General features: G+C 62.0%; 192 protein-coding genes, 2 tRNA genes, 1 other RNA gene, 3 pseudogenes and 1 riboswitch (2 of these 199 cut by a window edge). Of the genes and pseudogenes, 109 read left to right on the top strand and 89 right to left on the bottom strand.

Annotated features, from left to right (window positions below):
- The 3 genes in view from ribA to HU736_RS18105 are tightly spaced (each overlapping or abutting the next) and all read left to right on the top strand, a layout consistent with a single transcriptional unit that may run on beyond the window.
- Positions 1-305 carry the 3' portion of a GTP cyclohydrolase II gene (ribA, locus tag HU736_RS18095; protein ID WP_103435135.1) on the top strand. 313 nt of this gene lie to the left of the window's left edge, so 305 of the gene's 618 nt are visible here — the last part of the coding sequence; its start codon lies beyond the left edge, outside the window; the stop codon is at positions 303-305.
- Positions 302-721, top strand: coding sequence for an MFS transporter (locus tag HU736_RS18100; protein WP_103435134.1), 420 nt, complete (start codon positions 302-304; stop codon positions 719-721). The genes ribA and HU736_RS18100 overlap by 4 nt, the downstream gene beginning before the upstream one ends.
- Positions 721-1536, top strand: coding sequence for a cobalamin-binding protein (locus HU736_RS18105; protein WP_186701534.1), 816 nt, complete (start codon positions 721-723; stop codon positions 1534-1536). The genes HU736_RS18100 and HU736_RS18105 overlap by 1 nt, the downstream gene beginning before the upstream one ends.
- Here the strand turns inward: HU736_RS18105 and HU736_RS18110 are convergent.
- From HU736_RS18110 to HU736_RS18125, 4 genes are all read right to left on the bottom strand, one after another.
- On the bottom strand, positions 1508-3385 hold the full coding sequence (locus tag HU736_RS18110) for a TonB-dependent receptor domain-containing protein (protein ID WP_186701535.1): 1878 nt from the start codon (positions 3383-3385) through the stop codon (positions 1508-1510). The two genes, HU736_RS18105 and HU736_RS18110, sit on opposite strands and share 29 nt — an antisense overlap.
- A 44-nt stretch (positions 3386-3429) precedes the next feature.
- Positions 3430-5325: a 1-deoxy-D-xylulose-5-phosphate synthase gene (gene dxs, locus HU736_RS18115; protein WP_186701536.1), complete on the bottom strand. Its 1896-nt coding sequence runs from the start codon at positions 5323-5325 to the stop codon at positions 3430-3432.
- Positions 5326-5446: 121 nt separating this feature from the next.
- On the bottom strand, positions 5447-6334 hold the full coding sequence (gene ispA / locus HU736_RS18120; RefSeq protein WP_103435130.1) for a (2E,6E)-farnesyl diphosphate synthase: 888 nt from the start codon (positions 6332-6334) through the stop codon (positions 5447-5449).
- A complete protein-coding gene (locus HU736_RS18125) occupies positions 6331-6573 on the bottom strand; it encodes an exodeoxyribonuclease VII small subunit (protein WP_101322296.1) in 243 nt (80 codons plus the stop codon). The genes ispA and HU736_RS18125 overlap by 4 nt, the downstream gene beginning before the upstream one ends.
- A gap of 255 nt (positions 6574-6828) precedes the next feature.
- On the opposite strand from HU736_RS18125, the gene HU736_RS18130 reads away from it, so the two are divergent.
- Genes HU736_RS18130 through HU736_RS18140 form a run of 3 tightly spaced genes read left to right on the top strand, consistent with a single transcriptional unit; the run spans position 6829 to position 10514 of the window.
- The gene (locus HU736_RS18130) at positions 6829-8232 is read left to right on the top strand and encodes an MBOAT family O-acyltransferase (RefSeq protein ID WP_186701537.1); all 1404 of its coding nucleotides are present in this window, start codon (positions 6829-6831) and stop codon (positions 8230-8232) included.
- The gene (locus HU736_RS18135) at positions 8219-9319 is read left to right on the top strand and encodes an SGNH/GDSL hydrolase family protein (protein ID WP_103435128.1); all 1101 of its coding nucleotides are present in this window, start codon (positions 8219-8221) and stop codon (positions 9317-9319) included. The genes HU736_RS18130 and HU736_RS18135 overlap by 14 nt, the downstream gene beginning before the upstream one ends.
- 1 nt (position 9320) lies before the next feature.
- Positions 9321-10514, top strand: coding sequence for an SGNH/GDSL hydrolase family protein (locus HU736_RS18140; protein ID WP_186701538.1), 1194 nt, complete (start codon positions 9321-9323; stop codon positions 10512-10514).
- 59 nt (positions 10515-10573) lie between these two features.
- Here the strand turns inward: HU736_RS18140 and ribB are convergent, their stop codons facing one another.
- Complete coding sequence (ribB, locus tag HU736_RS18145; RefSeq protein WP_186701539.1) at positions 10574-11224, bottom strand: 3,4-dihydroxy-2-butanone-4-phosphate synthase; 651 nt, start codon at positions 11222-11224, stop codon at positions 10574-10576.
- Positions 11225-11303: 79 nt separating this feature from the next.
- Positions 11304-11445: riboswitch (FMN riboswitch) on the bottom strand.
- A gap of 156 nt (positions 11446-11601) precedes the next feature.
- On the opposite strand from ribB, the gene HU736_RS18150 reads away from it, so the two are divergent.
- Positions 11602-12591 (top strand): zeta toxin family protein, encoded by a 990-nt coding sequence (locus HU736_RS18150; RefSeq protein WP_186701540.1) that lies wholly within the window; start codon positions 11602-11604, stop codon positions 12589-12591.
- Positions 12592-12611: 20 nt separating this feature from the next.
- Here HU736_RS18150 and HU736_RS18155 read toward each other — a convergent pair whose 3' ends face one another.
- The 10 genes from HU736_RS18155 to exaC form a co-directional block, all read right to left on the bottom strand.
- Positions 12612-13508: an alpha/beta hydrolase gene (locus HU736_RS18155; RefSeq protein WP_186701562.1), complete on the bottom strand. Its 897-nt coding sequence runs from the start codon at positions 13506-13508 to the stop codon at positions 12612-12614.
- 268 nt (positions 13509-13776) lie between these two features.
- On the bottom strand, positions 13777-14478 hold the full coding sequence (locus HU736_RS18160) for a LexA family transcriptional regulator (RefSeq protein WP_103435123.1): 702 nt from the start codon (positions 14476-14478) through the stop codon (positions 13777-13779).
- Positions 14479-14682: 204 nt separating this feature from the next.
- Positions 14683-15210 carry an inorganic diphosphatase gene (gene ppa, locus HU736_RS18165; RefSeq protein WP_101322289.1) on the bottom strand — a complete coding sequence of 176 codons (528 nt, stop codon included), beginning with the start codon at positions 15208-15210 and terminating at the stop codon, positions 14683-14685.
- Positions 15211-15303: 93 nt separating this feature from the next.
- Positions 15304-16119 (bottom strand): M90 family metallopeptidase, encoded by an 816-nt coding sequence (locus HU736_RS18170; protein WP_186701541.1) that lies wholly within the window; start codon positions 16117-16119, stop codon positions 15304-15306.
- Between the two features lie 7 nt (positions 16120-16126).
- Entirely contained in the window at positions 16127-16774 is a 648-nt protein-coding gene (locus tag HU736_RS18175) for a DedA family protein (RefSeq protein WP_103438659.1), read from the bottom strand.
- Between the two features lie 221 nt (positions 16775-16995).
- Entirely contained in the window at positions 16996-17460 is a 465-nt protein-coding gene (locus HU736_RS18180; RefSeq protein ID WP_101322286.1) for a GNAT family N-acetyltransferase, read from the bottom strand.
- 108 nt (positions 17461-17568) lie between these two features.
- Positions 17569-18387 carry an ethanolamine ammonia-lyase subunit EutC gene (gene eutC, locus HU736_RS18185; protein WP_186701542.1) on the bottom strand — a complete coding sequence of 273 codons (819 nt, stop codon included), beginning with the start codon at positions 18385-18387 and terminating at the stop codon, positions 17569-17571.
- A gap of 8 nt (positions 18388-18395) precedes the next feature.
- Positions 18396-19790, bottom strand: a complete 1395-nt coding sequence (locus HU736_RS18190; protein WP_186701543.1) for an ethanolamine ammonia-lyase subunit EutB — start codon at positions 19788-19790, stop codon at positions 18396-18398.
- 49 nt (positions 19791-19839) lie between these two features.
- Positions 19840-21288, bottom strand: coding sequence for an ethanolamine permease (gene eat / locus HU736_RS18195; RefSeq protein WP_101322284.1), 1449 nt, complete (start codon positions 21286-21288; stop codon positions 19840-19842).
- Between the two features lie 154 nt (positions 21289-21442).
- Positions 21443-22963 (bottom strand): acetaldehyde dehydrogenase ExaC, encoded by a 1521-nt coding sequence (gene exaC / locus HU736_RS18200; RefSeq protein ID WP_101322283.1) that lies wholly within the window; start codon positions 22961-22963, stop codon positions 21443-21445.
- A gap of 268 nt (positions 22964-23231) precedes the next feature.
- Between exaC and HU736_RS18205 the strand changes: the two genes are divergently transcribed.
- The 4 genes from HU736_RS18205 (at position 23232) to HU736_RS18220 (ending at position 27464) form a co-directional block, all read left to right on the top strand.
- A complete protein-coding gene (locus tag HU736_RS18205) occupies positions 23232-25136 on the top strand; it encodes a sigma-54-dependent Fis family transcriptional regulator (protein WP_186701544.1) in 1905 nt (634 codons plus the stop codon).
- 68 nt (positions 25137-25204) lie between these two features.
- Complete coding sequence (mpl, locus tag HU736_RS18210) at positions 25205-26554, top strand: UDP-N-acetylmuramate:L-alanyl-gamma-D-glutamyl-meso-diaminopimelate ligase (protein WP_101322281.1); 1350 nt, start codon at positions 25205-25207, stop codon at positions 26552-26554.
- Positions 26551-27180, top strand: a complete 630-nt coding sequence (ubiX, locus tag HU736_RS18215) for a flavin prenyltransferase UbiX (protein ID WP_101322280.1) — start codon at positions 26551-26553, stop codon at positions 27178-27180. Before mpl ends, ubiX begins: the two co-directional genes overlap by 4 nt.
- Positions 27177-27464, top strand: coding sequence for a YceK/YidQ family lipoprotein (locus HU736_RS18220; RefSeq protein ID WP_103435119.1), 288 nt, complete (start codon positions 27177-27179; stop codon positions 27462-27464). Before ubiX ends, HU736_RS18220 begins: the two co-directional genes overlap by 4 nt.
- 81 nt (positions 27465-27545) lie before the next feature.
- Here HU736_RS18220 and HU736_RS18225 read toward each other — a convergent pair whose 3' ends face one another.
- From HU736_RS18225 to HU736_RS18235, 3 genes are all read right to left on the bottom strand, one after another.
- A complete protein-coding gene (locus HU736_RS18225) occupies positions 27546-28190 on the bottom strand; it encodes an oxidoreductase (RefSeq protein ID WP_101322278.1) in 645 nt (214 codons plus the stop codon).
- 26 nt (positions 28191-28216) lie between these two features.
- Complete coding sequence (locus HU736_RS18230; RefSeq protein ID WP_186701545.1) at positions 28217-29950, bottom strand: C13 family peptidase; 1734 nt, start codon at positions 29948-29950, stop codon at positions 28217-28219.
- Positions 29951-30053: 103 nt separating this feature from the next.
- Complete coding sequence (locus tag HU736_RS18235) at positions 30054-30509, bottom strand: MaoC family dehydratase (RefSeq protein ID WP_186701546.1); 456 nt, start codon at positions 30507-30509, stop codon at positions 30054-30056.
- A 146-nt stretch (positions 30510-30655) separates the two neighbouring features.
- Between HU736_RS18235 and HU736_RS18240 the strand changes: the two genes are divergently transcribed.
- From HU736_RS18240 to HU736_RS18250, 3 genes are read left to right on the top strand one after another with little or no spacing between them, the layout of a single operon-like run.
- Positions 30656-31018 (top strand): CidA/LrgA family protein, encoded by a 363-nt coding sequence (locus HU736_RS18240; protein WP_101322275.1) that lies wholly within the window; start codon positions 30656-30658, stop codon positions 31016-31018.
- Positions 31015-31731: an LrgB family protein gene (locus HU736_RS18245; protein WP_101322274.1), complete on the top strand. Its 717-nt coding sequence runs from the start codon at positions 31015-31017 to the stop codon at positions 31729-31731. Before HU736_RS18240 ends, HU736_RS18245 begins: the two co-directional genes overlap by 4 nt.
- A gap of 9 nt (positions 31732-31740) precedes the next feature.
- Entirely contained in the window at positions 31741-32328 is a 588-nt protein-coding gene (locus HU736_RS18250) for an LON peptidase substrate-binding domain-containing protein (protein WP_103435117.1), read from the top strand.
- 32 nt (positions 32329-32360) lie between these two features.
- On the opposite strand, the gene HU736_RS18255 is transcribed toward HU736_RS18250, so the two are convergent.
- Both HU736_RS18255 and HU736_RS18260 read right to left on the bottom strand, forming a co-directional pair.
- The gene (locus HU736_RS18255) at positions 32361-33677 is read right to left on the bottom strand and encodes a bifunctional DedA family/phosphatase PAP2 family protein (RefSeq protein ID WP_103435116.1); all 1317 of its coding nucleotides are present in this window, start codon (positions 33675-33677) and stop codon (positions 32361-32363) included.
- 3 nt (positions 33678-33680) lie between these two features.
- Positions 33681-34373 carry a DNA-3-methyladenine glycosylase gene (locus tag HU736_RS18260; protein ID WP_186701547.1) on the bottom strand — a complete coding sequence of 231 codons (693 nt, stop codon included), beginning with the start codon at positions 34371-34373 and terminating at the stop codon, positions 33681-33683.
- A gap of 274 nt (positions 34374-34647) precedes the next feature.
- On the opposite strand from HU736_RS18260, the gene HU736_RS18265 reads away from it, so the two are divergent.
- The 13 genes from HU736_RS18265 to HU736_RS18325 all read left to right on the top strand — a co-directional run bounded on the left by HU736_RS18265 (position 34648) and on the right by HU736_RS18325 (position 47086).
- A complete protein-coding gene (locus tag HU736_RS18265; protein WP_186701548.1) occupies positions 34648-35919 on the top strand; it encodes a glutamate-5-semialdehyde dehydrogenase in 1272 nt (423 codons plus the stop codon).
- Positions 35888-36580: a nicotinate-nucleotide adenylyltransferase gene (gene nadD / locus HU736_RS18270; RefSeq protein WP_103435114.1), complete on the top strand. Its 693-nt coding sequence runs from the start codon at positions 35888-35890 to the stop codon at positions 36578-36580. The genes HU736_RS18265 and nadD overlap by 32 nt, the downstream gene beginning before the upstream one ends.
- A gap of 46 nt (positions 36581-36626) precedes the next feature.
- The gene (gene rsfS, locus HU736_RS18275) at positions 36627-37049 is read left to right on the top strand and encodes a ribosome silencing factor (RefSeq protein WP_101322268.1); all 423 of its coding nucleotides are present in this window, start codon (positions 36627-36629) and stop codon (positions 37047-37049) included.
- Between the two features lie 9 nt (positions 37050-37058).
- The gene (rlmH, locus tag HU736_RS18280) at positions 37059-37526 is read left to right on the top strand and encodes a 23S rRNA (pseudouridine(1915)-N(3))-methyltransferase RlmH (protein ID WP_101322267.1); all 468 of its coding nucleotides are present in this window, start codon (positions 37059-37061) and stop codon (positions 37524-37526) included.
- Between the two features lie 17 nt (positions 37527-37543).
- Entirely contained in the window at positions 37544-39433 is a 1890-nt protein-coding gene (gene mrdA, locus HU736_RS18285; protein ID WP_103435112.1) for a penicillin-binding protein 2, read from the top strand.
- Positions 39434-39471: 38 nt separating this feature from the next.
- Positions 39472-40575 carry a rod shape-determining protein RodA gene (gene rodA / locus HU736_RS18290; protein WP_186701563.1) on the top strand — a complete coding sequence of 368 codons (1104 nt, stop codon included), beginning with the start codon at positions 39472-39474 and terminating at the stop codon, positions 40573-40575.
- Between the two features lie 17 nt (positions 40576-40592).
- Entirely contained in the window at positions 40593-41603 is a 1011-nt protein-coding gene (mltB, locus tag HU736_RS18295; RefSeq protein ID WP_103438657.1) for a lytic murein transglycosylase B, read from the top strand.
- Complete coding sequence (locus tag HU736_RS18300) at positions 41603-42610, top strand: septal ring lytic transglycosylase RlpA family protein (protein ID WP_186701549.1); 1008 nt, start codon at positions 41603-41605, stop codon at positions 42608-42610. The genes mltB and HU736_RS18300 overlap by 1 nt, the downstream gene beginning before the upstream one ends.
- 217 nt (positions 42611-42827) lie before the next feature.
- Complete coding sequence (locus HU736_RS18305; RefSeq protein ID WP_101322263.1) at positions 42828-43988, top strand: D-alanyl-D-alanine carboxypeptidase family protein; 1161 nt, start codon at positions 42828-42830, stop codon at positions 43986-43988.
- 74 nt (positions 43989-44062) lie between these two features.
- Positions 44063-44338 carry a DUF493 domain-containing protein gene (locus tag HU736_RS18310; RefSeq protein WP_101322262.1) on the top strand — a complete coding sequence of 92 codons (276 nt, stop codon included), beginning with the start codon at positions 44063-44065 and terminating at the stop codon, positions 44336-44338.
- Positions 44338-44985 carry a lipoyl(octanoyl) transferase LipB gene (lipB, locus tag HU736_RS18315; protein ID WP_103435110.1) on the top strand — a complete coding sequence of 216 codons (648 nt, stop codon included), beginning with the start codon at positions 44338-44340 and terminating at the stop codon, positions 44983-44985. The genes HU736_RS18310 and lipB overlap by 1 nt, the downstream gene beginning before the upstream one ends.
- A gap of 2 nt (positions 44986-44987) precedes the next feature.
- On the top strand, positions 44988-46004 hold the full coding sequence (gene lipA, locus HU736_RS18320) for a lipoyl synthase (protein ID WP_101322260.1): 1017 nt from the start codon (positions 44988-44990) through the stop codon (positions 46002-46004).
- A 143-nt stretch (positions 46005-46147) separates the two neighbouring features.
- Positions 46148-47086, top strand: coding sequence for a S66 peptidase family protein (locus tag HU736_RS18325; protein ID WP_186701550.1), 939 nt, complete (start codon positions 46148-46150; stop codon positions 47084-47086).
- Between the two features lie 36 nt (positions 47087-47122).
- Here HU736_RS18325 and HU736_RS18330 read toward each other — a convergent pair whose 3' ends face one another.
- The 5 genes from HU736_RS18330 to leuS form a co-directional block, all read right to left on the bottom strand.
- Positions 47123-48436: a lytic murein transglycosylase gene (locus HU736_RS18330; protein WP_186701551.1), complete on the bottom strand. Its 1314-nt coding sequence runs from the start codon at positions 48434-48436 to the stop codon at positions 47123-47125.
- A gap of 61 nt (positions 48437-48497) precedes the next feature.
- A complete protein-coding gene (arfA, locus tag HU736_RS18335) occupies positions 48498-48662 on the bottom strand; it encodes an alternative ribosome rescue factor ArfA (RefSeq protein WP_103435107.1) in 165 nt (54 codons plus the stop codon).
- Between the two features lie 115 nt (positions 48663-48777).
- Positions 48778-49815 carry a DNA polymerase III subunit delta gene (holA, locus tag HU736_RS18340; RefSeq protein WP_103435106.1) on the bottom strand — a complete coding sequence of 346 codons (1038 nt, stop codon included), beginning with the start codon at positions 49813-49815 and terminating at the stop codon, positions 48778-48780.
- 39 nt (positions 49816-49854) lie between these two features.
- Positions 49855-50460 (bottom strand): LPS-assembly lipoprotein LptE, encoded by a 606-nt coding sequence (locus tag HU736_RS18345; RefSeq protein ID WP_103435105.1) that lies wholly within the window; start codon positions 50458-50460, stop codon positions 49855-49857.
- A gap of 61 nt (positions 50461-50521) precedes the next feature.
- Entirely contained in the window at positions 50522-53128 is a 2607-nt protein-coding gene (leuS, locus tag HU736_RS18350) for a leucine--tRNA ligase (RefSeq protein ID WP_186701552.1), read from the bottom strand.
- A 239-nt stretch (positions 53129-53367) separates the two neighbouring features.
- Here leuS and HU736_RS18355 point away from each other — a divergent pair, with 239 nt between their 5' ends.
- Positions 53368-53682, top strand: a complete 315-nt coding sequence (locus HU736_RS18355; RefSeq protein WP_103435103.1) for a hypothetical protein — start codon at positions 53368-53370, stop codon at positions 53680-53682.
- Positions 53683-53815: 133 nt separating this feature from the next.
- A complete protein-coding gene (locus tag HU736_RS18360) occupies positions 53816-54577 on the top strand; it encodes a YdcF family protein (RefSeq protein ID WP_186701553.1) in 762 nt (253 codons plus the stop codon).
- Between the two features lie 69 nt (positions 54578-54646).
- Here the strand turns inward: HU736_RS18360 and lnt are convergent, their stop codons facing one another.
- The 4 genes from lnt to HU736_RS18380 are packed head-to-tail and all read right to left on the bottom strand — an operon-like array spanning position 54647 to position 58491.
- On the bottom strand, positions 54647-56164 hold the full coding sequence (gene lnt / locus HU736_RS18365; RefSeq protein ID WP_186701554.1) for an apolipoprotein N-acyltransferase: 1518 nt from the start codon (positions 56162-56164) through the stop codon (positions 54647-54649).
- 8 nt (positions 56165-56172) lie between these two features.
- Positions 56173-57012, bottom strand: a complete 840-nt coding sequence (locus tag HU736_RS18370; protein ID WP_101322250.1) for a CorC family transporter — start codon at positions 57010-57012, stop codon at positions 56173-56175.
- A 5-nt stretch (positions 57013-57017) separates the two neighbouring features.
- Positions 57018-57506, bottom strand: a complete 489-nt coding sequence (gene ybeY / locus HU736_RS18375) for an rRNA maturation RNase YbeY (RefSeq protein ID WP_103435100.1) — start codon at positions 57504-57506, stop codon at positions 57018-57020.
- Entirely contained in the window at positions 57499-58491 is a 993-nt protein-coding gene (locus HU736_RS18380; RefSeq protein ID WP_101322248.1) for a PhoH family protein, read from the bottom strand. Before HU736_RS18380 ends, ybeY begins: the two co-directional genes overlap by 8 nt.
- Positions 58492-58699: 208 nt before the next feature.
- Between HU736_RS18380 and HU736_RS18385 the strand changes: the two genes are divergently transcribed.
- Positions 58700-59026: a DUF1820 family protein gene (locus HU736_RS18385; protein ID WP_186701555.1), complete on the top strand. Its 327-nt coding sequence runs from the start codon at positions 58700-58702 to the stop codon at positions 59024-59026.
- A gap of 3 nt (positions 59027-59029) precedes the next feature.
- Here the strand turns inward: HU736_RS18385 and HU736_RS18390 are convergent, their stop codons facing one another.
- From HU736_RS18390 to HU736_RS18405, 4 genes are all read right to left on the bottom strand, one after another.
- Positions 59030-59587 carry a tetratricopeptide repeat protein gene (locus tag HU736_RS18390; RefSeq protein WP_186701556.1) on the bottom strand — a complete coding sequence of 186 codons (558 nt, stop codon included), beginning with the start codon at positions 59585-59587 and terminating at the stop codon, positions 59030-59032.
- Positions 59588-59749: 162 nt separating this feature from the next.
- Positions 59750-61033, bottom strand: coding sequence for a glutamate-1-semialdehyde 2,1-aminomutase (hemL, locus tag HU736_RS18395; protein ID WP_186701557.1), 1284 nt, complete (start codon positions 61031-61033; stop codon positions 59750-59752).
- Between the two features lie 15 nt (positions 61034-61048).
- Complete coding sequence (thiE, locus tag HU736_RS18400; RefSeq protein ID WP_186701558.1) at positions 61049-61672, bottom strand: thiamine phosphate synthase; 624 nt, start codon at positions 61670-61672, stop codon at positions 61049-61051.
- A 21-nt stretch (positions 61673-61693) separates the two neighbouring features.
- Positions 61694-62491: a hydroxymethylpyrimidine/phosphomethylpyrimidine kinase gene (locus HU736_RS18405; protein WP_150570966.1), complete on the bottom strand. Its 798-nt coding sequence runs from the start codon at positions 62489-62491 to the stop codon at positions 61694-61696.
- Positions 62492-62756: 265 nt separating this feature from the next.
- Between HU736_RS18405 and HU736_RS18410 the strand changes: the two genes are divergently transcribed.
- The 4 genes from HU736_RS18410 (at position 62757) to HU736_RS18425 (ending at position 68688) form a co-directional block, all read left to right on the top strand.
- Positions 62757-64736 carry a sensor histidine kinase gene (locus tag HU736_RS18410; RefSeq protein WP_103435096.1) on the top strand — a complete coding sequence of 660 codons (1980 nt, stop codon included), beginning with the start codon at positions 62757-62759 and terminating at the stop codon, positions 64734-64736.
- A gap of 114 nt (positions 64737-64850) precedes the next feature.
- Positions 64851-66503, top strand: a complete 1653-nt coding sequence (locus HU736_RS18415) for an acyl-CoA dehydrogenase family protein (RefSeq protein WP_186701559.1) — start codon at positions 64851-64853, stop codon at positions 66501-66503.
- Positions 66504-66561: 58 nt separating this feature from the next.
- Entirely contained in the window at positions 66562-68049 is a 1488-nt protein-coding gene (gene amn / locus HU736_RS18420; RefSeq protein WP_181003751.1) for an AMP nucleosidase, read from the top strand.
- Positions 68050-68055: 6 nt separating this feature from the next.
- Complete coding sequence (locus HU736_RS18425; RefSeq protein WP_103435093.1) at positions 68056-68688, top strand: pseudouridine synthase; 633 nt, start codon at positions 68056-68058, stop codon at positions 68686-68688.
- Between the two features lie 18 nt (positions 68689-68706).
- On the opposite strand, the gene HU736_RS18430 is transcribed toward HU736_RS18425, so the two are convergent.
- On the bottom strand, positions 68707-68910 hold the full coding sequence (locus HU736_RS18430) for a DUF2788 domain-containing protein (protein ID WP_101322238.1): 204 nt from the start codon (positions 68908-68910) through the stop codon (positions 68707-68709).
- 55 nt (positions 68911-68965) lie between these two features.
- Positions 68966-69442, bottom strand: a complete 477-nt coding sequence (locus HU736_RS18435) for an Lrp/AsnC family transcriptional regulator (RefSeq protein ID WP_186701560.1) — start codon at positions 69440-69442, stop codon at positions 68966-68968.
- Between the two features lie 390 nt (positions 69443-69832).
- Here HU736_RS18435 and HU736_RS18440 point away from each other — a divergent pair, with 390 nt between their 5' ends.
- The gene (locus tag HU736_RS18440; protein ID WP_186701561.1) at positions 69833-70645 is read left to right on the top strand and encodes a DUF6515 family protein; all 813 of its coding nucleotides are present in this window, start codon (positions 69833-69835) and stop codon (positions 70643-70645) included.
- Between the two features lie 129 nt (positions 70646-70774).
- Here HU736_RS18440 and HU736_RS18445 read toward each other — a convergent pair whose 3' ends face one another.
- The 3 genes from HU736_RS18445 to pmcY all read right to left on the bottom strand — a co-directional run bounded on the left by HU736_RS18445 (position 70775) and on the right by pmcY (position 73352).
- A complete protein-coding gene (locus tag HU736_RS18445; protein ID WP_217862394.1) occupies positions 70775-71746 on the bottom strand; it encodes an IS110 family RNA-guided transposase in 972 nt (323 codons plus the stop codon).
- Between the two features lie 294 nt (positions 71747-72040).
- Positions 72041-72910, bottom strand: coding sequence for a cation diffusion facilitator family transporter (locus tag HU736_RS18450; protein ID WP_186701670.1), 870 nt, complete (start codon positions 72908-72910; stop codon positions 72041-72043).
- A gap of 22 nt (positions 72911-72932) precedes the next feature.
- Positions 72933-73352: a periplasmic Zn2+ metallochaperone PmcY gene (gene pmcY, locus HU736_RS18455; RefSeq protein ID WP_101322234.1), complete on the bottom strand. Its 420-nt coding sequence runs from the start codon at positions 73350-73352 to the stop codon at positions 72933-72935.
- A 116-nt stretch (positions 73353-73468) separates the two neighbouring features.
- Here pmcY and hrpB point away from each other — a divergent pair, with 116 nt between their 5' ends.
- Positions 73469-75997: an ATP-dependent helicase HrpB gene (gene hrpB, locus HU736_RS18460; protein WP_186701669.1), complete on the top strand. Its 2529-nt coding sequence runs from the start codon at positions 73469-73471 to the stop codon at positions 75995-75997.
- A 10-nt stretch (positions 75998-76007) separates the two neighbouring features.
- Here hrpB and HU736_RS18465 read toward each other — a convergent pair whose 3' ends face one another.
- The 3 genes from HU736_RS18465 to HU736_RS18475 all read right to left on the bottom strand — a co-directional run bounded on the left by HU736_RS18465 (position 76008) and on the right by HU736_RS18475 (position 78448).
- The gene (locus HU736_RS18465; RefSeq protein WP_186701668.1) at positions 76008-76520 is read right to left on the bottom strand and encodes a hypothetical protein; all 513 of its coding nucleotides are present in this window, start codon (positions 76518-76520) and stop codon (positions 76008-76010) included.
- 108 nt (positions 76521-76628) lie between these two features.
- Complete coding sequence (locus HU736_RS18470; RefSeq protein ID WP_186701667.1) at positions 76629-77726, bottom strand: endonuclease/exonuclease/phosphatase family protein; 1098 nt, start codon at positions 77724-77726, stop codon at positions 76629-76631.
- Positions 77727-77791: 65 nt separating this feature from the next.
- The gene (locus HU736_RS18475; RefSeq protein WP_101322230.1) at positions 77792-78448 is read right to left on the bottom strand and encodes a YciC family protein; all 657 of its coding nucleotides are present in this window, start codon (positions 78446-78448) and stop codon (positions 77792-77794) included.
- A 153-nt stretch (positions 78449-78601) separates the two neighbouring features.
- On the opposite strand from HU736_RS18475, the gene HU736_RS18480 reads away from it, so the two are divergent.
- The 3 genes from HU736_RS18480 (at position 78602) to rhlE1 (ending at position 81415) form a co-directional block, all read left to right on the top strand.
- A complete protein-coding gene (locus tag HU736_RS18480) occupies positions 78602-79351 on the top strand; it encodes a DUF2076 domain-containing protein (RefSeq protein WP_186701666.1) in 750 nt (249 codons plus the stop codon).
- 54 nt (positions 79352-79405) lie between these two features.
- Positions 79406-79885 (top strand): LabA-like NYN domain-containing protein, encoded by a 480-nt coding sequence (locus tag HU736_RS18485; protein WP_103435086.1) that lies wholly within the window; start codon positions 79406-79408, stop codon positions 79883-79885.
- A gap of 198 nt (positions 79886-80083) precedes the next feature.
- Positions 80084-81415, top strand: a complete 1332-nt coding sequence (rhlE1, locus tag HU736_RS18490; RefSeq protein WP_186701665.1) for an RNA helicase RhlE1 — start codon at positions 80084-80086, stop codon at positions 81413-81415.
- 46 nt (positions 81416-81461) lie between these two features.
- Here rhlE1 and HU736_RS18495 read toward each other — a convergent pair whose 3' ends face one another.
- Together HU736_RS18495 and HU736_RS18500 are read right to left on the bottom strand one after the other, a co-directional pair.
- Entirely contained in the window at positions 81462-82700 is a 1239-nt protein-coding gene (locus HU736_RS18495; RefSeq protein WP_186701664.1) for a TIGR03862 family flavoprotein, read from the bottom strand.
- A gap of 152 nt (positions 82701-82852) precedes the next feature.
- Positions 82853-83767 (bottom strand): histone deacetylase family protein, encoded by a 915-nt coding sequence (locus HU736_RS18500; RefSeq protein ID WP_186701663.1) that lies wholly within the window; start codon positions 83765-83767, stop codon positions 82853-82855.
- Positions 83768-83893: 126 nt separating this feature from the next.
- Between HU736_RS18500 and HU736_RS18505 the strand changes: the two genes are divergently transcribed.
- The 4 genes from HU736_RS18505 (at position 83894) to HU736_RS18520 (ending at position 87067) form a co-directional block, all read left to right on the top strand.
- Positions 83894-84463, top strand: a complete 570-nt coding sequence (locus tag HU736_RS18505; protein ID WP_103435083.1) for a GNAT family N-acetyltransferase — start codon at positions 83894-83896, stop codon at positions 84461-84463.
- 96 nt (positions 84464-84559) lie between these two features.
- Positions 84560-85429: an acyl-CoA thioesterase II gene (gene tesB, locus HU736_RS18510; RefSeq protein WP_101322224.1), complete on the top strand. Its 870-nt coding sequence runs from the start codon at positions 84560-84562 to the stop codon at positions 85427-85429.
- Positions 85426-86016 carry an HAD family hydrolase gene (locus HU736_RS18515; protein WP_186701662.1) on the top strand — a complete coding sequence of 197 codons (591 nt, stop codon included), beginning with the start codon at positions 85426-85428 and terminating at the stop codon, positions 86014-86016. The genes tesB and HU736_RS18515 overlap by 4 nt, the downstream gene beginning before the upstream one ends.
- Before the next feature lie 40 nt (positions 86017-86056).
- Positions 86057-87067 carry a zinc-dependent alcohol dehydrogenase family protein gene (locus tag HU736_RS18520; protein ID WP_103435080.1) on the top strand — a complete coding sequence of 337 codons (1011 nt, stop codon included), beginning with the start codon at positions 86057-86059 and terminating at the stop codon, positions 87065-87067.
- A gap of 6 nt (positions 87068-87073) precedes the next feature.
- Here the strand turns inward: HU736_RS18520 and HU736_RS18525 are convergent, their stop codons facing one another.
- Complete coding sequence (locus HU736_RS18525) at positions 87074-87787, bottom strand: FadR/GntR family transcriptional regulator (protein WP_186701661.1); 714 nt, start codon at positions 87785-87787, stop codon at positions 87074-87076.
- A 326-nt stretch (positions 87788-88113) separates the two neighbouring features.
- Here HU736_RS18525 and HU736_RS18530 point away from each other — a divergent pair, with 326 nt between their 5' ends.
- Together HU736_RS18530 and gudD are read left to right on the top strand one after the other, a co-directional pair.
- Positions 88114-89463 (top strand): MFS transporter, encoded by a 1350-nt coding sequence (locus HU736_RS18530; protein ID WP_101322220.1) that lies wholly within the window; start codon positions 88114-88116, stop codon positions 89461-89463.
- Positions 89464-89487: 24 nt separating this feature from the next.
- Positions 89488-90855, top strand: a complete 1368-nt coding sequence (gudD, locus tag HU736_RS18535) for a glucarate dehydratase (RefSeq protein ID WP_186701671.1) — start codon at positions 89488-89490, stop codon at positions 90853-90855.
- A 52-nt stretch (positions 90856-90907) separates the two neighbouring features.
- On the opposite strand, the gene HU736_RS18540 is transcribed toward gudD, so the two are convergent.
- Positions 90908-91879, bottom strand: coding sequence for an IS110 family RNA-guided transposase (locus tag HU736_RS18540; protein ID WP_217862381.1), 972 nt, complete (start codon positions 91877-91879; stop codon positions 90908-90910).
- A 693-nt stretch (positions 91880-92572) separates the two neighbouring features.
- Between HU736_RS18540 and gabP the strand changes: the two genes are divergently transcribed.
- From gabP to HU736_RS18590, 10 genes are all read left to right on the top strand, one after another.
- Positions 92573-93967 carry a GABA permease gene (gabP, locus tag HU736_RS18545; protein ID WP_186701316.1) on the top strand — a complete coding sequence of 465 codons (1395 nt, stop codon included), beginning with the start codon at positions 92573-92575 and terminating at the stop codon, positions 93965-93967.
- Positions 93968-94094: 127 nt separating this feature from the next.
- Positions 94095-94877 carry an efflux RND transporter periplasmic adaptor subunit gene (locus HU736_RS18550; RefSeq protein ID WP_186701315.1) on the top strand — a complete coding sequence of 261 codons (783 nt, stop codon included), beginning with the start codon at positions 94095-94097 and terminating at the stop codon, positions 94875-94877.
- On the top strand, positions 94874-96187 hold the full coding sequence (locus HU736_RS18555) for an efflux RND transporter periplasmic adaptor subunit (RefSeq protein WP_186701314.1): 1314 nt from the start codon (positions 94874-94876) through the stop codon (positions 96185-96187). Before HU736_RS18550 ends, HU736_RS18555 begins: the two co-directional genes overlap by 4 nt.
- Positions 96187-98280 (top strand): site-2 protease family protein, encoded by a 2094-nt coding sequence (locus HU736_RS18560; protein WP_186701313.1) that lies wholly within the window; start codon positions 96187-96189, stop codon positions 98278-98280. Before HU736_RS18555 ends, HU736_RS18560 begins: the two co-directional genes overlap by 1 nt.
- Before the next feature lie 27 nt (positions 98281-98307).
- Complete coding sequence (locus HU736_RS18565) at positions 98308-99108, top strand: aspartyl/asparaginyl beta-hydroxylase domain-containing protein (protein WP_186701312.1); 801 nt, start codon at positions 98308-98310, stop codon at positions 99106-99108.
- Positions 99096-100079: a sulfotransferase family protein gene (locus HU736_RS18570; protein ID WP_186701311.1), complete on the top strand. Its 984-nt coding sequence runs from the start codon at positions 99096-99098 to the stop codon at positions 100077-100079. Before HU736_RS18565 ends, HU736_RS18570 begins: the two co-directional genes overlap by 13 nt.
- A 173-nt stretch (positions 100080-100252) precedes the next feature.
- Complete coding sequence (locus tag HU736_RS18575) at positions 100253-100741, top strand: GNAT family N-acetyltransferase (RefSeq protein WP_186701310.1); 489 nt, start codon at positions 100253-100255, stop codon at positions 100739-100741.
- A gap of 61 nt (positions 100742-100802) precedes the next feature.
- Positions 100803-101390 (top strand): phage tail protein, encoded by a 588-nt coding sequence (locus HU736_RS18580; RefSeq protein WP_186701309.1) that lies wholly within the window; start codon positions 100803-100805, stop codon positions 101388-101390.
- 126 nt (positions 101391-101516) lie between these two features.
- Entirely contained in the window at positions 101517-109397 is a 7881-nt protein-coding gene (locus tag HU736_RS18585) for an Ig-like domain-containing protein (RefSeq protein ID WP_186701308.1), read from the top strand.
- A 52-nt stretch (positions 109398-109449) separates the two neighbouring features.
- On the top strand, positions 109450-110946 hold the full coding sequence (locus HU736_RS18590) for a TolC family protein (RefSeq protein ID WP_186701307.1): 1497 nt from the start codon (positions 109450-109452) through the stop codon (positions 110944-110946).
- A gap of 42 nt (positions 110947-110988) precedes the next feature.
- On the opposite strand, the gene cysC is transcribed toward HU736_RS18590, so the two are convergent.
- The gene (cysC, locus tag HU736_RS18595) at positions 110989-111552 is read right to left on the bottom strand and encodes an adenylyl-sulfate kinase (RefSeq protein WP_367615299.1); all 564 of its coding nucleotides are present in this window, start codon (positions 111550-111552) and stop codon (positions 110989-110991) included.
- Between the two features lie 120 nt (positions 111553-111672).
- Complete coding sequence (locus tag HU736_RS18600) at positions 111673-112560, bottom strand: LysR family transcriptional regulator (RefSeq protein WP_186701305.1); 888 nt, start codon at positions 112558-112560, stop codon at positions 111673-111675.
- Positions 112561-112660: 100 nt separating this feature from the next.
- Between HU736_RS18600 and HU736_RS18605 the strand changes: the two genes are divergently transcribed.
- Positions 112661-113830 carry a mandelate racemase/muconate lactonizing enzyme family protein gene (locus HU736_RS18605; protein ID WP_101322207.1) on the top strand — a complete coding sequence of 390 codons (1170 nt, stop codon included), beginning with the start codon at positions 112661-112663 and terminating at the stop codon, positions 113828-113830.
- A gap of 101 nt (positions 113831-113931) precedes the next feature.
- On the top strand, positions 113932-115239 hold the full coding sequence (gene dctA / locus HU736_RS18610) for a C4-dicarboxylate transporter DctA (protein ID WP_186701304.1): 1308 nt from the start codon (positions 113932-113934) through the stop codon (positions 115237-115239).
- A 153-nt stretch (positions 115240-115392) separates the two neighbouring features.
- Here the strand turns inward: dctA and HU736_RS18615 are convergent, their stop codons facing one another.
- From HU736_RS18615 to oxdA, 9 genes and pseudogenes are all read right to left on the bottom strand, one after another.
- The gene (locus HU736_RS18615) at positions 115393-117033 is read right to left on the bottom strand and encodes an AMP-binding protein (RefSeq protein ID WP_186701303.1); all 1641 of its coding nucleotides are present in this window, start codon (positions 117031-117033) and stop codon (positions 115393-115395) included.
- A gap of 61 nt (positions 117034-117094) precedes the next feature.
- A pseudogene (locus HU736_RS22290) lies at positions 117095-117385 on the bottom strand (methyl-accepting chemotaxis protein); the annotation flags it as partial.
- A pseudogene (locus tag HU736_RS21975) lies at positions 117380-118459 on the bottom strand (PAS domain-containing protein); the annotation flags it as partial. The pseudogenes HU736_RS22290 and HU736_RS21975, both read right to left, overlap by 6 nt.
- Positions 118380-119648: a GTP-binding protein gene (locus HU736_RS18625; protein ID WP_186701301.1), complete on the bottom strand. Its 1269-nt coding sequence runs from the start codon at positions 119646-119648 to the stop codon at positions 118380-118382. The gene HU736_RS18625 and the pseudogene HU736_RS21975, both read right to left, overlap by 80 nt.
- Positions 119645-120307, bottom strand: coding sequence for a nitrile hydratase subunit beta (nthB, locus tag HU736_RS18630; RefSeq protein WP_186701300.1), 663 nt, complete (start codon positions 120305-120307; stop codon positions 119645-119647). Before nthB ends, HU736_RS18625 begins: the two co-directional genes overlap by 4 nt.
- Positions 120308-120346: 39 nt before the next feature.
- Positions 120347-120928: a nitrile hydratase subunit alpha gene (nthA, locus tag HU736_RS18635; protein WP_186701299.1), complete on the bottom strand. Its 582-nt coding sequence runs from the start codon at positions 120926-120928 to the stop codon at positions 120347-120349.
- Positions 120929-121006: 78 nt separating this feature from the next.
- On the bottom strand, positions 121007-122521 hold the full coding sequence (locus tag HU736_RS18640) for an amidase (RefSeq protein WP_186701298.1): 1515 nt from the start codon (positions 122519-122521) through the stop codon (positions 121007-121009).
- Between the two features lie 159 nt (positions 122522-122680).
- Positions 122681-123547 (bottom strand): transporter, encoded by an 867-nt coding sequence (locus tag HU736_RS18645; RefSeq protein WP_186701297.1) that lies wholly within the window; start codon positions 123545-123547, stop codon positions 122681-122683.
- A gap of 92 nt (positions 123548-123639) precedes the next feature.
- Complete coding sequence (gene oxdA, locus HU736_RS18650; protein ID WP_186701296.1) at positions 123640-124698, bottom strand: aliphatic aldoxime dehydratase; 1059 nt, start codon at positions 124696-124698, stop codon at positions 123640-123642.
- A gap of 699 nt (positions 124699-125397) precedes the next feature.
- Here oxdA and HU736_RS18655 point away from each other — a divergent pair.
- On the top strand, positions 125398-126339 hold the full coding sequence (locus tag HU736_RS18655) for an AraC-like ligand-binding domain-containing protein (protein WP_186701295.1): 942 nt from the start codon (positions 125398-125400) through the stop codon (positions 126337-126339).
- A 116-nt stretch (positions 126340-126455) separates the two neighbouring features.
- Here HU736_RS18655 and HU736_RS18660 read toward each other — a convergent pair whose 3' ends face one another.
- On the bottom strand, positions 126456-127262 hold the full coding sequence (locus HU736_RS18660; protein WP_186701294.1) for an HNH endonuclease: 807 nt from the start codon (positions 127260-127262) through the stop codon (positions 126456-126458).
- An 885-nt stretch (positions 127263-128147) separates the two neighbouring features.
- Here HU736_RS18660 and HU736_RS18665 point away from each other — a divergent pair.
- From HU736_RS18665 to HU736_RS18720, 12 genes are all read left to right on the top strand, one after another.
- Positions 128148-130736, top strand: a complete 2589-nt coding sequence (locus HU736_RS18665) for a DUF8426 domain-containing protein (protein ID WP_186701318.1) — start codon at positions 128148-128150, stop codon at positions 130734-130736.
- Positions 130733-132043, top strand: coding sequence for an McrC family protein (locus tag HU736_RS18670; RefSeq protein WP_186701293.1), 1311 nt, complete (start codon positions 130733-130735; stop codon positions 132041-132043). The genes HU736_RS18665 and HU736_RS18670 overlap by 4 nt, the downstream gene beginning before the upstream one ends.
- 597 nt (positions 132044-132640) lie before the next feature.
- Entirely contained in the window at positions 132641-134833 is a 2193-nt protein-coding gene (gene zorA1 / locus HU736_RS18675) for a type I Zorya anti-phage system protein ZorA1 (RefSeq protein ID WP_186701292.1), read from the top strand.
- Between the two features lie 13 nt (positions 134834-134846).
- Positions 134847-135590, top strand: a complete 744-nt coding sequence (gene zorB1, locus HU736_RS18680; protein WP_012053768.1) for a type I Zorya anti-phage system protein ZorB1 — start codon at positions 134847-134849, stop codon at positions 135588-135590.
- Positions 135587-137212, top strand: coding sequence for a type I Zorya anti-phage system protein ZorC (gene zorC / locus HU736_RS18685; RefSeq protein WP_186701291.1), 1626 nt, complete (start codon positions 135587-135589; stop codon positions 137210-137212). The genes zorB1 and zorC overlap by 4 nt, the downstream gene beginning before the upstream one ends.
- The gene (gene zorD, locus HU736_RS18690; RefSeq protein ID WP_186701290.1) at positions 137212-140460 is read left to right on the top strand and encodes a type I Zorya anti-phage system protein ZorD; all 3249 of its coding nucleotides are present in this window, start codon (positions 137212-137214) and stop codon (positions 140458-140460) included. The genes zorC and zorD overlap by 1 nt, the downstream gene beginning before the upstream one ends.
- Before the next feature lie 410 nt (positions 140461-140870).
- A complete protein-coding gene (locus HU736_RS18695) occupies positions 140871-143348 on the top strand; it encodes a type I restriction-modification system subunit M (protein WP_186701289.1) in 2478 nt (825 codons plus the stop codon).
- A complete protein-coding gene (locus HU736_RS18700) occupies positions 143339-144532 on the top strand; it encodes a restriction endonuclease subunit S (protein WP_186701288.1) in 1194 nt (397 codons plus the stop codon). The genes HU736_RS18695 and HU736_RS18700 overlap by 10 nt, the downstream gene beginning before the upstream one ends.
- Entirely contained in the window at positions 144529-145938 is a 1410-nt protein-coding gene (locus tag HU736_RS18705; protein ID WP_186701287.1) for a DUF262 domain-containing protein, read from the top strand. Before HU736_RS18700 ends, HU736_RS18705 begins: the two co-directional genes overlap by 4 nt.
- Positions 145931-147904 carry a GmrSD restriction endonuclease domain-containing protein gene (locus HU736_RS18710; protein ID WP_186701286.1) on the top strand — a complete coding sequence of 658 codons (1974 nt, stop codon included), beginning with the start codon at positions 145931-145933 and terminating at the stop codon, positions 147902-147904. Before HU736_RS18705 ends, HU736_RS18710 begins: the two co-directional genes overlap by 8 nt.
- Before the next feature lie 19 nt (positions 147905-147923).
- Positions 147924-151076 (top strand): type I restriction endonuclease subunit R, encoded by a 3153-nt coding sequence (locus tag HU736_RS18715; RefSeq protein ID WP_186701285.1) that lies wholly within the window; start codon positions 147924-147926, stop codon positions 151074-151076.
- On the top strand, positions 151076-151792 hold the full coding sequence (locus HU736_RS18720) for a M48 family metallopeptidase (protein ID WP_186701284.1): 717 nt from the start codon (positions 151076-151078) through the stop codon (positions 151790-151792). Before HU736_RS18715 ends, HU736_RS18720 begins: the two co-directional genes overlap by 1 nt.
- Before the next feature lie 58 nt (positions 151793-151850).
- On the opposite strand, the gene HU736_RS18725 is transcribed toward HU736_RS18720, so the two are convergent.
- From HU736_RS18725 to HU736_RS18780, 12 genes and pseudogenes are all read right to left on the bottom strand, one after another.
- Positions 151851-152126, bottom strand: a complete 276-nt coding sequence (locus tag HU736_RS18725) for a hypothetical protein (protein WP_186701283.1) — start codon at positions 152124-152126, stop codon at positions 151851-151853.
- Entirely contained in the window at positions 152123-153103 is a 981-nt protein-coding gene (locus HU736_RS18730) for an integrase domain-containing protein (protein WP_186701282.1), read from the bottom strand. Before HU736_RS18730 ends, HU736_RS18725 begins: the two co-directional genes overlap by 4 nt.
- Entirely contained in the window at positions 153081-153440 is a 360-nt protein-coding gene (locus HU736_RS18735) for a hypothetical protein (RefSeq protein ID WP_186701281.1), read from the bottom strand. Before HU736_RS18735 ends, HU736_RS18730 begins: the two co-directional genes overlap by 23 nt.
- Positions 153424-154820: pseudogene (locus HU736_RS18740) on the bottom strand (YfjI family protein). Before HU736_RS18740 ends, HU736_RS18735 begins: the two are co-directional and overlap by 17 nt.
- Positions 154821-155784: 964 nt before the next feature.
- The gene (locus HU736_RS18745; RefSeq protein ID WP_186701280.1) at positions 155785-157041 is read right to left on the bottom strand and encodes an integrase domain-containing protein; all 1257 of its coding nucleotides are present in this window, start codon (positions 157039-157041) and stop codon (positions 155785-155787) included.
- Between the two features lie 187 nt (positions 157042-157228).
- Positions 157229-157620: a transfer-messenger RNA gene (gene ssrA, locus HU736_RS18750) on the bottom strand.
- A gap of 106 nt (positions 157621-157726) precedes the next feature.
- Complete coding sequence (locus tag HU736_RS18755; protein WP_186701279.1) at positions 157727-158020, bottom strand: PA2433 domain-containing protein; 294 nt, start codon at positions 158018-158020, stop codon at positions 157727-157729.
- A 105-nt stretch (positions 158021-158125) separates the two neighbouring features.
- Entirely contained in the window at positions 158126-158386 is a 261-nt protein-coding gene (locus tag HU736_RS18760) for a DUF3077 domain-containing protein (protein ID WP_186701278.1), read from the bottom strand.
- Positions 158383-158655, bottom strand: coding sequence for a hypothetical protein (locus HU736_RS18765; RefSeq protein WP_186701277.1), 273 nt, complete (start codon positions 158653-158655; stop codon positions 158383-158385). The genes HU736_RS18760 and HU736_RS18765 overlap by 4 nt, the downstream gene beginning before the upstream one ends.
- A 351-nt stretch (positions 158656-159006) precedes the next feature.
- A complete protein-coding gene (locus HU736_RS18770) occupies positions 159007-161817 on the bottom strand; it encodes an FAD-binding and (Fe-S)-binding domain-containing protein (RefSeq protein WP_186701276.1) in 2811 nt (936 codons plus the stop codon).
- Between the two features lie 75 nt (positions 161818-161892).
- A complete protein-coding gene (lldD, locus tag HU736_RS18775; RefSeq protein ID WP_101322177.1) occupies positions 161893-163038 on the bottom strand; it encodes an FMN-dependent L-lactate dehydrogenase LldD in 1146 nt (381 codons plus the stop codon).
- A 69-nt stretch (positions 163039-163107) separates the two neighbouring features.
- On the bottom strand, positions 163108-164778 hold the full coding sequence (locus tag HU736_RS18780) for a lactate permease LctP family transporter (protein ID WP_186701275.1): 1671 nt from the start codon (positions 164776-164778) through the stop codon (positions 163108-163110).
- Between the two features lie 471 nt (positions 164779-165249).
- Here HU736_RS18780 and HU736_RS18785 point away from each other — a divergent pair, with 471 nt between their 5' ends.
- The gene (locus tag HU736_RS18785; protein WP_103438614.1) at positions 165250-166017 is read left to right on the top strand and encodes an FCD domain-containing protein; all 768 of its coding nucleotides are present in this window, start codon (positions 165250-165252) and stop codon (positions 166015-166017) included.
- A gap of 65 nt (positions 166018-166082) precedes the next feature.
- Here the strand turns inward: HU736_RS18785 and smpB are convergent, their stop codons facing one another.
- Positions 166083-166565 (bottom strand): SsrA-binding protein SmpB, encoded by a 483-nt coding sequence (gene smpB / locus HU736_RS18790; protein ID WP_101322174.1) that lies wholly within the window; start codon positions 166563-166565, stop codon positions 166083-166085.
- Positions 166566-166728: 163 nt separating this feature from the next.
- Here smpB and HU736_RS18795 point away from each other — a divergent pair, with 163 nt between their 5' ends.
- Positions 166729-167163, top strand: a complete 435-nt coding sequence (locus tag HU736_RS18795) for a type II toxin-antitoxin system RatA family toxin (RefSeq protein WP_101323113.1) — start codon at positions 166729-166731, stop codon at positions 167161-167163.
- A gap of 69 nt (positions 167164-167232) precedes the next feature.
- On the opposite strand, the gene HU736_RS18800 is transcribed toward HU736_RS18795, so the two are convergent.
- Positions 167233-167763, bottom strand: coding sequence for an outer membrane protein assembly factor BamE (locus HU736_RS18800; RefSeq protein WP_186701274.1), 531 nt, complete (start codon positions 167761-167763; stop codon positions 167233-167235).
- A 97-nt stretch (positions 167764-167860) separates the two neighbouring features.
- Here HU736_RS18800 and fur point away from each other — a divergent pair, with 97 nt between their 5' ends.
- Complete coding sequence (gene fur / locus HU736_RS18805; RefSeq protein WP_103438612.1) at positions 167861-168265, top strand: ferric iron uptake transcriptional regulator; 405 nt, start codon at positions 167861-167863, stop codon at positions 168263-168265.
- Between the two features lie 89 nt (positions 168266-168354).
- Here the strand turns inward: fur and recN are convergent, their stop codons facing one another.
- A complete protein-coding gene (gene recN / locus HU736_RS18810) occupies positions 168355-170025 on the bottom strand; it encodes a DNA repair protein RecN (RefSeq protein ID WP_186701273.1) in 1671 nt (556 codons plus the stop codon).
- Positions 170026-170218: 193 nt separating this feature from the next.
- Between recN and grpE the strand changes: the two genes are divergently transcribed.
- The 8 genes from grpE (at position 170219) to HU736_RS18850 (ending at position 180654) form a co-directional block, all read left to right on the top strand.
- Entirely contained in the window at positions 170219-170773 is a 555-nt protein-coding gene (gene grpE, locus HU736_RS18815) for a nucleotide exchange factor GrpE (protein WP_103438610.1), read from the top strand.
- Between the two features lie 100 nt (positions 170774-170873).
- Positions 170874-172802 (top strand): molecular chaperone DnaK, encoded by a 1929-nt coding sequence (dnaK, locus tag HU736_RS18820; RefSeq protein WP_101322169.1) that lies wholly within the window; start codon positions 170874-170876, stop codon positions 172800-172802.
- Positions 172803-173015: 213 nt separating this feature from the next.
- Positions 173016-174140 carry a molecular chaperone DnaJ gene (gene dnaJ / locus HU736_RS18825; RefSeq protein WP_103438609.1) on the top strand — a complete coding sequence of 375 codons (1125 nt, stop codon included), beginning with the start codon at positions 173016-173018 and terminating at the stop codon, positions 174138-174140.
- A 13-nt stretch (positions 174141-174153) separates the two neighbouring features.
- Complete coding sequence (gene dapB / locus HU736_RS18830) at positions 174154-174960, top strand: 4-hydroxy-tetrahydrodipicolinate reductase (RefSeq protein WP_186701272.1); 807 nt, start codon at positions 174154-174156, stop codon at positions 174958-174960.
- A 320-nt stretch (positions 174961-175280) separates the two neighbouring features.
- Positions 175281-176417: a glutamine-hydrolyzing carbamoyl-phosphate synthase small subunit gene (gene carA / locus HU736_RS18835; protein ID WP_101322166.1), complete on the top strand. Its 1137-nt coding sequence runs from the start codon at positions 175281-175283 to the stop codon at positions 176415-176417.
- Positions 176418-176526: 109 nt separating this feature from the next.
- A complete protein-coding gene (carB, locus tag HU736_RS18840) occupies positions 176527-179748 on the top strand; it encodes a carbamoyl-phosphate synthase large subunit (RefSeq protein ID WP_103438607.1) in 3222 nt (1073 codons plus the stop codon).
- Positions 179749-179750: 2 nt separating this feature from the next.
- Positions 179751-180227: a transcription elongation factor GreA gene (gene greA / locus HU736_RS18845; protein WP_103438859.1), complete on the top strand. Its 477-nt coding sequence runs from the start codon at positions 179751-179753 to the stop codon at positions 180225-180227.
- On the top strand, positions 180205-180654 hold the full coding sequence (locus HU736_RS18850) for an MFS transporter (RefSeq protein WP_186701271.1): 450 nt from the start codon (positions 180205-180207) through the stop codon (positions 180652-180654). The genes greA and HU736_RS18850 overlap by 23 nt, the downstream gene beginning before the upstream one ends.
- Positions 180655-180666: 12 nt before the next feature.
- Here HU736_RS18850 and yhbY read toward each other — a convergent pair whose 3' ends face one another.
- On the bottom strand, positions 180667-180975 hold the full coding sequence (yhbY, locus tag HU736_RS18855) for a ribosome assembly RNA-binding protein YhbY (RefSeq protein ID WP_101322163.1): 309 nt from the start codon (positions 180973-180975) through the stop codon (positions 180667-180669).
- Positions 180976-181077: 102 nt separating this feature from the next.
- Between yhbY and rlmE the strand changes: the two genes are divergently transcribed.
- From rlmE to HU736_RS18935, 16 genes are all read left to right on the top strand, one after another.
- On the top strand, positions 181078-181704 hold the full coding sequence (rlmE, locus tag HU736_RS18860; protein ID WP_101322162.1) for a 23S rRNA (uridine(2552)-2'-O)-methyltransferase RlmE: 627 nt from the start codon (positions 181078-181080) through the stop codon (positions 181702-181704).
- A 204-nt stretch (positions 181705-181908) separates the two neighbouring features.
- The gene (gene ftsH / locus HU736_RS18865; RefSeq protein ID WP_103438606.1) at positions 181909-183819 is read left to right on the top strand and encodes an ATP-dependent zinc metalloprotease FtsH; all 1911 of its coding nucleotides are present in this window, start codon (positions 181909-181911) and stop codon (positions 183817-183819) included.
- A gap of 8 nt (positions 183820-183827) precedes the next feature.
- The gene (gene folP, locus HU736_RS18870) at positions 183828-184679 is read left to right on the top strand and encodes a dihydropteroate synthase (protein WP_103438605.1); all 852 of its coding nucleotides are present in this window, start codon (positions 183828-183830) and stop codon (positions 184677-184679) included.
- 16 nt (positions 184680-184695) lie between these two features.
- Positions 184696-186036 (top strand): phosphoglucosamine mutase, encoded by a 1341-nt coding sequence (gene glmM, locus HU736_RS18875; protein ID WP_101322159.1) that lies wholly within the window; start codon positions 184696-184698, stop codon positions 186034-186036.
- Between the two features lie 66 nt (positions 186037-186102).
- On the top strand, positions 186103-186858 hold the full coding sequence (gene tpiA, locus HU736_RS18880; protein WP_186701270.1) for a triose-phosphate isomerase: 756 nt from the start codon (positions 186103-186105) through the stop codon (positions 186856-186858).
- Between the two features lie 4 nt (positions 186859-186862).
- On the top strand, positions 186863-187255 hold the full coding sequence (gene secG, locus HU736_RS18885; RefSeq protein WP_101322157.1) for a preprotein translocase subunit SecG: 393 nt from the start codon (positions 186863-186865) through the stop codon (positions 187253-187255).
- Between the two features lie 21 nt (positions 187256-187276).
- A tRNA-Leu gene (locus HU736_RS18890) sits at positions 187277-187362 on the top strand.
- A gap of 98 nt (positions 187363-187460) precedes the next feature.
- Positions 187461-187537, top strand: a tRNA-Met gene (locus tag HU736_RS18895).
- 130 nt (positions 187538-187667) lie between these two features.
- On the top strand, positions 187668-188126 hold the full coding sequence (gene rimP / locus HU736_RS18900) for a ribosome maturation factor RimP (protein ID WP_150571338.1): 459 nt from the start codon (positions 187668-187670) through the stop codon (positions 188124-188126).
- A gap of 59 nt (positions 188127-188185) precedes the next feature.
- A complete protein-coding gene (gene nusA, locus HU736_RS18905; RefSeq protein WP_103438603.1) occupies positions 188186-189667 on the top strand; it encodes a transcription termination factor NusA in 1482 nt (493 codons plus the stop codon).
- A gap of 27 nt (positions 189668-189694) precedes the next feature.
- The gene (gene infB / locus HU736_RS18910) at positions 189695-192220 is read left to right on the top strand and encodes a translation initiation factor IF-2 (protein WP_186701269.1); all 2526 of its coding nucleotides are present in this window, start codon (positions 189695-189697) and stop codon (positions 192218-192220) included.
- 117 nt (positions 192221-192337) lie between these two features.
- Entirely contained in the window at positions 192338-192739 is a 402-nt protein-coding gene (rbfA, locus tag HU736_RS18915; protein ID WP_101322154.1) for a 30S ribosome-binding factor RbfA, read from the top strand.
- 3 nt (positions 192740-192742) lie between these two features.
- Positions 192743-193660 (top strand): tRNA pseudouridine(55) synthase TruB, encoded by a 918-nt coding sequence (truB, locus tag HU736_RS18920; RefSeq protein WP_101322153.1) that lies wholly within the window; start codon positions 192743-192745, stop codon positions 193658-193660.
- 147 nt (positions 193661-193807) lie between these two features.
- Positions 193808-194077 carry a 30S ribosomal protein S15 gene (rpsO, locus tag HU736_RS18925; protein WP_101322152.1) on the top strand — a complete coding sequence of 90 codons (270 nt, stop codon included), beginning with the start codon at positions 193808-193810 and terminating at the stop codon, positions 194075-194077.
- 247 nt (positions 194078-194324) lie between these two features.
- The gene (gene pnp, locus HU736_RS18930) at positions 194325-196430 is read left to right on the top strand and encodes a polyribonucleotide nucleotidyltransferase (RefSeq protein ID WP_101322151.1); all 2106 of its coding nucleotides are present in this window, start codon (positions 194325-194327) and stop codon (positions 196428-196430) included.
- Between the two features lie 511 nt (positions 196431-196941).
- Complete coding sequence (locus HU736_RS18935) at positions 196942-197292, top strand: BON domain-containing protein (RefSeq protein ID WP_103438600.1); 351 nt, start codon at positions 196942-196944, stop codon at positions 197290-197292.
- Between the two features lie 95 nt (positions 197293-197387).
- On the opposite strand, the gene HU736_RS18940 is transcribed toward HU736_RS18935, so the two are convergent.
- From HU736_RS18940 to dksA, 13 genes are all read right to left on the bottom strand, one after another.
- On the bottom strand, positions 197388-200324 hold the full coding sequence (locus HU736_RS18940; protein ID WP_186701268.1) for a DUF748 domain-containing protein: 2937 nt from the start codon (positions 200322-200324) through the stop codon (positions 197388-197390).
- A 78-nt stretch (positions 200325-200402) separates the two neighbouring features.
- On the bottom strand, positions 200403-201272 hold the full coding sequence (locus HU736_RS18945) for an oxygenase MpaB family protein (RefSeq protein ID WP_103438857.1): 870 nt from the start codon (positions 201270-201272) through the stop codon (positions 200403-200405).
- 43 nt (positions 201273-201315) lie between these two features.
- Entirely contained in the window at positions 201316-203250 is a 1935-nt protein-coding gene (gene acs, locus HU736_RS18950; RefSeq protein WP_103438599.1) for an acetate--CoA ligase, read from the bottom strand.
- A 230-nt stretch (positions 203251-203480) separates the two neighbouring features.
- Positions 203481-205145 (bottom strand): glucose-6-phosphate isomerase, encoded by a 1665-nt coding sequence (gene pgi / locus HU736_RS18955; RefSeq protein ID WP_186701267.1) that lies wholly within the window; start codon positions 205143-205145, stop codon positions 203481-203483.
- 151 nt (positions 205146-205296) lie between these two features.
- The gene (panC, locus tag HU736_RS18960; protein ID WP_186701266.1) at positions 205297-206160 is read right to left on the bottom strand and encodes a pantoate--beta-alanine ligase; all 864 of its coding nucleotides are present in this window, start codon (positions 206158-206160) and stop codon (positions 205297-205299) included.
- Positions 206157-206957, bottom strand: coding sequence for a 3-methyl-2-oxobutanoate hydroxymethyltransferase (panB, locus tag HU736_RS18965; protein ID WP_186701265.1), 801 nt, complete (start codon positions 206955-206957; stop codon positions 206157-206159). The genes panC and panB overlap by 4 nt, the downstream gene beginning before the upstream one ends.
- Positions 206958-207201: 244 nt before the next feature.
- A complete protein-coding gene (gene folK, locus HU736_RS18970; RefSeq protein WP_103438596.1) occupies positions 207202-207681 on the bottom strand; it encodes a 2-amino-4-hydroxy-6-hydroxymethyldihydropteridine diphosphokinase in 480 nt (159 codons plus the stop codon).
- Between the two features lie 2 nt (positions 207682-207683).
- Positions 207684-209072, bottom strand: a complete 1389-nt coding sequence (locus tag HU736_RS18975) for a polynucleotide adenylyltransferase PcnB (RefSeq protein ID WP_103438595.1) — start codon at positions 209070-209072, stop codon at positions 207684-207686.
- A 752-nt stretch (positions 209073-209824) separates the two neighbouring features.
- Positions 209825-211276 (bottom strand): sigma-54-dependent transcriptional regulator, encoded by a 1452-nt coding sequence (locus HU736_RS18980; RefSeq protein ID WP_103438594.1) that lies wholly within the window; start codon positions 211274-211276, stop codon positions 209825-209827.
- A gap of 4 nt (positions 211277-211280) precedes the next feature.
- Entirely contained in the window at positions 211281-214256 is a 2976-nt protein-coding gene (locus HU736_RS18985) for a sensor histidine kinase (protein ID WP_181108647.1), read from the bottom strand.
- Positions 214240-214416: a hypothetical protein gene (locus tag HU736_RS18990; protein ID WP_003250005.1), complete on the bottom strand. Its 177-nt coding sequence runs from the start codon at positions 214414-214416 to the stop codon at positions 214240-214242. The genes HU736_RS18985 and HU736_RS18990 overlap by 17 nt, the downstream gene beginning before the upstream one ends.
- 171 nt (positions 214417-214587) lie before the next feature.
- Entirely contained in the window at positions 214588-215475 is an 888-nt protein-coding gene (gene gluQRS, locus HU736_RS18995) for a tRNA glutamyl-Q(34) synthetase GluQRS (RefSeq protein ID WP_103438592.1), read from the bottom strand.
- A 64-nt stretch (positions 215476-215539) separates the two neighbouring features.
- Positions 215540-215986, bottom strand: a complete 447-nt coding sequence (gene dksA, locus HU736_RS19000) for an RNA polymerase-binding protein DksA (protein WP_101322139.1) — start codon at positions 215984-215986, stop codon at positions 215540-215542.
- Positions 215987-216200: 214 nt separating this feature from the next.
- Between dksA and HU736_RS19005 the strand changes: the two genes are divergently transcribed.
- On the top strand, positions 216201-217373 hold the full coding sequence (locus tag HU736_RS19005) for a pyridoxal phosphate-dependent aminotransferase (RefSeq protein WP_186701264.1): 1173 nt from the start codon (positions 216201-216203) through the stop codon (positions 217371-217373).
- Positions 217373-218086, top strand: coding sequence for a DNA/RNA nuclease SfsA (gene sfsA, locus HU736_RS19010; protein WP_186701263.1), 714 nt, complete (start codon positions 217373-217375; stop codon positions 218084-218086). Before HU736_RS19005 ends, sfsA begins: the two co-directional genes overlap by 1 nt.
- On the opposite strand, the gene HU736_RS19015 is transcribed toward sfsA, so the two are convergent.
- On the bottom strand, positions 218076-218393 hold the full coding sequence (locus HU736_RS19015; RefSeq protein WP_186701262.1) for a Rieske (2Fe-2S) protein: 318 nt from the start codon (positions 218391-218393) through the stop codon (positions 218076-218078). The two genes, sfsA and HU736_RS19015, sit on opposite strands and share 11 nt — an antisense overlap.
- Positions 218394-218551: 158 nt before the next feature.
- Between HU736_RS19015 and HU736_RS19020 the strand changes: the two genes are divergently transcribed.
- From HU736_RS19020 to HU736_RS19035, 4 genes are read left to right on the top strand one after another with little or no spacing between them, the layout of a single operon-like run.
- On the top strand, positions 218552-219436 hold the full coding sequence (locus HU736_RS19020; RefSeq protein ID WP_186701317.1) for a heme/hemin ABC transporter substrate-binding protein: 885 nt from the start codon (positions 218552-218554) through the stop codon (positions 219434-219436).
- Positions 219437-219486: 50 nt separating this feature from the next.
- Positions 219487-220470 (top strand): FecCD family ABC transporter permease, encoded by a 984-nt coding sequence (locus HU736_RS19025; RefSeq protein WP_181003857.1) that lies wholly within the window; start codon positions 219487-219489, stop codon positions 220468-220470.
- On the top strand, positions 220470-221237 hold the full coding sequence (locus HU736_RS19030; protein WP_186701261.1) for a heme ABC transporter ATP-binding protein: 768 nt from the start codon (positions 220470-220472) through the stop codon (positions 221235-221237). Before HU736_RS19025 ends, HU736_RS19030 begins: the two co-directional genes overlap by 1 nt.
- An 11-nt stretch (positions 221238-221248) precedes the next feature.
- Positions 221249-222142 (top strand): ChaN family lipoprotein, encoded by an 894-nt coding sequence (locus HU736_RS19035; RefSeq protein WP_103438587.1) that lies wholly within the window; start codon positions 221249-221251, stop codon positions 222140-222142.
- A 205-nt stretch (positions 222143-222347) separates the two neighbouring features.
- On the opposite strand, the gene HU736_RS19040 is transcribed toward HU736_RS19035, so the two are convergent.
- Together HU736_RS19040 and HU736_RS19045 are read right to left on the bottom strand one after the other, a co-directional pair.
- The gene (locus HU736_RS19040; protein ID WP_101322131.1) at positions 222348-222626 is read right to left on the bottom strand and encodes a TfoX/Sxy family protein; all 279 of its coding nucleotides are present in this window, start codon (positions 222624-222626) and stop codon (positions 222348-222350) included.
- 154 nt (positions 222627-222780) lie between these two features.
- Positions 222781-224343, bottom strand: coding sequence for an AAA family ATPase (locus tag HU736_RS19045; RefSeq protein ID WP_186701260.1), 1563 nt, complete (start codon positions 224341-224343; stop codon positions 222781-222783).
- Between the two features lie 108 nt (positions 224344-224451).
- Here HU736_RS19045 and mrcB point away from each other — a divergent pair, with 108 nt between their 5' ends.
- The 6 genes from mrcB to ilvC form a co-directional block, all read left to right on the top strand.
- Positions 224452-226773, top strand: a complete 2322-nt coding sequence (gene mrcB / locus HU736_RS19050; RefSeq protein WP_186701259.1) for a penicillin-binding protein 1B — start codon at positions 224452-224454, stop codon at positions 226771-226773.
- A 60-nt stretch (positions 226774-226833) separates the two neighbouring features.
- On the top strand, positions 226834-227589 hold the full coding sequence (locus HU736_RS19055; protein WP_186701258.1) for a tetratricopeptide repeat protein: 756 nt from the start codon (positions 226834-226836) through the stop codon (positions 227587-227589).
- On the top strand, positions 227589-227921 hold the full coding sequence (locus HU736_RS19060) for a YqcC family protein (protein ID WP_103438583.1): 333 nt from the start codon (positions 227589-227591) through the stop codon (positions 227919-227921). The genes HU736_RS19055 and HU736_RS19060 overlap by 1 nt, the downstream gene beginning before the upstream one ends.
- Positions 227922-228328: 407 nt before the next feature.
- On the top strand, positions 228329-230053 hold the full coding sequence (locus tag HU736_RS19065; RefSeq protein ID WP_103438855.1) for an acetolactate synthase 3 large subunit: 1725 nt from the start codon (positions 228329-228331) through the stop codon (positions 230051-230053).
- Position 230054: 1 nt separating this feature from the next.
- Entirely contained in the window at positions 230055-230546 is a 492-nt protein-coding gene (gene ilvN / locus HU736_RS19070) for an acetolactate synthase small subunit (protein WP_101322126.1), read from the top strand.
- Positions 230547-230599: 53 nt separating this feature from the next.
- A protein-coding gene (gene ilvC / locus HU736_RS19075; RefSeq protein ID WP_103438582.1) for a ketol-acid reductoisomerase crosses the window boundary here: on the top strand, positions 230600-230686 show its 5' end (the start). Its footprint extends 930 nt past the window's final position; the window shows 87 of its 1017 coding nt (coding positions 1-87); its start codon is at positions 230600-230602; its stop codon lies off the right edge, out of view.

The raw sequence follows: 230686 nt of genomic DNA on the forward strand, positions 1-230686 counted from the left end.
ACGAACTGCAGGATGGCGGCGCCGACACGGTCGAGGCCAACGAGCGCCTGGGCTTTGCCGCCGACCAGCGCGACTATGCCATGTGCCTGCCGATGCTCGAGCACCTGGGCGTGAAGTCGCTGCGCCTGATGACCAACAACCCGCGCAAGGTCAAGGCGCTGACCGCCATGGCCATCAACGTTGCCGAGCGCGTGCCGCTGCACACCGGTCACAACCCGCACAACAGCCACTACCTGGCGACCAAGGCTGGCAAGCTCGGCCACATGATGGGCACCGAGCACCAGGGCGAGGTGCCACAGGCGTGACCCGCAGCGAGGTCAAGCGACGGTTGGCCCTGACCTGGTGGCAGTACCTGGCGCTGGGCTTGCTGCCGCTGCCGATCATGGCCTGGGCGTTTGGCGGCGGTGACGGCCTGATCCCGGTGCTGGCGATGCCGTTGTTCATTGCTGGTGCCGCGACCATGTTTCTCAGCCTTGCGCGGTTTGCCGCGTACAAGCGCGCGTTGATCCACACCAGCAAGGTGCTCGGCGGCGTCGAAGAGCCCGCGGCCTGGATCGAGCTGGCGCGGGTACGCCGCCTGGCCATGCTGTACGCCTGCATCCCCGCCTGGGTCGCCGCACTGTCGGTGCTGGTCGGGCTGGAGGCAGTGCCCCAGGTGCTGCTGGCTTTGTCCACCGTGGTGATCCTGTACCTCTATCGCATCCCGCGTCAGCTGGGTTGATGCGACTGCTCTGCTGCCTGCTGCTGATGCTCGGCAGCACCGTTGCCGCCGAGCCACTGCGGGTGGTCAGCCTGGCACCGTCGATGAGCGAAATCATGCTCGAACTGCACGCCGATGACCTGCTGGTGGGCGTGCTCGACGGCGGCGAGCGGCCAGCGGCGCTGCGTCATCTGTCGTCGGTGGGTCGCCAGGGCCAGCTGGACATGGAGCGCCTGCTCAGCCTGCGGCCGGACTTGCTGCTGTTGTGGCCCGGCGCCGTTGCCCCCGCTCAGCGCGAGCAACTGCGCCGGCTGGGAATTGCCAGCTACGATGGCGAAGTGACCACGCTCGAGCAGTTGCTCATCCACATCGAAGCCATCGCCATCCGTGTCGGTCGGGCCGAACAGGGCCAGCGCTACGCGGATGGCTTGCGCCAGCGCCTGCAAGAGCTGCGGCAACGCTACCATCGCGAGCAGCCGCTGACGGTGTTCTATCAGGTCTGGGACAAGCCGCTGTATACCTTGGGCGGCAAGCAGATCGTCAGCGATGCGCTGAGTGTATGTGGCGCGCGCAACGCGTTCGCCGACCTGCCGCAGCCGGCGCCGATGGTGAGTGTGGAGGCGGTGCTGGCGCGCAACCCGGATGTGATTGTCGCGGGCGACCAGGCCCAGCTGGCGAGCTGGCGGGCCTGGCCGCAGCTCAAGGCCACGGCTGGCGGTCACCTGCTGGTGCTGCCGGACAACGGTTTGGAGCGCCCAAGCGGGCAGATGATTGAAGCTACCGCCAAGCTGTGCGCCTTGCTCGACGCTACAGTGCCGGCGTCCAGGTCACGCTGAACAGCCAGCGGCGGCCTTCTTCGCGGTAGGCGTAGGCGCTGTTGTCGTAGCTGTATAGCGCGCGGCTGTAGCCTTTGTCGAACAGGTTATCCAGCTTAAGCTCCAGCTTCAGTTCATCACTCGCGGCCCAGCTACTGCGCAGGCCGAGCAAGCCATAGCCGGCCAATCTGTTGCGGTTGGCTTCGTCATCAAAGCTGCTGCTGACGGCTTGCCAGCTGGCGCCCACGCCGAAGCGCTCGAACTGGCGGTCCAGATCCAGGCTCAGCGTGCGGCGCGCGCGGCGGGCTAGGGTGTGCCCGCTGTCGCGGTCACGCGGGTCGATCATGGCCAAGCCAAGTAGGCTGTGCCATTCAGCCCACGTCTGGCGGAGGGCGAGCTCGCCACCGTAGATCCGCGCGCTGGCAACGTTGCGCGGGATCGAGCCCTGGCCAAAGATGATCGCATCGCTCAATTCGGTGCGGTACAGCGACGCCTCCAGCTGGCTGTCGCTGCCGAGCTGGCTGCGCCACTGCAGCTCGACGGTGTTGGAATGCTCAGGCTTGAGGTCGGGATTGCTGAACGACGGGTAATACAGGTCATTGAAGGTCGGCGCACGGAAGCCTTCGCTGTATGACAGCAGCACATCGTTGGCCTGATTGACCGGTAACGTCAGGCTGGCGCTCCAGGTGGTCTGGCCGCCGAACTGCTGGTTCTGATCACGGCGCACGCCAAGCTCGCTGGAGAAGTGCTCACCCTGATAGCGATGCTGCACAAATGCGGCACGGTTCCAGCGGCTGTCCTGATCCAACTCGGTGTTGGCGTGCACGCGGTCCTGATACCAGTCACCACCCAGCAGCAGCGCGTGCTGCTCGCTCAGGGTCAGGTCGTTCTGCCAGGTCAGTTGGTCGCGGTAGGTATTGAAGACAAAGCGCTCGTTACTGAACTTGTCGCGTTTGTCGTCTCGGTTCTCGCTGTGTGCCAGCTCAAGGCGCGAATGCCAAACATCGCTCAGCTGTGCATCGAAATAGCTGCCCAGGCTGCTGACGTTGAAGTCGGTGTAGGGCTGCTGGCCGAAGGTCTGGCCGCTGGCGAAGTCATAACGGCCGAACGGGCTGTCGTATTCACTGCGGCCTTGGCTGTCGAGCAGGTTCAGGCCCGCCTCGAAGCGCTCGTTGAACGTGTGGCTGAGGCTCAGGTTGAGCGAACGGTTGCGGTAGGCATCATGGTCGCCATCGCTGGCCAGCGACGGCCCGGTCGAGTCGATGCCGGCGGTTTCGTCGAGGCTGGCACCGAGGTTGAAGCGGGTCGCGTCGCTGCCGCCAGACAAGCCCAGGCTGCGCTGCCAGGTCTGGTTGCTGCCGGCCGCAACGCGCAGGCGTGGCTGCAGGCCGGGGCCGCCGCTGCGCCGGGTGAAGATCTGAATCACTCCGCCGATGGCATCGCTGCCGTACACCGCGGAACGCGAGCCGCGCAGCACTTCGATGCGCTCGATCTGATCGATGTCGAGAAACTGTAGGCCGCTGTCGCCGGAGGTGGCATTGGCAATGCGCACGCCGTCGACCAGTACCAGGCTCTGGGCGGCCTTGGTGCCGCGGATGAATATCCCGGGCAGGCTGCCGCGTCCGCCGGTGGGGGCAGCCTGCACCCCGGGCACGCGGGTCAGCAGATCAGTCACGCTGGAGGGTTGCAGGCGGTCGATGTCGCTGCGGGTGAACACGGTATTGGCGGCGGCGGTGCTGGTGCGCGATTCGACCTGGCGGCTGGCGCTGATCAGTACGTCTGGCAGCTTCAGGGCGTCATCGCGGCTGGGTTCGGCGGCGAGCAGGGTGCTGGGGAGGGAGAGGAGGGTGGCCAGGGTTGCGAGTTTCATGACGGTTCCGTACGGCGCTTGGGGCCGCAAAGCGGCCCCAACAATCACAAGCCGAGCTTGGTCATCCGGGCCCTCACCGAAGCTTCGATGCCAGCCGCGTCCAGCCCACATTCAGCCAGCATCTGCGCAGGTTTGGCGTGCTCGACGTAGGTATCTGGCAGCCCCAGGTGCAGCAATTGCTTGAGCACCGCTTCGCGGCTGAGGAATTCGCCAACCGCAGCGCCAGCGCCGCCCATGATGGCGTTTTCTTCGATGGTCACCAGCAGCTCGTGGTTGGCCGCCAGTTCCAGCACCAGGGCCTCGTCCAGTGGTTTGACGAAACGCATGTCGACCACGCTCGCATCGAGCTTTTCAGCCACTTGCAGGGCTTCGCTCAGTTGCACGCCGAACACCAGCATGGCCACGGTTTTGCCCTGGCGGCGAACCACGCCTTTACCGATCTCGATGGGCTCGAGGTCGGCACTGATCGGCGTGTTCGGGCCGGTCCCGCGTGGGTAACGCACGGCAGCCGGGCCGTTATAACGGTAGCCGGTGCTGAGCATCTTGCGCAGCTCGTTCTCGTCGCTCGGGGTCATCACCAGCATGCCGGGGATGCAGCGCAGGTACGACAGGTCGTAAGCGCCAGCGTGGGTCGGGCCGTCTTCGCCAACCAAGCCGGCGCGGTCGATGGCGAACAACACATCGAGGTTTTGCACGGCCACGTCGTGAATCAGCTGATCGTAGCCACGCTGGAGGAACGTCGAGTAGATCGCCACCACCGGCTTGGCGCTTTCACAGGCCATACCGGCAGCCAGCGTCACCGCGTGCTGTTCGGCGATAGCTACGTCGAAATAGCGCTCGGGGTAACGCTCGCTGAACGCAACCAGGTCGGAGCCTTCTTTCATCGCCGGGGTGATACCCACCAGTCGCTGGTCGGCAGCTGCCATGTCGCACAGCCACTGGCCGAACACTGCCGAGTACTTCGGCCCGCTGGCTTGCTGCGGCACCACTGGCTTGTCGGCGGGTTCGAGCTTGGTGATGGCGTGATAGACGATCGGGTCGACCTCGGCCGGGGCGAAACCCTTGCCCTTCTTGGTCACCACGTGCAGGAACTGCGGGCCCTTGAGGTCACGCATGTTGCGCAAGGTGGCGATCAGGGTCGGCAGGTCGTGGCCATCGATCGGGCCGATGTAGTTCCAGCCTAGCTCTTCGAACAGGGTGCCAGGAACCAGCATGCCCTTGGCGTACTCTTCGGTACGGCGGGCGATTTCCCAGGCGCCGGGCAGGCGCGAGAGGACCTTCTTGCTGCCTTCGCGCATGCTCGCATAGGTGCGGCTGGAGAGGATCTTGGCCAGGTAGTTGGACAAGCCACCGACGTTACGCGAGATCGACATGTCGTTGTCGTTGAGGATCACCAGCATGTCGGCGTTGACTTCCTGGGCGTGGTTCAACGCCTCGAAGGCCATGCCGGCGGTCAGTGCGCCGTCACCGATCACCGCAATCGACTTGCGCGCGCTGTTTTGCAGGCGGGCGGCGATGGCCATGCCCAGCGCAGCGCTGATCGAGGTACTGGAATGGCCGACGCCAAAGGTGTCGTACTCGCTCTCGGCGCGACGCGGGAAGGCGGCGATGCCGTCCTTCTGGCGCAGGCTGAGCATGCGCTGGCGACGGCCGGTGAGGATCTTGTGCGGATAGGCCTGATGGCCGACGTCCCAGACCAGACGATCATCGGGGGTATCGAACACGTAGTGCAGGGCTACGGTCAGCTCGATCACACCGAGGCCGGCACCAAAGTGCCCGCCGGTCTGGCCTACGGTATAGAGCAACTCCTGGCGCAACTCGTCGGCCAGGTTCTCCAGGTCGGCTTCGGCCAGCCGGCGCAGGCCGGCGGGCGTGTCGGCGCGGTCCAGCAGCGGAGTGGCCGGGCGTTCGCGGGGGATCTCTTGAAACGTCGTGGGCATCAGGCGAGTCGTTATAGGTTTGAAGACCCGGCAGTTTACCCCATTGTTCGGCAAACTGCCCATTCACACAGGTTCAGCCGCCGCGCTGCCAATGCAACGCGAGCGGGTACTGCCAGTACTGTCAGTGGCGGCGCTCGACGATATAGCGGGCCAGCGCACGCAGGGGTTCGGCGTGCTCGCCAAAGCCGCTCAGCGCCCGCAAGGCCTGGTCACGCAGTTCGCCGGCATAAGCTTTGGCCGCGTCCAGCCCCAGCAGGGCTGGGTAAGTGGGTTTGTCACGGGCTATGTCAGCACCCTGGCGTTTGCCCAGGGTCGCGGTATCGCTCTCGACATCGAGAATGTCGTCCTGCACCTGGAAGGCCAGGCCAACCGCGCGTGCATACACCTGCAATGCATCCAGCTGCGCTTGATCGGCGCGGGCGCTGGCCAGGGCGCCAAGGCGCACGCTGGCTTCGATCAAGGCACCGGTTTTGTGCCGGTGCATGTATTCCAGCGCCTGCTGATCCAGCTTGACCCCGACCGAGCCGAGGTCGATGGCCTGGCCGCCGACCATGCCGGCAGGGCCGGCAGCGTTGGCCAGGGTTTGCACCATGGCCAGGCGGATCGAGTCGGCTTGCGGGCTCAGGCCCGGGTCGAGCAGGGCGGTGAAGGCCAGGCTCTGCAAACCGTCGCCGGCAAGAATCGCACAGGCTTCGTCAAACGCCTTATGGGTGGTCGGCTGACCGCGGCGCAGGTCGTCATCGTCCATCGCCGGCAGGTCATCATGAACCAGCGAATAAGCGTGGATCAGCTCGACCGCACAGGCTGCGCCGTTGGCTTGCTCGGCCGGAGTGCCGAAGGCTTCGCAGGCGGCATAGGCGAGCAATGGCCGCACGCGCTTGCCACCGTTCATCACGCTGTAGCGCATGGCCGCATACAGGCGTTGCAATTGTTCGGCAGGCGCTTGCAGCAGCGGTTCGAGGGCGGCGTCGACGCGGGCCTGGCAGCTGGCCTGATAGGCTTTGATCATGCTTCGGGCTCGGCATCGAACGGCTGCGCGGCAAGTTCGCCGTCGCGCTCGAGCAGAATCTGCACTTTTTGTTCGGCCTGGGCGAGCGCGCCCTGGCAGTCGCGGGTCAGGGCGATGCCTTGCTCGAAGGCGGCCAGCGACTCTTCCAGCGACAGTTCACCGTTCTCCAGGCGCTCGACCAGGGTTTGCAGGTCGGCGAGGGATTGCTCGAAATCGATGGAGGTTTTTTTGCGGGCCATGGCGACGGTCTCGGTGGCGATCTTAACGGCGCGACACTAGCAGAGGCAGGCATGTGGAGCAAATTGGACGGGCGTGAGCGGACCTACTGGCATGCAATAAATGCTGTCGCATTTTGTAGCATTTACCTTGGCGTCCTCATCTTGCGTTTTACAGACTTGTCCGATTGTCCCCCTCTGGTCCCTCTGACATAATCCCGCGCGCTCTATTCCGGTGCTTTACCGCCCCTCTCTCCACGTCACGTAATGGACTACGTTGTGAGCTTCCTTTCGATCGAATTTGGCCTCTGCTTTGCGTTGTTCTTTCTGCTCTACTGGAGCCTGTGCTGGAGCCTGCGTCTGCAGAACGCACTGCTGTTGGCGGCGAGCTATGGCCTGGTGGCCAGCTTCAGCCTGCAGTCGCTGTATATCCTGCTCGGTTACAGCGTGCTGGTGTACGCCCTCGGGCTGCTCGCGGCGCGCTATCCCGGGCGCTGGTTCATCAGCGGTTTGCTGCTGACGTTGGTGTTGGGGTGCTTTTATCTATTCAAGTATCAGGAGTTCTTCGTCAGCGGCGCACAAAACGCCCTGGCTGCGCTGGGCCTTGATGTGTCGTTGCCCATCGTCGAGCTGCTGGTGCCGATCGGGCTGTCGTTTTATGCCTTTCACTCGGTCAGTTACCTGGTCTCGATCAACCGTCGCGAGCTGAGCACGGCGGCGCCGTTGGACCTTGCCCTGTATCTGGCGTTTTTCCCAAGCCTGGTAGCCGGCCCGGTCAATCGAGCCCTGCACATGCTGCCGCAGATTCGCCCCGAGGCGATGCGTCAAGTGCTGGAGCCGCAACGGGCGCTGGGGCTAATCGCCATGGCGGTGGTCAAGCTGTTCTTCCTCAGCGCCTGGCTTGGCAGCGAGTGGGTCGATCCGGTGTTCGACACTCCAGGCAGTGCCAGCCCCGAGCAGGTGTTGCTGAGCGTGTATGGCTACAGCCTGCTGATCTACTTCAACTTCAGCGGCTATACCAATCTGGTTACCGGCATTGCCCTGCTGCTGGGCTTCCGCCTGCCGGACAACTTCGCAGCACCCTACGCTGCGCACAATCTCAAGGAATTTTGGGGGCGTTGGCATATCAGCCTGTCGCGGTTCATTCGTGACTATGTCTATATCCCACTCGGCGGCAACCGCCAGGGCGCCTGGCGCGGCAACCTGAACATGTTGCTGGCCATGCTGGTGTCCGGCTTGTGGCACGGCGCCAGCGCCAACTTCCTCATCTGGGGCGCGCTGCACGGCATTGGCCTGGCGATCTACAAGCTGTTCGCACAATCGGCGCCTGGCTTTGCCCGCGTGCCAGGAGCGGGCCTGCTGGCGCGCTTGCTGACCTTCCACTACGTGGCGTTTGCCTGGATCTTCTTCCGCAGCCCGACCCTCGACGGCGCCCTGGAGATGCTGGCGGATATCGCCCATGTCAGCCTGGCCGGGCTGAACTCGCCCAGCGGCGTGCTGATCCTTGCCTGCGTGCTGTATCTGGCCATTTATCCACAGTTGCTCAAGCTGCTCGAGCGCAGCCTGGCGGCCAGCCAACGCCTGCCGTGGCAGTTGTACCCCGTGCCGTTGGCGCTGTTCGTGTCGTTGATCATCTTCGCCTCGCAGTCGGGCGTACCGGGGTTCATTTATGCCAGCTTCTAATTCAGGGCAATTGCTGCGCGTGCAGCTGGACGCGGCCAAGGCGCTTTACGCGATCGTGGTGGTGATGGGCATCTTGTTCTGGCTCAACCAGGACTCGATCAAGCTCTACTGCCAACAAAAATATCACCAGAGCTGCGAGCTGCCGCTGGTTGGGCAAGCGCCGGCCTGGCGCTTCGGGGCCAGCCTGACCGCAGCGTTGGGCGCGGCGCGCGACAGTTTCATCGCCAGCCTGGAGCGCGACAAGCAGGTGGTCGCGGCGCCAGCCACAACCGTGCTGGCGCCGAGCATGCCGGTGGTGACAGTCGATCTCGAACAACCGCTGCCTGCGGCCAGGCCCGAGCCCGTGCACAGGGTGGCCGAGCCTGGCGCAAGTGCACCGCTGCCGGTTATCCAGCAGGCGCCAGTGCCATTGGCGCAAACCGGTAGCAGCGTGGTCCTGGCCGCCGGGGACCAGGTGTTTCTGGTCGGTGACTCGTTGATGCAAGGGGTCGCCCCTCACCTGGCCAACAGCCTGCGCAAGCGTTACCAAATCAACACCGTCAACCTCAGCCGGCAGAGTACCGGCCTGGCTTATCCGGGCTTTTTCAACTGGCCGCAAACCGTCGCCGACACGCTGGCGCGGGAGCCGAACATCCGCCTGATGGTGGTGTTCCTCGGCCCCAACGATCCATGGGACATGCCGCAGGGCAAGGGCAAGCCGTTCCTGCGCTTCAAGTCAGCGGAATGGGAGCTGGCCTACCGTGCCCGGATCGACGCTATCCTCGAGCAGGCCCGCGCGCGAAATGTGCAGGTAATCTGGGTCGGGCCACCGAACATGAACCAGCCGCGGCTGTCTGCTGCAATGGCTTACCTGAGTGGCTTGTACCAACAACAGACGGCGCTGTTCGGCCAGCACTTCGTGTCCGCCAACCCGTTTCTGGGTTACCCCGACGAGCAGTTCTCCTTCACCGTGCAAACGCCGGAAGGCAAGCGGGTCAAGGTGCGCTACGACGACGGTGTGCACTTCACCATTACCGGCCAGAAAATGATCGCTGCACAGGTGCTGTCGCTGATCAGCTTTACTGGCCTGACCGTTACAGGACACTGATATGCGCCCATGGCCTCACTTGCTGGGCCTGGCCCTGTTGATCAGCAGCATGCAAGGCTGCAGCGCTGGCGTAACCGCGCCGCCACAGCCGCAGCCGGTCAAACAGGCAAAAAACCCCAGCCCGACCCGGGACGGCAACGTCAGCCTGCTCGCGGGCAAGCTGCGCAACGCCGGCCGAGCGCCGGTGGCGATTGTCCAGCTGGGCGACTCGCATACCGCTGCAGACTTGTTCAGTGGCGAGCTGCGCCGGTTGCTGCAGGCGCGTTACGGTGACGGTGGCATTGGCCTGGTGCCGGCCACCGCCGTGCTCGGCATCCGCCATGACCGGGTGATCATCAACAGCGAGCCGCGGCAGTGGACGCTGGTGTCGGCGCGCAACCAGCAGAGCAGCCAGTTTCCGTTGGGTGGCTACCTGTCCATCCCGCAAGCGGCGCAGCCGGTGGTCACCCTCAAGGCGCGTGATGATGACCACCAGCGCTATCGCATCTCTGCGTTGTACCAGGCAGCCAGCAACAGCACGCTGGTGGCCAATGGCACGCAGCGGCGCATGCTCCCGGCCACCGCCGGCAAGTGGCAACTGAGCCCGGCCTTCCCCAACCTCGGCTTGCCCGTGCAGATGAGCCTGCAGGCCAGCCAGGACGTACTGCTCGGTGGCTGGTACATCCAAGGGCAGAAGAACAGCGGGGTGACCTTGTCGGCGTTGGGTATCAACGGCGCCCGCCTGGAGGTGGTCGACAAGTGGCAGCCAGGTTGGCAAGACAGCCTCAAGGCGCTGCGCCCCGACCTGGTGATCCTCGCCTACGGCACCAACGAGGCGTTTGACGACACCCTCGATCTGGCGCTGTACCAGACGCAACTGGATGCCACCCTGACGCGCTTGCGACAGGACATGCCGCGCAGCGCGATCCTGCTGGTCGGCCCGCCGGACTCGATCAAGCAGCGCAAGGCGCACAGCTGTGCAGCACGGCAGCCGCAGCCATTGGCCGCAGTTGTGCGCATCCAGCGCCAGCTGGCGCAGAAGCACAAGGCGCTGTTCTGGGATTGGCAGGGTTACATGGGTGGGCCGTGCTCGATTGCAACGTGGCAGGCACAGGGGCTGGCGCGGGGTGATCTGGTGCACCTGACCGCAGATGGCTATCGCAAGAGTGCGGCGGGCTTGTATCAGTTTCTGAAAGTGCCACTAGGCTTGCGCTAGCGCCATCAAGGCTGGCGCAGGGCAAACCGGATGTACGGCTCGCCTCGCGCCAGTTGCGATCAGACGGCGACGGCTTCCATCTGGGTCAGCGCCACGCGGTACTGGGCCAACTCCTCGATGGTCAGCATCGGCATGCTGTTCTCACGGGCATACAGGGCCACCTGCTCGCCGCGGGCCATGCTGCCATCCGGGTTCATCAGTTCGCACAGCACGCCGGCCGGCCGCAGCCCGGCAAGGCGCGCCAGGTCGACTGTGCCTTCGGTGTGACCACGGCGGGTCAGCACGCCGCCATTGCGCGCCCGCAGCGGGAACACATGGCCCGGGCTGACGATATGGCGCTGCTCGGCACTCGAGCTCAGCGCCGCCTGAATGGTGGTGATCCGATCATGCGCAGAAACACCGGTGGTAATGCCCTCGGCCGCTTCGATGGTGACGGTGAAGCCGGTGCCATGGCGGGCCTGGTTGTTCTTCACCATCGGCGCCAGCTCGAGCGCGTCGACCGTGGCTTCGTCCAGGCACAGGCAAACGATACCGCTGCAATCGCGGATCATCATGGCCATGGTTTGCAGCGAGATGTTTTCGGCGGCGGCAATGATGTCCGCTTCGTCCTCGCGGTCATTGTCGTCGAGCAACAGGACCGGACGGCCTGCCTGGAATGCAGCCAGTGCGGCGGCAACATTGGGGAATTGCTGTTGGTGCTTGGGTGACATGAAACGCTCCTCGTGAAAAATCGATGAACGTCTCGGGGCGAACAAAACGCGCGCGCAGGGGCACCTGATGGCCCCTGCCAAACGCCTTCTTTCATCCGGACTATGACCGTCGGCCCTGGAATCTCACCAGATCTGCTGTCCCCCGACCGGGTCGGGGCGCTCGCGGGCTCATCTTTCGATTTACCGCCGGTGGGGACTTGCACCCCGCCCTGAAGACCGGCTCAGCATACAGCACCGAGGTACCGGGCTGGCAAGCGCCGGCTCTGCGACTTTCGCCGTAGTCGGCGGTGGCAATTATTTACCGCCTCGGCATGGCGAGCGTGCCGCAGCCTGTCGACCCGCCCGGCGTAGGGCTGATTCTCCAGGAGCACACGCGCATGACCAGTCAATATCCATTCAGCGATGACGACGTGCAGCACGCATTCGATCAACTCAGTGCGACGCTGTTCGACGTAACACGTGACTTCGACCCTGACGACCATCAGTTGCCAAGCCCGAAAATACTGATTGTCGCCGGTGCACAGGGCTCGGGCAAAACCTACCTGCTGGAAAAGAACCTGCTACCCAGTGAGCGTTACCAGAACTACGTACGCCTGTACCTGCCAGCGTTTCGCGAGTTGCACCCCAGCTACGCCCAGATGCAGGCGCAGGGTGTGCTCCACGTGTATGAGCACACAGAAACGTTCATATGGGCGTTGGGCGGCAAGGTGTTCGCCCACGCCTTTGCCAACAAGTACAACATCATCATGGAGTCGGCGCTGGATAACATCGAATTCGCCAAGTTCCCGCCGGCGGCAACCGCAGCGGGCTACCGTTTCGAGGTCCATATGATCGCCTGCCAGAAGGAACTCAGCCATTGGGCAACGCTTGATCGAGTGGTCAAAAGCATCGAAAGCGGCGAGCTTGAACGAGTGGTGTCATTGACACAGATCGAGGAGGCGCAGTTCAACGCCAAGGCGATTCTGGATGCCTTCGAGAATGCCTGCACTCAAGTGCCCGGCTCGGAAATCACGCTCTACCAGCGCGACCTGCCGACCAACATGGAGCGCCAAGTGCTCTGCCACAGTACCTGCGACAACTATGCAGAGCTCACGCCGCAGGCGGACTTCAAGGGCCAGCCGTTCGCTCAGGTGCCACATCTGGGTGTTAAGTTTGGCATCCTGCGCAATGCTCAGGCCAACTCCCCATGCGCTTATCTGCAGTATGCGCAAGTCGTTCACGCTGGGCTGATAAGCGAAGAGGTGCGCCAGAAAATGGTTCAGAAGTGTTGCGCTACATTGGCCAAAGCCCACCCGCTGATGCCCGCGATTCCGGCTGAGGTGTTCCGCGCCTTGTCCATGTATGTGCTCAAGTACGTCCATCCATAACGCAGCACACCGCCTGCTGGTTACTTTGAAAGCGTTTCCAGCAGATGCGCGAGCGATGCAGGCAGCATTGCTCCGTGGCTCAGGTCATCGAAGCGTTGGTAAGAGACGTGCAGGCCGTTTACCTGGCCAAGCTCGGTCGCCAGCTCACGCATCGGCCGCTCGGCATCCGCCTGCTGCTGTCCGCGCGGGCTGGCTGGTTCGGCTGTGCCACGCATCAACAGCAGGGACGGTCGAGCCTGACCAAGACGCTGCTGCAGGCCATGCGCTTCACGCCCAATCGCACCGTCATGCCACCACAGCGAGGGGCTGGCGGCTGCGTATTGGCTGAACTCGCCTGGGCGGGTAAACAGCGCATGCAGGACCGCAAGGCCGCCGTAGGAGTGGCCCCACAGCGTCTGCCGGTTGGTGTCGATTGGCGCGACGCTGGCGACCAGCGGGCGCATGCGCTGGCTGAGCAGGTCCAGAAACGCGTCGACACCACCGCTGGGCAGACCTGTCAGCGGGTCGAGCTGTTCGGCCTGGCCTGCAATATTAGGCGTGTAATCGAAGCTGCGCGCGTTTCGGTCAATGCGTTGCTCACCCTGATAACCCACGGCTACCAGCAGTGGGGCTTGCCCGTTGGCGAGTTTCTCCAACAGCCCCGGTTGCAGCACAGCCATCGCTGCATTGCCGTCGAGCATCCACAGCACCGGGTAGCCGGCAGCCGGGGCCGGGCTGTTGGGTTGGCCGACCCACAATTGGTAGTGGCGCTTGCCATCGTCGGAGTCCAGCCTCAAGGTGCTGAAGCGATAGGCCTGACTGTCGTTTTGCAGCCGGTTCGAATCGACCGCCTGCTCGCGGGCAGGTGGCGCTGCAAGCGTCTGGCCAATGACGACGGGGCCGAACAGGAGGGTAATCAGCAGCGGGACGATTTTCATCATGGGCTACCTGCGGGAGGGCGGGTGAATTGCGGGCATTAAAAAGCCGGCTTGTGGCCGGCTTCTCGGGGACGATCTTGGCTCATTTTTGGTAAGCCGCAACCGCCTTAAACGGTATGACCTCAAGGGCCATGAAAAGAAGGCAGACGGCTGTGTCAGGCGTCGCCGAGCCCTCTGCAACGCGGCCTGGGCCGGTGTGGGGCGTAATGTGGGCCGAAGCATACTAGGGCCGGCAGCCGATGCCCAGCAAAAAATGGCACGAGTTATTTCAGAAACTGCCCCGCTGGTTGAAATATGACCAGTGGAATACCCAGCCGATGATTTCCAGCCCTTGCTCCTGACGTTGCGCGAAGGTGTAGCGCTCGACCGCGTAGTTGCGCTGGTCGTGGCTGTGCAGGCATAGGGTGTCGTCGTGGTCGAGGCTGAGACTGTGCACCTTGAGCTGGCCGCTGTGCAGCAGGGCGTAGGTCTGGCCGTCGACTACATGCGTGCTGCCGCGGTCGATGGCAATGATCGCGTCCTGCGGGATCATCGGCGCCATGTTACCGGCGGGCATGAGCATGCAGATCGCTTGCTGAGGGAGCACGCCAAGGGTTTCCAGGGATTGTGCCGGCAGGGTCAGGTGTCCCTGCATGTCAGGTGACAGCTGGTTGCCGTGCAGCCGGTACAGGGAGATCCGCAGCAGCCGGCCGTCCAGGTCGAGCAGCGAGGTGGGTTGGTGCACTGCCTCGGCGCAGACGCCGCTCTGGCGCAGGATGGCGCTGTGGTATTTGGGCCCTACGCCGTTCATCAGCCAGCGCCGGTGCACGCAGAACAGATCGGCCATTTCGTCCATGCGTGCCAGAGGCACACCGCGTTTGAACCAATTGTTGACGTGCTGGGGGGTAACGCAACGCTGGGCGGCGAAATCGGAAGGGGTCAGGTCGCATTCTTGCAGGAGTGCCTTGAGGCGGTCGCCGGATGTCGTCATGGGCGAAGTTTAACGGGGGCAGGACGGCAGGAAAATGAACTGAGGGTTTGATTTTGTTGTGGGAAAACAGAGGGTTTGTAGGAAGGATCCTAGGACGGATTTTGGGCGAGGGAATCTGCAGCAGGGAAGAGTAGGCATGAAAAGGGGCGCAGAGCGCCCCTAGACATATGGTCTGAACGGCATCACCGCTCAGACTTGTTCGGCTCAGCCCTTGTAGGCAGCAACCGATTTGGTGATCGCTTCACGGGCGGCGTCGGCGCCGGCCCAGCCTTCGATCTTGACCCATTTGCCCTTCTCGAGATCTTTGTAGTTCGCGAAGAAGTGCTCGATCTGCTGGATCAGCAGCGCTGGCAGGTCGGTGTACTCTTTGACGTCGACGTACAGCTGCGACAGCTTGTCGTGCGGGACAGCGATGACCTTGGCGTCGCCGCCGCCATCGTCGGTCATGTTCAGCACGCCGACCGGGCGGGCGCGGATGACCGAGCCTGGCGCTACCGGGTACGGCGTCACGACCAGCACGTCGAGCGGATCACCGTCGTCGGCCAGGGTGTTGGGGATGAAGCCATAGTTGGCCGGGTAGAACATCGGGGTGGCCATGAAACGGTCGACGAACAGGGTGTCGCTGTCCTTGTCGATCTCGTATTTGATCGGGGCGTGGTTAGCCGGGATTTCGATGGCGACGTAGATGTCGTTCGGCAGGTCTTTGCCAGCCGGAATCTTGCTGTAGCTCATTGGGCAGGGCCCCCGTGTCTGTTCAGAAAATTGGCGGCGATTATAGGCATATTCCGCCAGTGCACGCCACGCCCTGCCTGATGTGTGGCCAGCTCAGGGCTGACCGGCGCAATACAGTGGATCTTCAGCCTGAAGCCGGGTCAGGCGGGCCAGCGGGTCCTGCCGGTAGAACTGGACCAATTGCTGATAGACCTGCGGATACGCCTGTTGTAGCAGGTCAGGCCCACTAAAGAAGTATTCGCTGGTGACGGCGAAAAACTCAGCAGGATTCTCCGCGGCATACGGGTCAATTGCGGTCTCGGCATCCGGCTTGGCATCAAGCTGACGGTTGAGGTCGTCGTAGGCGCTCTGCATTGCAGCCGACCAGTCGCCGACGTGCATGCCGTGGTGCAGCGGCGGCAGGCCGTTGGCGTCGCCATTGAGCATGTCGAGTTTGTGCGCCAGCTCGTGGATCACCAGGTTGTAGGCCTCCCAGCCGCCACCGGCGAGTACCCCGTCCATTGCCAGAATGACCGGCCCCTGTTGCCAGGCTTCGCCGCTGTGCTCGCCGTCATAGACGTGCTCGACGCCGCTGGCATCGCGGTGGCGCTGGGGGCTTTTGAAGTCGTCGGGGTAGAGGATGATCTCGTGAAAACCCTGATACCAGTCAAGATCGCCCAGGTGCAGCAACGGCAGTTGCGCCTGGGCAGCGAGCAGCAGGCGCTGCTCGTCATCCAGTTCGACCCCGGGCAGGCAGGTCAGGTGTTTGGCATGCAGAAACAGCACGCAGGCCTCACGCAGCCAGCAGTCTTCCTCGGCGGTTATGCCATCGAGCACCGGCAGGCGCTGGCGCACGGCCTGCCACAACTGTGCATCGATTGGGTAGCGCGCCAGGGTGCGCCGGCGCCGCCAGGCGCGTAACGACCACATGTGCCGATCAGTGCGCCTTGGCCGCGCGACCGAAGCGGCCACGCAGCAGGCCGAGCAGCATCGGCACCAGCGACAGGACGATGATCATTACCACCATCAGCGACAGGTGCTGCTTGATGAACGGCACGTTGCCGAAGAAGTAGCCCAGGGTGACCAGGCCGCCGACCCAGAGCAGCGAACCGGCCACGCTGAAAGTCAGGAAACGCGGGTAGTGCATGTGGGCAATGCCGGCGACAAACGGCGCAAAGGTGCGCAGGATTGGCAGGAAGCGCGCCAGGGTCACGGTCTTGCCACCATGTTTGTCGTAGAAATCATGGGTCCGCTGCAGGTAGTCGCGGCGGAAGATCTTCGAGTTGGGCTTGTTGAACAAGCGTTCACCGGCCGTGCGGCCTATCACGTAGTTGGTGCTGTCGCCGAGGATCGCTGCGGCCATCAACAGGCCGGCCAGCAGCACCGGATCCATGCCACCACCGGCCGCCACTGCACCGGCAATGAACAGCAGCGAGTCGCCCGGCAGGAATGGCATAACCACCAGCCCGGTTTCGCAGAAGATCACCGCGAAGAGAATGGCGTAGATCCACGGGCCGTAGTTGTTCACCAGCAAATCAAGGTAGGCATCGAGATGCAGGATAAGGTCAAGCGGGTTGAAATCCATGTACAGCACCTGTGTTCTTGACCCGCGACAACGGGCGCGCAAAGACGGAAATCGGCTACGCATGTGTGAGCGTAGGTAAACTTTCACACATGTAAAAAAGGGATTATACGGACAAGCTGGGATCGTGCCCGGGGAGATTGTAGCGGCGGATTACCGGCCGGCGGCAAAGGCCGTGGCGCTGGAGCCTGTGGCAGCGGCTGTACGCCGCTGCCACAGCGCGATCAATCCGAGTTGATCGGCAGGGTGTAGTTCTTGAACTCGGTGTCCTCGCGAAAGCCCATAGACTCATAGGTTTTCATGGCGACCTGATTGTCGGTGCTGGTCGATACGCGCATGCGCACGGCGTTGGTTTCTTTGGCCATCTTCTTTGCTTCACGCATCAGGTGGTCGGCCACCAGCATGCGCCGGGCGTCTTCGGCGACATAAATGTCATTGAGGATCCACACCCGTTTCAGCGACAGCGACGAGAAGCTTGGATACAGCTGGCAGAAGCCCAGCAGCTTGCTGTCGTCGACATCGTCATCGGCGAAGGCCAGATAGATCACCGACTCCTCCAGCCGCAGGCGCTTTTCGAGAAAGCTGCGTGAGCTGTCCGGGTAGGGCAGTTGCCCGTAGTACTCGCGGTATTTGACGAACAATGGGTTGAGCAGGTCGAGATGTGCCAGGGTTGCCTTGATGATGCGCATGTACGGCCCTCAGAGTCCATTTAGGCAAACGACAGATTGCCGACAACGTTCGCGCCCATGCTGCCCCAAAGCAGGCGCGAAGCGCAATCCAGCCGCCAGCAGTGATAACTACTGTTCGCCGAGCAAAAAGTTACCGCGTTTTGCGCTGGGGTCTGACGAGTCGAGGCTCAGTACCTCGGCTTCGTCTTTGAGGTTCACGCCCGACAGCTGGCGCCGACACGCTTCGCGCATCAGATACAGCAGGCGATGCGCGGCCATGCCGTAGCTCAACCCCTCTAAACGCACGTTGGAGATGCAGTTGCGATAAGCATCGGTCAGGCCGACCTTGGGCGCGAAGGTGAAGTACAGGCCCAGGCTGTCGGGCGAGCTCAGCCCCGGTCGTTCGCCGATCAGCATGACCGTCATGCGTGCACCGAGTAGCTGGCCGACCTCGTCGGCGATCGCGACGCGGCCTTGTTCGACCAGCACCACCGGTGCGCTGGTCCAGCCATCGGCTGCGGCCTGCTCTTCAAAGCGGCTGAGAAACGGCAGGGTATGCCGATGCACCGCCAGCGCAGAAAGGCCATCGGCCACGACGATAGCCAGATCGACCCCGCCGGGGTTTGCCTTTACGTGCTCGCGCAGTTGTTCGACCGAGGCTTCATTCAACCGTCGACCCAGGTCAGGGCGCTGCAGGTACTGGTCGCGATCACTGGCGGCGCTGTGCAGCAGCAGGCTTTCGCGGCCGCGGTCGCTGAGCTGACTGCGCAGCCCGGCGTGGTCGAACGGCAGGTGCACGGCATCGCGGGCCTGGGCGTGGGCGAACTGGAAATCCAGCTGGGCGCTGGTCGGCAGGCTGATGCCGCTGCGGCCCAGGGCGATGCGCGCCGGAGTCAGGCTGCGCAGGGCCAGCCAGGGGTTGTCGGTGGTTGGTGTGTGCTGATCCATGGTCATCCCTATGCGAGCTGCGCCAAGGCCTGGCGGAAAGCGGGCGGCAGGTTGTCGCCAAAGCGAATGCGGCCATCGCCCTGGGTGAAGATGCCGGTGCGCTCCAGCCAGGCTTCGAATTCCGGCCCGGGCTTGAGGCCAAGGGTCTGGCGCGCGTAGAGGGCGTCGTGGAACGAGGTGGTCTGGTAGTTGAGCATGATGTCGTCGGAACCGGGGATGCCCATGATGAAGTTGATCCCGGCTACCCCCAGCAGGGTCAACAGGGTGTCCATGTCGTCCTGATCGGCTTCGGCGTGGTTGGTGTAGCAGATGTCGCAACCCATCGGCACACCGAGCAGCTTGCCGCAGAAGTGGTCTTCGAGGCCGGCGCGGATGATCTGCTTGCCGTTGTACAAGTACTCCGGGCCGATGAAACCGACCACGGTATTGACCAGAAACGGCTTGAAGTGGCGCCCCACGGCGTAGGCGCGGGTTTCGCAGGTCTGCTGGTCGACGCCATGGTGGGCGTTGGCCGACAGCGCGCTGCCCTGGCCGGTCTCGAAGTACATCAGGTTCTGCCCGACGGTGCCACGCTTGAGCGACAGGCCGGCTTCATAGCCTTCCTGCAAGACATTGAGGTTGATGCCAAAGCTGGCGTTGGCCGCTTCGCTGCCAGCGATCGACTGGAACACCAGGTCCAGCGGTACGCCGCGGTTGATCGCCTCGATCGAGGTGGTGACGTGGGTCAGCACGCAGGCCTGGGTCGGGATCTGGTAGCGCTGGATGATCGCATCGAGCATTTCCAGCATGGCGCAGATCGACGAGATGCTGTCGGTGGCCGGGTTGATGCCGATCATCGCATCGCCGTTGCCGTACAGCAGGCCGTCGAGAATGCTCGCGGCGATCCCGGCTGGCTCATCGGTCGGATGATTGGGCTGCAGGCGGGTCGACAGGCGTCCGCGCAAACCCATGGTGCCGCGAAACTGCGTGACTACGCGGATCTTCTGCGCGACCAGGATCAAGTCCTGCACACGCATGATCTTCGAGACCGCCGCGGCCATTTCCGGGGTCAGGCCAGGGGCGAGGGCGCGCAGGCTGTCTTCATTGGCCTGCTCGCCGAGCAGCCAGTCGCGCAGGCCGCCGACGGTCAGGTGGCTGACCGGGGCGAAGGCCTCAGCGTCGTGGCTGTCGATGATCAGTCGGGTAACTTCGTCCTCTTCGTAGGGGATCAGCGCTTCGCTTAAAAAGTGCGTGAGGGGGATATTGGCCAGGGCCATCTGCGCGGCGACGCGTTCGCCGTCATTTTCGGCGGCGACCCCGGCGAGGAAGTCACCGGAGCGGGCCGGGCTGGCCTTGGCCATGACTTCCTTGAGACTGTCGAAGCGGTAGACCAGATGGCCTACCGTGTGTACGAAACTTGCCATACAGACTCTCCAGAGCGCCGCAGGCAGGGCCTGCGGCGCGTAGCGGCAATCAGTGCAAGGCCTCTTCGGCCTTCTGGATCGCAGCGAACTCTTCTTCCGGTGTGCCCGCTACCAGGTGGTGACGGCTGTAGAACGCAAAGTAGGCGATCAATACTGCATAGATCACCGCAGCGCCAATTACCACTCGCGGATCGACCAGGAACCCGGCAATCACCGCCACGCAGGCCAACACCAGTGCCACGCCCGAGGTGAAGATGCCGCCTGGGGTGCGGTACGGGCGGTCCATTTTCGGCCGGCGGATACGCAGGGTGATGTGCGCCGCCATCATCAATACATACGATAGGGTCGCGCCGAAAACCGCGACCAGAATCAGCAAATCACCTTGGCCGGTCAGCGACAGCGCGAAGCCGATGATGCCCGGGATGATCAGGGCCAGTACCGGCGCCTTGCTCTTGTTGGTCTGCGACAGCTTGCGCGGCAGGTAGCCGGCGCGCGACAGGGCGAAGATCTGCCGGGAGTAGGCATAGATGATCGAGAAGAAGCTGGCGATCAAACCGGCCAGGCCGACCAGGTTGACGAAGCCGCCCATCCAGGTCGAGCCACCGTAGGCTTTCGACAGGGCTTCAACCAGCGGGTTGCCCGAGGCTTTCAGCGCTTCCGAGCCTGCACCGCCCGGGCCGATCACCAGAATCAGCAGGGCAAACGCCAGCAGCACCAGCATCGCGCCGATCAGGCCACGCGGCAGGTCACGTTTCGGGTTCTTGGTTTCTTCGGCAGCCAGCGGCACGCCTTCGACCGCGAGGAAGAACCAGATCGCATAGGGAATTGCCGCCCACACACCGAGATAACCAAACGGCAGGAAGCTGCTGGCGCCGGCGGCATTGGTCGGGGCAATGTCGAACAGGTTGGCTGCATCAAAATGGGGCACCATGCCGAGCAGGAACACCACCAGGGCAATCGCCGCCACCGCGGTGATGATGAACATCAGCTTCAATGCCTCGCCGACCCCAAAGATGTGGATGCCGATAAAGATGATGTAGAAGGCCAGGTAGATCATCCAGCCGCCAATGCCGAACAGCGACTCGCAGTAGGCGCCGATAAACACCGCAATCGCCGCGGGCGCAATGGCGTACTCGATCAGGATCGCGGTGCCGGTGAGAAAACCGCCCCACGGGCCGAACGCACTGCGGGCAAAGCCGTAGCCACCGCCGGCGGTAGGGATCATCGACGACAGTTCGGCCAGCGAGAAGCACATGCACAGGTACATCGTCGCCATCAGCAAGGTGGCGAGGAACATGCCGCCCCAGCCGCCTTGGGCCAGGCCGAAGTTCCAGCCGGCGTAGTCACCGGAGATCACGTAGGCGACCCCGAGACCGACCAGCAGGACCCAGCCGGCGGCGCCTTTTTTCAGTTCGCGTTGCTGGAAATAGTCGGAGCCGACCTTTTCGAAATCGACGGAAGAAGTAGCCGGCGTACCGGCGGGATGATCGCTTGGCATTGGATTCACCAGTTATTTTTTTTGGGGGCCGAAGGGAGTGCGGCCACTTGGTGATTTGTCTTGCATGAAGCGCGCCAGAGCGGTTGCTGCGCTGGCGCTGAGGTGTGGCGGAAGCGGCGTGGAGGCTGCAGGGCAGCCTCCGGCGCGGTCAAGCCTAGAAGAAGCCCAGCGGATTGATGTCGTAGCTCACCAGCAGGTTCTTGGTCTGCTGATAATGATCGAGCATCATCTTGTGTGTTTCGCGGCCAACCCCGGACTTTTTGTAGCCACCAAACGCGGCGTGCGCCGGGTACAGGTGATAGCAGTTGGTCCACACCCGGCCGGCTTTGATGCCACGGCCCATGCGGTAGGCGCGGTTGATGTCGCGGGTCCAGACCCCGGCGCCGAGGCCGAACTCGGTGTCGTTGGCAATCGCCAGCGCTTCAGCTTCGTCCTTGAAGGTGGTGACGCTGACCACCGGGCCGAAGATTTCTTCCTGGAACACGCGCATCTTGTTGTTGCCCTTGAGCAGGGTCGGCTGGATGTAATAGCCGGTGGCCAGGGCGCCTTCGAGTTTTTCCACCTTGCCGCCGCTGAGCAGCTCGGCGCCTTCGGCCTGGGCGATGTCCAGGTAGGAGAGAATCTTCTCGAACTGCTGTTGCGAGGCCTGGGCGCCGATCATGGTCTCGGTGTCCAGCGGGTCGCCACGCTTGATCTGCTTGACCTTGTTCAGCACCGCTTCCATGAACTGCGGATAGATCGACTCCTGGACCAGCGCCCGCGATGGGCAGGTGCACACTTCGCCCTGGTTGAAGAACGCCAGCACCATGCCCTCGGCGGCCTTGTCGATAAAGCTCGGCTCGGCCTGCATGACGTCTTCGAAGTAGATGTTCGGCGACTTGCCGCCCAATTCGACGGTGGACGGGATGATGTTCTCGGCAGCGCACTTCATGATGTGCGAACCCACCGGGGTCGAGCCGGTGAAGGCGATCTTGGCAATGCGTTTGCTGGTCGCCAGCGCTTCGCCGGCCTCACGGCCATAGCCCTGCACCACGTTGAGCACGCCAGGTGGCAGCAGGTCGCCGATCAGTTCGACCAGCACGGTGATGCCCAGCGGGGTTTGCTCGGCGGGCTTGAGCACCACGCAGTTGCCGGCAGCCAGGGCCGGGGCGAGCTTCCACGCGGCCATCAGGATCGGGAAGTTCCACGGGATGATCTGGCCGACCACGCCCAGCGGTTCGTGGATGTGATAGGCCACGGTGTTTTCATTGATTTCGGCAGCGCCGCCTTCCTGAGCACGAATGCAGCCCGCGAAGTAGCGGAAGTGGTCGACCGCCAGCGGGATGTCAGCGTTGAGGGTTTCGCGGATCGGCTTGCCGTTGTCCCAGGTTTCGGTGATGGCCAGCAGCTCGAGGTTCTGCTCGATACGGTCGGCAATCTTCAGCAGCACGTTGGAGCGATCCTGTACCGAAGTGCGGCCCCAGGCATCGGCAGCAGCGTGTGCGGCGTCCAGCGCTTTGTCGATGTCTTCGGCAGTCGAGCGCGGGAATTCAGCGATCAGCTTGCCGTTGACCGGCGAAGTGTTTTCGAAATATTGACCTTTGACCGGAGCTACGAACTCGCCACCGATGAAGTTGCCGTACTGACGCTTGAAGTTGACCTTGGCGCCGTCGGTACCGGGATGTGCGTAACGCATGGTGTCTCTCCTGGTTAGTTATGTTTGTTAGGGAGTTATCAAGCGTAGAGCAAAGGTCGGGCCAGCGCCTGCCAGGCCATGTAGATCAAGGGTTTGGCCCAGTGCTGCGAGCGTGAAGGCCAGTCGTTGTGCCAGGGCTGGCACGCGCTGGGTGACACTTTGTACCGTTGTCGGTACAGCCTGTGCCGACAACGCCAGCGCACCATTGCAAAGGCTTCCCGGGTGGAGGATGCTGACCACAGACTGTATCTGCGGAGTCCAACAACAAATGCAGAACACCACGTTCAGCCAGCATGCCCAGCAGGTCCTGACCGCCGCCCGCGGCAAAGGCAACGGCCCGGGCAGCGACCCTTCCATTGCCCGCTCGTGGCTGCGTTGCCTGGAGGACTACCACCTTGATCCTGCGCGCAGCCAGGCGCCAGTGGTGCTTGAGCATGGGCGCCTGCTGGAGACCCGCGAGCGCCTGCGCCAAGTGCTGCACATTGCCGACGGCGAGATGAACAGCCTGCACCAGCAGCTCTCTGGCGCCGGCCATGCGGTGCTGCTCACCGATGCCCACGGGGTGATCCTCAACTGCGTCACGGCGCCCACCGAGCGGCGCATCTTCGAGCGCGCCGGGCTGTGGCTGGGGGCGGACTGGAGCGAAGCCAGCGAGGGCACCAACGGCATCGGCACCTGCCTGGTCGAGCGCCAGGCGCTGACCATTCATCAGAACGAACACTTTCGTGGCCGCCACACCGGCCTGACCTGCTCGGCGAGCCCGGTGTTCGACCCGCACGGCGGACTGCTGGCGGTGCTCGACGTGTCCTCGGCGCGGGCCGACGTGTCGCGTCAGAGCCAGTTCCACACCATGGCGCTGGTCAACCTGTCGGCGAAGATGATCGAGAGTTGCTACTTCCTGCGCCACTACCAGCATCAGTGGCTGCTGCGTTTTCACCTGCAGGCAGAGTCGGTCGGGCTGTTCAGTGAAGGCTTGCTTGCCTTTGATGGCGATGGCCGGATCAGCGCGGCCAACCAGAGCGCGCTGAACCTGCTGGGCAGCATTCGCAGTGGCGTGCTGGGCAAACCGATCGACATGTTCTTTGCCTGCAACCTCGACGAGTTGCTCGGCCGCGCGACGCCGCAGGGCAGTACCGCCTGGCCCCTGCACACCCGCGATGGTCGTCAGGTCTATGCCAGCCTGCGCGGGCAGGCACCGGTAGCGGCCTGGGCCGTGCCCGCCGCGCAGCCCTTGCCGGTGGTGGCGCCAGCAGCGCAGATCTGCCTGCTCGACCCGGCCCTGCAAACCGACTTTGGCCGCGCCCTGCGCGTGTTCGAGCGCGATGTGCCATTGCTGCTGCGTGGTGAAACCGGCTGCGGTAAGGAGGCCTTTGCCCAGGCGGTGCACCAGGCCAGCCAGCGCCGGCACAAGCCGTTTGTGGCGATCAACTGCGCGTCGATCCCGGAGAGCCTGATCGAGAGCGAGCTATTTGGTTATCGCGGCGGCAGCTTTACCGGCGCGCGCAAGGAAGGCATGCGCGGCAAGCTGCTCCAGGCGGATGGCGGCACCTTGCTGCTGGACGAGATCGGTGACATGCCGCTGGCCTTGCAGACGCGCCTGCTGCGCGTGCTGGAAGAACGCCAGGTAGTGCCCATCGGCGGCGAGGCGCAGGCCGTAGATGTGCGCATCATCAGCGCCACTCACCGCGATCTGCTCGAGCGGGTCGAGCAGGGCAGTTTCCGCGAAGACCTCTACTACCGCCTCAATGGCCTCGAAGTGCCCTTGCCAGCAGTACGCGAGCGCAGCGACAAGGGCCAATTGCTCGACTTCATCCTGGGACAGGAGGCCGATGGCCAGCCGCTTGAGCTGGAGCCGATGGCCCGCGAGGCGCTGCTGGCCTTCGCCTGGCCCGGTAACGTGCGCCAGCTGCGCAACGTGCTGCGTACGCTGGTGGCGCTGTGTGACGATCGGCGCATCGGTCTGACTGACCTGCCGGCGATCATCACCCGCACCGCTCCGGCAACGGCTAATGCCAGCGTGGCCGCGCCGTTGGCCGATGCCGAGCGCGAAGCACTGTTGGCCACCCTTGAACAACTGCGCTGGCACCTGACCCATGTCGCCAGCCACCTGGGCATCAGCCGCAACACCCTGTATCGCAAACTGCGCAAACACGGCATCACCCGAGTCAGTTGAAGCTGAATCAGCGGGTGCGAATTGGCGCGCCCTGGGCTACCCTGCCTCGACGTTTTGCGAGGTCGATCATGCACATTCATATTCTCGGTATTTGCGGTACTTTCATGGGCTCCCTGGCCGTGCTGGCGAAAGAGCTCGGCCATCGGGTCACCGGCTCCGATGCCAATGTCTATCCGCCGATGAGCACTCAACTCGAGGCCCAGGGCATCGAGCTGATCCAGGGCTATGACCCGGCGCAGCTGGAGCCAGCCCCTGATCTGGTGGTGATCGGCAACGCCATGTCGCGTGGCAACCCGGCAGTCGAATATGTGCTGAACAAAGGCCTGCCGTATGTTTCCGGCCCGCAGTGGCTGGCCGACCATGTGCTGCAAGGCCGCTGGGTCCTGGCTGTCGCCGGCACCCATGGCAAGACCACCACCAGCAGCATGCTCGCCTGGGTGCTGGAGCATGCGGGCATGAGCCCGGGCTTCCTCATTGGTGGCGTGCCGCAGAACTTCTCGGTGTCGGCGCGTCTCGGCGATACGCCGTTCTTCGTGATCGAAGCCGACGAATACGACAGCGCCTTCTTCGACAAGCGCTCGAAGTTCGTCCATTACCACCCGCGTACCGCGATCCTCAACAACCTTGAGTTCGACCACGCTGATATCTTCCCCGACCTGGCCGCCATCGAGCGTCAGTTCCATCATCTGGTGCGGACCATTCCGAGTGAAGGGCTGGTCATTCATCCGACCACCGAGCAAGCCCTGGAGCGGGTGATCGGTATGGGCTGCTGGACGCCGGTGCAGACCACCGGTGCTGGCGGGCAGTGGCAGGCGCGCCTGCTCAGCGCCGACGGCTCGCAGTTTGAAGTGCTGTTCGAAGGCGTGGTGCAGGGCACCGTCAATTGGCCAATGACTGGCCAGCACAACGTTGCCAATGCCCTCGCGACGCTGGCTGCGGCGCGTCATGTCGGCGTCGTCCCGGCGATGGCCATCGACGGACTGAATGCCTTCAAGAGCGTCAAACGGCGCATGGAAAAGGTTGCTGAAGTACAAGGCGTGACCATCTACGATGACTTCGCTCATCACCCGACCGCGATTGCCACCACCCTCGACGGCCTGCGCAAGCAGGTCGGTGAGGCGCCGGTGATTGCCGTGATCGAACCCCGTTCCAATTCGATGAAGCTCGGCGCGCACCGCGACGGCCTGCCCGAGAGCGTCAACGATGCCGACCAGGTGATCTGGTACGCCCCGGCCAACCTCGGTTGGGATCTCGCCGCGACTGCCGCGCAGTGCAAGGTGCCGGCGATTGTCGCCGACAGCCTCGAGGCGATCATCGAGCGGGTCAAGGGCCAGGCGCGCCCCGGTACCCATGTGGTGATCATGAGCAACGGCGGCTTCGGCGGCCTGCACGGCAAGCTGGCCGAGGCCTTGAAGTGAACGGCCCGCAGCGCATTACCCTGGCCATGACCGGCGCCTCCGGCGCGCAATACGGCCTGCGTCTGCTCGATTGCCTGGTACGGGAAGACCGCGAGGTGCACTTTTTGATCTCGAAGGCCGCGCAACTGGTAATGGCCACCGAGACCGATGTGCAACTGCCGCCCAAGGCGCAGGCGATGCAGACCTTCCTAACCGAATACACCGGCGCTGCCGCAGGGCAGATTCGTGTCTACGGCAAGGAAGACTGGATGTCGCCAGTGGCGTCAGGCTCCGGCGCGCCTGCGGCCATGGTCGTGGTGCCGTGCTCGACCGGGAGCTTGTCGGCGATTGCCACAGGTGCCTGCAACAACCTGATCGAGCGTGCCGCCGACGTCACTTTGAAGGAGCGCCGCCAGCTGATTCTGGTGCCGCGTGAGGCGCCGTTCTCGACCATTCACCTGGAGAACATGCTCAAGCTGTCGCAGATGGGCGCGGTGATTCTGCCTGCAGCACCAGGGTTCTACCATCAGCCGCAGACCATCGATGATCTGGTCGACTTTGTCGTCGCGCGGATTCTCAACCTGCTGAACATCCCTCAGGACATGCTGCCGCGCTGGGGCGAGCATCACTACGGAGTGGATGATTGAGGCGGGCTCTGCTGGCCTTGCTGATCGCTACTTCGCTGGGCGGCTGCGCCACCGTGCGTACGCTGGATGCGAACAAACCTGGGGCGCCGGTGGTATACGCCGGCGCCCGTCTGGATTGGTATGTGATCAATGGGGGCTGCTGCCCGGCGGATCGCTTTGGTGCACAACCACCGGCTTATCCAGCGCTGGACCTGCCCGGCAGCGCGCTGCTCGATACCCTGTTGCTGCCGCTGTCGTTGCTGACTGCGCTGGGCGTGGGCTTCAATGCATCAGGTGGGCTGTGAGATTGCCGGGGTAGTCTCTCGTGCCGGTCAATCAAAGTTGAACTGCTTATTTTGGGGCCGCAAGGCGGCCCCCGCCACTGCTTAGTTTTTACCCAGTTTGCGCAGTTCGTCCGACTCGATCACGCGGATACCGTCTTCTTCTTCCAGCGCCAGGCGCCACAGTGCCCGGGCCAGGGTGCACGCCTCGATGCCGCCGTACTTGCCAGGCAGCAGCCGGGCAATCGGCGCGGCCAGGCGCTCGGCGAGGCGCGGTTCAATCCGCTCACCGAGCAACAGCGATGGCCGCACAATGGTCAGCTGGGGCCAGTCCTGTGCTTTCAGCGCCTCCTCCATTTCGCCCTTGACCCGGTTGTAGAACACCGACGACTTCGGATCTGCACCAATGGCGCTGACCACCAGCAGATGGCGTGCACCCATTTCCCGCGCACGTTTGCTGAAGGCCACCACCATGTCCAGATCGACAGCGCGAAACGCCGACTCCGAGCCCGCCTGCTTGATAGTAGTGCCCAGGCAGCAGAAGGCGATATCGACCCGGCCGCCCAATTGCGGCAAAAACACCGCAGGGTCGCCGACCGGGTTTTCCAGGTGTGGGTGCTCTGCCAGCGGCCGGCGCGTCGGCGCCAGCACGCGGCTGATGGTGGGTTCATTGAGCAGCCGGTCAAGCAGGTGTTCACCTGTCAGGCCAGTAGCGCCGGCGATCAGGACATGCTGAGGCGTCAAGTACATGATGTCTCTCCCTTGTTACACACAGCTTAGCGCTTGGCAGGTGGTTTTGCCTGCGGCGGTACGGCTGTCTGAGCTTCATTGCGCAAGGCTTCTTCGGCCTGCTGCTGGCGCAGCCGTTGCCAGTGTGCCAGTACTGCGGGCGGCGCCCACAGCTGCGGTTCAGAGGCCTCGAAACCTTCCCTACGTTCCCGTTCGGCAACGCTGGCGCGCGCCAGTTCAAACGCCTGTTTCAAATCGTCGGTCTGGTTCAGGGCTTCAGCGAACAGGGCGTCGCCGAAATAGGTGAAGTCGGCCTCTTCCGAACAGCCGAACGACACCCGGTCCGGGCGCGCGGCGGTCATGATCAGGGTCCGCTCATCCTTCAGCGGCGGGATATAACCGCCGGAGTAGCAGGCCGAGATCACCACCACCTTGTCGCGGTCTTTGAGCGGCGCGAGGGCGCTGGTCAGCTCATCGGCGGAGAGATCGGCCAGTTGCAGGCGCGGCTGGTCGAGCACCAGCTGGTGGTCGGCGCTGCCGTGGCTGGTCAGGTAGATGAAGATCAGGTCTTCCGGGCCGCTGCGCTCAGCCAGGGTGGAGGCGGCGCGGGTGAGGTTCTGGCGGGTGGCCATCGGCCGATCGGCCAGGTGATCGCGGTGGTTGACCAGGGTGATCTGGCCGCTGGCACCAAAGCGCACCTTGAGCATGTTGCTGACATAGTCGGCTTCACGCATGAATACGCTTTGCTGGCCATCGCCGGCCAGCACCAGGCTGTACAGCTGGATCGGCGCCTTGGATGGCGGCACCTGGGTCAGCGCGTCCTTGAGCAGCTTGCCCTGATTGAGCAGGGCCAGGTCGAGCGGGTCGGGCAACAGCTTGCTCTGTTCGTCGCGCACACGCACGCCCTTGACCCAATAGCCGCCCTCGATGCGGCCGTCGGCCTGGATCAGGCGGCCATGGCCCTGGTAGGCGTCGTCGGCAAAACCGCCGATGTACTGGCTGCCGTCCGCCAGCTGCAGGCGGCCTTCGCCCGAGAACCGCCAGTTGCGAAAGCCGCCCTTGTAGCGGCTGCCATCGCTGCCCAGCAGCTCGCCCTGGCCGTCAAGCGAGCCATCGCTGAACTCACCGATCCAGACGTCGCCGTCGGCGTTTTCGAAGCGGCCGCGGCCTTGCAGGCGGTTGTCCTTGAACTCGCCGATGTATTGCTCGCCATCGGCGCTGTCGTAGGTGCCGCTGCCTTGCAGCTGGCCATCGACGAAGTAGCCACTGAACTGATTGCCGCTGGCATCGCTGCGCACCCCGGCGCCGTTCGGCTGGCCCTTGGCAAACAGGCCCTGATACTGGCTGCCGTCAGTGAGTTTGAGCTCGCCGGCGCCGTGGTACTGGTCGTCCTTGAACTGGCCACGGTAGACCTGATCGTTCTGCTTGAGAGTGCCTTCACCGTCGCGCCGGCCATGCTTGAAGGTACCTGAATAATGGCTGCCGGGCGTGGTCAGCTCGCCCAGGCCCTCGAACAGGCCGCTGGCGAACTGGCCGCGGTAGACCTCGCCGTTGCTGCCATGCCATTCGCCCTGGCCGTGCCACTGGCCATTGTCGAAGGTGCCGGCGTACCAACTGCCATTGGGGTAGTCGATGCGGCCCTCGCCCTGCAGCAGGCCATTGACCACCTGGCCACGGTAGCGGCCACCGTCAGGCAGGCGGGCGTCTGGCGGCGACAGTGGTTCGCCGTCGCCACAGGCAGCGAGCAGAACGGTGAGGGCGAGGGGCAGCAGTGCACGCATGGCGGATCTCGGCGATAGATGTGCCGAGTATGCCGCACAATGCGTGAGCTGAGACAGTGCCCCGCCAGCAATCGCAGGGCCGCGTGGCAGCCCCGTCAGCGGCTCAGACGAAACACAGGGTCAACGGCTCGGCGATATAGGCCGGCTTGTCTTCGCCTTCGATTTCCAGGGTAGCGAGGATCTTCAGCAGCCACTGGCCAGGCTTTTTCTCGGTCGCCTCCTTCAGCTCGACCTTGAGACGGACATTGCTGTCGACCTTGACTGGCTGGATAAAGCGCACGCTGTCCAGGCCATAGTTGACGATCATCTTCATGCCCTCGGGCAGCACGAGGATGTCTTCCATCAGCTTGGGGATCAGCGACAGGGTCAGAAAGCCATGGGCGATGGTGCCGCCGAACGGAGTCTTGCTGGCTTGTTCCGGGTCGACGTGGATGAACTGGAAATCGCCAGTGGCTTCGGCGAACAGGTTGATGCGTTGCTGATCGATGGTCAGCCAGGCGGAACGTCCCAGTTCCTTACCAACGTACTGCGAAAGCGCTGCAACAGGTACATAGGGCATCGTGACTCTCCAGGTTGTCGTGTCTGCTCAAGTGGTACGCGCGTGCAAGATCATCATGTTGGCAGCGCGCGGTCAAGCAACCATGTGCTGGCCACGCGCCCGGCCACGCGTGTTTATAATGGCCGCCATGCCCCAAGGAGAAGCTTATGCTGTTGCGTGGATTGACCTGGCTGGTGTTGTTTCAGTTGCTGGGTACGGCACTCAATCACCTGCTGGTGCCGATTCTGCCTGGGCCGATCATCGGCCTGTTGCTGCTGCTGGTATTTCTCATCGCCCGCGGCGAAGTCGGCAAACCGTTGAACGAAGCGGCCTCCAGCCTGTTGCGTTACCTGCCGTTGCTGCTGGTGCCGCCTGCGGTTGGGGTGATGGTCTATGCCAAAGACATTGCTGCTGACTTCTGGGCCATCGTCGGCGCGCTGGTGCTGTCTTGCCTGCTGACCCTGGTATTCGTCGGCGTCTTGATGCAGAAGCTGATCCAGCGCCAGAGCAAGCCGGAGGAGCACCCATGATCCTCGATTGGCAAGGCGCACTGGATGCCGTAGTGCACCATCCGCTGTTTGGCATCGGCATCACCCTGGGTGCTTACCAGTTGGTGCTGGCGGCCTTCGAGAAGACCCGCTGGATCTTTTTACAGCCGGTGCTGGTCTCGATGGTGGTGGTGATCACTATCCTGCTGCTGTGCGGCATCGATTACAGCGAGTACCGCAAGAGCACCGAGATCATGAATATCCTGCTCGGCCCGGCCACGGTCGCGCTGGCGGTGCCGCTGTATCTGAACCTGCGGCGGATTCGCCAGTTGTTCTGGCCTACCTTTACTACGCTGGTAATCGGAGGGGTGTTCGCCACCGGTGCCTGTGTGCTGCTGGGTTGGTGGTTTGGTGCCGAGCACATGATCCTGATGACCATGGCGCCCAAGTCGGTGACCTCGCCGATTGCCATGCTGGTGGCCGAGCAGATCGGCGGCGTGGCCGCGCTAGCGGCGGTGTTCGTGTTGATCACCGGGGTGATCGGGGCGATTTTCGGCCCGGCGCTGCTCAGCCGCTGTGGCGTGCACAGCGCTGAGGCGCGGGGGATGTCGTTGGGGATTACCGCACATGCGGTAGGCACCTCGGTGGCCCTGCAGGAAAGTGACGAATGCGGCGCCTTTGCGGCGCTGGCGATGAGTTTGATGGGTGTGGCCACGGCGGTATTCCTGCCGTTGGCGGTTAGCCTGGTGGCTTGAGGATTGAACATGACGCTACCGCTGTTTCCGCTCAACACCGTGCTGTTTCCCGGGTGCATGCTCGATCTGCAGATCTTCGAGGCGCGGTACCTGGACATGATCGGCCGCTGCATGAAGCAGGGCGCTGGCTTTGGCGTGGTGTGCATCCTCGAGGGCGAGCAGGTCGGCAAGGCGCCAATGGGCGTTGCGCCGATTGGCTGCGAAGCGCTGATCCGCGACTTCGAACAGCAGGACAACGGCCTGCTCGGGATTCGCGTCGAGGGCGTGCGCCGCTTCGAAGTCGGCCAGACCAACGTGCAGAAAGACCAACTGCTGCTGGCCGAGGTGAACTGGCTGGCCGACAACGCCGACAGCGCGTTGAGCGAGGAAGATGATGACCTGGTGGCGCTGCTGCTGGCCCTGGGTGAGCATCCAATGGTCGCGGCGCTGGACATGCCGCGCGCCGAGGGGCGCCAGGCGTTGGCCAACCAGTTGGCCTACCTGCTGCCGTTTATCGAAGAAGACAAGCTCGAACTGCTGGCGATCGACTCGCCGCAGCAGCGCCTGGCCGCGATTCAATCGCTGCTCGAGCGCATGCAAGGCGAGCTGTTTGCCTGATCAGGAGCGCCTGGCCAGGCGCTCCTTCACACTCAGTACTGATAGCGCAGCAGTGCGTGGGGCAGGGCGTACAGGGCAAAAAACGCCAGCAATGCCACGCACGCCGGGAGGATCAGCCACCATACCCTCAGCGGTAGCGCCGTCAAAGGCTGGCGCCACTGCACCAGGGTCAGGCTGAGGGCGCAGATACAGCAGGCCAGCAGGGCCCCGGCAAGGATATCGGTCGGCCAGTGCGCGCCCAGGTAGACTCGCGACAGGGCAATCGACAGCGCCGGGATACAGCCGAGCATGATCCAGGTCAGGCGCATCCGCGGCGGTTGCCCGCGACCGGCCAGTACTGCCATCACCAGAAAGAACGCAAACGAGGCCGAACTGTGCCCGCTGGGCATGCTGTAAGTGGTCAGCGGGTCGCTGAGCACTTCTGGTCGAGCTCGGGCAAACAGCCATTTCAGTGTGCCATTGGCAATCGCGGTGCCCATCAGGGCGCTGCCGGCGAACACCGCATGGCGCCATTGCCGGGCCAGCAACAGCAGGCCGGTCAGCAAGCCGCCAAGGAACAGCTGAGTGCGGAAGTCGCCCAGGCGAGTGACGATCACCACGATGCCGTCGAACGCCTGGCTGCGGTGCTCCTGCACCATGGTCATCACGCCCTGATCGAACTCATGCAGGAACGGCCAGCCGAGAAACACCCCGGCCAGCGCCAGAAAACTCATCCCGGCGATCAGCCGGGTCCCGTGGCGCTGGTCGCGAATGCTGCTGCTCAGGCTCAGGCCGATCAACACAGCCAAGGTGCCGGCGATGATCCCGGCATCCAGCCAGAAGCCTTCCGGCAGCGGCAAACGCATGGCCGCGCCGGTCGCCCAGCCAGGCAGCAGATAAGCCACCGACCAGCCTGCGCCGGCCACCAGGCTCACCGCAATGAAGCGCGGCAACGGCATGTCGAACATGCCAGCGACCATCGGCAGCATCGGCCGCAACGGGCCGATAAAGCGCCCGACCAGCAGGCTGGCGATGCCATAGCGCTGGAAGTAGGTCTCGGCGCGGCCGATCCACTCCGGGTGATGACGAATCAGCGGCAAGCGCCGGATGTTCTGGTGGAAATACTTGCCGATGGCATAGGACATGGCGTCCCCGAGCAGACCGCCGGCAAAGCCCAGCAGCAGCGTTTCGCCCAGGGTGAATGCGCCACTGCCGGCCAGCACGGCGACGGCAAACAGTAATACCGTGCCCGGCACGATGATCCCGGCAATCGCCAGGCATTCGACACAGGCCACCACGAAGATTGCCACGCCAAGCCATTGTGGATTGGCGCTGAGCCAGCCGGTCAGGCTGTCGAGCCATTGGCCCATGGGTCAGCTTCCTTGTACGAGAGTTGAGTAGTCCCGGCCTTCGACTTGGCCCCTACGCAGCGGGTTCCGTGTGCAAAAACGGGCGAATTGGGCATCGACGAAGCGGTACGGCAGGTGCTCGTCGCGGCCATGGGGGATTCCCAGACGAGCACACTGGATGATCTGCGGCACTGCCAGCGCACAGTCCTCGACATACAGCGCCTGCGGATCGAAGCGCTGGCCGTCCCACTGCGGCACCTTCAGGCCCAGTGCGCGACAGAGCAGGGTCTGCCCGGCACAAAGGCGCTCGGGCGGGCGCAGCTGGCCGCTGGCATCGGGGTTGTTCAATTGCATCCGGGCCAGGCTGTTGGCGTCCGAGAGCGCGTCGGTGAACGGGTAGGCTGACTTGATCAGCACCGCATTGCCCGGGCCGTGGGCGCTGAAGTTCAGCGAGTCGCCGCCGCGGGCGTAGTACATATAGATGTGCCCGCCGTCGAGAAACAGAGCCTTGCGCTTTTCGGTATAGCCCAGCGAGGCGTGGCTGCCCTTGTCGGTCAGGTAATAGGCTTCGGTTTCGATGATCCGCGCAGCCAGCCACAGGTCGCCCTGACGGTGGCGAATGACTTTGCCCAGCAGCGCCTTGGCCAAGGTCTGGGCATCACGGTCGAAAAAGCTGTCTGGCAGGGCGCGGGCCGGGCAGGGGGTTGGGTCTGGCATGCTGGCTGTTCGTGATTGAGTGGCGCGATCATAGCAATTAATCGCTTAATCGAGGCTGAACGCTGCTGCAGATGGCTGCTTGCCGGCGCGAACCGCTGGCGCCCAGCAACCACGGGGCTTTCAGGCCTCGCACGTAGCATTTTGGTCAAGCCAGGTTACATCTTTCCTGTCTATTAACCGCGTCATCTTCTACCATCCGCCACCCGCCGCTGGGCGTACTGGTGCCCGCCAGTTATAATCAGCCGATTTCCCCTTTCGCCAAGACACCGAGCCCATGACTGAGTCCGTTCTTGACTACATGACCCGCCTGGGTCGCGCTGCCCGCCAGGCCTCGCGCGTGATCGCCCGCGCCAGCACCGCACAGAAGAACCGTGCCTTGCAGGCTGCTGCCGATGCGCTGGACGCCGCCCGCGCCGAGCTCACTGCCGCCAATGAGCAGGACCTCGCCAATGGCCGCAGCAATGGTCTGGAAGCGGCGCTGCTCGATCGTTTGGCGCTGACTCCTGCACGTATCGACGGCATGATCACCGGCCTGCGCCAGGTGGCCAGCCTGCCCGATCCAGTCGGCGCCGTGCGTGACATGAGCTACCGCCCGTCGGGCATTCAGGTCGGCAAGATGCGCGTGCCGCTGGGCGTGATCGGGATCATCTACGAGTCGCGGCCGAACGTGACCATCGATGCTGCCAGCCTGTGCCTGAAGTCGGGTAACGCGACCATTCTGCGTGGCGGCTCCGAGGCGATTCATTCGAATCGCGCGATTGCCACCTGCATCCAGCGCGGCCTGGCTGCCGCAGGTTTGCCAGCGGCAGTGGTGCAGGTTGTGGAAACCACCGACCGTGAAGCGGTCGGTGCACTGATCAGCATGCCCGAGTTCGTCGACGTGATCGTCCCGCGTGGCGGCCGTGGCCTGATCGAGCGGATCAGCCGCGATGCCCGCGTGCCGGTGATCAAGCACCTCGATGGCATCTGCCATGTGTACATCGACGCGCACGCCGACCTCGACAAGGGCTGGCGCGTTGCTTTCAACGCCAAGACTTACCGCTACGGTATCTGCGGCGCCATGGAGACCTTGCTGGTCGACCAGGCCATTGCTGCAGACTTCCTGCCGGAAATGGCCCTGCGCTTCCAGGAACACGGCGTCGAGCTGCGCGGCTGTGAGCGTACCCGGGCGATCATCCAGGCAGCACCTGCCAGCGAAGACGACTGGCACACCGAATACCTCGACGCGATCCTGTCGATTCGCGTGGTCGATGGCCTCGAGCAGGCCATCGAGCACATCAATCACTACGGCTCGCACCACACCGACTCGATCATTACCGAACACCAGGGTCAGGCCCGGCGCTTCATCGCCGAGGTCGACTCGGCGTCGGTCATGCTCAACACCCCGACCTGCTTTGCCGACGGCTTCGAGTATGGCCTGGGTGCCGAGATCGGTATTTCAACCGACAAGCTGCATGCGCGCGGTCCGGTCGGCCTCGAAGGCCTGACCTGCGAAAAATACGTAGTGATTGGCGATGGCCAGCTGCGCGGCCAGGAGCCGAGCTGAGTTGAATCAGGCCCCTGCAGTGCGGCGCGTCGGCATTTTCGGCGGTACCTTCGACCCGGTTCATATCGGCCACCTGCGCAGTGCGCTGGAGGTGACCGAGCTGATGGGCCTGGACGAGCTGCGCCTGCTGCCCAACGCCCGCCCGCCGCACCGCGACACGCCACAGGTAGACGCTCAGGCGCGGCTGGCGATGGTGCAGAGCGCGGTCAGCGGGGTTGAGTGCCTGAGCGTCGATGCGCGCGAGCTGGGCCGTGACAAACCGTCGTATACCATCGACAGCCTGGAATCGATCCGGGCCGAGCTGGGCGGCGATGACCAGTTGTTTCTGGTTCTGGGCTGGGACGCGTTCTGCGGCCTGCCGGGCTGGCACCGCTGGGAAGAATTGCTCCAACATTGCCACATCCTGGTGCTGCAACGCCCGGATGCGGATGTCGAACCACCAGACGAGCTGCGCAACCTGCTGGCTGCGCGCTCGCAAAGCGATCCCACTGCCATGTCCGGCCCGGCGGGTCACATTTCGTTCGTCTGGCAGACCCCGCTTGCGGTGTCGGCCACGCAAATCCGACAGCTGCTGGCCAGCGGCAAGTCGGTACGGTTTCTGGTGCCGGATGCAGTACTGGCCTACATAGAGGCGCACGATCTGTATCGTGGGTCCAACTGAGGGCGCCGTTGGGGCGCCTCATTCAAAACGAGTTGAACGAGTAACTATGAAGAAGCAAAACGACATCACTGCCGAAGAACTGGTCGAAGTGGCCAAGGAAGCGCTGGGAGAGGTCAAGGCCCTGGATATCCAGGTGATCGACGTGCGTGACAAGCACAGCCTGACCGACTACATGATCATCGCTACCGGTACCTCCAATCGCCAAATCAACGCGATGCTGGACAAGGTTCGCGAGCTGGTCAAAGCCAAGGGCGTCATGCCGCTGGGCGAAGAAGGCAAAGGCGAAAGCGATTGGGTGCTGCTCGACCTGAACGACGTCATCGTGCACATGATGACCGCCGCTGCGCGTCAGTTCTACGACCTCGAGCGCCTGTGGATGGGTGCCGAGCAGAGCCGTGCTGCCGATGGCAAGCACCACAGCTCCGAGAACGGCGCCAACGAGTATTTCGACAAGCTCAACAAGCAATAAGGAAGCGCCGTGCGTCTGCGATTGATCGCGGTCGGCTCGCGCATGCCCAAGTGGGTCGAGGAAGGCTGGCATGAATATGCCAAGCGCCTCCCTGCTGAGTTGCCGCTCGAGCTGGTGGAAATCCCGCTGAACACCCGGGGCAAGAACGCCGACGTGGCTCGCCTGATCCGTCAGGAGGGGGAGGCCATGCTGGCCAAGGTTCAGCCCGGCGAACGCATCGTCACCCTCGAAGTCCACGGCAAACCGTGGAGCACCGAGCAGTTGGCGGTCGAGCTGGATCGCTGGCGCCTGGATGCGCGGACGGTGAATTTGATGGTGGGTGGGCCGGAAGGCCTGGCGCCTGAGGTGTGTGCGCGCAGCGAACAGCGCTGGTCGCTGTCGCCGCTGACCTTGCCGCACCCGTTGGTAAGGATACTGATCGGCGAACAGATCTACCGCGCCTGGACTGTGTTGTCCGGGCATCCCTACCACAAATGAGCCTGTAAGCCCGCCCGATGTCGCAGCCGATCCGCCTCAAAGACCACGAGAAAGACGCCCGTCTGGTGCGCAACCGCGTCGTGGTCGGCGCTGTGGCGATCATGTTGTTGGTGTGCGTGCTGATTGCTCGGCTGTACTACCTGCAGGTCATCCAGTACGACTATCACTCGACGCTGTCGGAGAACAACCGGGTGCATGTGCAGCCGATCCCGCCGACCCGCGGGCTGATCTTCGACCGCAACGGTGTGATCATCGCCGACAACCGGCCCAGCTTCAGCCTGACCATGACCCGCGAACGCGCCGGCAAATGGCCAGAGGTGCTGGACGCCATCGTCGAGGTGCTGGGGCTCACAGCGGACGACCGTGCCCTGTTCGAGAAGCGCATGAAGCAGGGCCGGCGGCCATTCGAGCCCGTGCCGATCCTGTTCGAGCTCAGCGAAGACCAGATCGCCCGGATCGCGGTCAACCAGTTCCGTTTGCCGGGCGTGGAAGTGGCCGCGCAGCTGGTCAGGCATTATCCGCAGGGTGCGCACTTTGCCCACTCGGTCGGCTATGTCGGGCGGATCAACGAGAAAGAGCTGAAGACCCTTGATCCGGTCAACTACAGCGGTACCCACCATATCGGCAAGACCGGCGTCGAGCGCTTCTATGAAGATGCCCTGCACGGTCAGGTCGGTTACGAGGAGGTCGAGACCAACGCCCGCGGCCGCGTGTTGCGCGTGCTCAAGCGGACCGACCCGATCCCCGGCAAGGACATCGTGCTGGGCCTGGACATCAAGCTGCAGGAAGCCGCCGAGTTGGCTCTGGGTGGGCGGCGTGGCGCGATCGTGGCGCTTGACCCGCGCTCGGGTGAGGTACTGGCGATGGTCAGCCAGCCAAGCTTCGACCCCAACCTGTTCGTCACCGGCATTGGCTTTCAGGCCTACGCCGACCTGCGCGATTCGATCGACCGGCCGCTGTTCAACCGGGTCCTGCGCGGGCTGTATCCACCAGGTTCGACGATCAAGCCCGCAGTGGCCATCGCCGGCCTCGACAGCGGTGTAGTGACGGCCGGCAGCCGGGTGTTCGACCCGGGCTATTACCAGTTGCCCAACTACGACCACAAATATCGGAACTGGAACCGCACCGGTGACGGCTGGGTTGATCTTGACCTGGCGATCATGCGTTCCAACGACACCTACTTCTACGATCTTGCGCACAAGATGGGCATCGATCGCCTGTCGACCTACATGAACAAGTTCGGCCTCGGCCAGCGCGTGTCGCTGGACATGTTCGAGGAGTCCTCCGGGTTGATGCCGACCCGTCAGTGGAAGCGCGCCACCCGCCGCCAGGCGTGGTTCCCGGGCGAAACGCTGATCCTCGGCATCGGCCAGGGCTACATGCAGACCACGCCGTTGCAGATGGCCCAGGCTACCGCGCTGATCGCCAGCAAGGGCAAGTGGTTCCGCCCGCATCTGGCCAAGACCATCGAGGGCCAGCCGCCGGTCGACGAAAACCCGATCGAGGACATCGTCCTGCGTGACCCGTCCGATTGGGCCAAGGTCACCCACGGCATGGAGCAGGTGATGCACAACGCCCGCGGCACCGCCCGCGCGGCTGCCACCGGCGCGCAGTACCGCATCGCCGGCAAGAGCGGTACTGCTCAGGTGGTCGCGATCAAGCAGGGCGAGAAGTATGACCGCAACAAAGTCCAGGAGCGTCACCGTGACCACGCCCTGTTCGTCGGTTTCGCCCCGGCTGACGATCCGAAGATTGTCGTCTCGGTGATGATCGAGAACGGCGAGGCTGGTGGCCGCGTGGCGGCGCCGGTGATGCGCCAGATCATGGACGCCTGGCTGCTCGACGCCAACGGCCAGTTGAAAACCGAGTTCGCTCCCGCCACCGTCGCTCAGGAAAAGGCCCAGTGATTAACAATTTTGATCGCATGCTCTCCAGTGAAGACGTCATGCGTCGGCGTGCGAGCTTTCTTCAGCGCATCCACATCGACGGCCCACTGCTGATCATTCTGCTGACCCTCGCCGCCGGCAGCCTGTTCGTGCTGTATTCGGCCAGCGGCAAGAACTGGGACCTGCTGAGCAAGCAGGCGACCTCGTTCGGCATCGGCCTGGTCTCGATGTTCATCATTGCCCAGCTCGAGCCACGCTTCATGGCCCGCTGGGTGCCGCTGGCGTACCTGACCGGGGTGTTGCTGCTGGTGGTGGTCGACGTCATGGGTCACAACGCCATGGGCGCCACGCGCTGGATCAACATCCCCGGGGTGATCCGCTTCCAGCCTTCGGAATTCATGAAGATCATCATGCCGGCAACCCTGGCCTGGTACCTGTCCAAGCGCACCTTGCCGCCTGATCTCAAGCATGTGGCGATCAGCCTGGTGCTGATCGGCGTGCCGTTCATTCTTATCGTGCGCCAGCCGGACCTGGGTACTGCGCTGCTGATTCTGGCTTCCGGCGCGTTCGTGCTGTTCATGGGTGGCCTGCGCTGGCGCTGGATCATCAGTGTGATCGCTGCGGCAGTGCCGGTGGCGGTGGCGATGTGGTTCTTTGTCATGCACGACTACCAGAAGCAGCGTGTGCTGACCTTCCTCGATCCGGAGAGCGACCCGCTCGGCACCGGCTGGAACATCATCCAGTCCAAGGCCGCGATCGGCTCTGGCGGGGTATTCGGCAAGGGCTGGTTGCTCGGTACGCAGTCGCCCCTGGACTTTTTGCCGGAGAGCCACACCGACTTCATCATCGCCGTGCTCGGCGAGGAATTCGGCCTGGTCGGCATCTGCATGCTGCTGATCGTTTATCTGCTGTTGATCGGCCGCGGCCTGGTCATCACCGCGCAGGCGCAGACCCTGTTCGGCAAGCTGCTCGCGGGCAGCCTGACGATGACCTTCTTTGTTTATGTGTTTGTCAATATTGGTATGGTCAGTGGCTTGCTCCCGGTGGTGGGGGTGCCGCTGCCCTTCATTAGCTATGGCGGAACTTCGTTGGTGACGCTGCTGTCAGCGTTTGGCGTTCTGATGTCGATCCACACCCACCGCAAATGGATCGCGCAAGTTTGAATAAGGTGAACAATTTCATGCAAGCAGTGCGTAGCTGGGCGGCCCGTTGGGCGCCGTGGATCGGCGCAATGGGCCTGCTCGGCGCAGTCCAGCAGGCCAGTGCCGGCGACTACGACGGCTCGCCGCAGGTGGCCGAGTTTGTCGGCGAGATGACCCGCGACCACGGCTTTGCCGGCGAACAGCTGATGGGCGTGTTCCGCGAGGTGCAGCGCAAGCAGTCGATTCTTGACGCGATTTCGCGTCCGGCGGAGCGGGTCAAGCCGTGGAAAGAATACCGGCCGATGTTCCTCACCGAGGCGCGCATCGCCCGCGGTGTCGACTTCTGGCGCCAGCACGAGGCAACCCTGGCGCGTGCCGAGCAGGAATACGGCGTACCGGCCCAGGTGATCGTGGCGATCATTGGCGTGGAAACCTTCTTTGGTCGCAACACCGGCAACTACCGGGTGATCGATGCCCTGTCGACGCTGGGTTTCGACTACCCGCCGCGGGCTGAATTCTTCCGCAAGGAGCTGCGCGAGTACCTGCTGCTGGCCCGTGAAGAACAGCTCGACCCGCTGACCCTGAAAGGCTCGTATGCCGGCGCCATGGGCCTGCCGCAATTTATGCCGAGCAGCTTTCGCGCCTACGCAGTGGACTTCGACGGTGACGGCCATATCAATATCTGGAACAACCCGGATGACGCCATCGGCAGTGTCGCCAGCTACTTCAAGCGCCACGGCTGGGTTGCCGGCGAGGGCGTGGTCAGCCGCGCTCAGGTGCGCGGCGAGCGTGCCGACGAAGGCCTGACCAGCGGCATCGAGCCGGTCAAGACCGTCGCCGAATTGCGCGCATTGGGCTGGTCGAGCAATGATGCGCTGCGCGATGATCTGCCGGTCACCGCCTTCAAACTGGAAGGCGACAACGGCCCTGAATACTGGATGGGCCAGAAGAACTTTTATGCGATCACGCGTTACAACCGCAGTGTGATGTACGCCATGGCCGTGCATCAGCTTTCGCAACAGCTGGTCATTGCACGGGGCGTCAAGTAATGCGCGGATTGTTTACTACTCATTCCTTCAAACTGCTGACCTGCATCGCCGTCAGTGCGGTCCTGGTCAGCTGCTCATCGAGCCGGCCTGCACCCAAGAGCAGCGGTGCGGGGGGCAACGTCATCCGCTCGCAGCCGGGCCTGGACATCAACCGCGCGCATAAAGACGGCGCGCCATGGTGGGATGTCGACGTCAACAAGATCCCCGACGCCACCCCGACCGTGCACACCGGCAACTACAAGGCCAACCCGTACACGGTGCTGGGCAAGACTTATTACCCGATCCAGGAATCGCGCAACTACCGTGCCGAGGGTACTGCCTCGTGGTACGGCACCAAGTTCCACGGTCAGAACACCGCCAACGGCGAGGTCTATGACCTGTACGGCATGAGCGCGGCGCACAAGACCCTGCCGTTGCCGGCCTACGTCAAGGTGACCAACCTCGACAACCAGCGCAGCGTGATCCTGCGGGTCAACGACCGCGGCCCGTTCTATTCGGACCGGATCATCGACCTGTCGTACGCTGCCGCCAAGAAACTCGGTTACGCCGAAACCGGCACCGCGCGGGTGCGCGTTGAAGGCATCGACCCGCAGCAGTGGTGGGCCCAACGCGGCCAGCAGGCGCCGTTGGTGCTGAAAGAGCCGCAGGTCGCGCAGACGCAGCCGCTGCCCGCCAGCACCGGCAAGGTCGAGCAGTGGACACCGCCAGCGCAGCAGCATGCCGCTGCCGTGGTGCCGGTGCAGATCGCCAGCAACAGCGTGCCGAGAGACAGCGGCGGCATGTTCCTCCAGGTCGGCGCCTTCGCCAACCCGGATGCCGCCGAGCTGCTGCGCTCGAAACTGAGCACCATGGTCAGCGCGCCGGTGTTCATCAGCTCGATCGTGCGTAACCAGCAGACCCTGCACCGCGTGCGCCTGGGGCCGATGAGCAGCCAGGGTGAAGTGCAGCAGACTCAAGACAGCGTGCGTTTGGCCAATCTCGGCCAGGCCAAGCTGGTCACCGACTGAACGCGGAACTCACGGCGCCCGCTGCGGCCTGAAGTGGGCGCCGGGCTGTCCGTTTTGTCATGAATTGCCCGGCGCGGCCATGTACAATGGCCGTTTTTGCCCCGCCAGGCCCTGCGCCAGGCTCCTGGGCTGCCACGCAGCTCACATAACTAGACTGACTGGGCGTTGGGCTTCGAGCCCACGGAACATCAGACCATTAGCGATTTTCGAGAGACGGATGAACATCACCAACCTTGCCAAACGACTTTGCCTGCCTGTCCTGCTGATGATCACCCCTGCTGCCTTTGCAGCAGAGCAGATGATGCCAGCCCCACCACAGCTGGCAGCCAAGTCCTACGTACTCATGGACGCGTCCAGCGGCAACGTGCTGGTCGAAAACAACGGTGACGAGCGCCTGCCGCCAGCCAGCCTGACCAAGCTGATGACCGCCTACATCGCCACCCTCGATATTCGTCGTGGCCAGATCGGCGAGAACGACCCGGTTACCGTCAGTGAAAACGCCTGGCGTACCGGCGGTTCACGGATGTTCATCAAGGTTGGCAGCCAGGTCACCGTCAGCGACCTGCTGCACGGCATCATCATCCAGTCGGGCAACGATGCCTCGGTCGCTCTGTCCGAACACATCGCCGGCAGCGAAGATGCCTTCGCCGACATGATGAACAAGACTGCTGCCGATCTGGGCATGAGCAACAGCCACTTCATGAACCCGACCGGTCTGCCGCACCCCGAGCATTACTCGTCGGCCCACGACATGGCCCTGCTGGCTCGCGCGATCATCAACGAAGACCCGGCTCACTATGCGATCTACTCGCAGAAAGAATTCTTCTGGAACAACATCAAGCAGCCCAACCGCAACCTGCTGCTGTGGCGTGACAAGACCGTCGATGGCCTGAAAACCGGCCACACCGACGAAGCCGGCTACTGCATGGTCGCCTCCGCAGTCCGTGATGGCCAGCGCCTGATCGCCGTGGTGTTCGGTACCAACAGCGAGCAATCGCGTGCCGCCGAAACGCAAAAGCTGCTGACCTATGGCTTCCGCTTCTTCGAAACCCAGACCTTCTACCAGAAGGGCACCGAGCTGACTCAGGCGCCGGTATGGAAAGGCGCGACCAACCAGGTCAAGGCCGGTCTGGCCAACGACCTGACCATGACCATGCCTAAAGGCCAATTGAAGCGCCTGGCCGCCTCGATGACCATGAACCCACAGCTGACCGCGCCCATCGCCAAAGGTGACGTGATCGGTAAAGTCGAAGTCAAACTTGACGAGAAAGTGGTTCACAGCGCCGACCTGATCGCCCTCGACGGCGTTGAGGAAGGTGGTATCTTGCGCCGTATGTGGGATAGCATTCGTCTATTCTTCTACGGGTTGTTCAACTGATAACGTGACCTGCCACGCTCCCGCCAAATCGGCGGGAGCGTTGTTGTTGCCACGGCTTACGAGGCCGTTTCCGCATGAGCGAAGCTGACGTCAAGTCGCACAAGATCGAATTCCCCTGTGCTGATTACCCAATCAAGGTGATCGGCGATACCGTGGTCAATTTCAAGAACACGGTCATCGAGATTTTGAAGAAACACGCTGAGGTCGACATGTCGACCCTGGCCGAGCGCCAGAGCAAGGAAGGCAAGTACACCACCGTGCAATTGCACATCGTGGCGACCAGCGAAGACCAGTTGCACGATATCAACAGCGCCCTGCGTGCTACCGGCATTGTGAAAATGGTGCTCTGATGCCGGCCAGCCTCGGTATCCGCGAGCTTGGCCTGCAGCCCTATGAACCGGTGCTGGAGGCCATGCGGCGTTTTACCGAGCAGCGCGGTGCCGACAGCCTGGACGAAGTCTGGCTGGTCGAGCACCCGCCGGTGTTCACCCAGGGACAGGCCGGCAAGGCCGAGCACCTGCTGGTGCCGGGTGATATCCCGGTGGTGCAGAGCGACCGCGGTGGCCAGGTGACCTACCATGGCCCCGGGCAATTGGTGGCTTACCTGTTACTTGATGTGCGCCGGCTTGGTTTTGGCGTGCGTGAACTGGTTACCCGGATCGAAAACAGCCTGATCGATCTGCTGGCCAGTTATGACGTTGTGGCGGCGGCCAAGGCCGATGCGCCCGGAGTCTATGTTGACGGGGCCAAGATCGCCTCGCTCGGCTTGCGAATCCGCAACGGCCGTACCTTTCACGGCCTTGCTCTGAACGTGGACATGGACCTTGCGCCATTCCGCCGAATCAATCCCTGCGGCTATGCGGGGCTGGCGATGACCCAGCTGCGTGATCTGGCAGGTCCGATCGAACTCACCGAGGTCAGGACAAGGCTGCGTGGACAGCTGGTCAAGCACCTCGACTATGCTGAGCAGACGACCCTTACGGGCGGAATCGACTGAATATGACAACTGTGCAAGAAGCCGTGCCGAACCTGATCACCACCCATGACGTGACCCCGCGCCCGGCGCCGAAGAAGGTCGAAGCCGGGGTCAAGCTGCGTGGCGCCGACAAGGTCGCGCGCATCCCGGTAAAGATCATCCCAACCGACGAGCTGCCGAAGAAACCTGACTGGATCCGCGTGCGTATCCCGGTTTCGCCGGAAGTCGACCGTATCAAGCAACTGCTGCGCAAGCACAAGCTGCACAGTGTCTGCGAAGAAGCCTCGTGCCCGAACCTGGGTGAATGCTTCTCGGGTGGTACCGCCACCTTCATGATCATGGGTGACATCTGCACCCGTCGTTGTCCGTTCTGTGACGTCGGCCATGGCCGGCCGAAAGCACTGGATGCCGACGAGCCGATGAACCTTGCCGTGGCTATCGCCGACCTGCGTCTGAAGTACGTGGTGATCACCTCGGTAGACCGCGACGACCTGCGTGACGGCGGTGCCCAGCACTTCGCCGACTGCATTCGCGAGATCCGCAAGCTGTCCCCGGGCGTGCAGCTCGAGACCCTGGTGCCGGACTACCGCGGGCGCATGGACGTGGCCCTGGCGATCACCGCTCAAGAGCCGCCAGATGTGTTCAACCACAACCTGGAAACAGTACCGCGCCTGTACAAGGCCGCGCGTCCGGGTTCGGACTACGACTGGTCGCTGGACCTGCTGCAGAAGTTCAAGCAACTGGTGCCGCACGTACCGACCAAGTCTGGCCTGATGCTCGGCCTGGGCGAAACCGACGAAGAAGTGATCGAAGTGATGCAGCGCATGCGCGAGCATGACATCGACATGCTGACCCTCGGCCAGTACCTGCAGCCATCGCGCAGCCACTTGCCGGTGCAGCGCTTCGTGCACCCGGACACCTTTGCCTGGTTCGCTGAAGAAGGCCACAAGATGGGCTTCAAGAACGTCGCCTCCGGGCCGCTGGTGCGTTCCTCGTACCACGCTGACCAGCAGGCGCACGAAGCCAAGATCAAGCTATAAGCTGATCCGCTGGGCCAATGCCGATGCGCGCCGTGAGGTGCCATCGGCATTTTTGTTGGGTATCTGTACCCTGTGGGCAACGATCTCGGGCTGGCCCATTGTTGCTGCCCACTGATCTGCAAATGCTTTCAAGGAGTTGCTGGATGGACTGTGCTGAACACCTAGGTTCACTATTGCCGCGAAAGCTGGCAGCGAATGCCTGTTTTGCGGTGATTGCCCCGGCAGGGCCGGCGCGGCTGGATGCCGACAAGGCCCGGCAGTGGTTCAGCGAGCGTGGCTACCACTGCCGGCTATACCCCAGCGTGAGCAGCAGTCAGGGTTATCTGGCCGGTACCGACCAGCAAAGGCTGGACGACCTGCATGCTGCATTCGTCGACCCCCAGGTGGATGCCATCCTGTGCATGCGCGGTGGCTACGGCAGCATGCGTTTGCTCGACCAGATCGATTTCGAGCTGATTGCCCGCAACCCCAAACCCTTGATTGGCTACAGCGACATCACCGCGCTACACACCGCGATCAACCGCTACTGCGGGTTGGTCAGTTTTCACGGTGGCATGCTCAACGCCGACCTGCTCGGCGGCAAGCTTGAACCGACAGTCAGCTCGCTGCTGCGGCAATTGCGCGGTGAAGTGGGGCCGGGCGACGCACTCGTCCATCCCCATGCTTATCCCTTGACCACAGTGCTGCCAGGCGTTGCCAGCGGGCGCCTGCTGGGCGGCAATCTGTCGATGCTCGGGGCGACGCTGGGTACGCTTGGGGAGATTGATACTGACGGCGCCATCCTGTTTATCGAAGACGTCAACGAGCCGTTGTACCGGGTTGACCGGCTGCTCACGCAATTGCGCCTGGCAGGCAAGCTGCAGGGCGTGCGTGGGGTGTTGGTGGGGGACTTTGCCGGGATTACCGTAGCCGCCATGACGCCGCTGTTGCAGGACATTTTTGCGCCGCTGGATGTGCCGGTACTGGCCGGCTGGCGTAGTGGCCATTGCGATCCGAACCTGTGCCTGCCGCTGGGCGCTCAGGTGCGGCTCGACAGCGAGAGGCAGACGCTGGTGCTGCAACAGGATTTGTTCAGGGCTTGAGATTGCCGGGGGCGCTTTGCGCCCCTGGCAATCTCACTACTGACGCAAACTCTCGAGCAGCTTGTGCGTCGGGTAGCCGTCAGCGGGCATGTTCTGCGCCTGCTGAGCTGTACGGATGGCCTTGCGGGTATTGGCACCGATGATACCGTCGGCATTGCCCGCGTCATAGCCGCGGGCATTGAGCAGGTTCTGCAGCTCGATGCGCTCGCTGCGGCTCAATGGCAAGTCATCCTTTGGCCAGCTACCGGCAATGAAGCCCCATCCGGAGAAACGATCGCCCAGCAGGCTCACCGCCAGCGCGTAGGACGACGAGTTGTTGTACTTAAGGATGGCGCGGAAGTTGTCCAGCACCAGGAACGCCGGGCCGCGGGCGCCGGCCGGCAGCAGCAGAGCCGCCGAGAGTTGATTGCTGCCCGCTGGCAGCTGGGTGCCATTGGGCAGCTTGACGCCCAGTTGCAGCCATTCACTGACGGTCTTGCGCTGGGCGCCATCGGCGATCCAGAAGTCGAAATCGGCCGGCACCTGGACTTCGAAGCCCCACGGTTGGCCACGCTTCCAGCCCGAGCTTTGCAGGTAATGCGCGGTCGATGCGAGGGCATCGGCTGTACTGTTCCAGATGTCGCGGCGGCCGTCGCCGTCGAAGTCGACAGCATGGGTGTTGTAGGTGGTCGGGATGAACTGGGTCTGGCCCATCGCCCCGGCCCACGAGCCACGCATGGCCTCAGGCAGAATGTCGCCGTTCTGCAGGATCTGCAGCGCCGCGATCAACTGGTCCTGGGCAAACTGCGGCCGGCGGCCTTCATAGGCCAGGGTCGCCAGCGAGCGGATTACCGATTTGCTGCCCTGGAACTGGCCGAAGTTGCTCTCCATGCCCCACACCGACACCAGCACCTGGCGGTCCACGCCATAGCGTTGTTCCAGGCGCGTGAGCAGCTCGGCGTTCTGTTCCAGCAGCTTCTTGCCGTTGCGCACCCGCAGCGGCGACAGCGCGCCGTCGAGGTATTCCCACACCGGGCGGCTGAACTCGGGCTGGCTGCGATCGGCCTTGATCACGTCCATGTCCGGCGTGACACCGGCAAACACGCGGTCGAACAGCCCGGCATCAATGCCGGCCTGCAACGCTTGTTGACGGAAACCGGCCTGCCACTGGGCAAAGCTCTGCACTGGCTGAATTTCAGCATTGATGTCGGCGTTGCTGGTGGGCAGGGTAACCACCGGTGCGGGCTGGGCAGGGGCCAGTGGCACGGCGTCGGCGGCGGTAGGTTTTTCCGCACAGGCGACCAGCAGGATAAGGCTGGAGGCCGCGATCAGCTGGCGTGGTTGCCAGCGTGGGAACAGACTGAGGGACATGCACAGATCCAGGAATTACAGGTCAGGTAGCGACCATATCATGCCTGCGCGCTGGATGCTTTCATGCGGCCAAAAAGTAAGAAGCCTCCCAATCTCTCGATTGGAAGGCTTCGCGGCGGTAGCTGCCTTTGCCCTTGTCTGGTTGCTCCTGGCGGCTGCGAAACAGCGGCTGGGCAATGATCGACTTGGCTTTGTTGGGGCGGTGCTTTTGCGGCTTTTTGCTCATGGCGGGGTTCCCCGGCTTGGGTGGGTGTGCGGAGCGGACTTTAGGGCTTGGCGCCGGGTGGGGCCAATTGATTATGTATATAGCTGAGATTATTGCGGCCGCAAAGCGGCCCCAGCTATTCCGATGGGAGCACCAATCGCTGCCCAGCCATCAACAGCGCCAACCGCGACAACCCGGTCCAAGGCGAACCAGGCGCCTGGCCCTTGATCTGCGCATCAATCCGCTGGGCATCCTGCAGCAACTGCGCCCAGCGCTGCGCCGACAGCCGTTGCAGGGCCTTGCTGACCAGTGGCCGGCGCTTGTCCCATACCGGCGGACGCGCCTGGCTGAAAGCCTTGTCCAGCGCAATACCCTGGCTGAACTGCAAGGCAATACCCGCCAGCAGGCGCAGCTCGCGGGCCAGCGCCCAGAGAATTACTGGTGGCTCGACGCCCTCACCGCGCAGGCCTTCAAGCATGCGCAGCGCATGGGCAGCATCACCCTTGAGAATCGCATCGACCAGGCCAAACACATCGAAGCGAGCACTGTCGGCCACCGCGCTCTGCACGGTTTCGACGGTGATCTGGTTGCCTTCGGCGAGCAGCTTGAGCTTTTCGATCTCTTGGGCGGCTGCGAGCAGGTTGCCCTCGACCCGCGCCGCAATCAGGTCGACCGCATCCCGCTGGGCCGACAGCCCGGCCTGGGCCAAGCGCTGATTGATCCACTGTGGCAACTGCTGCGCATCGATCGGCCAGATCTGGATGAACTGGCACTGACTACCCTCGACCAGCGCCTTGCCCCATTTGGTTTTCTGCGCACTGCCGTCGAGCTTGGGCAGGCTGATCAACAGCAACGTGTCCTCAGCGGGCCGCGAGCAGTACTCGATCAGCGCCGCCGCGCCCTTGTCACCAGGCTTGCCCGAGGGCAGGCGCAGCTCGAGCAGGCGCCGCTGGGCGAACAGCGACAGGCTGGCACCGGCTTGCAGCAGCGTACCCCAGTCGAAGTTGGCATCGGCACTGAACACCTGGCGCTCGTCAAAACCCTGCTGGCGGGCGGCGGCGCGAATCGCGTCGGCGGCCTCCTGGCACAGCAGCGGGTCATCCCCGCTGACGATATAGACAGGCGCAAGAGTACCTTGCAGATGCTTGTTGAGTTGGGCGGGGGCGAGCTTCATGAGCAGAGGCCGGGGCACCTGGCGGTGCCCCGCACGGGCTTAGGTGCCCGGGATTTCCAGTGGCGACTGCTGCGGGGTTTCATCACGATAGCGCTGCGCGGCTGCGGCGGCTTCGGCTTCAGCCTTGGCACGTTGATCCGCTTGCTGCTGCAGTTCGTCGAGTTGAGCTGGGGTCAGCATCTGCAGGCGTACGACCATGGCCTGGACCAGATCACGGCGCATCTCGTCGCGGGTCTGGGTGCCTTCCTGGTCGGAACCGGTGATGTTGTCGCCGTCACGCACGTAGATCTTGCGCACTTCGAGCTTGTCGCTGAGCAGCGGCACGTTGTTCAGGCCGTTGATGCTGTAGTTGAGCACGGTGGTGAGTTCGTACTCGGCCGAGCGACTGCCGCTGCTGTAGGTGACTGCGCGCTGGGTCTGCTGCTCGTTGTCGAGCGACAGGCGATACGGCGCACCGCTGCGCAGGCTGACGCCGCTGCGCTCAAGTACCTGGCGCAGTTGGGTAACGGTCTGGCCGTAGGCGTCACGCGCGCTGACATCAAGTTCCTTGATGGTCAGCTCGGTAGTGCCGGTGCCGCGCAGCTGGAAACCGCAGGCGCTGAGCATGACGGCCAGGCCCATTACCAGCAGATTGCGTTTGATCATGTTGAAGCTCCCTTGTGGGCCGATTCCGCTCGCCCGCAGTGCGTGCGGGCGAGCGTTGCCATCAGTTGGCGACGATGTTGACCAGTTTGCCTGGAACCACGATGACCTTGCGAATAGTCAGGCCGTCGGTGAAGCGCACCACGTTTTCGTTGGTGCGCGCCGCAGCTTCGACTTCTTCGCGGCTGGCAGTGGCGGGCATTTCGACCTGACCACGCAGCTTGCCGTTGACCTGTACCACCAGCGTCACGCTGTCTTGCACCAGGGCGCTTTCATCCACGCTCGGCCAGGTAGCGTCGATCACCGCCTCGCTGTGGCCCAGGTGCTGCCACAGCGAATGGCTGATGTGCGGGGTGATCGGTGCCAGCAGCAGGGTGACTGCTTCTAGGCCTTCCTGCAGCAGGGCACGGTCCTGGGCGGTAGCGGTCGGGGCTTTTTCCAGCACGTTCATCACGGTCATCACCTGGGCGATGGCAGTGTTGAATTTATGGTGCAGGCCAACGTCGGTGCTGGCTTGCTTGATCGCCAGGTGAATCGCGCGGCGGATCGCCTTTTGCCCGTCATCCAGTGCCGCAGTGTCCAGCTTGCCCGGCAAGCCGAGGCTCACGTGGGCCTGGGCCAGGCGCCAGACGCGACGCAGGAAGCGGCTTGCGCCTTCAACGCCGGAATCGGACCATTCCAGGCTCATGTCCGGCGGCGAGGCGAACATCATGAACAGGCGGCAGGTGTCGGCGCCGTAGACGTCGATCATCGACTGAGGATCGACGCCGTTGTTCTTCGACTTGGACATCTTCTCGGTGCCGCCGATTTCCACCGGCAGGCCGTCGGTCTTGAGGCGAGCACTGATGACCTTGGCCTTGCTGTCCCGCTCCAGCTCGACATCAGCCGGGTTGAACCAGTCCTTGCCGCCATTGCTGGCTACACGGTAATAGGTTTCGGCAACGACCATGCCCTGGGTCAGCAGGTTCTTGAACGGCTCGTTCGATGTGACCAGGCCTTCATCGCGCATCAGCTTGTGGAAGAAGCGCGCATACAGCAGGTGCAGGATGGCGTGCTCGATACCACCGATGTACTGATCGACCGGCAGCCAGTGGTTGGCCGCTTTCGGGTCGACCATGCCACCTTCGTAGTTCGGCGAGGCGTAACGGGCGAAGTACCAGGACGACTCGACAAAGGTGTCCATGGTGTCGGTTTCGCGCTTGGCCGCAGCGCCGCACTTGGGGCAGCTGCATTCATAGAACTCAGGCAGGCGTGCCAGTGGCGAACCGGCGCCATCGGGTACAACGTTCTCTGGCAGGGTGACTGGCAGTTGGTCTTCCGGCACCGGCACGTCGCCGCACGATGGGCAGTGGATGATCGGGATCGGGCAGCCCCAGTAGCGCTGGCGGCTGATGCCCCAGTCGCGCAGACGGAACTGCGTGCGCGATTTGCCCAGCTCCTTGCTGATCAGTGCGGCTTCGATGGCGTCGAACGCGCCAGCGAAGTCGAGGCCGTCAAAGGCGCCGGAGTTGATCAGAGTGCCGTGCTCGCCGTAGGCGGCTTCCCAGGTGCTGCCGACTTCGTCGCCAGCGCTGGTGCGCACCACGGCCTTGATCGGCAGCGAGTACTTCTGGGCGAACTCGAAGTCACGCTCGTCGTGGGCCGGCACCGCCATGACAGCACCGTCGCCGTAGTGCATCAGCACATAGTTGGCGACCCAGACCGGCAGTTTCTCACCGGTCAGCGGATGCTCGACGAACAGCGAAGTGGCCAGGCCTTTCTTTTCCTGGGTGGCCATGTCGGCCTCGGCAACGCTGCCGCCTTTGCATTCGTCGATGAACGCCTGCAGCGCCGGGTTGCCCTGGGCAGCCTGGGTCGCCAGCGGGTGCTCGGCAGCGACGGCGACGTAGGTCGCGCCCATCAGCGTGTCGGGGCGGGTGGTGAAGACTTTAAGTGCGCCGGCATGACCAATGCTTGCCTGGTCATAGGGGAACTGCACTTCCATCCCGCGCGACTTGCCGATCCAGTTGCGCTGCATGGTCTTGACCTGCTCAGGCCAGCCCGGCAACTCGTCGAGGCTTTCCAGCAGCTCGTCTGCGTATGCGGTGATGCGGAAGTAGTACATCGGGATTTCGCGCTTTTCGATCAGCGCGCCCGAACGCCAGCCGCGGCCGTCGATAACCTGTTCGTTGGCCAGTACCGTCTGATCGACAGGGTCCCAGTTGACCGTACCGTTCTTGCGGTAGATGACGCCTTTTTCGAACAGACGGGTGAACAGCCACTGTTCCCAGCGGTAGTAGTCCGGTTTGCAGGTGGTGACTTCACGCGACCAGTCGATGGCCAGGCCCAGGCTCTTGAGCTGGGTCTTCATGTAGTCGATGTTCTCAAAGGTCCACTTGGCCGGGGCGACGTTGTTCTTCATCGCGGCGTTTTCCGCCGGCATGCCGAAGGCGTCCCAGCCCATCGGCTGCAGCACGTTCTTGCCGAGCATGCGCTGGTAGCGCGCGATCACGTCACCAATGGTGTAGTTGCGCACGTGGCCCATGTGTAGCTTGCCGCTCGGGTACGGGAACATCGATAGGCAATAGAAGGTGTCTTTGCCTGGCTGTTCGGTAACAGCGAACGATTGTTGCTCGTCCCAGGATTTCTGGGCGGCGGCTTCTATGTCACGGGGCGTGTATTGTTCGTGCATGGCTACTTTTGGCTGAGAGAGAGAAGACCTTGTTCCCGGCAGCGGAACCTCGCTGCATCCGGCACTCCGGTGTCGGTGAGAGTGAACGCCGTAGCATACATGAGCGCTGTGTATCGTGGGAAACCCAATTGGCCCGCAGCGGCGCCGGGGGCCGTTGGTCGCAGCGCTCTGCTGCTTTGCACAACGCCGCTAAGCTCAGGTGTGGGGGGAGATATCGTTATCTTCAATGAGGTGAACGGATGGGAGAGTCGCAGTTACCCGCAAGCAAACCGGAGCTGTATGAACGCTTGATCGACCGCCTTGGGCTGGCGTTGGAAGCTGCCCGCACGGCGGTGCGATTGCGCGACGAGATGCCAGCGGAACTTGAGTTGCGTGGCCTGAGCCCCGCAGAGTTCGAAGTGATCAAGGCCTATCTGGAGACCTTTCCAGAGAGCCGCATTGCCAGCGCCGCTGCCGTCAAACCAGCGGAGCCGAGCTCAGCCAAGATCATCTGGCTCAAGGACAGGAAGCGCTCCGTCGCCCCGGTCAGATCCAGGACGCTGCCGCATCGGTAGCCGTGCTGGCCTGCTGGCGCGCAAGACGCCGCGCGCCGGTTCAATCATCTACATAGCATGATCGGCGCCGGGCGCTACTTGTCGCTCGGTGTCGATCCTCTTAGTCTGCACGCCTTCACAGGAGGTGCAGGCAATGCCTATTCGATTCTTTATCAAGCAGTGGCTGATGCCGCCTGGCTTGCTGTTCATCTTGCTGCTGGCCGCGTGGTGGTTGCGCAAGCGCCGGCCGCGGCTGGCGTTTGTCTGCTTTACGTTGGGGCTGGGCGGCCTATGGCTGATGAGTCTGCCGCTGGTGGTGGAGCAGGTCGCGCGCCAGCTGGAAACCGAAACGCCGCTGAGCCTGGCGCAGTGGTCGGGGCTGGCCCAGCGGGCAGATGCGATCGTGGTACTCGGCGCCGGCCGCGAGCGCGGCGACCCTGCCTGGGGTGGTCAGGATCAGCCTACCGGGCACGCACTTGAACGCATGCGCTACGCCGCGCAATTGGCCAAGGCCTCTGGCTTGCCGGTGTTGACCAGCGGTGGCTTGCACTACGGTACCCCGCCCAGCGAGGCGCAATTGATGGCCGATCGGCTGCGCGATGACTTTGGCGTTACGGTGAAGTGGCAGGAGCAGGCCAGCCGTACCACCTGGGAAAACGCCCAGATGAGCGCGCAACTGTTACAGCCGTTGGGCATTCGTCGGGTGGTGGTAGTGACCCAGGCCTGGCATATGCGGCGCTCGCGCTGGAGCTTCGAGCAGGCAGGCTTCGAGGTAGTGCCGGCGCCGGTGGGCTTCCTTGGCCAGGATCATGCGCGGCCGTTTGCCGGGCTGTTGCCTGAAAGCAGGGCGATGTGGCAGAGCGGGCAGTTGCTCAATGAGGTGGCGGGTATGATCGGTTATCGGCTGTTCTACTGAAGCAATGTGCCTTGCGCTCATTACACCGCCCCTACAGGGGACCGCGCAGGCAGGTGTTGCGCGGTTTGCTCACACGGTTTTGGCTATGCGCCTGGCCGCCAACGCCCAGCCCATCAGCAACAGACAAACAATCGCCAGCGGCCACGAGCGCCATTGCAGGTACGGCGTCAGTTGCTGCATCGGCACCACTTCGCCATACAGAACCGCCTGCTGGAACTGCGGAATCTGCGCAGTAATACGGCCAAACGGGTCGATCAGCGCGGTAACGCCATTGTTCGTCGCACGGATCATCCAGCGCCCTGCTTCAAGCGCACGCATCTGCGCCATCTGCAGGTGCTGCAGCGGGCCGATCGAGGTGCCGAACCAGGTGTCGTTGCTGATGGTCAGGAGCAGATCGCTGCGCGCCGCCAGGCTGGCGGCAAACTCGGGGTAGACCACTTCGTAGCAGATGTACGGAGCGATCTGATAACCCTTGGCCTGCAGCAGCGCCTGGTCGGCCGGGCCGCGGGCGAAGTCCGACATCGGCAGGTTGAAGAACTCGATCGCCCCGCGCAGCATGTCCTGCAGCGGCACATACTCGCCAAACGGCACCAGCTTCTGCTTGAGGTAGGTGCCATCGCCTTCACCGGTCACGGTGATGCCGTTGAAGTAGCGTCGTTGCTGATGCACCACTTCACGCACCGGTACCCCGGTAATCAATGCCGAGTTGCGTTCGGCGGCAAAGCGCCCCATCACGTCGATGTAGCCCTGGGCCTGATCCTTGAGGACCGGCACGGCCGTCTCGGGCCAGACCAGCAGATCCACTCGCTTGGAGGTAAAGCTCATGTCGCGGTACAGCGCCAGTTGCGCGTCGATGTGCGCTGGGTCCCACTTCAGATCCTGCTCGACATTGCCTTGCACGGCGGCGACGCTCAGCGGCTCGCCGGCAGGGCGCGTCCAGGCGTGGTCCTTGAGGGCGATGCCGAGTACCCATGGCGCCACCAGCAACAGTGCGCCAACTGCCATGAATGCCGGACGTGCGCGCAGCCGGTGCAGGTTGCACAGCAATGCAGCGCTGAGGGCCAGGGCAAACGAGATCAGCCACACCCCGCCGAGCGGCGCGAGGCCGGCCAGCGGGCCATGCAGCTGGCTGTAACCGGAGTACAGCCACGGGAAGCCGGTCAGGAACCAGCCGCGGAAGGCCTCTTGCAGCAGCCACAGCGCGGCAAAGCACAAGGCGTCGGCTAGCGGCGCTTCGTTGCGGCGCAGCCAGCGCGCCCAGAGCCAGGCGGGTAGGGCAAAGAACCAGGCAATGGCGGCAAAGAATGCCACCAGCAGCAGTACCGCCAACAACGGCGAGGCGCCGCCGTAGGTGGTCATGCTGATGTAGATCCAGCTGGTACCGGCGCCGTACAGGCCGAAGCCGAAGCACCAGCCGCGACCCATGGCCTGGCGTGGGCTCAGCTCGCGCAGGCCAGCGTAGAACAAGCCGACGGCAAGCAGGGCCAGCGGCCACAGGTCGAACGGCGACAGGGCCAGCAGGGTAGACGCGCCGGCCACCATGGCCAGCAGGTTACCGGGCCAGCCGGGGCGGGTGATCCAACGCATGGTGTTCCTTAACGGCTAATCGGGGTCAGGCGCAGCAAGTGCACGCGGCGGCTGTCGGCGTTGAGCACGCGGAAGCGATACGCGCCGATTTCGGTGGTTTCGTTGCGCTTGGGCAGGTGACCGAAAGCACTCATCACCAGGCCGCCGACGGTGTCGAACTCGTCATCGGAGAACTCGCTGTCGAAGAACTCGTTGAAGTTCTCGATCGGCGTCAGCGCCTTGACCAGGAAGTCGCCGCTTGGCAGCGGCTTGATGTAGCTGTCTTCTTCGACATCGTGTTCGTCTTCGATGTCGCCGACGATCTGCTCAAGCACGTCTTCGATGGTGACCAGGCCGGCGACACCACCGTATTCGTCGATCACCACGGCCATGTGGTTGTGGTTGGCGCGAAACTCGCGCAGCAGCACATTCAGGCGCTTGGACTCCGGCACGAAGGTTGCCGGGCGCAGCAGGTCCTTGATGTTGAAGCTGTCGCCGTTCTCCTGAAGGATCAGCGGCAGCAGATCCTTGGCCAGGAGGATCCCGAGCACATCGTCATGGCTCTCGCCGACCACCGGATAACGCGAGTGCGCGGCATCGATCACCGACGGCAGAAACTCGCGCGGGGTCTGGCTGGCCTTGATGCTGATCATCTGCGAGCGCGGCACCATGATGTCGCGTACCTGCAGGTCGGCGACCTGAATTGCACCTTCGACGATGGTCAGCGCTTCGCTGTCGAGCAGCTTGTTCTGATGGGCTTCGCGCAGCAGCTCGAGGAGCTCCTGGCGGTTTTTCGGCTCATGGGCAAAAGCCTGGGTCAGTTTGCCCAGCCAGGACTTTTGCCCGTTGCTCGATCGGTCTTCGCTCATGGCGGTTACTCGTGTTCCTTGCTGATATCGGTAGTAGGGAGGTGGTCGTCGGCATACGGGTCAGGGTGACCCAGTTCTGCCAGCAATGTTCGTTCCAGTGCTTCCATCTCTTCGGCTTCGTCATCATCGATATGATCGTAGCCAAGCAGATGCAGGCAACCATGGATAACCAGATGTGCCCAATGTGCTTCAAGTGCCTTGCCCTGTTCGGCCGCTTCGCGCTCGACCACGGCCACGCAGATCACCAGATCGCCCAGCAGGGGAATGTCGAGCAGCTCGTCGGGGACGTCGGCAGGAAATGACAACACATTGGTTGCGTAATCTTTATGACGGTAGGTGTGATTGAGCTCACGGCCTTCGGTTTCATCGACCAGGCGAATGGTCATTTCCGAATCGGCAGTGCGCTGGCGCAAGGCCAGCTCACACCAGCGGCGGAAGTCGGCGTCATCAGGGCTGGCCGCATCGGTAGCCCGTTGCAGGTCGAGTTCAAGCATCGCGTGCGGGTGCCTCGGCCTGGCGGCTCTCGAAACGGTCGTAGGCCTCGACGATGCGCTGCACCAATGGGTGACGCACGACGTCCTTGGACTGGAAGTGGGTAAAGCTGATGCCCTGCACGTCCTTGAGCACATCGATGACATGGGTCAGGCCCGACTTGGTGCCGCGTGGCAGGTCGACCTGGGTGATGTCACCGGTGATCACCGCAGTCGAGCCGAAGCCGATCCGGGTGAGGAACATCTTCATCTGCTCGAGCGTAGTGTTCTGGCTTTCGTCGAGGATGATGAAGCTGTTGTTCAAGGTGCGACCGCGCATGTACGCCAGCGGTGCGATCTCGATGACCTGGCGCTCGATCAGCTTGGCCACGTGCTCGAAACCGAGCATCTCGTAGAGAGCGTCGTACAGCGGTCGCAGGTACGGGTCGATTTTCTGCGACAGGTCGCCGGGCAGGAAACCGAGCTTTTCGCCCGCTTCGACCGCCGGACGCACCAGCAGGATGCGCCGCACCTGTTCGCGCTCCAGCGCATCGACTGCGCAGGCTACGGCCAGGTAGGTCTTGCCGGTACCGGCCGGGCCAACACCGAAGTTGATGTCGTTGGCGAGGATCTCTTTGACGTAGCGTTGCTGGTTGGCACCGCGCGGGGTGATCTTGCCCTTGCGCGTGCGCAGCGAAACGCTGACCTCGTTGACCGCCGGGTTGGCGATGTGTTCGACCGCCGACTCCTGCAGGTACAGGTGGACCGTTTCCGGCGACAGCTCGGTGGCCTTGGTCTCACGATAGAGACGGCGCAGCAGCTGTTCGGCAGCGGAGGTGGTCTTGGGTTCGCCGACCAGTTCGAACTGGTTGCCGCGGTTGCGGATCTGGATGGACAGACGCTGCTCGATGAGCCGCAGGTGCTCGTCGAACTGGCCACACAGGTTGGCGAAACGATGGGCCTCGAAGGGTTCGAGGATGAAACGATGGGGTTCTATGGGTGCGTTCAAGGTCGTTTTAGGCCGCTCGCCGGCTATAGAGGTGAACTCAAGAATAACCCTTGTCTGACAGTGGCGAAAGCACTGAAACGATCAAGGGTCGGTGCTGGCGCTTTTGCCGACCAATTGACCCGCCTTCGGTGCCTTGTGAGGCCTCGCAATGGGCCGGGCTCTGCTATGATGCGGGCCATTTTCAGACCAGTGTGCCTATACGCCGATCATGAGCAAAAGCGAACCCGCGATCTACAAAGTGATCTTCCTCAATCAGGGGCAGGTCTTCGAAATGTATGCCAAGCAGATCTTCCAGAGCGACCTCTGGGGTTTTCTCGAAATCGAAGAGTTCGTCTTCGGCGAGCGCACCCAGGTGGTGGTCGATCCGAGCGAAGAAAAGCTCAAGGCGCAGTTTGAGGGAGTGATCCGCAGCTTCGTGCCTATGCACTCGATCGTGCGCATCGATGAAGTCGAGCGGTTGGGTACGGCGAAGATCAGCGAAGCCAAGATCACCGGCAACGTGATGCCGTTCCCGATGCCGATGCCTACCAAATAATCCTTACGGCAGCGGGGCGAAAGGGCTGCGGCCCTCGGCGTTCTGCAGTTCGAGCAGGTATTTGCGGAATATCTGGCCGAGCACCTGGGTGGCGTGCTCGAGTTCGTCGCGGGGCATCTGCTCGGTGACTTCGTCAGCCAGGTCGAGGGCATCCTCGGCACCGTTGACCGCGGCCATCTTCAGCAGAATGTACGCTTGGACGTTGTTGGCCTTGACCCCTTCACCATGGAAGAACATCGAGCCAAGCCGATACTGGGCCTGAGCATGGCCTTGCAACGAGGCTTGCTGGAACCAGTTGAGGGCTTTGTTGAGGTCGCGTGCGGCTTGCTCGCCGTTATCGCTGTAGTAGAACTCGCCCAGCTCGTACTGCGCCTGGGCATCCCCAGACTCGGCAGTGTGCTCGCACGTCTTGAGGGCGTTCTGCAGGTCCTCTGGCTGAACGTTGAGAGTGCAGCGGCCCGTCGCTGGAATCAGCAACGAGTTGCCGCCCTCTGCCAAGGCCAGCAGGGGCTGAAGGAGCAACAGGCAGCCCAGGGTCAGGGCGCGGCCGGTGCGGTTCATGGGGATCGACTTACCTCTGCAAGCTGTCCGATGTCTCTGGTGGCACATTATGGGATAAGCAGCGCCAACCTTACAAAGTTTTACTCGATTTTCTGTTGAAGGTGGGGCTGCGGGGGCCTATTCGCGCCGGACTGCCGCGAATAGGCCCTCAGCCGCGCTGATTTACTTCAGTTTGGCAAGCGCCCGCTCGGCCGCATCCAAAGTGATTTTCAGCTCGGTATCGCCATGCACGATCGAGGTGAAACCAGCCTCATACGCGCTTGGCGCCAGGTACACACCGCCTTCCAACATCAGGTGGAAGAAGCGCTTGAAGCGCTCGGTGTCGCTGGCCATGACGTCGTCGAAGGTGACGATATCGTCCGCGCCGGTGAAATACAGGCCAAACATACCACCCGCTTGAGTGGTGACAAACGGCACGCCCGCAGCATCGGCGCGCTGTTGCAGGCCGTCGAGCAGGTTGCTGGTGAAGCGGCTCAGCTCATCGTGGAAGCCCGGACGGCTGATCAGCTTGAGGGTAGTCAGGCCGGCGGCCATGGCCAGTGGGTTACCCGACAGGGTACCGGCCTGGTACACCGGGCCGAGCGGGGCGATGCATTCCATGATCGCGCGCTTGCCGCCGAAGCAGCCGACCGGCATGCCGCCACCGACGATCTTGCCGAAGGTAGACAGGTCCGGGGTGATGCCGTAATGACCCTGGGCGCCGCCCAGCGATACCCGGAAGCCAGTCATCACTTCGTCGAAGATCAACACCACGCCATGCTTGTCGCACTGCTCGCGAAGGCCTTCGAGAAAGCCCGGCGCCGGCGGTACGCAGTTCATGTTGCCGGCAACCGGCTCGACGATGATACAGGCGACGCTCTGGCCGACTTCGGCGAGGGTCTTTTCGACTTCGGCGAGGTCGTTGAACGGCAGGGTCAGGGTGTGCTTGGCAAAGTCTGCCGGGACCCCGGCCGAACTCGGCACGCCCTGGGTCAGCAGGCCGGAGCCGGCTTTGACCAGCAGGCTGTCGGAGTGGCCGTGGTAGCAGCCTTCGAACTTGATGATAGCGTCGCGGCCGGTGTAGCCACGGGCCAGGCGAATGGCGCTCATGGTCGCTTCGGTGCCGGAGCTGACCATACGCACCATCTCCATCGACGGCACCAGCGAGCAGACCAGGTCGGCCATCTCGGTTTCCATCGCGGTCGGCGCGCCGTACGACAAGCCATGCTCGAGCTGCTTGCGCACCGAGTCGAGCACGTCCGGGTGGCTGTGGCCGAGAATCATCGGCCCCCACGAGCCGACATAGTCGACGTAGCGCTTGTCGTCTTCATCGATGACGTAGGCGCCCTGGGCGTGCTTGAAGAACAGCGGCGTGCCGCCGACGCTCTTGAAGGCACGCACCGGCGAGTTGACGCCACCGGGGATGTGCTTCTGGGCCTGGGCAAAAAGGAGTTCGGAACGGGACATGGTTTTCTCTCGAATTCAGGAAGCGAACAGCGCGTTGAACGCGCGGGCCCGGCGGGTGACTTCGTGGGCGTCGTCAGCCGCAAACAGGCCATGAATGACGGCCAGCAGGTTGGCGCCGTGGTCGATCAATGCCGGGGCGTTGTCGAGGGTGACGCCGCCGATCACGGCGATCGGCAGCTTCACCGTGGCGCGGGCCTGGGCCAGCAACTCCAGGCTGGCAGCCGGCGCGCCGGGTTTGGTCACGGAGTTGAAAAAGCGCCCGAAAGCGACATAGTTGGCGCCTTCACGGGCGGCCTGCTCGGCCAGCTCGACTTGAGCGTGACAGGTCGAGCCGATGATTGCATTGCGCCCGAGCAAGGCTCTGGCAGGTGTCAGCGGGCCGTCGGTCTGGCCCAGGTGCACGCCGACGCCCAGGCGCGCGGCCAGCTCGGCGTCGTCGTTGATGATCAGTTGGGTGCCGTAACGCTCGCAGAGCACCTTCAAGGCTTCGGCTTCGCGCAGGCGCTTGGCCGCATCGTCGCTCTTGTCGCGGTACTGCAGCAGGCGCACACCGCCGGCCAGCGCCGCTTCTACATGGGATTCAAAGCGGCCAGCGAGCAGCTGGCTGTCGGTGATCGCGTACAGACCGCGTAGCTTCATGTCAGGCCTCGTGTGCGTAGCTCAGGAACAGAAATCCAGCGGCAGGCGGCGCGGCACGAATTGGCCACGGCCCAGTTGTTCGGCGTCGCGCAGAGTCCGCCAGGTGTAGTCGAGGGCGCTGCGCACGGCGCTTTGCAGTTCTTCGCCAAGGGCCAGGCGACCGGCCAGGGCGCTGGCCAAGGTGCAACCGGAACCGTGATAGCTGCCCGGCAAGCGCTGGCAGAGCCAGGTCTGGCTGCTGCCATCGCGGCTGTACAGGCGGTTATGAATGGCGTCTTCGTCACCGTGGCCGCCGGTAATCAACAGGTTTTTGCAGAACGGCAGCAGCTTGGCTGCGCACTCGTCGGCACTGCCTTCGGGCAGCTCGGCGAGAATACGTGCCTCGGGCAGGTTGGGCGTGGCGATGGTCGCCAGCGGCAACAGCCGTTCGCGCACGGCATAGCCGACTTCATCCTTGCCCAGCCGACCACCGCCGCCAGCGCGCAGTACCGGGTCACAGACCAGCGGCAGGTGCGGGTGCGCGGCCAGCAGCTCGGCTACGGTGTCGACCATTTCGATCGAGCCGAGCATGCCCAGCTTCACCGCCGCCACCTGCGAGTCGTTGAGCACGGCGTTGGCCTGGGCCAGCACCCACTCGCGGTCGAGCACGCGGAAGTCGGAGACATTGACGGTATCCTGCACGGTCAGAGCGGTCACGGCGGGCGCGGCGTGACAGCCTTGGGCGATCAGGGCTTCGATATCTGCCTGCAGGCCGGCGCCGCCACTGGGGTCGTGGCCGGAGAGACAGAGGACAACGGGGCGGGAGCTGTAGATATTCATGGTCGGCGAGCTTACCACCAAACCTATTTCGGCGAAGCGCCCCGCGTGTCGATAGTGCAGGGCGTTGCTCGGGATGGGACGGTTATTTCGCCTGTAACTTGCGTGCTAGAGCCGTTCAGTCAAAATCATGCGGACTTGATGGCCATCACTGATGGCTATGCTAGAGTGCACAAATAATTCGATAACGGGCTCTACCGGATTACGTCGCCTCAAAGGGAAAGGGGGGCCAACGCGACGCAACCGAAAGGGCCATGCTGGGGCTGTAATGCGCTATTTGCTGATCATCTTGCTGGGCTGCTTGCCCGTGCTCGCCGCAGCTGTGGATTTTGACGACGCGACCCGGCGTCTGCCGCTAGGCAAAATCATGCAGGTGTATGAGGACCGCACGGCCAGTGCGACCATTGCCGAGGTCAGCTCGGCGGAATTTGCCGAGCGTTTTGTCACCCATAAAGAAGACGTGCTCAACGCCGGTTATTCCAACTCGGTGTTCTGGCTGCGCCTTGATCTGCGCTACGTCGCGCCGGCCAGCCAGGCCGCCCGGCAATGGCTGCTGGAACTCGCCTACCCGCCGCTCGATCACCTCGAGCTGTACCTGGCCGACGCCCGCGGCCATTTCAAGCTGGCGCAGCGCACCGGTGATGCCCTGCCGTATGCCAGCCGGCAGATCCAGCAGAACAACTACCTGTTCGAACTACCGCTGCAGCCCGGCCAGCCGACCACGGTGTATCTGCGCCTGCAGAGCGAAGGCTCGGTTCAGGCGCCGCTGACGCTATGGTCGGTGAATGCCTACATGGAAGATCAGCCTACCCGCCTGTATGTGCTGGGAATGATCTACGGCGTGTTGCTGGTGATGCTGGTGTACAACCTGTTCATCTACATCAGTGTGCGCGACGTCAGCTACCTCTATTACATCTTCTATATAGCCTCGTTCGGCTTGTACCAGGTGTCGGTCAACGGCGCCGGAGTGGCGTATTTCTGGCCGGACAGCCCATGGTGGGCAAACGCCGCGACCCCGCTGTTCATCGGTGCCGCCGGCTTGTTCGGCTGCCAGTTTGCCCGCCACTTCCTGCAGATGGGCTTGCTCAGCCGCGGCTTCGACCGGCTGCTGCAAGTGCTGATGCTCGGCGGCGCGCTGGTCATGGTGCTGGCGGTGACCCTGCGCTACGGCGTGGCTCTGCGCATGGCTACGGTGCTGGCGCTGCTGTTCACCGTGAGTATCTTCAGCGCCGGGCTGTATGCCTGGTGGCGCGGGCTGCGGGTGGCGCGCTGGTTCATCATCGCCTGGTCAGCGTTTTTGCTCGGCGGGCTGGTGAATACCTTGATGGTGCTGGGCTATCTGCCCAACGTGTTCATCACCATGTACGCCAGCCAGCTCGGCTCCGCGCTGGAAGTCGCCTTGCTGTCGCTGGCTCTCGCCGATCGCATCAACAGCTTGCGCGAGCAGCAGGCGCAGACCCTGCGCGATACCGGCCAGACCCTGGAGCAGCTCAACCAGCAACTGGCCCGCAGCAACCGTTTGAAGGACGAGTTCCTGTCGACCGTGACCCATGAGTTGCGCACGCCGATGAACGGCGTGATCGGCTCGCTGCAACTGATGCAGACCCTGCCGATGGACAGCGAACTCAGCCAGTACCAACACACTGCCACACGCTCCGCCCAGGACATGATGGTGATGGTCGACGACATCCTCATCCTGACCGAACTGCAGGCGGGCCGGCTGCGTGCGCATCCGTTGTCGTTCAACCTGCGCCGCGAGTTGCAGGAACTGCGCGCCAGCTTTGCCGGGCTGGCCTTGAGCAAAGGCCTGTACCTGAGTTTGGATATCCCGGCCGACCTGCCCGACGAGCTGGTCGGCGATGCGCCAAAACTGATGCGCTGCCTGCGTTGCCTGGTCGACAACGGCTTGAAGTTCACCGAGCAGGGTGGGGTGATGATCAAGGTCCGTGGCCGCCGGGTTGGCCCGCACAGCCTGGCGCTGTCGTTTATCGTCAGTGACAGCGGCATTGGTTTTGATGACCTTGATCAGGCCACGCTTTATCAGCGCTTCTTCCAGGTCGATGGCTCAATGACCCGGCGCTATGGCGGGCTGGGCATCGGCCTGTCGATCTGCCGGCAGTTGGGCGAGTTGCTTGAAGCGAGCCTGTCGCATGAATCGACCCGCGGGCTTGGCAGCCGTTTCGAGCTGACCCTGAACCTGAGCGCGGCCCAGGTACAGGCGCCGCCGGGCCGCGTTGCCAGGTTCTGAGTGCACGGCGCTGTCGTAAAGCGCCGCCGCGATAGGCCGATTCGTCACTTTGACTGACCGCGCAACGGTGCTTCACTGGCAGTCCAAGGCCAGCACGGCTCCAGGAGCGCGCCCATGAACCTGCACCAGTACGCCGAGACTCACCAGGTCAGCAACCAGCCGCCTTCATTGGATGGCGCCAACCTGTACCGGCTCGATCTGCCCTTGCAGCAATGGTCGCAGCGCTTTGGCGCCGGCTGGGCGCAGGCGCAGCTGGACAGCTATGGCGCGCTGGCCGGTGGGCCGCTGATGGCGGCGGGGTTTCTGGCCAACGCGCACAAGCCCGAGTTCCACAGCCACGACCGCTATGGCCATCGCATCGACCTGGTCGAATTCCATCCGGCCTATCACCAGTTGATGCGCACTGCTGTCGAGCATGGCTTGCCATCCTTGCCCTGGGCCGCGCCGCAGCCTGGTGCGCATGTTGCCCGCGCGGGGCTGACCTATCTGCACTCGCAAGCTGAAGCTGGCACCGGCTGCCCACTGACCATGACCTTTGCCGCGGTCCCTGCGCTGCGCGTGCAGCCGGAGCTTGCCGAGTACTGGCTGCCCAAGCTGCTGGCCCGCGACTACGACCCGCGCAATGTTGGCGAGCGGCACAAGGCCGGTGTCACCCTCGGCATGGCCATGACCGAAAAACAGGGCGGCACCGACGTGCGCGCCAACACCACGCGGGCCTATCCGGTCGGTGCCGGTGGCCCCGGCCAGGCGTACGAGCTGGTTGGGCACAAGTGGTTCTGCTCGGCGCCGATGTGCGATGCGTTTCTGACCCTGGCGCAGACCGACAAAGGCTTGAGCTGCTTTTTGCTGCCGCGCCATCGCCCCGATGACAGCCGCAACCAGTTCTATATCCAGCGCCTGAAAAACAAACTGGGCAACTGCTCCAATGCCTCCAGCGAAATCGAATTGCGCGGCGCCCTGGCGTGGATGATCGGCGAAGAGGGCCGCGGCGTGCCGACCATCATCGAAATGGTGGCGATGACCCGCTTCGACTGCATGGTCGGCTCCAGCGCGCTGATGCGCCAGGCGCTGACCCAGGCCGCACACCACTGCGCCCATCGCCAGGTCAGTGGGCGCCTACTGGCCGAGCAACCCTTGATGCAGAACGTGCTCGCTGACCTCGCCCTGGAAAGCGAGGCCGCGCTGGCGCTGAGCCTGCGCATGGGCCAGGCATTGGATCAGCTCGAAGATCCGCAGCAGGCGCATTTCGCCCGGCTGATGACTGCGGTGGGCAAGTATTGGATCTGCAAGCGCGCCCCGGCGATGATCAACGAAGCAGCGGAGTGCATGGGCGGCGCGGGCTACGTCGAAGACAGCATCCTGCCGCGGCTGTACCGCGAGGCGCCGGTCAACTCGACCTGGGAAGGCTCGGGTAATGTGCAGTGTCTGGATGTGCTGCGTGCACTGAGCAAGGAGATCGGTATTCAGGACGCCTTGTTCGCCGAGCTGGGCGATGGCCACGGCGAACCGCGGCTGGCGGCGCATATTGCCAGGCTCAAGACCGCCTTGGCCGACACCAGTGACATCCAGTACCGCGCCCGCCAGCTGAGCGAAGATATCGCCCTGGCGGTGCAGGCCAAATTGCTCCTCGAAGCGGGCAATGCGCAGGTCAGCGATGGCTTCATCGCCAGCCGCCTGGACGGCTCGGGCAGGGTCTACGGCGCCTTGCCGCGCGGTGTCGACGTGCAGGCGCTGGTCGCGCGGGCGACGCCGCCGTGGCCGTGCTGAGGCTAATGCATCCGCAGGGGTGTATTTGCTACCGAAGCAAGGCAAGATGGCTGCACGCATGACAGAAAACAGGAAGCCCAGCGTGAGCCAAGCGTTTGTAGTCGTTGATACCCCCGAACAGGCCGTCGACCGTCTGGCGGCCCTGCATGAACAGGCCACCGGTGCCCTGAGTCAGGCCCTCAAGCGTTACCTCAAGGACCGCACCGAACCGGACGCCGAAGAGCGCGCCCTGTACCGCTACCCAGCCTTGCGCCTGACCTACTACAGCAACGGCGAAGTCGCGGCCACCACCCGTGCCTATGGCAAGGTCCAGGTCGCTGGCACCTACAGCGTCACCGTGACCCAGCCTGAAGCCTTCCGCGGTTACCTGCTCGACCAGTTGCGGCCCCTGATGCACGACTACACGGTGACCGTGGAAGTCGGCGTCAGCGAGCAGAACATCCCCTACCCGTACGTGGTCGAGCAGGGCGATGAACTGGCCGGCACCGGCATCACCGCCGCCGCTCTGGCGCGGGTGTTCCCAAGCACCGACCTGTCGGCTGCCACCGACGATATCGCCGACGGCCTGTGGGACTGGAGCAATGCCGACAATCTGCCGCTGGCGCTGTTCGACGCCGCCCGCGTGGACTTCTCGCTGCGCCGCCTGGTGCACTACACCGGCAGCGACTGGCGCCATGTGCAGCCATGGATCCTGCTGACCAACTACCACCGCTACGTTGACCAGTTCATCGCCCATGGCCTTGAGCAGTTGCGTGACGACCCGCGCTTTGTGCGCATGGTCTTGCCCGGCAACGTGGTCATTGAAAAAGGCCTGAACGAAGGTGAGACCCAGGCGCTGGTGGCCAGCGTGGTCTGGCACCGCTTCCAGATGCCGGCCTATCACCTGATCGCCGCCGATGGCGACGGTGTGACCCTGGTCAACATCGGCGTCGGCCCGTCCAACGCCAAGAACATCACCGACCACCTGGCCGTGCTGCGCCCGCATTGCTGGCTGATGATCGGCCACTGTGGCGGCCTGCGTCAGTCGCAGACCATCGGCGATTACGTGCTGGCCCACGCCTACATGCGCCGCGACGGCATTCTAGATCGAGTGGTGCCGCCGAACATTCCTATCCCGGCCCTGGCCGAGGTGCAGATGGCGTTGCAGGAAGCAGCGGCGCAAGTCACCGGCGAGCGCGGCGACGAGCTGAAAAAACGCCTGCGCACCGGTACCGTGCTGACCTACGACGACCGCAACTGGGAGCTGCGCTGGGCCCAGGAACGGCCGCTGATCAACCTCTCGCGGGCGGTTGCGGTCGACATGGAAAGTGGCACCATCGCCGCCCAGGGTTATCGCCTACGGGTGCCATACGGGACCTTGCTGTGTGTGTCGGACAAACCTCTGCACAGCGAGATCAAGCTGCCAGGTTCGGCCAATGCGTTCTACAACCGCGCGGTCAGCCAGCACTTGAAAATCGGCATCGCCGCGCTGGATCTGCTGCGTACCGAGCTCAATTCGTTGCACTCGCGTAAACTGCGCAGCTTCGATGAGCCGCCGTTCCGCTGAGGATCCATGCCCCTGCCACCCCGTTCCAAGCCGCGCCGCACCCCAGCGCCGCGGCCTGCCGGCCCCCGCCGGCCGGCCAAGGCGCCACCGGCCGAGCCGCGTCTGGTGCTGTTCAACAAGCCGTTCGACGTGCTGACCCAGTTCAGTGACGGCGACGGCCGCGCGACCCTCAAGGATTTCATCGATATCCCTGGGATCTATCCCGCCGGGCGTCTGGATCGCGACAGCGAGGGCTTGCTGTTGCTGACCAACGACGGTCGCCTGCAAGCGCGGATTGCCGACCCCAAGCACAAGCTGGCCAAGACCTACTGGGTCCAGGTTGAAGGCGAGCCGAGCGAGGAGCAATTGCAGCGCTTGTGCCAGGGCGTCGAGCTTAACGACGGCATGACCTTGCCGGCCGAGGCGCGGCTGTTGGCCGAGCCGCAGTTGTGGCCACGCGAGCCGCCGGTGCGCTTTCGCAAGAGCGTTCCGACGGCCTGGCTGGAGCTGGTGATTCGTGAAGGGCGCAACCGTCAGGTGCGCCGCATGACCGCTGCGGTCGGCTTGCCGACTTTGCGTCTGGTACGGGTGAAGATCGGCGACTGGACCCTGGACGGGTTGGATCAGGGCTGCTGGCGCGACGCACAGCCCAAGCTGTAGATGAGCAGGGCGTGTGCGTCAGACGCCCTCGATCATTCCCACCACCACGCTCTTGATGATGAACGCGAGCACGCCCAGGCCGAGCACGAAGAACAGGATCAGCGTGCCGAAGCGGCCTGCCTTGGATTTTTTTGCCAGGTCCCAGACGATGAATCCCATGAAACCGATGAGAATGGTCACCAGGATGATCATCATCCATTCTTCGAATTTTTCAGGATCCATCTGTGCGCTCCAGGCAGGCTCAAGCGGCTGAGTATACGCCCGGGCCCCTCAGCTGTTAACGCAGGTGGGTCAATGGCAGCTCGGTGCTGGCCAGTACCTGATTGAGCACGAAGCTGGAACGTACGCTGGTAACGCCTTCGATGCGGGTCAGGCTGCCCAGTAGCAGTTTCTGGTAATGGTCCATGTCCGGCACCACCACTTTAAGTTGATAGTCAGCGTCCATACCGGTCACCAGGCTGCATTCGAGCACCTGCGGCAGGCCGCGCACGGCGGCTTCAAACGTCTCGAAGCGCTCCGGGGTGTGCCGGTCCATGCCGATCAGAACATACGCGGTCAGGCTCAGGCCGAGCTTCTTGCGGTCCAGCAGTGCAACCTGGCGCGAGATGTAGCCGTCGTCTTCCAGTTGCTTGACCCGACGCGAGCACGGCGAGGGCGACAGGCCGATGCGTTCGGCCAGTTCCTGGTTGGAGATGCGCGCATCGCGCTGCAATTCGGCAAGGATGCTCAGGTCGTAGCGGTCGAGCTTGCTCATGAAAGGGGCCTTTTCTGTTCGGATTGCGGCGAATTATCAATCCAGGGTTAAAAATTGCGCAAGTGCTATTTATCTGAGCAATCTTCGCAATCCTGTGCCGGGCTCTGGCCGGTATCTTTATCAACAGAATCACTGCCCGGACATCAGTCCACGGCGACCGGCCCAGGAGGCCGCTCGCGGCCCGCGATCAACACGATCAGCCGGCCCCCGGGCTACGCACTGTCTACCAGACGGGGTGAGGTGAGCCGGCGCCACAAGTGCCGAGCATGGACGACAATTGCAAAGGGAGGCCACTTGGCCTCCCTTTTTTATGGCTGGATTTTCATCTGCCCACGCATGCTGCGCGGTAAACTGGCGGCAGTTGCGGTTTTACTTGTCGAGAGGAATACCATGAGGTCGCGCGGCTGGCAGTTGGCAGGGGTAAGTGTGCTGGCAATGGTTATCAGCGCCGCGGTGCTGGCGCAGGCGCCGGGCGATGGCCGTGGGCCGCAAGAGCCGAATGGCGGCGGTAGTTCCGGCTCGTCATTGACCTCCCGCGATGAAGTGCGCCAGACCCAGCCACCCCGGCAAGGTTATTACCAAGACATACCGCGCCGCGGCCCCGACAACCGCCATTGGCAGGCGGGCGGCCCCGGCGACAACTGGTCAGGGCGCCCCGATGGCCACGGCAACGGTTGGGGACCCGGCCCGCAATACCATCCTGGGCAGGCAATCGACCGCTTCCCTGAGCAGCACTGGAAAGTGCCCTATCGCGGCCGCGATTATTTCTACTCTGGTGGCTACTGGTATCAGCCGCAGGGACCGCGCTACGTGGTGGTGCGCCCGCCTTATGGCGTGCGTGTCGGCTACCTGCCGCCGTATGCGCGAGAAGTCTGGCGCGGCGGCGTGCTGTTCTTTCTGGTTGCTGACACCTACTACCAATACCTGGCCGACAGCCGTGAGTACATGGTGGTGAATCCACCGGTCAGCCAGCCTGTGCCACCGTTGCAGGCCAGCAGTGGTTATGACGTGGTCGCTTACCCAAGCTACGGGCAAAACCAACAGCAGCAGGATCAGGACCGCTATCAGTGCCATCGCTGGGCTGTCGAGCAGTCCGGCTTCGATCCGGCCCAGGCCAGCTATGCGCCGGCGGCAAATGTCGCCGACCTGTATCGGCGCTCGCTGGGGGCGTGTTTGAGTGGGCGTGGGTACAGCATCAACTGATAGCGCTCGTTTCTGATTTTTTTGTCTGGTTCGAGTATGTCGGGGCTGCTTTGCAGCCCTTTCCGACCGGTCCGGCGTCCCGGCAAGGCCGCTACAGTTGAGCTCACCCTGTAGATACCGTCTTGACCCTCACCCCGCAAGGGCGATTTGGGGGTCAAACGGTTTGCCCGACTTCACCACCCCGTAAACCAGATGCAGCAGCTTGCGCATTGCCGCACACACGATCTGCTTGTAGGCCTTGTGCCGGCTGCTCAAACGCTCTGCCAGTGCCTTTACGACTGGGTTATGCCTGATCGAGACGGTGCCCGACATCCACAGGCGCGCTCGCAACCTTGAGGCGCCTGTGCGCGAAATGGTGCTCTGGCCTGTGAACTCGCCCGACTGTTGCATCACGGGGTTCAGGCCTGAGAAGGCGACAATTGCAGATGGGCTTTGGTATTTCAGGGGATCGCCCAGCTCGGCCAACAGCAACGCGGCGGTGGTCTCGCCCAGACCGTCGATCGAGGTAATCAGGTCGCGCCGCCCGCGCAGATCTGGATCGTCATCGATCGTCTGCTCAATGGCTTTTCTGGTCTTTTCCAGCTCTTTGATGATGTGCCCGATCACGTCTTGAATCGATTGCTTCACCGCATCTTGTGCGACATCCAAGCGATTCTGCTCCATCTGGCGCATTTCCTTGAGGTCGTCCAGTCGGCGCACCAGAGCACGCAAGCGGCGCTGTGCTGGCGGCTCAGGCTCCCACTGGCGAAGCGAGTCGGCGTTCTGTTGGCTGTAGGCAGCAATTACCTTCGCGTCAGCCCTATCGGTTTTGACGCGGCGAAGCTCCACATCAGCGAATTTCGCAATCACCGCCGGGTTCAGAATGCACACCCGATAGCCTTGGTCGTGGCAGTGCTCGGCAAGCGCTTCGTGATAGGTGCCCGTGGCCTCCATGACAATCCAGGTTCCGGGTCCTGCGTGACGCTCAAGCCAGTCGCTGAACTGGGCAAACCCTGCGGAATCATTGGGAAGCTTTGCCTTGGTGCGCTTCTTCCCGTTGGTCAACGTGGTGGCAATGTCGAAAGATCTTTTGGCAACATCAACGCCAACAAAAATGGACATGATCCTCTCCTTCAAACTACGAAAGTCGATCACCCAGCACTCTGTTCTACCTTGTGAATGCGTGCTCACGCCGGAGGCGGGCACTAGATACCGTTCGGACTTGTCGAGTGGGGTTGGAAGGTCAGAGCACCATCTACAATGCGGGCTCGATGCCCTAGGAGCGGCTCGGCTTCATGACCTTCCCTCGATGATCAGTCGAGAACTTTCGCTTCTTTGGAAGCGAAAGTCGAGATACAAGGAGCGGCCTTGTGTCGCGAAAGGGGCGCAGAGCGCCACCCGGCTTCCTGACTGACATCACAGCGGGTCAGCATGCACCATCACATCCGCCTGTGGGTAGCGCTCGCGGATCACTGCCGAGGCCTGCACGCACAGCGCGTGGGCATCATGCAGTGACAGCGTGCCGGGCAGCTCAAGGTGCAGTTGCACAAACCAGTAGCTGCCGGACACGCGCGTACGCAGATCATGCGCGCCGAGCACCCCGGGGATGGCTGTGACCAGCGCCAGCATCTGCTCGGCCACATCGCCGGGCAGCTCCTTGTCCATCAGGATCGCCGTGCTTTCCCGTGCAATCTGCATTGCACTCCAGAGGATATACAAGGCAATGCCCAGGCCGAACAGCGCGTCCAACTGCGGCCAGCCATAACCGGCCAGCAGCAACGCCAGCAGGATGCTACCGTTGAGCAGCAGGTCGGAGCGGTAATGCAGGGAATCGGCGCGCACCGCAGTCGAGCCGGTGGCCTTGATCACCTTGCGCTGCAGCGCCAGCAGAGCCACGGTCAGCACCAGCGACAGTAGCATCACGCCAATCCCCGCCGCCGTGTCGCCCAGCGGTTGCGGTGATTGCAGGCGACTGACCGCCTGCACCCCGATCAGCACCGCGCTGGCGCCGATGAACAACGCCTGGGCCATGCCGGCCAGCGCTTCCGCCTTGCCATGGCCAAAGCGGTGATCGTCGTCGGCCGGGCGCAGGGCGTAGTGCACGGCCAGCAAGTTGAGCAGCGAGGCCACCGCGTCCAGTGCCGAGTCGGTCAGCCCTGCCAGCAGGCTGACCGAGTCGCTCAGCCACCAGGCAATCGCCTTGCTCACCACCAGAATGCAGGCCACCGCCAGCGATGCGCGAGTGGCCAGGCGGAGCAAGCGTTGCTGTTCGGCAGTAGGCGTCATGCGTTGAGCATCCTGCGAAGTGTCAGGCGGCCGGGATCAGACCGTAGCTGGCCAACTGCTCGACGCTGCCGCGGTGCTGGATCAGGCGCGGGTCGTTGAGCGGCAGGCGCTGGCCCAGTTCGCTTTCGAGAATAGCCTGCAGCTTGCTGTTGTCGATGCTGCCATCGGCATTCACCGCCGGCTTGAGCTTGGCCGGGTCGACCTGAGCGGTGGTGCCGCCGGGGTAGTAGATCGCGCCAGTGGCAAAGTCGACACCAAAGGCGATCAGGCCCGGGATCACGTAGAACAGAATGCCGATGGCATCGAGGGCGACGATCACCGGGTCGACCTTGCCTTCGATCTGGCCACGGCGATCTGGATAGAACAACGTGCCGCAGGCCGTCAGCTGAGTCAGCAGGGTGGCAACCAGGGCGCCACCGATGACGCGGGAATGAATGCGCATGTAAATCTCCGATGGAAAATCGCAACGAAACAGGCCAGCGGCCTGCTGCCGATAGTATGACCTATCGGGCCTCGCCCGGTTCGCCGTTATACTCGGCGCCTCGTTCGAGGACCACCATGATTTCATTACCAATCGATGCCGTACTGCCCGCCCTGCGCCAGGCGCTCAGCGTGCGCCACGAAGCCGTGCTGGAAGCGCCGCCTGGCGCCGGCAAGACCACCCGCGTGCCGCTGGCCCTGCTCGACGAGCCGTGGCTGGCCGGCCAGCGCATCATCATGCTCGAGCCACGCCGGCTGGCCGCACGGGCCGCAGCCGAGCGGCTCGCCAGCGAGCTGGGCGAGCAGGTTGGAGAAACGGTCGGCTATCGGATTCGGCTGGACAGCAAGGTCGGGCCGAACACCCGCATCGAAGTGGTCACCGAAGGCATCCTGACCCGCCGGCTGCAGTCCGACCCGGCACTGGATGGCGTTGGTTTGTTGATTTTCGACGAGTTTCACGAGCGCTCACTGGACGCCGATCTGGCGCTGGCGCTGACCCTCAACGGGCGGGCGCTGCTGCGCGACGAGCCAGCGCTGAAGATCCTGCTGATGTCGGCAACCCTCGAAGGCGAGCGCTTGTCGCGCCTGCTCGACGACGCTCCGGTGGTCAGCAGCCAGGGCCGCATGCACCCGGTAACGATCCAGTGGGGCCGACCGATGCAGCCGGGCGAGTTCGTCGAGCCGCGGGTGGTCGACTGCGTGCTGCAGGCGCTGGCCGATCAAAACGGCAGCCTGCTGGTGTTTCTGCCCGGCCAGGCCGAGATCCGCCGAGTCCATCAAAGCCTGCAGGAAGCCGTCGGCGAGCGCTCCGACATCATCCTCTGCCCGCTGCACGGCGAGCTTGACCTGAACGCCCAGCGTGCTGCCATCGAGCCGCCGGCCAAGGGCCAGCGCAAGGTGGTGCTGGCGACCAACATTGCCGAAACCAGCCTGACCATTGATGGCGTGCGGGTGGTGATCGACGCTGGCCTGGCGCGGGTGCCGCGGTTTGACCCGGGCAGCGGCATGACCCGCCTCGACACTCAGCGCATCTCCCGCGCCAGCGCCACCCAGCGCGCCGGGCGGGCAGGGCGGCTGGAGCCGGGCGTGTGCTACCGGCTGTGGTCCGAAGCGCAGCATGAACAACTGGCCGCCCACGGCACCGCAGAAATTCTCCAGGCCGACCTGGCCGGGCTGGCGCTGCAACTGGCGCGCTGGGGCGTGAGCCCGGACCAGTTGAGCTGGCTCGACCAGCCGCCTGCCGCTGCCTACGCCCAGTCGCAAGACCTGCTGGCCCGGCTTGGCGCCTTCAAACCGGCCAGCCGCAGCAACCTGAGTAGTCATGGCCAGGCCATGGCCGAACTGCCCGCGCATCCACGGATCGCCCATCTGTTGCTGCGCGGTCAGCAACTGGGCCTGAGCGAAATGGCCTGTGACGTCGCCGCGCTGCTGGGCGAGCGTGACATCCAGCGCGGTGGCGGCGCTGATCTGCACAGCCGGCTGGCACTGCTCAGCGGCCAGAGCAAAGCAGTGCGCGGTGCACAAGGCGGCGTGCAGCGCGCCCGCCAGTTGGCGCGCCAATATCGTGGCCTGCTGAGTGGCAGCGCGCAGACGCCGGTCGCCGACCCGCAGCACTCGCGCTGGCTCGGTGCACTGCTGGCGCTGGCGTATCCAGACCGGGTCGCCCAGCAGCGCCGTGACGGTGGTGCCGAGTACCGCCTGGCCAATGGTCGCGCAGCGTTGTTTGCCGAGGTCGATGGGCTGATGAAGTGCCCGTGGCTGGTGATTGCCGACCTCGGCAGCCGTCAGGGCCAGCGCGAAGAGCGGATCTATTTGGCTGCCGAGTTTGACCCTGAGTTATTCGACGGCGTGCTCGCCGAGCAGGTGCAAACCCTCGACCTGCTCGACTGGGATGAGCGTGAGCAGGTCCTGCGCGCCGAGCGCCAGCGCAAGGTCGGTGAGCTGGTGCTGAGCCGTGAAGCCCTGCCGGGGCTCAACGATGAAGCCCGCGCACAGGCGCTGCTCGGGCTGGTTCGACGCAAGAGCCTGGCCCTGCTGCCGTGGACCCCGGAGCTGCGCCAGTGGCAAGCTCGGGTGGCCTTGCTGCGACAGCTTGATGTGGCACAGAACGGCGCCAGTGACTGGCCCGATCTGTCTGAGCAGGCCCTGCTCGACAGCCTCGAAGATTGGTTACAGCCGTATCTGGGCAAAGTCTCGCGGCTCAGCCATTTTGCCCAACTGGACCTGTCGTCGATCCTGCGCAACCTGCTGCCCTGGCCGCTGCCGCAGCGGCTGGACGAGTGGGCGCCGCAGCATCTGCAGGTGCCCTCCGGCTCGAGCATCCGTCTGGACTACAGCGAGACGCCGCCGATTCTGGCGGTGCGCCTGCAAGAGCTGTTCGGTCTGGCCGACACCCCACGCATCGCCCAGGGCCGCCAGCAGGTCAAGCTGCACCTGCTGTCACCGGCACGCCGGCCAGTGCAGGTGACCCAGGATCTGGCCAACTTTTGGCGCATGACTTATGCCGAGGTGAAGAAAGACCTTAAAGGCCGTTATCCCAAGCACTACTGGCCTGATGATCCGCTGATCGCGCAGGCCACCTCGCGGGTCAAACCGCGAGGGACCTGAGCAGTGAGGGCTAGCTGGTTTTTTGCAGGAGGAACGTGGCGGTCTCACCTTCGCTGACATTCAGATAGTTGAACCGGCCGGGCTTGTGGTGGGGATTGTCTTGGAGAGTTGCTACCTTGTAGCCGCGATGGTCGCGCAGGTGGCAGAGCAGGCCCCCTTTGATCTCCTGCAAAGGTTCTACTTTCCAGTAGTCGGTTACCTCCTCGCGCCAGTAAAAGCCCAGGTATCCATTCATGCTTGCATCCAGCCTGCGCGGTACCAGCGGCCCGGTCGCGGTTTTGGGCGGGCCAGGGATGTGCAGGTGGTAATGCAGACGGTTTTCGTCCATCGAGTGGTAATCGAAGCTGATGACCAGCGATGGTTCATCGCCGCCAGTCTGCAGCCAATCGTATTCCGGAGTGACGCCCCAGGAGAACTTGTCTCTTGTCCGGCTCAAGCGCAGCGGAGTATTTCTGCCCGCTTCGTGCAGATACAGCGTGGCGCGAAATGAAGTGGCGTACGTCGCAATGATGCTCTGGTCCATGGCATGTTCCTCGCAATGTCTAAGGGGTGGGCCGCACGGTTTCGGGCGGTGTCACACCTTAGGTGGCGAGCTCTGCTCAACGGAGCCTGAAGCCCTTCCTGGCGCTGTTCATCTGCCCTGAACAGGCAACTGCAGCCCAGGCAGGGCGAGGTCGGCGCGTACGGGCAGGTGATCGGAAATCTGCTCGGTGCCGTTGCCCAGCACATAGGCCTGCAAGCGCAGCAGGCGCGGGCTATGGAAGATGAAGTCGACACTGCGATCAGGCCCGCTGAGGGCAGGGTCGTTGGGGAAGTGGGTCAGCCAGCGGGCACGCTCGGCGCCGCTGGCTTCAGCATTGCTGGGGATCATCGGGTACTTGTCCCAGAGCACGTGCAGGTCGCTGTCCGGGGCGTAGCTGCCACGCTGGGCAGGCGGCAGGCGGCGATACTGGCCTAGCGGTAATTGCTTGAAGTCGCCGCCGAGCAGCCACGGCGTACCTTGGCTTTCGAGGCGGTCGACGACCTTGCTGACGTGGTTCATCTGCCGCCGTTGCAGGTCGCTGCCGGCGCGGTAGGGCGACAGCTGGGTGTTGAGCACCGCCAGCCGGCTGCCATCGCTCAACGGCAGATAGCTGACCTGCAATGCCGGTTGCTGCTCGAGCAGCCGGCTCAGCGGGCCGTTCACGTCATTGGGCAGTTGCAGGCGCTCGGCCTTGGCGATCGAGTAGCGACTGAAGGTAGCCAGGGTGCGGCCCACGCTGCCGAAGATATGCCGGTCGGGCACAAAGCCAGCCTGCCACTGATAGCTCTGCACGCTGCACGGGTAGAGGTCGGCCAGACGCTCGTGGAGCAGGCCGAGCTGGTCCTGGTAATCGCTGGCCTTGGCGTCTTTGTCCAGCTCCTGCAGCAGCACCACATCAGGCTGCTCGGCACGGATCACCCGCGCAACCTCATCGAGGGTAAACGCCAGGTCTTCAGCGGTGGCGCGGGTATCGCTGCCCTGGCCCTGGTCGTTCCAGAACACATAGCGCTTGCCGGCCAGGTGCTGCACGTTCCAGCTCATCACCTTCAGCGGCTGGCCAGCTTGCAGGACTGGCGCCGGGTTCGGACAGGCGACTGGCAGCGCTTCACGCGGGGCAGGTTGCCAGCCCAGATGGTTGGCCAGCAACCAAAGCAAGGCCAGCGCCAGGAAAATCAACAGCAGGACGTTGCGCAGTAGTCGGATCATCGGCTCGGCTTGTCGGTGCGAATGGCGCCAGCATACCCAAGGTGGTGGCGCCGTGTCAGCGTGGCTCAGGCGCCAGCATTGGCCTCAAGCAGCATGAAGATGCGGAACAGCACCACGCTGCTGAACAACTGCAGCAGCCCACTGAGGCTGTCCATGGCCAATTGCACGCCGCCGGCGGGGTCGGGGAAGGCCATCAGCAACAGACCGTCGAGCAGCCATGCCGGCGCCAGCGAAACGAATACGCACACCAGAATGCGCATGAAATGGCCGGTGGTCATCCGCGCGCTTTCGCGCATGGCCTGCATCAACGGCATGCCGCGCAGCACCAGCAGGTACTCGGCAAACACCAGGTTGATCATGATCCAGATGCCGGGAAACACGAACAGTGCCAGGCCGGCCATGATCAACAAGGTGCTGATCATGATCAGCAAGGCCAGCGGCGGCCACAGCTGCACGGCGCGGGCAAACAGATCGCGCTTGGCGATGTGCTGGTCTTGGCTGCGGGTATCCAGGTAGAGGATCAGCGCCGCACTGTACAGCGGGTACAGTAGCAGGCTGACAAGCATGCCGTAGACCGGGGAGGCGCTGTCGCCAAGCTGGCGATAGAGCAGTTGGGTGGCCAGTGCCTCGAGCACGATCAACGGCAGGCAGAGCTGGACGATGCTCGCCAGGTGGCGGCGGAAAAAGTACAGGGAGTCGCGCAGAACGCTCAGCGGATTCATCAGTCAACATCGCATGGCAGTAATAGCAGGGGCGTAACTTTAGCCCACTCCGGCCCTTGCTGAAAAAAGTTTCACCCGTGCGCCGATTGAATCCCGCGCTGCCACCCCCCATCTTTGACGCATCCGATGTCCCGCCCAGCGCGTGAGGTAAGCATGAATACCGAAGAACAATCGCTGATCGATGGCCTGTTTGGCCGCATCAAGCAAGCCGAAGACCCCAACCAGCCGCGCGATGCCCAGGCCCAGGCCTGCATCGAAGCGCACCTGCGCACGCAGCCGGCTGCGCCGTACTACATGGCGCAGTCGATTCTGGTGCAGGAGGCTGCGCTCAAGCAGCTGGATGAAAAGAACAAGCAGCTGGAGGCCGAGCTGAAGCAGGCCCGCGCCCAGGTCGATGCGACCCGCAGCAGCAACACCAACAGCGGTGGCTTCCTGTCGAGCATCTTTGGTGCCGGTAGCCGCAGCCCTGATCCGCAGCCGCAGCGCCCGGCAGCACCAGCAACGTCTGGCGGTGGCTGGCGTGACCCTGCGCCTGCTGCGTACAACGCGCCACCACCAGCCCAGCAACCGCAGCAGTCGGCGTTCAACGCCGCGCCGGCCCGCTCGGGTGCGTCGAGTTTTCTCGGTGGGGCCATGCAGACGGCAGCCGGCGTTGCCGGTGGCGTGCTGCTGGCGCAGGGCATCAGCAGCATGTTCCACCACAACTCGCAGCCAGAGGAAGTGGTCGAGGTGATCAAGGAAGAACCGGCGCCGGCCAGTGACAGCGGCGGCTGGCAGGACCAGGGCGGGCAGCAGCAGGTGGCCGACAACGGTGGCTACGGCGCTGACCAGGGCGGCTACGCCGACACTGACTATGGCAGCGACGATGGCGGCTTCTTCAGCGACGACGACAGCTTCGTCTGACAGCTGGCATACTGCTCAGCTTTGCGGGCGCCTGCCCGCTCAGCCGAGGCCTGGATGAAAAAAATCGCGCTGTTCGCCGACGTGCAGAACCTCTACTACACCGTCCGCCAGGCCCACGGCTGCCACTTCAACTATGCAGCCCTGTGGGCCGAAGTGAGCCGCGAGGGCACCATTGTCGAAGCGGTGGCCTATGCAATTGATCGCGGCGACAGCAAGCAACAGCAGTTTCAGCAGATTCTGCGCAACCTCGGTTTCGAGGTGCGCCTCAAGCCTTATATCCAGCGCAGCGATGGCTCGGCCAAGGGCGATTGGGATGTCGGCATTACCCTGGATGTGATCGAAGCGGCCAGCCGGGTCGACCAGGTGGTGCTGGCGTCTGGCGATGGAGATTTCGATCTGCTGCTGGAGCGGGCGATTCAGCGTCATGGGGTAGAGGCGGTGGTGTATGGCACGCCGGGGTTGACGGCGTTGTCGTTGATACGCGCGGCCAGCCGTTATGTGCCGATCGAGGGGCAGTTGCTACTGCGCCATTGACCCTGCGCGATCCCTCTGTAGCGGCCTTGCCGGGGCGCCGGACCGGTCGGAAAGGCGCTCGCAGCGGGCCCAGGATCTGTGCAGCACCACAGAATGGCGGGGCCGCTGCGCGACCCTTTCGCGACACAAGGCCGCTCCTACAGGGACGTATCTCAGGTTAAACTGCCGCCTTCGCTGAACCCCCCTGACGGTATTGAAATGAATTTCGCCCAACTCGGCCTGATCGAACCGCTGCTGCGCACCCTGCAGCAGCGCGACTACTCCACCCCGACGCCCGTGCAGGCCCAGGCCATCCCCGCCGTGCTGGCTGGCCGCGACCTGATGGCCGCCGCCCAGACCGGCACCGGCAAGACCGCAGGCTTTGCCCTGCCGGTGTTGCAGCGGCTGGCGCTGGAAGGTGAGAAGGTCGCCAGCAATTCGATCCGCGCACTGATCCTGGTGCCGACCCGCGAGCTGGCCGAGCAGGTCCATGCCAACGTCCAGCAATACGCCGAAAACCTGCCGCTCTCGACCTATGCCGTGTACGGCGGGGTCAGCATCAACCCGCAGATGATGCGCCTGCGCCGTGGTGTCGATCTGCTGGTGGCAACCCCAGGCCGACTGCTCGACCTGTTCCGGCAAAAAGCGGTCAAGTTCGGCCAGGTGCAGATGCTGGTGCTCGACGAAGCCGACCGCATGCTCGACCTGGGCTTTGCCGAAGAACTGCAATCGGTGTACGCCGCACTGCCGCGCAAGCGCCAGACTCTGTTGTTTTCGGCGACCTTCTCCGAGCAGATCCGCATGCTCGCAGGCCTCGCCCTGAACGACCCGCTGAGCATCGAAGTGAGCCCGCGCAACGCCGCTGCCAATACCGTCAAACAGTGGCTGGTGCCGGTCGACAAGAAGCGCAAGGCCGACCTGTTCTGCTACCTGCTGCGCAAGCAGCGCTGGAAGCAGGTGCTGGTGTTTGCCAAGACCCGTAACGGCGTCGATCAACTGGTCGAGCGCCTGCTCGCCGAAGGCGTAGTGGCCGACGGCATCCACGGCGATCGCCCGCAAGCTACTCGCCAGCGCGCACTGGATACCTTCAAAGCCCGCGAGATTCAGGTGCTGGTTGCTACCGACGTGGCCGCCCGTGGCCTGGACATCGACGACCTGCCGCTGGTGGTCAACCTCGACATGCCAATCGTCGCCGAAGACTACGTGCACCGGATTGGCCGTACTGGCCGGGCCGGCAACAAAGGCGAGGCGATTTCGCTGGTATGCGCCGATGAAGTGCAGATGCTCTCGGCGATTGAAACGCTGATCCGCCAGACCCTGCCACGCCACGAAGAACCGGACTTTATCCCCGAGCACCGGGTGCCGCTGACCGACGCCAGCGGGCAAGTGATCAAGAAACCGAAAAAGCCCAAGAAGCCCAAGGAAAACAGCGCCAAGCGTGGTCTGGGCAAATGGATGGACAGCACTGATTCGGCCGACGCCAAGCCAGCGGTGAAAGCCGTGCGCAAGGTGCCGAGCTTCAACGGTGGCCCGCGCAAGCGCAAGCCGTAAGCTGATCAGAGCCGAGCGCAGACCCTGCGTTCGGCTCGACTCGCCATCAGCGTGCGTTGAGCCACTCGGCCGCAGCCTTGCCCGCACGCAAGCCACTGGCAAAGCACGCCGTGAGCAGATAACCGCCCGTCGGTGCCTCCCAGTCGAGCATCTCGCCAGCGCAGAACACCCCCGGTAGCTGACGCAGCATCAAGCCCTCATCCAGCCCGATGAAACGCACCCCACCGGCACTGCTGATGGCCTCGTCCAGCGGCCGCGTGCGTACCAGCTCGATCGGCAGCGCCTTGATCGCCGCCGCGAGTGCCTGCGGGTCAGCAAACGTGGCCTGATTGGTCAGCTCACGCAACAACCCCGCCTTCACGCCATAGATGCCCAACTGACTGTGCAGATGCTTGGCCATCGAGCGCGAACCACGTGGCTTGGCCAGGGCCTGGGCGATTTTGTCCACAGGCTTGTCTGGTAGCAGATCGAGCAGCAGGGTAGCGCGGCCCTTGCGGTTGATCGCCTCCCGTACTGGCGCCGACCAGGCATACACCAGGCTGCCTTCCACGCCCTGGGCGGTGAGGATGAATTCGCCCTTGCGCGGCGGGCTGCCGGGAATGGCCAGAGCGATATTCTTCAGCGGTGCCCCGGCAAACTTGTTCACCAGCAGTTCGCTCCAGCCTGCCACTTCAAAACCACAGTTGCTCGGCTGCAATGGCGAGATATCCACAGCCCGCTCTGCCAGCAATGGCAGCCAGGCGCCGTCAGAGCCGAGCCGTGCCCAACTGCCACCACCCAGCGCCAGCACCACGGCATCAGCCTGTACGCTCAGTTCGCCCTGTGGATAAGCTATCCGCAGCGCGCCCTCGGCATTCCAGCCCAACCAACGATGCCGGGTGTGGATAACTACGCCGCTGTCGCGCAGGCGTTTGAGCCAGGCGCGCAGCAACGGCGCGGCTTTCATATCGGTGGGGAACACCCGCCCGGAGGTGCCGACAAAGGTCTCGATGCCGAGATCATGTATCCACTGGCGCAGCGCGTCGGCATCAAAGTCGCGTAACAGCGCGTCGATCTCGCGGCTGCGCTCGGCGTAGCGGCCGACAAACGCGGGATAGGGCTCGGAATGGGTGATGTTCATCCCGCCAACGCCCGCCAGGAGAAACTTGCGCCCAACCGACGGCATGGCGTCGAACACCTGCACCGCTGCGCCCGACGCCGCCAGGGCTTCGGCGGCCATCAGCCCGGCAGGGCCGGCACCGATAACGGCAACCAGAGGAGGGCGAGCAGGGTGAAGATCAGACATGGTAGGCGGCAACGGGCTGTGGAAAAGAGCCGGCATTCTACCCCAAGCACGCTTTCGCAAGCACTGGTCAAAAAATGATCAGTGCTTTGCAGGCCATACAGCTAGTGGGCTGCAGCGGGTTGCCAGCAGGTTATCCACAGGCGGTTCCACAGTCATTGTGAACAACTGATGACACGTGCTGCAGTGTGATGAAGGATGCCATGGCGTTTGGCCAGAGCCAGGCGGTCCTTGCTGTAGCCGCCACCAATCACCCCCACCACCGGAATATCCCGCCCCAGGCAATGCCGCAGGACCTGTTCATCGCGCGCCGCCAGGCCTTCGTCGGTCAGTTGCAGATAACCCAGCGCGTCGTCCCTGTGTACATCGACTCCGGCGTCGTACAGCACCAGGTCGGGCTGATACAGCGGCAGCAAATAGTTGAGCGCGTCATCCACCACCTGTAAGTACTCGGCGTCACCCATGCCCCGCGGCAGCGGGATGTCCCAATCGCTCTGCGCCTTGCGCGCGGGGAAGTTCTGCTCGCAGTGCAGCGACACGGTGATCGCCTCCGGGGTGTCTTGGAGCATGCGTGCGGTGCCGTCGCCTTGATGCACGTCGCAGTCGAAGATCAGTACCCGGTGCACGCGCCCGGCCTCCAGCAGATAACGGCTGATCACCGCCAGGTCATTGAAGATGCAAAAGCCTGCCGGGTGGTCGTAGTGGGCATGATGAGTACCGCCGGCGAGGTGGCAGGCGACGCCGTCGCGCAGGGCCATCTCGGCGCTCAACAGCGAGCCACCGACCGCCCGCACGGTGCGCCGGGCGAGCGCTTCGCTCCAGGGTAGGCCAAGCCGGCGCTGGTCTTCACGGGACAACTCGCCGCTCATGTAGCGCTCGATATAGCCGCGGTCGTGGGCCAGCGCGAGGATGTCATTGGGGCAGATTTCCGGGCGCAGCAAATCCTCGTCGCGGGTCAGGCCGCTGTCGATCAGGTGGTCGCGCAGCAGGCGAAACTTGTCCATCGGGAAACGGTGCTCGGCGGGAAACTCCGGGCTGTAGTCGTCGTGGTAGATCAGCGGCAACGGCATGATGGGATCGCACTAGAGATGTGTGTGGATAGTGCCAGCTCCGGTGGCCGTTGGGCTATTGCCGGGCGCCGCCGCGTTGCTGGGCCTACCCTGTAAGATGCGATACGACCTTTTCGGAGCTGGCTGATGACGCTGATCCCCAAACTTGAGAGCGCCCGCCTGATCTTGCGCCAGTGGCACGACGAAGACCTCGCCGAGTTTGCCGCGATGTCTGCCGACCCCCAGGTAATGCGTTACTTCCCGGCGCCGTTGAGCCGGGTCGAGGCCGCTGCGCTGATCGGCCGGGTGCGCGGTCACTTCAATGAATACGGCTACGGCCTGTGGGCGCTGGAGCGCAAGGATACCGGTGCCTTCATCGGCATGACCGGCCTGCTCAACGTCAACTTCGACGCGCCGTTCGCCCCAGCGGTGGAAATCGGCTGGCGCCTGGCTCGTCGGCACTGGGGCCTGGGTTTTGCCAGCGAAGCGGCCTGGACCTGCCTGCGCTGCGCCTTCGCCCAGCTGCGTCTGGAGCAGGTGGTGTCGTTCACTACCGAGAGCAACCTGGCGTCGCAGAAGGTCATGCAGGCCATCGGCATGCAGCAGGACCTCGACGGCAGCTTCGACCACCCCAAGCTTGCCGCTGATGACCCGCTGCGCCGGCATGTGCTGTACCGCATCGACCGCGCCCACTGGCAGGACACCCTGCACGGCTGAATGGCGCTGCATGCGTAGCGCTGATGACAAATTCTGTATCATCTTGTCTTTCAAAAATGCTGTAGCGCCGTGCTGCCTAGCTAGGAGAACACCCCCATGAGCCACGTGTTGGACGACCTGGTCGACCTGTTGAGCCTTGAAGCGATCGAGGAAAACCTGTTCCGTGGCCGCAGCCAGGACCTGGGCTTTCGCCAGTTGTACGGCGGCCAGGTGCTCGGCCAGGCGCTGTCGGCTGCCAGCCAGACAGTCGAAGACGCCCGCCATGTGCATTCGCTGCATGGCTATTTTTTGCGCCCGGGCGATGCCAGCCTGCCGGTGGTGTATTCGGTTGATCGCGTGCGAGACGGTGGCAGCTTCAGCACCCGTCGGGTGACTGCGATCCAGAAAGGCCACACCATCTTTACCTGCAGCGCCTCGTTCCAGTACGACGAAGAAAGCTTCGAGCACCAGGCGCAGATGCCCGATGTGGTCGGCCCGGAAAACCTCCCCAGCGAAGTCGAACTGGCCAGCGCCATGGCCGAGCAATTGCCCGAGCGTATCCGCGACAAGGTGTTGTGTGATCGGCCGATCGAAGTGCGCCCGGTAACCGAGCGCGACCCGTTCAACCCCAAGCCCGGCGACCCGGTCAAATACGCCTGGTTCCGCACCAGCGGCAGCCTGCCGGACGTGCCCGCGCTGCACAAATACCTGCTTGCCTACGCCTCCGACTTCGGCCTGCTGACCACCGCACTGCTGCCCCATGCCAAGTCGGTGTGGCAGAAGGACATGCAGATCGCCAGCCTCGACCACTCGCTGTGGTTCCACCGTGACCTGCGCGCCGATGACTGGCTGCTGTATGCCACCGACAGCCCGTGGGCCGGCAACGCCCGTGGCTTCTGCCGCGGCAGCATCTACAACCGCGCCGGGCAACTGGTTGCCTCGTCGGCCCAGGAAGGCCTGATTCGCCATCGCAAGGACTGGTCATGAGCCTCTCGGCAGTACGCAACTGGGTGTTCGACATGGACGGCACGCTGACCGTGGCGGTGCATGACTTTGCCGCCATCCGGGTAGCGCTGGGCATTCCGCCCGAGGACGATATTCTTACCCATCTGGCCGCCTTGCCTGCTGCTGAGGCCGAAGCCAAACACGCCTGGTTGCTCGAACACGAGCGTGACCTGGCCGTGGCGTCGACTGCCGCAACTGGCGCGGTCGAGCTGGTGCGCGAGCTGGCCGGGCGTGGTTGCCAGTTGGCGATCCTCACCCGCAATGCCCGCGAGCTGGCACACGTCACCCTCGAGGCCATCGGCCTGGCCGATTACTTCGACAAGGAGCTGGTGCTCGGCCGCGACGAAGCCGCGCCCAAACCAAGCCCCGACGGCCTGCTGAAAATCGCCCAGGCCTGGGACGTCGACCCCAGCGAGCTGGTGATGGTCGGCGATTACCGCATCGACCTGGAATGCGGCCGCACCGCGGGCGCACGCACGGTACTGGTCAACCTGCCGGACAACCCCTGGCCAGAGCTGACCGACTGGCACGCCGCCGACTGTCACCAGCTGCAGGCGATGCTCGGCTAAGCTGCACAGCACCCCAATCACTCACATAGGAACAGCTGCCATGACCAGCAAGGCCATCTACGTTCAGCCCGGCGGCGGTTACGCCAACGTCCAGATCGGCACCTGCGAGGCTGCCGCGCCGCAGGCTGGCGAGATCAGCGTGCGCCTGCACGCCAGCTCGCTCAACTACCATGACTTTGCCGTGGTCAGCGGCATGTGGGGGCCGAGCGAGCGGCGCATTCCGATGGCCGATGGCGCTGGGCTAGTGACGGCGGTGGGCGCGGGCGTCACCGAGTTCAAGGTCGGCGATGCGGTGGTCAGCACGTTCTTCCCCGACTGGCTCGACGGCCAGCCGCTGGTCGAGGGTTTTGCCAGCGTGCCTGGCGATGGTATCGATGGCTATGCGCGCCAGCAGGTTACTGCGCGCGCGACCTCGTTTACCCGTGCGCCCAGTGGCTACAGCCATGCCGAGGCCGCTACCCTGACCACGGCTGGGCTGACTGCCTGGCGTGCACTGATGGCCGATGATCAGCTCAAACCAGGTGACAGCGTGCTGGTGCAGGGCACTGGTGGCGTATCCATTTTTGCCCTGCAGTTCGCCAAGCTGGCCGGCGCTACGGTGATTGCTACTTCGTCCAGCGATGCCAAGCTGGAGCGGCTCAAGGCGCTGGGCGCCGATCATGTCATCAACTACCGCAGCACCCCGGCCTGGGGCGAGCAGGTGCGCAAGCTGACCGACAATCGCGGCGTCGATCATGTGATCGAAGTCGGCGGCCCGGCCACCCTTGAGCAGTCGATGATCGCGGCGCGGATTGGCGGGCATATTTCGCTGATCGGTATTCTTACCGGCGTCGCTGGGGAGTTGCCATTGGTGCAGGCGCTGGTGCGGCAGATTCGTCTGCAAGGCGTGCTGGTCGGCAGCCGCGCGCAGCAGCAGGCGATGGTTCGCGCTATCGACGCCAATGGCTTGCGGCCGGTGGTCGACAAGCACTTCGAGCTGGAACAGATCGTCGAGGCGTTCCAGCATCAGGAAAGCAATCGCCACTTCGGCAAGATTTGCCTGACCTTCTAAGGCCCTTCACTCGGGCAGCAAGCGGTCGCGGCTGTTGGACAGGTGCAGGCAGATCGCTGCCCGCGCCGCATCCGGGTCCTGCCGGCGGATGGCATTGAGGATCGCCTCATGTTCCAGGTTGGCCAGGTAGGCATGCCGGGCCAGCTTGGCGCCTGAGCGCTCATCGGCCGCCATGCGGTTGCGCGGGATCAAGCCGCTGCCCAGTTGCGCCATGGTCTCGCTGAAATACAGGTTGCCGGTGGCCTCGGCGATCAGCAGATGAAAGCGCCGGTCTGGTTCGATGCAACTGTCGCCGGCGGCGGCGAGGTCCTGATGATCATCCAGCGCCTGGCGCATGCGCAGCAACTGGCTGTCAGTCCGACGCAGCGCGGCCAACGCCGCAGCCTGGCCTTCCAGACCAATCCGTAATTCCAGCAGATCACGCACGCTGGCTGCGCTTTCGGCGCCGACGCGCAGGCCGCTTTGTGCATGGCGTTCGATAACGAAGGTGCCGATGCCATGGCGCGGCTCTACCAGCCCGGAAGCCTGCAACTTGGATAACGCCTCGCGCACCACGGTGCGGCTGACGGCGTGCTCGCGTACCAGGGTGTTTTCCGAGGGCAGCTTGTCGCCGGGCTTGAAGGTGCCGAGCAGAATCTGCTGGGTCAGGCTCGAGACCAGATCATGGGCGCGGCTGTGGCCACGTTTACGCGGGGGATCGATGGCTTGGGGGGCGGTCATGGGCGGCTCCGCAACGGTTTAGACAAGTGCCAGGGGCGCCCGGCGAGATTAGCATCGGCGCTTGTCTGACAAGTTGAAATTTCAAATTATTTTCGTCGGTATAAATCAAACAGGTGTTGTCGTTGTTTAAACCATATTCATTATTTTTGCCGATTTTATCCACTTTATAAGCTTGTATTTTGCTTTTTGCTGACCGTTCAGCATCTTGTCGTACAACTGCGCGAGGCCTATTCTGGCCTCCACTGGCATGTCAGACAACCAAGCGCGCTGCCCGCCGCCGTGACCGCCATCGACCCGCACAAAAACAATTAGTGGGAGATTCTGCAGTGAATGACACCCTCGCTCCGTCCGCACGGCGTGACGACGTGTTGACCAGCGCCGTGGCCAAGGTCAAACGCCACGTCCTGCCGCTGTTCGTCATCATGTTCATCGTCAATTACCTGGACCGCGTCAATATCGGCTTCGTCCGCCCGCACCTGGAGAGCGACCTCGGCATCAGCGCCGCCGCCTACGGCTTTGGCGCCGGGCTGTTCTTTATCGGCTACGCCTTGTTCGAGGTGCCGTCGAACATGCTGCTGCAGCGCGTCGGCGCCCGTGTGTGGCTGACCCGGATCATGTTCACCTGGGGCCTGGTGGCAACTGCCATGGCCTTCGTCCAGACCGAAACCCAGTTCTATGTGCTGCGCTTTCTGCTTGGTGTGGCCGAGGCGGGGTTCTTTCCGGGGGTGATCTATTACTTCACCCGCTGGTTGCCTGCGGCTGAGCGTGGCAAGGCGATTGCGATCTTCCTCAGTGGTTCGGCGGTTGCCTCGCTGATCTCCGGGCCATTGGCCGGCATGCTCATGCAGATTCAGGGCTTCGGCATGCACGGCTGGCAGTGGATGCTGTTCATCGAAGGCATGGCCTCGGTGTGCCTGACCTTTGTGGTGTGGTTCTGGCTCGACTCCAAACCCCACGACGCCAAGTGGCTGAGCCGTGCCGAGCAGGACGCGCTGGTCGAGACCATCGACCGCGAGCAGCGTGAGCGCGAGGCGAGCGGGGTGGTCAAGACCTCGGCCTGGCGCCTGCTCAAGGACCGGCAGATTCTGCTGTTCTGCGGCATCTACTTCTGCATCCAGCTGACCATTTACGCCGCGACCTTCTGGCTGCCGAGCATCATCAAGCGCATGGGTGATCTGTCCGACATCCAGGTCGGCTTCTTCAACTCGATCCCCTGGCTGATCTCGATCATCGCCATGTATGCCTTTGCCGCCGGCTCTGCCCGCTGGAAGTTCCAGCAAGCGTGGGTCGCCGCAGCGCTGATCATCGCCGCCATCGGCATGTTCATGTCCACCACCGGTGGCCCGGTGTTCGCCTTTGTCGCGGTGTGCTTTGCCGCCATCGGCTTCAAGTCGGCTTCGGCACTGTTCTGGCCGATCCCGCAGGGCTACCTGGATGCGCGCATCGCCGCGGCGGTGATCGCCTTGATCAACTCGGTCGGCAACCTCGGCGGCTTTGTCGCGCCAACCACCTTCGGCTTGCTCGAGCAGCACACCGGCTCGATCCAGGGCGGCCTGTATGGGCTGGCGGTGACCTCGGTACTGGCGGCGATTGTGGTGTTCTTCGTTCGCACCGGCCCCAAGGCCAACACGCCCAATGACCTCAAACCGCAGTCGGCCCTGAGCCAGACCCACTGACCCGGCAGGAAAACAATAATGACTATGCATAACCCAGCAGACACCTTGAGCGTCACCCAGGCTCACAATGGCACCCCCGTGGTCACCGATTTGCGCGTGGTGCCGGTAGCCGGCCACGACAGCATGCTGCTCAACCTCAGCGGCGCCCATGGCCCGTATTTCACGCGCAATATCGTCGTCCTGCGCGACAGCGCCGGCAACACCGGCGTGGGCGAAGTACCTGGTGGCGAAACCATCCGCCAGACCCTCGAAGACGCCCGCAGCCTGGTAGTCGGCCAGCCCATCGGCCATTACCAGCGCGTGCTCAACGCCATGCGCCAGAACTTTGCCGGGCGCGACGTCGGCGGTCGCGGCCTGCAAACCTTCGACCTGCGCATTACCGTACACGCGGTGACGGCCATCGAGTCAGCGCTGCTCGACCTGCTCGGCCAGCACCTCAGCGTGCCCATCGCCGCCTTGCTCGGTGAAGGCCAGCAGCGCGATGCGGTGAAGATGCTCGGCTACCTGTTCTACATCGGCGACCGCCAGCAGACCGATCTGGCCTACCGTAACGAAGACGATGCCGATGATGACTGGCTGCGCCTGCGCCATGAAAAGGCCATGACCCCAGAAACGATCGTACGCCTGGCCGAAGCCGCCAAGGCCCGCTACGGCTTCAGCGACTTCAAGCTCAAGGGCGGCGTGCTGCGGGGTGAGGACGAGATCGAAGCGGTTACCGCCCTGGCCGAACGCTTCCCGGAAGCGCGCATCACCCTCGACCCCAACGGCGCCTGGTCACTCAAGGAAGCGATTGCCCTGTGCCGTGACCAGCACCATGTGCTGGCCTACGCCGAAGACCCTTGCGGTGCCGAAAACGGTTACTCCGGGCGTGAGGTGATGGCCGAGTTCCGCCGCGCCACCGGGCTGCCGACCGCGACCAACATGATCGCCACCGACTGGCGGCAGATGGGCCATGCGATCCAGCTGCAGTCGGTGGATATCCCGCTGGCCGATCCGCACTTCTGGACCATGCAAGGCTCAGTGCGCGTTGCGCAGATGTGCCATGACTGGGGCCTGACCTGGGGTTCGCATTCGAACAACCACTTTGATATTTCCCTGGCGATGTTCACCCAGGTGGCGGCCGCGGCGCCGGGCGAGATCACGGCGATCGACACGCATTGGATCTGGCAGGACGGCCAGCGTTTGACCCGTGAGCCGCTGCGCATTGTCGATGGCCATGTGCGCGTGCCGGCGCGTCCTGGCCTGGGCGTCGAGCTGGATGAAGATCAGTTGGCCAAGGCGCACGAGTGCTACCGCACTATGGGGCTGGGGGCGCGCGACGATGGCGTGGCCATGCAGTACCTGATCCCGGGGTGGAAATTCGATAACAAGCGGCCTTGCCTGGTGCGCTAGAAGACCGTGTAGCATCCGGGCGACGCGGCTTTTGTAGATACCGTCTTGACCCTCACCCCGCAAGGGCGATTTGGGGGTCAAACGGTTTGCCCGACTTCACCACCCCGTAAACCAGATGCAGCAGCTTGCGCATTGCCGCACACACGATCTGCTTGTAGGCCTTGTGCCGGCTGCTCAAACGCTCTGCCAGTGCCTTTACGACTGGGTTATGCCTGATCGAGACGGTGCCCGACATCCACAGGCCCGCTCGCAACCTTGAGGCGCCTGTGCGCGAAATGGTGCTCTGGCCTGTGAACTCGCCCGACTGTTGCATCACGGGGTTCAGGCCTGAGAAGGCGACAATTGCAGATGGGCTTTGGTATTTCAGGGGATCGCCCAGCTCGGCCAACAGCAACGCGGCGGTGGTCTCGCCCAGACCGTCGATCGAGGTAATCAGGTCGCGCCGCCCGCGCAGATCTGGATCGTCATCGATCGTCTGCTCAATGGCTTTTCTGGTCTTTTCCAGCTCTTTGATGATGTGCCCGATCACGTCTTGAATCGATTGCTTCACCGCATCTTGTGCGACATCCAAGCGATTCTGCTCCATCTGGCGCATTTCCTTGAGGTCGTCCAGTCGGCGCACCAGAGCACGCAAGCGGCGCTGTGCTGGCGGCTCAGGCTCCCACTGGCGAAGCGAGTCGGCGTTCTGTTGGCTGTAGGCAGCAATTACCTTCGCGTCAGCCCTATCGGTTTTGACGCGGCGAAGCTCCACATCAGCGAATTTCGCAATCACCGCCGGGTTCAGAATGCACACCCGATAGCCTTGGTCGTGGCAGTGCTCGGCAAGCGCTTCGTGATAGGTGCCCGTGGCCTCCATGACAATCCAGGTTCCGGGTCCTGCGTGACGCTCAAGCCAGTCGCTGAACTGGGCAAACCCTGCGGAATCATTGGGAAGCTTTGCCTTGGTGCGCTTCTTCCCGTTGGTCAACGTGGTGGCAATGTCGAAAGATCTTTTGGCAACATCAACGCCAACAAAAATGGACATGATCCTCTCCTTCAAACTACGAAAGTCGATCACCCAGCACTCTGTTCTACCTTGTGAATGCGTGCTCACGCCGGAGGCGGGCACTAGATACCGTTCGGACTTGTCGAGTGGGGTTGGAAGGTCAGAGCACCATCTACAATGCGGGCTCGATGCCCTAGGAGCGGCTCGGCTTCATGACCTTCCCTCGATGATCAGTCGAGAACTTTCGCTTCTTTGGAAGCGAAAGTCGAGATACAAGGAGCGGCCTTGTGTCGCGAAAGGCCCGCAAAGCGGGCCCGGCGATATCGGCGGCGAAGCCAGATCTGGGCCCGCTACGCAGGCCTTTCGCGACACAAGGCCGCTCCTACACAGACCGCGCATCATCGGCAAACCACGGCTGTACCCGACAGAAAGCCCTGTCCGTTGCTACCCCTCCAGCCGCCCATGGCGCAATCAGATATGCCATTCACGACATCTGCCGCGATTCGACATCGGCTGTCGTGATCGCGCACCTGCGAGGCGGTCTCGCATAATTTCCAGCCGCTCTGGCCCGGTTAAATGGATGTGCATTCGAGCTGGCGCGCTGCTCTGCAAAGCGTGTAAAACATCCCGCCAAGAGCACACACAATGTGCCTACCCCCTTGTATTCGAAGGAGATTATTTCGCCTACGCCTGCCCGTCCTTCCTTGTGTCAGCAAAAAGAGAACAAGATCAATGAACACCGTGGGATCTGATGGAAGTAACCTCGCGCAAGGGTTCAAACCCCGTCACGTAACGATGCTGTCCATCGCGGGCATTATCGGAGCGGGGCTCTTCGTCGGCTCCGGTCACGCCATTGCGGCGGCCGGCCCGGCCACCATAATTTCTTATTTCGTCGCCGGCACCCTGGTCGTGCTGGTGATGCGCATGCTCGGCGAAATGGCCGTTGCGCACCCCGATACCGGCTCCTTTTCAACCTACGCCGACCAGGCCATCGGCCGCTGGGCCGGCTACACCATCGGCTGGCTGTACTGGTGGTTCTGGGTGCTGGTAATCCCCATCGAGGCCCTTGCCGCAGGGCATGTTCTCAACGCCTGGTTCCCACAGGTGGACAGTTGGATCTTTGCCCTGGCCTCGATCATTCTGCTGGCCGGCACCAACCTGTTCAGCGTGGCCAAGTACGGCGAGTTCGAGTTCTGGTTCGCTATCCTCAAGGTCGTGGCCATTCTCGGCTTTATCGGGCTGGGCTTTGCTGCGTTGCTGGGCTGGCTGCCCAACCGCGAAGTCAGCGGCCTTAGCACGCTGGTCGACGAGTACGGCGGCTTCGCACCAAAAGGCTGGTCGGCCGTGATCGGCGCGTTCATCACCGTGATGTTCAGCTTTATCGGCACCGAGGCGGTGACCATCGCCGCCTCCGAGTCCAGCGACCCATCGCGCAACATCGCCAAGGCCACCCGCTCGGTGATCTGGCGGATCAGCACCTTCTATATCCTGTCGATCTTCGTGATCATCTCGATCGTGCCGTGGAATGACCCGCAGCTGGCCGTGGTTGGCTCGTACCAGCGGGCGCTGGAAATCATGAACATCCCCAACGCTGCGTTCATGGTCGACTTCGTGGTGCTGGTCGCCGTGGCCAGTTGCATGAACTCGTCGATCTACATCGCCTCACGGATGATGTATTCGCTGGCCAAACGCGGCGACGCCCCGGCCCTGCTGAAAAACACCTCCAAGGTCGGCGTACCGCGTGCTGCGGTGTTCGGTAGCACGCTGATCGGCGCAGCGATCGCCATCCTCAACTACTTCGCCCCGGCCGGCGTGTTCGAGTTTCTGCTGGCCAGTTCCGGCGCCATCGCGCTGCTGGTGTACATGGTCATCGCCATCTCGCAGCTGCGCATGCGCCGCCGCCTGGAGCGGGAGAACACCGAGCTCAAGTTCCGCATGTGGCTGTTCCCGTACCTGACCTGGCTGGTGATCATCTTCATCGCTGCGGCGTTGAGCGTGATGATGTATACCCCCGAGCACCGCGCCGAAGTCTCGGCCACCCTGGGCTTGGCGATCATCATCTCGTTCCTCGGCATCATCACCACCCGTGGTCATGCGCAGGCGGTAGGGGCGCGTTCGCTGGGCTGATGACCGGCGTATTCGAGGCAGTTGCTGCGGGGTGATGAAAGGCGCAACAAGTCGGTGGCAGTGATGTATCCGTGCCATCACTTTTTTCGTACACTCCGCGCACTGAGTTCGCAACGGAGTGCGCAAGATGCGTCGTGGTGCCGGGTTGGCCGTGGTGATGAGTCTGTTTTACCTGTCGCCGACGTTCGCCAGTGAACCTGCTGGCGATCCGTTGCTGGATGCGCCGCAGGCCTCGGCGCAAGCGCCCACGCAGAGCGCCCGTGGCGTGCTCAGGGCGCGCGACCAGGCGGTGCTGTCGAGCGAACTGGCTGGGCGCATCGTCGAGATGCCTTACGGCGACGGTGAAGCATTCCAGAAGGGCAGTGTGCTGGCGCGCTTCGATTGCAGCGCCTATCAGGCCCAGCTCAATGCCGCTCAGGCCGCCGTGCGCGCCGCCCGCGAAGAACTCAATCACAACAAGCAACTGGCCGCGCTGAAGTCGGTCGGCCAGTTTGCCGTGTCGTTGGCCGAAGCCAAGCAAGCGCAGGCGCAGGCCGAGGCGCAGGTCTACCAGGTGCAGGTCAAACGTTGCGTGATCACCGCGCCGTTCGATGGCCGGGTAGTGCAGCGCCGCGCCCAGCCGCACGAAAGCGTCGCCAGCGGCACGCCGCTACTGGAAGTGGTCGACAACCGCTCGCTGGAAATTCAGTTGTTGGTGCCTTCGCGCTGGCTCGGCCGGCTCAAGCCTGGGCAAGCCTTTGAATTCGTCCCGGATGAAACCGGCCAGCCACTGCAGGCTCAGGTCAAGCGGGTTGGCGCGCGCATCGATGAAGGCAGCCAGACCTTGCTGCTGATCGGCACGTTGCCGCAACAAGCCCCCGGGTTGCTGGCAGGCATGAGCGGTTCGGCGCACTTCGCGGAGCTGCAATGACCGCGGCGGCGGGCGGCGCTGTCGAGCGCGCGTTCGCTGTATTTCTCGGCTTGCAGCGCCAGGCCCGGCAGGCGGCCACGGCCGAGCAGCTGGGCTTCACCATGGTCAACGATGGCCAGGCCTTGTTTGGTTTTCGCCATGCCGCGCTGTTGATCGCGGGCAAGGTGCAGGCGCTGACCGGCATCAGCGTGGTCGAGGCCAATGCGCCGTTCGTGGCGTTCGTCGAGCGCGCTGCCGCCCGCTTGCACAGCCGGGGCGCCGAGGCCGGGCCGGTCGATCCCACCGAGCTGGACGAGCAGACCGTCGGCGAGTGGCAGGCGCTGTCAGCCGCCCACGCCTGCTGGTTACCGCTGAACGACCGCGAGGGGGAAACCTTCGGTGGCCTGTGGCTGGCCCGCGAGCAGTCCTTCAGCGAGGCCGAGCTGACCTTGCTCGGGCAACTGGCCGAGACATACGCGCATGCCTGGTTGGCGTTGCGCCCGGGCAAGCCGTGGCGGCTGCGCTGGCCACGGCGGCGCATTGCCATGGTGCTTGGCGCAGCTTTGCTGATGCTACTGGTACCGGTGCGCCAGGCCGTGCTGGCCCCCGCTGAAGTGGTGCCGTTGGGCGGCCGTGTGGTGGCCGCGCCGCTGGATGGGGTGGTGGCCGAGATCCGGGTCAAGCCCAACCAGCGGGTGGAGGCGGGCGAGCTGTTGGTGCGGCTCGACGCTACCACCCTCAAGGCCCAGGCCGATGTCGCCGAGCGCTCGCTGGGCGTGGCCGAGGCTGAACTCAAGGCCAGCACCCAGCGTGCGTTCTCCGATGCGCAGTCCAATGCCCGCCTCGATCTGCTCGCCGCGCGGGTAGAGCAGAAACGCGCCGAGCTCGACTATGCCCGGCAGCTGCTGGCGCGCAGCGAGATTCGCGCCGAACGCGCCGGCATTGCAGTATTTGCCGATGCCGAGCGCTGGACCGGCAAACCGGTGCAGACCGGTGAGCGATTGATGCAAATTGCCGACCCCAACCAGGCACAACTGCGCATGGAGCTACCGGTGGGCGATGCCATCGCCTTGCAGCCCGGCGCCGAAGTGGCGTTGTTTCTCGACAGCGACCCGTTGCAGCGCCACGTCGCGAGCCTTGAACGTGCAGCCTATGAAGCGCAACTGACGGCCGCCGGGCAACTGGCCTACCGCCTGGACGCCAGCTTTACCGAGCCGCCGCCGCGAATCGGCTTGCGCGGCACCGCCAAGCTTTACGGCGCGCGGGCGCCGCTGGTGTATTACCTGCTGCGTAAGCCGTTGGCGGCGCTGCGCCAAGGGCTGGGCGTGTAATGCTGCCGGCGCTGCGGGCTGACCTGCACTTGTCTCCGGCTGCTGCGGCATTCGATGGCGCCCCGCAATGGACCCTGGCCGACCCGTTGCGCGGGCGCTACTTCAAATTGGGTGGCTCGGCGGTGCGGCTGCTGCGGCACTGGGCGCTGGGTGATCCAGAACAGGTGCTGGCGGCGGCCAACGCCGAACCCGGCGTACCGCTGCAGGACACCGTGCTGGAAGAGTTGCTGACGTTTCTCAGCCAGCACGACCTGATCGCCGCGCTCGACCCGCGCCAGCGCGCCAGCTATGGCCTCAAGGCGGCCGGCAGCCGGCAGAGCCTGGGCACCCGGGTGCTGCATCAGTACCTGTTTTTCCGCATCCCACTGTGGCGCCCGGATGCCTTTCTCAACCGCGCCTGGCCAGTGCTTGAGCGCAACGGCGGCTGGATCCTGCGCTATTGCCTGCCGCTGTTGTTCATCCTCGGCCTGTTTCTGGTGATGCGTGACTGGTCGCGGTTTATCGCGACCTTCCCGCACCTGTTCAGCTTTGGCGGCGTACTGGCGTTTGGCGTGGCGCTGACGTTCGCCAAGCTGCTGCATGAATTCGGTCACGCATTCATGGCCAAGCGCGCCGGCTGCCGGGTGCAGAGCATGGGCCTGGCGTTCATGGTGCTGTTGCCGATGTTCTATACCGATGTCAGCGATGCCTGGCGAGTCAGTGACCGCCGCTCGCGGCTGCTGATCGATGCCGGCGGGGTGTTCGCCGAGCTGGTGCTGGCGGTACTGGCCCTGCTGGCCTGGTCACTGCTGCCGGACGGGCCGGCGCGTACGGCGGCTTTCATGCTGGCGACGGCCACCTGGGTAACCACCTTGCTGATCAACCTGAACCCGTTCATGCGCTTTGATGGTTACTTCCTGGTCAGCGACCTGTGGGGTGTGGAGAACTTGCAGAACCGCTCGTTCGCCTTGTGCCGCTGGCACCTGCGCGAGGCCCTGTTCGGCTACGGCGACCCAGCGCCGGAGCCTTGGCCAGCGCTGATGCGCCGACGTTTGTTGGTATGGGGCTACTGCTCATGGGTCTGGCGCGCGGTGCTGTTTTTTGGCATCGCGCTGGCGGTCTACCACCTGTTCTTCAAGGTGCTGGGAGTGTTTTTGATGGTGGTGGAGCTGGTCTGGTTCATCGGCCTGCCGGTGTACAAAGAGCTGTGCCACTGGTGGCAGCGGCGGGCACAGGCGAACCCGCACAAGCTGTTCTGGCTCGGCGCTGGCGTGCTGCTGGTGCTGGCGGTGCTGTTGTTGCCGTGGCGCACCGCGGTCGAGGTGCCGGCGCTGCTCGAGGCCTCGCGCACGTCGGACTTGCACGCGCCGGTCGCGGCCCGCCTGAAGGCGCTGCATGTGCAGGATGCGCAGGTGGTCAGCCAGGGTCAGTTGCTGCTGGAACTGGACTCGCCCGACCTGGATTCGCGGCAGCTGATCGTGCGCCGTGAGATCGAGATTCTGCAGTTGCTGTCACGCCGACAGGCAAGCCGCAGCGAAACCGCCGGTGATGCGGGCATTCTGGAGCAGCAGTTGGCCGAGGCCGTCGCCGAGTACCGCGGCCTGGCGGCCCAGCGCGAGCGCCTGCAGATCCGCGCCCCGCAAGCGGGGGTAATGCGCGACCTGCCGCCTGAGTTGACGCCCGGGCTGTGGCTCAGCCCGAGCCAGACCCTCGGCCGAATCGTCGAGCCTGGCGTGCGCTTGCGGGGTTATCTGGCCGAAGCCTCGCTGTGGCGGGTCGCGCCTGGCAGCCATGGGCGCTTCATCGCCGATGATCCGGCGCGGACGGCAGTCGAGGTGCGTCTGGACACAATCGACGCCACTGGCGTTAGGTATGTCGAGCTTGAAGCGCTGACCTCCGATCATCACGGCCCGATTGCCGTGCGCCGCGACGCTCAGCACCGCGCCGAGCCGGTCCAGGCCCAATATGGCGTGCGCCTGAGCCCGCTGAGTGACATAGCGGAAGTCGACCAGCCACGGCGCGGCGTGGTGGTGCTGGAGGGCGCTGGCGAGTCGTTGCTCGGTGGCCTGTGGCGACGTCTGGCAGCGCTGGGCGTGCGCGAAAGCGGTTTCTAGAGTTGTGCTCAACGGTAAGGAGTGACCATGCCTGAAGTCCCGCTGCCCCTGTGTTCGCGGTTGCCGCTGGCGGTAGATCTGGCGGCGCTGTTGCAGGCCCTGGCGCGAGTCGACAGTGGCCTCTGGCGAGGCCACTTCAACACCGCTTATCACCAGGGCGACTGGAGTGGCATCGACCTGATCGCCGCCGCCGATGCGCACCTGCCGCTGGCGCCCGGTGCCGGTGCGCCGGTGCAGCAGCAGACCTGGCAGCACGAGCCCGCCTGGCATAGCCTGCGCGAAAGCCTGGGCAGTGATTTGCGCGCGGCGCGGTTGCTGCGCCTGGGGCCGGGCGCGCGGATTCATGAGCACCGCGACCCCGACCTCGGGCGCCCGGGCGGCTGCCTGCGCCTGCACGTGCCGTTGCTCAGCCCGGCCGGGGTGGAGTTTCTGGTGGATGACCAGCAGGTGCCGATGCAGCCTGGTGAATGCTGGTTCCTCGACCTGTCGCGGCCGCATCGGGTCGACAACTGCAGCGAGGCCGAGCGGATCAATCTGGTCCTCGACTGCGAGCCAACGCCGGCCTTGCTCAGCCTGATCGAGCAAGGCCTTGAGCAAACTCCGCAGTTGCAGGCGAGTCGCGCCGGGCAAGCCTTTGCCCAGTTCAGGCTGTTGCTGACGGCGCGGCCCGAGCTGGCCGCGAGCCTGCAGGCGCTGACCGAGCCGCAGGCATTCATCGAGCACACCCGGCAGATGGGCGCCGCAGCGGGCCTGTATTTCGCCGAGGCAGACGTGCGCAGCGCGATGCGCCAAGGCAAACAAGCATGGAACGACCAATGGCGAGTGTGACCCCCGAGCTGGATTTTACCGGCTGGCTGCCGATCCGCAGTTGGCAGCGCGCTGGCGAGTGGCGGGTTGACTGGTGCTGGTTTGGCCAGCAGCGCCTGACCAGGCCGTTTCTGCGGGACGACGTCGATGCCGCGCTGCGCCTGCCGTTCAACCAGGCGTTTCGCCGCGAAACCGGCCTCCAGGCGTTGCTCGACTGGCAGCAGCGCTGCCCGGGCATCGGTCCCAGCGCGCTGGTGTTTCATGCCTCGCGGTGTGGCTCGACGCTGATCGCACAACTGCTGGCGGGGCTTGAGCGCAACATCGTGCTGTCCGAGCCGCCACCGCTGGACAACCTGCTGCGCGCGCATCTTGTGGATGCCGGCGCCAGCGCCTGGCAGCCGCGCGCGGTGTCGGCGTTGTTGTCTGCCTATGGCCAGCGCCGCCGGGGCGACGAGCAGCAGTTGCTGATCAAGCTGGATGCCTGGAATGTGTTCGAGGGCGCGCAACTGTGCACGTTGTACCCAGACACGCCACGGATTTTTCTCTACCGCGACCCCTTGGAAATCGTCGTTTCGCAGATGCGTCAGGCCGGCATGCAGCGGGTGCCAGGCCTGCTCGGCGTGACCGTGCTGGATCAACTGCTACCGGACGCAGCGGGCATGGACCCGCTGCAGTACACCTGCCGGATGATCGCCGAAGTGCTGCGCGCGGGCCTTGAGCTGTGCCAGCGCCACGGTGCGGTCGCGGTCAACTACAACGAGCTGCCGCACGCCTGTTGGGGGCGACTCGCGCCGCTGTTCGCGGTCACTGCCGAGGACCACGCGCAGTTGCAGCAGACTGCCGCATTCGATGCCAAGCAGCCGTACATGGCCTTCGCGGCGGACAGCCAGCGCAAGCGGGATGACGCCAGCCCCGAGGTACGTCAGGCGGTCACTCGCTGGGCCGCTGATGCGTATATTTCCTTGGAATCCATTCGCTTGCAGCGCAGCTGAAGCAAGGTGTCAAAAAGGCCTCAAACAGGCGTTTGATAAAATAGTGGCATTTGGCTTCTTCTGCGCTAGCAGGCGGGCTGGCAGTTCGGCTACGCTGCCGCCCATATTGTCTGACAGTCCATCATGGAAGCGCGCCCCGGCTTGGGGAAACATTGCACGGAAGCAATCCCGCCATGTCATCGCCCGAGGTTTCTCTTCGTCCGTGTGTGGACGCCGACCTGGCGTTCCTGAGTGCTCTGTACGCGCGCACCCGCTCGGCTGAAATGGCTCAGTTGGGCTGGCCAGCGGCTGCGGTCGAGGCCTTTGTGGCCCAGCAGTTCGCGGCTCAGCAACAGCATTACCAAACCCACTATGAGGACGCCCGGCAATTGATCATCGAGTCGGCTGGCGAACCTGTCGGCCGCGCCTATCTGCACTGGAGCGCAGCCCAGCTGCACATCATCGACATCAGTTTGCTCCCTGCCTGGCAAGGGCAGGGTATCGGTACCCGCCTGCTCGGCCAATGGCTGGCCCGCGCCGATGCCAGCGGCTTGCTCGTCAGCCTGCAAGTGCTGGCCGGCAATCCGGCACAGCGGCTGTACCTGCGTCACGGTTTTCAAGCGAGCGCGGATGACGGCTTGTATCTGCACATGCAGCGCCAACCTTTGCTCAGCGCAGCGTAAGTAATCATTTTTTGCGGGCCATTTGGCTCGGGTTTTCAGTGCAGTCAAAGGAGCGCAGTAGATGAGTGATCCGTTTCTTGGTGAAATCAGAATGTTTGCCGGCAATTTCGCGCCGCGTGGCTGGGCACTCTGCCAGGGGCAGTTGCTGCCCATCGTGCAGAATCAGGCGCTGTTCTCATTGTTAGGCACCTATTACGGCGGCAACGGCACGACAAACTTCGCCCTGCCTGACTTGCGCGGTCGCGCGGCGATCGGCACCGGCCAAGGCCCCGCCTTGTCTCAAATCGATCTGGGCGAATCATCGGGCAGCGAAGCGGTCACTCTGACCGCGAACAATCTCCCGCAGGTGCCGGTCAACCTGGCTGCGGTGAAAGCTACAGTTGCTGTGCCGGCATTCAGCGGTGACGCCGACAGCAACTTGCCCGCGAGCAACCGTGTGCTGGCCAAGTCAGTGGATGCCGACGGTAGTGGTGTGAACGTCAGTATCTTCAGCGAAAGCGCCGCTGATACCGCGCTCACAGCGTTCCAGGCGCCATTGACCGGATCGGCCACGGCTGGCGGCAATTCGCTCCCGGTCAGCGTGCGCAATCCCTCTCTGGGCGTGAACATGATCATTGCGGTTGAGGGTATTTACCCGTCGCGCAACTAAGCTTGACAGGTACGGCGCCTGCCGCAGCTACGACGCTGCGGCAGGCGCCGGCAATTCCCAAGGACATTGCCGGTTTCCGTCAGGAGGCCGGCTGGAAACACCAGCACAAGGCTGAGCGAGGACATCATGGCATTCTGGAAACGCGGCACGCGCACCACCCCACCTACCGTTTCCGTGAATTCGCCGAGCCTGATTCAGGCCCTCGAACCACGCATGATGTTCGACGCCTCGGTGCCGGTCGTTGCCGACCAGGCGGCAGTGGCCGTCGAAGCCGCTGCCGCTGCCGCGGGGCACGACCCGGCCAGCAGCCAGGATGCCGCCAGCGAGCATGACCCCGCACCCGCCACGGCCGCGCCGGCCACCGCTTCGGCGGATGTCGCCGGCGGCCAGGAAGTGGTGTTCATCGACTCGGCCGTCAGCGATTACCAGAAGCTGATCGCCGGCCTGCCCGAAGGCGTCGAAGTGGTGGTGCTGGACAACAGCAAGGACGGCCTCAAGCAGATCGCCGACTACCTCGACGGGCGCAAGGACATTGCCTCGATCGATATCATCAGCCATGGCGACGCGGGCTATATCTACCTGGCCGGCGATGCGATCTGGACCAATCAGTTAGACGCCCATGCGGCCGACCTGGCGCGCATCGGTGCCAGCCTGGCCGAAGGCGGTGATGTGCGCTTCTTCGCCTGCAATACCGGCGCAGGCGCCGAGGGCCAGCAGTTCGTCAACGAAGTGTCGCGCCTGACCGGTGCTGATGTTGGTGCCTCGAGCGATTCCACCGGCAACCGTGCCGGTGAGGACTGGCAGCTGGAAACCGTCGCTGGCGCAGTCGCCAGTGGAGTCGGTGTGCAGCGCGGCGACCTGTCGGCGTTCACCACCTCGCTGGCAACCATCACCGTCACCGACACCGATGCTTCGTCGACCGTGGTCAACGGCAAGGTCTCGCTCGCCGAGGCCATCCAGGCCGCCAACGGCGATGTCTCGGTGGATGGCTCAGCGGCCGGCAGCGGCAGTGACATCATCGTCTTCCACCAGGACCTCAAGGGCCAGACCATTCGCTGGTCATCTGCGACCGCCTTGGCCGTGACCAGCACGATCACCATCAACGGTGATGTCGACGGCGACGGCGTCGGCGACATCATCCTCAGTGGTGACGTCAACAACAGCGGCTCGCGTGACGCGCTGGAGGCCTCCGGCCTTTCCATCAATGCCGGCGGCTCACTGACTGTGCAAAATCTGGACTTCCGCCACTTTTCCGGCAACATTACCGGCGGCGTCCTGCGTGCCAACGGTGGCACGCTGATGGTTGAAGATTCGAACTTCCAGAACAACTCGGGCACCGTGATCAACTCCAGCACGTCGGTGGGCACCGCCATCACGCTGCGCAACAGCACCTTGCACGACAACAGCAGCACGATCGTTGGGGCAACCGCCATGAGCTCGTTGGTGCGGTTGGCCGGCCCCGGTAGTTATGTGCTCGAGAACGTTGCGATCTACAACAACAGTGGTACCCATGCTGGCGGCGGCACAGTAGCTTCAGGGGGTATCCTGATCCTGAGCTCGGCCACGGTACAGATCGTCAACAGCACCATTGCCAACAACGTGTTTACCAATACCGGCGCGGGCGGCATCAGCAGCGCCGGCCTCGGCTGGACGGGAACTGCGACGGGACTGATCACCGTGCAGAACACCATCATCAGCGGCAATACGGTCAACAGCGTTGATGCCAATCTGCAAGCTGGCACCGCCTACACCGACACCACCAACCTGATTGGCACCACCGTCAACTTCGTCGACGCCGCCAATGGCGACCTGCGCCTGGCAGCCAGCGCCAGCAATGCGATCAACCAGGGCACCAGTACGGGTGCGCCCACCACCGACCTGCGTGGCTTCGAGCGTCCGCGCGGCGGCGCGGTGGATATCGGCGCCTACGAGGTGCTGTACGACACCGCGCCGCTGGTCGACCTCGACAGCACCACGCCCGGTAACGACAGCAGTGTCAATTTCAACGGCAGCGCGGTGCCGCTGCTGCCGAACATCGTCATCACCCAGAGCGACGGCGACACCCAGGTCAGCGGTGCCAACCTTAGCTTGAGCGGCAGCCTCGATGGCAGCAACGAAGTGCTGCTGCTCAGCGCCGGCCAGCTCGCTACCGCTGCCAGCTACGGCATCAGCGTGACCGGCTCGGGCACCTCGACACTGGCCCTCAGCGGTGTCGCCACGCTGGCCCAGTACCGCACAGTGCTGGCTGCAGTGCAGTACAGCAACAGCACGCCGGCCTATACCGCGGGCCTGCGCAGCGTGACCGTGCTGGTCAACGATGACATGGGCAGCACCTCGCACACTGCGCTGGTGGACGTGCAGCCGCTGAATGCTGCGCCGGTCATCGGCAACCTCAACGGCGATAGTGCCGCCTTCACTCAAGGTGGCGGCGCGGTGCTGATTGACGCCGGCGGTAACGCTACGGTGAGCGACAGCGACTCGACCGATTTTGCCGGTGGTGCGTTGACCGTATCGGTCACGGCCAATGCCGCTCCGGGCGAGGACCGCCTGGCGATTCGCAACCAAGGCAACGGTGCCGGCCAGATCGGCGTCAGTGGCAGCAGCGTCAGCTACGGCGGCACCGTGATCGGCACGCTCAGCGGCGGCACCAATGGCGCCAACCTGGTGGTCAGCCTCAACGCCAATGCCAGCGCCGCTGCGGTCGAGGCGCTGGTGCGCAACCTGACCTACGACAACAGCAACGCCAGCAACGCGATTGGCCAGGCGAACCGCATGCTCAGCGTGACCGTCAGCGATGGTGACGGCGCGACCTCAAGCGTTGCCAACGTGGCGGTTACCGTGCGCGAGACCGTGCCGCCAAACGCAACCATCGTTGTCAGCGACAGCACTTTGCTGGCCGGTGAAACCACCCTGGTCAGCATCACCTTCAGTGAGGCAATCAGCGGCCTTGGCGTCGGCGACTTCACCGTGGCCAACGGCGTATTGAGCAACCTCAGCAGCAGCGACGGTGGCATTACCTGGACCGCCACGCTCACGCCCAGCACCGCCACCACCGACAGCAGCAACCTGATTTCCCTGAATAACGCAGGGGTCACCGACGCCGCCGGCAATGCCGGCGTAGGTACTACCGAGTCGAATAATTACGCCATCGATACCGAGCGTCCGACGGCAGTGGTGAGCCTGTCCAGCAGCAGTTTGCTCGCGGGCCAGACCGCCGTGGTGACCATTACCTTCAGCGAGGCCGTGAGCGGCTTCACACTGGCCGATCTGAGCGTCTCCAACGGCGGCTTGAGTGGTCTGAGCAGCAGCGACGGCGGCATCACCTGGACCGCGCTGTTGACCCCGACCGCAGCCTCGACCAGCGTCGCCAATGTGGTCAGCGTCAACTTGGCGGGGGTCACTGATCTGAGCGGCAACGCCGGCACCGGCTCGGCACCGTCGCCGACCTACAGCGTCGACACCTCACGCCCCACCGCGACCATTGTGGTTGCCGATACAGCGCTGCGGACTGGTGAAACCAGCCTGGTCACCATTACCTTCAGCGAAGCCGTCACTGGTTTCAGCAACGTTGACCTGAGCGTCGCCAACGGTTCGCTCAGCAGCGTCAGCAGCAGCGACGGCGGCATCACCTGGACGGCGACCTTCACCCCCGACGCAGATATCACCAGCACCGGTAACCTGATCACCCTGGACAACAGCGGTGTCAGCGACCAGACGGGCAACACCGGTATCGGCATCACCGACTCGAACAGCTTCGCCATCGATACCCAACGCCCGACCGCGACTGTCGTGGTCGCGGACAGCGCCTTGAGCGTCGGCGAAACCTCGACAGTCACCATCACCTTCAGTGAGGCGGTGAGCGGCTTTACCACCGCCGATCTCAACATCACCGTTGGCCTGCTGAGCAATTTGAGCAGCAGCGATGGCGGGGTTACCTGGACTGCCACCCTGACCCCGAGCAGCAATATCACCAACACCAGCAATATCATTGTTCTGAACAACACTGGCGTTACCGACCATGCCGGTAACGCCGGCATCGGCAGTACCGCCTCGAACGCCTTCGCCGTCGATACCCAGCGCCCGACTGCGGTGATCAGCATGGCCGACACGGCGCTGAGCGCTGGCGAAAGCACGTTGGTGACCTTCAGCTTCAGCGAAGCGGTGAACGGCTTCAGCAACGATGACCTGAGCGTGGCCAACGGCACCCTCAGCGATGTAACCAGCATCGACGGCGGCATCACCTGGACGGCGTTGTTCACGCCGACGCTGCAGGTGCAGGACATCAGCAACCTGATCACCCTGAACAACAGCGGCATCACCGATCTGGCCGGCAACAGCGGTACTGGCACGACCAACTCGCCTAACTACACCGTCAACACCGTGCTGCCGACGGCCACCATCGTGGTTGCCGACACGGCCTTGGCAGTCGGCGAAACCAGCCTGGTCACCATCACCTTCAGCGAGGCGGTGAGCGGCTTCACCAATGCTGACTTGAGCATTGCCAACGGTACGCTCAGCACTGTCAGCAGCAGTGATGGAGGTATTACCTGGACAGCCACGTTCACGCCATCGAGCAACGTCGATGACAGTGCCAACCTGATTACCCTCGACAACACCGGTGTGATGGGGGCGTCCGGTAATACCGGCATCGGCAGCACCGACTCGAACAATTTCGCCATCGACACCCAGCGCCCGACTGCGACTATCGTGGTCGCTGACAGCGCCCTGAGCGTCGGCGAAACGTCGACCGTCACCGTCACCTTCAGCGAGGCGGTGACCGGCTTTACCCGGGCCGATCTGAGTGTCAGCGTTGGCCAGCTGAGCAATTTCATCAGCAGCGATGGCGGGGTGACCTGGACGGGCACCCTGACCCCCGACAGCAACATCTCCAACACCAGCAATGTCATTGTTCTGGACAATACTGGCGTCGCCGACCTGTCCGGCAACAACGGCAGCGGCACGAGCGACTCGAACGCCTTCGCCGTCGATACCCAGCGCCCGACTGCGGTGATCAGCATGGCCGACACGGCACTGAGCGCTGGCGAAAGCACGTTGGTGACCTTCAGCTTCAGCGAAGCGGTGAACGGCTTCAGCAACGATGACCTGAGCGTGGCCAACGGCACCCTCAGCGATGTAACCAGCATCGACGGCGGCATCACCTGGACGGCGTTGTTCACGCCGACGCTGCAGGTGCAGGACATCAGCAACCTGATCACCCTGAACAACAGCGGTATCACCGATCTGGCCGGCAACAGCGGTACTGGCACGACCAACTCGCCTAACTACACCGTCAACACCGTGCTGCCGACGGCCACCATCGTGGTTGCCGACACGGCCTTGGCAGTCGGCGAAACCAGCCTGGTCACCATCACCTTCAGCGAGGCGGTGAGCGGCTTCACCAATGCCGACTTGAGCATTGCCAACGGTACGCTCAGCACTGTCAGCAGCAGTGATGGAGGTATTACCTGGACAGCCACGTTCACGCCATCGAGCAACGTCGATGACAGTGCCAACCTGATTACCCTCGACAACACCGGTGTGATGGGGGCGTCCGGTAATACCGGCATCGGCAGCACCGACTCGAACAATTTCGCCATCGACACCCAACGCCCGACCGCCACTATCGTAGTCGCGGACAACGCCTTGAGCGTCGGCGAAACGTCGACCGTCACCGTCACCTTCAGCGAGGCGGTGAGCGGCTTTACCACCGCCGATCTCAACGTCACCGTTGGCCTGCTGAGCAATTTGAGCAGCAGCGATGGCGGGGTTACCTGGACTGCCACCCTGACCCCGACCAGCAATATCACCAACACCAGCAATATCATTGTTCTGAACAACACTGGCGTTACCGACCATGCCGGTAACGCCGGCATCGGCAGTACCGACTCGAATACCTTCGCCGTCGATACCCAGCGCCCGACCTCGACTATCGTCCTGAGCGACTCGGTACTGACGGCAGGGCAGACCTCGCAGGTGACCATCACCTTCAGCGAAGCGGTGATCGGTTTGGCGCTGGATGACTTCAGCGTTAGCAATGGCCTGTTGAGCAACCTTTCCAGCAGCGATGGCGGCGTGACCTGGACGGCGACGTTCACTCCCGCCAGCAATGTCGAGCAAGCCGGCAACCTGATCAGCCTGGACAACAGCCGCTACACCGACCTGGCAGGCAACAGCGGCACCGGCAGCAGCGCTTCGCCGGCGTTCAGCATCGACACCGTGCGCCCCAACGCAACCATCGTGGTCGCCGGCAGCACGCTGACCGGTGGTGAGAGCAGCCTGGTAACGATCACCTTCAACGAGCCCGTAAGCGGGTTGACGCTGGCTGACTTCAGCGTCACCAATGGCGCACTCGCTAACTTGTCCAGCAGCGATGGCGGGATTACCTGGACCGCAATCCTGACTCCCACCGCAGGCGTCGAGGCTGCCCGCAACCTGGTCAGCCTGAACAACGCCGGCGTGACCGATCAGGCTGGCAACAGCGGCGTTGGCAGCAGCGTCTCGAACGCCTTCGCGGTCGACAGTCGCGCGCCGACCGTAGCCGTAAGCAGCGTCGACAGTTCACCGAACACCCCCGACAGCGTGCGCTTCACCGTGACCTTCAGCGAGGCGGTCAACGGCGTCGACCTGGCCGACTTCGCCCTGCTCGCGACCGGCAACGCCAGCGGCACGTTGAGCAGTCTGCAACGCCTGGATGCGAACACCTATGTGGTCACCGTCAGTGGCATCAGCGGCAGCGGCAACCTGAGCTTGAACCTAAACGGCGCTGCCAGCGGCATTGCCGATCAGGCCGGCAACGCCCTCAGCGGCGGCATCACCGGCGGGGGTTACAACGTCGACCGTGTGGCGCCAGTCACCACTGGCGTGACGGTCCCGGTCGGGGTTACCTACAGCGCCGGCGACAACCTGTCGTTCGTGGTCAACACCAGCGAAACCGTGTTGGTCAACGGGACGCCGCAGCTGGCGCTGGATATCGGCGGGCGCACCGTATTCGCCAACTATGTCGCCGGCTCGGGTAGCTCGACGCTGGTGTTCCAGTACACCGTGCAAGTCGGCGACAACGACGCCAACGGCATTCAGGTGGTCGGCTTGTCGAGCAACGGCGGCAGCCTGCGCGATGCCGCCGGCAACGCCATGCAGCTGGCCCTGAACAACGTCGCCGACAGCAGCGGCGTAACCGTCGATACCGACGCGCCGCAGGTCGAGTCGATCGTCGCCGCGCCTTCGGCGCCGGGCAGCATGAGCTTTACCGTGACCTTCAGTGAAGCCGTCAACGGCGTACAACTGTCCGACTTCAGCCTGCTCACCACCGGCAACGCCAGCGGCAGCCTGCAGTCGCTGGTGCAGATCGATGCGCGTACCTGGCAGGTCAATGTCTCCGGCACTGGCGGCTCCGGCAGCCTGGCGCTGGCGCTCAATGGCACCGCCGGCACGATTACCGATAACGCCGGCAACCCGATCAGCGGCGGCTTCAGCAGCCAGGGCCAGAGCATGGTCGCCAACGACGGCGACCCCGAGTTCCGCGCCAACGCCGGGGTCAGCCCGCTGGCACCGGCGCAGCCATTGCTGGTGCCACAGGTGCCGCTGGCCAGCGTGGTCGACACGCGCTCACCGCTGTTGCCGGCGCCTCTGTTCGAAGTGCCGACGCTGGGCAACGGGGTCGCCACACTCGGCAGTATCTTCATTCACAACGGCGCGCTGGCGCCGAGCTACCTGGCGCAAGTCTTCGCCGGCAGCAGCGCGGTCGGCCTTGGCGACAACGACGGCAGTACGTTTGGCAGCAGCAGCCTGGCCAGCATCTTCAGCAAGACCATGCCGGACGACGGCGGCCAGTACGAACTCAGCGGCGGCAAGCCGTGGCGTCAGGCCGAAGGCGGGGCGGGCAGGGGCCTGACCGCAGCACCAAGCCTGGGCCAACAGTTGCAAGGCATCACCGACAATCAACAACGCCCGACCAGGGAACTGGCGCAGGCGCTGGGGCAGATCAATGCGCGCGTACCTCAGGTGTGAGCGGACAAGCAGTCATGAGTTTCACATGTGCCGTACCAGGGGGCGGACAGGGATGAACAAAGCATCAAGGTTTTTCGCGGTAAGTTTTCTCGCGTTGGCGGTCACCGGCTGCGCAGTCAAGACTCAGCCAATCGAACCGAGCGTCAGCGAGCAGCGGGCCAAGTCCGATCTGGCCAAGATGTTCAAGGATCAGGAGGCCCTGCAAGGCCCGTTGACCCTGCACGAAGCCATGGCGCGTGCGGTCAAGTACAACCTTGAAGCCCGCCTGAAAATCATGGAAGAAGCCCTGGCCCAGCGCCAGGTCGACCTCGCCACCTTCGACATGCTGCCACGCATGGCGATGTCGGCAGGCTACGCCGGGCGCAGCAATGTCAGCGCCTCTAGCAGCCAGAGTATTCTGACCAACACCCAGTCCCTCGAACCCTCCACCTCGCAGGACCGTGACCGCGGCGTGGCCGACCTGACCATGGTCTGGAACGTGCTCGACTTCGGCGTCAGCTACGTCAACGCCAAACAGCAAGGCGACCAGCGTCTGATCGTGCAGGAACGTCGGCGCAAGGTGGTCCAGACCATCATCCAGGATGTCCGCTCGGCCTACTGGCGCGCCGTTGCCGCCGAGCGCCTGCTGACCCAGATCGATACCCTGATGGTGCGCGTCGACCAGGCCAAGGCCAACAGCCAGCAGATGGGCGAGCAGCGCCTCGGCGACCAGGTCGCCACGCTCAACTACCAGCGCGCATTGATCGAAGCCACCCGCCAGCTGGAAGAACAACGCCGCGCGCTGTCGCTGGCCAAGACCGAGCTCGGCGCGCTGATCAACCTCGCGCCCGGCAGCAAACTGACCCTGGCCTCCAGCAACGACTACAGCGTGCCCGAGCTCAAGGTCGACCTCGCCACCCTCGAACAGCAAGCCCTGGCCTCGCGCCCTGAATTGCGCGAGCAGGACTACCAGGCGCGCATCAGCGCCGCCGAAGTGCGCAAGTCGATGCTGCGCATGCTCCCCGGCCTAGAGTTCTCGGCCGGCGGCCACTACGACAGCAACAGCTTCCTGAGCAATCAGAGCTGGGCCGACTACGGTGTCAAGATCACCTGGAACCTGTTCAACGTGATCTCCGCGCCCGCCGCGATCAACGTCGCCAAGGCCGGCGAACAAGTGGTCGAAGCCCGCCGTCAGGCCATGTCGATGGCCGTACTCGCCCAGCTGTACGTGGCTAACGCCAACTACAACGAAGCCCGCCGCCAGTTCGCCACCAGCCAACAATTGGTGTCGCTGGATGGGCAGATCGTCGAGCAACTGCGCAACCGCCATCAGGCCCAAGGCATCGGTGAGCTGGAGCTGATCCAGGGCGAGCTGAATGCCCTGCAAGCCGACCTGCGCCGCGACCTCGCCTACGCCGAGCTGCGCAACAGCTACGGCCAGGTCTTCGCCAGCGCCGGCCTCGACCCATTGCCAACCAAACTGCGCTCGGACTCGCTGACCGACATCGCCCAGGCCCTCAGCAGCAATGAAAGCCGCTGGCAGCAAGGCGACATCACCCCCGGCCTGTAAGGCCCGGCCTGCAACCCTGCCCGCGCAGGGTTGCAGCCAGCCTCAAACCAAAGCTTCAAGCACGTAAGCCAGCAAGCGCTCGGCCGAATGGCCAAGCGTTTGTGCGCCCGTCTCCAGCTGCAACTGCGGCTGCTGCGGCGCTTCATACGGCGCATCGATCCCGGTAAACGCCGGCAGCTCGCCCGCCCGCGCCCGCCGATACAACCCCTTCGGGTCACGCCCCTCGCACGCCTGCAGATCCGCGCTCAGATACACCTCATGAAAGCCCGCCTTGCACGCCCGACGCGCCGCCGCCCGATCTGCTCGGTAGGGTGAGATAAACGCTGCGATGCAGATCAGCCCCGCATCCGCGAACAACGCCGCGACCTCACCGGCACGGCGTACGTTTTCGCTGCGATCGGCAGGGGAGAAGCCCAGATCGGCGTTCAGGCCAGTGCGCAGGGCGTCGCCGTCGAGAACGTAACAACCGTAGCCGCGAGCGGTCAATTGTTCGGCGAGGGCGGTGGCCAGGGATGACTTGCCGGCGCCGGAGAGGCCGGTTAGCCAGATCACCGCGCCGGGGTGGCGGCGGGGGAAAGCAGCAGGGGGTGTGGCGACAGTTTGCACTTGGCTGGATTCCATTCCCGGTGAGCATGCTGAGTTTACTGGACTATTGCTGAGTTGGCGGTGGCAGAGCAATTGCTGGCTGAGGCAGCACCCGCATGCACTGCGGGATCTGCAGGCCATTCAAGCCCCAGCCTGATCTGGCAGCTTCCCCCAGAACTCCTGCGCCGACTGACTGATCGGCCCGGTTGGCCGGGTCAGGTGAATCTCCAGCGGAATATCCCAGCTCTCATCCAGCGCCCGCACCAGGCGGCCATCGGTCACTTCCTGTTCGGTCAAACTGCGCGGCAGCCAGGCCACGCCTTTGCTCTCCAGCGCCATCGACATCAGCACCGCCGCCAGGTGGCTGCTGAACAGCGGCTTCAGGTGCAGGTATTCCTCCTTGCCGCGCAAGCGGTGGGCAACGATGCGCCCCAGGCCCGACTCATGGGTGTAAGCCAGATAAGGCAGCGCCTCAGGTGAGGTGCCAAAGTTGGCCGAGGCACTCGCCAGCGGCACCAGCACATCCTCGCCGACCTTCTTGCTGACGAACTGATCCGGTGCCAGCAGCGGCGGTACATCGGGATGGCGGTGGCAGAGCATGAACTGCACCTGGCCATGGATCAGCATCTGCTCGCACACCGCCATGCTGTCCGAATGCAGCTGCACCGCTTCGATCGGCGCGCCGTTTTCTGCGCTGCGCAGCCACTTCGGAAAGAACGTGAACGACAGCGAATGGGTGGCCGCAAAATGCAGCGACTTGGCCGCCATGCCCGCCACTTCCTGGGCCTCGGTGCGCATGCGGTACAGGCGCCGGGCGGCGTCCTGGGCGCTGGGCAGGATCTGCCTGCCGGCGTCGGTCAGGGTCGCGCCCTGCGGGGTGCGGATGAACAGTTGCACGCCCATCCAGTTCTCCAGCGCCCGCACCCGACGGCTGAACGCCGGCTGGGTAACGTGGCGTGCTTCGGCGGCGCGCACGAAGCTGCCGTACTCCGCCAACGCGGAAAGATCCTCCAGCCAAACCAGTTCCAAGGGCCATGCCTCCTGTGCATAGGGTCCGGCATTAATAGCATTGGGCGGGTACCCTCGCAACGCCTAACGTGGGGCCACAAACAACAACAGGAACCCCGCCATGCGCATTGTCGACATTCGTGAAAAAACCGTTTCGATTGCCTCGCCCATCGCCAACGCCTACATCGACTTCTCGAAAATGACCTGCTCGGTGGTCGCCGTGGTCACTGATGTGATCCGCGATGGCAAGCCGGTGATCGGCTACGGCTTCAACTCAAACGGCCGCTACGGCCAGGGCGCGCTGATGCGCGATCGCTTCCTCGCGCGCATCACCGAAGCCGACCCGGAGACCTTGATCGACCACGAGAACAACAACCTCGACCCGTTCGCCATCTGGAAAACCCTGATGACCAACGAAAAGCCCGGCGGCCACGGCGAGCGCTCGGTTGCCGTCGGCACCATCGACATGGCCGTGTGGGATGCCGTCGCCAAGATCGAAGGCAAACCGCTCTATCGCCTGCTGGCTGACCGCTACCGCAATGGCGTCGCCGACGACAAGGTGTGGGTCTACGCCGCTGGCGGCTACTACTACCCCGGTAAAGACCAGACCAAGCTCAAGGCCGAAATGCAAAGCTACCTCGACCGCGGCTACGACGTGGTCAAGATGAAGATCGGCGCCGTGCCGCTGGACGAAGACATCCGCCGTATCGAAGCCGTGCTCGAAGTGGTCGGCGATGGCCAGCGCCTCGCGGTCGACGCCAACGGCCGCTTCGACCTGCAGACCGGTATCGCCTATGCCGAGGCGATCAAGAAGTACAACCTGTTCTGGTACGAGGAAGTCGGTGACCCGCTCGATTACGCCCTGCAAGCCGAGCTCGCCAACCACTACGAATTGCCGATGGCCACCGGCGAAAACCTGTTTTCGCACCAGGACGCACGCAACCTGCTGCGTCACGGCGGCATGCGCCCCGACCGCGACTACCTGCAGTTCGACTGCGCGCTGTCGTACGGCCTGGTCGAGTACATGCGCACCCTCAAAGTGATGGAAGACCTAGGCTGGTCATCGCGCCGCGTGGTCCCTCATGGCGGCCACCAGATGTCGCTGAATATCGCAGCCGGCCTGCACCTGGGCGGCAACGAATCCTACCCGGACGTGTTCCAGCCATTCGGCGGCTTTGCCGACGGCATCCAGGTTGAGAACGGCTATGTCGGCCTGCCGGATATCCCAGGCGTCGGCTTTGAAGCCAAGTCTGCGCTGTACGCAGTCATGCGCGAACTGGGCGAGGGCTGAGCCACCCCCGCGCTGCGGTCTTGCGATAGAGACCGCAGCGTCGGCGTCGCCTGCCGACGCCAAGCCACACGCCCATCACAACAATAAAATGAGGTGCATTCGTGGAAACGTCCAAGTCCCGCTGGTACAGCCAGCTCTACGTGCAAGTGCTGATCGGCATCGTCATCGGCGCCGCCATCGGTTACTTCGTGCCCGACATCGGCGCCAAGCTGCAGCCGTTTGCCGACGGCTTCATCAAACTGATCAAGATGCTGCTGGCGCCGATCATCTTCGGCACGGTGGTAGTCGGCATCGCCAAGATGGGCAGCATCAAGGAAGTCGGCCGCATCGGCGTCAAGGCGCTGATCTACTTCGAGATCCTCTCGACCATCGCCCTGGTCGTTGGCCTGATCGTGGTCAACCTGGTCAAACCCGGCGAAGGCATGAACATCAATGCCGCCGGCCTCGATGGCAGTGCCATCAGTAAGTACAGCCAGGCTGCCAGCGAACAGGGCGGTACCGTTGATTTCTTCCTCAATATCATCCCCAGTACTTTTGTTGGCGCGTTCTCCAATGGGGTGATGCTGCAGGTCATTCTGCTCTCGGTATTGATGGGTGTGGCGCTGGTGCAGATGGGCGAAACCAGCAAGCCGCTGATCAACACCATCGACCTGTTCCTGCAGGGCCTGTTCAAGATCGTCGCCATGGTCATGCGCCTGGCCCCGCTCGGCGCCGGTGCCGGCATGGCGTTCACCATCGGCAAGTACGGCATTGGCACGTTGCTCTCGCTGGGGCAGTTGCTGGTTGCGCTGTACATCACCACGCTGATCTTTATCGTAGTGGTGCTCGGCGCCGTTGCCAGATGGTCGGGCATGCCGTTGATGCAGTTTTTGCGTTACTTCAAGGACGAGATTCTGATCACCCTGGGGACCTGCTCAACCGAGGCGGTGCTGCCGCGGATGATGGTCAAGCTGGAGAAGCTAGGCTGCAAGAAGTCGGTGGTGGGGATGGTGTTGCCGACCGGGTATACCTTCAATGCCGACGGCACTTGCATCTATCTGACCATGGCGGCGATCTTCATCGCCCAGGCGACCAATACGCCGCTGACGTTCATGGATCAGATGATCTTGCTTGGCGTGTTTCTGCTGACCTCGAAAGGCTCCGCCGGGGTGGCGGGGGCGGGCTTTGTGACGCTGGCGGCGACGTTGACCACGATTCATTCGATACCGTTGGTGGGGCTGGTGTTGCTGCTTGGGATTGACCGCTTCCTTAACGAGGCGCGGGCGGTGACCAACTTGATTGGCAATGGGATTGGCACGATTGCGATTGCCAAGTGGGACAACTCGTTTGATGTGGCAGCGTGTGAGCGCGAGATTGCTGCGATGAAGGAAGAGAAGGCGGCGAGGAAAGCCCTGCTGGCGCAGAAGTAAGCCGCACGCGTGTGCGTAGGAGCGGCCTTGTGTCGCGAAAGGCCAGCGCAGCTGGCCCGGCGATATTGGCGGCGAAGCTGAGAATCTGGGGCCGCTACGCGGCCCTTTCGCGACACAAGGCCGCTCCTACGCCGACCGCGTTATAGCCGCAGGTCAGCTCTCGACTGTCTGCTGCTTGGCAATCTCCTGATTACGCAGAATAAACCGTTGCAACTTGCCGCTCGGGGTCTTAGGTAGTTGCTCGACAAAGTCGATCTCACGCGGGTAGGCATGCGCAGCCAGGCGGTTGCGCACGTGCAGGCGCAGCACTTCGGCAAGCTCCGGGCTTGGTGCATGGCCGCTGTGCAGTACCACAAACGCCTTGATCAACTCGGTGCGTTGCGGGTCGGGTTTGCCGATCACAGCGGCTTCGACCACCGCCGGGTGTTCGATCAGCGCGCTCTCGACATCGAACGGGCCGACGCGATAACCGGAGGTGGTGATCACGTCGTCGTTGCGGCCGACAAAGCTGATGCTGCCGTCGTCATTCAACTCGACGATATCGCCACTCAGGTAATAGTGGTCGACAAAGGCCTTGGTCGGCATGCCGTAATAACCGTCGAACCAGCACAGCGGCGAGCGCTTGCGATCGACCGCGAGCACGCCCGGCTGACCGGGTGGCAGCTCGCGGCGCTGTTCATCCAGCACCACGATGCGGCAACCCGGCACGGCGTAACCCGCTGAGCCCTCGCGGATCGGGTGGCTGAGGCCGTGGTGGTTGCACAGCACCATGCCGACTTCGGTTTGGCCGTAGTGGTCATGAATCACCACGCCAAGCTCATCGGCAAACCAGCGGATCACCTGCGGATTGAGCGGCTCGCCGGCACTGCTGACGGCGCGCAGTTTGCCGCGTATGGCATCGGAGAATTCAGCACCCGCGGCGATCAGCAAGCGGTACGCGGTGGGTGAGCCGGCGAGGTTGCTGATCGCGTATTTGTTGATCAGGCGACTGGTGCTTTCGACCGAGAACGGGCCGTCGTAGAACAGCGTGGCCTGGCCGCAGGCGAGCGGGCCGGTGACAGCGTAGTACAGGCCATAGGCCCAGCCGGGGTCGGCGAGGTTCCAGAAGCGGTCGTCGTCGCGCAGCTCGATCGCGTCGCGCATATAGCTCTTGAACGCGAGGATCGCGCGCAGGGGCACTTCCAGCGGTTTGGCCGGGCCGGTGGTGCCGGAGGTGCACATCAGCAGAAACGGCGCGTTGCCGTCGAGCAGCGCCGGCGGGCAGTCAGCCGAATGCTGGGACAGCACGTCCCAGAAATCGAAGTCGTCCAGGTCCAGCCGGTCGGCGCCAACCACGATGATGTTCGGGCAGTCGGCGATCTCGTCGAGCTTGGAGCGGTTGTGTGGGTCGGTGAGCAGCCAGCGCGCCTTGGAGCAGCTCAGGCGTTGTTCGATGGCCTTGGGCCCGAACGCAGTGAACAACGGCTGATAGACCGCGCCGATGCGCCAGGTGCCGAGGATGGCAATCAACAGCTCAGCCGTGCGCGGCATCAGCCCGGCGACGCGGTCGCCCGGCTTGACGCCCTGGCTGCGCAGGAAGTTACCGAATTGCGCGGCCTGAATCTGCAGCTCGCGGAAGGTGTGCTGGGTCGCACGGCCATCGCGGGTTTCGCAGTACAACGCCACGGCGTCACTGTAGGCGTGGCGGTCGCAGCATTCGATGCAGGCGTTCATCGCGGCCAGCTCGCCGCGAAGGTCTTGCGCGGCCAGCTGGTGGTAATTGAAGGAGGTCACTGCTGAGTCGTAATCGCGCATAAAGTACCTGATTGTTATTGTTTGGAATCTTTAACGCCGCGCTGGCGCTGGGTTAGCTGTCGATCATCTGCGCTGCTTGTTGCGTTGCCTGACTGGTGCGCGTAGCCAGCTTGCGCACCTCGTCGGCCACCACCGCAAACCCACGCCCGGCTTCGCCCGCGCGGGCCGCTTCGATGGCGGCGTTCAAGGCCAGCAGGTTGGTCTGGCTGGCGATGCCCTGGATGGTGGCGACGATGTGGGTCAGTTTGCCGAGGGTCTCCTGCATCACCTGGTGCTGTTGCGCCTGCGCCTCGCGGATGGTGCTTTCTTCATGGCGGGCATGGATATCAGTTATAGCTCCAACTACCCGCAACGGCGCGCCATCTGCAGCACGCCGGGTTTGCCCGCGGCCGCGGAACCAGCGGTAGGCGCCGCTTTGGTGGCGCAGGCGATACTCGACATCGAACGGGGTGTTGCCGCTGCGATCATCGACATGGGCGACAAACGCCGCGATGGCGCGGGCGCTGTCGTCGGGGTGCAGGCGTGTGGTCCAGCTTTCCAGGGTGTTGGGAAATTCTTCGACGGTGCTGCAGCCGAGCAGCCTGCGCATCTGCGACGACCACCAGATGGTGTTGCTCGGGTTGGCCGGGTCGCCGGCGACCACTTCGATATCCCACAGGCCGTCGTGGAGCATTTCGCGGGAAATGTCGAAACGCTCGGCGGCCAGCTCAAGCTCTTGGATGTGCAACTGTTGCTCGTGGATATCCAGCAGGGTGCCCGCCGTGGCGATGGCAACGCCGTTGGCGTCACGCAGCGAACTGCCGCTGACCCGGCACCAGCGATAGTCGCCGCCGGCGGTGAATTTCATGCGCAGGTCCAGCGCAAACGGTGTGTGCCCGCTGCGGTCGGCGAGGTGCCGGGCGAGGGCTTGCTGATGGGCGTGGCGATCAGCCGGATGCAGCTGTTCGTGCCACTGGCCCAGCTCAGGCAGATGCGGTGCGTGGAGCGCGGCCGGGCCCGTCCACTCCATCGCGCAGTCTGGTGCAGGCGTGCCTGTGGCAGGCAAATGCAGTTGCCAGAACAACTCATCGGCGCCTTCGGTGACCAGCGTCCAGCGCGCTTGCAACTGCTGCGCCTGTTCGTCGCGCTCAGCCAGGCGCTGTTGCAGTTGGCTCACCTGCGCGGCAAGTTCGCGGGCCTGCTCCTTGAGCGTGCGCCGCTCCTGCAGCAACTGCTCGACGCCGGTAAGGATGCGCCGCAGCAGCGGGTTGCGCGACGACAACGGTGCGCCCGGCTGGTCGGGCTGGTCGAGGCGGTCGGCGAGTGGGGCCAGAACCCAGCGGCTGGTGCGATTGAAAAACAGCATGCTACATCTCCAACTGGATAGCGGCAGCAGCCGGTAATGGCGGCGTCTGCCTGGCGGACAAGGCGAGGTTGTCGAAGGCATTCGCCCAGGGCAGTGCGGGCCAGGCCGACGGGCCGGTAGCGATTTCGTCTGCGCTCAACAGGCAGTGGTCGAGCTCGCGTTGCAACGCTTCGGTGTCCAGGTCCTGGCCGATGAACACCAGCTCTTGCCGGCAGTCGCCGACGATGCTGTCCCACTTGGCCATGATCCCCTGCAGGCGATACTTGTCCTGCGGCCACTGCGAAGGGTCGATGAAGTTCCACCAGTGGCCGACGTAGTCCCACTGGAACTGCTTGCCGCTGTGCACCAGCAGGCCGATTTCGCGGTGGCGGCTGGCCAGCCAGAAGTAGCCTTTGCTGCGCAGCAAGCGGCCATTGCTCCACGGGCGGGAGAGAAATTCGAGCAAGCGTTGCGGGTGAAACGGCGCACGCTCGCGATAGACCCATGACGTCACGCCGTAGGTGTCCGACTCGGCGGCGGGAGTGTCGTCGGCGTCCATCTGCTTCATCCAGCCGGGCGCGGCGGCCAGGCTGGGCAGATCGAACAGCTGGGTGCCGAGGATGGTGGACAGCTCAACATTGCCAGCGACCATCGGCAGGATCTGCGCGCCGGGATTGAGCCCGGCCAGCACCGCCCGCAGCGTCTGGTATTGCGTGTCGTCGATCAGGTCGCACTTGTTCACCAGAATCACGTTGGCGTACTCGGCCTGCTCGATCAGCAGGTCAGCCAACGGGCGCCGCGGCGCAGTGGCGTCGGCCCGCTCGACGGTTGCCGGTGAGTCGAGCAGGGCCTGAAACTGGCTGGCATCGACCACGGTTACCAAAGTATCCAGTCGCGCCAGTTCGCTGAGGCTGAAACCCTCGGTGTCGAGAAAGGCAAAGGTCTCGGCCACCGGCATCGGCTCGGAGATGCCGGTGGACTCGATCAGCAGATAATCAAACCGCTGCTGGCGCGCCAGCGCGCTGATCTGCTCGAGCAGGTCGGCGCGCAGGGTGCAGCAGATACAGCCGTTGCTCATCTCGATCAACTCGTCCTGGCCACGGTGCAGCGTTACATCACGCTGTACCTCGGCGGCGTCGATGTTGACCTCGCTCATGTCGTTGACGATCACCGCCACTTTCAAACCCTGGCGATTGCGCAGGATATGGTTGAGCAGGGTGGTCTTGCCTGCGCCGAGGAAGCCGGAAAGAACCGTCACCGGCAGTCGGCCTGCCTGGGCGCCGGCAGTCATGCGTGCACCGCTCGCGGGCTGTCGACTTTGTCCAGGTAGCTTTCGAACAGGTCGACCACCACCAGGCCATCGTCGGCGGCGTCGCCCCACAGGTCCTTTACCCGGAACTCGACGTGGTAGGTCGGTTGATGCGCCGCGCTGCGGTCGCCGTGGCCAATCGCATCCGGGAAGGGCCACTGCGCAGTGGTGCGGTGCAGCACCACGCCTTGCTTGCCACGCACATAGGCCGGCATGCGCACATGCCCCACCACATATTCATCACGGACGATGACTCGGTCGCCGACTTCGAACGGCGGGCGCCCGGTGATCGCTTCGCGGCCTTGGGCATGGGCCGGGTTGGCCAGCTTGAAGTGCGAACCGAGGGCCTCATCCAGTTCGGCCTGGGTGATGACGCCGGTCTCGACCAGCAGGGTGGCGGTGGCGATGACATAGCGCTCGTAGTACTCGGTGCCGACATGCTGGCGCACATCGATGCGCTCCACGGCATGACGGATTTCGTCGACGCTGAACTTGCCCATGTGGTCGGCGCCAATGAACATCAGGCTGTAGGCCAGGTGCTCCCAGTCCTGCTTGAACACCTGCTTGTAGCTGAGGCTGTTGATGCGGTGGGGCACTTTGCCAAAGCCCTGGAAACCGCCGAGATCGTGAAAGCCATCCATTTTGAACACTCCGCAAGGGTAGGGGGTTGGGCGCGTTGCTCAGCCGACACGCGGCAGGGCGACGCCAATCAGCACGTCCTTTGTCACCAGTTGGCGCAGCTGCTCTTCGCTCATGTGCTCGGAGCCCGCTGGCCGCTGTGGCAGCACCAGGTAACGGCTTTCAGCGCTGGTGTCCCAAACCTTGATCAGCACGTCTTCCGCCAACTCGGTGCCCAGCTCGCGCAACACCGTGCGCCCCTCCCGTACCAGCCGCGCGCGGAACTCGAAGCCCTTGTACCACTCGGGCGGCAGGCCCAGCACCGGCCAGTTGGTGCAGGAGCACAGGCTGCAGACGATCACGTTCTTAAGCTGCGGGGTGTCTTCCAGGGCGACGATGTATTCGCCCTGCGGCCCGGTGAAACCGAACTGCGCGCAGGCGGCAGTGCCGTCCTTGAGCAGCAGCTCGCGGAAGGCCGGATCGACCCAGGCCTTGGCGACGATGCGCGCGCCGTTGTCCGGGCTCCAGCCGTGTTCCATCAGCTGGGTGAGCTGCTCGATGTAGCCTTCAGGGATGAGGTCTTTGTTCTTCAGCACTGCGTACAGTGCCCGCGCCCGCTCACCCGGGGTTGAGGTTGCCGTCATGGAATTACTCCTCTCGTTGAACACGGTTGTTGATCTAATTGTTGTTGTTGTTCGGGGCTGTGGCGCTGGCCGCATCCGCTACAGCGTGCGCCAGTCCACCGCGCCTTCGAATGCCGCCGCCGCCTGGTAAATAGTGCCCTCGGCGTAATGCTTGCCGACCAGCATCAGCCCAACGGGCAAGCCGTCGACCAAACCGCAGGGGATGGACATGGCCGGGTGGCCAGTGATGTCCTGGGCGGCGGTGTTGCCGAGCATTTCCAGAGCCCGCGAGACGTTCTCGGTGATCGAGCATTCCGCCTCTGGCAGCGGCTGGGCGATGATCGGCACGGTCGGCATCACCAGCAGGTCGTATTGCTCCAGCGCCTTGTCGTAACCGGCGCGGGCGAAGCGGGCGATGTTTTGCGCCTTGGCGTAGTAACGGCCGTGGTAGTGATCGAGACCAAACTGGCCGACCAGCATGCACAGCTTTAGCGAAGGCGAGAGGGCGTTGGCCTGGGTGCGCCAGCCGACCTGTTTGTCGAGCAGGCCGACGTCGTACAGCCCCTTCCAGTTAAACCCCGCACCGTTGCCGTGCATCATCTGCATGGTCAGGCCTTCGCAGCCGATCGGGCCCCACAATGTGCCGGCCAGGGTGTGCTCGGGCACGGAGACTTCCTCGACGACCGCGCCCAATGCTTCGAACTGGGTGATGGCGCTGCGCACCGATTTGGCAACCCGCGGGTCGAGGTTGGCCAGCTCGAAGCCTTGCTTAAGGATGCCGATGCGCAAGCCGCGCACGCCACGATCAAGGTAGTGGCTGTAAGCGTCGACTTCAGGCGTGCCCTGGCGGGGATCGAGCCCATCGGCTCCGGCCATCACTTCCAGCATCAGCGCGTTGTCGCGCACGTTGTTGGTCATCGGGCCGACATGGTCGAAGGTCGCCTCGACCGCCATCACCCCGGTATACGGCACCAGGCCGAAGGTCGGCTTCAGGCCATAAATGCCGCACCACGCCGCAGGAATACGCGCCGAGCCGCCCTGATCGCCGCCCACCGCCAGGTCGACTTCGCCGGCCGCCACCAGCGCAGCACTGCCCGAAGACGAGCCACCGGTACTTAAGCCCGGGCGCAGAGGGTTATGCACCGGCGCCGGGTCCGAAGTGTGGCTGGCGCCGGACAGGCAGTAGTGCTCGCAGGTGGCCTTGCCGAGGATGGTCACCCCGGCGTCGAGCAAGCGGGTAACCACAGTGGCATCGAACGCCGGTACATGGCCGGCCAGCGGTGCGGCGCCGTTCATCATTGGCACGCCGGCCAGGGAGATGTTGTCTTTCAGGGCCACGGTTTTACCGAGCAGTTTGCCGGAGCTGGCGCCCATCACCTCGGTGCGGTAGTACCAGGCGTTCAGCGGATTTTCGCGGCTGGACGGGCGATAACCGGCGGTGCGCTCGTAGCGCACCAGCGGGGTGAAGTCGGGCAGCTCGTCGACCAGGTCGTAGGCGTCCAGGCTGGGCTGCATGAGCGCCAGGTATTCGCTGGCTTGCTCGGGTGTCAGCTGCATATGCAGGCGCGCGGCGAGGGCCTGCAGTTGTTCGAGCGTCGGGCGGGTGATGGCCATGGTGTGTCCTGTTTCCGATGCCAGGCCTCAGGGCCTGGCAAATGGCTGTGCGAGAGGCCCGCCGCGGCTGGGCCTGCTACTAAGCTAGCGCCAGCGCGCGGCCGGCACTTGGTTGAGCAGGACAGTCGCTTGGTTGAGAAGGACTGCCTGCCTGGCGGCTCAAAACACCCGCGCGTACCTGAGGTTCAGGCGGAAGTTTTCCTTGGGGCCGTTTTCCACCGCGAGGTCACGCCCCAGCTGTATCTGCAACTGGTCCTGAGCGGTAAAGAACTTAGCGGCGGTGACGCGGAAGTTGGTGGTTTCGCCGCGGTCATCCTGGGCGGTGCCGTCTACCCGGTTTTCCCCACCCCAGCTGTGGCCCACACCTACTGCCAGTGACGTGCCCGGGTCGATGATGTAACGCCCCATCAGTTGCGCGGCGTAAGACACGTCCTGCTCACGACGCACCGAGTTGGCGGTGAAGTCGTCGTTGTCGCCGTACCAGATCGCATCACCGACCAGGTCAACCGCCCATTTCTCGCCGAAGTGCTTGATGTAGGCTGCCTGAAGGTCGGCCTTCCAACGGTTCTCGCCCAGGTTGAGGGCGTCGTCGCGGTCGTAATTACCGGTGGGCGCGGTGAGGTATACGGTGGCCGCGAGGATGTCGTTGGCATCGTTCAAGCGGTACTTGAGCGGCGCCGTCACGGTAACGTCGCCGACACCGCGGGTGCTGCCCAAGGCCGACGCATCCCCACCGCTGGAAACATGCCCGAACGGCAGCAGGATTTGCGGCTCGATGCTTAGTTGGTCGGTCAGTCGATACGCATGCACCAAGCGCAAGATGCCGATATCGGAGGTCAGGTTGAAGTCCGAGCTGGCCTTGTGGCCCTGGGCGTAGGCGCTGTTGGTGGTGGAGTGCTGGTAGTAAACCAGACCTACAGTTGCACCCACCGGCAGCGCTTCATAATCCCCCGGAGTAACTTCTAGCGCTTGTGCAGACAGGCACGGCACGGCCGCCGCGAGCATCAGGTAACGGAGCTGTTTCATGGACCAAGTCCTTATTGTGAGCCCAAATTCGGGCAAAAAGAGCCCCGCTGCCGTAACAACGGCAGGTGCAGGGCTAAACGTGGAGTTCGTTGTTAGTTGGTGCTTACTTGTGCGTCACGCAACATGCCCGTGTGCGGGTGGCAGTTGATGTATTCGAACACCTGGCTGCTCGCATCCGACACCGACACCTCGTGGTACAGGCGCAACTTCTGCAGACCCGCCGCCACTCGGAAGAAGGTAACGAAGATGCGCAAATGAGTCGGGTGTGATTCCGCCCAGCGCTCGAGTTTTTCCACCGAGCGCCAGTGGCCGATGTTGTAACTCATGTCGAGAAAGTTGCCGTCTGCATCGATATTGCGCACGAAGCGATTGCTGTAACAGCCCAACGGCTGGCCGTTATCGCGCAAGAAGTCCATGCCGTCTTGCAAGGTCGGCAAGATCTCATCCAGGTACAACGAACGCTCCGCCGCCTCCGCCGCGGCCCAGTCCTGGCCCGAGCGAATCAACGCGATATTGTCATGGCCGACCACCACCACCCGACCGCCCTTGGCCGGGTCGCCAGACACCACCCGCAGCTCGCCGTTAGGGTTCATCCAATCGGTTTGCGACACCGGAAAACGGTCGCGCATCGAGCCCCAGTAACCGTGCTCTTCGATCTCGCCACTGGTGTTGTCCATCACCGCGCCAACGCCCGGCAAGTCGCTCTGAAACGCATACAACGTCTCGAACTGCTCCGCCCGCGGCGCAGAGATCTCGCGGTAATAACCCAGGCCATCATTCAAGCGCTGCGGCGAACTCCACCAGCCCTCCACCTCGGCCGAACGCACCCAGCGGCAGTAAGCGCCAACGTCCTTCCAGTAGCCGACGATCATCAGGTTGTCGTAGCCGCTGCTGTCGGTGTGGTGGGTCAAGTCGTGGGTCAGCGGTCCGTCGGCCAGGCTGAAGCTGGCAACGATGTCACGCATCGCCTGCAAGGCCTGCTCACGCTGGCCGTCACCTTTGTATTGCACGCCCAGGTAAGCCATCACTACCTGAGTCAACTGCTCATCAGCGCGGCCCACCCACATCGGGAAGGGCGGCTGGTAATCATCAGGCACCCGGCGCGACAACGTGCGCGGGCACTTGAGGTGTTTGTCGATTGCAGACTCCATCACAGGCTCCTCATTATTTTAGTTTCAGGCACACGCTCAGTATTCAGGGTCATTGCTTTCAAACGCTTCCTACTCCCCCGAACAGCACCCCTGTCGGACGCGGTAGCCCTGTTGGGCGCGGTCCGTGTAGGAGCGGCCTTGTGTCGCGAAAGGGCTGCAAAGCAGCCCCCAACCCACGCAAACCAGACCCGATTTTTCGCTTTCAAAGCCATGGCATTAAGCAAGCCCCTCCCCAACCGAGCCCGCACCGCACATCCCCCCCGCTCAAGCACCCAAGACAAAAACTCCTCAGGCGCCAAATCACGCATATGCAGCCACCTCAACTCATCTGCCACCTGCTGTTGTTGTTCGAATTGCATGGGCTCACCTCATCGGCATGGGTTGCTGATTTGCCGTAAGGTCAAAGTTAGGCACGACTGACCAGCCCCGCTTTGTTCGCAAGGACAACCGTTTGGTTGGAAAAGACAGCACCAAAACACCCGCCTGAGCACGAACCAAGAGGGTGCGGCGCACCGCGCAAAAAAGGACTTTTGCCCTAAAACGGGGAGGGAAGTTGACGCTGTTTACAGCCACACGTTTGCGCAATCACGCAGTAGACACTCTCGCGCCACCACAACCCGCTGGCGTGTTTATTGCCTGTACCACCCACGGTAACAGTGCCCCGTTTTCTCCCGTTGTTGCATCAAGGTGAGCGCCATCATGGCTGAGACCAACCACTACACCACCCTTGCCGTTTCACCCGCTCGCCGCTTTGATTACTGGCGAGAAGTGGTCTGCCATCATTGCCTGTCGGCAGACAGCAAACCCTCGTCGCAGAGCGATTTTGACGGTGCGCTGCAGGTCAACGGAATTGGCCCCCTGGACATCACCACGCTGTCGTCGCCGCTGCACCACTGGGTACGCTCCGAGCAGCATTTGCGCAGCGACCCCGCCGAAGATATCTGGCTCGGATTCACCCTCGACGGCTACGGCGAAATCGAACAACACACCCGCAAAGCCAGCCTCAGCGCAGGCAGTTTGTTTCTTTACGACGCAACCCAAACGTTCCGCTTCAGCCTCGGTGGTACCGAAAACCACCTGATCCGCATCCCCCGCCCACTGCTCGCCCAACGCCTGCCACGCATCGGCGACTTCACCGCCCTGGTGCTCGACGAAACCCGCCCCGGCGTAATCCCCCTGCGGCAGATGATCGGCCAGGCGGCCAGCTCAGTCGCGCTGCTGCAGGATGAAGGCATCTCCCGGCGCTACTCCAACACCATCATTGATTTGCTGGTGCTCAGCCTGGAGCTGCAGGACCTGAAGACCACCCATCAAGAGCTGGATTTGTATGGGCGGATCATGAACTACATACAACGGCATTTGACTGAGCCGGAGTTGTCGATCGAGACGATTGCGGTGGCGCATCATGTGTCCACGCGGACGGTGACACGGGCGTTTGCTCGGCATCAGAAGTCGCCGGTGGCGGAGATTTGGAAGGAACGGCTGAATGCTAGCCGGGCGGCGATTGAGTGCGGGCAGGTTAGGAGTGTTTCGCAGGCGGCGTTGGAGTTTGGGTTTTCGGATTTTTCGCATTTTAGTCATGCGTTTAGGAAGGCGTTTGGGGTGGCGCCGCATACGCTCTTGCCGAAGAGTGGGGGGTGACAGTTTTTGGGTAGGTGAGCACGGGGAGGGCAGGGCAAACCCGGTGTGGTATGCCCGTCGCTATGGCTGCGCCGATCTAGCGCTCGAGTTGTGAGCCAGCACCGGCTAGGCGCTGGCTATTCCGCGGTAACCCAGTGGCCTCGCAACAGGGCCTTGAGCTCATCGATGGTCAAGGTCATATCTTGCTTGAGATGAACCACCGCGTGACAGTTGGCGCATAGAGGAACTAGGTCAGTTTTCGGATTGACGGTTTTCTCTCCATCAAATTTCGAAAGCGGTACGACGTGGTGTACGTGTATGAATCCCTTCGCGTGCTCGCCGTAAGCCCGCTCAAAATCGAATCCGCATGCTTTGCACTCGACGCCATGAAGCTTGATCGCCATCGATCTCAGTTCTCTTCGCCGCTCGTACTTGGTGCCAAAGTAACTCGACTTGCTGCCCTCGTTGGCGGATTCGAACGTCTGAGAATCATTGTCGATGGCTGCTTCGGAGACCTCAGGAACGGGCGGTAGCGTGAGCTCGAGGTGGCTCAGGATGGAATCGTAGTCAGCTTGAGAAATGGGGCGGACGCCATCTCTCCAGTAGTTTTTAACGCGGGTGCCAGGGATGGTCTCCAGGTACTCGCCGTCGATTTTTGCGGGGATGGGATGCTCGAATGGGGTGAAACATTCGATTGCCGCATAGAGGTCACCCTTTTTACTCTTCTTATCAGGATGAACTTTGCCGATGCGTGCCGTGGCGAAATAGTGCGGCGCGTTGCTGAGGCGGGCAGATGCATAGGCTTTGTCCTTGAGGCGTCCTTTGTAGTAGATCACCTCGGTGCCCTGGGCTAGCCATTTCTCATAGCGCTTGGGGAAGTGGTAAACGGCACCTGTTTGGTCGGCCCACTGGGATGTGTCGTTTTCGACGATGACGACGGGCATTTCGCTTCCTCCGAGATGGTGGCTGAAGCCTACCAAAAAAGAGGAAATTTCCTACATGATTGTCAGATCGAGTATGGAGTCAGGTCTGTTGCCTGGCTAAGGGCGCGCCAACCGTGATCTTGCCAATGATCTGCTGATATAGAGCGCCTGCTCATACGTGCCGGGGGAAGGTGAACTGGATCAGTAACATGTTGATTAATTGAATGAATATCTGTTTGTGTTTTAAGGTGGAATACCAGTTGGAATACTGCGGCCATTACTCCTCGCCTGCCGATAACCGTCTGTCAGCCGACCTCTGACCCAGTCATCTAGCTAAACAACAGCGGGATAACAAGGTGAGGTTGGGCAGATGGTCCTCACGTTCCTGGCAGTGACGGGTCTTGAGGCGCGCGTGGTCCGTAAAGAGGTGATGTGGGTCTGAAATCTTTACAGTTGAATGGGCGAATCGCCGCTGGCGCTGGAAACTGCCTGGCCAGGGCACTTGAACCTGCTCCAATTGTTTACCTGTATGAACAGACAACGTGGACGCGGCCTGTCATTTTGCTTAGGGTATGGCCATTCGGCATTACCAGCAAGGCGGCTGCATAGCAGCGATTGCACCCCAGGATGCACAACCGTGGCGAATTGAGGTTCGTAGGATTACACCGGATGAGCCGAGGGGGTGAGCTTAGTTCAGTGAAATGAAGGACGACTGAGGTGGCGGTGAATTGCTTGCCCCCAGTTCACCGACATCTCACCAGTTGCGCCGTTGGCTGCTTATTTTTGATTATCAATATCCTTGATTCTGGTCCTAGAGTGTGGCTAGTCGTGTTCGACTAAAGTCGCAACCTGTTTTCGGAGTGCGAAATTTTGAAACCTAGCGTCAGCCAACTCTTTAAAGACTGGATGATTGAGACGGGCAAAGCCCCAACCACGGCCAATAATTATGCCAGTGGTGTTAACACTGTTTCGAACGATTATGGTCGAGACGTGTTTGAAATTGACAGCATCGATGACCTCGAACAGGTTTATCAGATCTACAGCCCAGGAGGGGCGCGCGCAGCAATCGGTGGCAGCAATAGCGGTAATGTTTATAACGGCCTCAAGCAGTGGCTGGAGTTTCGGCGTACTCAGCTTCAACTGAGTCCTGGTCTAGCGCCGATGGATCTTGAAGGCTATGCCGATCCTCGGGTACGACAGCTGCTGAACAAAGGCACTGCGCATGAGCAGGCATGGGTGCGGACGTTGTTGGGCATTATGCGCCAAAGCTACCCGCAGGCTGATCACTGGACGGTAAACGTCAACCCCTCGGACATTCGTATCGGCGTTCGACAACTGAACGCCCTGAAAGGCAAGCCCGTATTCAGCTTGTATTGGGACTGGGGCAAGATTCGCTGTTCGCTGCGAAAGGTTGCAGACCATCGAGAGTTGATGGAAACCGCCGGCCTGGCCTGGGAAATTGAGTCAGATGCGTGCCCAACCGCGGCGGAGATTAAGGAGTGGCTCGATTCCGTTGACGACGTACTCGGGGAGAGAGGATTGACGCTCAACGGATCAAGTTTCGTGCCCCTTGATTATCATCAGTCCGAGCAAGAGGAATTCACTATGGCGGCAGCCGCCTCAGTACCTGCACTTAACCAGATCCTGTTTGGGCCACCCGGTACCGGTAAAACCTACGCCACCATCGACAGCGCTTTGAAGGTGCTCGACCCTGCATACCTTGACGAGCAGTTGGACAATCGCGAGGCACTTAAGCAGCGCTTCGACGAGCTGGTGGGCCAAGATCGCATCCGTTTTGTCACCTTCCACCAGAGTTTCAGTTACGAAGACTTCGTTGAAGGGCTGCGAGCGACCACTGACGAAGCAACTCAGCAGCTGCGGTATGAGGTGGTGGACGGGGTGTTCAAATCACTCTGTGAGGCGGCGGCAGCCAAGGTTACTCAGCAGGCTGAGGCACCGACCGAAGTTGGCCAACGACGCATTTGGAAAATGTCGTTGGGCAACACTCTGGGCGAAGACGCCAGCATTTATCAGGAGTGCCTGGCGGGTGATTACGTGTTGCTGGGCTACGGTGATGCTATCGACTTTTCAGGGTGCACGAGCCGCCAGCAAGTCCAAGAGCGCTTTGCTGCAGCCGGTGTGAAACCTGAAAGCCCGGCGACGGACTATGGCATCACCAGCGTGACCGCCTTCGTCGCGCGGATGAAAGTGGGCGACCTGATTGTCGTGTCTGATGGCAATTTCAAGTTCCGGGCGATTGGTGAGGTGACAGGGGACTACCTGTTCAAGCCGCACGCGGAGTATGAGGCTGGCTATTCGCAAATGCGCCCGGTGAAATGGTTGCGCCAATACCAGCCGTCACTGCCTCACACTGAGTTGCTCAACGGGCAATTCAGCCAGATGACCCTTTACGAGCTGAAAGCACCAACCCTGAACCGAGACAAGCTTAAAGCGCTACTCGGTGCTCCCGAAGTGGGCCCTGGTGCTTTGCTACACGTGGGGCAGCGTTTTAGTCAAGGTTATGTGGTGCGCAGCGTTGGGCAGGAATTGGTGGAGTTGGACAAGCCCAAGGGCGGCGTACTACCGCTGCCATTGAGCTTGTTGCGGCAGCTGCTGGCTTATGTGCGAAGTGGCCAAATTACCGTTGAAGATATCCGGCGTGGGCGAGTGTTTGAGAAGGTCCCCGAAGCCGAAATGGAAAAGCACATGGTTAACGGCTACCAACATGTGTTTGCACCGATGGTTGAGCAGCTTTTGAAACCGCAAGCGAGCAGCGCGGTGACTGATGCTCGCGTGCTGATCATTGATGAAATTAACCGGGGCAATATTTCGCGCATTTTCGGTGAGTTGATCACGCTGATCGAACCCTCTAAGCGTGCCGGCGAAGAAGAGGCGCTGTCGGTAGTGTTGCCCTACTCCAAGCAGCGCTTCAGCGTGCCCAGCAACCTGCATTTGATCGGCACCATGAATACCACCGACCGTTCCTTGGCCGGTTTGGATATGGCGCTGCGCCGTCGCTTTGTTTTCCAGGAGATGCCACCACGTCCTGAGCTACTGGATGATGTGGTAGTGCAGGGGCTGAACATTGGCCAACTGTTGCGCGTGATGAACCAGCGCATAGAAGTACTGCTGGACCGCGATCATTGCCTGGGGCACGCCTATTTCATGCCGCTTAAGGACGATGGGTCGCTGGAGCGTTTGGAGGCAATCTTCCGCAGCCAGATTCTGCCGCTGTTACAGGAGTATTTCTTCGAGGACTGGCAGCGCATTCAGTGGGTTTTCAATGACCATCGTAAGCTATCAGTCGACCGATTCGTAGTGCCGGATGAGCAGGATTTGACAGCGCTTTTTGGTGACATCAGCGTGCCGGCGCAAGGCCCGACCTGGCGCATTAACCATGAAGCTTTTAAGCGCATATCTGCCTACTTCGGCGTCATCGCGGCAAATACCAAGGTCGTGATGCCTGCTGAGGTATTTGAGGAGGCGGGCGCGTGAGCGCAATCATCAGCGTTCGTGAGTATGCCCGCCTGACCACGGCTGCCGTCGCACCTGGCAGCTTGGATTGTGCGCAAATTTCGGAAAGTGCTTTCGAATGGTTATGCGAGCTGAGCGCCAGCTTCAACCGGAATGGCGCTTCGCTGCTGCATATTGAAGGGCGCCGTACGCTGAAGTGGGATTCCTATGTGGGCATGCTGGAAACACCCTGTGGCACGCGATTAGAGATACTGCCCAAGCACCACGAGCAAGAAGATTGCCTGGTGAAGAGCCGGCGGTTACTGCGCAAGCTAATACAGCATGCCTTACATCTGAAGCCGCGTGAGACGTCAGTGGCCAGCTTGGATTTGTTCGATGCGCCGCTCAGTGAGTGGGTGATAGGGCAGTTTCTTGCTGAGCTGGATTTATTGGTAAAGCGGGGTGTGCGCTTCGACTACCGGCGTATCGAAGAAGAGCAACGCTTTTTACGTGGTCAGTTGAACGTTGTGGCACAAATGCGCCAGCCACCGGGAAGACAGCATCACTTCCAAATTCGGCATGACATCTTTTTGCCGGACCGGGCCGAGAACCGCTTGCTGAAGCTGGCGCTGGAGCAGGTGGCTAAAAAGACCCAACAGCCCGCCAATTGGCGCCTGGCTAACGAACTGCGCACCATGCTCGCCGAGTTGCCGGTTAGCCGGCAGGTAAGCCAAGATTTCCGTGCCTGGAGCGGGGACAGGCTGATGGCGCACTACCAAGCGGTCAAGCCCTGGTGTGAGCTGATACTTAACCAGCAGATGCCTATTGCCGTAAGCGGTGAGTGGCGAGGGATGAGCCTGCTCTTTCCTATGGAAAAGCTGTTTGAAAGTTACGTCGAAGGCTGGCTGCGCCGGCGATTGTCGCCGGCAGTACGGCTTACAGCGCATGCTGCACGGCATAGCCTGTGCGTGCATGATGGCAGCGCTATGTTCCGTTTGGAGCCTGACCTTTTGCTGGAGCAGGGCGAGAGAGCTTGGGTGTTAGATACCAAGTGGAAGCGCTTGGATGGGGGCGATAGACGGAATAAGTATGGGTTGAGCCAAGCCGATTTTTATCAGCTGTTTAGCTACGGTCATCGGTATTTGGATGGGAGCGGGGAGTTGGCCTTGATTTATCCGCGGACTGCGCAGTTTTCGGCGCCTTTGCCAGCGTTTGAGTTCAGCTCGGAAATGCGGCTTTGGGTGTTGCCGTTTGATGTTGAGGGAGATGAGCTGTTGATTGGTGGGGAGATGGGATTTGGGAGGTGCTTAACGGGGCAAATTGAATCAGGTTGCAAATTCTCTGATTAATAACTTTGATACCGGGTTGCATTTGGAGACAGGTATAGCGTGTGACCTATTCCTAGCCTGCCAAAAACAATAGTGATGACTTTAAGCCGACCTCCGCCCCAATCGCTGCCAAGCTGGTCGAAGCGTCAGCCGGCTACGACTGATCTGTTCGAGCTCCTGCTCAGATAGTGGGCCTCGCCTTGGCGCCAACGCGGCGTATCCAACTCGCGGCACAGGCGGTCATCATCATGCGCTGCACTTGCCTGAGGTTTTTCACCACGATCAAATCCGCCTCGAGGGCTGCTCTTCAGGCTAAACGGGTAGATTTGGAAAATCGCTGCGTTTCAGGACGCCGAATCTAGGGGTTGAGCTTTCAGCTTTACGACAGTTACGGCTCAGGCTAAGGTGCTGGCATAAGGACATTATCCTCCAGCATTTGTCCACGGAAGGTTCCTGGGTGCGCGTAATGCGCCCGCTCACTCCGAGTTTGTGGTACCCCCGCAAAAGCGCGCTTGGCAGGGTGCTGTCATTGATCCCACTGGATTGGTCTTTGGCGCATCAGTGTGGGTAATGCGGCCTTACTGAACATCAAAAAATGCTTAATTGAAGGCGGATGGTATGGATTTTTCGACGCTGCGGCACCTATGGGATGGTGCAAGCTCCGAGCAGTTGATCGCACCCTTAATGGTTGCTGGGTTTGTCGCCATTTTGTGCACCTTTTATTTTTTCCACTATTTCTACAAATCTTTCGGTCTTAGCGCCCAGCTGAAGCGTTTGATCAAAAGCTTGGAGAACGCAAAAACAGTTCTCCCGTCAGATCGGCGATCAGAGCTGGAGCGACTGTTCAAAGGCACCAATCTGGAGCATTCGTGGCGCGAATATGCCGAAACGCTGCACGACCAATATGAGCTCAAGGAAGGCGAACAGGTAATTGGCCGATCGCGAGCCACCGCAGCAGCTGCACACTTCTTTTCACCGCAAAGTGTGGTTGATACCCCGCTGGGGACCGAATTCTATAAACATCTGCCTGGCATTTTGACCGGGATCGGTATTGTCGGAACCTTCTTCGGCTTGATGCTAGGCCTCCAGCACTTTGACCCGAGCACACCCGAACAGGTTAACGCCAGCGTCGATAAACTATTGAAAGACGTGTTGTTCGCATTCTTCGGCTCCTCCATTTCAATCATGGCCTCCATCGCTGTCACGCTCACTGAAAAGTTGCGTTTGGGGCACTGTTACAAGCTGCTTGAGGCACTCAACGAAACGATCGACGGGCTTTTTGACAGCGGTGTCGGTGAGGAATACCTGGCTGAGCTGGTGCGCTCTAGTGCTGAAAGCTCGGTGCAAACCCGCCAGCTGAAGGACAGCCTGGTGACTGATCTGCGGGAAATGTTACAGAACCTGGTTGATACCCAGGTCCGTGAAAGCCTCAAATTGGCAGATACCTTGTCGACGACGTACCGCGACTCTGGGCAGCTGTTGGCCGACCAGGTGAGCGGTGCAATCGAGAACAGCCTCAAATCGCCGCTTGAAGCCATCGCGGGTGCCGTGCAGGCCGCCAGTGGCGATCAGTCCGGGCAGGTACAGAATCTGCTTCAGGATGTTCTGGTTGCCTTCATGAACAAGCTGGAAGGTACGTTCGGCCAGCAGTTCAATGGCCTGCACGAGTTGATGGGCCAGTCGGTTGCCGCCATGCAGTCGATGCAGCAGGGCTTCTCGACGCTGATCCAGGATATGCGTTCGGCTAGCGAGTCCTCGAATCAAAGCAGTTCGACCATGATTGCCCAGCTACTGGCCGATATGCAGGCAGGACAAAACGCCATGCAAGCCGGGATGAACGAGATGCTCGCCAATCTTCAGGCTTCGGTTGCCCGTATCGGCAACGAAGGAGAGGGGGCTGGCGCGCGAATGGCCGAGCAACTGGAGAAGCTGTTCGCTCAAAGCGAGGCTCGCCAACAGGCAATGGCTGAGAATCTCCAGGCTTTTGTCGAGTCGATCAAGCAGAGCATCGGCCAAGGCCAACAGGAAACCATGGCCAAGATTGCAGGCTCGGTCGAGGTGCTGGGTGAGCAGCTTTCTGCAGTCTTCAAGCAACTGGAACAGGGCCAGCAGCAGATGGATCAATCCACCCGCGCTGCCCAGGCAGACCTGCACCAAGGTACCCGCGAACTGGTGGGCGGCCTCGACGAGCAGGTCAAGGCGTTGCTGCAGACGGTTTCCGAGCAACAGAAGTCTGCCCAGGACACCGTCAATGCATTGAGTGCCCAGACTGAGCAGCATCTGCAAAGTATGCAGCTGGGTGCGGATAAGATGCGGGCGGCGGCTGAGCGGTTTGAAACCGCCGGACAAAGCGTTGCGCGAGCCAGTGAGTCGACTGCAGGGCTGATGGGTACATTCCAGGGCGCAGGAGCTGAGCTTGCACAGGCATCCCGTGAGCTGAATACCGTAGTCGCGGACTACCGGAACAATCGTGAAGCGCTCGCGAAAACGCTCGCGGTCATCGAAGGGGTAGTTGCCAGTGCTCAAGGGGAAGCCAGCGGTCGCAGTCAGTATCTCCAGGACCTGAAGGTTCAAAGCGAGCGGATGCAGGCACTTAACCGTGAAGTGTATGAATACCTCGAAAACATCAGTGGTGTGCTGGGTAACGGCTTCAAGGAATTCGGTGAGGGTATGGACCGGGCGTTGAGGCAAACCTTGGGCAGCCTCGACACCGAGCTCGATAAAGCAGTCAAGAGCCTCGCTGGCGGTGTGGAAGGGGTCAAAGAAAGCCTCGAAGACTTCAGCGACATCATGGAACGCATCAGGCGGTAACGGAGGCTAGTCGATGTTTGGTAAGCAAATGCCTTCGGCTGCCCGTTCCAAGGACGAGGGAGAGAAGCCTTTCTGGATTTCCTTTGCTGATTTGATGACCGCGATGATGATTCTGTTTCTCGTGGTCATGGTGGCGGCTTTGAGCTCCGTGACGCAGCGGATCAACCAGGCGGAGCAGGGGGAGAAGCAGCGTAGCAAGGACATCAGTCAGATTTGCGAGCACCTGAGCCTCAAGGCGAAGACTGCCAGCAAGACCATCGTCGTGGACTGCAAGGACAACCGGATCAGCTTCGGCGATGCTGGCCGCTTTGGGCATAACCAGTACGCGCTGAGCAACGATGGCCAATCGGCACTTCAGGAGGTCGTGCCGATGATTCTGGACGCGGCCAACAGTGAAGAGGGGCGTAAATGGTTCAAGCAGGTTGTGATCGAAGGGTCGACCGACACTGACGGTTCCTACCTGTATAACTTGCACCTGTCATTGCAGCGTTCGGAGTGGGTGATGTGCAGCCTGCTCGATAGTCGCAGCCCGCTCCAGGTCGGATTGTCGCCGGAGCATCAACAGCAGATCAGATCGATGTTTCTGGCGGGTGGCGTGTCGTTCAACAATGCAAAGGACACCAAGGAAGAAAGCCGGCGAGTCGAGTTGCGCATGCAATTCTTTGGCTTGAAGGAGAAGGAGAGCAGTCTCAAGCCTGATGTGCCGGTGTTCACTAACACTGACGTGGAAAAATGTCAGTTGGCGATGAATCGATGACCAGCTCGATCGCGAGGCTTTCCGTCGCCATTAGCAAAAGCCTGTCAGCTCATCGCACAGTGCATGCCCCAGAGCCGTTGGAGCGCTTCCCTCGTCTGACTGCTGCGGGAGTCGACCTTTACGAGCGGTTCGAGCGCGCTGAAAAGGCCTTGCCGCCACCCGAAGAAAAGCGCCGTGCTGCGATAAGCAAATTTCGCAATGTGCTGCCACTTAACGCTTCAGAATGGCGCCTGGTGTTTGCCGGCCTTTCGGACAAGAGTGAACGCGTCGGACCGATATTGGACGATGACCAGCTTTACGCCCGGGTGCATAAAGAAGTTCATAAGCGTATCGAGAAGCGAGAACTGAGCCGCCGGGACTGGTTGGCGCTGTGCTTCAGCTACTTTGGCTACGATGCCGCTACGCCCGAGCAGAACGCCAATTGGTGCCTATTGCGCGAAGATGTTCAGCTCGGTTTCGAATGTGTCCGCGACCAGCAGAAGCGCGTGAAGGAATGGGTGCAGATCGTTCAGCAACATCAGGAGCTTTTTTCCGAGCAAGCAGGTGCCACGCTGGGTGACCAAATGTTCAAGGGCGAGATCAGCGACCTTTCGGCATTGCAGACGATTGCACAGATCCCCGACAAAAGTTGGCTGTGGAACAGGATTTTTAGCGTACTGGTTTCTCGTATTTTCTTGTTGGATGACGCTGAGTTCTCTCAGCGTTTGGCCGACCTGGTCGACATCGGCCGGCAGCACCAGGGGTACATGAATCAGATTCTGAGTGCATGCCTGTCGCGTTACCACTTGGCAGCTTATCGGGAGAAGCCATCGTCACTGCTCAAACAGCTCGCGCTCGACAATTGGGGTAGTCCGCAGATCCGCTCCAGACAAAACAGCTGGCTGCAGTATGTCGATAAAGATGTCTGTGCGATGGTTGTGGCGTGGTTTGCGAAGGAGGATCTGGAACACTTCTTCAACCTGCTGAAGGGCGATGATGACGTCGACCAGTCACGCCTTTTCTACTGGCTGCGGTTTGCCAACCAGATGAGCTACACCAGAATCATCATGGGCTCGGATGCATGGAGTAACGAAGGTCGAGACTTTGCTCATTTCCGTGAAAAGAACAAAGGGCGTCTTGGCCGCCTGATAGGCGCAGCTGGTCATAACAATGCTGTCGTCATGCAGATCGGGAACTACTTTTTCGTGGAGTTCTCGGGAATGGGCGCCTGCTATGTGTATCAGGCAGACAAAGCTCCGTTTGATCCAGAGAAGTCCCAGCTTGGACTCGCTACCGAAATTAAGCAGCGCCATCGTGTGGTGGAGTGGATGCGTCACTTCCCGGCGCCGAGCCGCTCAGATCGCGTTGAGGGATGGCTGATCAAGTTCGATGACACCCTAGAGGGACTGGGCATTCGTATTCAAAGCCATGAGGTAGAGCCTGTCACGTCAAGACTGCTGTCGTTTGACTATCAGCTTCGTAAGTCCATGAGGTCAGTAAAACACACGCTCCATGATCGACGTGCGCAGGGCGGTGCAATCCATATTCAACTAGAAGAAAACGATCAGGCTGCAACCATCGCCCTCCGGCGATTGGGCTTTAAGCCCGAGAACAATAAGCCACTACGGTTCTGGAGAGAGTGATGCTCAAGCGTTTCCTCAAAGGCATTGGCCTGCAGCCGAATTCGGCAGCAGAAAAGACTAAGCCGGCTTTTTCCATTGAGGAGCAGGGTATCTGTTATCCCCTGAGCTTGGCGGAGAATACCGAGTCCTGGTCGCTGGCCAGTTATCTTGATCAGCTGGAAGAAGAAGAATTCGTCTCCCAGCTGAGCGATCGCTGGCTGCTGACGTGGGATGAGCTCTACCGGCTGCTGGATGAGCCCGAGCACGTAACAAGCCTGCCGCTATTGGGGTTGCCGCCGCTGACAGTCCTTATCCCTCAATTGAGCAGCCAGGGCAGCCTTGCCTCAGACGATTTCAAAGTCTCCATCAGTGGCTGGCGTGATCCGCAGTCCAATGCCAATGTGCAGGTGCAGCGAACGGGGGCCATCGTTCAATATCAGGGAGCCACAGAACTGCTGCCTGAGGCGTCCTGGAAACTGACTGGTGCTGTACGACAGCTTTATCTGGCACAACAAAATGAGCCCGGTGAAGTAACCAACCAGATCGGCTGGGCCAGCATCAGAAAGCTAGCGCGCAAGGCTGGCGCTGGTATGGATGGCTTCCTGGACAAGACCGTCGTTATCAAACCCGAGAAGCTGCGGCTCAATCCACGGAAGTCGACGCTAGGCGACACACCGGTTATCGAGTTGCAACCGAGCTTTGATGGCCAGCCGGCCAACTGGCTTGAGAGTTTTGACGGTGCCAAGCAGGTTCAGGATCGATACCGGGTAACGGGTGACGATGGTTCGTTGACTCATGTTCTGATTGAGCCTGAAGTCAAATCGGTATTGGACTACGTGCGCTCGCTGCCCGGGCGTCGAGTTGCTGGTGACGATGCCCTTTCATTCGTCCGTAACCCTTACAGCACACTCGGCGAAAGTGCCGCGCACGTGCTGGATGCCGAGGACTATGAAGAGGAGCTCGCCGAGGCGGGTATTTTCTTTCATCGTTTCCATCTGGAACCCCAACTGTATGAAGCGGGCCAGCGTATCGAGCAGGTAACGCTGACGCTCGAAGCGATTTCTCCAACCCCGCAAGCGCCCATCGAAATTGAGTTCAAAGCCGCCCATGAATTCGCGCCGCTGGTGCATGAACTGCACCTGAAGTTGGCCGCCGGCATGCCTGCAGGCTTCTGGCAGGGCTATGAGCTGGAACTCAGCGATTTTGATTTTCGCCAGTTGGCAGGCATCAATGACCTGCTCAAGCGTTGGCAAAACGAAGCGGCCGGAATCGAGTTTGAATCGGTCTTGGACCTTTCTCTCTACGGCGACCGTGTGACAGGCATTGGTGAGGCGGAAAGAATTACTTCGCCTTTCTTGGTCAAAGAGGCGACCGAGAATTGGTTGCCGAAAGATGTGGCAGCGCTGGGCATCGACGCAGAAATCCTGGGTCGGTGGGATCCTTCCGATCGTGCTCAATTTGAAGCGTTTGGGCAGCGGCTGGATGAAGCACGCGCTGCCGGTGATGACTCGGTCTGTTTGCCAGAGTCCGAAACACCACTCTCGATTGCCGCAGCAGAACAACTGTTAGATGCCTGGTCGAAGAAGATTTTACCTGTCGAGACCGGCCAGGTTGAGCAACGGGAGAAAGTTGGCCGCGCCGTACTGCAAATCGGCCACAACATTGACGAGCCGACTTACGTACAGGTACGTCAAGCAGCGCTACGCGCCGCTTTGGATGCAACGCCAGAGTTGCCTGGTTTGCTCAAGCCTGAGGTCGTTCTGCGGGACCATCAGTTGCAAGGCGTGGCGTGGTTGCAGCATTTGTTCCGCTTGGCCCCCACGGACGTATCGGGTTGCTTGCTCGCTGATGACATGGGGCTTGGGAAAACGATCCAACTGCTCACCTTCCTGGTCTGGTACTTGGAGCAGTATCCAAAAGATCAGCCAACACTGATCGTCGCTCCGGTTTCGTTGCTCGATAACTGGGAGCGAGAGCTTCACCGATTCTTCTTTGCTGACGCACTGCCCGTATTGAAGCTGTATGGCTCAGCCTTGAGTGCGGTGAAGTTCAAGAAAGATGAAATCCCTGCGGACTTGAAAGCCAAAGGCATCAAGAACCTGCTGCGCCCAGGTTGGATGGGCGATGCCCGAATTGTCCTGACGACATACGAGACATTGCGCGATCAGGAGTTTTCCCTGGCGCGCCAGCAATGGTCCATCGTCGTGTGTGACGAAGCTCAGAAGTTGAAGAACCCGGCGGCACTGGTGACTCAGGCGATCAAAGCCATTCCCGCACGGTTCCGAGTGGCGTGTACCGGTACGCCGGTCGAGAACACCCTGATCGATCTCTGGTGCCTGTTCGACTTCATTCAGCCAGGATTCCTGGGCGGCTTGAACCAATTCGGTCGCGACTATCAGCGCCCCATCGAAGCCGCACTGGAGCGTGATACGGATGCGTTGGAACGCCTGCGTGGGCTTATCGAACCGCAGACTTTGCGGCGGACCAAGCAGGACATCGCCAAGGACCTGCCGGCCAAAATCGAAGACGCAGCATGCCGTTCACTCGGCATGCATGCCTTGCAGCGTAACCTGTATCTGTCCGAAATATCCGCATACAGCCAGAAGCAGCAGATCGAAGAACAACTCGATCAGAAGACCTCCGGTATGCTGGGGTTGCTGCACAAGCTCAAGCTGATTTGTGCCCATCCTTACAGCGTGCAGCCTGACACGCGCTTGCGCGACAACTCGCCGAAACTGCAGTGGTTGATGCAGACGCTCGAGTCGATCAAAAGGGTTGGCAACGGCGACAAGGTCATCGTCTTTACCGAGTTGCGAGATATCCAGCGGGAACTTCAGCACGCGATTCAGCAGCATTTCGGGTTTCGGGCGACGGTCATCAATGGCGATACCAGTACCAGCAGGCAGAGCGCCAATAGCCGGCAGAGGCTGATCGATCAATTCCAGGAGCTGCCAGGTTTCGCCGTCATCATCCTGTCCACCATCGCCGTCGGATTCGGGGTGAACGTGCAGGCCGCCAACCACGTCATTCACTTTACGCGCTGCTGGAATCCGGCCAAGGAAGATCAGGCGACGGATCGGGCCTATCGGATTGGGCAGCAAAAAGATGTGTATGTGTACTACCCGACGGTTCGGGATGCGACGATGCCGACGTTTGAGGCGACGCTGGATGAGCTGCTGAGTAAGCGGCGCGCGTTGGCGCGAGATATGTTGAGTGGGGCTTCAGAGCTTCAGGCTTCAGATTTTGAGGCTGTGCTAAACACGCAGTGATATGTCAATTTTAGGTACAGGTGCGCTCGTCTCCGAGCGTGCCATTCTGCAATAAATAGCGAGCTAGGACGAGTACGTCAGTGGTATCTGAATGGATTTCTTACCTGTTCGCACGTCCAGTGTTGGCACCGAAAGCTCAGCCGCTTAATGTTCGTGGCACCCAGAGCAGCAGGCCAGCCTCCACGGCATCATGGTGATTCGTCGATGGTGTGGGAACAGTGCCCAAATAGGGCCAATATGCTGGCCCGATGAGGCCGAAGTAGATATGGTTCGCCTGTTTTCCGCAGGCAAAGCTATCGCTTCGCTACAGATATCCGCTGATCCCTATGTGGCGCCGGTGGCCTGGACTTTTCCTGAGCGCGCACAAGACGACGCCTGCTTACTTACTTATTACCCAGCTAGGATTGCCAATGGCTATCAAGAAATCCGATCTTTACTCCTCCCTCTGGGCCTCGTGTGACGAGCTGCGCGGTGGGATGGATGCCAGCCAGTACAAGGACTACGTCCTGTTCATGCTGTTCATCAAGTACATCTCCGACAAGTACGGTAACTCGGATGACTTCGCGCCACCGGTCAACATCCCGCCGGGCGCCAGCTTCGAAGACATGATCGCCCTCAAGGGCAAGGCCGACATCGGCGACAAGATCAACACTCAGATCATTCAGCCGCTGATCGATGCCAACGCCCGGCTTGCGCGCAGCGACTTCCCCGACTTCAACGACCCGAACAAGCTGGGCGAAGGCGATGCGATGGTGCAGCGCCTTACCAACCTGGTTGCCATCTTCGAAAAGCCCGACTTGGATTTCTCTAAAAATCGCGCCGAGAACGATGACATTCTCGGCGACGCCTACGAATATCTGATGCGTCATTTCGCCAGCGAAAGCGGCAAGAGCAAGGGGCAGTTCTACACCCCATCGGAAGTCAGTCGCGTTATTGCCCAAGTCATCGGTATCGGCCCGGCCAATGCCGTGGCCAAGACGAGTGTCTATGACCCGACTTGCGGCTCAGGTTCGCTGTTGCTGAAAGTGGCGGACCAAGCGGGTACGCACATCACCCTGGAAGGGCAGGAGATGGACGTGACCACCGCCGGTCTCGCTCGCATGAATATGATCCTGCACGACTTCCCGACCGCCAACATTCTGCAGGGCAACACACTGTCCACGCCCAAGTTCAAGGACGGCGAGCAGCTGCGTACTTATGACTATGTAGTGGCCAATCCGCCGTTCTCGGTCAAGAGCTGGAGCGTCGGGCTGACGCCAGCCAATGACCCCTATCAGCGTTTTGCCTGGGGTGAGCCGCCGGCCAAGCAGGGCGACTATGCCTTTTTGCTGCATATCATCCGGTCGATGAAAAGTACCGGCAAAGGCGCCTGCATTCTGCCCCACGGCGTGCTGTTTCGTGGCAATGCCGAGGCAGTGATCCGTGAGCAACTGGTGCGCTCTGGGTACCTCAGAGCCATTATCGGTCTGCCGGCTAACCTGTTTTTCGGCACAGGCATTCCCGCTTGCATCCTGGTGCTGGACAAGGAAAACGCCAGTGCGCGCAAAGGCATTTTCATGATTGATGCCGCGAAGGGCTTTATCAAGGAAGGCCCGAAGAATCGCCTGCGCGATCAGGATGTGCACAAGATCGTCGATACCTTTATCCGGCTGGATGAGAGCGACTCACGCTACGCGCGCATGGTGACCTTCGATGAAATCAGCGATCCGAAGAACGACTTCAACCTTAACCTGCCGCGCTATATCGACAGTACCGAGCCTGAGGACATTCAGGACATCGACGGCCATTTGCGCGGTGGCATTCCCGAGCGTGACATCGACGCCTTTGACCGCTACTGGCAGGTTATGCCTGCATTGCGCTCGGCGTTGTTCAAAGCGGCCAGTCACCCCGGTTATTTTGAGCTTGTCAGCCCTGAGGTGAAGCAGGTCATTTTCGGTCATCCGCAGTTCACGGCCTTCAAGGCTGGCGTGGATAAGCTTTTCAATCAATGGGTGGCGGACAGCGTCCCTCAGTTGAAAAGCTTTGCAGCCAACAGCCACCCCAAGGAGCTGATTGCCACATTGTCAGAAGACCTGCTCAGTGCTTTTGCCGAAGCGCACCTGCTTGACCATTACGACATCTATCAGCACCTGATGGACTACTGGGCCGGGACCATGCAGGACGACTGCTACCTGATCAGCGCCGACGGCTGGAAGGCCGGAGCTCAAGTGCGCGAAATCCTCAAAGTAAAGGATAAGAACAACAAGCTGGGCTGGGCCGAGAAACATGATTACTGCCAAGGCAAGCGCCGATTCAAGTCCGACCTGATTCCGGTCGAGATTCTGATTGCCCGCTATTTCGTGGCCGAGCGTAGCGCCATTGAAGACCTTGAAACCCGACTTGCCTGCGTCGAGCAAAGCATGAGCGAAATGCTTGAGGAGCACAGTGGTGAGGATGGCTCGCTTAGCGAGGTGATCGAGGGCGAGGGTGATAAGCAGAAGGTCACGGCCAAAGCGATCAGGGCACGACAACGCGAGATTGGCATGGATCCGGATTATGAGGATGAATTCAAGATATTGGCCGGATACGACGCGTTGATCGACCAGCAAAGCGCCCTCAAGGCAGATCTCAAAAAGGCTGAGGAAGGCCTCGACAGCAAGATCCACGCTAAGTACCCGCTGCTTAGCGAGGACGAGATCAAAACACTGGTGGTGGACGATAAGTGGGTGGCCACCCTGGCCACTGCTGTACAGGGTGAACTGGACCGCGTGTCCCAGACACTGACCGGACGCATCCGCGAGCTAAGTGAGCGCTACGCGACACCTTTGCCGCAGCTCACCGATGAAGTAGCCATGCTTGCCAGTTGTGTGGAAGAACATCTGAAAAAGATGGGGGCGGTATGGCAATGAAGGCGGGCTATAAGCAAACGGAAGTGGGGGTTATTCCAGATGATTGGGATGTCTCTACGGTCGGAGCAGAATTCGAAATTAAACTCGGCAAGATGCTTGACTCTGAAAAGAACGTCGGTGTATCGAAGCCCTACCTAGGTAATAAATCGGTTCAGTGGGGGCGAATTGACCTCAGTGACCTTCCAACTGTTCCAATGACTCGTGCAGACCTTGAAAAATATCGCCTTCGAGAGGGGGATTTGCTGGTGTGCGAAGGTGGGGATGTTGGTCGTGCCGCGCTCTGGAATTCGCCATTGGAGGAATGTTATTACCAGAAGGCACTTCACCGTCTGCGGCCCCTTCGCGGTTTCGATTCACGGCTCATGGTCGAGTTACTTCGTCATTGGTCTGATCGTGGACTACTCGCGAATTATGTGACTCAGACCAGCATCGCGCATCTTCCCCGTGAGAAATTCATGGGAGTACCTGTGCCCGTTCCTCCCGTCCCAGAACAACGCGCCATCGCGACGGCATTGAGCGATGTGGATGCGCTGCTGAGCGCGTTGGAGCGGCTTCTCGCCAAGAAGCGCGATCTCAAACAGGCTGCCATGCAACAACTTCTCACCGGCCAAACTCGCCTCCCTGGCTTTTATGGTGAGTGGGAGGTGAAACGCCTGGGGGAAATGGGAGAGATCGTGATGGGGCAATCACCAAGCTCCTCTAACTACAATTCGCAAGGCGATGGACTCCCGTTGATCCAAGGAAATGCGGACATTGCAAACCGCAAAACGATCAAGCGTGTATTTACGACCCAAATCACGAAACGAGGACGAGCAGGCGACATACTGATGTCGGTTCGTGCTCCTGTTGGGGAGGTATCGCGTGCGACTTTCGATCTGTGCATCGGGCGCGGTGTTTGTGCAATCCGCTATCCGAATGACTTTCTTTATCATTACCTCATTTTTCTTGAACCGATGTGGGCCAAGCATTCAAAGGGCTCGACTTTTGAATCCGTGAACTCTACTGATGTGAGGGGGGTCGAGATTCAACTGTCGTCCGATCTCCCTGAACAAATCGCCATTGCCGCCGTGCTATCCGATATGGACGCAGAACTGGCCGCTCTTGAGCAGCGCCTGGCCAAAACCCGCACCCTCAAGCAGGGCATGATGCAAGAACTGCTAACCGGAAGAATCCGACTGCTATGACAAACCTGAGCATGGAAGCGATTCAAGCGCAGCAGGCTACTGAACTATCCAGCAAGATCATCAGCGTCTACGAACTGCTCATGGATTCTGCGCTGGATATCCCCCAGTACCAACGCCCCTACAAGTGGACCGGCAAGAACATCAATCAACTGTTCTCCGATATCGCCATCCATAAGGACAAGTCGGCTTACCGCCTGGGGACTATCGTTTTTCACCAGGAAGGCGAGACAAAGAACATCGTCGATGGCCAGCAGCGGACTATCAGCCTGCTGCTGACGGCCCGTGCGCTGATCCAGCGGAACAAAGAAAAGAAACTCGAACGCAAAGACCTGCAGGATCGCTTGCTCAAGCTTGAGCAAGCGATGGTGAACCCAAGCTTTACCAGCGAGATCTCGCAGAAGAACATCCACAGCAATTACCTTGAGGTGGCCCGCATCGTTTCCCGTGCGGACTTTACCGAGGCGCATATCGACTTCTTCCTGAACAATTGCCAGGTCGTGGCAGTCGCGCTTAACGATGTGTCGGAAGCCTTCCAGTTCTTCGACTCGCAGAATGCTCGGGGCCGGGATCTGGAGCCCCATGATCTGCTCAAGGCTTACCATCTGCGTGAGTTCAGCTCGCGTGACGAGCCATTGAAGGCGGCCACCGTGGCGCATTGGGAAAACAGTGACACCGAGGAGCTGGCCACGCTGTTCTCGCAGTACCTGTACCGCATCCGCAATTGGTCGAAAGGGATTTCGGCGCGTTATTTCAGCAAGGATGACGGCGACTTGTTCAAGGGCGTGAACATCGACACCGTGGCCAGCTACCCCTATGTGGAGCAGTTGCGTATCGCCCACCATTTTGTCGATAACTACAACGGGCAGTACGAGCGCAAGATCGACTCGCGCGAGCTTGGTTTTCCCTTCCACCTGGATCAGATCATCATCAATGGTCGGCGCTTCTTTGAGCTGATCAGCCACTACCAGGGCAAAGTGGCGCGGATCAGCGCCGAGTCCTGGAACGGGCATGAGTTGGTGGGGGCGGAAGGGCTCGATGGCTATGCGAAAACCATTATGGATACCCTCAATAGCTACCCGGCAAGAACCCGCACCGGCGATTGCTACGTACGGGCGATGTTCGATTGCCTGCTGATCTATTACATCGACAAGTTCGGCCACGCGGATATCTCCCGGGCCATCGAGAAGATTTTTATCTGGGCCTATAGTCTGCGCCTGCAGATGCAGGTGGTGCAGTTGGCCAGCATGGATAACCACGTACTCAAGAACAACCTGTTCAGGCTGATCAAGGACGCCACTCGCCCTGCTGACTTTATTAACTGCAGCCTGCGGGTATTGAGCGGCATCAATTCAACCAGGACCGATGAGATCAAGGCTCTGTTCAGGGATATGAAATATTATGAGTAGCGAAATCAGCCAGCTTTCCATCAAAGCGCTGCTCAGCGGCAATGTTGAGTACGTGATCCCGATGTATCAGCGTAATTACGCCTGGGAAGAAGGTGAGATCACACAGCTGATTCAGGATGTGATCGACTACTTGCCGAAGGATGGCGGTGAAGCGCGCAATTACTACATTGGCACCTTGGTGGTATTTGAGCGCCCGGACAGCAAAACACCGGTGTTTGAAACCATTGACGGCCAACAGCGCCTGACGACCCTATCGCTGCTGACGTCGTATTTGAAAAACACCCGGAAGGTCGATCTTGCCTGGTATTCGAACCTGAGTATCCACTTCGATAGCCGTGAGCACTCGCGCGCGACCTTTGCGGCCATCTTCGAGGGGGAATTTAACGACGACCCTGCCGAGGTGTTGGCTGAAAAACAGATCAATACCGGTATCCTCAATGGTTACCGGCTCATCCAGAAAGTCCTCCCGCAAAAGCTGAATGAGAACAAGGTTTCGCCACAGCAGTTCGCTGACTACCTGTTTTGCTACGTGCAAATCATGCGGGTGAAAGTGCCGGCGGATACGGACCTGAACCATTACTTCGAGATCATGAACAATCGCGGTGAGCAGTTGGAAAAGCACGAGGTGCTCAAGGCGCGGATGATGGAGCAGCTGAAAGAATGCGAGCAGAGTCAGAACTGTCTGCATGCTGTTTGGAAAGCCTGCGCCAACATGGAGCGCTATGTGCAGATGGGCTTCACGCCCGATCAGCGCAGCAGCCTATTTGGTGAAAAGGATTGGGGGGGCTTTGAGCTTGCAGACTTTGATGCACTTCGGGTTGCTCTGCACCGGACGCAAAAAACGACCACCAGGGAAGGCTGCGCGCTAACCCTTGATCAAATCATTGCCAAAGCACCGCTTGGAGAGGAGCCGAAAGAGACAAGTGATGATGCGCCAGAGCGCTTCAATACGGTGATCAACTTTCCGAACTTCCTGTTGCACGTACTGCGTGTCGATACGCAAACGGACATCCCTTTGGATGACAAACGCCTGCTCGATACCTTTGAAGTCCATGTACTCAAGCAACCGGACCCTGTGGCGGCAGTGAAGCGTTTTACCTTTAGCCTGCTGCGCTGCAAGTATCTGTTTGACCAGTATGTGATCAAGCGCGAGTTCATCAAGGGCGCGGATGGCTGGAGTCTTAAACGCTTTAAATGGAATGACGGCGGCAAGGCTGGCGGAGCGGGTCGCGGTAGTTATGTGAATACGTTCGGCGAAGAAGAAGGCAGTGAAGGCATCAACCGGCGCATCCTGATGCTGCTGTCGGCGTTTCATGTGTCCACGCCAACGCTGGTGTACAAGCACTGGCTGAATGCGGCGCTGCATTACCTGTTTCAGGCCAGGCAGGTTGAGGCTCAGGCCTATCTGCAGCACATGGAGTCGGTAGCCAAGGCGTTTGTCTTTGACCGCTTTCTGGCTGCAGAGAAGGGTTTGGAATACTTTGCGATGATCTATACGAACCGGGGTGTCTGTCAGACACGCCGCGACAGCGTTGCAGCAGAGACGTTTGAGCCCCGGTTGAGGTTCGGCAATATCGAAAACAACCTGGTGTTCAACTTCCTGGACTATCTGCTTTGGCTTGAGCACGGGGCAAGCGAGCGGGTTAAATCCTACGAATTCACCTTCCGTAGTTCGGTGGAGCATTATTACCCGCAGCATCCATTGGACGGACAAGTTCAGCTTGACACTGACACGCTCAACTCGTTCGGCAATCTATGCCTGATCAGCCACAGCAAGAACTCTCGCCTGAGCAATTTCATGCCTTCGGCGAAGAGCGAGTTTTATCTGAAAAACTCCATCGATAGCGTTAAGCAGTACTTGATGATGGAGACCAAGCCTTGGGATGACATCGCCATACGCGCCCATGCCGAGCAAATTAATAATGTGTTGCTCAACAGCCTCACCAGCCAACACGAAACCGAGTAAACCCTGCAGGATGCACCCGATGACTCAACAACCTCGCTCCGAACGTCGCACCCAGAATCGTGTTCTGGCTTTGTTTACGGACAAGACGCGGCCTGATTGTCTCGACTACGACTACCTGGGCGAGTGGAGCAAGCGTGGGCAAAACCGCAACATTGAAATCGAGCTGCTGCAGGCAAACCTGAAGCAGCGCGGCTACTCCGATGCGCAGATATCGGCGGCGGTGCAAAAGCTGATGGCCGCAGCGGATTCCACGGGCATCACCCTGTATCAGGCCAACTTGCGGACCTACCAGTTGCTGCGTTACGGCGTGCCGGTACAGGTCGCCGTTGGGCAGGCCCACGAAACGGTGCATCTGGTTGATTGGGAGCACCCTGAGCGCAATGACTTCGCCATTGCCGAGGAAGTGACCTTACGCGGTGGCCATGAGCGCCGCCCTGATCTGGTGATTTACCTGAACGGTATCGCCATCGGCATGATTGAGCTCAAGCGTAGTTCGGTTGAGGTGGCCGATGGTATTCACCAGCTGATCACCAACCAGGAGGAAATCTTCAACAAGGGTTTCTTCAGTACAGTGCAGTTGGTCTTTGCTGGCAGTGACTCTCAGGGCCTGCGCTACGGCACGGCGACTACCCGCGCCGAATTTTTTGTCGAGTGGAAGGCTTCGACGGAAAAACCAGCGACAGAAGAGCTGAACACTCAGCGCGAGACGCCTGCCCGCTATGACGTGATACTTGGCGCCGAAGCGGCGCAGTCCGGTTATCTGCTGGATGGCCCCTTGGCGCAGATGTGCGAGAAGTCGCGTCTGCTTGATCTGATCCGCAACTTCATTATCTTTGATGCGGGCATCAAGAAGGTGCCACGCCCGCATCAATACGCCGCAGTGAAGGCCGCGCAAGAGCGGGTTCGGCGTCAAGAGGGTGGGGTTATCTGGCATACCCAGGGCAGTGGCAAGAGCATTTTGATGGTGCTGATCGCCAAGTGGTTACTGGAGCACGATCCTGAGGCGCGTATTCTGGTCATCACAGATCGCGATGAGCTGGACAAGCAAATATCCGGGGTCATGCACAATGCTGGGGTAATCGGCAACGATTCGCCCTCGCCACGTATTACCTCTCGTGCCGATCTTGTGCAGAAGCTTTCCGCCACCTCACCGCGCCTGCTCTGTGCGCTGTTGCACAAGTTTGAGCCAGATCTGAGCGTGCCGCCGCCGCCCATGCATGGGCGCTTCTATGTATTCGTGGATGAATGCCACCGCACCCAAGGCGGTGACATGAACAAGCAAATGAAGCAGTGGCTGGCCAATGCCCTGTTTATTGGTTTTACCGGTACACCGCTGCTGCGCAAGGACAAACAGACTACCCGCGATGTGTTCGGCACCTACATCCACACCTACAAATTCCACGAAGCCGTGGCGGATAAGGTGGTGCTGGACCTCAAGTACGAAGCGCGCGACGTACCGCAGCGGTTGACCTCGCAAAAGGCCATCGATGCCTGGTTCGAGCAGAAAACCAAAACATTGAACAACTACCAGAAGTCGATCTTGCGCAAGCGCTGGGCGACCATGGAAGCGCTTATGAGCGCCGGCGAGCGCAAGCAGCGCATCATCGCCAGCATCATTGAGGACTTCAGTCTGAAGCCGCGGCTGAACAACGACCGGGGCACCGCCATTCTGGTGGCAGCCAGCATCTATGATGCCTGTCACTACTTCCGCTTGTTTGAGACCACTTCGTTCGGCCCTTACTGCGGCATCATCACGTCCTATGAACCGAACCCCAGTGCAATTTCTCGCGAGCCGGCACAAAGCGATGAGCGTTACAAGTTCGATACCTACACGCAGTACGTGCTGAAGCCGGGCCAGACCACTACCGCTTATGAAGAAGAAACCAAGCGCCGCTTCATTGAGGAACCGGCCAACCTGAAGCTACTTATCGTGGTCAGCAAGCTGCTGACTGGCTTCGATGCGCCCAGTTGCTCCTACATCTATCTGGATAACGAGTTGCGGGACCACAACCTGTTCCAGGCAATTTGCCGCACCAACCGGCTCGACGGTGATGACAAGGACTTTGGTTATATCGTCGACTTCAAGGAGCTGTTCGGCGATGTACAGGACGCCATTTCGGTGTACACCTCTGATGAGCTGGATGTCGACGCAGGCAGCGGGGGCAGCAACAACGTTGAGCTGAAGAATTGGCTGGTCGAGGGCAAGAATCAGCTGGACGCTGCCCGTGAGGCATTGAGTTATTTGTGCGCCCCCGTGGCTCCGCCGCGTGAGGTTGAACAGTTTATCCACTACTTCTGTGGTGCCGCCGCTAACGCCAATGCGCTGGATGAGACCGAAGCACTGCGGGTGTCCTTCTATAAGATGGTGGCTTCATTTGTGCGGGCGTTTGCCGACTTGGCGCAGAACCTGACCGAAGCCGGTTACTCGGCTACTGAAGCCGGCAGGCTGCAGACTGAAGTGCAGTTCTATGCTGACCTGCGTGAGGCGATAAAGAGACATTCCGGCGAAGAGTTGGATATCAAGCCATTCGAATCGGACATGCGGCATCTGCTCAATACCTATATTCAGGCAGACCCTGCCGATCCGATGAGCACGGTCGATAATTTCTCGCTGGTTGAGCTGATCGTTCAGACTGGCGTTCACGATGCCATCGCCAAAAAGCTCAACGCCAAGGGCACGCTTTCCAAGGGTGCGATTGCCGAAGGCATTATCAACAACGTGCGCAAGACCATTATTCGTGAGAAATTGACGGATCCGAAGTTCTACGAGGGTATGTCGCAGTTGCTTGAGGATCTGATCAAACAGAGTCGTGAAGATGCTGCCGCTTACGAGGAGTTTTTGCGCAAGGCTGAGGCGCTGGTCAAGCAGCTGGCACAGAAGGGACCAGGAAGCTCTCCGGCTGCACTTAACGGCCACCGGGAAGCCACTGTACTGTTCAACAACCTCGACAGCATTGCAACGACCACCTTCCAGTGCCCGAAAGACGAAGGGGCAAAAGTGAAACTGGCTCTGGATCTTGATTTAGCCATGCGCGGTTCGGCACCGGCATCCTGGCGAGGAGACCCTGCACGGGAAGCTCAGGTTCTTAATGCGCTGTTCCCTCTGATGGGACGCGACCGTGTAGCGACTTCGGCAATATTCGAAATTATCAAGAACCAACCGGGCTATTGATGAACGAGATTATTGAGCTGGGCGATATTTCAATTTCAGTGACCAGGAAAGACATCAAGAATGTCCACCTGAGCGTCCACCCGCCGGAGGGGCGGGTAACGTTAGTCGCCCCAACAAACACACGGCTTGAGGTTGCTCGGGCATATGCTATTTCCAGGCTGGGCTGGATTCGCGAGCAGCAGAGCAAACTGGAAACGCAGGCACGTGAGGCACCACGTCAGTTTGTGGAAAGAGAAAGCCACTATGTTTGGGGGCGACGTTACCTGATGGTGGTTAACCACCGGGATGCCAAGCCATCGGTGGTGCTCGACCACAAACGCATCACCTTAACTGTTCGCCCTGGCAGCGATGCGCATAAGCGCGCCGAAGTGATACATGAATGGCAGAAGCTGCAACTGCACGCCGTGGTGCCAGTGTTGATCAGGAAGTGGGAGCGCAAGCTGAAGGTTAAGGTGGCTGGTTATTACCTGCAGCGAATGAAAACAAAATGGGGTAGCTGTAACCATCAAGCAGGGAACATTCGACTGAACACCGAGTTGGTGAAGAAGCCGAAAGACCTGCTTGAGTACGTGATCGTCCACGAGATGGTTCACCTGCTTGAGCCCACCCACAATGAGCGCTTTATCTCCATCCTCGGGGAGCATTTCCCAATCTGGCGCGAGGCTCGCGCCGAGCTGAATGAGTTGCCGCTGGCTGCTGAGGTTTGGAAAGAGTGAGGCTGTACTAGCCCGATTGTAAGTGCGACTGGTGGGCTAGGTTTGGACTCGTCGAGTATCACATCAGCAGCTCTCGGGCTCTCCCTAATCGCTTCCAAAGCAATAGCGCTGTGAGTCGGTAGTAATACCGGGTGGCGTCGGTATTCTCTTTCAGGTGCTGAGTGAGAAACCAGCGCAAATGCTTGAGCTGCCAGGTCCAAGGATTATCTCGTTGCCATCGCTGTTGAATGGCAACTTGCATGGTTCGGGCTTGCCGTAGATGTCGTTGCTGGGTGGCCTTCGAGCCAGTCAGTACGCCGCTCAGGAACAGCGCCATATCGAAGGGCTTGGTCACGCTCGACCTCCAATGTAGGCCGAAACCACATCGATCCGGTTATGCCCAAGCTCAAGGCTGATCTGTTGGCGCGCCAGTTGATCAAGGTCGCGGTCAATGCGATAGCAGTGGCCACGATTGACCGGGGCGGCATGGCCCGTGAGTTGCTCATAACGCTCGCATGCGTAGGCTGCTCGTAGGTCATGGAGCCCCTTCAGCCCGTGTTCATGCAGCGTTTCGCGGGTGGGGAGCACGGTCTTTTGCAGGAATGCGGCGTAGCTTTCGTCGCGGGCCAGCAAGTTGCGGCTTCGGGGCGGCGACGCATCAAGCGCAAATTGGAGCGCCGCGTTAACTTGTTCAGTGGCAATGATCCAACGTGGTGCTGATGCCCCTGAGCGGCCTCCTTTGGTACCGTCCTGAATATTGATGCGGCCTAAGTGCACTGCTTCGCGTTGCAGGCGTGGCAGATCCGCCAGGATCGCTTCACGCAGGCGCATACCCGTTGCGCGGGCCAGCATGACAACGGCCGCTATTCGCTCGTGTTGCTGCTCAACAAGCGAATGAAGCACTCGCTGTACTTCTTGATGGTCTTGGCCATCTGGTGCTCGAGTGCGTACGTTGGAGCGCTGCTGCCCTAGCGCCTGGCTCGGGCTGATGACTCTCACGTCCTTATCACCGCGCAGCGCAGCGATGGTGCGGTTGACGCTGCTCAGACGGTTTTGCGCGGTGGCGATGCACAGTTCGCCTTGCTGGATCTTCTGCCGCAGGTATGCGACGTAGTCCTCCAGCGTCTGTCGATCAATCTGGCGTGCATCGTTGTAACCGGGGCCGTCCTCCGATCGGCACCAGCGCACGAAGGCTTGCCAGCGATCGCTGTGTGCTTTGACGGTGGCGAAGTGGCCGCCGGCAAACAGATCTTCCAGTGCCTGCCGACCGGCGTAGCTCAGTTGGCGACCGTAGCCAAAATTGCGACCATCACGCCGACCGACCAGCGCCATTGTCTTCACCTTGATCGTTGGTTTGTAGGAGCAGCAGCAGGGCTTTCCAGTGGGGGCCGATGGTGTCCAATTGTCCCCAGTGTGCCGGGCGGATGAGGAGGGCATTTTCGCTGTGTTGCAGCAAAGCCCCTTCTTCTTGCAACTGCTCGATAAGCCGAGCGAGGTCGATTGACTCAGATGTTGGAGTGGCGATAGCGGCGACACTGGCGACATCCCCCGCCGCATCTGGATTGGCACGTGGCGACAAAGTGGTGGCAGTGGCGGCGACACACCTTAGCTCGGTCGGCGATCGATGTTGCGCTCGATAGCGGCGCACGGCGTCATTGAGGCGGAACATGGCGCACCTCGAATATGTCCCCTGCATTATTCAGCCAGTTATGGGTAACCAGCTGCAGCAACAACTCGAAGGTGTGCCGTGTGCTTTTACGGGCAAAGCGAGGGCCGTTGCGCGTGAGATCGCGGAGGCGAAATGGTGGCCAGTTCTTCTTAATCAACCAGCGCAGAAGGCAATCCGCCTCCGCGCGAAGCTTATTCAGTGGCTCCTGTTCGGTCAGGCGCTGGTTCTCGGCCAGGTAGTAATCCATCAGCGTAGAGGCGCGCTGAATGTGCACTTCTTCCACGACAGTCGACTCCTCAACCACCGCCATCACACCAGCCATGCGTAGAACGTTCGCGGCGGCTTTACTCGCAGCAGCTTGCACGTTGACCAGCTCGCCGAACTCCCCTGACTCGAATTCAATGGTGTCGTGAATAGCAATCCAGGCCTCCCGGGCGTGGGGGCTTAACTCTAGGATTGCAGGGTTGAGGCCGCCGTCTTTATGCCGTGACCAAGGCTTTTGCATCAGCGCGGCAATGCGCTGGTGGTACAGGTACACTTTTGGATCTCGGGTCAGGTCGATGGCTTTGTACAGCCGTTGTCCAACCAGACGCTCTGGCCAACTGATCAGGCAGCGTCCCAAGATGCCTTGGTCTTTGATATCAGCGTCCTGCAGCAAGCGGTCTGCCAGGCGGGTTGAAGCATCAAGTGCATGCTGAGGCGGCGATCATAGGCACGCAGACTTTCTCCAGTCATCGCGCGCGACCGATCAATCGGGCTACCGTCCCACAGCGTCGACAAGTGAGTGATCGCCTTGATCATGTTGTCCTTGCTCATGGTGCTGCCGCCCAAAAACTGCCCCCCTTCATCGCTGAACAGCCCCATGCTCGGCAAACCATGGCAAAGGCTTTTCACCAGTCCTTCAATGGTTGGCTCGGCAGTGAGCAGTCGTGGCTGGACAGGCTCAGGTTGGGTGTCCAGCGCTGCCTGGGCAGACTTTTTCGAGGCCGGTGACTTCGCGGTGTGGCTCATTGCAGCGCGGTGCGCTTTGAGCTGCTCGCCATAAGCGATCCACTGCTGTCTTTACCAGTCGCGTACTGCCTGCAACGCAACATGATCCACTGCGCTTTTGCGATCACCCGAGCAAGCCACTGTCAGCAAGTACAGCGACAACGGATAGATTCGGCCGTCTAGGTGAACATTGCCGTGCGCCTGGCTCGCCAAAGCTGCCGTGGCCAGAACGGATTGCGCGGCCATGGCGCAGGGCACGCTGATCACATCGGCCATGCGTTCCACGGCAGGCGCCAATAGGTCGCCCAGCGCCGCGACCGGGTAGGGTAGGGGCGTAATCTGCTGTTCCAACAAGGGGCGTGGTGGCCCTTGTACTTCGCGCAGTTGCATAGCCGTCCTCCATAAATTACCGATCTCTCCCTCACGTCATCCCGCCAAGAATGCTGAGTGTTATCAGGAATCAAGGCCCCTGCGACCTGTGAGGAATGTCCTCTTCGCGGGACTGGCGGCTCCTTACGTCCGGGAGCAAGGGCATCTCATGATCTGGCCTCCTGAGCACCGTTACCGGTGGGCGGGTGGAGGCTGCATTGGCTGACGAGACCAGTGCCGCGAGATCCTGAGCCAGGTGCAAGCAGCACTGCGATGACCGGGGCATGCCTGACTGTGAGTCAGGTGCAGTCCATTCCTTGGTCTGCGGCACCATCATTTACAGCGCTGTTGCTGGTGACATCGGCGTTTGTCACGCCGATTGTCACGAGGGGAATTGCCGCAAAGCCATGTGCAATGTGGGCTGCAGCAGTGGTAGGAGCGCCCGTCTCTTTTCTGGCAAAAGAGACGGGCGAACGGTTGGCGCAAAACGTTGGCCGAGCAGGTTCGTTGCTGCAGGGCTAAAGGGTTAGCGGGCAGCCGCACTAGGCGGATTGTTTAGAGGGCGTCCATCATTCTGGCGAATGACCGTGCGAGCCTCCGGGCGCGAATCGCACTTTGGGATGAACCACCGGGTTAGCGGCATGACCTTGAAGGCTCTGGTCATTTGGGGTGCTGCCTAAGGCAGCGCTTTGAACCTTCGTTCTATCGGTCACCGCGGCTCGGGTCAATTGGTGAAGGGCACATGGAAATGCGCCAGATTCCACCTCTGGCGTGCTTTGGAAGTCGGTGGGTGTCAGTGGCAAAGTGGCCGTTTGTCGCTTTTCTAGTGTTAGCCCGTGAGCATGGGGATGCGAAGCCTCCCCATGCTCACGGGCTTAGCCGGAGAAGCCAAAGTCGAGGCGAGTTGGCGACTGTCGCCATCCGCTCAGACGGCAAGGATGTAGATGGCACGCGGTCTGTCGCCAGTGTCGCCGTTGTCGCCGCCCTATCGGATGGGTATTACGTTCCGATCCCTGGCCACATTCATCGCGCTGGCCGAGAGATTGCCCGTCGACGCCTTCAGAATGTACTCGCTCCACCAAGCCATCATCGGCCGCCGTCGCTCGATGTAGTCGGCTCGGTTGTAGGCACTGCGCACCTCATCCTTGTCGACGTGCGCCAATGCCACTTCGATGAGCTCCGGGTCCCATCCATGTTCATTCAATATGGTGCTGGCCATCGAGCGCATGCCGTGGCTGACCAAGCGGTCTTGGAAGCCCATGCGTTTCAACGCCATGTTGGCGGTCTGGCTATTGGCATGAGTACGAGGGTTTCGGTCTGCCGGGAAGACGTATTCCCGATGACCACTGTGGGACTTCAGTATCTCCAGCAATGACATGGCTTGATCGCTCAACGGGATGCTGTGCGGGCGGCGCTTCTTCATCCGCTCCGGCGGGATGGTCCAGACACGCCTTTCAAAATCGATGTCTGCCCAACGAGTAGTCGCCGCCTCGGCTGGGCGAGTCATGGTGTGCAACTGCCATTCGATCAGGCAGCGAGTCGTGCGCTTGATACTGGCGTTCGCTATTTCCAGCATGAGCTCAGGAAGCTCCTCGGGCGGTAGCGCCGCCATGTTTTCTTTCTTCGGTTTCTTGAATACCGCCCGAATCCCGCTGAGCGGGTTCGCGAAAATCATTCCCGAATTGACCCCGTAGGTCATGATCTCGTTGAGGCGCTGGCTAAGCCGCTTCACCGTTTCCAAGCTGCCTTTGGCTTCGATAGGGCGAAGGATCTTTATCACCATCGGTGCGCTGACTTCCGAGATCGGAGTCGATTTCATGCTCGGGAAAACGTGCAGAGTGAGTGAGCGCCAGATGTCCTCGGCATAGGCCGGCGTGACCGAGTCCTTTTTCAGCTCGAACCAGGCGCTAGCTACTTTCTCGAACGTATGTTCCGTCTTGGCTAGCTTTGCCTGTGCGAGATCATTGCGCTGAGCTTTGGGGTCGATCCCCTGCGCAAGTACTTCCCTAGCCTCAACCGCTTTCCGCCGCGCTTGCGCCAGAGAGACCTCGGGGTAGGAGCCGAGCGCCATGTTGATTCGATTTTTGGTGACTGGATGCCTGTAGTTGAAATTCCACTGCATCGAGCGGTTGACCCGGACTCGGAGCTGGAGGCCGTCGCCATCCGTGAGGACGTAGTCCTTGTCTTTGGGCTTGACCGCCTTAAGCTGGCGGTCGGAGAGGCGAGCTGTTTGAGCGCACATGGGAGAGCTCCATGACACCTTTTGGTATTCCCAAGATTAGCCCCAGGTAGGCTGGAATACCACCGGGAATACCGGGGTGGCTGGAACTCAAAAAACCGTTGCGGCCCTCAAAAGAGCAGTAAGCCTTTGATTTCACTGACTTCCAGGCACAAAAAAAGACGTCCGTGGACGTCTTTGTTTGATCATTTGGTGGAGCCGGGGGGATTTGAACCCCCGTCCGCCAGTACTCCGCTGTCGGTACTACATGCGTAGCCATCTCAATTAAGTTAATCCGCAGCCGCCCGAGTGGCAGGGTGCTTTGGACGAGTTGGGTAAGTTTTAGTCGCTTTGCCCCCAACGTGCTACACGACGATCCTGTTCTGTATGACAATCACTTCGGGTTTACAGGCATCCCCTAGTGATTGCTGGAGCCGAAGCTACCAGGAGAGCGGGCTCAGCTGCTTACGCAGCGAGAGCGTAACCCTCGTAGTTTTCGTCATTGGCAACTATAGAAAGTTGCAACAGTGGATTTACGAGTTCTGTTACCAACTCGGCATGCACCTAGAGTTTCGCGACCGGCGTCGAATCCTAATCGGCCCCAACTCAGCTCTAGAGCTGAGCGTGCTTTTCAGCACGCAAGGCGGAGTATACGCCTTTGTGCGGACGACGTCGACTGCGGGTGTCGTCGTCCGTTTACAGCCTGGCCTTACGAGCCGCTGCCGCCAGCGGTGCCGCTGCCTTTGTCGGTTTTCTCGAGGCGCTCAAGCACTTTGCTGGTGATGGTGATGCATTCTTTCTTGTCACCGCTGGCTTGGGCGGCCTTGGCTTTGTCGATGTGCTCGGTGAGGGTTTTATCGAGGCCTTCGGAGGTGGTGGCGGTGGTGGCCATGCTGTCGTCGATCTTCTGCAGGTTCATGGCGCAGAGGTCGTCAGCAGCGAATACCGGCGAGGCCAGCAGTGTGGCAGCCGCGAAGAGAGCGGAAAGCGCAGTACCTTTCATGGGTGTCTCCTTCTGGAAGGCCTCTGGAAGGCGGGCCTGTAAAGATGGACTGCGCGGTTTCCGCGAGGGTTCAATGCAAATACTGGCCTGCTGACATGGCTGTCGTTATTGGGTCGCGTCGCGTAGGGCTTTGCCGCTTTCTATGTCGGTGCCGAGGGCTCGGGCTAGAGCGCTCAGGTAGCGGGCTGCTTCGAGGGCGACGGGGTCGTCGTTTTTGTCGGCTTGCTGGGTGAGGTGGCGGACCATGCTCAGTAGCGCGGACAGTTCCTGGAAGGCGCGCTCGACGTGCACGCCGGGCTTGATGCGGTAGAGGTCGTGGCAGGTTTCGGTGCCGACGGTGGTCCAGCTGTCGAGGTCGTGGGTCATTGCGGCGCTCCTTCTTCAGCGGTGGCGCGGCGCATGACGTGTTCGACCAGGGCGCGGGCGGTTTCGGCGGCGTGGGCGGCGTTGCTGAGCATGTTCAGGCCGGGCTCGCCGGCGCGGTGGCGGCAGTGTTCGTCGATGGTTTCGATTACACCGCGCAGCAGTTCGCTGGAATGGGCGAGCGCGTCGGGCGTGGGCAGGTCGTTGTGAAGCGAGAAGAAGGGGTTATTGAGCATTTTGAAACGGGGTGGGTCTGGAACTAATTTTTTCATGGCACCTTTCCGATTTTGGTCATCAGGAGCTGCCAGTTAGATTCCTCTCACAGAATTGGGTGGCAGCCGAATGCGGGGTGAGAGACCGGCAAAAACGGTAAAATCCGGCCAGGCCGAAGCCTGCCCGCATTGCGGCTGCCATTGCAGTGCACCGTTAAGCCGGGCTCTCACACCCTCGTCGCCTGAAAATGGCGACCCGAGGAAATTAGCCCTGATGCCTTAGCTGAACAACAGCGAAACGGCGTCAGCGCCCGTAGGATAATTCCCAAGAGCCCCAATCCAGAAGCATTTGGTTTCAGGTTCGGAAACGTCCTACGGAAAACCCGCCACTGGACACCGCCGAACCCAAACTCAGATCACCCGCGCCCGAGTCACCCGATCCACCAGATAAACCAACCCGTGATAGTCGATTCCGCTGTTGCTCGACAGCCCGATTTCACACGTACGGCTGGTCGAAATCCCCTCGCTGCAGTACTGCACCGCATCCTTCAAACTGCGCAGCGCATGGCTGTTCAGCTCCGGCGTGGTAAAGCCCTTGTCGCCAGCAAAACCACAGCAATGAATCCCCTCGGGGATCACCACCTGCTTGCTGCAACGCCGCGCCAGGTCAATCAGCGCCTGGCTTTCACCGAGGTGCTGGGTGCTGCAGGTGACATGCACCGCCACCGGCTCCTCCTGCGGGGTGAACTCCAGTCGGTCGACCAGGAAGGTGCGGATGAAGCGCACCGGGTCGTACAGGTCGAGGCGGGTTTCGCCCAGGTCCTGCACCAGGCGCAAGGTGCACGGGCTGGTGTCGCAGTACACCGGGTCGAGGCCGCCGCGAGTGGCCAGCAGCAGGGCGTTGATCAGCTCCTGGCGCTTGTGTTCGGCCTGCTCGGCGTAACCTTTTGACGCAAATGGCTGGCCGCAGCAGAGGCTGTCGGCGTTTTCCGGGAATACCACCTGGTAACCGGCTTTTTCCAGCAGGCGTTGGGTTTTGTCCAGCAGCGAGCTTTGTTCGCGGTCGGCGTAGGCCGGGCCCATCACCCGCGATACGCAGGCGGCGAGGTACACCACGCGGGGGCGGGCGTCGTTGCTGGCCGGGCCGAAGTCGATGGCGCGCAGCGGTTGCGGCATGGCGCTGGTCCACTGCGGCAGGCGGCCGTTGCTGGCTTTACTTAATGAGGCGCTGAGACGTGCGAGGCGCGGTGCGCCGAGCAGTTTGCGTGCGCCGTTGGCGGCGGCGAGGGTGAAGCGGGCGCCGCGCAGGGTGGTCTGGAAGTGTTCGGCCAGCCAGTCGGCAGTTTTGCCGTGGTCGGCGGCTTGGCCGCGCAGCTTTTTCACCAGCTCGCCGGTGTTGATGCCAACCGGGCAGCGCTGGGCGCACAGGCCGGTGGCGGCGCAGGTGTCGATGCCCTGGTACTGGAAGTCGCGCAGCAGCTCGCGCACGTCTGCGCCGGCGCGCTTTTTCGCCTGGATGTCGCGCCACATAACGATGCGCTGGCGGGGGCTGAGGGTGAGGCCTTTGGACGGGCACACCGGTTCGCAGAAACCGCACTCGATGCACTTGTCGACGATTTCGTCGGCGGCGGGCAGCGGTTTGAGGTTTTTCAGGTGGATATCCGGGTCTTCGCTGAGCACCACGTCGGGGTTGAGGATGCCGTTGGGGTCGAGCAGGCGCTTGAGCTGCCACATCAGTTGGTAAGCGTCTTTGCCCCACTCCAGCTCGACGAAGGGCGCCATGTTGCGGCCGGTGCCGTGCTCGGCCTTGAGCGAGCCGCCGAATTCGACGGCGACCAGTTGCGCGACGTCGTCCATGAAGGCCTGGTAGCGGGCGACTTCGGCAGCGTTGTTGAAGCCTTGGGTGAAGACGAAGTGCAGGTTGCCTTCCAGGGCGTGGCCGAAAATGATCGCCTCGGCGTAGCCGTGTTTGTCGAACAGCTGGATCAGGCGGTTGACGCCTTCAGCCAGGACTTCAACCGGGAAGGTGACGTCTTCGATGATCACTGTAGTCCCGGTCTGACGCACGGCGCCGACGGCGGGGAAGGTGTCTTTGCGGATTTTCCACAGCAGGTTGTACACGGTCGGGTCTTCGCTGAAGTCGACTTTCTGCTCCAGCGGGAACTCGGCAATCGATGCCATGATCAGCCCGAGTTGCTCGTGCAGCAGGCTCTGGCTGGCGGCGCGGGATTCGATCAGCAGGGCGCAGGCGTTGTCCGACAGGGCGCGGACCCATACCGGCATGCCGGGTTTGCTCTGCACTGAGCGCAGGCTGCGGCGGTCGAGCAGTTCGACGGCGGACACCGGCTGGCTTTTGAGCACGGTGACGGCTTTGCAGCAGCTTTCCACGGTGGGGAAGACGATCAGCGCCGAGGCTTTGTGCGGGTGGTCGAGCACGGTGTCGTAGGTCACGGCACTGATAAAGCCGAGGGTGCCTTCGGAGCCGACCAGCAGGTGCTGGAGGATGTCGAGCGGCTGGTCGTAGTCGATCAGGGCATTGAGCGACAGGCCGGTGGTGTTTTTCAGGCGGTATTTGTGGCGGATTCGCGCAGCCAGTTCAGTATTGGCGCGGGTCTCCTGGCCGAGCCGGGTCAGCTCGGCGAGCAACGCACCGTGGCTGTGCTCGAAGGCGGCGACGCTGGCTGGGTCTTCGCTGTCGAGGCGGGTGCCGTCGGCCAGCACCAGGCGCAGGCCGGCGAGGGTGTGGTAGGTGTTTTGCGCGGTACCGCAGCACATGCCGCTGGCATTGTTGGCGACGATGCCGCCGATCTTGCAGGCGTTAATCGAGGCCGGGTCGGGGCCGATCTTGCGCCCGAACGGGGCCAGCCAGGCGTTGGCTTGGGCGCCGATGACGCCGGGTTGCAGGCGGATCTGCTCGCCCTGGCGGCGGATTTCCTTGCCGTTCCAGCTGTCGCCGAGCACGATCAACACCGAGTCGCTGAGGGCCTGGCCAGACAGGCTGGTGCCGGCGGCGCGGAAGGTCACCGGCACGCGTTCGCGCTGGGCCAGTTGCAGCAGGCCGACCACTTCGTCTTCTGATTCGACGCGCACTACCAACTGTGGGATCAGCCGGTAAAAGCTGGCGTCGGTGCCAAAGGCCAGGGTTGAGGTCGGGTCGCTGAAGCGGCGGTTGGCGGGGATCAGGCGCTCGGCATCTCTGAGGAACGCGGCAGGCAGGCTCATGCAATCTCCTCGCGGGGCCGTCGCATCTGTGGCGCAACGTGCCCCGGGCAATCAGGCGGTGTGGGGTAGGGCGCGTCAGGCGCCCAGTTCGCGGACCAGCGAGTCGCGGCTGATTTCGCTGATCGACTTGGCGCCGGTCAGCACCATGGCCACGCGCATTTCTTTTTCGAACAGGGCCAGCAGGTTTTTCACCCCGGCTTCGCCGTGGGTGGCCAGCGCCCAGAGGAAGGCGCGGCCGATCAGCACGCTGTCGGCGCCGAGGGCGATCATGCGCACCACGTCGAGGCCGCTGCGGATGCCGGAGTCGGCGAGGATCTTGATGTCGCCTTTGACCGCATCGGCAATCGCCGGCAGGGCGCGGGCGCTGGAGAGCACGCCGTCGAGCTGGCGGCCGCCGTGGTTGGAGACGACGATGCCGTCGGCGCCGAACTTGACCGCATCACGGGCATCATCCGGGTCGAGGATGCCTTTGATGATCATCGGGCCGTCCCAGAATTCGCGGATCCACTCGAGGTCTTTCCATGAGATCGACGGGTCGAAGTTGTTGCCCAGCCAACCTATGTAGTCGGCAAGGCCGGTGGGGTTGCCGCGGTAGGTAGAGATGTTGCCCAGGTCGTGCGGGCGGCCCATCACGCCGACGTCCCAGGCCCACTGTGGGTGGGTCATGGCTTGCAGCACGCGGCGCATCGGGCCGTTGGCGCCGCTCATGCCGGAGTGGGCATCGCGGTAGCGCGCGCCGGGCACGGGCATGTCGACGGTGAAGATCAGGGTTTTGACCCCGGCGGCCTTGGCGCGCTCGAGGGCGTTGCGCATGAAGCCGCGGTCTTTCAATACATACAGCTGGAACCACATCGGCCGGTCGATAGCCGGGGCGACTTCTTCGATCGGGCAAACCGAGACGGTCGACATGGTGAAGGGGATGCCGTGCGCGGCGGCGGCGCGGGCGGCCTGCACTTCGCCGCGGCGGGCGTACATGCCGGTCAGGCCGACCGGGGCGAGGGCGACCGGCATGCTCAGGGTTTCGCCGAACAGCTGCGTCTGCAGGTTGAGTTCGGACATGTTGTTGAGCACGCGTTGGCGCAGGGCAATGCTGGCCAGGTCGTCGACGTTGCGGCGCAGAGTGTATTCGGCGTAGGCGCCACCGTCGGCGTAGTGGAACAGGAACGGCGGCAGCTTGCGCTGGGCCGCGACGCGGTAATCGGTGGAGGCAGAAATGATCATGGATGCTCGCTGCAAAGGTGGTGAGGGGTGGCTGCCGGGCGCAGTCGAGTGCGCCCGGCCCCTGTCACTTTAGTGGTGAACCAGCATGCCGGTGAGCCAGTAGGCTTGCACCAGGGTGATCACGCCGACGATGGTGGCGAAGAACAGGCTGTGTTTGACGGTGAAGCGGAACAGGTCCGATTCCTTGCCAACCAGGCCGGTCGCGGCGCAGGCCACAGCGATCGATTGTGGCGAGATCATCTTGCCGGTCACGCCGCCGCTGGTGTTGGCCGCTACCAGCAGGGTGTCACTGACGCCGATCTGGTGCGCGGTGGTGGCTTGCAGCGAGCTGAACAGGGCGTTGGACGAGGTGTCCGAGCCGGTCAGGAACACGCCCAGCCAACCGAGGAACGGCGAGAAGAACGGGAATGCCGCGCCAGTGCCGGCCAATACCAGGGCCATGGTCGAGGACATGCCGGAGTAGTTGGTGACGAAGGCGAACGCCAGCACCATGCCGATCGACAGGATTGGCCAGCGCAGCTCCCACAGCACTTCTTTGAAAGTGGTAATACCAGTTTTGAAGTTGATCTTCAGGACCCACATCGAGATCAGCGCGGAGAGGAAGATCGCGGTGCCGGTGGCGGAGATCGGGTCGAGCTTGAACACCGCTGGCATGGCGGTTGGGGCTGCAACGATCGGCGCGGTCTTGATGACCAGCTGGTCGAGGTGCGGGATGGCGAAGTTGAACACGAAGTTGTACATCGCGCCGCCGGAGGCGAACGCAGCCTTGAATGGCTTCAGGGTCCAGATCGTTACCAGCACGGTGAGGATCAGGAACGGCGACCAGGCCTTGAAGATTTCACCGAAGCTGTACGGGGTTGGCTGGCTGCCGCTGGACTGCACCACGGCGGCGCCGACGCTGCCCTGGGCCACGGCCATCGAGCGCTTGGGCTGCCAGACTTTGAGGAACAGGGTCAGCGAGATCAGGCTGGCCAGGGCCGAGGTGATGTCGGGCAGTTCTGGGCCAATGTAGTTGGAGGTGAAGTACTGGGTCACGGCGAAGCTCAGGCCGGCGACCAGCGCGGCAGGCCAGGTTTCTTTGACGCCGCGCAGGCCGTCCATCATGAACACCAGCCAGAACGGTACGAACAGCGACAGCAGCGGCAGCTGGCGGCCGGTCATGGCGCCGATGTGGAAGGCGTCGATACCGGTCACCTGGCCGGCGACGATGATCGGGATGCCGAGCGCGCCGAAGGCGACTGGCGCGGTGTTGGCGATCAGGCACAGGCCGGCGGCGTAGAGGGGGTTGAAGCCCAGGCCGACCAGCAGGGCAGCGGTGATTGCCACGGGTGCGCCGAAGCCGGCGGCACCTTCAAGGAAGGCGCCGAAGCAGAAGCCGATCAGCAGGACTTGCAGGCGTTGGTCGTCGGTGATCGACAGCACCGAGCTGCGGATCACTTCGAACTGGCCGCTCTTGACCGTCAGTTTGTACAGGAACACCGCGGCAACGATGATCCAGGCGATTGGCCACAGGCCGTAGAGGAAGCCATAACCGGCAGCTGCCAGGGCCATGTCGACCGGCATGTTGAAGGCAAAGATGGCGACCAGGATCGACAGGCCGAGGGTGATGCTGCCGGCCACGTGGCCTTTGAGGCGGAATACGGCCAGGGCGAGGAAGAAGAATACGATCGGGATCACTGCCGCCAGCGCGGACAGGCCAAGACTGCCCAATGGGCTATAGATTTGTTGCCAGGTTTGCATGATGGGTTGGCCCCTAATTGTTGTTGGTCAGCACTGGCATTGGATAATTGGTAAGACCAATTTACAATGTCTGGGTGCTAGGGTAAAAGCGTGGCTAGGGCTGTGTCAATTTGTCTCGGGTTGTACTTTGGTGGAATGTCGATGAGTGGCTTGGTTTTAGGGGGGGCGGAAATTGTGTCGGGCTTGAGGGTGCTGGGGCTGCTTTGCAGCCCTTTCGCGACACAAGGCCGCTCCTACGCCGACCGCGCAGCCCTCTGACAACGCGGCGATGCTGACGTGACGCGGTCAACTGTGAGCGGCCTTGTGTCGCGAAAGGGGCGCAAAGCGCCCCCGGCAATGCTCGCCAGGATCAAAGCCAGCGAGGCACACGAATACCCAGCTTTTATTACGCACTGATACGTGTGAGCGCAGCCTGGATAGGCCAAAATAGTAGCCCTCGCTGTGTGTGCGAGGGTTTGTGGAGAGTAAGTGATGGTTTTTGATCAGGTTCGCCAACGGCGCCTGTCCGACGACATTGTCGAGCGCCTGGAAGGGATGATCCTTGAAGGTACCTTGACCTCGGGTGAGCGCCTGCCGGCCGAGCGCGCCCTGGCCGAACAGTTCGGCGTGTCGCGGCCATCGCTGCGCGAGGCGATCCAGAAGCTGGTGGCCAAGGGGCTGCTGGTGAGTCGCCAGGGTGGCGGCAATTATGTGGCGGCGTCGCTGGGGGCAACCTTCAGTGACCCGCTGCTGCAGCTGCTTGAGCACAGCCCGGAGGCGCAGCGGGACTTGCTCGAGTTTCGCCATACGCTGGAGGCGTCGTGTGCGTTTTATGCGGCGCAGCGGGCGACCGAGCTTGACCGTGAGCGGCTCAAGGCGGCGTTTGATGAGCTGCAGGATTGTTATTCACGCAAGGCCGAGGTGAGCCGGGCGGAGGAGGGTGCGGCGGATGCGCGGTTCCATCTGGCGATTGCCGAGGCGAGCCATAACGCGGTGTTGCTGCACACCATTCGTGGGTTGTTTGATTTGCTCAAGCGCAACGTGGTGACCAACATTGGCGGGATGTATCAGCAGCGTAGTGAGACGCGGGATATGTTGATTGGGCAGCATCGCGAGTTGTATCAGGCGATTGTTGAGGGTAGGGCAGAGGAGGCCAGGGAGGTTTCTAGCCGGCATATTCTGTATGTGCAGGAGGTGCTTGAGGAGGCGCAGCAGGAGGCGCATCGGGTGGCGCGGGCGGAGCGGCGCAGCGGGCGTTGAGTTAGCGCTGAGAGTGGGGGGGCTGCGCAGCAGCCCCAATGCAGGCAGCACAAATCAGCGAGGAATCAGTCTTCCTTGCCTTTGTTGCGCACGGCCCGCTGCATCTCGCGGTTGGAATCGCGTTCGCGCTCGGTGTCGCGCTTGTCGAATTCCTTCTTGCCCTTGCCCAAGGCGATTTCGCACTTGATCAGGTGCTTGCTCCAGTACAGCGACAAGGCCACACAGGTGTAGCCCTTCTGCGCCACGGCAGCATGCACGCGCTCAAGCTCGCGCTTGTTCAGCAGCAGTTTACGGGTGCGGATCGGGTCAGCGATGACGTGGGTGCTGGCGGCAGTCAGCGGCGCAATGTGGCAACCGAACAGCCAGGCTTCACCGTCCTTGAGCAGCACGTAGCTGTCAGTCAGGTGCGCCTTACCGGCCCGCAGGCTTTTTACTTCCCAACCGGACAGGACCAGCCCGGCCTCGAACTTGTGTTCGATGAAGTAATCGTGACGCGCTTTCTTGTTCTGCGCGATGGTCCCGGTCGGATGTTTCTTTTGCTTAGCCATAGGGGCCGCATTATAGGCAGTCATGGCGTTGTCGGCTACGGGGTTTTCGGTGCGCTTGAGCCTGCCGGGTGAATCCCGGACAATGGACACACTGTGTAACCCACAGAACCTGTTTTCGGTGAGCTGCGAAGTGCTGCCGCCCAGCCTTGGAATCGATGCCTGGATGACTACCCATATTCAACGCTCTGCCCTGCTGCCGTACCCTGCCCAGGCGCTGTATGACCTGGTCAATGACGTCGCCAGCTACCCAGAATTTCTGCCGTGGTGCTCGGCCTCGACGGTGCTCGAGAGCAGCGAGACGAGCATGCGCGCCAAGCTGGAAGTGGCCAAAGGCGGGCTTAGCCAGCACTTTGTTACGCGCAATGTGCTGGTGCCTGGGCAGTCGATCGAGATGAACCTTGAAGAAGGCCCGTTCAGCCAGTTGCACGGCGTGTGGGTGTTCAAGCCGCTGGGTGACAAGGCTTGCAAGATCAGCCTCGACCTGTCGTTTGATTATGCCGGGCCGATCGTGCGCGCCACCTTGGGGCCGCTGTTCAACCAGGCCGCGAATACCCTGGTCGATGCTTTCTGCCAGCGTGCCAAGCAGCTCAACGGCTGACACTTTGGCAAAGCGCAGACACAAAAAAGCCCGAACCTAGGTTCGGGCTTTTTCTTGTGACCAATCCGCTTACTGCGGATTGGTATCCAGCGGAGCTGGGGTCGGCACCGGTGTGGCTTCGATGGTGTCGATTTCGCGTTGGATCGATTCTTCGGCCGAGCCGCGACGAGCTGGCTTTTCTTCTGGCTGGGTGGGTTGGCCAGGCTGAGCGTCCGGGCTGACGGTAGTATCACCGCTGCCACCGAGGATCTCTTGATCTCGGCTGACGCCAGGCATGAAGTCACCGGACAGACTGACCAGCTGATCACCTTCATTGAAGAAGATGCTCATGCGCTCTTGCTGACGTTTACCGCCACCAGGCTGCAAGCTGTAGAGATAATCCCAACGGTTGGTGTCGAAAGTATCCTGAATCAGCGGGTTGCCCATGATAAACCTTACTTGCCGGCGGGTCATTCCCGGGCGTAATTGGTCTATCATGTCCTGCGTGACGACATTGCCCTGCTGGATGTCGATTTTGTAAACCCCGGGAAACGAGCAACCGGCGAGTGCGAGCAGTCCCACTAGGGTGAGGCTGGTTAGCAAGAGCTTGGACTTTTGCATCGGTGGGCGACTTCCACTATCTTGGCTGGACAACGTAAACCCCGATCATACCCGTATTAAGAGAAGCTGCGAAGCAGCATCGGCGAGAAAGCTGACCATGGTTGAAAATAGCGAACTACGTAAAGCTGGTCTCAAGGTGACACTGCCTCGAGTTAAGATCCTTCAGATGCTCGATTCTACCGAGCAGCGACACATGAGTGCCGAGGATGTCTACAAGGCGCTGATGGAGGCTGGCGAGGACGTCGGTCTGGCCACTGTTTACCGGGTTTTGACCCAGTTCGAAGCAGCGGGCCTGGTGGTTCGCCATAACTTCGACGGCGGCCACGCGGTGTTTGAACTGGCGGATGGCGGTCACCACGACCATATGGTCAACGTGGAGACCAGCGAAGTCATCGAGTTCTTCGATTCGGAAATCGAAAAACGCCAGAAAGAGATCGTAGCCGAGCATGGCTATGAGCTCGTGGACCATAATCTGGTTCTGTATGTGCGTAAAAAGCGGTAACGATTTAGATCGTTGACGGCTGGCGGGGCGATCTTTCGAGGTCGTGCCCGCCAGTTGTGTTTTTGGGGCCGCAAAGCGGCCCCATAGCTTTACTTGCTGGTCACGACCATCTTGCGCGCATGCGCCAGCGATTCTTTGGTCAGGTCAATCCCGCCCAACATCCGCGCCACTTCCTCAACCCGCTCCCGCTTGCCGAGATTGGCCACCGCCGTGTGCGTGGTCTCGCTGTCGCGCACCTTGTGCACAAACAAATGATGATGCCCTTGCGCCGCCACCTGTGGCAGGTGGGTCACGGTCAGCACTTGCCCGCGTTCGCCAAGTCGGCGCAGCAACTGGCCGACGATTTCCGCAGTAGGCCCGCCAATACCGACGTCTACTTCGTCAAACACCAAAGTCGGGATGCGCGAGGTCTGCGCAGTGATCACCTGAATCGCCAGGCTGATCCGCGACAGCTCACCACCGGAGGCTACCTTGGCCAAACCTTTAAGCGGCTGCCCAGGGTTGGCACTGACCAGCAGTTCGATCTGCTCCAGTCCATGCGGCGAAGGCTCGGCACTTTCAAACGGGTTCAGCTCGATACAGAAACGCCCACCCGGCATACCGAGGCGCTGCACTTCCTGCTCGACCGCTGTGGCCAGTTGCACAGCCGCCTGTTTGCGCAGGGCGCTGAGTTCCTGGGCCTTGGTTTGATAGTGCTGGGCATAGGCGGCCAGCTCTTCACCCAGGCGCTCAAGTGACTCGTCACTGGCGTTGAGGCCTTCAAGCTCTTCCATCAAACGCTGTTGCAGGTGCGGCAGTTCGGTCGGGTGCACGCGGTGTTTGCGCGCCAGCGTATAAATAGTATCGAGGCGCTCTTCCAGCGCTTGCAGGCGCATCGGGTCGGCGTCGAAGTTGTCGAGGAAGCGATTGAGCTCGCCGACCGCTTCTTCTACCTGGATCTGCGCACTGGCAATCATGGTCGCCGCTTCGTCCAGCGCCTTCGGCCCGCCGGTCACCGCGCTGAGGCGGTTGAGGCTGACGGTGAGGGCGTTGAGCACATTGCCCGAGTCGCTCTCGCTGCATTGATCGATGACCTGGCGGCAGATGCCGAACAGGGCTTCGGCGTTGGTCAGGCTCTTGTGCTCCTGCTCCAGTTGCTCCAGCTCGTTTTCGCCGAGGGCGAGGTTGTCCAGCTCTTCCAGTTGATAGCTCAGCAGCTGTTGCCGGGCGCGTTGTTCGTCGCCGGAGTTGGACAGCCGCTCCAGCTCCTGGCGGGTCTGCCGCCAGCGCTGCGCCGCCAGTTGCACCTGGCGCGAGAGGTCGCTGGCACCGGCGTATTCGTCGACCAGGCGGCGGTGAGTGTCGGTTTTCAGTAGCGACTGGTGCTCATGCTGGCTGTGGATGTCGATCAACAGTTCGCCGAGAGCCTTGAGGTCGCCGAGCGGGCAGGGTGTGCCATTTATATAGCCACGGCTGCGGCCTTCGGCGGTGATCACCCGGCGCAGGATGCACAGGCCTTCGCCGTCGAGGTCGCGCTCCTTGAGCCAGACGCTGGCCTCGGGAATGTCGACCAGATCGAAGGTGGCGAGGATGTCGGCCTTGTCGGCGCCGGGGCGGACCACGCCGCTGTCGGCGCGATCGCCCAGCGCCAGGCCGAGGGCGTCGAGCATGATCGATTTGCCCGCGCCGGTTTCACCGGTAATCACACTCATGCCGCGAGACAGCTCGAGGTCCAGGTGTTCGACGATGGCGTAGTTGTGGATGGACAGGTGCACCAGCATGAGGGCGGCTCCCGAAAGGTCAGGTCTGGATATTTATACAGTGCTTTTTGCCTGCCTGACAATATCCATTGGTAGATTGCTTTCGCGCCGATGGAAAACCACCTCAGCCCTTGAAGCTGATTTTTCAGACCCCATATAGCCGTCAACGGAGCGAGCAAGGCTCGCACAACAGAAATTGCGGAGGAGATACCCAATGGCTGACGAACAGCTGGACGAAAACACCCCAAACACCGAAGAAGCAGGTTCTGAGGATCTCGGTACCCGTGTTCAGGTGCTCGAGGAGCAGCTGGCCGCGGCCAAGGATCAATCCCTGCGCGCCGTTGCCGACCTGCAGAACGTGCGTCGTCGTGCCGAACAGGATGTCGAGAAAGCGCACAAGTTCGCCCTGGAGAAGTTTGCCAGCGACCTGCTGCCGGTAATCGACAGCCTAGAGCGCGGCCTGGAACTGTCCAGCGCCGATGACGAAACCATCAAGCCAATGCGCGATGGTATCGAGCTGACCCTGAAGATGTTCAGCGACACCCTCAAGCGCTACAACCTCGAAGCCATTGACCCGCACGGTGAACCGTTCAACGCCGAACATCACCAGGCGATGGCCATGCAAGAGAGCGCCGATGTCGAGCCGAACAGCGTGCTCAAGGTGTTCCAGAAGGGCTACATGCTCAACGGCCGTCTGCTGCGCCCCGCCATGGTGGTGGTCAGCAAGGCGCCTGCGGCAGCGCAACCTTCGATCAACGAACAGGCTTGAAATCTGTTTGGGTGACCCCATCTTAGTGTCAAGCATTCAAGTATTACCGCAGTTGGCCAATGTAGCCGCTGCCAGCTAATTCAGTTTCGGGAGAGTTAACATGGGCAAAATCATCGGTATCGACCTGGGGACCACCAACTCGTGCGTCTCCATCCTGGAAAACGGTAACGTCAAGGTTATCGAGAACGCCGAAGGCGCGCGTACTACCCCTTCGATCATCGCTTACGCCAACGACGGCGAAATCCTCGTCGGTCAGTCGGCCAAGCGCCAGGCAGTCACCAACCCGCACAACACCCTGTACGCGGTAAAACGTCTGATCGGTCGCCGCTTCGACGAAGAAGTCGTGCAGAAAGACATTCAGATGGTCCCGTACAAGATCGTCAAGGCTGACAACAACGACGCCTGGGTTGAAGTAAACGGCCAGAAAATGGCACCGCCACAAATCTCGGCTGAAATCTTGAAAAAGATGAAGAAGACTGCCGAAGACTACCTGGGCGAGCCAGTTACCGAAGCGGTCATCACCGTTCCGGCCTACTTCAACGACAGCCAGCGTCAGGCTACCAAAGACGCCGGCCGCATCGCAGGTCTGGACGTAAAACGTATCATCAACGAACCAACCGCAGCTGCGCTGGCTTACGGTATGGACAAGGCCAAGGGCGATCACACCGTGATCGTTTATGACCTGGGCGGCGGTACCTTCGACGTTTCGGTTATCGAAATTGCCGAAGTCGACGGCGAGCACCAGTTCGAAGTACTGGCCACCAACGGTGACACCTTCCTCGGTGGTGAGGACTTCGACATTCGCCTGATCGATTACCTCGTCGACGAGTTCAAGAAAGAAAGCGGCATGAACCTCAAAGGTGACCCGCTGGCGATGCAGCGCCTGAAAGAAGCCGCTGAAAAAGCCAAGATCGAGCTGTCCTCGAGCCAGCAGACCGACGTCAACCTGCCGTACATCACTGCAGATGCGACCGGTCCTAAGCACTTGAACGTGAAGATCTCCCGCGCCAAGCTGGAATCGCTGGTTGAAGACCTGGTGCAGCGCACCATCGAGCCTTGCCGCATCGCCCTGAAAGACGCCGGTATCGACGTTGGCGCGATCAACGACGTGATCCTGGTCGGCGGCCAGACCCGTATGCCGCTGGTACAGAAGCTGGTTACCGATTTCTTCGGTAAAGAAGCACGTAAAGACGTCAACCCGGACGAAGCCGTTGCCATGGGCGCTGCTATCCAGGGCGCGGTACTGGCCGGCGACGTCAAAGACGTACTGCTGCTGGACGTCAGCCCGCTGACCCTGGGTATCGAAACCATGGGCGGCGTGATGACTGCGCTGATCGAGAAGAACACCACCATCCCGACCAAAAAGTCGCAGGTGTTCTCGACTGCCGACGACAACCAGAACGCCGTGACCATTCACGTGCTGCAAGGTGAGCGTAAGCAGGCTGGTCAGAACAAGTCGCTGGGTAAATTCGACCTGGCCGACATTCCACCAGCACCACGTGGCGTGCCACAGATCGAAGTAACCTTCGACATCGACGCCAACGGCATCTTGCACGTCGGCGCGAAAGACAAGGCTACCGGCAAGACTCAGTCGATCGTGATCAAGGCCAACTCCGGTCTGTCCGACGAAGAGATCGAGCGCATGGTGCGTGACGCCGAGGCCAATGCCGAGGAAGACCGCAAGTTCGAAGAGCTGGCCGCTGCCCGTAACCAGGGTGACGCGCTGGTCCACTCGACTCGCAAAATGGTTGCCGATGCCGGTGACAAAGTGACCGCGGAAGAAAAAACCGCGATCGAAGCTGCCGTGGTTGCTCTGGAAGCCGCTGTCAAAGGCGACGACAAGGCTGCCATCGACGCCAAGGTCGAAGAGCTGTCCAAGGTCTCTGCTCCGGTTGCCCAGAAGATGTACGCCGAGCAGTCGGCTGAACAGCCTCAGGGCGGCGCCCAGCAGCAAGCCGAGCCGGAAGCCAAGCACGATGACGTGGTTGACGCCGAGTTCGAAGAAGTGAAAGACAACAACAAGCAGTAATCCCTGTTAGTTGTCGGCCAGCTCAACGCCGTTTGGTGTTGAGCTGGTAGGATGTCGCCGCGCGGGGGCTTGCTCCCGCGTTGGTGTGTCTGGAATACGAGAATTTTTACAGCATCTGTCAGGGCGCATGAGTCATGTGTAGCGGCAGGTGCTGGCGGCACGGCGCGGAACGCGCAGAGCTTTGCCGAACGCCCACAAGAGTGCAAATGACCTATGTCCAAGCGTGATTATTATGAGGTCCTGGGGGTCGAGCGCGGCGCCAGTGAAGCTGACCTCAAAAAGGCCTACCGCCGACTGGCGATGAAGTACCACCCGGACCGTAACCCGGGCGACAAAGAATCCGAAGACATGTTCAAGGAGGCCAACGAGGCCTACGAAGTGCTGTCTGATGCGAGCAAGCGCGCAGCGTTCGATCAATACGGTCACGCTGGTGTTGACCCAAGCATGGGTGGCGGCGGTGCAGGCTTCGGCGGCGCCAACTTCTCCGACATCTTTGGTGATGTGTTCAGCGACTTCTTCGGCGGCAGCCGGGGTGGTGGCCGTGGTGGCGCCGCACGCGGCAGCGACCTGCGCTACACCCTGGAGCTGAATCTGGAAGAAGCCGTGCGCGGCACCACGGTCAACATCCGTGTGCCGACGCTGGTCAACTGCGAGCCGTGCGACGGCAGCGGCGCCAAGAAGGGCTCGACCCCGTCGACCTGCCCGACCTGCGGCGGTATCGGCCAGGTGCGCATGCAGCAGGGCTTCTTCTCGGTGCAGCAAACCTGCCCACGCTGCCATGGCCAGGGCAAGATCATCACCGACCCGTGCGGTTCGTGCCACGGCGAAGGCCGTGTCGAGGAGTACAAGACGCTGTCGGTCAAGGTCCCGGCTGGGGTCGATACCGGCGACCGCATTCGCCTCTCCGGCGAGGGCGAAGCGGGCGCCCATGGCGGCCCGACTGGCGACCTGTATGTGGTGATCAACGTGCGTGAGCACGCGATCTTCCAGCGTGACGGCAAGCACCTGTACTGCGAAGTACCGATCAGCTACACCGATGCCGCTCTGGGTGGCGAGCTGGAAGTGCCGACTCTGGATGGTCGGGTCAAGCTGAGAATCCCCGAAGGCACCCAGACCGGCAAGCAGTTCCGCTTGCGTGGCAAGGGCGTCGCGCCGGTGCGTGGCGGTGGTGCTGGTGACCTGCTGTGCCGGGTTGCGGTGGAAACCCCGGTCAACCTCAGCCGCCGTCAGCGTGAGCTGCTCGAAGAGCTGCGTGCCTCGCTCGAAGGTGACAGCTCCCATTCGCCCAAGGCCAACGGTTGGTTCGAGGGTGTGAAGCGCTTCTTCGGCGATCTCTGACAAGGAACAGGCTATGCGACGTATTGCGGTAATGGGTGCAGCAGGGCGGATGGGCAAGATCCTCGTCGAGGCTGTGCAGCAACAGGCGCCAAGCGCCGGCCTCACGGCTGCCATCGACAAGCCCGACAGCTCGCTGGTCGGCGCGGACGCTGGCGAGTTGGCGGCCCTGGGCCGGATCGGCGTGACCATCTCGGGTGACCTGGCCAAGGTCGCTGATGAGTTCGACGTGCTGATCGACTTCACACACCCGTCGGTGACCCTGAAGAACCTGGCGTTCTGCCGCAAGGCGGGCAAGGCCATGGTCATTGGTACGACCGGGTTCTTGGCAGAAGAGAAACTGCTGCTGGCCGAAGCCGGTAAAGACATCCCGATCGTGTTTGCCGCCAACTTCAGCGTTGGCGTCAACCTGTGCCTGAAGCTGCTCGACATCGCTGCCCGGGTGATGGGTGACGAGGTCGACATCGAGATCAGCGAAGCGCACCACCGGCACAAGGTCGATGCGCCGTCGGGTACCGCGCTGCGCATGGGTGAAGTGGTTGCTCAGGCGCTGGGTCGTGATCTGCAGGAAGTGGCGGTGTATGGCCGTGAAGGCCAGACCGGCGCGCGTGATCGCAAGACCATTGGTTTTGCTACCGTGCGGGCGGGTGACATCGTTGGCGACCATACGGTGCTGTTTGCTGCCGATGGTGAGCGTGTCGAGATCACCCACAAGGCTTCGAGCCGCATGACCTTCGCCAAGGGCGCGGTGCGTGCAGCGTTGTGGCTGGATGGGCGGGCGCCTGGGCTGTATGACATGCAGGATGTGCTTGAGCTGCACTGATCAGGTTTGGCTTTAGATTGCTGGGGCTGCTTTGCAGCCCTTTCGCGACACAAGGCCGCTCCTGCAGGGGGCCGCGTATAACTGACTGGCGCGGTCCCTGTAGGAGGCCCCAGGATTTCCACCCCTGTCGCCAATCTGTGCATTTTCGACACATGCGCGGTAGACCAAAATCACTGTTTTCTGTAAGCTACAGCTTTAGTGTGTTCACTAAAAGCGCGCAGAGATATTCAGCACATGAAGCGGGGTGACGTGTCCATACGTCACTCCGCTTTTTTGCAACCTGCGATCGCCCTTTCAGGCTTTATTTACGGGAGGTCTTCTTGACTAAGCCAGCCATACTCGCCCTTGCTGATGGCAGCATTTTTCGCGGTGAAGCCATCGGTGCCGACGGCCAGACTGTTGGAGAGGTGGTGTTCAACACCGCTATGACCGGCTACCAGGAAATCCTTACAGACCCTTCCTACGCCCAGCAAATCGTTACCCTGACTTACCCGCACATCGGTAACACCGGTACCAACCCGGGCGACGCAGAATCCGACCGCGTCTGGTCGGCTGGCCTGGTCATCCGTGACCTGCCGCTGGTTGCCAGCAACTGGCGCAAGACCCAGTCGCTGTCCGAATACCTGAAAGAGCACAACGTGGTTGCCATCGCTGGCATCGACACCCGTCGCCTGACCCGCATCCTGCGTGAGAAGGGCGCTCAGAACGGCTGCATCCTGGCCGGTGACAACATCAGCGAAGAAGCCGCCATCGCAGCTGCCCGCGGCTTCCCGGGCCTGAAGGGCATGGACCTGGCCAAAGAAGTTTCCACCAAAGCGCGTTACGAGTGGCGCTCCAGCGTGTGGGATTTGAAAACCAACGACCATGCCGAAATCGCCGCTGCCGACCTGCCTTACCACGTGGTCGCCTTCGACTACGGCGTCAAGCTGAACATCCTGCGCATGCTGGTTGCGCGTGGCTGCCGGGTGACCGTGGTGCCTGCGCAAACGCCGGCCAGCGAAGTCCTCGCGCTCAATCCGGACGGCGTGTTCCTGTCCAACGGCCCAGGCGATCCTGAGCCATGCGACTACGCCATCCAGGCAATCAAGGAAGTGCTCGAGACCGAGATTCCGGTGTTCGGCATCTGCCTCGGCCACCAGCTGCTAGCCCTGGCCTCCGGCGCCAAGACGGTGAAAATGGGTCATGGCCACCACGGTGCCAACCACCCAGTGCAAGACCTCGACACCGGCGTTGTCATGATCACCAGCCAGAACCACGGTTTTGCTGTTGACGAAGCGACCCTGCCAGGCAACGTGCGGGCGATCCACAAGTCGCTGTTCGACGGTACCCTGCAGGGCATCGAGCGCACCGACAAGAGCGCCTTCAGCTTCCAGGGTCACCCTGAGGCAAGCCCAGGCCCGACTGACGTCGCGCCGCTGTTCGATCGTTTCATCGATGCCATGGCCAAGCGCCGCTGAGCATTCGCCATCCAGGCCCCGGAGCAGCCTTGGCTGCGTCCGGCAGCGCCTGACCTGAGCATGTTCAAGCCGGCTTGCCGACTGACCCGCGGATTTGAGTGAGCACCCAATGCCAAAACGTACAGACATTAAAAGCATCCTGATTCTCGGCGCTGGCCCGATCGTTATCGGCCAGGCCTGCGAATTCGACTACTCCGGCGCCCAGGCGTGTAAAGCGCTGCGCGAGGAAGGCTATCGCGTCATTCTGGTGAACTCCAACCCAGCCACCATCATGACCGACCCGGCCATGGCCGACGCCACCTACATCGAGCCGATCAAATGGCAGACCGTTGCCAAGATCATCGAGACCGAGCGTCCGGACGCGCTGCTGCCAACCATGGGCGGCCAGACCGCTCTGAACTGCGCCCTGGATCTGGAGCGCGAAGGCGTTCTGGAAAAGTTCGGCGTAGAGATGATCGGTGCCAACGCCGACACCATCGACAAGGCTGAAGACCGCTCGCGTTTCGACAAGGCCATGAAGGCCATCGGCCTTGAGTGCCCGCGTTCGGGTATCGCCCACAGCATGGACGAAGCCAACGCAGTGCTCGAGAAGCTAGGCTTCCCGTGCATCATTCGCCCGTCGTTCACCATGGGTGGCACTGGCGGCGGCATCGCCTACAACCGTGAAGAGTTCGAAGAAATCTGCGCTCGCGGCCTCGACCTGTCGCCGACCAAAGAGCTGCTGATCGACGAATCGCTGATCGGCTGGAAAGAGTACGAGATGGAAGTTGTCCGCGACAAAAAGGACAACTGCATCATCGTTTGCTCGATCGAAAACTTCGATCCGATGGGCGTGCATACCGGTGACTCGATCACCGTGGCGCCAGCACAGACCCTGACCGACAAGGAATATCAGATCATGCGCAACGCCTCGCTGGCGGTGCTGCGTGAAATTGGTGTTGAAACCGGCGGTTCCAATGTTCAGTTCGGTATCTGCCCGGACACCGGCCGTATGGTCGTGATCGAGATGAACCCACGGGTTTCCCGTTCCTCGGCGCTGGCCTCGAAAGCCACTGGCTTCCCGATCGCCAAGATCGCCGCCAAGCTGGCGGTGGGTTACACCCTCGACGAGCTGACCAACGACATCACTGGCGGCCGTACCCCAGCGTCGTTCGAACCGTCGATCGACTACGTCGTGACCAAGCTGCCGCGCTTTGCCTTCGAGAAATTCCCGAAAGCCGACGCCCGCCTGACCACGCAGATGAAGTCGGTCGGTGAAGTCATGGCCATCGGCCGGACCTTCCAGGAATCCCTGCAGAAAGCCCTGCGCGGCCTGGAAGTCGGTGCGTGCGGCCTCGACCCGAAAGTCGACCTGAGCAGCCCTGAAGCCGCCAGCATCCTCAAGCGCGAGCTGACCGTGCCAGGCGCCGAGCGTATCTGGTACGTCGCCGACGCCATGCGCTCGGGCATGACCTGCGACGAAATCTTCGCTCTGACCGGTATCGACCACTGGTTCCTGGTGCAGATGGAAGACCTGATCAAGGACGAAGAGAAGGTCAAGACCTTGGCCCTGTCGGCCATCGACAAAGACCTGATGCTGCGCCTCAAGCGCAAGGGCTTCTCCGACCAGCGTCTGGCTGTACTGCTGGGTGTGACCGACAAGACCCTGCGTCGCCACCGCCACAAGCTGGAAGTGTTCCCGGTGTACAAGCGCGTTGACACCTGCGCCGCCGAGTTCGCCACCGACACCGCCTACCTGTACTCGACCTACGAGGAAGAGTGCGAGGCCAACCCGTCGACCCGCGACAAGATCATGATCCTCGGTGGCGGCCCGAACCGTATCGGCCAAGGCATCGAGTTCGACTACTGCTGCGTACACGCGGCCCTGGCGCTGCGTGAAGACGGGTACGAGACCATCATGGTCAACTGCAACCCGGAAACCGTATCCACCGACTACGACACCTCCGACCGCCTGTACTTCGAGCCGCTGACCCTGGAAGACGTGCTGGAAGTGTGCCGCGTCGAGAAGCCAAAAGGCGTGATCGTCCACTACGGTGGCCAGACTCCGCTGAAACTGGCTCGCGCTCTGGAAGAAGCCGGCGTGCCGATCATCGGTACCAGCCCTGACGCCATCGACCGCGCCGAAGACCGTGAGCGCTTCCAGCAGATGGTGCAGCGCCTGAATCTGCTGCAGCCGCCTAACGCCACCGTGCGCAGCGAAGAAGAAGCGATCCGCGCTGCCGGCGTGATCGGTTACCCGCTGGTGGTGCGTCCTTCGTACGTACTCGGCGGCCGCGCCATGGAAATCGTCTACGAACTGGACGAGCTCAAGCGCTACCTGCGTGAAGCGGTGCAAGTGTCCAACGACAGCCCGGTGCTGCTCGACCACTTCCTCAACTGCGCCATCGAGATGGACGTGGATGCGGTCTGCGACGGCACCGACGTGGTCATCGGCGCGATCATGCAGCACATCGAACAGGCCGGCGTTCACTCCGGTGACTCGGCGTGCTCGCTGCCACCGTACTCGCTGCCGGCTCACGTGCAGGACGAAGTGCGCGAGCAGGTCAAGAAGATGGCACTGGAACTGGGCGTGGTTGGCCTGATGAACGTGCAGCTGGCCCTGCAGGGCGACAAGATCTACGTGATCGAAGTCAACCCGCGCGCCTCGCGTACCGTACCGTTCGTGTCCAAGTGCATCGGCACCTCGCTGGCGATGATTGCCGCCCGCGTCATGGCCGGCAAGACCCTCAAGGAAATCGGCTTCACCAAGGAAATCATTCCTAACTTCCATAGCGTCAAGGAAGCGGTGTTCCCGTTCGCCAAGTTCCCAGGGGTTGACCCGATCCTTGGCCCTGAGATGAAATCCACAGGTGAAGTCATGGGTGTCGGCGACAGCTTCGGTGAAGCCTTCGCCAAGGCCCAGATGGGTGCCAGCGAAGTACTGCCAACCGGCGGCACTGCGTTCATCAGCGTACGTGACGACGACAAGCCACAAGTGGCTGGCGTTGCCCGCGACCTGATCAACCTCGGCTTTGAGCTGGTTGCCACCGTTGGCACCGCCAAGCTCATCGAAGCCGCCGGCCTGAAAGTACGTCGCGTGAACAAAGTGACCGAAGGTCGCCCGCACGTGGTCGACATGATCAAGAACGACGAAGTGTCGCTGATCATCAACACCACCGAAGGCCGTCAGTCGATCGCCGATTCCTACTCGATTCGTCGCAATGCGCTGCAGCACAAGATTTACTGCACCACTACCATTGCGGCCGGTGAAGCCATCTGTGAAGCGCTGAAGTTCGGCCCTGAAAAGACCGTGCGGCGCTTGCAGGATCTGCACGCAGGACTCAAAGCATGAGCATTACCAAATACCCGATGACCGTCCAGGGCGCTCGCGCCCTGGAAGAAGAGCATCTGTTTCTGAGCAAGACCGAGCGTCCGCGCCTGAGCCAGGCAATTGGTGAAGCGCGCGAGCTGGGCGACCTCAAGGAAAACGCCGAGTACCATGCCGCCCGTGAGGAGCAGGGCATGGTCGAGGCGCGGATCCGCGACATCGAAGGCCGTCTGCAAAACGCCGTGGTGATCGACGTGACCACCATCCCGCATTCGGGCAAGGTCATTTTCGGCACCACCGTCGAGCTGGCCAACACCGAAACCGACGAGCGCGTGACGTATCAGATCGTTGGTGAAGATGAAGCCAACGTGAAACTCGGCAAGCTCTCGGTCGGTGCACCTATCGCCCGCGCCATCATCGCCAAGGAAGAAGGCGATACTGTCGTGATCAAGACGCCTAGCGGCACGGTCGAGTACGAGATTGTCGAAGTCAAACACATCTGATCGGCGCCTGCGGGCGCCTTCCCTCGAAGGGATTCTCTGGCAGCTGTCCCAGGTGTTCTGGGTCGGCGGCCTGTGGGTATTCCATGTAGGGCTGGTGCCCGCACTCAAGGTCACCGGGCTTGCGCCGTTGCTGGTGCAGGACGTCGCAACGCAGATCGACCGTTGGTTGGTCGGTGTGGCCTGGTTGGGTTTGATGGTGCAGCTGGCGGTGCTGGCGAGGGTCGATGGCCTGCCGGCCTGGTGGCGGCAGTTTCGCGGGCAGATGTTGTTGCTCGGCTTTGCTGCCTGCGTCAGCTATTACACGCTACGCTACGGTATATCCGTAGGTGAGCGCTGGCAGATGTTCTGCTTTTTGGTATTGGGCTTTTCCGGCATCGTGCTGGTAGCCCAGCCCGTCCCGGTCAGGGCGCGCCATGCGCGCCGCTGAGCGGAGCCACCGTCACTTGTTGCGGTGGATGTTCGAGAGTTGCTTGTTTGGCTGTGGGTTCTTGCGGTAGATCAGCGCTTTTTTGCCGATGGTCTGCACCAGTTCAGCACGGCCAGCCTTGCACAGCCCGGCGATCGCGGCTTTGCGTTCTTCGCGATCTTCCGAGCGAATTTCGACTTTGATCAGCTCATGGTCAGCCAGAGCACGATCCAGTTCGGCGATCACGCCTTCGTTAAGACCGTTGCCGGCGACAATCAGGACCGGCTTGAGGTCGTGACCAATAGACTTGTACTGCTTCTTCTGCTCGTTGTTGAGCGGCATAATCTGACCCTTTTCGTCTGATTCTGTAAAATTGGAAGCCATTTTACCCGAGCGCCCGTGGCTGCGCCCAGTCAATCACGAAGCTATTCATCGAGGTGCCCCTTGGTACAGCGTTCCAAAAGCAGCCAGAACTGGCTGACAGAGCATTTCAACGACCCTTTCGTCAAGCAGGCGCAGAAGGACGGCTACCGCTCGCGTGCGAGCTACAAACTGCTGGAGATCCAGGAAAAGGACCGTTTGATCCGTCCTGGCATGAGCGTGATCGACCTCGGCGCAGCGCCAGGTGGCTGGTCGCAGGTGACCAGTCGTCTGATTGGTGGCAAGGGCCGCCTGATCGCGTCCGACATCCTCGAGATGGACTCGATCCCGGATGTCACCTTCATTCACGGCGATTTTACCGAGGATTCGGTACTGCAGAGCATTCTTGCCGCGGTAGGTGATTCGCATGTGGACCTTGTGATTTCCGATATGGCCCCCAACATGAGTGGTACGCCTGAAGTAGACATGCCCAAAGCCATGTTCCTCTGCGAGTTGGCACTTGATCTGAGCACCCGGGTGTTGCGCCCAGGCGGAGATTTCGTGATCAAGATCTTCCAGGGTGAGGGTTTTGATGTGTTCCTCAAAGACGTGCGTCGCAAATTCGACAAGGTACAGATGCGCAAGCCGAGCTCGTCCCGAGATCGCTCCCGTGAGCAATACATGGTGGCGAAAGGCTTCAAAGGGGCGTGAGATAGCGGCTTGAGCAGCTGCCGATAGGTAAATCCAATCAGCCGCTGCGTCAGGATCGTCCGAACTTCGTGTAGTCTGGTTTCACAAAGGGTTACAGACGGTGCCTGCGGTTGCGCAGGTAATGTAGTAAGTTAGGGCGATGAATATCATGCGAGGCACGGCTGCGTCGTTGCGCCGACCTCAGAGGGTAGCTAATTGAACGACATGGCAAAGAATCTGATCCTGTGGTTGATCATCGCTGCCGTCCTTGTGACGGTGATGAACAACTTCTCCAGCCCGAACGAGCCGCAAACCCTCAACTATTCTGACTTCATTCAGCAGGTCAAGGACGGTAAGGTCGAGCGCGTCACCGTCGACGGTGCCATCATTACCGGCAAACGCTCTGACGGCGACACCTTCAAGACCGTGCGTCCGGCAATCGCCGACAACGGCCTGATCGGCGACCTGGTCAACAACAACGTGGTTGTTGAAGGCAAGCAGCCTGAGCAGCAGAGCATCTGGACTCAACTGCTGGTTGCCAGCTTCCCGATTCTGGTGATCATCGCGGTGTTCATGTTCTTCATGCGCCAGATGCAGGGCGGTGCCGGCGGCAAGGGCGGGCCGATGAGCTTTGGCAAGAGCAAGGCGCGGCTGCTATCGGAAGATCAGGTCAAAACCACCTTGGCTGACGTCGCCGGTTGCGACGAGGCCAAGGAAGAAGTCGGCGAGTTGGTCGAGTTCCTGCGCGATCCGGGCAAGTTCCAGCGCCTGGGCGGCCGTATCCCGCGTGGCGTGCTGATGGTAGGCCCACCAGGTACCGGTAAAACCCTGCTGGCCAAGGCCATTGCCGGTGAAGCGAAAGTACCGTTCTTCACCATTTCCGGTTCCGACTTTGTCGAAATGTTCGTGGGTGTCGGTGCAAGCCGCGTTCGCGACATGTTCGAGCAAGCCAAAAAACACGCGCCGTGCATCATCTTCATCGACGAAATCGATGCCGTCGGTCGCCACCGTGGCGCCGGCATGGGCGGTGGTCACGACGAGCGTGAGCAGACCCTCAACCAGTTGCTGGTCGAGATGGACGGCTTTGAAGGCAACGACGGCATCATCGTGATTGCCGCGACCAACCGCCCTGACGTACTTGACCCGGCGCTGCTGCGTCCTGGTCGTTTCGACCGTCAGGTTGTGGTGGGCTTGCCAGATATCCGTGGCCGTGAGCAGATCCTCAAGGTGCACATGCGCAAAGCGCCGATTGGCGACAACGTCAATGCCGCTGTGATTGCCCGTGGTACTCCAGGCTTCTCCGGTGCCGACCTGGCCAACCTGGTTAACGAAGCCGCGCTGTTTGCCGCACGTTCGAGCAAGCGCGTCATCGAGATGAAAGAATTCGAGCTGGCCAAAGACAAGATCATGATGGGCGCCGAGCGCAAAACCATGGTCATGTCCGAGAAAGAGAAGCGCAACACCGCGTTCCACGAAGCGGGTCACGCCATCGTTGGTCGTGTCGTGCCTGAGCATGATCCGGTCTACAAGGTGTCGATCATTCCACGTGGCCGCGCCTTGGGTGTGACCATGTTCCTCCCTGAGGAAGACCGTTACAGTCTGTCCAAGCGTGCCCTGATCAGCCAGATTTGCTCGCTGTACGGCGGCCGTATCGCCGAAGAGATGACCCTGGGCTTCGATGGCGTCACCACCGGTGCTTCCAACGACATCATGCGTGCCAGCCAGATCGCTCGTAACATGGTTACCAAGTGGGGCCTGTCGGAAAAACTCGGCCCGCTGATGTACGCCGAAGAAGAAGGCGAGGTGTTCCTCGGTCGCAGTGCCGGTGCACAGCAGACCAGCGTTTCCGGCGAAACCGCCAAGCTGATCGACTCTGAAGTGCGCAGCATCATCGACCACTGCTACGCGACGGCCAAGCAGATCCTCACCGAGAATCGCGACAAGCTCGACGCCATGGCCGAGGCCTTGATGAAGTACGAAACCATCGATGCCGATCAGATCGACGACATCATGAATGGCCGTACCCCGCGTGAACCTCGTGATTGGGATAACAACGATACCGGTCCATCGGGTACGTCGGCCTCCCAGGATGATCGTCCGGAGTCGCCGATCGGCGGTCCAGCGGCTCAAATCTAAGGTTTATCATGACCTCACAGCTGTACCCGACCCGGTTGCCTTGCGGCAACCGGGTTCTTGATTTGTCGCATACCCATGTCATGGGTATCCTCAATGTCACCCCCGATTCGTTCTCCGATGGCGGTCGCTTCAGCCAGCGCGACGAGGCCCTGCGTCATGCAGAAGCCATGGTCGCCGCCGGCGCAAGCCTGATCGACATCGGTGGCGAGTCGACTCGTCCGGGTGCCCGTGCGGTATCGGTTACCGAAGAGCTCGAGCGCGTTGCGCCCATGGTCGAGGCAATCAGCAGCCGCCTCGATGTGGTGATCTCGGTCGATACCTCGACGCCCGCAGTGATGCGTGAGTCAGCCAGGCTTGGTGCCGGGCTGATCAACGATGTGCGCGCGCTGGAGCGTGATGGGGCACTCGATGCTGCCGCCGCGACCGGCCTGCCGGTGTGTCTGATGCATATGCGCGGCGACCCGGACAACATGCAGAACAACCCGCATTACGACGACGTGAGCGTCGACGTGACGCGTTACCTTGAGCAGCGTATGGCCGCCTGTGCCGCGGCTGGAATCAGTGCCGAGCGCATAGTGCTCGACCCCGGTTTCGGTTTCGCCAAGACGCTGGATCACAACCTCAGCCTGTTCAAGCACATGGAAGCGCTCTATCGCCTGGGACGGCCGTTACTGGTCGGTGTCTCGCGCAAGAGCATGATCGGCCTGGCCTTGAATCGCCCGGTCGGTGAGCGCTTGTATGGCAGTCTGGCCCTGGCCGCGCTGGCCATGACCAAGGGTGCAAGCATCCTGCGTGTGCATGATGTGGCTGAGACCGTCGACGTGGTGCGCATGATCGCTGCCGTGCAAAACGCCGAATAAGAACATTGGAGTTCCTATGAGCAAAAAATACTTTGGTACCGATGGTATCCGCGGTCGCGTTGGCGTCGCTCCGATTACGCCTGACTTCATGCTCAAGCTTGGCTGGGCGGCTGGCATGGCCTTCCGCAAGCAGGGCGCCTGCCGCGTGCTGGTGGGCAAGGACACGCGGATTTCCGGTTACATGTTCGAGTCTGCGCTGGAGGCCGGACTGTCTGCGGCCGGCGCCGATGTGATGCTGCTCGGGCCGATGCCGACTCCGGCCATCGCCTACCTGACCCGCACCTTCCACGCCGAGGCGGGGATCGTCATCAGTGCTTCGCACAATCCGCACGACGACAACGGCATCAAGTTCTTCTCCGGCCAGGGCACCAAGCTGCCTGACGAAGTCGAGCTGATGATCGAAGAGCTGCTCGATCAGCCGATGCAGGTAGTTGAGTCGAGCAAGCTGGGCAAGGTTTCGCGCATCAACGACGCTGCCGGTCGCTACATCGAATTCTGCAAGAGCAGCGTTCCCAGCAGCACCAGTTTCGAAGGCCTCAAACTGGTCATCGACTGCGCCCACGGTGCCACCTACAAAGTCGCGCCAAGCGTGTTCCGTGAGCTGGGGGCGGATGTCACCGTGCTGCATGCCGAGCCGAACGGGCTCAACATCAACCTCAACTGCGGCTCGACGCACATTGAGTCGCTGCAGGCGGCGGTGCTGGTCGGTCATGCCGATCTGGGCATTGCCTTCGATGGTGACGGCGACCGCGTGCTGATGGTCGACCACACCGGGGCCATCGTCGATGGTGACGAGCTGCTGTTCATCATTGCCAGAGACCTGCAGGAGCGTAACAAGCTGCAGGGCGGGGTGGTCGGTACCCTGATGAGCAACCTCGGCCTGGAGCTGGCCCTCAAGGACCTGGACATCCCGTTCGTGCGGGCCAAGGTCGGTGACCGGTACGTGATGGCCGAGCTGACCGAGCGCGACTGGCTGATCGGCGGGGAAAACTCCGGCCACGTAGTGTGCTGCAACCACACCAGCACCGGCGACGCGATCATCGCTGCGCTGCAGGTACTGATGGCGCTCAAGCGCCGAGGCGAGAACCTGGCGCAAACCCGTCAGGCCCTGCGCAAATGCCCGCAGGTGTTGATCAACGTGCGCTTTGCTGCTGGCCAGGCCGACCCGCTGGAGCACCCGGCAGTGATCGAAGCCAGTGCCAAGGCGACCGAGGCGATGGCCGGTCGTGGCCGTGTGTTACTGCGCAAGTCCGGCACCGAGCCGCTGGTGCGGGTGATGGTCGAAGGTGACGACGAAAGTCAGGTCCGCGGCCATGCCGAAGCCCTGGCCAAGGTGGTTGCTGAAGTTTGTGCTTGAAAGGCTCTTGCCAGCGCAGATCTGGTTGGGTAAGATCTGCGCCCACTTTGACCGACGAGGTAAAGCATGCGTCGCCCCATGGTAGCTGGTAACTGGAAGATGCATGGTACCCGCGCTAGCGTCGCTGAGCTGACCGAAGGCCTGGGCAATTTGTCCTTGCCAGCCGGTGTCGAAGTTGCGGTATTTCCACCCGCGCTGTTTGTCACTGAGGTGATTAACGGCCTGCAGGGTAAAGGAATTATCGTAGGTGCACAGAATTCTGCTATACAGCCTGAGCAAGGCGCGCTGACCGGCGAAGTTGCACCGAGTCAGTGGGCTGAAGTCGGTTGCAAGTTGGTGTTGATTGGTCACTCGGAGCGTCGCCAGATCATTGGCGAAACAGATGAAGTGCTCAATTGCAAGTTTGCAGCGGCACAGGCTGGTGGTTTAACGCCAGTGCTCTGTGTAGGGGAAACCCTCGAAGAGCGTGAAGCGGGCAAGACGCTTGAAGTTGTTGGGCGTCAACTAAGCAGTATCATCGACGCGTGCGGTGTTAAGGCTTTGGCCAATGCGGTAATTGCTTATGAGCCTGTTTGGGCGATTGGCACAGGTTTGACGGCCACGCCGCAACAAGCTCAGGATGTGCACGCTGCCATCCGCGCTCAATTGCAGGTGCTGGACGCGGAAGTTGCTGATAATATGCGACTTCTCTACGGCGGTAGCGTGAAAGCGGCCAATGCGGCCGAACTGTTCGGCATGCCGGACATCGATGGGGGGCTCATTGGTGGAGCTTCCCTGAACGCAGACGAATTCGGTGCAATTTGTCGCGCCGCAGGACACTGATCAAATGATTGAAACCGTCGTAGTTGTTTTTCATCTGTTGGCTGCGCTGTCGTTGGTAGCGTTGGTCTTGTTGCAACAGGGTAAGGGTGCAGAAGCAGGAGCATCTTTCGGCGCAGGGGCCTCAAACACTGTGTTCGGAAGCCAGGGCTCGGCAACCTTCCTAAGTAAATTCACTGCTGTACTCGCTGCCACTTTCTTTTTAACTGCACTTGGGTTAGGATACTTCGCAAAGGAGAAGGCTCACGAGCTGACTCAAGCAGGTTTGCCAAATCCAGCAGTATTGGAAGTTCAGCAACCTAAGCCGGCAGTTAATGATGATGTACCGGTGCTCCAGGAACAGAAGAGCAACACTGCCCCAGCGGGTGATGTAGTTCCTCCAACCGAAGAGCAGAAGTAACGGGTTTCAAATTGTAGTATTGCCGAGGTGGTGGAATTGGTAGACACGCAACCTTGAGGTGGTTGTGCCCATAGGGTGTAGGGGTTCGAGTCCCCTTCTCGGTACCAATTGAAGCAAGAGAGCCCGCTTTAGCGGGCTTTCTTGTCGGTGGAAGTCTGATTGACCCCGCCAGGGGTTCAGTCTTATACTTTCGCCCCAGCTTTGTCGCGGGGTGGAGCAGCTTGGTAGCTCGTCGGGCTCATAACCCGAAGGTCGTTGGTTCAAATCCAGCCCCCGCAACCAGTTTTGAGCGGAGCCCCTTTTCAGGGGCTTTTTGCTAGCCGAACAGTTTTGGCGTCGTTGTCCAACGGCGCTTTCAGGGATGGGCGCTTCGCCCATTTTTTATTTGCACAGCATGCACGAGGGGGTTCAGGTGTCGAGCAAGCTAGAACAGTTGCAGGCCTTGTTGGCCCCGGTTGTCGAGGGTCTGGGCTATCAATGCTGGGGGGTGGAATTCATCGCCCAGGGCAAGCATTCGGTCTTGCGTGTCTATATCGACAAGGAAGGCGGCGTGCTGGTGGATGACTGCGCAATTGTCAGTCGTCAGGTCAGCGGCGTTCTCGATGTCGAAGACCCGATCACCTCCGAATATACCCTCGAGGTGTCTTCTCCTGGCATGGAACGCCCACTGTTCACGCTTGAACAGTATGCCTCGCATGCCGGCGAACAAGTGAAGATCAAGCTGCGTTCACCCTTCGAGGGTCGTCGCAACTTCCAGGGCCTTCTCCGCGGCGTGGAGGAACAGGATGTGATCGTCCAGGTCGATGATCAAGAGTTCCTGCTACCGATCGACTCGATCGAAAAGGCCAATATTATTCCCAGTTTTGACTGAGACGTGCCGGGCCCGGTGACTAGACCGGACCCAATGGCTTGCGCAAGGCGAGGCGTACGATGAGCAAAGAAGTACTGCTGGTTGTTGAATCGGTATCCAACGAGAAGGGCGTCCCACCGGGCGTGATCTTCGAAGCGCTGGAAGTGGCTCTGGCCACTGCAACCAAAAAACGTTTTGAAGACGAAGTCGACCTGCGTGTGGAAATCAACCGCCACACCGGTAACTACGAGACCTTCCGTCGCTGGACCGTGGTCGATGAGCAGGATCTTGATGATCCGGCGATCGAAACCTGGCTGGAAAAGATCCACGAGACCCACCCTGAAGCCAAGGTTGGTGACGTGATCGAGGAGAAGATCGACTCGATCGAGTTCGGTCGTATCGCCGCTCAGACCGCCAAGCAGGTCATCGTGCAGAAAGTCCGCGAGGCCGAGCGCGCCCAGGTGGTCGACGCTTACCGCGAACGCGTGGGCGAGATCATCTCCGGCACCGTCAAGAAGGTCACCCGCGACAACGTTATCGTCGACCTGGGCAACAATGCCGAAGCATTGCTGGCTCGTGAAGACATCATTCCACGCGAGACCTTCCGCGTCGGTGTGCGCTTGCGCGCACTGTTGAAGGAAATCCGCACCGAGAACCGCGGTCCACAGCTGATCCTGTCGCGCACTGCGCCACAGATGCTGATCGAACTGTTCACTATCGAAGTGCCGGAAATTGCCGAAGGCCTCATCGAGGTCATGGCCGCTTCCCGTGACCCGGGTTCGCGCGCCAAGATCGCCGTTCGCTCCAAGGACAAGCGCATCGACCCGCAAGGTGCCTGTATCGGCATGCGCGGTTCGCGTGTGCAGGCGGTGTCCGGCGAGTTGGGCGGTGAGCGTGTGGATATCGTCCTCTGGGACGAGAACCCCGCGCAGTTCGTCATCAACGCCATGTCGCCGGCTGAAGTCGCGGCGATCATCGTCGATGAAGATGCCCACGCCATGGACATCGCTGTTGGCGAGGACAACCTGGCCCAGGCCATCGGTCGTGGTGGTCAGAACGTTCGTCTGGCAAGCCAGCTTACCGGCTGGACCCTGAACGTGATGACCGAGAAGGACATCCAGGCCAAGCAGCAAGCCGAGACTGGCGACATCCTGCGCAACTTTGTCGACGAGCTGGAAGTCGATGAAGAGCTGGCCCAGGTGCTGGTCGACGAAGGCTTCACCAGCCTGGAAGAAATTGCCTACGTACCGTTGGAAGAAATGCTCAACATCGATGGCTTTGACGAGGATATCGTCAACGAGCTTCGCGCTCGTGCCAAGGACCGCCTGTTGACCAAAGCCATCGCTACCGAGGAAAAACTGGCAGACGCCCATCCGGCCGAAGACCTGCTCTCTCTTGAGGGTATGGACAATGACCTGGCGGTTGAACTGGCGGTGCGCGGCGTGGTTACCCGCGAAGACCTGGCCGAGCAGTCGATTGACGACCTGCTCGACATCGACGGCATCGACCAAGAGCGTGCCGGCAAGTTGATCATGGCCGCCCGAGCCCACTGGTTCGAGTAATTAGGCGCGGCCTGAGGAGAGAAGTGCATGACGCAAGTCACGGTGAAAGAATTGGCCCAAGAGGTCGCTGCACCGGTTGAGCGCCTGCTGCAGCAGATGCGTGAGGCGGGTTTGCCGCACACCGACGCCGGTCAGGTAGTGACCGACAATGAGAAGCAGGCATTGCTGACTCATCTGAAGAGCAGCCACAAGGCAAAAGTGGAAGAGCCGCGCAAGATTACCTTGCAGCGCAAAACCACCAGCACCCTGCGTGTCGCCGGTAGCAAGAGCATCAGCGTAGAAGTACGCAAGAAGAAAGTTTTCGTTCAGCGCAGCCCGGAAGAAATCCAGGCTGAGCAGGCGCGTGAGCTGGAAGAGCGTCGCGTGGCTGAAAACGCCGCACGCGAAAAAGCCAACATCGATTCGCGTCAGCGTATCGCCGAGCGTGACGCCCCGCAGGGTGCTGTTGCGAGCAAGTCTGAGCCTGTTGCCGCCGCTGCTCCTGCAGCCGCTGCACCGGCCCCGGCAGCTGCGCCGCAAGAGCCTCTGACCGAGGAAGCAGCGGTTCGCGCCGCCGAGCGCAAGAAAGAAGAAGTGCGCCGCACCGAAGACCGTGCCCGCAACGAAGACCGTCGCGGCCGTGGCGAAGCGCCGCGCGTGTCGGTCAAGGTCAAGGTCAAAGAGAAAGAAAAGACCCCGACTCCGCGTGCTGCTCCGCGTACTACCGAAGAGGAAAGCGATGGCTTCCGTCGCGGTGGCCGTGGCAAGGGCAAGCTGAAGAAGCGCAACCAGCATGGCTTCCAGAGCCCTACCGGCCCGGTTATCCGTGCCGTGAGCATCGGCGAGACCATCACCGTCTCCGAGCTGGCCAACCAGATGTCCGTCAAAGGCGCTGAAGTGGTCAAGTTCATGTTCAAGATGGGTACTCCGGTCACCATCAACCAGGTCCTCGACCAGGAAACTGCACAGCTGGTAGCTGAAGAGCTGGGCCACAAGGTCACGCTGGTCAGCGACACCGCGCTGGAAGATTCCCTGGCCGAATCGCTGAAGTTCGAAGGTGAAGTCACCTCGCGTGCTCCGGTCGTGACCGTAATGGGCCACGTCGACCACGGTAAAACCTCGCTGCTCGACTACATCCGTCGTGCCAAGGTTGCTGCTGGCGAAGCCGGTGGTATCACCCAGCACATTGGTGCCTACCACGTCGAAACCGACCGTGGCATGGTCACCTTCCTCGACACTCCTGGTCACGCCGCGTTTACTCAGATGCGTGCCCGTGGTGCCAAGGCGACCGACATCGTCATCCTGGTGGTGGCGGCGGACGACGGCGTGATGCCGCAGACCCGTGAAGCAGTTCAGCATGCGAAAGCCGCTGGCGTGCCACTGGTTGTTGCAGTGAACAAGATCGACAAGCCAGGCGCTGACCTCGACCGCATTCGTAACGAACTGTCGGTAGAAGGCGTGACCTCCGAGGAATGGGGTGGCGACACTCCATTCGTCAAGGTTTCGGCGAAGATGGGTACCGGCGTCGACGAACTGCTTGAAGCCGTTCTGTTGCAGGCGGAGATCCTCGAGCTGTCGGCTACCCCAACCGCGCCTGGTCGTGGTGTGGTTGTCGAATCGCGTCTGGACAAGGGCCGCGGCCCGGTCGCTACCATCCTGGTTCAGGACGGTACGCTGCGTCAGGGCGACATGGTCCTGGTCGGCTCTAACTATGGCCGCGTGCGTGCCATGCTTGACGAGAACGGCAAGCCAGTCAAAGAAGCCGGCCCATCGATCCCGGTCGAGATTCTCGGCCTCGATGGCACTCCGGAAGCCGGTGACGAGCTGTCGGTAGTCGGCGACGAGAAGAAAGCCCGCGAAGTTGCCCTGTTCCGTCAAGGCAAGTACCGCGAGGTCAAGCTGGCCCGTGCTCACGCCGGCAAGCTGGAAAACATCTTCGAGACCATGGGTCAGGAAGAGAAGAAGACCCTCAACATCGTCCTCAAGACCGATGTTCGTGGCTCCCTGGAAGCACTGCAGGGTTCGCTGGGCGGTCTGGGCAACGACGAGGTGCAGGTCCGTGTGATTGGTGGCGGTGTCGGTGGTATCACCGAGAGCGATGCCAACCTGGCCCTGGCGTCCAACGCGGTGCTGTTCGGCTTCAACGTGCGGGCCGATGCCGGCGCGCGCAAGATCGTCGAGCAGGAAGGTCTGGATATGCGTTACTACAACGTGATCTACGACATCATCGAAGACGTCAAGAAAGCCCTGACCGGCATGCTCGGCAGTGATGTTCGCGAGAACATCCTGGGCGTTGCAGAAGTACGTGATGTGTTCCGTTCGCCGAAGTTCGGCGCCGTCGCTGGCTGTATGGTCATCGAAGGTACCGTGTACCGCAACCGTCCGATCCGCGTTCTGCGCGAAGACGTTGTGATCTTCGAAGGCGAGCTGGAATCGCTGCGTCGCTTCAAGGACGACGCTGCCGAAGTTCGTGCCGGCATGGAGTGCGGTATTGGCGTCAAGAGCTACAACGACGTCAAGGTCGGCGACAAGATCGAAGTCTTCGAGAAAGTCCAGGTGGCTCGTACCCTGTAAGGGTCGAGCTGGCAGATGCCCCGCCCCAGGGCGGTTGGCAACGCCTCTGCAGGTAGCGCCCGGTCAGGCTTCACGCCTGGCCGGGCGTTTGCCGCTTTAAGTTACAGGTAGCAACGAATGGCAAAAGAATACAGCCGTACCCAACGCATTGGCGATCAGATGCAGCGCGAGCTTGCCGAGCTGATCCGCCGTGAAGTGAAAGATCCACGCGTCGGCCTGGTGACCATCACCGCCGTCGACGTCAGCCGCGACGTGGGCCATGCCAAGGTGTTCATCACCGTCATGGGCCAGGAAGAGGAACCTGATGCGGTCAAGCAGTCGGTCAAGGCGTTGAACAACGCTGCGAGCTTCCTGCGTCTGCACCTGGGCCGCTCGATGCAGCTGCGCAGCGTGCCGCAACTGCACTTCCATTACGATGAGAGCGTCAGCCGCGGGGTTCACCTGTCGGCACTGATCGAGCGTGCCGTGGCAGAAGACCGCCAGCACCAGGATCCCGTCGAGCCGGACACCAAGGAGTAATCGGTGGCCCAGGTCAAACGAATCCGCCGCGACGTCAGCGGCATCATCCTGCTCGACAAACCGTTGGGGTTTACCTCCAACGCAGCGTTGCAAAAGGTCCGCTGGTTGCTCAATGCCGAGAAGGCCGGTCACACCGGCAGCCTCGACCCACTGGCCAGTGGCGTGCTGCCGCTGTGCTTTGGCGAAGCGACCAAGTTTTCGCAGTACCTGCTCGATTCCGACAAGGGCTACGAAACCGTCATGCAGATGGGGCAGACCACCACCACGGCAGACGCCGAAGGTGAGGTCCTGCAGACCCGTGAGGTGACCGTTGGTCGCGCCGACATCGAGGCAGCCCTGCCTCAATTTCGCGGCCCGATCAGCCAGATACCGCCGATGTACTCGGCCCTCAAGCGTGATGGCCAGCCGCTGTACAAACTGGCCCGTGCGGGAGAGGTAGTGGAGCGCGAGGCGCGTTCTGTTACTATTAACCGCTTGGAGCTGCTCGAGTGCGAAGGCACCCGTGCGCGTCTGACGGTAAATTGCACCAAAGGCACCTATATCCGCACCCTGGTGGAGGATATTGGTGAAGTGTTGGGCTGTGGCGCTTATGTTGCCGAGCTGCGTCGGACCCAGGCTGGGCCCTTCGAGCTGGCACAGACAGTGACGCTCGAAGAGCTCGAGCAAGCCCACGCCGACGGTGGCAACGAAGCGCTAGATCGCTTCCTGATGCCGTCCGACAGCGGTCTGCTCGACTGGCCTGTGGTGCAGTTGTCAGAGCACAGCTCGTTCTACTGGCTGCATGGCCAGGCAGTACGTGCACCGGATGCGCCGCAATTCGGCATGGTTCGGGTGCAGGATCACAATGGTCGCTTCATTGGTATCGGTGAAGTGAGCGAAGACGGGCGCGTTGCGCCACGTCGCTTGATTCGGTCGGAATGACCGATACTTGCGTTGCCGGCATGAGCCGACAGCGCAAGACACGAGGGTGGCTGTCAGTAGGCACGGTCACAGCTCTTTTATTAATACAGGGTTCGTCCCTGGCCTATTGGACCCCGCTTGCGGGATCCGTTTAACTGGAGATGCCAAATGGCCCTCAGCGTTGAAGAAAAAGCACAAATCGTTACCGACTACCAGCAAGCCGTCGGCGACACCGGTAGCCCAGAAGTGCAGGTTGCACTGCTGACTGCCAACATCAACAAACTGCAAGGTCACTTCAAGATCAACGGTAAAGACCACCACTCGCGTCGTGGCCTGATCCGTATGGTTAACCAGCGTCGTAAGCTGCTGGATTACCTGAAGGGCAAAGACACCACCCGTTACAGCACCCTGATCGGTCGTCTGGGCCTGCGTCGCTAATAGCGGCCTGGCTAGTGGTGGGCGTGGCGGGTCGCAAGCTTTGGCAGCGCTGCTTCAGCGTTGCCGACGGGCACGTCATGCGTATCTTCGAGGTTGGCAGCCTGGTGTTGCCGAGCGGTTTATCCGCCCGGCAGCCAGGCTCCCAGCCTCGAGTTGTATCTGGACGGTCAATGGGGCCGATTCCCCGTTCTGCCCAAGAATTCGCAAGAAACCAGTTCCCCCAGAGCCATTGAAAAGGTAGGAAACCGTGAACCCGGTAATCAAGAAATTCCAGTTCGGTCAATCGACCGTTACCCTCGAAACGGGCCGCATTGCCCGTCAGGCCACCGGCGCAGTCCTGGTCACCGTTGATAACGATGTCACCGTGCTGGTGACCGTGGTCGGTGCCAAGCACGCAGACCCAAGCAAAGGCTTCTTCCCGCTGTCCGTGCACTATCAGGAAAAAACCTACGCCGCTGGCAAGATCCCTGGTGGTTTCTTCAAGCGTGAAGGCCGTCCTTCCGAGAAAGAGACGCTGACCTCGCGCCTGATCGACCGTCCGATCCGTCCGCTGTTCCCAGAAGGCTTCATGAACGAAGTGCAGGTTGTCTGCACCGTCGTGTCGACCAGCAAGAAAACCGATCCGGACATCGCTGCGATGATCGGTACTTCGGCTGCCCTGGCGATCTCCGGCATCCCGTTCGAAGGCCCGATCGGCGCCGCCCGTGTTGCCTTCCATGAAAGCACCGGCTACCTGCTGAACCCAACCTACGAGCAACTGGCCGCATCGAGCCTGGACATGGTCGTAGCCGGTACCGACAGCGCTGTGCTGATGGTTGAATCGGAAGCCAAAGAGCTGACCGAAGACCAGATGCTGGGCGCCGTGCTGTTCGCCCACGACGAATTCCAGTCGGTCATCCAGGCTGTCAAAGAGCTGGCTGCCGAAGCTGCCAAGCCGACCTGGGACTGGAAACCAGCCGTTGCCAACACCGAGCTGTTCAACGCCATCCGCGCTGAATTCGGCGAAGGTATCTCGCAGGGCTACACCATCACCGTCAAGGCCGACCGCTATGCGCGTCTGGGCGAGCTGCGTGATCAGGCGATCGCCAAGTTCTCCGGTGAAGAAGGCCAGCCTTCGGCTTCCGTGGTCAAAGAAATCTTCGGCGAGATCGAATACCGCACCGTTCGCGAAAACATCGTCAACGGCAAGCCACGTATCGACGGTCGCGACACCAAGACTGTACGCCCGCTGAACATCGAAGTCGGCGTTCTGCCGAAGACCCACGGTTCGGCACTGTTCACCCGTGGCGAAACCCAGGCCCTGGTCGTTGCGACCCTGGGTACTGCGCGTGATGCTCAACTGCTCGACACCCTCGAAGGCGAGAAGAAAGACCCGTTCATGCTGCACTACAACTTCCCACCGTTCTCGGTAGGTGAGTGTGGTCGTATGGGTGGTGCTGGCCGTCGCGAAATCGGTCACGGCCGTCTGGCCCGCCGTTCGGTTCAGGCCATGCTGCCTGCTGCTGATGTGTTCCCGTACACCATCCGTGTGGTATCGGAGATCACCGAGTCGAACGGTTCGAGCTCGATGGCTTCGGTTTGCGGTGCTTCCCTGGCCCTGATGGACGCTGGTGTGCCGATGAAGGCGCCAGTTGCCGGTATCGCCATGGGCCTGGTCAAGGAAGGCGACAAGTTCGCCATCCTCACCGACATCCTCGGTGACGAAGACCACCTCGGCGACATGGACTTCAAGGTAGCCGGTACTGCCAAAGGTGTTACCGCGCTGCAGATGGACATCAAGATCAACGGTATCACCGAAGAGATCATGGAAATCGCCCTGGGCCAGGCCCTGGAAGCGCGCCTGAACATCCTCGGCCAGATGAACCAGATCATTGGTACTTCGCGTACCGAGTTGTCGGCCAACGCGCCGACCATGATCGCCATGAAGATCGACACCGATAAGATCCGTGACGTTATCGGTAAAGGCGGCGCGACCATCCGTGGTATCTGTGAAGAGACCAAGGCTTCGATCGATATCGAAGACGACGGCTCGATCAAGATCTTCGGCGAAACCAAAGAAGCCGCCGAAGCAGCTCGCCAGCGCGTCCTGGGCATCACTGCCGAGGCCGAGATCGGCAAGATCTACGTCGGCAAGGTTGAGCGCATCGTCGACTTCGGCGCATTCGTCAACATCCTGCCTGGCAAAGACGGCCTGGTGCATATCTCGATGCTCAGCAATGAGCGCGTAGAGAAGGTCACCGACGTGCTGAAAGAAGGCGAAGAGGTTGAAGTACTGGTACTGGACGTGGACAACCGCGGCCGTATCAAGCTGTCGATCAAAGACGTTGCGGCAGCCAAGGCTTCCGGCGTTTAAGCCAGCTGTAGTGGTATGAAACAGACCCTTCGGGGTTGCGCTGATGTTCAGCGCATAGGGGCCGCTGTGCGGCCCATTGCGATCTTCGGTCGCGATGGGTCACACAGCGGCCCTTTTTATTTGTCAAACACTGCCCCATGTAGCGGCCTTGCCGGGGCGCCGGACCGGTCGGAAAGGGCTGCGTAGCGGCCCTACGATTTGGACAACGCCGCAGAATTCCCGGGGGGCGCTGCGCACCCCTTTCCGACCGGTCCGGCGCCCCGGCAAGGCCGCTCCTACATTTTCCGCGCCCATTTCGAGATAGCAAGAACCTCTGGGGTACATGCATCTTGCATGCAGGATTTTGCTCCGGCTTGCAAAATGCACGAAAGAGCAAATCAAGATAAATAGATAACTTGTTGATTTATATGGTTTTTGCTGGCTCTAAAAAGTTGGCACAGCCCCTGCAATAGTCTATTCATCTGACGCCAACTGAATCGGCGCAGACCTTTCGACAACAGGAGTGACCCGTATGAAGAAGTTCGCCATTGCTGCCGCTACTGCTACCGCTCTGACTCTGACCATGGCTAACGCTGCGTTCGCTCAGCAAGCTGTCCAGGCTCCAGTTATGCTGGCTGCCAACACTGTCGACAGCGCCAAGCAAGAAGGCTCCGATACCTGGATCACCACCAAGGTCAAAGCTGATCTGCTGACCGAGAAAGGCATCCCAGGCGGCGATATCAAAGTCGAAACCAATCAAGGCGTAGTTTCGCTGTCGTCCGATGTGAAAGTCACCGAATCGCAAAAAGAGCGTGCAGTAGCAATCACCAAGGCTATCAAAGGCGTTAAAGACGTCTCGGCTGCTGGCCTCAAAGCCGAATAAGGATTGCTCCGCAGGCCAGAAGGATCCGGCCACCGCATAACGAAAAGCCCCGGCATCTGCCGGGGCTTTTTCGTTGTTGCGCTCAATGCTGACGCTTATTCTGCATCCAGGTGCATCGGCGTAATCACGCGCCCATCCGATTCGGCCTGGCCCAGCGTGGTATCGATGAAGTACACCCGGTCATCCGCCAACTTGCCTTTGTCGACCAGGTAATCCTTGATGTTACCGGCCCGCGCCTGGCCCAACTGGCGCAGCAGCGCAGCGCTCTCGGCCCAGGACTTGATAACCGCCTCACGCAGCTTGGCGCTACGCTCTTCACGCCCCAGCTGCTGCCATTCAGCAGGCGGCTGTTGTTTCAGGCGGGTGCGGTAGATACCTTCGAGCATCGCCGGCTTGTCGTCAGCATCCACCACCAGCATCGACGCATTGGCCGGGACCTTGTCGCCGCGGCGCTGCAGGATCTTGTACCAGATCGACTGATACTCACGCTCCAGGCGCTGCTCGGCGATCAACGGGCCATCGCTGGTCTGGGCGCTGGTGCCTTCGATCTCCAGGCGCAATTCAGGGCGTTCGTTGAGCGCGGTCGCCAGTTTGTCCAGGGCCGCTTGGGCATCGCCGCTGAGGTCGCTCGAGCCGGCGCTGAACGCGACCGTACCCAGGTCCTGCGAGCTGCCGCCGGAGACCAGCCCGCCAATGAACTTGAACGGCGCCTGGGCGGCACGCAGGACCAGATTGCGCAGGGTTTGCCAAACGATCGGCATGACGCTGAACTGCGGGTTGTTGAGGTCGCCGGTCACCGGCAGCTCGATCGAGATGGTGCCGTCGGTGTCCTTGAGCAGTGCCACCGCCAGGCGGATCGGCAGGTCGACGGCGTCGGGGCTGTCGACCTTCTCACCCAGTTGCAGTTGCTCGATCACCAGCTTGTTTTCTGCCTTGAGCTGGCCATTGGTGATCAGGTAGTGCACGTCCAGGTTGAGCCGGCCCTTGCGAATGCGAAAGCCGGCAAATTTGCCGGAGTATGGCGTCAGTGTGGTCAGCTCGACGCGTTTGAAGCTGGTGGCGATGTCCAGGCTGGCCATCGGGTTGAACGGGTTGAGCGCGCCCTTGATGGTGACCGGTGCATAGCGGTCGACCTTGCCCTTGATATCGACCTTGGCCGGCGCTGGCTGGCGGTTGTCGATGGTGCCGACCTGGCCATTGAGCTGCTGCACGGCTGTGGCGAAGTTTGGCGTCAGGGTCAGGTCGGCAAAGTTGGCCGAGCCGTCGTTGATGTCGATCTTGCCGATACGAATGCCCAGCGGCTTGCTGTTGCTGGCTGCCACCGGTTTTTCTGCGGTGCTTTTGGTAGCGCCGGCTGGCTGCGGTATCAGCAGGTCATCAACGTTGGTGGTGCGGTCTTCGTTGATGATGAAACGCGCATATGGCTGCAGCAGCTTGACTTGGTCGATGGTCAGCGCATCGCCGTGCACGTATGACAATCCATTGAGGTCGAGCTGCTGCCATTTGACGAAGTCGCGGTCCTTGATCGTGTCGAGGGTATGCAACTGGTTGACGGTGGCGGTACCTGTGACGGCAAAGGCCAGCGGCGCCGTATTTTGCAGATCGACCTTGAGGTCGCTGGCGAGCATGCCACTGCGCAGTTCAAGCTGAATGAACGGGCTGATGTAGGCCTGGGCGATGCGCAGGTCGATGTCGCGGGTGCTGACATCGAGCTTGGCGGTGACCGGCGCCAGGTTGACCTGGCCGGAGGCTTGCAGTTTGCCTTGCTTGCCGACGGCGGTATCCAGTTTGAGGGTAAACGGCGACTTGTTGAGGCTGTCATAGCCCTGCATGTCGAGGTTGAGCGGGCCGACATCCAGAGGGACCGGTTCTTTCTGGCTACGGTCTGCCAGGTGAATCATGTAATCGCGCGCTTGAACGTCCTTGAGCAGTACTTGCCACGGCTTGCTCGGCGCGGCGGCTGCTTTTTCCTGCGCTGTCGGCTCGGCTGCGGCAGGTTCGGCTTTCTCCTTGGGGGTAGCTTTGGCTGGCTGGCTGGCGAACAGCTTCTGCCAGTCGAGCTGGCCGTCCTTTTCCAGGGCGGCCCAGGTCTCCAGCTTGCTGCTGCGGATCTTGCCTACGGTGACCAGTTGCTTGGCCAGATCGATCGAGGTTTCGCTGACCTCGAGACTGGCCAACCGCGCCAGTTGCCTGCCGTCCGGTGCCTTGATGGCGAACGGCGCGATGCGTACATGAGTGTTGTCGAGCAGCAGCTCGGTCTGTTTCGACAGGTTGAGCGTGTAGTGGGTATCGAGGCTGATCACGCCTTCTTCCAGCACCAGCGGCACCGCGTCACGCACGTAAGGCCAGAACGCCTTCATGTTGCCGTCGGTGATTTTCAGGGTGCCTTGCGAGCTGATCGGCGCCAGGCCGAGTGTGCCTTTCCAGTCAATCCGCCCACCGGCGGGGCCGATGGCGACCAAGGTCATGTCGGCGCTGTCGTCGGGCAGGGTGCTGAGGTTTTTCAGCTCGAAATTCATCGAGTCGTAAAGAAACTCGATCGGCTCGCTCGGGCGCAGGTCCTGGAAGTGCAGGTAGCCTTCAGTGAGCTTGATGCTGCCGATACGCAGCGGGAACGGGTCGCTGGCTGGCTCGTCTGGCTTGGCTTCGCTGGGCGGCAGTTTGAACAGCTGAGTCAGGTTGAGGCTGCCGTTTTTGTCGAAGAGGATTTCGTTGCGCGGTTTGTCCAACTCCACTGCATCCAGGTGCAGGGCGCCGCTCCACAGGCTGTTCAGCGACAGGTTGGCGTACAAGCGCTCAAAACCCAGTTGCTCTTTGCCCGGCTCGCCGACCTGCAAACCCCACAGGGTCAGCTCTAGGCTGAACGGGTTGAATTCGATGCGTTGCAGCTGCGCCGGCACCGTCGCGTATTGGGCCAGCTGTTGATTGGCAATGCGTAGGCCAATGCCTGGAAGGATGAAGAAGCCGAGCAGGCTGTACAGGGCCACGAGGGCCAGCATGGCGCCGAGGGCGCGAGTCAATCCTTTGGGCATGTGCAGCATCGTCTGTCCGAGCGGGAGTGCTTGGAGTATGGCACGTTAAATCGGTTCCGCAGAATCAGCCGAATGACCTTATTCGATGCCCATTCGCCTCCGCGCGCGGTGCGCCGAGCTGTCGCGCATGGCCCAGCGCAGGACTGGCGCGGTGCGCTCGATACCTACTCGGATCAAGCGCCGGCTCAGCGGCCCTTGTTGCAGCTCAAGCATATCCCGGCCCCAGCCTGGTAACAGTTCGATGCCCGCCCGCAGCATCAGCTTGCCCACGGGGGCTGCCAAGCGGCTTGGCGCCGGTGCCTTGAGCAGGATATCGATCACCTCCAGGCTGCGCGCATCGCAGTGCAACTGTGGACGCATGCGTTGCAGGTAGGCCTCGATTTGCGCACAGGAGCGTGGCACGTCGCGCGCGCCGAGGCGCTCGGCGATCAGGGCGATTTCGTTGTAGTACGCGTCCTGATCAGCCTGCGACAGATGCGGGTTGCGGTAACGCAGGTGGGCGGCCATGAAACTGCTGACTTCGGCAACGTGCACCCAGGTCAGCAGGTCCGGGTCACTGGCGGCATAAGGCCGGCCGTCGGCGGCGGTGCCGACGACTTTGAGGTGGATGGTGCGTACCTTGTCGATCAACCAGTTGGCGTCGCGGGTCGAGCCAAAGGTGGTGCCAGAGATGAATTGGCTGGTGCGGCGCAGGCGCCCAAGCAGGTCTTCGCGAAAGTTGGAGTGATCCCACACCCCGGCCAGGGCCAGCGGGTGCAGCAGTTGCAGCATCAAGGCACTGATACCGCCGACCAGCATGCTCGGAAAATCGCCGTGGACCTGCCAACTGACGCTGTCGGGGCCAAACAGGCCGGGGTCACCCTTGGGTGACTCCAGGTCAAGCTGACCGAGGGCCAGGCCAGTCAGGCTCATGACCTGGGTTTCGATACGACGGCGTAAGGCTTCCATGGCGACCTGCAATGCGCGGCAGCCCGCCATGGGCCACCTCTAGCTATTGGTTGAGGCGAGTATCGATCAAGCCCTGCACGACGCTGGCATCGGCCAGGGTCGACGTGTCACCCAGCGAGTCCAGCTCGTTGCAGGCGATCTTGCGCAGTATACGCCGCATGATCTTGCCCGAGCGGGTCTTGGGCAGGGCTGGTGCCCACTGGATCATCTCCGGTTTGGCGAAGCTGCCGATCTCCTTGCTGACCAACGCCAGCAGTTCAGCCTTGAGGGCGTCGTCTGCGCTCACGCCATTCATCGGCGTGACGAAGGCATAGATACCCTGGCCCTTGAGGTCGTGCGGATAGCCGACCACGGCCGCCTCGGCGATGCCGTCGTGCAGCACCAGCGCGCTTTCCACTTCTGCCGTACCGATCCGGTGACCGGAGACGTTGATCACATCATCGACTCGCCCGGTGATCCAGTAGTCGCCATCGGCGTCGCGGCGGGCGCCGTCGCCGGTGAAATAGTAGCCGGCGAAGGGCTTGAAGTAGGTGTCGACCATGCGTTGCTGGTCACCGTAGACGCTGCGGATCTGCGCCGGCCAGCTGGCTTTGATTGCCAGCAGGCCCGAACCTGGCCCGTCGATCACTGCGCCTTTGTCATCGAGCAGTACCGGTTGCACGCCAAACATCGGCTGGGTGGCGCAACCCGGTTTGATCTGCCCATTGCCCGGTAGCGGGCTGAGCATGATGCCGCCGGTTTCGGTCTGCCACCAGGTGTCGACGATCGGGCAGCGTTCCTTGCCGACCTGATGAAAGTACCACTCCCAGGCTTCCGGGTTGATCGGCTCGCCGACACTGCCGAGCAGGCGCAGGCTTTCCCGCGAGGTGTCCTGCAAGGGGCCTGGGCCTTCGCGCATCAGGGCGCGCAGGGCGGTAGGGGCGGTGTAGAAGATATTCACCTGATGTTTGTCGATGACCTGCCAGAAGCGCGAGCTGTCGGGGTAGTTGGGCACGCCTTCGAACATCAGCGAGATCGCCCCGTTGGCCAGCGGGCCATAGACTATATAGCTGTGGCCGGTGACCCAGCCGACATCGGCGGTGCACCAGAACACTTCGCCGTCGCGGTAATCGAATACCACCTTGAAGGTCATCGCGGCCTGCAGCAGATAGCCGCCGGTGGTGTGCAGCACGCCTTTGGGTTTGCCGGTGCTGCCGGAGGTATACAGGATGAACAGCGGGTCTTCGGCATCCATCGGCTCGGGTGGGCAGTCGTCACCGGCAAGCTCGGTGGCGGTGTGGTACCAGAGGTCGCGCTGGTTGTCCCAGGCCACTTCACCACCGGTGCGGCGCACCACGAACACGCTGCTGACGGCCGGGCAGCTGGCCAGGGCCTTGTCGACGTTCTGCTTGAGCGGCACACGTTTGCCGCCTCGCACGCCTTCATCAGCGGTAATCACCGTGCGGCAGTCGGCATCCAGGATGCGGTCGCGCAGGGCGTCGGGCGAGAAGCCACCGAACACCACCGAGTGGATCGCGCCGATGCGGCTGCAGGCGAGCATGGCGTAAGCCGCCTCAGGGATCATCGGCATGTAGATGCACACCCGATCGCCCTTGCTCACCCCGCGCGCCTTCAGTGCGTTGGCCAGGCGGCAGACCTGGCGGTGCAGCTCGCGGTAGCTGATGGCCTGCGAATCCTTGGGGTCGTCGCCTTCCCAGAGCAGGGCGGTCTGCTCACCCCGTTTGGCCAGGTGGCGGTCGATGCAGTTGTAGCTGACGTTGAGCTTGCCGCCGGCGAACCATTTGGCTTCGCCGCTGGCAAGGTCGGCCTGTTGCACGCTGCTCCAGGGTTTGATCCAGTCCAGCCGCTTGGCTTGCTCGGCCCAAAAACCGTCCGGGTCATCGATCGACTGTCGGTAAAGGCGTTGATAGTCGTCGACGCTGAGTGCAGTGGCCTGGCTGACGGCGAGGGCGGTGGGGTACTTGCTGAGATCGAACATGGCGGGTGGTCCTGCTCTTGTCGTGGCAAGGGACTGCACCTCACCGCGGCGCGCAAGGCAGGATGAAGTGCAACGGCTATTCGATGGACAGTGTAGTCGGCGCGGGTGTTCCTCCGGGGTTGCCGGCGCAATGCAAAGCGCGGGGCCAGCTTGCCCCTGCAGTACCGCACAATCGAACGGTACTGCAAGAGGCAAGCTGGCCCCGCGCCGGGGCTTGCAGCAGGGCTTGATCAGCCGCGGTGACGACCGCGGAAGTAATTGATCAGGCCTTGGGTGGAGCCGTCTTCAGCGGCTTCTTCCTGAGCGCCGACCAGGCGTTGGTACACGCCTTTGCCGAGCTCTTTGCCCAGCTCGACGCCCCATTGGTCAAAGGCATTGATGCCCCAGATCACGCTCTGCACGAACACCTTGTGCTCATACATCGCCACCAGCGCGCCGAGGCGACGCGGGCTGATCCGCTCGACCACCAGCGTGTTGCTCGGGCGGTTGCCAGGGATGACTTTGTGCGGGGCCAGCTTGGCCACGTCGGCTTCGTTCAGGCCTTTGCCACGCAGCTCGGCCTCGGCTTCTTCGCGGGTCTTGCCGAGCATCAGTGCCTGGCTCTGCGACAGGCAGTTGGCGTACAGCCACTGGTGATGGTCGGCCACCGGGTTGAAGCTCACCACCGGCACGATAAAGTCGGCCGGGATCAGCTGGGTGCCTTGGTGCAGCAACTGGTGATAGGCGTGCTGGCCGTTACAGCCAACGCCGCCCCAGATCACCGGGCCGGTCGCGGTTGGCGCCGGGCTGCCATCCTGCAGCACGCTCTTGCCGTTGGACTCCATGTCCAGCTGCTGCAGGTGCTTGGTGATGTTGCGCAGGTAATGATCGTACGGCAGGATCGCGTGGCTGCGCGCATCCCAGAAGTTGCCGTACCAGACGCCAAGCAGGGCCAGCAGCACCGGCATGTTCTGCTCCAACGGCGCGGTCTGGAAGTGCTGGTCCATGGTGTAGGCGCCCGACAGCAGCTCCTTGAAGTTGGCCGTGCCGATGGCCAGCGCAATTGGCAAACCAATCGCCGACCACAGCGAGTAACGCCCGCCAACCCAGTCCCACATCGGGAAGATGTTTTCTTCGCGGATACCGAACGCGACGGCTGCGGCCTTGTTGCTCGACACCGCGATGAAGTGACGGTACAGCTCGGCTTCGGAGCCACCCTGGGCCAGGTACCAGGTGCGGGCGGCCATGGCGTTCTTCAGGGTTTCGAGGGTGTTGAACGACTTCGACGAAACGATGAACAGGGTCGTCTCGGCCGCAAGCTTGGCCGACAGTTCGTGGAATTCGCTGCCGTCGATATTGGCCAGGTAATGGCAGCGCACGCCGCGCTGGGCATACGGCAGCAAGGCTTCGGAAACCAACTCAGGGCCGAGGAACGAACCACCGATGCCGATGTTGACCACGTCGGTGATCGGTTTTTCGCTGTAGCCGCGCCACAGCCCGTCATGAATGCGACCGACCATCTCGGTGATCTGGTTGAGTACCTTGTGCACTTCGGGCATCACGTTGACGCCGTTGACGCTGAGTTTGTCGCCAACCGGGCGGCGCAGGGCGGTGTGCAGTACCGGGCGGCCTTCGGAGGCGTTGATGATCTCGCCGCTGAACATCGACTTGATGGCTGCTGCCAGGTCGACGTCGGTGGCCAGGTTGACCAGCAGCTTGCGGGTCTCATCGTTGATCAGGTTTTTCGAGTAATCGAGAAACAGCCCGCAGCTGCTCAGGGAGAACTGATCGAAGCGTTGCGGGTTGGCCGCGAAGGCATCGCGCATGCTGAAATCCTGCATGGCGTCGCGGTGTTGTTGCAGCGCCTGCCAGGCTGGCAGCCTCGTCACATCATGGGGGGTACGGTAATACGCCATTGCGAAGGGTTTCCTTGATGCATGATCTGGCCTTGGACAACTGGCAGTCGCTGGCAGTTGCAGGCAGTTGATCATTATAGGCATGGCTGGCGCGGGGGGAATGGGGTTAGGCGGGGAGAATTTGGGGCCGCGTGGCGGCCCCGGGTTGCAATCAGGCGGTGGGCTCGTCCAGATGCAGGTACAAGTTGTCGATCAGGCGTGTGGTGCCCAGGTACGCTGCGGCAATTACTACCACGTCGCGGTCATCGGCCATGGCCGGGCGCAGAGTCAGTGCGTGGCGCACTTCCAGATAGTCCGGGCGAAAGCCTGCCGCCAGCAGTTGGGCCTGACCGGCCACGATCAGCTCGGCAAAGTCGCGCTGGCCATGGCGGATGGCGTCGGCCATCACGCTCAGCTCGCGGTACAGCGCTGGCGCTGCAGCGCGTTGCTCGGGCGTCAGGTAGCCGTTGCGCGAGGACAGCGCCAGGCCATCGTCGGCGCGTACGGTCGGCTCGCCGATGATCTGGATCGGCATGTTCAGGTCGCGCACCATGGCGCGGATCACCGCCAGTTGCTGGTAGTCCTTTTCGCCGAACACGGCCAGGTCGGGCTGGACCATATTGAACAGCTTGCTGACGACCGTGGCCACGCCTTCGAAATGCCCCGGGCGGCTGGCGCCACACAGGCCTTCGGACAGTTGCGGCACGCTGACCCGGGTCTGCACTGTGGTGCCGTCGGGGTACATTTCATCCACGGTTGGCGCGAACAGCAAATGACAGCCTGCCTCGAGCAGGCGCTCCTGGTCAGCGGCAAGGGTGCGCGGGTAGCTGTCGAGGTCCTCGCCGGCGCCAAACTGCAGCGGGTTGACGAAGATGCTCGCCACGACGAAGTCGGCGCGCTGGGTGGCTTTGATCACCAGAGCGACGTGGCCGCTGTGCAGGTTGCCCATGGTCGGGACAAAGGCGATGCGCTTGCCTTCGCTGCGGGCGCGGGCCACGGCGGCGCGCAGTTCACGGACGCTCTTGACGGTATTCATGCGCTGAACCCGTGTTCTGCAGCCGGGAAGCTGACGTCTTTGACCGCCGCCACGTAAGCATTCAGGGCGCCTTGGATATCGGCCTGGCCGAGCATGAAGTTCTTGACGAACTTGGGCATGCGCCCGGTCAGCGACAGACCGAGCATGTCGTGCAGCACCAGCACCTGGCCGTCGGTGGCGTTACCGGCACCGATGCCGATCACCGGAATGGCCACGGCCTGGGTGATCTCCGCAGCCAGCTCGCTGGGCACGCATTCGAGCAGGAGCATGGCCGCCCCGGCTTGCTCCAGGGCAATCGCGTCGGCACGCATCTGCCGCGCCTGGGCTTCCTGACGACCCTGCACCTTGTAACCGCCCAGCACGTTGACCGTCTGCGGGGTCAGGCCCATGTGCGCGCACACCGGCACGCCGCGTTCGGCCAGCAGGCGAATGGTCTCGCTCAGCCAGGCCGCGCCTTCGAGCTTGATCATGTGCGCGCCGGCCTGCATCAGGCTCGCGCAGTTGGCGAAGGCCTGCTCAGGCGTGGCGTGGGCCATGAACGGCAGATCGGCGAGGATCAGTGCGCCGTCGTTGCCGCGTTTGACGCAGGCCGTGTGGTAGGCCATTTCTGCAGTGGTCACCGGCAGCGTGCTGTCATGCCCTTGCAGGACCATTCCCAGCGAGTCACCCACCAGCAACACGTCGACCCCGGCCTGGCTGGCAGCCTTGGCGAAGGTGGCGTCATAGCAGGTCAGCATGGCGATTTTCTCACCCTTGGCCTTGAGGCCATGCAGGGTGGTCAGGGTTACTTCAGGCATGTAGAAAGTCCTCGTTCAGGCGCTGTGCAATCGACCTGCGTACAAGCTTGCGCAGGTGCCATGCGGAGCGGCACATCATCGTTCGTGATGTTCAGACCCGCCCGGGCCCAAATAGGTTAAGTGTGGCGCGTCGAGGCCACGGGATGCCTATAGTCGTGAGCGAGGGGAGGGAAGTCAATCACCCTGTTACCGCATTGTTACGGCAAGGGTGTTACTGGCGTTACCGCCGTCAAGATCGCCCGAATTACAGGCGTTCGAGGCCGCTGAACGGGCAGGCGGCGAGCAATTGCGCAAGGCTGCGGCCATCGGCGAGGACGAAGTCGGCAGGCACCAGTTCAGCCAGCGGGTAGAGCACGAATGGGCGCGCGTGCATGTGGTAGTGCGGCACGGTCAGGCGCGGGCTGTCGAGCAGCTGTTGGCCAAATAGCAGCACATCCAGGTCGAGGGTGCGTGGGCCCCAACGTTCCTGGCGTACGCGCCCTTGATCGTTCTCGATTGCCTGCAGCGCATCGAGCAGTTGCAGCGGCTCGAGCGTGGTGTCGAGCGCGGCTACGGCATTGGTGTAGCGCGGCTGGCCGGGCAGCAGCGAGTCGCTGGCGTAGAAGCCGGAAACCGCTGCCAGGCGTGTGCCCTCGGCCTTGTCCAGGGCATCGAGGGCGCTGCGCAGTTGCTCGGCCGGTTCGGCCAGGTTGCTGCCCAGGCCGATGTACACGCGCACGCTCATGCTCAGTCGAACGCTTCGTCAGCGCTGCGCTTGCGCTTGGTGCCGCTGCGCTTGCGTTTGCGTGGCGCGGCGCCGCTGCCGTCATCACGGCTGCCCAGCTCGGCGATCATGGCCCGGCGTTCGCTGTCGTTGGCGTCCTGGTAGTCGGTCCACCACTGGCCCAGCTCTTCGGTTTCCTCGCCGGCGCTCTCGCGCAGCAGCAGGAAGTCGTAGCCAGCGCGGAAGCGCGGGTTGTCCAGGAGCATGTCGGCGCGTTTGCCGCTGCGCCGTGGCAGGCGTTCCTGCATGTCCCAGATCTCGCGGATCGGCAGGGTGAAGCGCTTGGGGATTGCAATGCGCTGGCACTGCTCGGCGATCAGGTCGTGGGCTGCCTGGTTCATTGCCGGGATCGGCGGTACGCCCTGGCTCTGCAGGTACAGCGCGCGGCCCGGCAGGGCCGGCCAGAGCATGGCCGCGAAGAGGAACGCCGGCGTTACCGGTTTGCCCTGCTTGACGCGCAGGTCGGTGTTCATCAAGGCGTTGCTGATCAGCGTATGGGTGTAGCTCGGGCGTTCTTCCAGGGCGTGGCTGCTGCCGGGGAACAACGGTTCAAATAGATGCAGGTCGACCAGCATTTCGAAGGCGATGGCGCCGTGGCCGGAGAGGAACAACTTGAGGCATTCCTCGAACAGCCGTGCTGGCGGGATATCGCGCAGCATCGGTGCCAGCTCGCGGATCGGCTGCACCGTGTGCTTTTCGATGCCGAAGTTGAGCTTGGCCGCAAAGCGCACCGCGCGCAGCATGCGCACCGGGTCTTCCTGGTAACGATGGACCGGGTCGCCAATCAGGCGCAGCAGGCGGTTACGCACATCGGGCATGCCGTTGGCGTAGTCGAGGATGCGCTCGCTGACCGGGTCGTAGTACAGCGCATTGACCGTGAAGTCGCGGCGCTGGGCGTCGTCTTCGAGGGTGCCGTAGACGTTGTCGCGCAGAATACGACCGCTGGCATTATGCGACGAACGGTGGCTGTCGCCCTCGTCTTCATCGCTGTGGTGGGCACGGAAAGTGGCCACTTCGATGATGTCACGGCCGAAATGCACGTGAACCAGCTTGAAGCGGCGGCCAATGATTCGCGCATTGCGAAACTCGGCACGGACCTGTTCAGGCGTGGCGCTGGTGGCGACATCGAAGTCTTTGGGCGTGATGCCCAGGAGCATGTCACGCACACAGCCGCCAACCAGGTAAGCCTGGTATCCGGCAGCCTGCAGGCGATCGACAATGCCCACCGCATGGCGGCTGAACTGGCTGCGCTGCAGCGAGTGCTGGCTCTTGTTGATCACTTCAGGCGTGGTGCGCCTGTGGTGTTGACCACTAACGGGAGGACGGAACGACTGGAACAACTTCTTCAGCATGGGATGCACTGTTTGAAGGAATGTTCGGCCAAGGGATAGAGAATGGCCGCATGATGGGCGGGGATTCTAGCATTTACTTCGGGGATGGTGTAGGCGGTATGCCACGGGTGCTTGCGCGGGAGGCGGAAACGACAAGGGGAGCCTAAGCTCCCCAAGAAGTCGTTGCGTGCTCTTATTGTTTTTCTGCTGGGCTTCTTGTTTTTGTTGAGTGCCCTGCCCACAAAGCGCGAAACTTGTGGGCGACCCCCAAACCGGGGGTAAAGAGCAAACGGATTGCTTTGGCCGCTGAGGTGATGCTGATCTGTCGATCCAACCAGTGTAGGCGCTGCTTTAGTGCAGTTTTTGTTGTTCTCTGCCTGGTCGTGGGGCAAGCCCCAAACACAACTCCTCTCCAAAAGAATCAGTTAGCTGCGCCTCCGCCGTCTTGTTTTTATTGTGCGTGAGCCGTTTCGTCTTGTTCTTATTCTGAGTTGCAATGCTTGTTATTGTTCTTGTACCAGACATATAGCAGGTGCCGTGCCAACTTTTGAAAACCCCGTAAATACGGGGGTTTGCCGGGTTTTGCTCAGGTCGAGAGCGGAGCAAATGTAGAAATTTCGTTACCGTACGCCTCGGTAGCTGTTACGGCAGGCGGGGATGGGTAACAGATTTTTGCAGGTGCGCTGGGGTGTTACCTGCACAAACGCAAACGGGGCAAGCCCTCTGCCACGGTAACCCCGTGGTAGACGGCTTGCCCCGTTATTGGGCGCCGATCAGTTGTCGCTGGTGGCGTTGCTCTTGCGCCGTGGGATGCCTAGGCGCTGGCGCCGCTCCCACAGGCATTTACGGCTGACGCCAAGCTTGCGCGCCAGTTCGGTCTCGGTCATGTGGTCCTGATGCTCGAGCACGAAGTGCTGGAAGTAGTCTTCCAGCGACAGGTCCTCGGTCGGCTCGTGGCTGGCGTTACCGGCGCTGACGCTGCCCAGGGCGGACATGCCGCCGAGCAGGTCATCGTCGTCCAGGTCACTCAGCTCGATGTCGATGCCCAGCAGCTCGGCGGAAATTTCCGGGCTCTCGCTGAGGATCACCGAGCGCTCGACCGCGTTTTCCAACTCGCGCACGTTACCCGGCCAGCTGTAATGACGAATCGCCTGCTCGGCCTCGCTGGAGAAGTGCAGGTCATCGCGACCGATGCGTGCGCTCTGGCGGGCGAGGAAGGCGCTGGCGATTTCGTTGACGTCACTGCCGCGCTCGCGCAAGGCCGGCAGCTTGAGGGCGATCACGTGCAGGCGGTAATAAAGGTCTTCGCGGAACTGGCCGACCTTGGCCAGGTTCTTCAGGTCACGGTGGGTCGCGGCAATCAGGCGCACGTCGACCTTTTGCGATTGCACCGCGCCAACCCGGCGGATTTCGCCTTCCTGCAGCACGCGCAACAGGCGCGCCTGGGCTTCGAGTGGCAGCTCGCCGATTTCATCGAGGAACAGCGTGCCGCCGTCAGCTGCTTCGACCAAGCCGGCACGGCCGGCGCTGGCGCCGGTGAACGCGCCTTTTTCGTGGCCGAACAGTTCCGACTCGATCAAGGTTTCAGGGATGGCTGCGCAGTTGACCGAAATCATCGGCGCCTTGGCCCGTCGCGACAGATTGTGCAGTGCGCGTGCGACCAGCTCTTTACCGGTACCCGACTCACCCTGGATCAATACATTGGAGTCGGTCGGTGCCACTTTGCGGATCTTGCTGTAGAGGTCCTGCATCGGCGCGCAGGTGCCAATGATGCCGATCTCGCCATTGGCAGCATTGTGGCTGCCCTTGTCGGCAACAGCCGGTTTGCCGTTGCTGCGCGGCTCGAGGCTGCTGGTGGCGGCTGCGGGGGCGTTCTGGCGATCACGCAGAATGCGCGCAACTGCCTGCAGCATCTCGTCGTGATCGAACGGCTTGGCGATGTAGTCCACCGCGCCCATTTTCATCGAGTCGACCGCCGAGCGCAGGCTGGCGTAGCTGGTCATGATCAGCACCGGGGTGCCCTGGCCAAGCTTGATCAGCTCGGTACCGGGGGCGCCAGGCAGGCGCAGGTCGCTGACGATCAGGTCAAATGTGGCAATGCTGAAGCGTTCCTGGGCTTCCTGCACCGAGCCCGCTTCGCTGACCTGGTACTGGTTGCGTTCAAGCAGACGACGCAAGGCCGAGCGGATGATGGTTTCGTCTTCGACGATCAGAATATGCGGCATTGATTCAATTCTCTCGACGGTCGCGAATTTCAGGGGACGTCGCTACGACATGCCGGGGCAGGGTCACGCGGATCCGGGTGCCACGCTGCCGTTCGATATCGGCGGGGCTGTCGATGGTGATTTGCCCATAATGCTCTTCCACGATGGAATAGACCAGTGCAAGCCCCAGTCCGGTTCCCTCGCCAGGGTCCTTGGTGGTGAAGAACGGTTCGAACAAGCGGTCCATGATGTTTTTCGGAATACCGCTGCCTTCGTCCTCGACCACCAGGTCGACGGTGTGCTCGCTGACTTCGCTACGCACGCGCACGGCACTGCCGGCGGGCGAGGCATCACGGGCGTTGGACAGCAGGTTGATGAGCACTTGGGCGAGGCGCTGCGGGTCACCCACGGCCCAGTGATCCGGGTCGCACAGGTTGAAGAACTGCACCTCGAAATTGCGCCGGTTGAGGGCCAGCAGGCCGATCGCGTCCTGGGCGACTTCAGCCAGGCATACCGGCTCTTCGTTGTTCTGATGGCTGCCGCCGGCATGGGCGAAGCTCATCAATGACTGGACGATGCGCGAGACGCGTTTGGTCTGCTCGATGATCTGGCTGGACAGCTCGGTGATTTCGCCATCGTCCTCACGCTCTTCGCGCAGGTTCTGCGCCAGGCAGGCGATGCCGGTGATCGGGTTGCCGATCTCGTGGGCGACCCCGGCGGCGAGGCGGCCAATACTGGCCAGGCGCTCGGAATGCACCAGCTTGTCTTCCAGCGCTTGCGTATCGGTGAGGTCCTCGACCAGCAGTACCAGGCCGCTGTTGCCCGGTGCCAAAGGCTCGTCGATGGCGGCTTTGTGCAGGTTGAGCCAGCGGGTCTGGCCGTCGAGGCCCAGGCGCTGCTTGTGCAGGTGCTCGTCGGGCAGGTCGATAAAGCCCTGCAGCAGCCCGCGCCAGGGCTCGGCGATGGTGACCAGGCGCGAGCCGACCACGTGCTTGGCGGCAATCCCGGTCAGCTCTTCCATGGCCTTGTTCCACATCAGGATCTCTTGATCCTTGGCCAGCGAGCAGACACCCATGGGCAGCTCCTGCAAGGTCTGGCGGTGGTAACGGCGCAGCGCATCGAGTTCGGCGGCCAGGCCGGTCAGGCGCGAGTGGTAATCCTCAAGCCGGCTTTCGATGAAGTGGATATCTTCGGTTACGTAATTTTCGTTGCCGGATTTGTACGGCAAGAAGGTTTCGACCATGTCCTGGGCAACGCTTGGGCCCATCAGGCCGGACAGGTTGGCCTCGATGCGATCGCGCAGACGGCGCAGGGCGTAGGGGCGACGTTCGTCGAACGGCAGGTACAAATCGCGCAGGGCTTGCTCGACTTCTTTTTGCGCGGCCTTGGCGCCCAGCGGTTTGGCCAGCTGGGTGGCGAACTCCTGCGGCGAAGCGGCGTGCAGTTCACGCCGCTGTGGCCGGCGCACGTTGTCGACTGCACAGGCTTCAGCGGCGCTGACTTCTTCACTGCTGGCGTTGGTGAACAGCGAGATCAGGGTAAACAGCAGGACGTTGGCGGCCAGCGACGCAATCGCCGCCATGTGCCAGCTGGTGTCGTCGAGCACATAGATCATGTCCAGCAGCGGAATATAGAAGCCCTGCAGGTTGCCCAGCAGCGGCAACAGCATGGTCACCATCCATACCAGCATGCCTGCCAGCAGACCGGCGATGAAGCCACGGCGGTTGGCGGTCGGCCAGTACAGCACCGAAAGCACGCCGGGGAGGAACTGCAAGGTGGCGACAAAGGCAACGATGCCGAGGTTGGCCAGACTCTGGTGGTTATTCTGGGTCAGATAGAAGACGAAGCCGGCGGTGATGATGGCGACGATCAGCGCGCGCCGGGTCCACTTCAGCCAGCGATAGATATTGCCTTCGGCCGGTGGCTGATACAGCGGTAGTACCAGGTGGTTGAGGGCCATGCCCGACAGCGCCAGGGTGGTGACGATGATCAGCCCGCTGGAAGCCGACAAACCGCCGACGTAAGCCAGCAGTGCCAGTGCTTCATTATTGGCGGCAATGCCCAGGCCTAGAGTGAAATACTCGGGGTTGGTGCTCGCGCCCAGGCGCAGCCCTGCCCACAGGATCAGCGGCACGGCCAGGCTCATCAGCAGCAGGAACAACGGCAGGCCCCAGCTGGCGCTGACCAGCGCGCGCGGGCTGAGGTTTTCGGTAAAGGCCATGTGGTACATGTGCGGCATGACGATCGCCGAGGCGAAGAACACCAGCAGCAACGTGCGCCACGGGCCTTCCTGCAGTGGCGTGTGCAGCGCGGCGAGGGCGGTCTGGTTTTGCAGCAGCCACACCTCCAGGCCGTGTGGGCCGCCGAACACACCATACAGCGCATACAGGCCGACCCCGCCCAGGGCGATCAGCTTGATCACCGACTCGAAGGCGATGGCGAACACCAGCCCTTCGTGTTTCTCGCGGGTGGCGATATGGCGCGAGCCGAAGAAGATGGTGAACAGGGTGATCAGCGCACAAAAGGCGAACGCGACCCGGGCCTTGACCGGTTCGCCGGTGAGGATGTTGATCGAGTCGGCCACCGCCTGGATCTGCAGGGCCAGCAGCGGCAGCACACCAATCAACATAAAGATGGTGGTCAACGCGCCGGCCCAGGTGCTGCGAAAGCGAAACGCGAGCAGGTCGGCCAGGGATGACAACTGGTAAGTGCGGGTGATCTTCAGGATCGGATACAGCAGCACCGGCGCCAGCAGAAACGCCCCCGACACGCCCAGGTAACAGGCAAGAAAGCCGTAGCCATACTGATAGGCCAGGCCGACCGAGCCATAGAAGGCCCAGGCGCTGGCATAGACGCCCAGCGACAAGGTATAGGTCAGCGGGTGACGAATGACCGAACGCGGGATCAGTCCGCGCTCGCTGATCCAGGCCACGCCGAACAGTACCAGCAGGTACCCGGCGCTGATCAGGATCATCTGGGTCAGGCTAAAGCTCATCGGCATCTCGTTGGCTCTGCAGGATGAAGGTGACGACGATCAGGATCAGCCACAGCAGGTACGGGCGGTACCAGGCGCCGGTGGGCTCGATCCACCAGTCCATGATGGCCGGCGAGAACAGGTAGATCCCGACCACCAGCAGCAGGACCAAGCGATAGATGTACATGCGGGCCTCGATGAGTGGGCGCTGCGGATTTGCACTTATTATTGGCGCAAATCGGCGCCAACGGCCGGGCCGATGCTAGCGGGATTCTACGGCTGTGGGCAAGAAATTGAATTTGCTCGATTTTTACCGCGCGCCAAGGGCTGCAGCGAGCCCACGGCGCGGGACCGGCAACTAGCGCAGATCAGCCTCGGCCAGGGTCAGCTGGCGGGCGATGGCCTCAGGGCGCCAACGCTGGCGCGCGATCTCCAGTACCTCAGCCGGGCTGGCCTGCTCAAGCGCAGGCTCGCTCGCTTGGCCCAGTGCACGCAGCGCGCGCAGGAGGAGAGGGGTGGCCTGCTCAGGTGCCAGCGGTGGCGAGCGGTACGATTTACCCAGCTTGTGCCCGTCGGGCTGGATCAGCAACGGGATGTGCAGGTAGCGCGGCTGGGAAAACCCCAGTAGTTCTTGCAGGTACAGCTGACGCGGGGTGTTGTCGAGTAAGTCGGCGCCGCGCACGATATCGGTAACACCTTGCCAGGCATCGTCCAGCACCACCGCCAGCTGGTAGGCGTACAAACCATCGCGGCGTTGAATGATGAAGTCGCCGACTTCGCGGCCCAGGTGCTGGGCGAACGGCCCTTGCACACGGTCATCGAAGCGATAGCTCAGCTCCGGCACGCGCAAGCGGATCGCCGCGCCCTCGCGGGCGTGACCGGCGTTGCGGCAAGTGCCAGGGTAGATGCCGTTGCTGCCCTCCAGTTGCTTGCGCGAGCAGGTGCAGGCGTAAGCCAGCCCCTGACGGAACAGGTGCTCGACCACGTCGGCATAGGCAGCATGGCGCTGGCTCTGGTACACCACCTGGCCGTCCCAGTGCAGGCCGTAGCCTTCGAGGGTGCGCAGGATTGCATCGCGGGCGCCGGGCATCTCGCGCGGCGGGTCGGTGTCTTCCATGCGCAGCAGCCAGCGGCCATTGACGGCGCGGGCGTCCAGCCACGAGGCCAGGGCGGCCACCAGCGAGCCGAAGTGCAGGAAACCACTGGGGGTAGGGGCGAAGCGCCCGACGTAGGGGGAGGCAGTCATGGTTTACGTCATCTTCACAATGAAAAACGGGGCGCCTGAGCGCCCCGTTCGATGAAAAGCACGATCAGGCTTTGCCGACCTGCTTTTCTTTCTTCTCTGCCACTTCCTTGCAATCGAAGCACAGGTCGGCGGTAGGGCGAGCTTCCAGACGGCGCAGGCCGATCTCGATGCCACAGGCTTCGCACCAGCCGTATTCCTCGTCGACAATCAATTGCAGGGTCTTGTCGATCTTCTTGATCAGCTTGCGCTCGCGATCGCGGGCGCGCAGTTCAAGGGCGAACTCTTCTTCTTGCGAGGCACGGTCCGCTGGGTCGGCGAAGTTGGCCGCCTCTTCTTTCATATGGTCAACGGTCTTGTCGACGCCGATCATCAACTCCTGCTTCCAGGCACTCAGGATCTTGGTGAAGTGCTTGCGCATGGGTTCACCCATGTACTCTTCACCCTTGCTCTCCTGGTAGGGCTCAACCCCATAAAGGTTCTGACTGGCTTTTTGCTTTTCTAGGGTGGACATGAATAGACCGCCTCTCACTCATCTGATCCAATGCGCAGGATGCTCCATCTCCGGCGACCGCCGGCCCTGCGACTGCGAGCCGCCGAACTTACCAGATAGATCGGGGGTGCGCTACCCCGGCCGATCTCACTGTTGACAGCGGCCCGCGCTACGCGTTCAGTGGCATGTTGACGCTTGATTCACCAGTCTAGATGCATTTCATAGAAGGCCCACAATGGCTCAGTCCTACAGTGCGCGCAGCCGCGCCATCGAACCTTTTCATGTCATGGCCCTGTTGGCCCGCGCCAACGAGCTGCAGGCCGCCGGCCATGACGTGATCCATCTGGAAATCGGCGAGCCGGATTTCACCACCGCCGCGCCGATCGTGGCTGCCGGCCAGGCTGCGCTGGCGGCGGGGCATACCCGTTACACCGCCGCGCGCGGGCTACCCGCACTGCGCGAAGCGATTTCTGCCTTTTATGGCAAGCGCTACGGGCTGGACATCGACCCGCAGCGGATCCTGATCACACCAGGCGGCTCGGGCGCGCTGCTGTTGGCCAGCAGCTTGCTGGTCGACCCTGGCAAACACTGGCTGCTGGCTGACCCGGGCTACCCGTGCAATCGGCATTTCCTGCGGCTGGTCGAGGGCGCGGCGCAGTTGGTGCCGGTCGGGCCAGAGGTCAATTATCAGCTGACCGCCGAGTTGGTCGCGCAGCACTGGAACCAGGACAGCGTCGGTGCGTTGGTGGCATCGCCGGCCAACCCCACCGGTACCGTGCTCGACCGCGATGAACTGGCCGGCCTGGCGCAAGCGATACGCGCCCGTGATGGCCATCTGGTGGTGGACGAGATCTATCACGGCCTGACCTACGGTATGGATGCGCCGAGTGTGCTCGAAGTGGCCGATGACGCCTTTGTGCTGAACAGTTTTTCCAAATATTTCGGCATGACCGGCTGGCGCCTGGGCTGGCTGGTCGCGCCGCCGCAGGCGGTGGCCGATCTGGAGAAGCTTGCGCAAAACCTCTACATCAGCGCCCCAAGCATGGCCCAGCACGCCGCGCTGGCCTGTTTCGAGGATGACACCCTGGCCATTCTCGAACAGCGCCGTGGCGAATTTGCCAAGCGCCGCGACTATTTGCTGCCGGCGTTACGCAACCTTGGCTTCGGCATCGCCGTCGAGCCGCAAGGCGCCTTCTATCTATATGCCGACATCAGCAAGTTCGGTGGCGACGCATTCGCCTTCTGCCGGCACTTCCTCGAAACCGAGCATCTGGCGTTTACTCCGGGCCTGGACTTCGGCCGCCATCAGGCTGGGCACCATGTGCGCTTCGCCTATACCCAGAGCTTGCCGCGGCTGGCACAGGCGGTTGAGCGGTTGGCCCGCGGCCTGCGTAGTTGGCAAGGCTGATGGCGCAGTTTCCTCAACTGGAACAGGGCCGCCTGCTGCGCCGCTACAAGCGCTTTCTGGCCGATATCGAACTGGCCAACGGCGAGCTGCTGACCATTCACTGCCCCAATACCGGTTCGATGCTCAACTGCATGCGCGAAGGCGGGCAGGTCTGGTTCAGTCGCTCCGGCGACCCCAAGCGCAAGCTGCCCGGCACCTGGGAAATCAGCGAGACGCCACAGGGCCGGCTGGCCTGCATCAATACCGGGCGGGCCAACGCACTGGTTGAAGAGGCTTTGCACGCCGGGGTGATCAGCGAGCTGGCCGGGTTTACCGCACTCAAGCGCGAGGTGGCCTATGGCAGCGAGCGCAGCCGGATTGATTTTCGTCTGGAGTTTGCCAGTGGGCCTGCCTATGTCGAGGTCAAGAGTGTCACCCTCGGCTACCCGGACAGCGCGGTGGCGGCGTTTCCCGATGCCGTCACCCAGCGCGGTGCCAAGCATCTGCGCGAGCTGGCGGCACTGGCCCGACAGGGGATCCGTGCGGTGCAGCTGTATTGCGTCAATCTCAGCGGGATCGAAGCGGTGCGGCCTGCCGAAGAAATCGATGCCGCCTACGCCACGGCGTTGCGCGCAGCTGTTGCCGAAGGCGTCGAGGTGATCGCCTACGGCACCTGCCTGGATGCCCAGCAGATTCGCATCGACCGCCCGCTGCCGGTGTTGCTCACGCGCTGAGCCAGATGCCTTGGCTGTCTTCATGGCAGGCCAGGGCCTGCAACTGCTCGCCCTCGCACGGGCCGGCCACGCACTCGCCACTCTCGATCAGAAACAGCGCCCCATGCTGGGCGCAGTGGATCAGGCTGGCGCTGGCATCCAGAAACGTGTCGTCTGCCCAGTTCAACGGGATGCCCTTGTGTGGGCAGCGGTTGCGATAGACAAACACCTGGCCGTGGCGACGCACGGCAAACAGCGCCTGGCCTGCTAGGTTGAATGCACGGCTGTGGCCTTCAGCAAGTTGCTCGGAAGCACATAGAAGCTGCATCGCGGGAAATCGTCCTGCGGTAAAAGGTTGGCACAAGGCAGCGCTTGACGCTCAATGAGAATAATTATCAAACTGTGCGCTGCTGCGTTGGCCGACTATGGTGCGCAGTTCTGTCGTGTGCCACAAGGCGCACGGCCTGTCTTCTGCAAAGGAATCCGCTGATGCGCCGTCCCGCTGCTCTGCTTGCCCTGTGCGCTGCACTTGTTATGTCCACTCAGGCGGCGGCTGCCGAACTACCGCAGCGCTGGGTCAGTGCCGGCGGTGCCTTGAGTGAGTGGATCAGCGCGCTGGGTGGTGAGCAGCGGCTGGTCGGCGTCGATACTACTAGCCAACACCCCGATGCACTAACTGCGCTGCCGAGTATCGGCTATCAGCGCCAGTTGTCGGCCGAGGGCATCCTCAGCCTGCGTCCTGATCTGCTGGTCGGCACTGATGAAATGGGCCCGCCGCCGGTGCTGACGCAGATTCGCCAGGCAGGGGTGCGGGTGGAGGTGTTCTCGAGCAAGGCCGAGCTGGCGGCGCTGGATGCCAACCTCGAGAAACTGGGCCGCCTGCTTGGAGAAGAAGGGCGCGCCGGGCTGCTGGCGGGTCAGTTCCATCATGAGCTGAATGCCGTGCAGACCAAGCTCAAACAGGCTCAGGCCGTGCAGAAAGCGCCCGGCGTACTGTTGTTGGTCGGCCATGCTGGCGCCAAACCGTTAATCGCCGGCGCGGGCACGGCGGGGGATTGGCTGCTGGGCCAGGCCGGTGGGCGCAATCTGGCTGTGCATCAGGGCTACAAGAACTTCTCGGTCGAGGCGCTGGCAGCACTCGACCCAGACGTCATAGTGATTGCCGACCGCAGCTTGAGCGGCGAGCAGGCGGTGCAGGCGCTGCTCAAGGAAAATCCAGGCCTGGCCAGCTCGCGCGCGGTGCGCGAGAAGCGCCTGGTGTCGCTGGACCCAACCTTGCTGGTGGGCGGTCTCGGCCCACGACTGCCGGCGACCCTGCAACAGCTGGCCGGTGAGTTTTATCCACAGGCCAAAGCCAGCTTCGCCCCATGAAACAGAGGGTTCAGCCGCGCACCTTGTTCATCGGCCTGAGCCTGCTCTGCCTGCTCGCGGTATGGCTGTCGCTGGCGCTGGGACCGGTCAGCCTGCCATTGCTGGATACCCTGCGCGCCGGCTTGCGCCTGCTCGGCGTGCCGATTGCCGCTGATGGGCTGGAGCAGGCCGAGCTGATCCTGGGGCAGATCCGCCTGCCGCGGACCTTGCTCGGGCTGGCGGTGGGCGCCGTGCTGGCGTTGTCCGGGGTGGCCATGCAAGGCCTGTTTCGCAACCCGCTGGCAGACCCGGGGCTGGTCGGTGTGGCCAGCGGTGCTGCGCTCGGTGCCGCCATTGCGATTGTCGGTGGCAGCTGGCTGGGCGGTATCCCGGAGTGGTTTGCGCCGTATCTGCTGTCGGTGTGTGCCTTTGCCGGTGGCCTTGGAGTCACCGCGCTGGTCTACCGTCTGGGCCGGCGTGACGGTCAAACCAATGTAGCTACCATGTTGCTGGCCGGCATCGCGCTGACGGCCCTGGCCGGCTCGGCTGTGGGCTTGTTCACCTACCTGGCCGATGACGCCACCCTGCGCACCTTGACCTTCTGGAACCTGGGCAGCCTCAACGGCGCCAGCTATGCCCGGCTGTGGCCGTTGCTGGTGGTAACCCTCGCCGTGGCGCTGTGGCTGCCGCGGCGGGCGCAGGCACTGAATGCCTTGCTGTTGGGCGAGTCGGAGGCGCGGCATCTGGGCGTCGAGGTCGAGTCGCTGAAGCGCGAGCTGGTGTTCTGCACAGCCTTGGCCGTAGGCGCAGCAGTGGCCGCCGCCGGCCTGATCGGCTTTATCGGGCTGGTGGTGCCGCACTTGGTGCGGCTGCTGGCCGGGCCTGACCACCGGGTGCTGCTGCCCGCTTCATTGCTTGCCGGCGGCTCGCTGCTACTGTTCGCTGACCTGGTCGCACGGCTGGCGCTGGCGCCCGCCGAGCTGCCGATCGGCATCGTCACTGCGTTCATTGGGGCGCCGTTCTTTTTGCTGTTGCTGCTCAAGGGGCGCCACTGATGCTCGAAGCCAAAGGCCTGCACTTGCAGCGTGGTAGCGCCGAAGTGCTGCACGATATAAGCCTGAGCCTGAAGCCTGGGCAGATCCTTGGTGTACTGGGCCCCAATGGCGCTGGCAAGAGCAGCCTGCTCGGTGCGCTGTGCGGTGAACTGATCCCCAGCCAGGGCCAGGTGCGCCTTGGCGGGCGGAGCCTGGCCGAATGGGCCGGGCAGGCGCGGGCACGGCAATTGGCGGTGCTGCCGCAGGTGTCCAGCCTTGGCTTTGCCTTTCGCGTTGAAGAAGTGGTCGGTCTTGGCCGCTTGCCCCATGCCAGCGGCCAGCAGCGTGACCGCGAGATCATCGAAGCTGCGCTGCACGCCGCAGATGCCCAGCACCTGCTTGAGCGCAGTTACCTGGCGTTGTCGGGCGGTGAGCGCCAGCGTGTGCACCTGGCGCGGGTGCTGGCGCAATTATGGCCAGGCGAGGCGGGGGCGACGCTGCTGCTCGATGAACCCACCTCGATGCTCGACCCGCTGCACCAGCACACCACCTTGCAGGCCGTGCGCAGCTTTGCCGATCGCGGCGCGGCGGTCCTGGTAATCCTGCATGACCTGAACCTGGCCGCGCGCTACTGTGACCAGCTGATGCTGCTCGAGCACGGCCGTTGCCACGCCCTGGCCAGCCCGCGCGAGGTCCTGACGCCAGAGGCGCTGAAGGCGGTGTTCGGCATCGATGTGCTGGTGCAGGATCATCCTGAACGCGGCCACCCGCTGATCATCATGCGCTAAGGAGCTTGCCCATGATCTGTCGCCTGTTGTTGCTTGGTTTGCTGGTTGTATTTGGCGGCTGTCAGGCGCGACAGGCCAGCCTGCCGCCGCTGCCCGTCTGGCAAGCCAGCGAGGGCCGCACCAGTGCGCAACTGGGGCAGATTCGCGAACTCGCCAGTGGCCGCCTGCTCAGCCCTGAGCAACTGCTGGATGAGTTGGTGGAGGCGCCGCGGGTGCTGGTTGGAGAGAAGCACGACAACCCTGATCACCACGCGCTGCAGCTGTGGCTGCTAAAGGCGCTGCAGGCGCGCCGAGCGCAAGGCAGCCTGCTGTTGGAAATGCTCCAGCCCGAGCAGCAGGCGCGGGTCGACGCGGTGGCTGGCGCCGCGCAACTGCCGGCCGACCTGGCCCAAGCCCTGGCCTGGCAGGACGGCTGGGACTGGGCGCTGTACGGCCCGATCGTGCGCCAGGCGTTGCAGCAGTCGACCCCGCTGCTGGCGGCCAATCTGTCCACCAGCGAAATGCGCCAGGCCTATCGGCAGCCTGCTGCGCTGAGTGGCCAGCGCTCGAGTGCGCCTGCAGTCAAAGCCGAACTGCTCAAGCAAGTGCGTGAGGGGCACTGCGGGCTGCTGCCTGAAAGCCAGTTGCCGGCAATGCTCGCGGTGCAGCAGCAACGCGACCGGAGCATTGCCGAGCGGTTGCTGGCGGCAGCGCAACCGGCGTTGCTGTTCGCCGGCAGTGCCCACGTGCGCAGCGACCTCGGCGTGCCGCTGCATTTGGCTGATCTCGGCGCCAAGGGCGCGAGCAAAGTCTTGTTGCTGGCCGAAGTCGGCAGCGAAGTGCAGCCGGGCATGGCCGACTATGTCTGGTTTACGGCGGCGCTGCCAGAGCAGGACTACTGCGCGCAGTTGCGCAGCCAGCACTGATCATCCGCGGCCTGCGGCGGCGTTTGAGCCCGAATCGCAGGCAAAAAAAGACCCGGCAAAAAGCCGGGTCAATAACCGTGATTAGCCTGATGAGGAGATAATCTGAGAGTCCGAACCAAGGTCTTTCAAATTACCCAACCAGTCTCGCGACCAGTTGTGATAATCATAACGATTCTCATTTCTACGTCAATCCCTTCGCTGCAATTTATTTCAGATTTTTCTGCAGCGTGCATTTTGCGTCCAGTTGCTGATTGAGAGCTTCCTTGCGTTCGGCCGGCAAATCATTCCAATGCATGTCGAGCAACGCCCCCTCGATTGCATACAGCAGAACCTTGGACGCGCGAAAGCCTCTGCTCTTCACTGCCTGATAAGCGCCGACCGCGCCGAGCCTGCGCAAGTCGGATGCACTGTGGATGCCGACCGCATGCAACCACTGCGCAGAGGTCTTGCCGAGGTTTTTCAGGTGCTGCAACTCATCGTTCATCGAGCCTCCTTGCGATGGCTGAACGGGGGCATATCGAAAATCGTGAGCAGGTCAGACAGGAGTGTAGCGGGGGTTGGCGAATTCGCCCGCAAAGCCCGCCGTGCGCGGCGGGCAGGGCAGCACAGGGCAATTGCTGCCCCGCGCTTTGAGGATGTTACAGACCGGGCAGGCGCTGACGAATCTGCTCGATCACGGCGTCCATGGCGGCGCCCTGCTGGGTGTCGACGCGGGTGCTGTCGCGCAGCTCCTGATCGTCCAGCGGATCGCGACTGGCCTGCTGGGCCTTGACCACTTCGAGGGTTGCATCGGACGGGTCGAGCTGCTCGGCCTGACGCTGTGCCAGCCAGCTTTCGATGACCGCATCCGGCGCGTGGCAATCGAGGATCAGCAATGGCACGCCGGTCTGGTTGGCGACGCTGGCGGCGGCCTGGCGCTGTTCGCGCTTGAGGTAGGTGGCGTCGAGCACCACCGGGAAGCCCGCGCGCAGAATCACGTCGGCCAGTTGATGCAGACGCTGATAGGTAGCGGCACTGGCATCTTCGGCATAAATGCCGCCTTGCAGTTGGCCGGCAGCCTGAGCCAGTTGTTCACCGAACAGGCGCTTGCGCTCGACATCTGAGCGCACGCGGATTGCCCCCAGTGCTTCGACCAGGCGCATCGACACGTGGCTTTTGCCCACTGCCGAAACGCCATGGGTGATCGCCAGCAGGCGTGAAGGGATGGCGCTGTAGCTTTCCGCCAGGTTGGCGTAGTTGCGGTAGGTGCGCAAGGTGGTGGCGCGCTGCACGCCATCGGCGTCGGCCGGCATGCTGAACAGGGCGACCTTGGCCCGCACCAGGGCGCGGTAGGCCTTGTAGAAGTTGAGCAGCTCCAAGCCCTGGTAGTCGCCGGTCAGTTCCAGGTACTGGCTGACGAAGCGCCGCGCCAGACACTTCAGGCCACGATCTTCGAGGTCCATGGCGAGGAAGCCGGTGTCGGCCCAGACATCGGTCATGCGGAATGGCTCGTTGAACTCGATGCAGTCGAAGATCACCACCTTGCCGTCGATCACCGTGGCGTTGCCCAGGTGGATGTCACCGTGGCATTCGCGGATAAAACCGTCACGCTTGCGCGCCTCGAACAGGCCGTGCAGACGGTCGAAGCTGCTGCGGGCCCAGGCTTGCAGGTTGTCCAATTGTTGCAGGTCGGCCTTGTCGCTGAGGAACGGGCGAATCTGTTCGAAGTTCTGCTCGACCGGGGCCATCACGCTGTCCGGGGTGCCGAATGGCTGCTCGGCGGCGACCTTTGGCGTCTGCTGGTGGAACTCGGCAATCTGCCGCGCCATCTGGTCGATGTGGTTGGCGGTCAGTTCACCGTTGGCCTGCAGCGTGCTGAGCAGGTTGCTCTGCGGGAATTGGCGCATGCGCAGGGCGAACTCGATCGGTGCACCTTCGCCGCCCAGTTGCGGCGCCTCGGCGCTGCCGGTGATCGGCAGCACGTCCAGGTACAGGTCGTCGGTCAGGCGCTGGTTCAGGCGCAGTTCTTCGTTACAAAAGTGTTCACGCTGGTCGAGGCCGGTGAAGTCGAGAAAGCCGAAGTTCATCGGTTTCTTGATCTTGTAGGCGTACTCACCAGTGAGCAGGACCCAGGAGATGTGCGTCTCGATAAGCTGGAAGCCGCTGACCGGGTGCGGGTAAAGGGTGGGGTTCTGCAGGGCACTGATGAGGGCTTGGCTCACGGGCAATCCTTCCGGGATAAGGGAATTCGAATGCGCCATTATGGTCAATGGTGCCGTCCCTGCATACCGCCGGGCCTGCCTTGACTAAAGTGCGTATAATCCGCCGCCATGACTCGATCCCGAAATTCCCGTACTGCGCAAAAACGCTCGCCTGGTCGCTCACGCGTCTGGCTGGGCTGGACTCTCAAGCTGAGCCTGGTCGGCCTGGTGCTGCTCGCCGGGTTTGCTATCTACCTCGATGCCATCGTCCAGGAGAAGTTCTCCGGCAAGCGCTGGACCATCCCGGCCAAGGTGTATGCCCGGCCGCTGGAACTGTTCGTCGGCCAGAAGCTGAGCAAGGACGACTTCCTCACCGAACTCGACGCCCTTGGCTACCGCCGTGAAAGCGCTGCCAATGGCCCAGGCGCGGCGTCGGTCAACGGCAACAATGTTGACCTCAACACCCGCGGCTTCCAATTCTATGAAGGCCTGGAACCTGCGCAGTTCGTGCGTGTGCGCTTCTCGGGCGATTATGTGGCGGGCATGACCGGCGCCAATGGCGGCAAGCTCGATGTGGTCCGGCTCGAGCCGCTGATGATTGGCGGCATCTACCCGAAAAACCTCGAAGATCGCATCCTGATCAAGATCGATCAGGTGCCTCCGTACCTGCTGGAAACCCTGGTTGCCACCGAAGACCGCGACTTCTACAGCCATTTTGGTGTGTCACCCAAGGGCATCGCCCGGGCGATCTGGGTCAACACTTCATCCGGCGCCATGCGCCAGGGCGGTAGTACCCTGACTCAACAGCTGGTGAAAAACTTCTACCTGACCAGCGAGCGCAGCCTGACCCGCAAGCTGACCGAAGCGATGATGGCCGTATTGCTCGAAATGCATTACGACAAGCGCGAGATTCTCGAGGCCTACCTCAACGAGGTCTTTGTCGGTCAGGATGGCCAACGTGCCGTGCATGGCTTCGGTCTGGCCAGCCAGTTCTTCTTCAGCCAGCCACTGCAAGAGCTCAAGCTGCACCAGATCGCCTTGCTGGTCGGCATGGTCAAGGGCCCGTCCTACTACAACCCGCGGCGCTCGCCGGAGCGTGCGCTGGTGCGCCGTAACCTGGTCCTCGACCTGTTGGCCGAGCAGGGCGTGGCCAGCCAGGAAGTAGTCGACGCAGCGAAGAAAATGCCACTGGGCGTGACCAAGCGCGGCAGCCTCGCCGATAGCTCGTTCCCGGCCTTCCTTGATCTGGTCAAGCGTCAGCTGCGCCAGGACTACCGTGACGAAGACTTGACCGAAGAAGGCCTGCGCATCTTCACCAGCTTCGACCCGATCCTGCAGATGAAGGCCGAGACTGCCATGAGCGAGACGTTCAAGCGTCTGGCCGGGCGCAAGGGCTCGGATGCGGTCGAGTCGGCGATGGTCGTGACCAATCCGGAGACCGGCGAAGTCCAGGCCTTGATCGGCAGCCGCCAGTCCGGCTTTGCCGGCTTCAACCGCGCCATCGATGCAGTGCGCCCAATCGGCTCGCTGGTGAAGCCGGCGGTGTACCTCAGTGCACTGGAGAAACCGAGCAAGTACACCCTGACCAGTTGGCTGCAAGACGAGCCGTTCTCGGTCAAGGGGGCGGATGGTCAGGTCTGGCGCCCACAGAACTACGACCGCCGTGCGCATGGCACTATCTACCTGTATCAAGGCCTGGCCAACTCGTACAACCTGTCGACCGCCAAGCTAGGGCTGGAAGTCGGCGTGCCGAACGTACTCAAGACCATCGGTCGGCTCGGCGTCAATGTCGACTGGCCGGCGTTCCCGTCGATGTTGCTCGGCGCTGGCGGGATGTCGCCGATGCAGGTCGCGACCATGTACCAAACCATCGCCAACGGTGGCTTCAACACGCCGATGCGCGGCATTCGCAGTGTGCTCACCGCCGAAGGCGAGCCGCTCAAGCGCTACCCGTTCCAGATCCAGCAGAGCTTCGACCCAGGTGCCATTTATCTGGTCCAGAACGCCATGCAGCGGGTCATGCGTGAAGGTACCGGGCGTTCGGTCTACAGTGTCCTGCCAAGCTCGCTGACGCTAGCCGGCAAGACCGGCACCAGTAACGATTCGCGCGACAGCTGGTTCTCCGGTTTCAGCCAGGATCTGCTGGCGGTGGTCTGGCTCGGCCGCGACGACAACGGCAAGACACCGTTCACTGGCGCCACCGGTGCGTTGCAGGTGTGGACCAGCTTCATGCGCAAGGCCGACCCGTTGCCACTGGACATGCCGCAGCCGGACAACATCGTCCAGGCCTGGATCGACCCGTACAGCGGGCAGGGCTCGGACAGCAGCTGTCCGGGAGCAGTGCAGATGCCGTATATTCGCGGCAGCGAACCGGCCGCTGGCGCTGCCTGCGGTGGTGAACAGCAACCGGCCGACTCGGTCATGGACTGGGTCAAGGGTTGGATGAATTGAGCACTGCGGGCCTGCGGAGATGACCCACTGGCCCGTAGCCGCATTTAGAGAGGGTGATAAGTGAACAAGTGGTGGCTTCCTGCCTTGACCGCGCTGGCCATGCTTCATGGCTGCGCCAGCGTTCCACGCGGCAACATTCCGGTGGTCGACTCGAGCACCCGGGTATCCAACAGCGAGCGGGTCACCGCCAACCAGCGCACGCCGGTTACCGGCAATGGCACCAGCCAGGCGCAGTCGCTGCCTGAGGACTCCGGCGTGACCGTGATGATCCCGCAAGGCGCCGGTGCTTCGTCGATCCAGACCTTCCCGGCTGGCAACGCGGCGCCGATCAGCAGCGCGCCGATCGATACCACGCCGATTACCACCAACCCCAACCCGATTGCCGACGAGCCGTTCGACATCGCCTCGATGAACAGCACCCCGGCGGCGACCAGTGCGCCTACCGGTATCCCGCGCAGCGCGCCAGCTGGCGGCCTGTCGGCTGACGAGCAGCTCGATGGGCCGGTGCTGGCGCTGTTGACCACGGCCCAGCAGCAACAAGGCGGTGGCGACCTCAATGGCGCTTCGTCGAGCCTTGAGCGCGCCCAGCGCATTGCCCCGCGCGAGCCGCAGGTGCTGTTCCGCCTGGCCCAGGTGCGCCTGGCCCAGGGTGATTCGGCCCAGGCCGAGCAACTCGCACGCCGCGCGCTGACCTACGCCAATGGTCGCCCAAGCTTACAAGCGGAGCTGTGGAACACCATTGCCCAGGCCCGTGAGAAGCAGGGTGACAGCGCCGGTGCCGCACTGGCTCGGCAGAAAGCCCGGGTCAATCTGTAATGGTCGAGCAACGCATTCTCGACATCGCCGACCATTTGCTGCTGATCGAGCACGAGTTGCGCAGTCAGGGCTGGTGGAGCGAGCAGGCACCCAGTGCCGAAGCGCTGGCCAGTGTCACGCCGTTTGCGGTCGATGTGCTGAGCTTTGAGCAGTGGCTGCAGTGGATTTTCCTGCCACGCATGGCGTTCATCCTCGAACACGCCCAGCCGCTGCCGAACGCCTCGGGCATTCTGGTCATGGCTGAAACGGTGTTCAGTGATCGCCCGGAGCAAAGTCGCGAGCTGCGCCGACTATTGGCTGAATTTGACCAATTGATCGGTACATCCGCCTGATTTCTGCTCTTTTTCAGACTAGAGCCGCAGATTGCGGCTCTTTTTTTGGTTTTGGTTTGGTTTTCTGCTGCTGTGAACTGTATTCGTGGTGGAACAAATTCATCTCGAGGAAAAATTGGCAATAATTTTTCTTGACATAACCTCGGCGAATCACAAGAATCAGGTTCCGCTTTAGAGGGACTGCCAGAAGCAGACCCGCTAAGCAGATCATGAGGCGCATACCCGCGCCGACTTGTAACACCCCGCAACGCGTTACCTCGCGCTGGGTGGGAAAACCCCGCAACACTCTGGGGCGCTCCCAATACTTGCTCAGTCAGTGCTGACGTTCGCTCGTGCTCTGCTTGGCAGTAAACCTATTAAGACCCGTCCATCAGGGACGGTATTCTGGCGTTTTAGAGGTGAACAACGTGGAGCTTTTATCTGGCGCTGAGATGGTCGTCCGCTTCTTGCGTGACGAAGGCGTTAAGCACATCTACGGGTACCCTGGCGGTGCTCTCCTTCATGTATACGACGCGCTGTTCAAAGAGCCGGAAGTCGAGCACATCCTGGTTCGTCACGAGCAGGCTGCAACCCATATGGCTGACGGCTATGCCCGTGCCACCGGCAAGGCTGGCGTAGTGCTGGTGACTTCCGGCCCGGGTGCAACCAATGCCATCACCGGTATTGCCACCGCGTACATGGATTCGATTCCGATGGTGATCCTGTCGGGCCAGGTGCCTAGCACCATGGTCGGCACCGACGCCTTCCAGGAAACCGACATGATCGGTATTTCCCGGCCGATCGTGAAGCACAGCTTCATGATCAAGCATGCCTCGGAAATCCCCGAAGTCATGAAAAAGGCCTTCTATCTGGCGCAATCCGGTCGTCCTGGCCCGGTCGTGGTCGACATTCCAAAAGATATGACCAACCCGGCCGAGAAGTTCGAGTACGTCTATCCGAAGAAGGTCAAGCTGCGTTCCTACAGCCCGGCCGTACGTGGTCACTCGGGGCAGATCCGCAAGGCAGCCGAGATGATCCTCGCCGCCAAGCGTCCGATCGTCTACTCCGGGGGTGGTGTGATCCTCGGTGGTGGTTCCGAGACCCTGACCGAGATCGCCAAGTCGCTGAACCTGCCGGTTACCAACACCCTGATGGGCTTGGGTGGCTTCCCCGGTACCGACCGCCAGTTCCTCGGCATGCTCGGCATGCATGGCAGCTTCACCGCCAACCAGGCGATGCACCATGCCGACGTGATCCTGGCTGTCGGCGCGCGTTTCGATGACCGTGTGATCAACGGCCCGGCCAAGTTCTGCCCGAATGCCAAGATCATCCACATCGACATCGACCCGGCGTCCATCTCGAAAACGATCAAGGCCGACGTGCCGATCGTAGGTCCAGTCGACAGCGTGCTCAGCGAGATGCTGGCGATCTTCAAGGAAATCGGTCAGCAGCCTGAAAAGGCCGCGCTGGATGCCTGGTGGAAGCAGATCGACGAATGGCGTGGCGACCGCGGCCTGTTCCCTTACGACAAGGGCGACGGCAGCGTGATCAAACCGCAGACCGTGATCGAAACCCTGTGTGAAGTGACCAATGGCGATGCTTACATCACCTCCGATGTTGGCCAGCACCAGATGTTTGCTTCGCAGTACTACCGCTTCAACAAGCCGAACCGCTGGATCAACTCCGGTGGCCTGGGCACCATGGGCTTCGGCTTCCCCGCGGCGATGGGCGTCAAGCTCAACTTCCCCGACCAGGACGTGGCCTGTGTGACCGGCGAAGGCAGCATCCAGATGAACATCCAGGAGCTGTCTACCTGCATGCAGTACGGCCTGCCGGTGAAGATCGTCAACATGAACAACGGTGTGCTGGGCATGGTTCGCCAGTGGCAGGACATGGCCTACAACGGCCGTCACTCGCATTCGTATGTCGAGTCGCTGCCGGACTTCGTCAAACTGGTCGAGGCTTATGGCCACGTCGGTATCCGCATCACCAGCCTCAAGGACCTCAAGCCCAAGCTGGAAGAAGCGTTCGCCATGAAAGACCGGCTGGTGTTCATCGATATCGCGATTGACCGCACCGAGCACGTCTACCCGATGCAGATCAAAGACGGCTCGATGCGCGACATGTGGCTGAGCAAGACGGAGCGTACCTGATATGCGGCACATTATTTCCCTGCTGCTGGAAAACGAACCCGGTGCCTTGTCTCGCGTGGTCGGCCTGTTTTCCCAACGCAACTACAACATTGAAAGCCTGACCGTGGCGCCGACCGAGGACCCAACTCTCTCGCGCCTGACCCTGACTACCGTTGGTCATGACGAGGTGATCGAGCAGATCACCAAGAACCTGAACAAGCTGGTAGAAGTGGTGAAGCTGGTCGACCTGTCGGAGAGCGCGCACATCGAGCGCGAATTGATGCTGGTCAAGGTCAAGGCAACCGGCGCCCAGCGCGCCGAGATCAAACGCACCACGGATATTTTCCGTGGGCAGATCGTCGACGTCACCGCCAGTGTGTATACCGTGCAACTGAGCGGCACCAGCGACAAGCTGGATAGCTTCATCCAGGCGATCGGCACTGCATCGATTCTCGAAACCGTGCGCAGCGGCGTTACCGGCATTGCCCGTGGCGACAAAGTGCTCAGCGTCTAACTTAAACAAATAGCGATGGCTCCGCAGGGGCCGAGATCTAACAGGGGTATTTCATGAAAGTTTTCTACGACAAAGACTGCGACCTTTCCATCATCCAAGGTAAGAAAGTCGCCATCATCGGCTACGGTTCGCAAGGCCAC

It is taken from the genome of Pseudomonas shirazensis, from assembly GCF_014268785.2.
Taxonomy (GTDB): domain Bacteria; phylum Pseudomonadota; class Gammaproteobacteria; order Pseudomonadales; family Pseudomonadaceae; genus Aquipseudomonas; species Aquipseudomonas shirazensis.

Bases quoted from the DNA above. Each gene is read 5' to 3' on its own strand.
- HU736_RS18105 (WP_186701534.1), top strand. From the start codon at position 721: ATGCGACTGCTCTGCTGCCTGCTGCTGATGCTCGGCAGCACCGTTGCC.
- HU736_RS18110 (WP_186701535.1), bottom strand. From the start codon at position 3,385: ATGAAACTCGCAACCCTGGCCACCCTCCTCTCCCTCCCCAGCACCCTG.
- dxs (WP_186701536.1), bottom strand. From the start codon at position 5,325: ATGCCCACGACGTTTCAAGAGATCCCCCGCGAACGCCCGGCCACTCCG.
- ispA (WP_103435130.1), bottom strand. From the start codon at position 6,334: ATGATCAAAGCCTATCAGGCCAGCTGCCAGGCCCGCGTCGACGCCGCC.
- HU736_RS18125 (WP_101322296.1), bottom strand. From the start codon at position 6,573: ATGGCCCGCAAAAAAACCTCCATCGATTTCGAGCAATCCCTCGCCGAC.
- HU736_RS18135 (WP_103435128.1), top strand. From the start codon at position 8,219: ATGCCAGCTTCTAATTCAGGGCAATTGCTGCGCGTGCAGCTGGACGCG.
- HU736_RS18140 (WP_186701538.1), top strand. From the start codon at position 9,321: ATGCGCCCATGGCCTCACTTGCTGGGCCTGGCCCTGTTGATCAGCAGC.
- ribB (WP_186701539.1), bottom strand. From the start codon at position 11,224: ATGTCACCCAAGCACCAACAGCAATTCCCCAATGTTGCCGCCGCACTG.
- HU736_RS18150 (WP_186701540.1), top strand. From the start codon at position 11,602: ATGACCAGTCAATATCCATTCAGCGATGACGACGTGCAGCACGCATTC.
- HU736_RS18155 (WP_186701562.1), bottom strand. From the start codon at position 13,508: ATGAAAATCGTCCCGCTGCTGATTACCCTCCTGTTCGGCCCCGTCGTC.
- HU736_RS18160 (WP_103435123.1), bottom strand. From the start codon at position 14,478: ATGACGACATCCGGCGACCGCCTCAAGGCACTCCTGCAAGAATGCGAC.
- ppa (WP_101322289.1), bottom strand. From the start codon at position 15,210: ATGAGCTACAGCAAGATTCCGGCTGGCAAAGACCTGCCGAACGACATC.
- HU736_RS18170 (WP_186701541.1), bottom strand. From the start codon at position 16,119: ATGTGGTCGTTACGCGCCTGGCGGCGCCGGCGCACCCTGGCGCGCTAC.
- HU736_RS18175 (WP_103438659.1), bottom strand. From the start codon at position 16,774: ATGGATTTCAACCCGCTTGACCTTATCCTGCATCTCGATGCCTACCTT.
- HU736_RS18180 (WP_101322286.1), bottom strand. From the start codon at position 17,460: ATGCGCATCATCAAGGCAACCCTGGCACATCTCGACCTGCTCAACCCA.
- eutC (WP_186701542.1), bottom strand. From the start codon at position 18,387: ATGGATCAGCACACACCAACCACCGACAACCCCTGGCTGGCCCTGCGC.
- HU736_RS18190 (WP_186701543.1), bottom strand. From the start codon at position 19,790: ATGGCAAGTTTCGTACACACGGTAGGCCATCTGGTCTACCGCTTCGAC.
- eat (WP_101322284.1), bottom strand. From the start codon at position 21,288: ATGCCAAGCGATCATCCCGCCGGTACGCCGGCTACTTCTTCCGTCGAT.
- exaC (WP_101322283.1), bottom strand. From the start codon at position 22,963: ATGCGTTACGCACATCCCGGTACCGACGGCGCCAAGGTCAACTTCAAG.
- HU736_RS18205 (WP_186701544.1), top strand. From the start codon at position 23,232: ATGCAGAACACCACGTTCAGCCAGCATGCCCAGCAGGTCCTGACCGCC.
- mpl (WP_101322281.1), top strand. From the start codon at position 25,205: ATGCACATTCATATTCTCGGTATTTGCGGTACTTTCATGGGCTCCCTG.
- HU736_RS18225 (WP_101322278.1), bottom strand. From the start codon at position 28,190: ATGTACTTGACGCCTCAGCATGTCCTGATCGCCGGCGCTACTGGCCTG.
- HU736_RS18230 (WP_186701545.1), bottom strand. From the start codon at position 29,950: ATGCGTGCACTGCTGCCCCTCGCCCTCACCGTTCTGCTCGCTGCCTGT.
- HU736_RS18235 (WP_186701546.1), bottom strand. From the start codon at position 30,509: ATGCCCTATGTACCTGTTGCAGCGCTTTCGCAGTACGTTGGTAAGGAA.
- HU736_RS18240 (WP_101322275.1), top strand. From the start codon at position 30,656: ATGCTGTTGCGTGGATTGACCTGGCTGGTGTTGTTTCAGTTGCTGGGT.
- HU736_RS18245 (WP_101322274.1), top strand. From the start codon at position 31,015: ATGATCCTCGATTGGCAAGGCGCACTGGATGCCGTAGTGCACCATCCG.
- HU736_RS18250 (WP_103435117.1), top strand. From the start codon at position 31,741: ATGACGCTACCGCTGTTTCCGCTCAACACCGTGCTGTTTCCCGGGTGC.
- HU736_RS18255 (WP_103435116.1), bottom strand. From the start codon at position 33,677: ATGGGCCAATGGCTCGACAGCCTGACCGGCTGGCTCAGCGCCAATCCA.
- HU736_RS18260 (WP_186701547.1), bottom strand. From the start codon at position 34,373: ATGCCAGACCCAACCCCCTGCCCGGCCCGCGCCCTGCCAGACAGCTTT.
- HU736_RS18265 (WP_186701548.1), top strand. From the start codon at position 34,648: ATGACTGAGTCCGTTCTTGACTACATGACCCGCCTGGGTCGCGCTGCC.
- nadD (WP_103435114.1), top strand. From the start codon at position 35,888: ATGGCCAGCTGCGCGGCCAGGAGCCGAGCTGAGTTGAATCAGGCCCCT.
- rsfS (WP_101322268.1), top strand. From the start codon at position 36,627: ATGAAGAAGCAAAACGACATCACTGCCGAAGAACTGGTCGAAGTGGCC.
- mrdA (WP_103435112.1), top strand. From the start codon at position 37,544: ATGTCGCAGCCGATCCGCCTCAAAGACCACGAGAAAGACGCCCGTCTG.
- rodA (WP_186701563.1), top strand. From the start codon at position 39,472: ATGCGTCGGCGTGCGAGCTTTCTTCAGCGCATCCACATCGACGGCCCA.
- mltB (WP_103438657.1), top strand. From the start codon at position 40,593: ATGCAAGCAGTGCGTAGCTGGGCGGCCCGTTGGGCGCCGTGGATCGGC.
- HU736_RS18300 (WP_186701549.1), top strand. From the start codon at position 41,603: ATGCGCGGATTGTTTACTACTCATTCCTTCAAACTGCTGACCTGCATC.
- HU736_RS18305 (WP_101322263.1), top strand. From the start codon at position 42,828: ATGAACATCACCAACCTTGCCAAACGACTTTGCCTGCCTGTCCTGCTG.
- HU736_RS18310 (WP_101322262.1), top strand. From the start codon at position 44,063: ATGAGCGAAGCTGACGTCAAGTCGCACAAGATCGAATTCCCCTGTGCT.
- lipB (WP_103435110.1), top strand. From the start codon at position 44,338: ATGCCGGCCAGCCTCGGTATCCGCGAGCTTGGCCTGCAGCCCTATGAA.
- lipA (WP_101322260.1), top strand. From the start codon at position 44,988: ATGACAACTGTGCAAGAAGCCGTGCCGAACCTGATCACCACCCATGAC.
- HU736_RS18325 (WP_186701550.1), top strand. From the start codon at position 46,148: ATGGACTGTGCTGAACACCTAGGTTCACTATTGCCGCGAAAGCTGGCA.
- HU736_RS18330 (WP_186701551.1), bottom strand. From the start codon at position 48,436: ATGTCCCTCAGTCTGTTCCCACGCTGGCAACCACGCCAGCTGATCGCG.
- arfA (WP_103435107.1), bottom strand. From the start codon at position 48,662: ATGAGCAAAAAGCCGCAAAAGCACCGCCCCAACAAAGCCAAGTCGATC.
- holA (WP_103435106.1), bottom strand. From the start codon at position 49,815: ATGAAGCTCGCCCCCGCCCAACTCAACAAGCATCTGCAAGGTACTCTT.
- HU736_RS18345 (WP_103435105.1), bottom strand. From the start codon at position 50,460: ATGATCAAACGCAATCTGCTGGTAATGGGCCTGGCCGTCATGCTCAGC.
- leuS (WP_186701552.1), bottom strand. From the start codon at position 53,128: ATGCACGAACAATACACGCCCCGTGACATAGAAGCCGCCGCCCAGAAA.
- HU736_RS18355 (WP_103435103.1), top strand. From the start codon at position 53,368: ATGGGAGAGTCGCAGTTACCCGCAAGCAAACCGGAGCTGTATGAACGC.
- HU736_RS18360 (WP_186701553.1), top strand. From the start codon at position 53,816: ATGCCTATTCGATTCTTTATCAAGCAGTGGCTGATGCCGCCTGGCTTG.
- lnt (WP_186701554.1), bottom strand. From the start codon at position 56,164: ATGCGTTGGATCACCCGCCCCGGCTGGCCCGGTAACCTGCTGGCCATG.
- HU736_RS18370 (WP_101322250.1), bottom strand. From the start codon at position 57,012: ATGAGCGAAGACCGATCGAGCAACGGGCAAAAGTCCTGGCTGGGCAAA.
- ybeY (WP_103435100.1), bottom strand. From the start codon at position 57,506: ATGCTTGAACTCGACCTGCAACGGGCTACCGATGCGGCCAGCCCTGAT.
- HU736_RS18385 (WP_186701555.1), top strand. From the start codon at position 58,700: ATGAGCAAAAGCGAACCCGCGATCTACAAAGTGATCTTCCTCAATCAG.
- HU736_RS18390 (WP_186701556.1), bottom strand. From the start codon at position 59,587: ATGAACCGCACCGGCCGCGCCCTGACCCTGGGCTGCCTGTTGCTCCTT.
- hemL (WP_186701557.1), bottom strand. From the start codon at position 61,033: ATGTCCCGTTCCGAACTCCTTTTTGCCCAGGCCCAGAAGCACATCCCC.
- thiE (WP_186701558.1), bottom strand. From the start codon at position 61,672: ATGAAGCTACGCGGTCTGTACGCGATCACCGACAGCCAGCTGCTCGCT.
- HU736_RS18405 (WP_150570966.1), bottom strand. From the start codon at position 62,491: ATGAATATCTACAGCTCCCGCCCCGTTGTCCTCTGTCTCTCCGGCCAC.
- HU736_RS18410 (WP_103435096.1), top strand. From the start codon at position 62,757: ATGCGCTATTTGCTGATCATCTTGCTGGGCTGCTTGCCCGTGCTCGCC.
- HU736_RS18415 (WP_186701559.1), top strand. From the start codon at position 64,851: ATGAACCTGCACCAGTACGCCGAGACTCACCAGGTCAGCAACCAGCCG.
- amn (WP_181003751.1), top strand. From the start codon at position 66,562: ATGACAGAAAACAGGAAGCCCAGCGTGAGCCAAGCGTTTGTAGTCGTT.
- HU736_RS18425 (WP_103435093.1), top strand. From the start codon at position 68,056: ATGCCCCTGCCACCCCGTTCCAAGCCGCGCCGCACCCCAGCGCCGCGG.
- HU736_RS18430 (WP_101322238.1), bottom strand. From the start codon at position 68,910: ATGGATCCTGAAAAATTCGAAGAATGGATGATGATCATCCTGGTGACC.
- HU736_RS18435 (WP_186701560.1), bottom strand. From the start codon at position 69,442: ATGAGCAAGCTCGACCGCTACGACCTGAGCATCCTTGCCGAATTGCAG.
- HU736_RS18440 (WP_186701561.1), top strand. From the start codon at position 69,833: ATGAGGTCGCGCGGCTGGCAGTTGGCAGGGGTAAGTGTGCTGGCAATG.
- HU736_RS18445 (WP_217862394.1), bottom strand. From the start codon at position 71,746: ATGTCCATTTTTGTTGGCGTTGATGTTGCCAAAAGATCTTTCGACATT.
- HU736_RS18450 (WP_186701670.1), bottom strand. From the start codon at position 72,910: ATGACGCCTACTGCCGAACAGCAACGCTTGCTCCGCCTGGCCACTCGC.
- pmcY (WP_101322234.1), bottom strand. From the start codon at position 73,352: ATGCGCATTCATTCCCGCGTCATCGGTGGCGCCCTGGTTGCCACCCTG.
- hrpB (WP_186701669.1), top strand. From the start codon at position 73,469: ATGATTTCATTACCAATCGATGCCGTACTGCCCGCCCTGCGCCAGGCG.
- HU736_RS18465 (WP_186701668.1), bottom strand. From the start codon at position 76,520: ATGGACCAGAGCATCATTGCGACGTACGCCACTTCATTTCGCGCCACG.
- HU736_RS18470 (WP_186701667.1), bottom strand. From the start codon at position 77,726: ATGATCCGACTACTGCGCAACGTCCTGCTGTTGATTTTCCTGGCGCTG.
- HU736_RS18475 (WP_101322230.1), bottom strand. From the start codon at position 78,448: ATGAATCCGCTGAGCGTTCTGCGCGACTCCCTGTACTTTTTCCGCCGC.
- HU736_RS18480 (WP_186701666.1), top strand. From the start codon at position 78,602: ATGAATACCGAAGAACAATCGCTGATCGATGGCCTGTTTGGCCGCATC.
- HU736_RS18485 (WP_103435086.1), top strand. From the start codon at position 79,406: ATGAAAAAAATCGCGCTGTTCGCCGACGTGCAGAACCTCTACTACACC.
- rhlE1 (WP_186701665.1), top strand. From the start codon at position 80,084: ATGAATTTCGCCCAACTCGGCCTGATCGAACCGCTGCTGCGCACCCTG.
- HU736_RS18495 (WP_186701664.1), bottom strand. From the start codon at position 82,700: ATGTCTGATCTTCACCCTGCTCGCCCTCCTCTGGTTGCCGTTATCGGT.
- HU736_RS18500 (WP_186701663.1), bottom strand. From the start codon at position 83,767: ATGCCGTTGCCGCTGATCTACCACGACGACTACAGCCCGGAGTTTCCC.
- HU736_RS18505 (WP_103435083.1), top strand. From the start codon at position 83,894: ATGACGCTGATCCCCAAACTTGAGAGCGCCCGCCTGATCTTGCGCCAG.
- tesB (WP_101322224.1), top strand. From the start codon at position 84,560: ATGAGCCACGTGTTGGACGACCTGGTCGACCTGTTGAGCCTTGAAGCG.
- HU736_RS18515 (WP_186701662.1), top strand. From the start codon at position 85,426: ATGAGCCTCTCGGCAGTACGCAACTGGGTGTTCGACATGGACGGCACG.
- HU736_RS18520 (WP_103435080.1), top strand. From the start codon at position 86,057: ATGACCAGCAAGGCCATCTACGTTCAGCCCGGCGGCGGTTACGCCAAC.
- HU736_RS18525 (WP_186701661.1), bottom strand. From the start codon at position 87,787: ATGACCGCCCCCCAAGCCATCGATCCCCCGCGTAAACGTGGCCACAGC.
- gudD (WP_186701671.1), top strand. From the start codon at position 89,488: ATGCATAACCCAGCAGACACCTTGAGCGTCACCCAGGCTCACAATGGC.
- HU736_RS18540 (WP_217862381.1), bottom strand. From the start codon at position 91,879: ATGTCCATTTTTGTTGGCGTTGATGTTGCCAAAAGATCTTTCGACATT.
- gabP (WP_186701316.1), top strand. From the start codon at position 92,573: ATGAACACCGTGGGATCTGATGGAAGTAACCTCGCGCAAGGGTTCAAA.
- HU736_RS18550 (WP_186701315.1), top strand. From the start codon at position 94,095: ATGCGTCGTGGTGCCGGGTTGGCCGTGGTGATGAGTCTGTTTTACCTG.
- HU736_RS18555 (WP_186701314.1), top strand. From the start codon at position 94,874: ATGACCGCGGCGGCGGGCGGCGCTGTCGAGCGCGCGTTCGCTGTATTT.
- HU736_RS18560 (WP_186701313.1), top strand. From the start codon at position 96,187: ATGCTGCCGGCGCTGCGGGCTGACCTGCACTTGTCTCCGGCTGCTGCG.
- HU736_RS18565 (WP_186701312.1), top strand. From the start codon at position 98,308: ATGCCTGAAGTCCCGCTGCCCCTGTGTTCGCGGTTGCCGCTGGCGGTA.
- HU736_RS18570 (WP_186701311.1), top strand. From the start codon at position 99,096: ATGGCGAGTGTGACCCCCGAGCTGGATTTTACCGGCTGGCTGCCGATC.
- HU736_RS18575 (WP_186701310.1), top strand. From the start codon at position 100,253: ATGTCATCGCCCGAGGTTTCTCTTCGTCCGTGTGTGGACGCCGACCTG.
- HU736_RS18580 (WP_186701309.1), top strand. From the start codon at position 100,803: ATGAGTGATCCGTTTCTTGGTGAAATCAGAATGTTTGCCGGCAATTTC.
- HU736_RS18585 (WP_186701308.1), top strand. From the start codon at position 101,517: ATGGCATTCTGGAAACGCGGCACGCGCACCACCCCACCTACCGTTTCC.
- HU736_RS18590 (WP_186701307.1), top strand. From the start codon at position 109,450: ATGAACAAAGCATCAAGGTTTTTCGCGGTAAGTTTTCTCGCGTTGGCG.
- HU736_RS18605 (WP_101322207.1), top strand. From the start codon at position 112,661: ATGCGCATTGTCGACATTCGTGAAAAAACCGTTTCGATTGCCTCGCCC.
- HU736_RS18615 (WP_186701303.1), bottom strand. From the start codon at position 117,033: ATGCGCGATTACGACTCAGCAGTGACCTCCTTCAATTACCACCAGCTG.
- HU736_RS18625 (WP_186701301.1), bottom strand. From the start codon at position 119,648: ATGACTGCCGGCGCCCAGGCAGGCCGACTGCCGGTGACGGTTCTTTCC.
- nthB (WP_186701300.1), bottom strand. From the start codon at position 120,307: ATGGATGGCTTTCACGATCTCGGCGGTTTCCAGGGCTTTGGCAAAGTG.
- nthA (WP_186701299.1), bottom strand. From the start codon at position 120,928: ATGACGGCAACCTCAACCCCGGGTGAGCGGGCGCGGGCACTGTACGCA.
- HU736_RS18640 (WP_186701298.1), bottom strand. From the start codon at position 122,521: ATGGCCATCACCCGCCCGACGCTCGAACAACTGCAGGCCCTCGCCGCG.
- HU736_RS18645 (WP_186701297.1), bottom strand. From the start codon at position 123,547: ATGAAACAGCTCCGTTACCTGATGCTCGCGGCGGCCGTGCCGTGCCTG.
- oxdA (WP_186701296.1), bottom strand. From the start codon at position 124,698: ATGGAGTCTGCAATCGACAAACACCTCAAGTGCCCGCGCACGTTGTCG.
- HU736_RS18655 (WP_186701295.1), top strand. From the start codon at position 125,398: ATGGCTGAGACCAACCACTACACCACCCTTGCCGTTTCACCCGCTCGC.
- HU736_RS18660 (WP_186701294.1), bottom strand. From the start codon at position 127,262: ATGCCCGTCGTCATCGTCGAAAACGACACATCCCAGTGGGCCGACCAA.
- HU736_RS18665 (WP_186701318.1), top strand. From the start codon at position 128,148: ATGATTGAGACGGGCAAAGCCCCAACCACGGCCAATAATTATGCCAGT.
- zorA1 (WP_186701292.1), top strand. From the start codon at position 132,641: ATGGATTTTTCGACGCTGCGGCACCTATGGGATGGTGCAAGCTCCGAG.
- zorB1 (WP_012053768.1), top strand. From the start codon at position 134,847: ATGTTTGGTAAGCAAATGCCTTCGGCTGCCCGTTCCAAGGACGAGGGA.
- zorC (WP_186701291.1), top strand. From the start codon at position 135,587: ATGACCAGCTCGATCGCGAGGCTTTCCGTCGCCATTAGCAAAAGCCTG.
- zorD (WP_186701290.1), top strand. From the start codon at position 137,212: ATGCTCAAGCGTTTCCTCAAAGGCATTGGCCTGCAGCCGAATTCGGCA.
- HU736_RS18695 (WP_186701289.1), top strand. From the start codon at position 140,871: ATGGCTATCAAGAAATCCGATCTTTACTCCTCCCTCTGGGCCTCGTGT.
- HU736_RS18700 (WP_186701288.1), top strand. From the start codon at position 143,339: ATGGCAATGAAGGCGGGCTATAAGCAAACGGAAGTGGGGGTTATTCCA.
- HU736_RS18705 (WP_186701287.1), top strand. From the start codon at position 144,529: ATGACAAACCTGAGCATGGAAGCGATTCAAGCGCAGCAGGCTACTGAA.
- HU736_RS18710 (WP_186701286.1), top strand. From the start codon at position 145,931: ATGAGTAGCGAAATCAGCCAGCTTTCCATCAAAGCGCTGCTCAGCGGC.
- HU736_RS18715 (WP_186701285.1), top strand. From the start codon at position 147,924: ATGACTCAACAACCTCGCTCCGAACGTCGCACCCAGAATCGTGTTCTG.
- HU736_RS18720 (WP_186701284.1), top strand. From the start codon at position 151,076: ATGAACGAGATTATTGAGCTGGGCGATATTTCAATTTCAGTGACCAGG.
- HU736_RS18730 (WP_186701282.1), bottom strand. From the start codon at position 153,103: ATGGCGCTGGTCGGTCGGCGTGATGGTCGCAATTTTGGCTACGGTCGC.
- HU736_RS18735 (WP_186701281.1), bottom strand. From the start codon at position 153,440: ATGTTCCGCCTCAATGACGCCGTGCGCCGCTATCGAGCGCAACATCGA.
- HU736_RS18745 (WP_186701280.1), bottom strand. From the start codon at position 157,041: ATGTGCGCTCAAACAGCTCGCCTCTCCGACCGCCAGCTTAAGGCGGTC.
- HU736_RS18755 (WP_186701279.1), bottom strand. From the start codon at position 158,020: ATGAAAGGTACTGCGCTTTCCGCTCTCTTCGCGGCTGCCACACTGCTG.
- HU736_RS18760 (WP_186701278.1), bottom strand. From the start codon at position 158,386: ATGACCCACGACCTCGACAGCTGGACCACCGTCGGCACCGAAACCTGC.
- HU736_RS18765 (WP_186701277.1), bottom strand. From the start codon at position 158,655: ATGAAAAAATTAGTTCCAGACCCACCCCGTTTCAAAATGCTCAATAAC.
- HU736_RS18770 (WP_186701276.1), bottom strand. From the start codon at position 161,817: ATGAGCCTGCCTGCCGCGTTCCTCAGAGATGCCGAGCGCCTGATCCCC.
- lldD (WP_101322177.1), bottom strand. From the start codon at position 163,038: ATGATCATTTCTGCCTCCACCGATTACCGCGTCGCGGCCCAGCGCAAG.
- HU736_RS18780 (WP_186701275.1), bottom strand. From the start codon at position 164,778: ATGCAAACCTGGCAACAAATCTATAGCCCATTGGGCAGTCTTGGCCTG.
- HU736_RS18785 (WP_103438614.1), top strand. From the start codon at position 165,250: ATGGTTTTTGATCAGGTTCGCCAACGGCGCCTGTCCGACGACATTGTC.
- smpB (WP_101322174.1), bottom strand. From the start codon at position 166,565: ATGGCTAAGCAAAAGAAACATCCGACCGGGACCATCGCGCAGAACAAG.
- HU736_RS18795 (WP_101323113.1), top strand. From the start codon at position 166,729: ATGACTACCCATATTCAACGCTCTGCCCTGCTGCCGTACCCTGCCCAG.
- HU736_RS18800 (WP_186701274.1), bottom strand. From the start codon at position 167,763: ATGCAAAAGTCCAAGCTCTTGCTAACCAGCCTCACCCTAGTGGGACTG.
- fur (WP_103438612.1), top strand. From the start codon at position 167,861: ATGGTTGAAAATAGCGAACTACGTAAAGCTGGTCTCAAGGTGACACTG.
- recN (WP_186701273.1), bottom strand. From the start codon at position 170,025: ATGCTGGTGCACCTGTCCATCCACAACTACGCCATCGTCGAACACCTG.
- grpE (WP_103438610.1), top strand. From the start codon at position 170,219: ATGGCTGACGAACAGCTGGACGAAAACACCCCAAACACCGAAGAAGCA.
- dnaK (WP_101322169.1), top strand. From the start codon at position 170,874: ATGGGCAAAATCATCGGTATCGACCTGGGGACCACCAACTCGTGCGTC.
- dnaJ (WP_103438609.1), top strand. From the start codon at position 173,016: ATGTCCAAGCGTGATTATTATGAGGTCCTGGGGGTCGAGCGCGGCGCC.
- dapB (WP_186701272.1), top strand. From the start codon at position 174,154: ATGCGACGTATTGCGGTAATGGGTGCAGCAGGGCGGATGGGCAAGATC.
- carB (WP_103438607.1), top strand. From the start codon at position 176,527: ATGCCAAAACGTACAGACATTAAAAGCATCCTGATTCTCGGCGCTGGC.
- yhbY (WP_101322163.1), bottom strand. From the start codon at position 180,975: ATGCCGCTCAACAACGAGCAGAAGAAGCAGTACAAGTCTATTGGTCAC.
- ftsH (WP_103438606.1), top strand. From the start codon at position 181,909: ATGGCAAAGAATCTGATCCTGTGGTTGATCATCGCTGCCGTCCTTGTG.
- folP (WP_103438605.1), top strand. From the start codon at position 183,828: ATGACCTCACAGCTGTACCCGACCCGGTTGCCTTGCGGCAACCGGGTT.
- glmM (WP_101322159.1), top strand. From the start codon at position 184,696: ATGAGCAAAAAATACTTTGGTACCGATGGTATCCGCGGTCGCGTTGGC.
- tpiA (WP_186701270.1), top strand. From the start codon at position 186,103: ATGCGTCGCCCCATGGTAGCTGGTAACTGGAAGATGCATGGTACCCGC.
- secG (WP_101322157.1), top strand. From the start codon at position 186,863: ATGATTGAAACCGTCGTAGTTGTTTTTCATCTGTTGGCTGCGCTGTCG.
- nusA (WP_103438603.1), top strand. From the start codon at position 188,186: ATGAGCAAAGAAGTACTGCTGGTTGTTGAATCGGTATCCAACGAGAAG.
- infB (WP_186701269.1), top strand. From the start codon at position 189,695: ATGACGCAAGTCACGGTGAAAGAATTGGCCCAAGAGGTCGCTGCACCG.
- rbfA (WP_101322154.1), top strand. From the start codon at position 192,338: ATGGCAAAAGAATACAGCCGTACCCAACGCATTGGCGATCAGATGCAG.
- rpsO (WP_101322152.1), top strand. From the start codon at position 193,808: ATGGCCCTCAGCGTTGAAGAAAAAGCACAAATCGTTACCGACTACCAG.
- HU736_RS18935 (WP_103438600.1), top strand. From the start codon at position 196,942: ATGAAGAAGTTCGCCATTGCTGCCGCTACTGCTACCGCTCTGACTCTG.
- HU736_RS18940 (WP_186701268.1), bottom strand. From the start codon at position 200,324: ATGCCCAAAGGATTGACTCGCGCCCTCGGCGCCATGCTGGCCCTCGTG.
- HU736_RS18945 (WP_103438857.1), bottom strand. From the start codon at position 201,272: ATGGAAGCCTTACGCCGTCGTATCGAAACCCAGGTCATGAGCCTGACT.
- acs (WP_103438599.1), bottom strand. From the start codon at position 203,250: ATGTTCGATCTCAGCAAGTACCCCACCGCCCTCGCCGTCAGCCAGGCC.
- pgi (WP_186701267.1), bottom strand. From the start codon at position 205,145: ATGGCGTATTACCGTACCCCCCATGATGTGACGAGGCTGCCAGCCTGG.
- panC (WP_186701266.1), bottom strand. From the start codon at position 206,160: ATGAATACCGTCAAGAGCGTCCGTGAACTGCGCGCCGCCGTGGCCCGC.
- panB (WP_186701265.1), bottom strand. From the start codon at position 206,957: ATGCCTGAAGTAACCCTGACCACCCTGCATGGCCTCAAGGCCAAGGGT.
- folK (WP_103438596.1), bottom strand. From the start codon at position 207,681: ATGAGCGTGCGCGTGTACATCGGCCTGGGCAGCAACCTGGCCGAACCG.
- HU736_RS18975 (WP_103438595.1), bottom strand. From the start codon at position 209,072: ATGCTGAAGAAGTTGTTCCAGTCGTTCCGTCCTCCCGTTAGTGGTCAA.
- HU736_RS18980 (WP_103438594.1), bottom strand. From the start codon at position 211,276: ATGCCGCATATTCTGATCGTCGAAGACGAAACCATCATCCGCTCGGCC.
- HU736_RS18985 (WP_181108647.1), bottom strand. From the start codon at position 214,256: ATGCCGATGAGCTTTAGCCTGACCCAGATGATCCTGATCAGCGCCGGG.
- HU736_RS18990 (WP_003250005.1), bottom strand. From the start codon at position 214,416: ATGTACATCTATCGCTTGGTCCTGCTGCTGGTGGTCGGGATCTACCTG.
- gluQRS (WP_103438592.1), bottom strand. From the start codon at position 215,475: ATGACTGCCTCCCCCTACGTCGGGCGCTTCGCCCCTACCCCCAGTGGT.
- dksA (WP_101322139.1), bottom strand. From the start codon at position 215,986: ATGTCCACCCTAGAAAAGCAAAAAGCCAGTCAGAACCTTTATGGGGTT.
- HU736_RS19005 (WP_186701264.1), top strand. From the start codon at position 216,201: ATGGCTCAGTCCTACAGTGCGCGCAGCCGCGCCATCGAACCTTTTCAT.
- sfsA (WP_186701263.1), top strand. From the start codon at position 217,373: ATGGCGCAGTTTCCTCAACTGGAACAGGGCCGCCTGCTGCGCCGCTAC.
- HU736_RS19015 (WP_186701262.1), bottom strand. From the start codon at position 218,393: ATGCAGCTTCTATGTGCTTCCGAGCAACTTGCTGAAGGCCACAGCCGT.
- HU736_RS19030 (WP_186701261.1), top strand. From the start codon at position 220,470: ATGCTCGAAGCCAAAGGCCTGCACTTGCAGCGTGGTAGCGCCGAAGTG.
- HU736_RS19035 (WP_103438587.1), top strand. From the start codon at position 221,249: ATGATCTGTCGCCTGTTGTTGCTTGGTTTGCTGGTTGTATTTGGCGGC.
- HU736_RS19040 (WP_101322131.1), bottom strand. From the start codon at position 222,626: ATGAACGATGAGTTGCAGCACCTGAAAAACCTCGGCAAGACCTCTGCG.
- mrcB (WP_186701259.1), top strand. From the start codon at position 224,452: ATGACTCGATCCCGAAATTCCCGTACTGCGCAAAAACGCTCGCCTGGT.
- HU736_RS19060 (WP_103438583.1), top strand. From the start codon at position 227,589: ATGGTCGAGCAACGCATTCTCGACATCGCCGACCATTTGCTGCTGATC.
- ilvN (WP_101322126.1), top strand. From the start codon at position 230,055: ATGCGGCACATTATTTCCCTGCTGCTGGAAAACGAACCCGGTGCCTTG.